Origin of the sequence: Lysinibacillus louembei, from assembly GCF_033880585.1 — a bacterium.
GTDB lineage: Bacteria > Bacillota > Bacilli > Bacillales_A > Planococcaceae > Metasolibacillus > Metasolibacillus louembei.
Window position 1 is genome coordinate 1782744 of record NZ_CP137624.1, and the last position, 230686, is coordinate 2013429.

At 38.5% G+C, this 230686-nt stretch carries 221 protein-coding genes, 18 tRNA genes, 3 rRNA genes, 1 other RNA gene, 1 pseudogene and 2 other annotated features (2 of these 246 only partly in view); of the genes and pseudogenes, 164 read left to right on the forward strand and 80 right to left on the reverse strand.

What is annotated here, in order from left to right:
• From R6U77_RS08795 to R6U77_RS08805, 3 genes and pseudogenes are all read left to right on the forward strand, one after another.
• Positions 1-959 carry the 3' portion of a PfkB family carbohydrate kinase gene (locus tag R6U77_RS08795; RefSeq protein ID WP_319838187.1) on the forward strand. The gene continues 127 nt to the left of window position 1, outside the view, so 959 of the gene's 1086 nt are visible here — the last part of the coding sequence; its start codon lies beyond the left edge, outside the window; its stop codon occupies positions 957-959.
• On the forward strand, positions 959-1882 hold the full coding sequence (locus tag R6U77_RS08800; RefSeq protein ID WP_319838188.1) for a pseudouridine-5'-phosphate glycosidase: 924 nt from the start codon (positions 959-961) through the stop codon (positions 1880-1882). Before R6U77_RS08795 ends, R6U77_RS08800 begins: the two co-directional genes overlap by 1 nt.
• A gap of 184 nt (positions 1883-2066) precedes the next feature.
• A pseudogene (locus tag R6U77_RS08805) lies at positions 2067-2909 on the forward strand (transposase); the annotation flags it as partial.
• A 32-nt stretch (positions 2910-2941) separates the two neighbouring features.
• On the opposite strand, the gene R6U77_RS08810 reads toward R6U77_RS08805, so the two are convergent.
• The 3 genes from R6U77_RS08810 to R6U77_RS08820 are packed head-to-tail and all read right to left on the reverse strand — an operon-like array spanning position 2942 to position 6549.
• Positions 2942-3649, reverse strand: coding sequence for a response regulator transcription factor (locus R6U77_RS08810; RefSeq protein WP_319838189.1), 708 nt, complete (start codon positions 3647-3649; stop codon positions 2942-2944).
• Positions 3650-3655: 6 nt separating this feature from the next.
• A complete protein-coding gene (locus R6U77_RS08815) occupies positions 3656-4357 on the reverse strand; it encodes a sensor histidine kinase (RefSeq protein WP_319838190.1) in 702 nt (233 codons plus the stop codon).
• Positions 4306-6549: an ATP-binding protein gene (locus tag R6U77_RS08820; RefSeq protein ID WP_319838360.1), complete on the reverse strand. Its 2244-nt coding sequence runs from the start codon at positions 6547-6549 to the stop codon at positions 4306-4308. The genes R6U77_RS08815 and R6U77_RS08820 overlap by 52 nt, the downstream gene beginning before the upstream one ends.
• Before the next feature lie 270 nt (positions 6550-6819).
• Between R6U77_RS08820 and R6U77_RS08825 the strand changes: the two genes are divergently transcribed.
• The 4 genes from R6U77_RS08825 to R6U77_RS08840 all read left to right on the forward strand — a co-directional run bounded on the left by R6U77_RS08825 (position 6820) and on the right by R6U77_RS08840 (position 15910).
• On the forward strand, positions 6820-10227 hold the full coding sequence (locus R6U77_RS08825) for an S-layer homology domain-containing protein (RefSeq protein WP_319838191.1): 3408 nt from the start codon (positions 6820-6822) through the stop codon (positions 10225-10227).
• Positions 10228-10374: 147 nt separating this feature from the next.
• Positions 10375-14019, forward strand: coding sequence for a leucine-rich repeat protein (locus tag R6U77_RS08830; protein WP_319838192.1), 3645 nt, complete (start codon positions 10375-10377; stop codon positions 14017-14019).
• A 354-nt stretch (positions 14020-14373) separates the two neighbouring features.
• Positions 14374-15513, forward strand: a complete 1140-nt coding sequence (locus tag R6U77_RS08835) for a hypothetical protein (RefSeq protein WP_319838193.1) — start codon at positions 14374-14376, stop codon at positions 15511-15513.
• 4 nt (positions 15514-15517) lie between these two features.
• Complete coding sequence (locus R6U77_RS08840; protein WP_319838194.1) at positions 15518-15910, forward strand: hypothetical protein; 393 nt, start codon at positions 15518-15520, stop codon at positions 15908-15910.
• A gap of 111 nt (positions 15911-16021) precedes the next feature.
• Here R6U77_RS08840 and R6U77_RS08845 read toward each other — a convergent pair whose 3' ends face one another.
• Positions 16022-16243 carry a DUF1128 domain-containing protein gene (locus R6U77_RS08845; RefSeq protein ID WP_319838195.1) on the reverse strand — a complete coding sequence of 74 codons (222 nt, stop codon included), beginning with the start codon at positions 16241-16243 and terminating at the stop codon, positions 16022-16024.
• Positions 16244-16419: 176 nt separating this feature from the next.
• Between R6U77_RS08845 and R6U77_RS08850 the strand changes: the two genes are divergently transcribed.
• Together R6U77_RS08850 and R6U77_RS08855 are read left to right on the forward strand one after the other, a co-directional pair.
• Complete coding sequence (locus R6U77_RS08850) at positions 16420-16740, forward strand: YtxH domain-containing protein (RefSeq protein WP_319838196.1); 321 nt, start codon at positions 16420-16422, stop codon at positions 16738-16740.
• Between the two features lie 26 nt (positions 16741-16766).
• Positions 16767-17705, forward strand: coding sequence for a YihY/virulence factor BrkB family protein (locus R6U77_RS08855; RefSeq protein ID WP_319838197.1), 939 nt, complete (start codon positions 16767-16769; stop codon positions 17703-17705).
• 40 nt (positions 17706-17745) lie between these two features.
• On the opposite strand, the gene R6U77_RS08860 is transcribed toward R6U77_RS08855, so the two are convergent.
• The 9 genes from R6U77_RS08860 to R6U77_RS08900 all read right to left on the reverse strand — a co-directional run bounded on the left by R6U77_RS08860 (position 17746) and on the right by R6U77_RS08900 (position 28678).
• Positions 17746-19644 (reverse strand): heavy metal translocating P-type ATPase, encoded by a 1899-nt coding sequence (locus tag R6U77_RS08860; RefSeq protein WP_319838198.1) that lies wholly within the window; start codon positions 19642-19644, stop codon positions 17746-17748.
• A gap of 246 nt (positions 19645-19890) precedes the next feature.
• Complete coding sequence (locus R6U77_RS08865) at positions 19891-20529, reverse strand: RNA ligase family protein (RefSeq protein WP_319838199.1); 639 nt, start codon at positions 20527-20529, stop codon at positions 19891-19893.
• 15 nt (positions 20530-20544) lie between these two features.
• On the reverse strand, positions 20545-21501 hold the full coding sequence (locus tag R6U77_RS08870) for an AAA family ATPase (protein WP_319838200.1): 957 nt from the start codon (positions 21499-21501) through the stop codon (positions 20545-20547).
• 120 nt (positions 21502-21621) lie between these two features.
• Positions 21622-23169 (reverse strand): fumarate hydratase, encoded by a 1548-nt coding sequence (locus R6U77_RS08875; protein WP_319838201.1) that lies wholly within the window; start codon positions 23167-23169, stop codon positions 21622-21624.
• A 107-nt stretch (positions 23170-23276) separates the two neighbouring features.
• Positions 23277-23459: an SE1561 family protein gene (locus tag R6U77_RS08880; RefSeq protein WP_293927466.1), complete on the reverse strand. Its 183-nt coding sequence runs from the start codon at positions 23457-23459 to the stop codon at positions 23277-23279.
• 183 nt (positions 23460-23642) lie between these two features.
• Positions 23643-25043: a decarboxylating NADP(+)-dependent phosphogluconate dehydrogenase gene (gene gnd / locus R6U77_RS08885; RefSeq protein WP_319838202.1), complete on the reverse strand. Its 1401-nt coding sequence runs from the start codon at positions 25041-25043 to the stop codon at positions 23643-23645.
• A 13-nt stretch (positions 25044-25056) separates the two neighbouring features.
• Positions 25057-26403: a GntP family permease gene (locus tag R6U77_RS08890; RefSeq protein ID WP_319838203.1), complete on the reverse strand. Its 1347-nt coding sequence runs from the start codon at positions 26401-26403 to the stop codon at positions 25057-25059.
• Positions 26404-26415: 12 nt separating this feature from the next.
• A complete protein-coding gene (gntK, locus tag R6U77_RS08895) occupies positions 26416-27954 on the reverse strand; it encodes a gluconokinase (protein ID WP_319838204.1) in 1539 nt (512 codons plus the stop codon).
• On the reverse strand, positions 27947-28678 hold the full coding sequence (locus R6U77_RS08900) for a GntR family transcriptional regulator (RefSeq protein ID WP_319838205.1): 732 nt from the start codon (positions 28676-28678) through the stop codon (positions 27947-27949). Before R6U77_RS08900 ends, gntK begins: the two co-directional genes overlap by 8 nt.
• Before the next feature lie 633 nt (positions 28679-29311).
• Here R6U77_RS08900 and R6U77_RS08905 point away from each other — a divergent pair.
• The 3 genes from R6U77_RS08905 to R6U77_RS08915 all read left to right on the forward strand — a co-directional run bounded on the left by R6U77_RS08905 (position 29312) and on the right by R6U77_RS08915 (position 32775).
• Positions 29312-30499, forward strand: coding sequence for an MFS transporter (locus R6U77_RS08905; protein WP_319838206.1), 1188 nt, complete (start codon positions 29312-29314; stop codon positions 30497-30499).
• Positions 30493-32208 carry an ABC transporter ATP-binding protein gene (locus R6U77_RS08910; RefSeq protein WP_319838207.1) on the forward strand — a complete coding sequence of 572 codons (1716 nt, stop codon included), beginning with the start codon at positions 30493-30495 and terminating at the stop codon, positions 32206-32208. Before R6U77_RS08905 ends, R6U77_RS08910 begins: the two co-directional genes overlap by 7 nt.
• 198 nt (positions 32209-32406) lie before the next feature.
• Positions 32407-32775: a hypothetical protein gene (locus R6U77_RS08915; protein WP_319838208.1), complete on the forward strand. Its 369-nt coding sequence runs from the start codon at positions 32407-32409 to the stop codon at positions 32773-32775.
• Between the two features lie 56 nt (positions 32776-32831).
• On the opposite strand, the gene R6U77_RS08920 is transcribed toward R6U77_RS08915, so the two are convergent.
• Genes R6U77_RS08920 through R6U77_RS08930 form a run of 3 tightly spaced genes read right to left on the reverse strand, consistent with a single transcriptional unit; the run spans position 32832 to position 34652 of the window.
• Positions 32832-33284, reverse strand: a complete 453-nt coding sequence (locus R6U77_RS08920; RefSeq protein WP_319838209.1) for an NUDIX hydrolase — start codon at positions 33282-33284, stop codon at positions 32832-32834.
• Positions 33277-33888 carry a histidine phosphatase family protein gene (locus tag R6U77_RS08925; RefSeq protein WP_319838210.1) on the reverse strand — a complete coding sequence of 204 codons (612 nt, stop codon included), beginning with the start codon at positions 33886-33888 and terminating at the stop codon, positions 33277-33279. The genes R6U77_RS08920 and R6U77_RS08925 overlap by 8 nt, the downstream gene beginning before the upstream one ends.
• 5 nt (positions 33889-33893) lie before the next feature.
• Positions 33894-34652, reverse strand: coding sequence for a class I SAM-dependent methyltransferase (locus R6U77_RS08930; RefSeq protein ID WP_319838211.1), 759 nt, complete (start codon positions 34650-34652; stop codon positions 33894-33896).
• A gap of 123 nt (positions 34653-34775) precedes the next feature.
• Between R6U77_RS08930 and nagZ the strand changes: the two genes are divergently transcribed.
• Positions 34776-36437, forward strand: a complete 1662-nt coding sequence (gene nagZ / locus R6U77_RS08935; protein WP_319838212.1) for a beta-N-acetylhexosaminidase — start codon at positions 34776-34778, stop codon at positions 36435-36437.
• Between the two features lie 72 nt (positions 36438-36509).
• On the opposite strand, the gene R6U77_RS08940 is transcribed toward nagZ, so the two are convergent.
• From R6U77_RS08940 to R6U77_RS08955, 4 genes are read right to left on the reverse strand one after another with little or no spacing between them, the layout of a single operon-like run.
• Positions 36510-37385, reverse strand: coding sequence for an ABC transporter permease (locus R6U77_RS08940; RefSeq protein ID WP_319838213.1), 876 nt, complete (start codon positions 37383-37385; stop codon positions 36510-36512).
• A gap of 4 nt (positions 37386-37389) precedes the next feature.
• A complete protein-coding gene (locus R6U77_RS08945; protein WP_319838214.1) occupies positions 37390-38304 on the reverse strand; it encodes an ABC transporter ATP-binding protein in 915 nt (304 codons plus the stop codon).
• Positions 38301-38717, reverse strand: a complete 417-nt coding sequence (locus R6U77_RS08950) for a DUF3021 domain-containing protein (RefSeq protein WP_319838215.1) — start codon at positions 38715-38717, stop codon at positions 38301-38303. Before R6U77_RS08950 ends, R6U77_RS08945 begins: the two co-directional genes overlap by 4 nt.
• Positions 38718-38721: 4 nt before the next feature.
• On the reverse strand, positions 38722-39177 hold the full coding sequence (locus tag R6U77_RS08955) for a LytTR family DNA-binding domain-containing protein (RefSeq protein ID WP_319838216.1): 456 nt from the start codon (positions 39175-39177) through the stop codon (positions 38722-38724).
• A 138-nt stretch (positions 39178-39315) separates the two neighbouring features.
• Between R6U77_RS08955 and R6U77_RS08960 the strand changes: the two genes are divergently transcribed.
• A complete protein-coding gene (locus tag R6U77_RS08960; protein WP_319838217.1) occupies positions 39316-40734 on the forward strand; it encodes a hypothetical protein in 1419 nt (472 codons plus the stop codon).
• A gap of 147 nt (positions 40735-40881) precedes the next feature.
• On the opposite strand, the gene R6U77_RS08965 is transcribed toward R6U77_RS08960, so the two are convergent.
• The 3 genes from R6U77_RS08965 to R6U77_RS08975 are packed head-to-tail and all read right to left on the reverse strand — an operon-like array spanning position 40882 to position 44564.
• The gene (locus tag R6U77_RS08965) at positions 40882-41871 is read right to left on the reverse strand and encodes a carbohydrate kinase family protein (protein ID WP_319838218.1); all 990 of its coding nucleotides are present in this window, start codon (positions 41869-41871) and stop codon (positions 40882-40884) included.
• Between the two features lies 1 nt (position 41872).
• Positions 41873-43324, reverse strand: coding sequence for a glycoside hydrolase family 32 protein (locus tag R6U77_RS08970; RefSeq protein ID WP_319838219.1), 1452 nt, complete (start codon positions 43322-43324; stop codon positions 41873-41875).
• Position 43325: 1 nt separating this feature from the next.
• The gene (locus tag R6U77_RS08975; protein ID WP_319838220.1) at positions 43326-44564 is read right to left on the reverse strand and encodes an MFS transporter; all 1239 of its coding nucleotides are present in this window, start codon (positions 44562-44564) and stop codon (positions 43326-43328) included.
• A 213-nt stretch (positions 44565-44777) separates the two neighbouring features.
• Here R6U77_RS08975 and R6U77_RS08980 point away from each other — a divergent pair, with 213 nt between their 5' ends.
• A complete protein-coding gene (locus R6U77_RS08980) occupies positions 44778-45761 on the forward strand; it encodes a LacI family DNA-binding transcriptional regulator (protein WP_319838221.1) in 984 nt (327 codons plus the stop codon).
• Positions 45762-45896: 135 nt separating this feature from the next.
• Positions 45897-47096 carry a M48 family metallopeptidase gene (locus tag R6U77_RS08985; RefSeq protein WP_319838222.1) on the forward strand — a complete coding sequence of 400 codons (1200 nt, stop codon included), beginning with the start codon at positions 45897-45899 and terminating at the stop codon, positions 47094-47096.
• A gap of 113 nt (positions 47097-47209) precedes the next feature.
• Here the strand turns inward: R6U77_RS08985 and R6U77_RS08990 are convergent, their stop codons facing one another.
• Together R6U77_RS08990 and R6U77_RS08995 are read right to left on the reverse strand one after the other, a co-directional pair.
• Entirely contained in the window at positions 47210-47455 is a 246-nt protein-coding gene (locus tag R6U77_RS08990; protein WP_293927427.1) for a hypothetical protein, read from the reverse strand.
• 49 nt (positions 47456-47504) lie between these two features.
• The gene (locus R6U77_RS08995) at positions 47505-48107 is read right to left on the reverse strand and encodes a class I SAM-dependent methyltransferase (RefSeq protein WP_319838223.1); all 603 of its coding nucleotides are present in this window, start codon (positions 48105-48107) and stop codon (positions 47505-47507) included.
• A 94-nt stretch (positions 48108-48201) separates the two neighbouring features.
• Between R6U77_RS08995 and R6U77_RS09000 the strand changes: the two genes are divergently transcribed.
• Positions 48202-49404 (forward strand): multidrug effflux MFS transporter, encoded by a 1203-nt coding sequence (locus tag R6U77_RS09000; protein WP_319838224.1) that lies wholly within the window; start codon positions 48202-48204, stop codon positions 49402-49404.
• Positions 49405-49414: 10 nt separating this feature from the next.
• Here the strand turns inward: R6U77_RS09000 and R6U77_RS09005 are convergent, their stop codons facing one another.
• The 7 genes from R6U77_RS09005 to R6U77_RS09035 all read right to left on the reverse strand — a co-directional run bounded on the left by R6U77_RS09005 (position 49415) and on the right by R6U77_RS09035 (position 58816).
• A complete protein-coding gene (locus R6U77_RS09005) occupies positions 49415-49636 on the reverse strand; it encodes a hypothetical protein (protein WP_319838225.1) in 222 nt (73 codons plus the stop codon).
• A 158-nt stretch (positions 49637-49794) separates the two neighbouring features.
• Positions 49795-52866, reverse strand: coding sequence for a hybrid sensor histidine kinase/response regulator (locus R6U77_RS09010; protein WP_319838226.1), 3072 nt, complete (start codon positions 52864-52866; stop codon positions 49795-49797).
• 70 nt (positions 52867-52936) lie between these two features.
• Positions 52937-53842, reverse strand: coding sequence for an aminoglycoside phosphotransferase family protein (locus tag R6U77_RS09015; RefSeq protein ID WP_319838227.1), 906 nt, complete (start codon positions 53840-53842; stop codon positions 52937-52939).
• 491 nt (positions 53843-54333) lie between these two features.
• Positions 54334-55176: a malate synthase gene (locus tag R6U77_RS09020; protein ID WP_319838228.1), complete on the reverse strand. Its 843-nt coding sequence runs from the start codon at positions 55174-55176 to the stop codon at positions 54334-54336.
• Between the two features lie 439 nt (positions 55177-55615).
• Positions 55616-57022, reverse strand: a complete 1407-nt coding sequence (rlmD, locus tag R6U77_RS09025; protein WP_319838229.1) for a 23S rRNA (uracil(1939)-C(5))-methyltransferase RlmD — start codon at positions 57020-57022, stop codon at positions 55616-55618.
• Between the two features lie 63 nt (positions 57023-57085).
• Entirely contained in the window at positions 57086-57826 is a 741-nt protein-coding gene (locus R6U77_RS09030) for a polysaccharide deacetylase family protein (protein WP_406601103.1), read from the reverse strand.
• 99 nt (positions 57827-57925) lie between these two features.
• On the reverse strand, positions 57926-58816 hold the full coding sequence (locus R6U77_RS09035) for a TIGR01777 family oxidoreductase (protein ID WP_319838231.1): 891 nt from the start codon (positions 58814-58816) through the stop codon (positions 57926-57928).
• 97 nt (positions 58817-58913) lie between these two features.
• Here R6U77_RS09035 and recX point away from each other — a divergent pair, with 97 nt between their 5' ends.
• The 3 genes from recX to R6U77_RS09050 are packed head-to-tail and all read left to right on the forward strand — an operon-like array spanning position 58914 to position 60314.
• Positions 58914-59717 (forward strand): recombination regulator RecX, encoded by an 804-nt coding sequence (recX, locus tag R6U77_RS09040; RefSeq protein ID WP_319838232.1) that lies wholly within the window; start codon positions 58914-58916, stop codon positions 59715-59717.
• On the forward strand, positions 59717-60043 hold the full coding sequence (locus tag R6U77_RS09045; RefSeq protein ID WP_107840128.1) for a YfhH family protein: 327 nt from the start codon (positions 59717-59719) through the stop codon (positions 60041-60043). The genes recX and R6U77_RS09045 overlap by 1 nt, the downstream gene beginning before the upstream one ends.
• Position 60044: 1 nt before the next feature.
• Positions 60045-60314 carry a YfhJ family protein gene (locus R6U77_RS09050; RefSeq protein ID WP_293927400.1) on the forward strand — a complete coding sequence of 90 codons (270 nt, stop codon included), beginning with the start codon at positions 60045-60047 and terminating at the stop codon, positions 60312-60314.
• Positions 60315-60467: 153 nt separating this feature from the next.
• Here the strand turns inward: R6U77_RS09050 and R6U77_RS09055 are convergent, their stop codons facing one another.
• The gene (locus R6U77_RS09055; protein WP_319838233.1) at positions 60468-60725 is read right to left on the reverse strand and encodes a helix-turn-helix domain-containing protein; all 258 of its coding nucleotides are present in this window, start codon (positions 60723-60725) and stop codon (positions 60468-60470) included.
• Positions 60726-61021: 296 nt separating this feature from the next.
• Here R6U77_RS09055 and R6U77_RS09060 point away from each other — a divergent pair, with 296 nt between their 5' ends.
• Both R6U77_RS09060 and R6U77_RS09065 read left to right on the forward strand, forming a co-directional pair.
• Positions 61022-62407: a sensor domain-containing diguanylate cyclase gene (locus R6U77_RS09060; RefSeq protein ID WP_319838234.1), complete on the forward strand. Its 1386-nt coding sequence runs from the start codon at positions 61022-61024 to the stop codon at positions 62405-62407.
• 206 nt (positions 62408-62613) lie between these two features.
• On the forward strand, positions 62614-64407 hold the full coding sequence (locus tag R6U77_RS09065; protein ID WP_319838235.1) for a sensor domain-containing diguanylate cyclase: 1794 nt from the start codon (positions 62614-62616) through the stop codon (positions 64405-64407).
• 67 nt (positions 64408-64474) lie between these two features.
• Here the strand turns inward: R6U77_RS09065 and R6U77_RS09070 are convergent, their stop codons facing one another.
• The 3 genes from R6U77_RS09070 to R6U77_RS09080 all read right to left on the reverse strand — a co-directional run bounded on the left by R6U77_RS09070 (position 64475) and on the right by R6U77_RS09080 (position 66489).
• A complete protein-coding gene (locus R6U77_RS09070) occupies positions 64475-65080 on the reverse strand; it encodes a kinase (protein WP_319838236.1) in 606 nt (201 codons plus the stop codon).
• 132 nt (positions 65081-65212) lie between these two features.
• Positions 65213-65485, reverse strand: coding sequence for a hypothetical protein (locus tag R6U77_RS09075; RefSeq protein WP_319838237.1), 273 nt, complete (start codon positions 65483-65485; stop codon positions 65213-65215).
• A 17-nt stretch (positions 65486-65502) separates the two neighbouring features.
• Complete coding sequence (locus R6U77_RS09080) at positions 65503-66489, reverse strand: metal-dependent hydrolase (RefSeq protein ID WP_293927385.1); 987 nt, start codon at positions 66487-66489, stop codon at positions 65503-65505.
• A 187-nt stretch (positions 66490-66676) separates the two neighbouring features.
• Between R6U77_RS09080 and mutY the strand changes: the two genes are divergently transcribed.
• The 13 genes from mutY to R6U77_RS09145 all read left to right on the forward strand — a co-directional run bounded on the left by mutY (position 66677) and on the right by R6U77_RS09145 (position 78991).
• Positions 66677-67714, forward strand: a complete 1038-nt coding sequence (mutY, locus tag R6U77_RS09085; RefSeq protein ID WP_319838238.1) for an A/G-specific adenine glycosylase — start codon at positions 66677-66679, stop codon at positions 67712-67714.
• A gap of 46 nt (positions 67715-67760) precedes the next feature.
• Entirely contained in the window at positions 67761-67931 is a 171-nt protein-coding gene (locus R6U77_RS09090; RefSeq protein WP_319838239.1) for a hypothetical protein, read from the forward strand.
• 171 nt (positions 67932-68102) lie between these two features.
• On the forward strand, positions 68103-68648 hold the full coding sequence (gene ntdP, locus R6U77_RS09095) for a nucleoside tri-diphosphate phosphatase (RefSeq protein WP_293927376.1): 546 nt from the start codon (positions 68103-68105) through the stop codon (positions 68646-68648).
• A gap of 102 nt (positions 68649-68750) precedes the next feature.
• Complete coding sequence (locus tag R6U77_RS09100; RefSeq protein WP_319838240.1) at positions 68751-70493, forward strand: ABC transporter ATP-binding protein; 1743 nt, start codon at positions 68751-68753, stop codon at positions 70491-70493.
• Between the two features lie 209 nt (positions 70494-70702).
• Positions 70703-70915 (forward strand): hypothetical protein, encoded by a 213-nt coding sequence (locus R6U77_RS09105; RefSeq protein WP_319838241.1) that lies wholly within the window; start codon positions 70703-70705, stop codon positions 70913-70915.
• A 6-nt stretch (positions 70916-70921) separates the two neighbouring features.
• Positions 70922-71047: a hypothetical protein gene (locus R6U77_RS09110; protein ID WP_319838242.1), complete on the forward strand. Its 126-nt coding sequence runs from the start codon at positions 70922-70924 to the stop codon at positions 71045-71047.
• A gap of 148 nt (positions 71048-71195) precedes the next feature.
• On the forward strand, positions 71196-72458 hold the full coding sequence (locus R6U77_RS09115; protein ID WP_319838243.1) for an MFS transporter: 1263 nt from the start codon (positions 71196-71198) through the stop codon (positions 72456-72458).
• 35 nt (positions 72459-72493) lie between these two features.
• The gene (locus R6U77_RS09120) at positions 72494-72829 is read left to right on the forward strand and encodes a hypothetical protein (RefSeq protein WP_319838244.1); all 336 of its coding nucleotides are present in this window, start codon (positions 72494-72496) and stop codon (positions 72827-72829) included.
• A 390-nt stretch (positions 72830-73219) separates the two neighbouring features.
• Positions 73220-74263: an ABC transporter ATP-binding protein gene (locus R6U77_RS09125; protein ID WP_319838245.1), complete on the forward strand. Its 1044-nt coding sequence runs from the start codon at positions 73220-73222 to the stop codon at positions 74261-74263.
• Positions 74238-75206 carry an ABC transporter ATP-binding protein gene (locus R6U77_RS09130; protein WP_319838246.1) on the forward strand — a complete coding sequence of 323 codons (969 nt, stop codon included), beginning with the start codon at positions 74238-74240 and terminating at the stop codon, positions 75204-75206. Before R6U77_RS09125 ends, R6U77_RS09130 begins: the two co-directional genes overlap by 26 nt.
• 76 nt (positions 75207-75282) lie before the next feature.
• Complete coding sequence (locus R6U77_RS09135) at positions 75283-76881, forward strand: ABC transporter substrate-binding protein (RefSeq protein WP_319838361.1); 1599 nt, start codon at positions 75283-75285, stop codon at positions 76879-76881.
• A 198-nt stretch (positions 76882-77079) separates the two neighbouring features.
• Entirely contained in the window at positions 77080-78084 is a 1005-nt protein-coding gene (locus R6U77_RS09140; RefSeq protein WP_293927358.1) for an ABC transporter permease, read from the forward strand.
• A 13-nt stretch (positions 78085-78097) separates the two neighbouring features.
• A complete protein-coding gene (locus tag R6U77_RS09145; RefSeq protein ID WP_293927356.1) occupies positions 78098-78991 on the forward strand; it encodes an ABC transporter permease in 894 nt (297 codons plus the stop codon).
• 46 nt (positions 78992-79037) lie between these two features.
• Here the strand turns inward: R6U77_RS09145 and R6U77_RS09150 are convergent, their stop codons facing one another.
• On the reverse strand, positions 79038-80129 hold the full coding sequence (locus R6U77_RS09150) for an FUSC family protein (protein WP_293927354.1): 1092 nt from the start codon (positions 80127-80129) through the stop codon (positions 79038-79040).
• 126 nt (positions 80130-80255) lie between these two features.
• A complete protein-coding gene (locus R6U77_RS09155) occupies positions 80256-81542 on the reverse strand; it encodes a glutamate-1-semialdehyde 2,1-aminomutase (protein ID WP_293927351.1) in 1287 nt (428 codons plus the stop codon).
• A gap of 118 nt (positions 81543-81660) precedes the next feature.
• Here R6U77_RS09155 and bcp point away from each other — a divergent pair, with 118 nt between their 5' ends.
• The 4 genes from bcp (at position 81661) to R6U77_RS09175 (ending at position 85766) form a co-directional block, all read left to right on the forward strand.
• Positions 81661-82131 (forward strand): thioredoxin-dependent thiol peroxidase, encoded by a 471-nt coding sequence (bcp, locus tag R6U77_RS09160; RefSeq protein ID WP_293927349.1) that lies wholly within the window; start codon positions 81661-81663, stop codon positions 82129-82131.
• Positions 82131-83075: a D-2-hydroxyacid dehydrogenase gene (locus R6U77_RS09165; protein WP_319838247.1), complete on the forward strand. Its 945-nt coding sequence runs from the start codon at positions 82131-82133 to the stop codon at positions 83073-83075. The genes bcp and R6U77_RS09165 overlap by 1 nt, the downstream gene beginning before the upstream one ends.
• A 250-nt stretch (positions 83076-83325) precedes the next feature.
• A complete protein-coding gene (perR, locus tag R6U77_RS09170) occupies positions 83326-83772 on the forward strand; it encodes a peroxide-responsive transcriptional repressor PerR (protein ID WP_293927345.1) in 447 nt (148 codons plus the stop codon).
• Positions 83773-83876: 104 nt separating this feature from the next.
• Positions 83877-84114 (forward strand) — a binding site (T-box leader).
• Positions 84115-84194: 80 nt separating this feature from the next.
• Positions 84195-85766: a 2-isopropylmalate synthase gene (locus R6U77_RS09175; protein ID WP_319838248.1), complete on the forward strand. Its 1572-nt coding sequence runs from the start codon at positions 84195-84197 to the stop codon at positions 85764-85766.
• A 46-nt stretch (positions 85767-85812) separates the two neighbouring features.
• Here the strand turns inward: R6U77_RS09175 and R6U77_RS09180 are convergent, their stop codons facing one another.
• Positions 85813-86157, reverse strand: a complete 345-nt coding sequence (locus R6U77_RS09180) for a YgzB family protein (RefSeq protein WP_293927339.1) — start codon at positions 86155-86157, stop codon at positions 85813-85815.
• Positions 86158-86296: 139 nt separating this feature from the next.
• Here R6U77_RS09180 and R6U77_RS09185 point away from each other — a divergent pair, with 139 nt between their 5' ends.
• From R6U77_RS09185 to R6U77_RS09285, 21 genes are all read left to right on the forward strand, one after another.
• Positions 86297-87199 carry a nucleotidyltransferase-like protein gene (locus tag R6U77_RS09185; protein ID WP_293927493.1) on the forward strand — a complete coding sequence of 301 codons (903 nt, stop codon included), beginning with the start codon at positions 86297-86299 and terminating at the stop codon, positions 87197-87199.
• Between the two features lie 481 nt (positions 87200-87680).
• Positions 87681-89235, forward strand: a 16S ribosomal RNA gene (locus R6U77_RS09190).
• Positions 89236-89576: 341 nt separating this feature from the next.
• Positions 89577-92504: ribosomal RNA gene (locus R6U77_RS09195) — 23S ribosomal RNA — on the forward strand.
• A 108-nt stretch (positions 92505-92612) separates the two neighbouring features.
• Positions 92613-92728: ribosomal RNA gene (gene rrf, locus R6U77_RS09200) — 5S ribosomal RNA — on the forward strand.
• The 16S, 23S and 5S rRNA genes sit together here with 17 tRNA genes alongside, the layout of an rRNA operon.
• Before the next feature lie 14 nt (positions 92729-92742).
• Positions 92743-92817: transfer RNA gene (locus R6U77_RS09205), tRNA-Asn, on the forward strand.
• Between the two features lie 7 nt (positions 92818-92824).
• Positions 92825-92916, forward strand: a tRNA-Ser gene (locus R6U77_RS09210).
• A gap of 20 nt (positions 92917-92936) precedes the next feature.
• Positions 92937-93011 (forward strand) — tRNA-Glu (locus R6U77_RS09215).
• A gap of 9 nt (positions 93012-93020) precedes the next feature.
• A tRNA-Val gene (locus R6U77_RS09220) sits at positions 93021-93096 on the forward strand.
• Between the two features lie 15 nt (positions 93097-93111).
• Positions 93112-93188: transfer RNA gene (locus R6U77_RS09225), tRNA-Met, on the forward strand.
• Between the two features lie 3 nt (positions 93189-93191).
• Positions 93192-93267, forward strand: a tRNA-Asp gene (locus R6U77_RS09230).
• A 16-nt stretch (positions 93268-93283) separates the two neighbouring features.
• A tRNA-Phe gene (locus tag R6U77_RS09235) sits at positions 93284-93359 on the forward strand.
• An 11-nt stretch (positions 93360-93370) separates the two neighbouring features.
• Positions 93371-93446: transfer RNA gene (locus R6U77_RS09240), tRNA-Thr, on the forward strand.
• A gap of 3 nt (positions 93447-93449) precedes the next feature.
• Positions 93450-93533 (forward strand) — tRNA-Tyr (locus tag R6U77_RS09245).
• Positions 93534-93549: 16 nt separating this feature from the next.
• Positions 93550-93623: transfer RNA gene (locus R6U77_RS09250), tRNA-Trp, on the forward strand.
• Between the two features lie 28 nt (positions 93624-93651).
• Positions 93652-93727: transfer RNA gene (locus tag R6U77_RS09255), tRNA-His, on the forward strand.
• 28 nt (positions 93728-93755) lie between these two features.
• A tRNA-His gene (locus R6U77_RS09260) sits at positions 93756-93831 on the forward strand.
• Positions 93832-93851: 20 nt separating this feature from the next.
• A tRNA-Gln gene (locus R6U77_RS09265) sits at positions 93852-93926 on the forward strand.
• A gap of 3 nt (positions 93927-93929) precedes the next feature.
• Positions 93930-94004, forward strand: a tRNA-Gly gene (locus R6U77_RS09270).
• Positions 94005-94010: 6 nt separating this feature from the next.
• Positions 94011-94084: transfer RNA gene (locus tag R6U77_RS09275), tRNA-Cys, on the forward strand.
• A gap of 46 nt (positions 94085-94130) precedes the next feature.
• Positions 94131-94205 (forward strand) — tRNA-Gly (locus R6U77_RS09280).
• Between the two features lie 11 nt (positions 94206-94216).
• Positions 94217-94298, forward strand: a tRNA-Leu gene (locus tag R6U77_RS09285).
• 159 nt (positions 94299-94457) lie between these two features.
• Here the strand turns inward: R6U77_RS09285 and R6U77_RS09290 are convergent.
• A complete protein-coding gene (locus R6U77_RS09290) occupies positions 94458-96506 on the reverse strand; it encodes a catalase (protein ID WP_319838249.1) in 2049 nt (682 codons plus the stop codon).
• Between the two features lie 230 nt (positions 96507-96736).
• Between R6U77_RS09290 and R6U77_RS09295 the strand changes: the two genes are divergently transcribed.
• The 6 genes from R6U77_RS09295 (at position 96737) to R6U77_RS09320 (ending at position 100731) form a co-directional block, all read left to right on the forward strand.
• Positions 96737-97789 carry a suppressor of fused domain protein gene (locus R6U77_RS09295; RefSeq protein WP_319838250.1) on the forward strand — a complete coding sequence of 351 codons (1053 nt, stop codon included), beginning with the start codon at positions 96737-96739 and terminating at the stop codon, positions 97787-97789.
• A gap of 17 nt (positions 97790-97806) precedes the next feature.
• The gene (locus R6U77_RS09300; protein WP_319838251.1) at positions 97807-98352 is read left to right on the forward strand and encodes a hypothetical protein; all 546 of its coding nucleotides are present in this window, start codon (positions 97807-97809) and stop codon (positions 98350-98352) included.
• Complete coding sequence (locus R6U77_RS09305; RefSeq protein WP_319838252.1) at positions 98349-98585, forward strand: hypothetical protein; 237 nt, start codon at positions 98349-98351, stop codon at positions 98583-98585. The genes R6U77_RS09300 and R6U77_RS09305 overlap by 4 nt, the downstream gene beginning before the upstream one ends.
• Before the next feature lie 134 nt (positions 98586-98719).
• Positions 98720-99034, forward strand: a complete 315-nt coding sequence (locus R6U77_RS09310; RefSeq protein ID WP_293928869.1) for a DUF5713 family protein — start codon at positions 98720-98722, stop codon at positions 99032-99034.
• On the forward strand, positions 99034-99768 hold the full coding sequence (locus R6U77_RS09315; RefSeq protein ID WP_319838253.1) for a DUF4253 domain-containing protein: 735 nt from the start codon (positions 99034-99036) through the stop codon (positions 99766-99768). The genes R6U77_RS09310 and R6U77_RS09315 overlap by 1 nt, the downstream gene beginning before the upstream one ends.
• A gap of 63 nt (positions 99769-99831) precedes the next feature.
• Positions 99832-100731 carry a S66 peptidase family protein gene (locus tag R6U77_RS09320; RefSeq protein ID WP_293928872.1) on the forward strand — a complete coding sequence of 300 codons (900 nt, stop codon included), beginning with the start codon at positions 99832-99834 and terminating at the stop codon, positions 100729-100731.
• Positions 100732-100951: 220 nt separating this feature from the next.
• Here R6U77_RS09320 and R6U77_RS09325 read toward each other — a convergent pair whose 3' ends face one another.
• Positions 100952-101458 (reverse strand): hypothetical protein, encoded by a 507-nt coding sequence (locus R6U77_RS09325; RefSeq protein ID WP_319838254.1) that lies wholly within the window; start codon positions 101456-101458, stop codon positions 100952-100954.
• Positions 101433-102140 (reverse strand): B3/B4 domain-containing protein, encoded by a 708-nt coding sequence (locus tag R6U77_RS09330; RefSeq protein ID WP_319838255.1) that lies wholly within the window; start codon positions 102138-102140, stop codon positions 101433-101435. The genes R6U77_RS09325 and R6U77_RS09330 overlap by 26 nt, the downstream gene beginning before the upstream one ends.
• Positions 102141-102199: 59 nt before the next feature.
• Here R6U77_RS09330 and queG point away from each other — a divergent pair, with 59 nt between their 5' ends.
• The 7 genes from queG (at position 102200) to R6U77_RS09365 (ending at position 109355) form a co-directional block, all read left to right on the forward strand.
• Positions 102200-103339 (forward strand): tRNA epoxyqueuosine(34) reductase QueG, encoded by a 1140-nt coding sequence (gene queG, locus R6U77_RS09335; RefSeq protein ID WP_319838256.1) that lies wholly within the window; start codon positions 102200-102202, stop codon positions 103337-103339.
• Positions 103340-103354: 15 nt separating this feature from the next.
• The gene (gene trmL, locus R6U77_RS09340; RefSeq protein WP_293928877.1) at positions 103355-103828 is read left to right on the forward strand and encodes a tRNA (uridine(34)/cytosine(34)/5-carboxymethylaminomethyluridine(34)-2'-O)-methyltransferase TrmL; all 474 of its coding nucleotides are present in this window, start codon (positions 103355-103357) and stop codon (positions 103826-103828) included.
• A 131-nt stretch (positions 103829-103959) separates the two neighbouring features.
• Positions 103960-104646 (forward strand): response regulator transcription factor, encoded by a 687-nt coding sequence (locus R6U77_RS09345; RefSeq protein ID WP_319838257.1) that lies wholly within the window; start codon positions 103960-103962, stop codon positions 104644-104646.
• The gene (locus R6U77_RS09350) at positions 104630-106018 is read left to right on the forward strand and encodes a HAMP domain-containing sensor histidine kinase (protein WP_319838258.1); all 1389 of its coding nucleotides are present in this window, start codon (positions 104630-104632) and stop codon (positions 106016-106018) included. The genes R6U77_RS09345 and R6U77_RS09350 overlap by 17 nt, the downstream gene beginning before the upstream one ends.
• A gap of 92 nt (positions 106019-106110) precedes the next feature.
• Entirely contained in the window at positions 106111-106791 is a 681-nt protein-coding gene (locus R6U77_RS09355; RefSeq protein ID WP_319838259.1) for a polyphosphate polymerase domain-containing protein, read from the forward strand.
• A gap of 17 nt (positions 106792-106808) precedes the next feature.
• The gene (locus R6U77_RS09360; RefSeq protein ID WP_319838260.1) at positions 106809-107492 is read left to right on the forward strand and encodes a DUF4956 domain-containing protein; all 684 of its coding nucleotides are present in this window, start codon (positions 106809-106811) and stop codon (positions 107490-107492) included.
• A 129-nt stretch (positions 107493-107621) separates the two neighbouring features.
• A complete protein-coding gene (locus R6U77_RS09365; protein ID WP_319838261.1) occupies positions 107622-109355 on the forward strand; it encodes a CotH kinase family protein in 1734 nt (577 codons plus the stop codon).
• A gap of 14 nt (positions 109356-109369) precedes the next feature.
• Here the strand turns inward: R6U77_RS09365 and R6U77_RS09370 are convergent, their stop codons facing one another.
• The 4 genes from R6U77_RS09370 to R6U77_RS09385 all read right to left on the reverse strand — a co-directional run bounded on the left by R6U77_RS09370 (position 109370) and on the right by R6U77_RS09385 (position 112782).
• The gene (locus R6U77_RS09370; protein ID WP_319838262.1) at positions 109370-110134 is read right to left on the reverse strand and encodes a sporulation protein; all 765 of its coding nucleotides are present in this window, start codon (positions 110132-110134) and stop codon (positions 109370-109372) included.
• Between the two features lie 100 nt (positions 110135-110234).
• Positions 110235-111251, reverse strand: a complete 1017-nt coding sequence (locus tag R6U77_RS09375; protein ID WP_319838263.1) for a DUF4179 domain-containing protein — start codon at positions 111249-111251, stop codon at positions 110235-110237.
• A complete protein-coding gene (locus R6U77_RS09380) occupies positions 111248-111802 on the reverse strand; it encodes a sigma-70 family RNA polymerase sigma factor (RefSeq protein ID WP_319838264.1) in 555 nt (184 codons plus the stop codon). The genes R6U77_RS09375 and R6U77_RS09380 overlap by 4 nt, the downstream gene beginning before the upstream one ends.
• Before the next feature lie 104 nt (positions 111803-111906).
• Positions 111907-112782 (reverse strand): VOC family protein, encoded by an 876-nt coding sequence (locus R6U77_RS09385; protein WP_319838265.1) that lies wholly within the window; start codon positions 112780-112782, stop codon positions 111907-111909.
• 391 nt (positions 112783-113173) lie between these two features.
• Between R6U77_RS09385 and R6U77_RS09390 the strand changes: the two genes are divergently transcribed.
• The 4 genes from R6U77_RS09390 (at position 113174) to R6U77_RS09405 (ending at position 115495) form a co-directional block, all read left to right on the forward strand.
• Positions 113174-113338 carry a hypothetical protein gene (locus R6U77_RS09390; RefSeq protein WP_319838266.1) on the forward strand — a complete coding sequence of 55 codons (165 nt, stop codon included), beginning with the start codon at positions 113174-113176 and terminating at the stop codon, positions 113336-113338.
• 189 nt (positions 113339-113527) lie between these two features.
• Complete coding sequence (locus R6U77_RS09395) at positions 113528-114358, forward strand: aldo/keto reductase (RefSeq protein WP_319838267.1); 831 nt, start codon at positions 113528-113530, stop codon at positions 114356-114358.
• A 14-nt stretch (positions 114359-114372) separates the two neighbouring features.
• A complete protein-coding gene (locus R6U77_RS09400) occupies positions 114373-115194 on the forward strand; it encodes an aldo/keto reductase (protein ID WP_319838268.1) in 822 nt (273 codons plus the stop codon).
• Positions 115195-115270: 76 nt separating this feature from the next.
• Positions 115271-115495, forward strand: a complete 225-nt coding sequence (locus tag R6U77_RS09405; protein WP_293928894.1) for a phosphate-starvation-inducible protein PsiE — start codon at positions 115271-115273, stop codon at positions 115493-115495.
• Positions 115496-115529: 34 nt separating this feature from the next.
• Here R6U77_RS09405 and R6U77_RS09410 read toward each other — a convergent pair whose 3' ends face one another.
• From R6U77_RS09410 to R6U77_RS09425, 4 genes are all read right to left on the reverse strand, one after another.
• On the reverse strand, positions 115530-116153 hold the full coding sequence (locus tag R6U77_RS09410; RefSeq protein ID WP_319838269.1) for a LysE family translocator: 624 nt from the start codon (positions 116151-116153) through the stop codon (positions 115530-115532).
• A gap of 214 nt (positions 116154-116367) precedes the next feature.
• Complete coding sequence (locus R6U77_RS09415; RefSeq protein WP_319838270.1) at positions 116368-117216, reverse strand: RluA family pseudouridine synthase; 849 nt, start codon at positions 117214-117216, stop codon at positions 116368-116370.
• Between the two features lie 55 nt (positions 117217-117271).
• Entirely contained in the window at positions 117272-117742 is a 471-nt protein-coding gene (locus tag R6U77_RS09420) for a thioredoxin family protein (RefSeq protein WP_319838271.1), read from the reverse strand.
• A 1-nt stretch (position 117743) separates the two neighbouring features.
• Positions 117744-118169 carry a disulfide oxidoreductase gene (locus R6U77_RS09425; RefSeq protein WP_319838272.1) on the reverse strand — a complete coding sequence of 142 codons (426 nt, stop codon included), beginning with the start codon at positions 118167-118169 and terminating at the stop codon, positions 117744-117746.
• A 197-nt stretch (positions 118170-118366) separates the two neighbouring features.
• On the opposite strand from R6U77_RS09425, the gene R6U77_RS09430 reads away from it, so the two are divergent.
• Together R6U77_RS09430 and R6U77_RS09435 are read left to right on the forward strand one after the other, a co-directional pair.
• Complete coding sequence (locus tag R6U77_RS09430; RefSeq protein WP_319838273.1) at positions 118367-119479, forward strand: GAF domain-containing sensor histidine kinase; 1113 nt, start codon at positions 118367-118369, stop codon at positions 119477-119479.
• An 11-nt stretch (positions 119480-119490) separates the two neighbouring features.
• Positions 119491-120141, forward strand: a complete 651-nt coding sequence (locus R6U77_RS09435; protein ID WP_319838274.1) for a response regulator transcription factor — start codon at positions 119491-119493, stop codon at positions 120139-120141.
• A 39-nt stretch (positions 120142-120180) separates the two neighbouring features.
• On the opposite strand, the gene R6U77_RS09440 is transcribed toward R6U77_RS09435, so the two are convergent.
• The 3 genes from R6U77_RS09440 to R6U77_RS09450 form a co-directional block, all read right to left on the reverse strand.
• On the reverse strand, positions 120181-120468 hold the full coding sequence (locus R6U77_RS09440; RefSeq protein WP_319838275.1) for a hypothetical protein: 288 nt from the start codon (positions 120466-120468) through the stop codon (positions 120181-120183).
• Positions 120469-120495: 27 nt separating this feature from the next.
• Entirely contained in the window at positions 120496-121395 is a 900-nt protein-coding gene (locus tag R6U77_RS09445) for a cation diffusion facilitator family transporter (RefSeq protein WP_319838276.1), read from the reverse strand.
• A gap of 89 nt (positions 121396-121484) precedes the next feature.
• A complete protein-coding gene (locus R6U77_RS09450) occupies positions 121485-122837 on the reverse strand; it encodes a hemolysin family protein (RefSeq protein WP_319838277.1) in 1353 nt (450 codons plus the stop codon).
• Positions 122838-123661: 824 nt separating this feature from the next.
• On the opposite strand from R6U77_RS09450, the gene R6U77_RS09455 reads away from it, so the two are divergent.
• From R6U77_RS09455 to R6U77_RS09475, 5 genes are all read left to right on the forward strand, one after another.
• Positions 123662-125404: an ABC transporter ATP-binding protein gene (locus R6U77_RS09455; RefSeq protein ID WP_293928907.1), complete on the forward strand. Its 1743-nt coding sequence runs from the start codon at positions 123662-123664 to the stop codon at positions 125402-125404.
• Entirely contained in the window at positions 125401-127137 is a 1737-nt protein-coding gene (locus tag R6U77_RS09460; RefSeq protein WP_319838278.1) for an ABC transporter ATP-binding protein, read from the forward strand. The genes R6U77_RS09455 and R6U77_RS09460 overlap by 4 nt, the downstream gene beginning before the upstream one ends.
• A gap of 73 nt (positions 127138-127210) precedes the next feature.
• On the forward strand, positions 127211-128041 hold the full coding sequence (locus tag R6U77_RS09465) for a GNAT family N-acetyltransferase (protein ID WP_319838279.1): 831 nt from the start codon (positions 127211-127213) through the stop codon (positions 128039-128041).
• A gap of 154 nt (positions 128042-128195) precedes the next feature.
• Positions 128196-129275, forward strand: a complete 1080-nt coding sequence (locus tag R6U77_RS09470) for a LuxR C-terminal-related transcriptional regulator (RefSeq protein WP_319838280.1) — start codon at positions 128196-128198, stop codon at positions 129273-129275.
• Between the two features lie 78 nt (positions 129276-129353).
• On the forward strand, positions 129354-130619 hold the full coding sequence (locus R6U77_RS09475; RefSeq protein WP_319838281.1) for an MFS transporter: 1266 nt from the start codon (positions 129354-129356) through the stop codon (positions 130617-130619).
• Between the two features lie 40 nt (positions 130620-130659).
• Here R6U77_RS09475 and R6U77_RS09480 read toward each other — a convergent pair whose 3' ends face one another.
• From R6U77_RS09480 to R6U77_RS09490, 3 genes are all read right to left on the reverse strand, one after another.
• Positions 130660-131220, reverse strand: coding sequence for a manganese efflux pump (locus tag R6U77_RS09480; protein ID WP_319838282.1), 561 nt, complete (start codon positions 131218-131220; stop codon positions 130660-130662).
• Between the two features lie 69 nt (positions 131221-131289).
• Entirely contained in the window at positions 131290-132033 is a 744-nt protein-coding gene (locus tag R6U77_RS09485) for a TerC family protein (RefSeq protein WP_319838283.1), read from the reverse strand.
• Between the two features lie 162 nt (positions 132034-132195).
• Positions 132196-132405: a YheE family protein gene (locus R6U77_RS09490; protein WP_319838284.1), complete on the reverse strand. Its 210-nt coding sequence runs from the start codon at positions 132403-132405 to the stop codon at positions 132196-132198.
• Between the two features lie 123 nt (positions 132406-132528).
• Between R6U77_RS09490 and R6U77_RS09495 the strand changes: the two genes are divergently transcribed.
• Together R6U77_RS09495 and R6U77_RS09500 are read left to right on the forward strand one after the other, a co-directional pair.
• Positions 132529-133674: a DUF445 domain-containing protein gene (locus R6U77_RS09495; protein ID WP_319838285.1), complete on the forward strand. Its 1146-nt coding sequence runs from the start codon at positions 132529-132531 to the stop codon at positions 133672-133674.
• Between the two features lie 18 nt (positions 133675-133692).
• Positions 133693-134037: a YlbF family regulator gene (locus R6U77_RS09500; RefSeq protein WP_293926551.1), complete on the forward strand. Its 345-nt coding sequence runs from the start codon at positions 133693-133695 to the stop codon at positions 134035-134037.
• 92 nt (positions 134038-134129) lie between these two features.
• On the opposite strand, the gene R6U77_RS09505 is transcribed toward R6U77_RS09500, so the two are convergent.
• Entirely contained in the window at positions 134130-135428 is a 1299-nt protein-coding gene (locus R6U77_RS09505) for a DUF2252 domain-containing protein (protein WP_319838286.1), read from the reverse strand.
• Positions 135429-135582: 154 nt separating this feature from the next.
• Between R6U77_RS09505 and R6U77_RS09510 the strand changes: the two genes are divergently transcribed.
• The 4 genes from R6U77_RS09510 to R6U77_RS09525 all read left to right on the forward strand — a co-directional run bounded on the left by R6U77_RS09510 (position 135583) and on the right by R6U77_RS09525 (position 140203).
• Positions 135583-137085 carry a coproporphyrinogen III oxidase gene (locus tag R6U77_RS09510; protein ID WP_319838287.1) on the forward strand — a complete coding sequence of 501 codons (1503 nt, stop codon included), beginning with the start codon at positions 135583-135585 and terminating at the stop codon, positions 137083-137085.
• Between the two features lie 241 nt (positions 137086-137326).
• Positions 137327-138754 (forward strand): GGDEF domain-containing protein, encoded by a 1428-nt coding sequence (locus tag R6U77_RS09515; protein ID WP_319838288.1) that lies wholly within the window; start codon positions 137327-137329, stop codon positions 138752-138754.
• 17 nt (positions 138755-138771) lie between these two features.
• Positions 138772-139968 carry an MBL fold metallo-hydrolase gene (locus R6U77_RS09520; RefSeq protein ID WP_319838289.1) on the forward strand — a complete coding sequence of 399 codons (1197 nt, stop codon included), beginning with the start codon at positions 138772-138774 and terminating at the stop codon, positions 139966-139968.
• Positions 139955-140203, forward strand: a complete 249-nt coding sequence (locus R6U77_RS09525; RefSeq protein WP_319838290.1) for a DUF3006 domain-containing protein — start codon at positions 139955-139957, stop codon at positions 140201-140203. The genes R6U77_RS09520 and R6U77_RS09525 overlap by 14 nt, the downstream gene beginning before the upstream one ends.
• Before the next feature lie 119 nt (positions 140204-140322).
• Here R6U77_RS09525 and R6U77_RS09530 read toward each other — a convergent pair whose 3' ends face one another.
• Positions 140323-140706 carry a hypothetical protein gene (locus R6U77_RS09530; protein ID WP_319838291.1) on the reverse strand — a complete coding sequence of 128 codons (384 nt, stop codon included), beginning with the start codon at positions 140704-140706 and terminating at the stop codon, positions 140323-140325.
• On the reverse strand, positions 140703-141428 hold the full coding sequence (locus tag R6U77_RS09535; protein WP_319838292.1) for a YpjP family protein: 726 nt from the start codon (positions 141426-141428) through the stop codon (positions 140703-140705). Before R6U77_RS09535 ends, R6U77_RS09530 begins: the two co-directional genes overlap by 4 nt.
• Before the next feature lie 272 nt (positions 141429-141700).
• Here R6U77_RS09535 and R6U77_RS09540 point away from each other — a divergent pair, with 272 nt between their 5' ends.
• Both R6U77_RS09540 and R6U77_RS09545 read left to right on the forward strand, forming a co-directional pair.
• Positions 141701-142489 (forward strand): HAD family hydrolase, encoded by a 789-nt coding sequence (locus R6U77_RS09540; protein WP_319838293.1) that lies wholly within the window; start codon positions 141701-141703, stop codon positions 142487-142489.
• Positions 142490-142598: 109 nt separating this feature from the next.
• Positions 142599-142934, forward strand: a complete 336-nt coding sequence (locus tag R6U77_RS09545; protein WP_319838294.1) for a hypothetical protein — start codon at positions 142599-142601, stop codon at positions 142932-142934.
• A 48-nt stretch (positions 142935-142982) separates the two neighbouring features.
• On the opposite strand, the gene R6U77_RS09550 is transcribed toward R6U77_RS09545, so the two are convergent.
• Entirely contained in the window at positions 142983-144236 is a 1254-nt protein-coding gene (locus R6U77_RS09550) for a polysaccharide deacetylase family protein (protein WP_319838295.1), read from the reverse strand.
• A gap of 163 nt (positions 144237-144399) precedes the next feature.
• The gene (serA, locus tag R6U77_RS09555) at positions 144400-146025 is read right to left on the reverse strand and encodes a phosphoglycerate dehydrogenase (protein WP_319838296.1); all 1626 of its coding nucleotides are present in this window, start codon (positions 146023-146025) and stop codon (positions 144400-144402) included.
• A 60-nt stretch (positions 146026-146085) separates the two neighbouring features.
• Positions 146086-146330: a binding site (T-box leader), on the reverse strand.
• A 327-nt stretch (positions 146331-146657) separates the two neighbouring features.
• On the opposite strand from serA, the gene R6U77_RS09560 reads away from it, so the two are divergent.
• Positions 146658-147440, forward strand: coding sequence for an enoyl-CoA hydratase (locus R6U77_RS09560; RefSeq protein WP_319838297.1), 783 nt, complete (start codon positions 146658-146660; stop codon positions 147438-147440).
• 700 nt (positions 147441-148140) lie between these two features.
• The gene (locus tag R6U77_RS09565) at positions 148141-149319 is read left to right on the forward strand and encodes a hypothetical protein (RefSeq protein ID WP_319838298.1); all 1179 of its coding nucleotides are present in this window, start codon (positions 148141-148143) and stop codon (positions 149317-149319) included.
• Between the two features lie 47 nt (positions 149320-149366).
• On the opposite strand, the gene R6U77_RS09570 is transcribed toward R6U77_RS09565, so the two are convergent.
• Positions 149367-149552 carry a YhzD family protein gene (locus R6U77_RS09570; protein WP_293926518.1) on the reverse strand — a complete coding sequence of 62 codons (186 nt, stop codon included), beginning with the start codon at positions 149550-149552 and terminating at the stop codon, positions 149367-149369.
• Positions 149553-149732: 180 nt separating this feature from the next.
• Between R6U77_RS09570 and yhaM the strand changes: the two genes are divergently transcribed.
• Entirely contained in the window at positions 149733-150668 is a 936-nt protein-coding gene (yhaM, locus tag R6U77_RS09575) for a 3'-5' exoribonuclease YhaM (protein ID WP_293926515.1), read from the forward strand.
• A gap of 160 nt (positions 150669-150828) precedes the next feature.
• On the opposite strand, the gene serC is transcribed toward yhaM, so the two are convergent.
• A complete protein-coding gene (serC, locus tag R6U77_RS09580; RefSeq protein ID WP_319838299.1) occupies positions 150829-151920 on the reverse strand; it encodes a 3-phosphoserine/phosphohydroxythreonine transaminase in 1092 nt (363 codons plus the stop codon).
• A gap of 223 nt (positions 151921-152143) precedes the next feature.
• Between serC and R6U77_RS09585 the strand changes: the two genes are divergently transcribed.
• Entirely contained in the window at positions 152144-152482 is a 339-nt protein-coding gene (locus R6U77_RS09585) for a zinc ribbon domain-containing protein YjdM (RefSeq protein WP_293926510.1), read from the forward strand.
• Positions 152483-152732: 250 nt separating this feature from the next.
• On the opposite strand, the gene R6U77_RS09590 is transcribed toward R6U77_RS09585, so the two are convergent.
• Positions 152733-153947: an ISL3 family transposase gene (locus tag R6U77_RS09590; protein WP_319838300.1), complete on the reverse strand. Its 1215-nt coding sequence runs from the start codon at positions 153945-153947 to the stop codon at positions 152733-152735.
• A gap of 180 nt (positions 153948-154127) precedes the next feature.
• Entirely contained in the window at positions 154128-154970 is an 843-nt protein-coding gene (locus tag R6U77_RS09595) for a peptidylprolyl isomerase (protein WP_319838301.1), read from the reverse strand.
• Positions 154971-155121: 151 nt separating this feature from the next.
• Here R6U77_RS09595 and R6U77_RS09600 point away from each other — a divergent pair, with 151 nt between their 5' ends.
• Positions 155122-155226: a YjcZ family sporulation protein gene (locus tag R6U77_RS09600; protein WP_293926504.1), complete on the forward strand. Its 105-nt coding sequence runs from the start codon at positions 155122-155124 to the stop codon at positions 155224-155226.
• Between the two features lie 51 nt (positions 155227-155277).
• On the opposite strand, the gene R6U77_RS09605 is transcribed toward R6U77_RS09600, so the two are convergent.
• The 6 genes from R6U77_RS09605 to R6U77_RS09630 all read right to left on the reverse strand — a co-directional run bounded on the left by R6U77_RS09605 (position 155278) and on the right by R6U77_RS09630 (position 158481).
• On the reverse strand, positions 155278-155490 hold the full coding sequence (locus R6U77_RS09605) for a hypothetical protein (protein WP_406601089.1): 213 nt from the start codon (positions 155488-155490) through the stop codon (positions 155278-155280).
• Between the two features lie 42 nt (positions 155491-155532).
• Complete coding sequence (locus tag R6U77_RS09610; protein ID WP_293926495.1) at positions 155533-156075, reverse strand: DUF3267 domain-containing protein; 543 nt, start codon at positions 156073-156075, stop codon at positions 155533-155535.
• A gap of 144 nt (positions 156076-156219) precedes the next feature.
• Positions 156220-156768, reverse strand: coding sequence for an HTH-type transcriptional regulator Hpr (locus R6U77_RS09615; RefSeq protein ID WP_293926492.1), 549 nt, complete (start codon positions 156766-156768; stop codon positions 156220-156222).
• A 158-nt stretch (positions 156769-156926) separates the two neighbouring features.
• The gene (locus R6U77_RS09620; RefSeq protein WP_293926489.1) at positions 156927-157307 is read right to left on the reverse strand and encodes a YtxH domain-containing protein; all 381 of its coding nucleotides are present in this window, start codon (positions 157305-157307) and stop codon (positions 156927-156929) included.
• 113 nt (positions 157308-157420) lie between these two features.
• The gene (locus tag R6U77_RS09625) at positions 157421-157948 is read right to left on the reverse strand and encodes a tryptophan transporter (protein ID WP_293926486.1); all 528 of its coding nucleotides are present in this window, start codon (positions 157946-157948) and stop codon (positions 157421-157423) included.
• Between the two features lie 119 nt (positions 157949-158067).
• The gene (locus R6U77_RS09630; protein ID WP_293926484.1) at positions 158068-158481 is read right to left on the reverse strand and encodes an HIT family protein; all 414 of its coding nucleotides are present in this window, start codon (positions 158479-158481) and stop codon (positions 158068-158070) included.
• A gap of 104 nt (positions 158482-158585) precedes the next feature.
• Here R6U77_RS09630 and R6U77_RS09635 point away from each other — a divergent pair, with 104 nt between their 5' ends.
• Together R6U77_RS09635 and R6U77_RS09640 are read left to right on the forward strand one after the other, a co-directional pair.
• Positions 158586-159338 carry an ABC transporter ATP-binding protein gene (locus R6U77_RS09635; protein ID WP_319838302.1) on the forward strand — a complete coding sequence of 251 codons (753 nt, stop codon included), beginning with the start codon at positions 158586-158588 and terminating at the stop codon, positions 159336-159338.
• Positions 159322-160506, forward strand: coding sequence for an ABC transporter permease (locus tag R6U77_RS09640; protein WP_319838303.1), 1185 nt, complete (start codon positions 159322-159324; stop codon positions 160504-160506). Before R6U77_RS09635 ends, R6U77_RS09640 begins: the two co-directional genes overlap by 17 nt.
• Positions 160507-160606: 100 nt before the next feature.
• On the opposite strand, the gene R6U77_RS09645 is transcribed toward R6U77_RS09640, so the two are convergent.
• Positions 160607-161113 (reverse strand): antibiotic biosynthesis monooxygenase family protein, encoded by a 507-nt coding sequence (locus R6U77_RS09645; protein WP_319838304.1) that lies wholly within the window; start codon positions 161111-161113, stop codon positions 160607-160609.
• 228 nt (positions 161114-161341) lie between these two features.
• Here R6U77_RS09645 and hemE point away from each other — a divergent pair, with 228 nt between their 5' ends.
• The 11 genes from hemE (at position 161342) to R6U77_RS09700 (ending at position 173761) form a co-directional block, all read left to right on the forward strand.
• Positions 161342-162391, forward strand: coding sequence for a uroporphyrinogen decarboxylase (gene hemE / locus R6U77_RS09650; RefSeq protein WP_293926473.1), 1050 nt, complete (start codon positions 161342-161344; stop codon positions 162389-162391).
• A 25-nt stretch (positions 162392-162416) separates the two neighbouring features.
• On the forward strand, positions 162417-163346 hold the full coding sequence (gene hemH, locus R6U77_RS09655) for a ferrochelatase (protein ID WP_319838305.1): 930 nt from the start codon (positions 162417-162419) through the stop codon (positions 163344-163346).
• Between the two features lie 280 nt (positions 163347-163626).
• Positions 163627-165051 carry a protoporphyrinogen oxidase gene (gene hemY / locus R6U77_RS09660; RefSeq protein WP_319838362.1) on the forward strand — a complete coding sequence of 475 codons (1425 nt, stop codon included), beginning with the start codon at positions 163627-163629 and terminating at the stop codon, positions 165049-165051.
• A 140-nt stretch (positions 165052-165191) separates the two neighbouring features.
• Positions 165192-166196 carry a permease gene (locus tag R6U77_RS09665; RefSeq protein ID WP_319838306.1) on the forward strand — a complete coding sequence of 335 codons (1005 nt, stop codon included), beginning with the start codon at positions 165192-165194 and terminating at the stop codon, positions 166194-166196.
• An 11-nt stretch (positions 166197-166207) separates the two neighbouring features.
• Positions 166208-167113: a TIGR03943 family putative permease subunit gene (locus tag R6U77_RS09670; RefSeq protein WP_319838307.1), complete on the forward strand. Its 906-nt coding sequence runs from the start codon at positions 166208-166210 to the stop codon at positions 167111-167113.
• A gap of 148 nt (positions 167114-167261) precedes the next feature.
• The gene (locus R6U77_RS09675) at positions 167262-168209 is read left to right on the forward strand and encodes a YncE family protein (protein ID WP_319838308.1); all 948 of its coding nucleotides are present in this window, start codon (positions 167262-167264) and stop codon (positions 168207-168209) included.
• Positions 168210-168902 carry a response regulator transcription factor gene (locus R6U77_RS09680; RefSeq protein WP_319838309.1) on the forward strand — a complete coding sequence of 231 codons (693 nt, stop codon included), beginning with the start codon at positions 168210-168212 and terminating at the stop codon, positions 168900-168902.
• Entirely contained in the window at positions 168899-170287 is a 1389-nt protein-coding gene (locus R6U77_RS09685; RefSeq protein WP_319838310.1) for a sensor histidine kinase, read from the forward strand. The genes R6U77_RS09680 and R6U77_RS09685 overlap by 4 nt, the downstream gene beginning before the upstream one ends.
• A 3-nt stretch (positions 170288-170290) precedes the next feature.
• The gene (locus R6U77_RS09690) at positions 170291-170782 is read left to right on the forward strand and encodes a FixH family protein (protein ID WP_319838311.1); all 492 of its coding nucleotides are present in this window, start codon (positions 170291-170293) and stop codon (positions 170780-170782) included.
• A gap of 126 nt (positions 170783-170908) precedes the next feature.
• Positions 170909-171481: a TetR/AcrR family transcriptional regulator gene (locus tag R6U77_RS09695; protein WP_293926450.1), complete on the forward strand. Its 573-nt coding sequence runs from the start codon at positions 170909-170911 to the stop codon at positions 171479-171481.
• A 90-nt stretch (positions 171482-171571) separates the two neighbouring features.
• On the forward strand, positions 171572-173761 hold the full coding sequence (locus R6U77_RS09700) for a YhgE/Pip domain-containing protein (protein WP_319838312.1): 2190 nt from the start codon (positions 171572-171574) through the stop codon (positions 173759-173761).
• A 173-nt stretch (positions 173762-173934) separates the two neighbouring features.
• Here the strand turns inward: R6U77_RS09700 and yhfH are convergent, their stop codons facing one another.
• The gene (gene yhfH / locus R6U77_RS09705) at positions 173935-174060 is read right to left on the reverse strand and encodes a protein YhfH (protein WP_319838313.1); all 126 of its coding nucleotides are present in this window, start codon (positions 174058-174060) and stop codon (positions 173935-173937) included.
• 143 nt (positions 174061-174203) lie between these two features.
• Between yhfH and R6U77_RS09710 the strand changes: the two genes are divergently transcribed.
• From R6U77_RS09710 to R6U77_RS09760, 11 genes are all read left to right on the forward strand, one after another.
• Positions 174204-175196: a lipoate--protein ligase gene (locus tag R6U77_RS09710; protein ID WP_319838314.1), complete on the forward strand. Its 993-nt coding sequence runs from the start codon at positions 174204-174206 to the stop codon at positions 175194-175196.
• Between the two features lie 220 nt (positions 175197-175416).
• On the forward strand, positions 175417-176121 hold the full coding sequence (locus tag R6U77_RS09715; RefSeq protein WP_293926441.1) for a response regulator transcription factor: 705 nt from the start codon (positions 175417-175419) through the stop codon (positions 176119-176121).
• A complete protein-coding gene (locus tag R6U77_RS09720) occupies positions 176121-177119 on the forward strand; it encodes a sensor histidine kinase (RefSeq protein ID WP_319838315.1) in 999 nt (332 codons plus the stop codon). Before R6U77_RS09715 ends, R6U77_RS09720 begins: the two co-directional genes overlap by 1 nt.
• A 2-nt stretch (positions 177120-177121) precedes the next feature.
• The gene (locus R6U77_RS09725) at positions 177122-177895 is read left to right on the forward strand and encodes an ABC transporter ATP-binding protein (protein WP_319838316.1); all 774 of its coding nucleotides are present in this window, start codon (positions 177122-177124) and stop codon (positions 177893-177895) included.
• Positions 177867-179798 (forward strand): ABC transporter permease, encoded by a 1932-nt coding sequence (locus R6U77_RS09730; RefSeq protein ID WP_319838317.1) that lies wholly within the window; start codon positions 177867-177869, stop codon positions 179796-179798. Before R6U77_RS09725 ends, R6U77_RS09730 begins: the two co-directional genes overlap by 29 nt.
• Positions 179799-179957: 159 nt before the next feature.
• Positions 179958-181508 carry a fatty acid--CoA ligase family protein gene (locus tag R6U77_RS09735; RefSeq protein WP_319838318.1) on the forward strand — a complete coding sequence of 517 codons (1551 nt, stop codon included), beginning with the start codon at positions 179958-179960 and terminating at the stop codon, positions 181506-181508.
• 128 nt (positions 181509-181636) lie between these two features.
• A complete protein-coding gene (locus tag R6U77_RS09740; protein ID WP_319838319.1) occupies positions 181637-182383 on the forward strand; it encodes a tetratricopeptide repeat protein in 747 nt (248 codons plus the stop codon).
• A 92-nt stretch (positions 182384-182475) separates the two neighbouring features.
• Entirely contained in the window at positions 182476-184455 is a 1980-nt protein-coding gene (locus tag R6U77_RS09745; protein WP_319838320.1) for a S9 family peptidase, read from the forward strand.
• Between the two features lie 140 nt (positions 184456-184595).
• Positions 184596-185228 (forward strand): hypothetical protein, encoded by a 633-nt coding sequence (locus R6U77_RS09750; RefSeq protein ID WP_319838321.1) that lies wholly within the window; start codon positions 184596-184598, stop codon positions 185226-185228.
• Between the two features lie 215 nt (positions 185229-185443).
• Positions 185444-186088: a DedA family protein gene (locus R6U77_RS09755; protein ID WP_293926422.1), complete on the forward strand. Its 645-nt coding sequence runs from the start codon at positions 185444-185446 to the stop codon at positions 186086-186088.
• A 15-nt stretch (positions 186089-186103) separates the two neighbouring features.
• Positions 186104-186568, forward strand: a complete 465-nt coding sequence (locus R6U77_RS09760; protein WP_319838322.1) for an S-ribosylhomocysteine lyase — start codon at positions 186104-186106, stop codon at positions 186566-186568.
• A 34-nt stretch (positions 186569-186602) separates the two neighbouring features.
• On the opposite strand, the gene R6U77_RS09765 is transcribed toward R6U77_RS09760, so the two are convergent.
• Positions 186603-187379, reverse strand: a complete 777-nt coding sequence (locus R6U77_RS09765) for an enoyl-CoA hydratase-related protein (protein WP_319838323.1) — start codon at positions 187377-187379, stop codon at positions 186603-186605.
• A gap of 299 nt (positions 187380-187678) precedes the next feature.
• On the opposite strand from R6U77_RS09765, the gene R6U77_RS09770 reads away from it, so the two are divergent.
• The 21 genes from R6U77_RS09770 to R6U77_RS09870 all read left to right on the forward strand — a co-directional run bounded on the left by R6U77_RS09770 (position 187679) and on the right by R6U77_RS09870 (position 206160).
• A complete protein-coding gene (locus R6U77_RS09770) occupies positions 187679-188917 on the forward strand; it encodes an EAL and HDOD domain-containing protein (protein WP_319838324.1) in 1239 nt (412 codons plus the stop codon).
• 70 nt (positions 188918-188987) lie between these two features.
• Positions 188988-189818, forward strand: a complete 831-nt coding sequence (locus R6U77_RS09775) for a YitT family protein (RefSeq protein ID WP_319838363.1) — start codon at positions 188988-188990, stop codon at positions 189816-189818.
• 34 nt (positions 189819-189852) lie between these two features.
• Positions 189853-190170, forward strand: coding sequence for a c-type cytochrome (locus tag R6U77_RS09780; protein ID WP_293926410.1), 318 nt, complete (start codon positions 189853-189855; stop codon positions 190168-190170).
• A 125-nt stretch (positions 190171-190295) separates the two neighbouring features.
• The gene (hprK, locus tag R6U77_RS09785; RefSeq protein ID WP_319838325.1) at positions 190296-191237 is read left to right on the forward strand and encodes an HPr(Ser) kinase/phosphatase; all 942 of its coding nucleotides are present in this window, start codon (positions 190296-190298) and stop codon (positions 191235-191237) included.
• A gap of 15 nt (positions 191238-191252) precedes the next feature.
• The gene (gene lgt / locus R6U77_RS09790; protein ID WP_293926562.1) at positions 191253-192071 is read left to right on the forward strand and encodes a prolipoprotein diacylglyceryl transferase; all 819 of its coding nucleotides are present in this window, start codon (positions 191253-191255) and stop codon (positions 192069-192071) included.
• A 10-nt stretch (positions 192072-192081) separates the two neighbouring features.
• A complete protein-coding gene (ppaX, locus tag R6U77_RS09795) occupies positions 192082-192720 on the forward strand; it encodes a pyrophosphatase PpaX (protein WP_319838364.1) in 639 nt (212 codons plus the stop codon).
• Between the two features lie 4 nt (positions 192721-192724).
• Positions 192725-193231 carry an acyltransferase gene (locus R6U77_RS09800; protein ID WP_293926404.1) on the forward strand — a complete coding sequence of 169 codons (507 nt, stop codon included), beginning with the start codon at positions 192725-192727 and terminating at the stop codon, positions 193229-193231.
• A 569-nt stretch (positions 193232-193800) separates the two neighbouring features.
• The gene (locus tag R6U77_RS09805) at positions 193801-194964 is read left to right on the forward strand and encodes an ATP phosphoribosyltransferase regulatory subunit (protein WP_293926401.1); all 1164 of its coding nucleotides are present in this window, start codon (positions 193801-193803) and stop codon (positions 194962-194964) included.
• A complete protein-coding gene (hisG, locus tag R6U77_RS09810) occupies positions 194961-195584 on the forward strand; it encodes an ATP phosphoribosyltransferase (protein ID WP_319838326.1) in 624 nt (207 codons plus the stop codon). Before R6U77_RS09805 ends, hisG begins: the two co-directional genes overlap by 4 nt.
• Before the next feature lie 16 nt (positions 195585-195600).
• Positions 195601-196881 carry a histidinol dehydrogenase gene (hisD, locus tag R6U77_RS09815; protein ID WP_319838327.1) on the forward strand — a complete coding sequence of 427 codons (1281 nt, stop codon included), beginning with the start codon at positions 195601-195603 and terminating at the stop codon, positions 196879-196881.
• Positions 196882-197472 (forward strand): imidazoleglycerol-phosphate dehydratase HisB, encoded by a 591-nt coding sequence (gene hisB / locus R6U77_RS09820; RefSeq protein WP_319838328.1) that lies wholly within the window; start codon positions 196882-196884, stop codon positions 197470-197472.
• The gene (gene hisH / locus R6U77_RS09825; protein WP_319835515.1) at positions 197469-198071 is read left to right on the forward strand and encodes an imidazole glycerol phosphate synthase subunit HisH; all 603 of its coding nucleotides are present in this window, start codon (positions 197469-197471) and stop codon (positions 198069-198071) included. The genes hisB and hisH overlap by 4 nt, the downstream gene beginning before the upstream one ends.
• A complete protein-coding gene (gene hisF / locus R6U77_RS09830) occupies positions 198071-198823 on the forward strand; it encodes an imidazole glycerol phosphate synthase subunit HisF (protein WP_293926390.1) in 753 nt (250 codons plus the stop codon). The genes hisH and hisF overlap by 1 nt, the downstream gene beginning before the upstream one ends.
• Entirely contained in the window at positions 198820-199434 is a 615-nt protein-coding gene (gene hisIE, locus R6U77_RS09835) for a bifunctional phosphoribosyl-AMP cyclohydrolase/phosphoribosyl-ATP diphosphatase HisIE (protein WP_319835516.1), read from the forward strand. The genes hisF and hisIE overlap by 4 nt, the downstream gene beginning before the upstream one ends.
• A gap of 306 nt (positions 199435-199740) precedes the next feature.
• The gene (locus tag R6U77_RS09840) at positions 199741-201261 is read left to right on the forward strand and encodes a tetratricopeptide repeat protein (protein ID WP_319835517.1); all 1521 of its coding nucleotides are present in this window, start codon (positions 199741-199743) and stop codon (positions 201259-201261) included.
• 74 nt (positions 201262-201335) lie between these two features.
• Entirely contained in the window at positions 201336-202280 is a 945-nt protein-coding gene (gene trxB, locus R6U77_RS09845) for a thioredoxin-disulfide reductase (RefSeq protein WP_319835518.1), read from the forward strand.
• 187 nt (positions 202281-202467) lie between these two features.
• Entirely contained in the window at positions 202468-202932 is a 465-nt protein-coding gene (locus R6U77_RS09850; protein WP_319835519.1) for an NUDIX hydrolase, read from the forward strand.
• A 24-nt stretch (positions 202933-202956) separates the two neighbouring features.
• The gene (rapZ, locus tag R6U77_RS09855; protein WP_319835520.1) at positions 202957-203838 is read left to right on the forward strand and encodes an RNase adapter RapZ; all 882 of its coding nucleotides are present in this window, start codon (positions 202957-202959) and stop codon (positions 203836-203838) included.
• Between the two features lie 4 nt (positions 203839-203842).
• A complete protein-coding gene (locus tag R6U77_RS09860; RefSeq protein ID WP_293926373.1) occupies positions 203843-204820 on the forward strand; it encodes a gluconeogenesis factor YvcK family protein in 978 nt (325 codons plus the stop codon).
• A gap of 47 nt (positions 204821-204867) precedes the next feature.
• Complete coding sequence (whiA, locus tag R6U77_RS09865; protein ID WP_293926370.1) at positions 204868-205809, forward strand: DNA-binding protein WhiA; 942 nt, start codon at positions 204868-204870, stop codon at positions 205807-205809.
• A 93-nt stretch (positions 205810-205902) separates the two neighbouring features.
• On the forward strand, positions 205903-206160 hold the full coding sequence (locus R6U77_RS09870) for an HPr family phosphocarrier protein (protein WP_293926367.1): 258 nt from the start codon (positions 205903-205905) through the stop codon (positions 206158-206160).
• A 373-nt stretch (positions 206161-206533) separates the two neighbouring features.
• On the opposite strand, the gene R6U77_RS09875 is transcribed toward R6U77_RS09870, so the two are convergent.
• Positions 206534-206608: transfer RNA gene (locus tag R6U77_RS09875), tRNA-Arg, on the reverse strand.
• Between the two features lie 228 nt (positions 206609-206836).
• Here R6U77_RS09875 and clpP point away from each other — a divergent pair.
• On the forward strand, positions 206837-207427 hold the full coding sequence (clpP, locus tag R6U77_RS09880; protein WP_293928298.1) for an ATP-dependent Clp endopeptidase proteolytic subunit ClpP: 591 nt from the start codon (positions 206837-206839) through the stop codon (positions 207425-207427).
• Between the two features lie 188 nt (positions 207428-207615).
• On the opposite strand, the gene R6U77_RS09885 is transcribed toward clpP, so the two are convergent.
• On the reverse strand, positions 207616-208233 hold the full coding sequence (locus R6U77_RS09885; protein ID WP_293928296.1) for a spore coat protein: 618 nt from the start codon (positions 208231-208233) through the stop codon (positions 207616-207618).
• Between the two features lie 78 nt (positions 208234-208311).
• Between R6U77_RS09885 and R6U77_RS09890 the strand changes: the two genes are divergently transcribed.
• The 8 genes from R6U77_RS09890 (at position 208312) to R6U77_RS09925 (ending at position 216772) form a co-directional block, all read left to right on the forward strand.
• Positions 208312-208545 (forward strand): glutaredoxin family protein, encoded by a 234-nt coding sequence (locus R6U77_RS09890; RefSeq protein WP_319835521.1) that lies wholly within the window; start codon positions 208312-208314, stop codon positions 208543-208545.
• A gap of 154 nt (positions 208546-208699) precedes the next feature.
• Positions 208700-209731 carry a sugar-binding transcriptional regulator gene (locus R6U77_RS09895; protein ID WP_293928292.1) on the forward strand — a complete coding sequence of 344 codons (1032 nt, stop codon included), beginning with the start codon at positions 208700-208702 and terminating at the stop codon, positions 209729-209731.
• Between the two features lie 44 nt (positions 209732-209775).
• A complete protein-coding gene (gene gap, locus R6U77_RS09900; RefSeq protein ID WP_293928290.1) occupies positions 209776-210789 on the forward strand; it encodes a type I glyceraldehyde-3-phosphate dehydrogenase in 1014 nt (337 codons plus the stop codon).
• Between the two features lie 147 nt (positions 210790-210936).
• The gene (locus tag R6U77_RS09905) at positions 210937-212121 is read left to right on the forward strand and encodes a phosphoglycerate kinase (RefSeq protein WP_319835522.1); all 1185 of its coding nucleotides are present in this window, start codon (positions 210937-210939) and stop codon (positions 212119-212121) included.
• A gap of 70 nt (positions 212122-212191) precedes the next feature.
• A complete protein-coding gene (tpiA, locus tag R6U77_RS09910) occupies positions 212192-212953 on the forward strand; it encodes a triose-phosphate isomerase (protein ID WP_319835523.1) in 762 nt (253 codons plus the stop codon).
• The gene (gpmI, locus tag R6U77_RS09915; RefSeq protein WP_319835524.1) at positions 212946-214484 is read left to right on the forward strand and encodes a 2,3-bisphosphoglycerate-independent phosphoglycerate mutase; all 1539 of its coding nucleotides are present in this window, start codon (positions 212946-212948) and stop codon (positions 214482-214484) included. The genes tpiA and gpmI overlap by 8 nt, the downstream gene beginning before the upstream one ends.
• 25 nt (positions 214485-214509) lie before the next feature.
• On the forward strand, positions 214510-215802 hold the full coding sequence (eno, locus tag R6U77_RS09920) for a phosphopyruvate hydratase (protein WP_293928280.1): 1293 nt from the start codon (positions 214510-214512) through the stop codon (positions 215800-215802).
• 487 nt (positions 215803-216289) lie between these two features.
• On the forward strand, positions 216290-216772 hold the full coding sequence (locus tag R6U77_RS09925; protein WP_319835525.1) for an HIT family protein: 483 nt from the start codon (positions 216290-216292) through the stop codon (positions 216770-216772).
• A gap of 58 nt (positions 216773-216830) precedes the next feature.
• Here the strand turns inward: R6U77_RS09925 and R6U77_RS09930 are convergent, their stop codons facing one another.
• The 4 genes from R6U77_RS09930 to R6U77_RS09945 all read right to left on the reverse strand — a co-directional run bounded on the left by R6U77_RS09930 (position 216831) and on the right by R6U77_RS09945 (position 220537).
• Positions 216831-217796, reverse strand: a complete 966-nt coding sequence (locus R6U77_RS09930) for a PepSY domain-containing protein (RefSeq protein WP_319835526.1) — start codon at positions 217794-217796, stop codon at positions 216831-216833.
• 90 nt (positions 217797-217886) lie between these two features.
• The gene (locus R6U77_RS09935; protein WP_319835527.1) at positions 217887-218534 is read right to left on the reverse strand and encodes a PepSY domain-containing protein; all 648 of its coding nucleotides are present in this window, start codon (positions 218532-218534) and stop codon (positions 217887-217889) included.
• Positions 218527-219867, reverse strand: a complete 1341-nt coding sequence (locus R6U77_RS09940; protein WP_319835528.1) for a sensor histidine kinase — start codon at positions 219865-219867, stop codon at positions 218527-218529. The genes R6U77_RS09935 and R6U77_RS09940 overlap by 8 nt, the downstream gene beginning before the upstream one ends.
• The gene (locus tag R6U77_RS09945; RefSeq protein ID WP_319835529.1) at positions 219857-220537 is read right to left on the reverse strand and encodes a response regulator transcription factor; all 681 of its coding nucleotides are present in this window, start codon (positions 220535-220537) and stop codon (positions 219857-219859) included. The genes R6U77_RS09940 and R6U77_RS09945 overlap by 11 nt, the downstream gene beginning before the upstream one ends.
• 142 nt (positions 220538-220679) lie before the next feature.
• Here R6U77_RS09945 and secG point away from each other — a divergent pair, with 142 nt between their 5' ends.
• The 13 genes from secG to R6U77_RS10010 all read left to right on the forward strand — a co-directional run.
• Complete coding sequence (gene secG, locus R6U77_RS09950; protein ID WP_293928243.1) at positions 220680-220907, forward strand: preprotein translocase subunit SecG; 228 nt, start codon at positions 220680-220682, stop codon at positions 220905-220907.
• A gap of 78 nt (positions 220908-220985) precedes the next feature.
• On the forward strand, positions 220986-221222 hold the full coding sequence (locus R6U77_RS09955) for a hypothetical protein (RefSeq protein ID WP_319835530.1): 237 nt from the start codon (positions 220986-220988) through the stop codon (positions 221220-221222).
• 91 nt (positions 221223-221313) lie between these two features.
• Positions 221314-222063: an alpha/beta hydrolase gene (locus R6U77_RS09960; protein ID WP_319835531.1), complete on the forward strand. Its 750-nt coding sequence runs from the start codon at positions 221314-221316 to the stop codon at positions 222061-222063.
• A 38-nt stretch (positions 222064-222101) separates the two neighbouring features.
• Entirely contained in the window at positions 222102-224492 is a 2391-nt protein-coding gene (gene rnr / locus R6U77_RS09965) for a ribonuclease R (protein WP_319835532.1), read from the forward strand.
• A 65-nt stretch (positions 224493-224557) separates the two neighbouring features.
• Positions 224558-225022: an SsrA-binding protein SmpB gene (gene smpB / locus R6U77_RS09970; RefSeq protein ID WP_319835533.1), complete on the forward strand. Its 465-nt coding sequence runs from the start codon at positions 224558-224560 to the stop codon at positions 225020-225022.
• Positions 225023-225219: 197 nt separating this feature from the next.
• Positions 225220-225576, forward strand: a transfer-messenger RNA (tmRNA) gene (gene ssrA / locus R6U77_RS09975).
• Between the two features lie 163 nt (positions 225577-225739).
• Complete coding sequence (locus R6U77_RS09980; protein ID WP_319835534.1) at positions 225740-226714, forward strand: tyrosine-type recombinase/integrase; 975 nt, start codon at positions 225740-225742, stop codon at positions 226712-226714.
• Between the two features lie 11 nt (positions 226715-226725).
• The gene (locus tag R6U77_RS09985; protein WP_319835535.1) at positions 226726-226938 is read left to right on the forward strand and encodes a hypothetical protein; all 213 of its coding nucleotides are present in this window, start codon (positions 226726-226728) and stop codon (positions 226936-226938) included.
• Positions 226919-227095 (forward strand): hypothetical protein, encoded by a 177-nt coding sequence (locus R6U77_RS09990; RefSeq protein WP_319835536.1) that lies wholly within the window; start codon positions 226919-226921, stop codon positions 227093-227095. The genes R6U77_RS09985 and R6U77_RS09990 overlap by 20 nt, the downstream gene beginning before the upstream one ends.
• Positions 227079-227285 (forward strand): hypothetical protein, encoded by a 207-nt coding sequence (locus R6U77_RS09995; protein ID WP_319835537.1) that lies wholly within the window; start codon positions 227079-227081, stop codon positions 227283-227285. The genes R6U77_RS09990 and R6U77_RS09995 overlap by 17 nt, the downstream gene beginning before the upstream one ends.
• A 140-nt stretch (positions 227286-227425) precedes the next feature.
• The gene (locus R6U77_RS10000) at positions 227426-227875 is read left to right on the forward strand and encodes a hypothetical protein (RefSeq protein WP_319835538.1); all 450 of its coding nucleotides are present in this window, start codon (positions 227426-227428) and stop codon (positions 227873-227875) included.
• Between the two features lie 512 nt (positions 227876-228387).
• The gene (locus R6U77_RS10005; protein ID WP_319835539.1) at positions 228388-229008 is read left to right on the forward strand and encodes a hypothetical protein; all 621 of its coding nucleotides are present in this window, start codon (positions 228388-228390) and stop codon (positions 229006-229008) included.
• A 70-nt stretch (positions 229009-229078) separates the two neighbouring features.
• Positions 229079-230686, forward strand: the start of a protein-coding gene (locus R6U77_RS10010; protein ID WP_319835540.1) for an exonuclease domain-containing protein. The gene runs 2478 nt beyond the window's last position; 1608 of the gene's 4086 nt are visible here — the first part of the coding sequence; the start codon lies at positions 229079-229081; its stop codon lies off the right edge, out of view.

Consider the following 230686-nt stretch of genomic DNA (forward strand, 5'->3'; position numbering starts at 1 on the left):
AAAAAGGCGAAATTATTGGGCGGGCATATGTTCTACCAGAGAAGCAGGCTATTCTTACGATTGGTGGGGCTAATGTTGATAGAAAGCTTCATATTACAAATAAAGTTCAGCTAGCAACATCCAATCCTGTAACGGCAAGTGAAAGTGTCGGTGGCGTTGCACGCAATATTGCAGAAAATCTCGGACGTTTAGGGAATCAAGTGAAGCTGTTGACAACACTTGGGCAAGATGCTGATGCACAAATGATTGAGCAAGCTAGCCGTGCTTTTATTGAGCTAGATGTAATAGAAAAATTAGAAGCAGAGCAAACGGGCTCTTATACAGCAGTATTAGACAAGGATGGTGAGCTCGTTATTGCATTAGCTAATATGGCTATTTACGATGCTTTAACACCAAAATTATTGGAGAAGCATACGGCAACTTTAGTAAATGCTGCAGCTATTGTCATTGATTTAAACTGTCCAAAGGAGACTGTTGTGTATGTACAGCAGGTTGCAAAGGAGCGCAATATTCCGTTAGTAATCGTCCCAGTTTCTTCACCTAAAATGAACCGAATGCCCGATGATTTGCAGGGGGTTAGCTATTTTATCTGCAATCGAGATGAGGCAGAAACATACTTGAATATGACTTTAGATGGTGAGGCAAGCTATAAAGAAGCTGTAAGGGCGTTGCTACAAAAAGGAGTGGCACATGTAGTGTTAACTTTAGGTGAGCAAGGCGTAATAGTTGGAGATAACGAAGGATTACAAAATTACGCTGCCTACGCCATAGAAGATGTGAAGGATGTAACGGGGGCAGGAGACGCCTTTGTTAGTGCGACTTTACATGGTGTGATGCAAGGCGATACTTTACATGAGGCAGTGCAATTTGCACTATATCATGCGGCAAAAACATTGCAGGCAAACACGACAGTACGACCAGTAACACAAAACGAATATAATAATTGGAGGAATTCATAATGAAACAATATTTATCTTACTCACAAGAGGTTTTAGAAGCAAAGGAAAAAGGATTACCAATCGTTGCATTAGAATCAACAATCATTTCACATGGTATGCCGTATCCACAAAATGTGCAAACAGCGCGTGAGGTAGAGCAAATTATTCGTGATAACGGTGCAGTGCCAGCAACAATCGCATTAATTGATGGCCAAATTAAAATTGGTTTATCAGACGATGAGCTAGAAATGTTCGGGAATGCGCAAGGTGTAGCAAAAGCTTCACGTCGTGATTTAGGCTATTTACTAGCAACGAAAAAAGTAGGTGCGACAACGGTTGCAGCAACAATGATTTGTGCAGAGCTTGCAGGCATCGAGCTATTTGTAACAGGCGGTATCGGTGGCGTACACCGTGGTGCAGAGACAACAATGGATATTTCAGCAGACTTAGAAGAGCTATCAATGACAAACGTAGCAGTTGTCTGTGCAGGTGCAAAATCCATTTTAGATATCGGTTTAACATTGGAATATTTAGAAACAAAGGGTGTACCTGTTATCGGTTATGAAACAGATGTATTACCAGCATTCTTTACGAGAGAAAGCGAATTTGCTGTAAACTTCCGTGCGGACTCAGCTGAAGAAGTAGCCGCAATGATGCGTGCGAAGTGGGATTTAGGTTTACGTGGCGGTGCAATCATTGCAAACCCAATTCCTGTCGAGCATTCAATGGAGGCAAGCTTTATTAATGGAATTATTGCATCGGCTTTAGAGGAAGCTGTACAGCAAGGTATTGCAGGGAAAGATGTAACGCCATTTTTATTAGGTAAAGTGAAGGAATTAACAGAAGGTAAATCACTTGATGCCAACATTGCATTAGTTAAACATAATGCGAAAATTGGTGCGGGTATTGCCGTATCTTTAAAAGCAAATGAACACAGTGCTTAAAGTTCAACTGTAAATAGTGGTTTTTTGATAGAGGCTGGGACAAAACCCACCTCTAAATTAAAAAGCCGGTGAAATTTTACCATCAGTAAAATTTCACCGGCTTTCAATTTTTTCATAAAAAATAAGGATCACTTCTGATAAAATTAAGTCACCATAACCAAATTATACAGAAAGAAGGATCCTTATGTTTAAAGATTATAACATGAATCAACTTGTTTTACCGTTGGATATCGAAATAAAATTACAAGAAAATGATATCGCCTTCTCTATTCATCAATTAGTGGAAAGTATCCCCTCAGAAGCTTTCGCTCCTTTTCTGCAACAAACCGGCTGTCCAGCCTATCACCCACGTATGATGCTCAAGCTCATTTTATGTGGCTATACCCAATCAGCCTTCTCGGGTCGCCGAATTGAAGACCTGACGAAAGATAGCCTACGTATGATGTGGCTGGCACAAGGCTATCAACCAAGTTACCGTACCATCAATCGTTTCCGTGTTCACCCATTGACAAAGGAATTGCTTCGTCAATGTTTCGTGCAATTCCGTTGTCAACTAGTGAAGGAAGACCTGATTGCGCAAGAAGCCATTTTTATTGACGGCACGAAAATCGAAGCAAATGCGAACAAATTCACCTTTGTGTGGAAACGTTCGATTGAAAAATATGAAGCGAGTTTGGTGGAAAAATCAAACCAGCTGTATGAAGAATTACTGCACCAACAAATTATACCAGCTATCGAACGAGAAGTGGAAACGCAGCTGTCCATCACTGAATTAAAGCAGGTGGCAGAAAAATTAGAAGAAGTCGTAGCCGACTATACAGAAAGAATCGAGCAATCCGAAAAGGCACAAGAGCGAAAGCAGCTACGAAGTGAACGAAAAACACCGAAACAACAATGGAAGCAAGTAAACGAGTGGATCACCCGCAAACAGAAATATGAACGAGATTTTGCGATTTTCGGCAAACGGAATAGCTATGCCAAAACAGACCCTGATGCAACTTTTATGCGCATGAAGGATGACTACATGGGGCTATCCGATTCCGGATAGCCCTTAATTGATTAGACGACTGTATTTTCAAAAATTAAGCGGTAACCTTGTCCTCGCACCATGACAATTTTAGTACTATGATTAGGAATGGCTTCAAGCTTCTTTCTTAAATTGCTAATGTGTACCCTTAAAGATTGTGTTTGTCCGATGCTATCCTCCTCCCAAATAAGCTGATAAAGCTCAGATGCTGGAAAGATTTGTCCAGCATGCTGCGCTAAAAAGAATAAAATTTGAAACTCCTTTGTTGAGAGTGATAACGTGATATTGTTAATCGACACTTTGCCTGAATGTATATGAAATTGAAGAGATTGAATGATTGTAGGCTCCATAGAATGCTCTACTATGGCATTATTTCCTTTTCTGCGTTGCTGAATTCTATCAATCGTTTTTAATAGCCTAGCTTTATCAATTGGCTTTAAAATATAATCTGTTGCCTGCACATTAAATGCCTCAAGCGCATAATGCTCATAGGCTGTTACGAAAACAATATCAACTGGGTGTACCGTTTGCTCAAGTGTACGAGCAAGCTCAATTCCAGTCATTTCTGCCATATCAATATCTAAAAAAAGAATATCAGGCTGTAAAATCGGGATATTTTCTAATGCTTCTAAAGGGTTTAAAAATTTCCCAGTAATATGAACTAGGTGGCTTTCATGTAATAATGCCTCCAATAAATTTATCGCTAATATTTCGTCATCTACTATAAAAGCATTTAACAAGGGATATCACTCCTTTCGATTAAAGTGAAAAGGAAATTGAATTTCGACAGTGGTGCCTTGATTTACTATGCTATTAATTGTCATAGAGGCACGCTCATACTTCTTTAAACGCTTAGCAATATTGCGGAGACCCACACTTTGGCTATGCTTCATATCGTCTGCAAGAATTTGCTGTAATTGCTTTTGCTCAATACCAATGCCATTATCACTAATTTTAAAAATAATTAGTTGCTGTTGTTTTTCAATTGAGATAGAGAGTTTAGCGTCTTCCTTCTTTGTTTTAAGCCCATGGATTAATGCATTTTCAACTAAAGGCTGTAGCAAAAGTGGAGGAATCACACAATTTGCTGCTGTTTCATTCATTTGTATATCAAATTGCAGCTGTGATGGGAACCTTGTTTGATGAATATTTACATATGCTTGAACAAGGTCTAATTCTTTAGTGAGTGGCACAAGACTATTTGTATTCTCAAAAGAAAAGCTACTGCGTAAAAATATTGCAAAATTTGTAATCATCGCTCGTGCCTGCTCCAAATCTAAATAGCTCAGCGATAAAATCGAATTGAGCACATTATAAACAAAATGCGGTTTAATTTGTGCTTGTAAAAATGCTGTTTCCATTGTAACTGCTGCTTCCGCAGAATCCTTTAATAAAATTAAATTGCGTACACGTGTTTTGAGCTCGATGATATCAAGTGGCTTATGCAAGAAATCGTTTGCTCCTGACTGAAGGCTGCCACCATATCCTCTGGACGAATAGCAGCTGTTAACATTAAAATAGGTAATTCTGCAGCAGTGTAACTTTGACGTACTTGCTGGCAAATCTCATAGCCTGAAATATTTGGCATCATAATATCTAAAATTAATAAATCAATATTAGGATGCTGCTCTAATTGCTCAAAAACTTGTAGACCGCTATTAATTGCGATGATAGAATAGTTTTCTGGTTCTAAAATATCAATTAACACCTTCAAATTCACTGCATCATCATCTACAATCATAATTTTTTTAGCATTAGCCTTTTCTACGATATATGGGAAAGATAAAAAAGGCTTTTGGTGAGCTGATTTCAACATAATTGATGGTGCTTCACTAATTGCCTGTGCCTTTAAAAGTTTTACAGAGAAAGTCGTTCCTTGCTTAAGAACAGAAGTAACAGCAATTTGCCCTCCTTGTCGCTCCACAAGCTCCTTTGTAATATATAAACCTAAGCCTGTCCCACCAATTGAATGCTCGGACTGCTGAAAGGCATTGAAAACATTTTTTAACTCCTCCTGTGGCATACCACAGCCTGTATCTTGAATGCCTATTACTAAAAAGGCATCATCCTCATAGCAAGTAATCTCGATTTGCCCTTCATCCGTATACTTTATTGCATTATGAATTAAGTTATATAAAATTTGGCGAAGTCTATCCTCGTCTGCTTGAACAAAGGTGCCCCTTGTAATATGATTGTTGATTTTAATATTTTTCGTGACCGTATAAGAGAGTACTTCAACTGTCATATGCGTCACCGCAAATAAATCAACAGAGGTGATGCGTAAAGCTAATTCATTGTCCTTAAGCTTTGAAAAATCAAGGATATCGTTGACTAAATAGGAAAGGCGATTCGCAATATTAAAAATAAGCGTTATTTTTTCTTCTTGCTCAGGTGCATTTGGCGCAGTTAACATCGATTGTGAAATCCCCATAATACCATGCAAAGGTGTTCGAAACTCATGCGATGTTTTTGCTAAAAATTCATCCTTCAATTGATCAACCTGAAGCAGTGCCTCAGTCAGCTTGCCTTTTTCTAAATAAGAATCCGCAAAGCGATGTGAAATATATAAGGAAAGCATTGTTAAACAAATAAATGGTAGCAATGGTGGTAAGGCACTCAGCTCAAGATTAATGTTTGTGTTTAAAGTAGCCACGATAAAGTAAAGTAAAATGGCTAGCGAGCTTAGTAATAAGTACATAATGCCTGTAGCCCGACGATATATTGCGATAATTTGTACATAGAAAATATAAACGATATTGGCAAATACATAAATGGAATTGATATTTTGCAATTGTGAATTAATAGCTGTAGGTAACATCCCTATAAAAATGAAAAGAATACCTATGATGCATAAGCCCTTCACAATTTGGCGATTCATATATGGCAGTAACGCACGATAGAAATATAACAATATAAAGAGACCTACAGAGACGCTTGAAATCATCTGTATTTTCTGAAATGGCGCATAGGGCATATCAATAAATGCCAGTAAAAGCTTCTCACCATGTGTAAGCGTATAAAGTGCACTAGAAAAACAAAATAGTGCAAAGTAAAGCTGCTCAATCCCTAATTTCGAATAAAGATAAGAGCCAAAAAAGTAGATAAACATCGTTAAAAATGCTGCCAGTGTAATTAAATCATAAAAAATTGCTCCTTCACGCAGCTTAGTAATACTAGACTGATCTCCAAGGAAAATCGAACTAATAATACCGCCACCTGGAGCATAATCAAAATTCGCCACATGAACAATTAAATCAAGCTCCTGTGTATCAGGCGAAAAATAAGCAACGTAGGGCGTATTATGCGGTACATAGCTACGCCCATCCACGGGCTCACCGCTATTGCCAATACGTTTACCATTGATATACAAGGCGTTTGACATGCGAATTGTATTCGTTTTAATGCCTAAAATTTCTTCATAGTCATCTATTAAAATTTTCAATCGATATGTACCACTTGCAAAGGCAGGTAACGGCTTTTCATCTACAGTATATTTCACCCAAGGAGCAGGAACGTCCACTATATAGCTTTGATATGTATCAAATGACGAACTATCAACTAATTGATTTGGGATGAATGCCCATTCTCCGTCTAATTGCACAGGAGCATTATTCGAAAATGTATAGTGCCGTAAATCCATCACCCCATTAACTGCTTGAAGCGCAGATGAGCGAGGCTGTGTTAAGAAATAAGTAGCACCTGCTATTAGTAATGTACTAATTAAAATAGTGAGTAATAGTAATAATTTTTTGATTTTGAGTCACCTTCACTTCACCCTATTTTAGTTGGATTATACAAGATATTTTACTAGATGAATAGATGGAGTTTAAACGTTAAGAAATCTTAACACCATGATATAGCATGATTCTTTTATACTATAGAAAATATGTCGAAAAGAGGCGAATGTTAGATGATAAAGAAATGGGGTAGCATGTTCATCATTGCAATGTTAATTTGGTCGCAATTGGAATTGATATCTACTAAAGCTGCTAGTGATGGATTCACAACAATACTGAATGCAGATGATACATTAACGATAACGGGCTGGGAGGGCGTCTTTCCAACTGAGGGGTTAGAAATCCCTAGTACATTAACCTATGGCGGTGTTGAAAAAACAGTAACGATAATTGGAGAGCAAGCATTTTTGCTAAAAGAAGTGAAAAGTGTAACAATTCCATCCACTGTTAAAAAGATAGGGAAGCATGCTTTTTCTAGTAGCAAATTAACGGAATTAAATTTTGAGCAAAATTCGGAGTTAGAAGAAATAGCGAATACAGCCTTTATGAACAATGAGCTAGTCACTTTAACAATTCCATCTTCTGTTCAAAAGATAGGTAATCATGCTTTTGCAAATAATAAAGTAACATCGGTTAATTTTGAAGCATCGTCTAATTTATTGGAAATAGGAAATGAAGCTTTCGTAAATTATTTAATGGAAAATGGAAATCAAATAACGAATATTACGATTCCTAAAAGTGTAAAAAATATAGGTAACTTCGCTTTTTCCGGAAATAAACTAATGACATTGATGTTTGAACAAGGTAGCCAGCTTGAAAATATAGGAAGTGGTGCATTTGGACATAATCAGTTAGAAAGTATTTCGCTTCCATCTAGTCTAGAAGCAATAAGTAATAACGCATTTCAATTTAATATATTAAAGAAGATTGAATTTGCAGAGCCAGCAACTCCACCTATAACAGTTGGTCCTGCCGCCTTTAAATTCCAAAGCGGTATTGTAGAAACACTTTGGTATTTAAATGGTAATGAATCAACTCCATGGGACCAAGAAATAGTAACAACGGCCTTTACAGCTTACGCTGAGCCGCAAGCACTTCCACCTGCCCCAACAAGTATAATGGCAGTTGCTGGGGATAGTATGGCAACAGTAAGCTTCACGTCAACTACCGATAGTGCAAGTGTGGTTACAGGAGATAGTGCAAGCGTGATTACAGGCTATAAAGTAAAGGTTTATGTAAATGGACAGGAACAATCTACCTTGCGAGCGACAGGTACACAAAGTCCAATTATAGTGACAGGTTTGACGAATGGTACAACTTATACTTTTAAAGTAGTAGCGACGAGTGGTCTAATAGATAGCTTGGACTCAGAGATATCAAATGCAGTTACACCAACAGCGCCAGCAACGGTACCATCCGCACCAACTATCCACAGTGTATCACCATTATTTGGGTCTGCGATAGTAAACTTCTATCCTGCGACAAGTAATGGAGGAAGTGTCATTACAGGTTACAAGGTTAAGGTTTATGAAGCTGGTGTAGAGAAGCCAGCATTAGAAACACCAACAACGGAAACTATACCAAATATAGTAAACCTATTAACGGTGGTCGTGCCAAATTTAACAATTGGACAATCCTATACTTTTAAGGTGGTAGCAACAAATGACGTAGGTGATAGCGAGGAGTCAGCAGAATCGAATCCTCCTATTATTCCAACGGCGCCAATCATTATACCGACAATACCATCTGCCCCAACAAATATAACAGCGTTGGCAGGGAATGGACAAGCAAGCGTAAGCTTTGTGGCACCTATAAGCATAGGAAGTCCGATTTTAGGTTATAAAGTGAAAGTTCTTGAGGCAGGTGTAGAGAATCCTGCTTTACAAACAATCGGGACAATGAGCCCAATTATAGTAACAGGTTTAACAAATGGCATAACTTATACATTTAAAGTCGTAGCATCGAACAGTGTAGGTGATAGTGTAGATTCATTAGAATCTAATGCGGTGACACCTGGTGTAGATACTTATATGGTTACATTCCAAACAAATGGTGGTAGTTATATAGCGCCAGAATTCATAGCACACGGCGAAGGCATTACAGCTCCACCAGCTCCAACAAGATCAGGCTACACATTTGCAGGCTGGTATAAGGATAGCACATTACAAACAGCTTGGAATTTTGCAACAGATAAAGTAACGGAAAATACAACACTTTATGCGAAATGGACTGCGATGCCAACGACAAACCCACCAGTGGTCACATCGCCATCCGGGTCAAATTCAACACCATCTACAACAACTGAAATTAGAGTGGATGTCGTAGATGCAAGCAATCCCGATGCAGTGCTTGTCCAAACAGTCATTACACGTGAAACGAGCAATGGTATCGTCAAAGATACAGTTAACTTTACTTCTGCAAATGCAAGAGAAGCAATTGAAAAACTAGCAAATCAACAAAACAAGCAATCACGTATGGTTATTCCAGACGAGCAACAACAGGTAAGTGAAACAAATATTAGTATTGGCAGAGGAGCGGCTGAATTACTAACAACAGCTGGAACAGGCTTAGGCATTGATATGGAGACAGTGAAGTTTGATATTCCGGCAACTTCTTTCGCAAATATCAACAGCGATATTTATTTCCGAGTAGTACCAGTCAAAGCACAAGCGACAAAACAACAGCTAGAACAACGTGCAAAAACAGAAGAGATAGTCAAACAACTCACAAGTACAACAGTAACGGTGCTTGGACAACCGATGACAATCGAAACAAATATGCAAAACCGCCCTGTAACATTAACATTGCCATTACCGAATGATGTGACGCAGGAGCAGTTAGATAATTTAGCGGTATATATCGAGCATAGCGATGGCACAAAAGAGGTAATACATGGTCAAATTGTAGACTTTAAAGAAGCAACAAAGGGTATTCAATTTAGTGTAACAAAATTCTCAACATTTACAATTTTATATGCACCAGTAGAAAAAGAGGAGACAGTTGTAAAGAATCCTGTTTCGATTCCATACATCCAAGGCTATGCAGACGGCACATTCCGTCCGAATGCGCCAGTAACAAGAGCACAAATGGCAAGCATGTTGGCACGTTATTTAACAAACAATGAGATTCCAACAACACAAGCTAGCTTTAAAGACACAGAGAAGCATGGTGCTAAAGATGCCATTGAATATGTCAAAGCACAAGGCTTATTCCAAGGAACAACAGAAACAACCTTCAATCCAAATGGTTCAATTACACGTGCACAAATGGCAGCTGTAGTAGTTCGTTGGATGGAACAGCAAGGCGAAGAATTAACACCTGATGCAAAATTAACATTTACAGATGTCAAAGCCAACCATTGGGCAGCAGAAGCTATCGTTAAGGCAAATGCACTCGGTATTATGACAGGTACAAGCGATACAACTTTCAACCCAGAAGGTGCATTAACACGAGCACAAGCAGTAAAAGTATTAAACCAATTATTTGAGCTTGAAGTACAAGCAAGTGAACAAGCACCATTATTCACAGATGTCACATCAGCACATTGGGCGTTTGATAATATTCAAGCGGCAGCGCAATAGTAATAGATAAATAAAAGTTCACCAACTGATAATAAAGGTTGGTGAACTTTCATTTTATCGTGTATAAACGTTAAGAAATCTTAACTTCAAAGGTATTCATATTCTCTTATACTGAAAATAACAACATATAAAATGGAGGTTAGCTAAATGAAAAAGATAGGCTTACTTGTATTAATGCTGCTGCTTATATTATTTCAATTACCAGCATCACCAGCCAAAGCCGATAACAGTTTATTTGAATTCGATAATGGAACGATTACAGGCTATAATGGGGTTCCGCCAACTAAGCTATTGATTCCTGATAGCATTAATGGCATAGCGGTTACAGGAATCGCTGAAAGAGCTTTTGCAGATAAATATCTAACATTTGTACACATTCCTTTTACAGTTGAGTATATTGGAGATGAGGCATTTGCAGGTAATAATTTACGAATGGTTAGATTTGATTGGGTGGAAGCAATAATTGGAGAAGGAGCCTTTGATAATCAAGAAATAGAAGGTGGCTTTGGAGGATGGTTTACAAACCCTGAATTAACAAATCAATGGAATGGACAGGCTGGAGATTTTACGATTTATTCAGCGATGCCTGCAACATATACTGTCAGCTTTGATGCGAATGGCGGTAGTTCGTTTTCGCCAAGAGCTCTTATTGAAAATTCCTTTTTGGAAATATGGGAAAGACCAGAGAAGCCAGGCTTAGCATTTGAGGGCTGGTATAAAGATCAAGGGTTAACGGATAAACTGAATTTCCTAGACATGATTACAGGAGATATGACGTTATATGCAAAATGGATTAACCCTTTTATGACAGTTAAAAATAGTGATAATGCGCTGACAATAACAGGTTATCAGGGCAACCCACCAGAGAATTTAGTAATCCCTGAAGAGATTGATGGATTTAATGTTACAAGAATAGGCAACGAAGCATTTAAGAATGCAAATTTACAAAGCGTTACATTGCCAAGCACACTTACATGGGTTAGTGAACAGGCTTTCCGAGGAAATCAACTATCAAATATAGTGATTCCTGATACTGTAAGCTATATAGGGCAATTTGCTTTTTCAGACAATCATCTGCAAAGTGTCACATTGCCAAGCGAACTCGACTCAATTGCAGAATATGTTTTCAATAATAATCAACTAACGAATATGGTGATTCCTGATAATATCACATATATTGGCTCAGCAGCATTTGCAGGTAATGAATTGACAAGCTTAACGATTTCCAACAGCGTGCAATTTATAGGAAGCTATGCCTTCCAAAATAATCAATTAACATCACTTATTATCCCAGATAATGTGAGGGAGATAGGCATGTTTGCTTTTGAGAATAATAATTTAACAAGTTTACAGCTATCTTCAGGCTTGAGTAAACTTGATTTTTCTTCATTTTCAAGAAATAACTTAACGGATGTAACGGTTCCAAATAGCGTGACATATATTGACGAGTTTGCTTTTTATGATAATAAGTTAAGCAATGTAATATTACCAGATAGTGTGACATATATCGGTGCTTTAGCTTTTGGGGAGAATCAATTGACAGGCATCATCATACCAAATAGCGTGGAAACTATTGGGGTTGGTGCATTTAAAGATAATAAACTAACCAATATTGTCATCCCTGAAAAAGTGACAGTCATTGAGGATTCCGCATTTGAAAAAAATAAATTGGCAAGTGTTACAATGCCAGAGGGAATAACAGAAATTAAGGACTTAGCATTTTCAAGAAATGAGTTGGCAAGCCTTGAGATACCTTCCACTGTGACGCACATAGGGAACGAGGCATTCAAAAGAAACAAATTAACGAATTTAACATTACCAAATAGTATCATTTCTATTGGAGAGTGGGCGTTTAGTGACAATCAATTGACAGCTGTCCACATACCTGATGGTATAACAAAAATCGAAGACTATACATTTTTTAATAACAAGTTAACAGAAGTTATGCTACCAGAAAGCGTAACACATATTGGGGAATTCGCATTCGATAGCAGTAATTTGACAAGTTTAATTATACCAAGAAATGTAACGTATATTGGTCAAGGCGCATTTATGTCTAATAAACTGGCAAAGGTAGTCTTTGATGGGGCGGTTAATACAGTAGAATTTGTGGCATTTGAGGATCAGAGATTAAGCAATCCCAAATTTAAAGGATGGTTTACAGACTATGCTTTAACGCAGCAATGGGATGAAACAGTTCCTCAGTCGATGACAATATACTCTGTTGCACCTATTACGTATACAGTGCAATTTGAGACAAATGGTGGAAGCCCGCTTGCAGCTAAAATAATTATAGAAGGTGAGAAATTATTAGAAATAGAAACACCAACTAAGGAAAACTTTATATTTGCGGGCTGGTATAGAGATAGCACTTTCCAAACAGCTTGGAACTTTGCGACAGATAAAATAACGGAAAATACAACACTTTATGCGAAATGGACTGCGGTACCAACGACAAATCCACCAGTGGTCACATCACCATCCGGGTCAAATTCAACACCATCTACAGCAACTGAAATTAGAGTGGATGTCGTAGATGCAAGCAATCCCGATGCAGTGCTTGTCCAAACAGTCATTACACGTGAAACGAGCAATGGTATTGTAAAAGATACAGTTAATTTCACAGCAGCCAATGCAAGAGAAGCAATTGAAAAATTAATGAATCAACAAAATAAAAAATCACGTATCATAATTCCAGATGAGCAGCAACAGGTTAGTGAAACAACGATTGGTATTGCTAAAGAAGCAGCGCAAATATTGGTACAAAATCAAACAAGCATGGGTATTGATATGGAGACAGTGAAGTTTGATATTCCGGCAACTTCTTTCGCAAATATCAACAGCGATATTTATTTCCGAGTAGTACCAGTTAAAGCACAAGCGACAAAACAACAGCTAGAACAACGTGCAAAAACAGAAGAGATAGTCAAACAACTCACAAGTACAACAGTAACATTACTTGGACAACCAATGACAATCGAAACAAATATGCAAAATCGCCCTGTAACATTAACATTGCCATTACCGAATGATGTGACACAGGAGCAGTTGGATAGTTTAGCTGTGTATATCGAGCATAGCGATGGTACGAAAGAGGTTGTGCGTGGACAAATTGTGGATTTCAAAACAGGAATAAAAGGCATTCAATTTGATGTAACGAAATTCTCAACATTTACAATTTTATATGCACCAGTAGAAAAAGAGGAGACAGTTGTGGAGAATCCTGTTTCGATTCCATATATTCAAGGCTATGCAGACGGTACATTCCGTCCCAATGCCTCCGTGACAAGAGCCCAGATGGCAAGCATGTTAGCAAGACACTTAACAAACAACGAAATTCCAACAGCGTCACCTAGCTTCAAAGACACAGCAAAGCATGGAGCAAAGGACGCAATTGAATATGTCAAAGCACAGGGCTTGTTCCAAGGCACAACAGCAACAACATTCCAACCAAATGGCACAATTACACGTGCACAAATGGCAGCGGTGGTCGTACGGTGGATGGAACAGCAGGGTGCAGAATTAACATTTGATACAAAATCAACATTTACAGATGTTAAAGCAAATCACTGGGCAGCCGAAGCTATCGCTAAGGTGCATGCACTTGGCATTATGACAGGTACAAGTCAAACAACCTTCAACCCAGAAGGTGCATTAACAAGGGCACAGGCAGTAAAAGTATTAAATCAATTGTTTGAGCTTGAAGTACAAGCAAGTGAGCGAGCGCCATTATTTAAAGATGTCACATCAGCACATTGGGCGTTTGATGATATTCAAGCGGCAGCACAATAGAAAATTGAAAGGAGAGGCTATTTATTTTGCAAATAGCCTCTCTTTTCATATTCTATGAAGCCTATTTTAAAAATTTCTTGCTGAGTAACGAACTATAGTTTTATTTTATTTATGCAAGAAAATATATTCAATTCAAAGCTGTAAGTATACATATAATATAAAAAGAATTATCTGTAATTAGAGTTTTAATTTCATAGATAATTGAATGTTAAGAAATCTTAACACTTCTAGATTCGGAATTTTATGGTATTTATATTAGCAGGTTTTTATAATTAAGATAGATACAACAAATATTATTTGATAGAAATGATAGATTTTTACCCATTTAATAATCTAAAAGGAGGCATAGTAATTATGGCATGGACTTTTTATGTAAATATTACAAATGACACAGAGCGGGATTTAGAGGTAGTAGAGTCTCAGTTGCACTGGGGATATTGGAATACGAATGGGGAAGAAGATAAAGGGCCGCAGACTATTAAAGCTGGGGAAACGATACAGGCAGTTGGTGTGAAGTCAGCTTTTGGTCCAAATGGCTATGAGTTTTCATGCTCATGGAAGGATGATAATCGAAATGGTGAAGCACCATACGGGGTCGTAAGTCTTTATGTGAACGTACCATATAATAATGCCAATGAAGCAACGTGTAAAGCTAATGGCTATTTTGAAGTAGCAGAATGGAAGGATATTACACATGATGGGCATAATTTTATTCGGAATATTCGTATTTCTAATAAAATAGATGGATTAAGAAAAAAGGAAGCTATTAATAGCTTATATACAAATTGGGATCGCATTGACAAGGTAAAGATTGTCGAGGATGTGAAAAATGTAGATTTGAATCAATACATTCCGAGTGGCATTCACTTTGAAAAAATGCCATTATTCCGAACAGATACTTTTGCTATTTCAAAAAGGCTATGGGATGGTGTGAATGATTTAGACTTTAATAGTCTTTATTTAAAGCAAAGAGAAGTAAGTGATTATTTTTCGGTTGAGGTGACTTGTTTGCGAGCAGATGCAGCGAAAGTCGCGACTGTTACAAAGGGAGGCAAAATAACAGTTAAAGATGAATATGGTTTGTCTACTGCAACCAAAGCAGTAGATGAAAAGGTGATTACACTTGAGAGTGCGTTGAAATATACAAACAAAGCTTCTGCCTCCGTAACTCAAGAAAAAGTAGCGAGTGTAGGTGTGGAGAAAGAATTACAAATTGAACTGAAGGCGAAATTTAATATATTGAACACTGTAACAAATGAACAGCAACGAAATGAGAAAAAATCAACAGAGCGAGTTTTCGAAGCACCAAAAAATAAGGATATGGATGTTGTACCTTGGATATTTAGTAAAATGATTCTTCTCTATCGAACAGATAAAAATAATGTGACTACGTTAATAGGAGCGTCTGAGTGGGATTATGCTATTTTAAATCGTACCCATGTATACGATGTGATGGATAATGTGAAACAAAATGTAGAGACAGGAGGACAATAGGAGTATGGCGACTTGGACCTTTTCATTAATGATTACGAACACAACAGATCGTGAGTTAGAGGTTTTTCATTCACAACTAGATTGGGGTATCTGGAACACAGAAGGAATTGAGGATAGGGGACCACTCAATATTCCTCCTAATACAACAATTCAAGCATTGGGAATTAAAGCTTCTACTGGACCAAATGGCTATGAATGTTCCTGCTCATGGCGAGATAAGGTTCCAGCAGGAGAAAAATCTTATGGCACAATCTCGCTATCATTAAATGTTCCACAAAAAAGTAAAAATCAAGCTGAATGTTTAGCAGATCATCAACTGCATATAGATGCTTGGGAAGAGCTACCTGAAAAAGGTCATAATTTTGTACGGTCTATTATTGTAAGCAAGGTGAGATAAAAAAGTATTCAGCACACTGGGCATTTGATGATATTCAAGCCGCAGCTAAAAAATAAAAATACAAAGAGCTATTTGAAGCATGTGCCAATGCTTCAAATAGCTCTTATTTTCTTACTTACGCAAAGAACCTAACTCTGCAACAATCGCATTCATTTCGCTAGGGCTGAAGGAATCACGCTTCATGACCATTTCATATAGATAGCATAGATCCTCATAATGTTTTTCGTCAAAATGCTCTGATTTCATTGCATCGACATTGACCATGCGTAACTTCTCTTTAATTTGCTCTACCATGTAAATCACATTTTCTTGAGTTGGTAATGTTAAATCCATTGTTAGCCTACCTTTCACAATAAACGAATTAATTTGACTTATTATAGCATATAGAATGAGTAACGGCGATGCAAGGAAGCTTTTAAAAATAAAGAAATTTCGTTACAATAATAGGTAAGCAACGTTTTACTTTAAACAGACTTGGGAATAATACAGAAAGAGTGGAGGAAAAAAGAATGAAAAGCAAATTAGTACCAGCAATTATTTTAGGCGCATTAACAGGAGCTGCATTAAGCATGTTAGATAAGCAAACGCGCCAGCATACAGTGGAAACATCAAAGAAAGTAAAAGATACTATTTCTTATTATTCGCAAAACCGTGACGAACTACAGGAGTTAATCGAAACGAAAATGGAGCAGGCACAATCGTTATATGCCGATGTCACAACGAATATTGCTTCCATTATGGAGCATGTAGATGATGCAAAAACATTGCCTAGCACAGTAAAAAGCCTAGTAACTGAAACGAAAGATGCCTTTTCAAAAAGTAACACATAAAAAGGCAAAGAAGGGAGGGTTGCTTGGTGAAAGAATTAAAAAAGAATGCATCAAGCACGGTAGCCTTCTGGAAATCCTTTGTTGCACCAAGCGAGACTGACATTGATGTTACGACAACAAAGGGCCTTTTCCAAGATATATTGAGGCGTGTGCAACGCGCAGACATATCTGGAATGGGTGCACAGCTTGCTTATTTTTTTCTATTATCGTTTTTCCCATTGCTTATATTTTTAGTGACATTGCTGCCATATTTAAATTTACAGCGTCAGCAAGTATTTGAATTTATGGCGGATATTATGCCAGAGGAAGTATATGTATTGACGGAAAATATCGTCGGAGAGATTTTAACAACTTCAAATAGCGGGCTTTTATCGCTTGGGATTATCGGGACGATTTGGTCTGCCTCGCGTGGTATTGATGCATTAATTAAAGGCTTAAATCGAGCCTATGACGTAGAAGGAAAATCAGGTGTAGTAAATCGTTTATGGGCTCTTCTTTTTACATTGGCGTTTATTGCCATAATATTAATTGCATTGATATTCCCTATTTTCGGTAAACAAATTGGTAGCTTTATATTTTCATATATTGGTATAGAAAGCTCATTTGAATCAACGTGGACATTGCTTCGATGGCTGATGCCAAACGTAATTATTTTTGCTGTATTAACATTGATGTATTGGATTATACCAAATACTGAGCCACGTTTAACGCTAATTAGTATCATCCCAGGCGCATTATTTGCAACGGTAGGCTGGCTTGCATTAACGTATGGCTTTTCATTTTATGTGGGGAATTTTAGTAACTTCGGAGCGACATATGGAAGTATTGCAGGGGTGATTGTCCTTATGCTATGGCTTTATTTAACTGGCATGATTTTAATTTTAGGTGGACTATTAAATGCAGCTTTGCAAAATCGTTATCTTGCTAAAAAAGTGAAGCAGGACAAAAAAGTATTTCTTGTGTAACTCAAAAGGCTGTTGGAAAAATCCCAACAGCCTTTTTAAATTATTCATTTTTCAACATGCGTAGCCCATTTAAAATAACTAAAATAGTGCTTCCTTCATGTCCAAGAACCCCTAATGGTAGGTCGATTACTTGGAAAAAGTTTGAGGCAATTAACAAAACGATGACACTTAATGAAAAAATGATATTTTGCTTGACGATACGCTGCATTTTACGTGATAGCTTAACAGCGTATGCAATTTTCGATAAATCATTTTTCATTAATACAATATCAGCTGTTTCAAGTGCAACATCTGTACCGCCTCCCATGGCAATACCTACTGTTGCTGTAGCAAGTGCTGGTGCATCATTAATACCATCACCAACCATGCCAACTGTTTTATACTTTGTGAGATAGTCTTTAATATAATTTACCTTCGTTTCTGGCAAGCATTCGGCTACATAAGCGGTGACACCAGATTGTGCAGCGATAGCTTGCGCTGTTTTTTCATTATCTCCTGTTAGCATCATAACATCGATGCCTAGCTGTTGAAGCGATGCGATAGCTTGCTTGGCTTCCTCACGTACGACATCCTGCATAGCAGCGAGTGCCACAATGCCTTCATGATCCTTTAAGAAAATAACCGTTTTCCCTTGTGAAGCAAGCTGCTCTGCCGCACAGTTAGCAAAGCTTTGGGAGTCCTCATAGCCTACAAAATCTGGTTTTCCAACAAGAAATTGTTGACCTTGAATCAATGCTTTAATACCAAAGCCTGGAACATCCTCAATTTCCGCTTCCAATTTTTCTACTTGCTGCTCGTTGGCAAATGCAGTAATAGCATGTGCAAGCGGGTGATTGGAATGTGCCTCAATTGCAGCTAAAATTGCTAATGTATACATACGCTTTTCCTCATCACGCACGATGAAGTCTGTTACAACAGGTGTACCCTGTGTTAATGTCCCGGTTTTATCAACTGCTAAAGCGTGTAGTGCGCTTAAATGCTCTAAATGTAAGCCGCCTTTAAATAAAATACCGTTTCTTGCACCATTTGAAATAGCTGCTAATGTGGCAGGCATAATGGCAGCTACTAATGCACATGGTGAGGCAACAACTAAGAGCACCATTGCACGGTAAAATGTTGTCGTCCAATCCCAGCCTAGTAAAAAGTGGGGAAGAAACATCATGAGTGCCACAGCTGCTAATACACCTTTTACATAGACACCTTCAAAGCGCTCGATAAATTGCTGAGAAGGGGATTTTTCACTTTGTGCAGACTGGACAAGTGTAATAATTTTTTGGAATAAAGTTTCTGAGCTTGTTTTAGATACTTTAATCGTTAAAACACCATTTAAATTCACAGTGCCAGCGAAAACAGCGCTATCCTCGCTTTTTGTAACAGGCATAGACTCGCCAGTAATAGCTGCTTCATCGACAGCGGAGACCCCTTTAAAAACAGCCCCGTCTGCTGGAATGCGCTCACCAGGCTTTACTAAAATATGATCACCCACTTTTAATGATGTGACAGGAACATTAATTGGTTCAAAGCCACCACGTACGAGCCAGGCTTCCTCTGGCTGTAATGCCATAAGAGCGGAAATTTCTTTATGGCTTTTATTCATTGCATATGTTTCTAAAGCCCCGCTTACTGCAAAGATGAAAATTAAAATAGCCCCTTCTACCCAGTAGCCAATAATAGCCGAGCCGATTGCTGCTAAAATCATTAAAATTTCCACATTCAACGTTTTGTTTTCAATTGTATCTTCAATACCTTCCTTTGCCTTCGCATAACCACCAATTGCAAAAGCAGTTAAATAAGCAATAGTGGCAGCTGTTAATTGGCCGCTTTTATCCATACGCCATGCAAGAAAGATAATTAAGCCAGCGATTAATGCTGCAATCAATTCCTTATGCTCTTGGATTTTCTCATTTATTGATATGTTTTCTCGATTAGCTGTATTCATATATGCCCTCCTTGATAATGAGTTTCACTTTCATTTAATAAATGATTGTTTATTTGATAATGTTTTTCATTTAGATTAGTCTAATTTCTAAATTAGAATTATTATAAATAAAGTATAAAGTGAAGGAGGAAAGAATGCAATAAAAAAAACTTGCGAAGATTATTTTTCGTAAGTTTGAGCAATTATGTATTTTGTTGTGATTGCTAATGGTATTACATTGTTCTCAGTCCTTTCGATCAAAATACATTACATGTTTAATTTATTCGGAATAATTTCTTCCTGCAACCAATGCTCGCTTGTTTGCACATGCTGTGGTCGTACAAATTTACCTAGATTATATTGAAAGTCTTTGTAATGAAATGAATCGGCATTTCGAATAACATAGCCCTCCTGTTCACCATCAAAGCATGACTTACCTGTAAATAGTTGTTTGATTTTCTTTTCATCAAAAAGTCCTCGGTACAGAACAGGAACGGTTTCAATGCCTAATTTAGCAGCAAAAGCCTCCGTTTCATCCCAGCTCAAGCATATATTTTCTTCATTCCAAATGCTAAATAAATAAAAGTAGCTTGTTAATGCTTGATAGTAAATGGAATGCTTTGCATACATATTTTCACCACACAGCCGCCAGCCATCAGGAATTTGATAGGCAAAGCTTGCATGAAATGTTTTCACCCAATGTCTAGAAGGGTGGTTAGCCGAGTTGATGCTTCTAGCATGCATATAATCTTTGTAAAGCGTTGTTCCTTCACCGTCTAATTTTTCGGTTACAACGACTTCCTTGCCGATAAAATGCTCGACATTCTTGGCGACTTTATCATCATGTGTATAACCTCTGCTCCACGGTAGATGAAAGCTTCGTGGGTATTTTATATAGTTTGACATCATATCACTTCCTTTCTATTTTGCAAATTGATCTGCTTCACGGAAAAAGTAAAGCTTTGTTAGTAAATCAGCATCTGCTAAATGGTAAATTTGGCTGCTACCTTTGTCACCACCATATTGAATAAGCATATGAAATTGTACTAAATGAATAACCTTTAACACAAAATCTCTGTCAAAGCCTAGCTCCAATAAAAAATGGCAAACGATTTGCGCTGAAACGTTTTCATGACCAAAATAGCCATAACGTTCTTGAAGCGGCTTATACTTTTTACAAAATGGCTTGCCGCTATCATGGAATAGTGCAGCTATTTGTAAGGCGAGTTTATCATTTTCCATATAGTATTCGTTAACATAAGTTAAAACAAAATACGTATGCTGGCATAGCAAAAATTGATGGTACGGATTTTCTTGATTGAAACGATACATTTGTTGAAAGGCTGGAATAGCTTGCAATGCTTGAAAAAGCTCCTCATAACTCGGCTGTCGCTCAAGCAATGTAACGAATTGCTGTCTAGAGATGGCGTAAGGAGTAGACTCATGCACAATATGCACTTCATCAAAGCCTTCACCAGCTGTTGGAAATTCTAAATGCTTCGCCATTTTTTCCATGATTGCTAATGGCACAATTCTTTTACGCTGCTGATTTCTGGCTACACAAATGGAGTAGGGGGTATCAAAGTAATAGCATTCTTTTTGAATTGTTGCAGGCAATTTTTTGAGTGCAAACATTCTGCGTTCTCGTTCAATATTCGTCGCATCGACAATAACTGAGTAGCCCTTGGCGACAAGCTCATTTAATCGCTCATATAAAACGCGAAAAATAAGTCGGGATTTTTGTTTTGTCGCATCACCAAAAAGCTCCTGACGTATCGTATCACTTGAAAGAATGACGGCATTTTCTGTTTTTGCGAGCTTTTGAACGAAGGTGCTTTTACCGCTAGCAGGTAAACCGACTGTAAATATAACCTTCATTTTTTTCACCTCCTTTCAACTATTTATATCGTCTGTAGTGAGGAGTTGTTGAATTCGCCCGCAAAGCATTAAGATTCGCACACAAAAAAAAGCGTGTCCGAAATTTTCGGACACAGCCTTTTAAAATACGCGTTCAGCGTGTTGTGCTAATTTATCAAGTGAAGATTTTTCAACGTCAGCGTGTAATGAATTGCCATGTGAATCCATTGTGACAACGGCTGTGAAGCCTTCTACACTTAAGTGCCACATCGCTTCTGGAATACCGAATTCCATTAGGTCCACACCATCTACAGATTTAATACAGTCAGCATAGTACTGTGCTGCACCGCCGATTGCGTTTAAGTAAACGCCGCCATGCTCTTGTAGTGCTTTTAATGTTTTTGGACCCATGCCGCCCTTACCCATTACTGCGCGGATACCGAATTTTTTCATAATATCGCCTTGGTATGGCTCCTCACGAATAGAGGTTGTAGGACCTGCTGCTTTTACTACCCAGTTGCCAGCTTCGTCTTTTGCCATAACTGGACCACAGTGATAAATGATTTGACCATTTAAGTCAACTGGTGCTTCTACACCTTCGCCAATTAAATGATGGTGGATGGCGTCACGGCCTGTGTACATGCGTCCAGTGATTTTCACAACGTCACCAACTTTAAGTGAACGAATTTTTTCTTCTGTAATTGGTGCGACTAATTCAACTACTTGGCTATCAGTATCAGTTGTTGCAGCAGTTTGTGCTTCATCTTTAAACGTGATTTTTTCACCTTCTTGATAGTGCCAGTTTATGATTTCGCCTGTCTCAGGGTTGATGTCAATTGCCATACGACGGTATGCCCAACAGTTATATGCTACGGATACGAAGAATGAAGCAGGTAAGCGGTCCATTACACCGATTTTACAGCCTAGTAATGTTGCCTCGCCACCGAAGCCCATTGTACCGACACCAAATGTGTTTGCTGTTTTCACAACATATTCCTCTAATTTTGCTAAATCTTCAATTGGATTGACATCATCTACATGGCGGAATAACTGCTCTTTTGCAAGGTCATAGCCTGCTGAACGGTCACCACCGATACCAACGCCGATGAAGCCTGCTGAACAGCCTTGTCCTTGTGCTTGCCAAACAGAGTGTAAAATACATTTGCGGATGCCATCCAAATCACGACCAGCGCGACCTAAGCCTTCTAATTCTGTAGGTAAAGAGTATTGGATGTTTTTATTTTCACAGCCGCCACCTTTAAGGATTAGCTTTACTGTAATGTAGTCATTTTCCCATTGCTCAAATTTGACAACTGGAAGACCTGCACCGATATTTGTGCCAGAGTTTTTACCAGTTAATGAGTCAACTGAGTTTGGGCGCAATTTTGCGTCAGCCGTTGCAGAAGCAATTGCTGTTTGGATTGCTTGTTTTATTTCAAGCTGGTTGACACCTACAGGAGTGTATACTTTAAAAGTTGGTAAACCTGTATCCTGACAAATTGGTGATACATTATCCTCAGCCATTACGATATTTGTTGTAATTGTATCTAAGCTCATTGCCGCGCGCGTGCCAGCATTCTCTGCTTCTTTTGCTTTTTTAATTGCACGGCGAACGTCTTTTGGTAAGTTAGTTGATGTTTCTGTTACTAAATTGTACAGACTTTTCTCCAAAGTTTCTAAATATGCCATGTTATTTTCCCCCCGAAAAATATTTAAATTCCGTAATCTATTATACTCCTTTCGTACAACGAAAAAAAGGGAAGCCTCATAAGTCACGAGATTCCCTTTAAAAATGATTATTCTGTGCGCTGTTGGAATTGATCCATTTTGTCTTCTAGATCATCCATCATTTGAATAAGACGGTCGATATCTTCCAACTCTGTCGTTTCTGGGTCGATTGCATCTAGCACTTCTAAAAAGATTTCTAGGCGTTCTTTTAAATAAGTAACTTGCTGTTCTTTGTTTGTAATAGGTTTCATGAGATTCTCCTGTATTGTAGGTTATTACATTTTATTATACAGCGTTTTGATGGAAAAATCCTTGGGAATTATAGTTCAAAAGTAGTGATTCACTCATCGAATAGTGAAATTCGCTCAACGATGAAGCAAATTCGCTTATCCAAATGAAAAAGCTATCCAACATATGGATAGCCCTCTCCATTATTACCACTCTGTATGGAATGTGCCTTCCATATCATTGCGCTTGTATGTGTGTGCGCCAAAATAATCGCGCTGTGCTTGTAAAATATTGGCGTTCGATGCACCTGTGCGATAGCTATCATAGTAAGCTAATGATGAGCTGAAGCATGGTAAGGCAACACCAGATTGAATGCCTTCGCAAACGATATTGCGCAAGCTTTGCTGATAGCGCGCTGTTTTATCAGCAAAGTATGGGGCAATCAATAAGTTCGCTAAATCCGCTTTTTCATCATAAGCTTCACTGATGACATTTAAAAATTCTGCACGGATAATGCAGCCATTACGGAAAATTAACGCGATATCCTTTAATGGCAAGTTCCAGTTATTAATTTCGGACGTCATTTTATATTGTGTAAAGCCTTGTGCATAGGCACAAATTTTGCCCATATATAATGCTTGGCGCACATATTCAATCCACTCAGCTTTATCCAAGCTTTGCGTATTTTTAGCAGGTCCAGCTAAAATCGGCTGTGCTTGTATGCGCTCCTCTTTTAAAGCGGATAAATAGCGTGCAAATAGTGCCTCTGTAATAATGGATGTTGGAATACCATTGTCAATAGCTTGTAAGCTCGTCCATTTGCCAGTCCCTTTTTGTCCAGCTTGATCTAAAATCACATCGACAAGAGGTAAGCCCGTTACATTATCTTTTTTACGTAAAATTTCCGCTGTAATTTCGATTAAATAGCTTTTTAATTCACCTTCATTCCACGTTTCAAAAATGTCTGCGATTTCCTCAACGGATAAACTTAAATTGCCACGTAAAAATGTATACGCCTCTGCGATTAATTGCATATCCGCATATTCGATACCGTTGTGCACCATTTTGACGAAATGTCCTGCACCTTTTGGCCCGATATATGTGCAGCAAGCCTCACCATCAGCTTTTGCTGCAATTTTTGTTAAAATTGGTGCGACTTCATTATAAAAGTGCAAGTCACCACCCGGCATAATGGAAGGACCTGTTAATGCACCAACCTCGCCTCCTGAAACACCAACACCTAAATAACCAATGCCGTGTGGCTTCAATTCATCATAACGGCGCTCCGTATCTTGATAATGCGAATTACCACCATCCATAATAATGTCGCCCTGTTGTAGCAGTGGGATAAGTGATTGGATAACAGAATCCGTTGCTGTACCAGCTGTTACCATTATGAAAACTTTACGAGGAACAGCTAAAGACTGTACGAATGTTTCCAATTCATAGTAAGGAATGAGTGTTTGCCCATCTAATTTTTCCATTAGCTGATCTGTTAAATCACGTGTGTAGTTGTAAACAGCAACCTGCTCACCGTTGTTTGCCATATTTAATGCAATATTGCGTCCCATTACACCTAAACCGATAACACCAATTGTATTGACCATCGTTTTTCACTCCTTAAATAAATAAGCTTAATAATAGAATAAATCCTAAACCTGCGACAGAAATAATTGTTTCAAGCAATGTCCATGTTGCAAATGTTTCTTTCATACTTAAACCGAAATACTCTTTGAACATCCAGAAGCCTGCGTCGTTGACATGTGAAGCAATTAAGCTACCTGCACCTGTTGCAAGTACAACTAATGCAAGGTTGACATCAGATTGGCCAAGCATTGGAATAACTAACCCTGCTGTTGTTAATGCAGCAACTGTTGCAGAGCCTAATGAAATACGTAAAATTGCGGCAATAATCCATGCAAGTAAAATAGGGGAGAGGTTTGTGCCATCAAATAGCTCTGCCACATAATCACCAACACCACCGTTGATTAACACTTGCTTAAATGCACCGCCACCACCAATAATTAAAAGCATCATCCCGATATGAGAGATTGCCGTTGTACATGATGCCATTACTGTTTTAATAGGAATTTTGCGAGCAATACCCATTGTATACACAGCCACTAATAAAGAAATTAACATCGCTGTCCCTGCATCACCAATAAAGCGGATAGCAGCTAAAAAGCCGTTGTCTGCAAAGCCCATCGTTTTTTGTAACAATGTAATGATTGTTGCAATCGACATTAAAATGACAGGTAATAGTGCGGTGAAAACACTAATGCCGAAGCCTGGTGTTTCTTCTAATTTAAATGTTTTTTGTTCACCTAATGAAGCGATATCGCCCGCTTTTGTAAAGGATTCTGGCACTAATTTTTGCGCGATTTTTGTAAAGATAGGACCTGCGATAATAACGGTCGGAATTGAAATAATAAAGCCATATAACAGCACTTCACCAATGTTTGCCTCGAATTCACCTGCAATAACAGTTGGGCCTGGATGCGGTGGTAGGAAGCCATGTGTGACAGATAATGCGGCTGTCATTGGAATTCCTAAATATAAAATCGATACTTTTAATTGTCTTGAAATCGCAAAGACAATCGGAATTAATAACACTAAACCAACTTCAAAGAATAGAGCTATCCCAATAATAAATGATGCAGCAACAACTGCCCATTGAATGCGTTTTTCACCAAACTTTTCAACTAATGTCATAGCGATGCGCTGTGCACCGCCAGAGTCCGCAATTAATTTACCAAGCATTGCACCAAGCCCGAAGATTAATGCTAAATGTCCAAGTGTACCACCTAAGCCTGCTTCAATCGTTTTGACAATTTCATCTAGTGGAATCCCTAATGCTAATGCAACCCCAAATGATACGATAATAAGTGAAATAAATGTATTGAGCTTAAACGCCATAATTAAAACTAATAACGCAATAATCCCAATCCCAACAATAACTAATGGCATATACAATTCCCCCTAAAGTTTAATTAAATTACGCTGATAATCAGCAATCGCTGTATAATCCTGCTCTAAAGTACGTGATAAATGAATAAAGATAGGTAATAGTTGGCGATACTCTTGCATCGCTTCCTCCTTTGGTGTGTGCTTATACGTTTCCCCAACCATATTTGCTACTACATGTAAAGAGTCAACTCGCTTTGTTGCATAAAGCCCTAAAATACAAGCGCCGAGACAAGAGCTTTCATGACTTTCTGGAACAGTGACCTCTGATTCAAAAATATCCGCCATCATTTGACGCCACGTTTCAGAGCGTGCAAAGCCACCTGTTGCTTGAATACGTGTGACAGGTCCATCCATACATTCTCGTAAAGCTAAATAAACGGTATATAAATTGTAAATAACGCCTTCCAGTGCAGCGCGAATCATATGCTCCTTTTTATGTGCCATCGTTAAGCCAAAAAATGACCCGCGCACATCTGGATTCCATAAAGGTGCACGTTCTCCTGCTAAATAAGGATGGAACAGCAAGCCTTCTGCACCAGGGCGGATGCGCTCCGCAATTTTCGTTAATACTTCATATGGATCAATACCTAAGCGCTTCGCCGTTTCCATTTCAGAGGAAGCAAATTCATCGCGAATCCAGCGCAGTACCATGCCACCGTTATTGACAGGTCCGCCAATTACCCAGTGCTTTTCTGTTAGGGCATAGCAGAAAATGCGTCCTTTGCTATCTGTTTGCGGCTTGTCAATAACTGTGCGAATTGCACCACTTGTACCGATTGTCACTGCCACTTCACCTTTAGCGATGGCATTGACACCTAAATTAGATAGCATGCCGTCACCCGCACCGATAATAAATGGTGTTTGTGGATTGATGCCCATTTGCTTTGCGAGCTGTGTATCACAGCCTTGGAAGCATTGGGTTGTTGGCACAAGCTTAGATAGCTGTTGTTCTGAGATACCCGCAATTTGTAAAGCTTCCTCGTCCCATGCTAAATTTTTTAAATTCATGAAGCCCGTTGCTGAAGCCAATGAATGGTCGACAACATATTCATTAAAAAGCTTTTTAAAAATATATTCTTTAATGCCGATATATTTTTTTGCTTTACCAGCAATTTGTGGATGCTCATGTGTTAGCCAAGCGATTTTGCATAATGGTGACATCGGGTGAATTGGTGTACCTGTGCGCAAATAAACCGCATGCCCATTGAGCTCATTTTTAATTTTGCGTGCCCAGCCCTCGCTGCGATTATCTGCCCATGTAATAACGGGTGTTAGTGGCTGGTCGTTGTCATCTATTGCAATGACGCTATGCAATGCGCTACTAAAGGAAATAAAGGCTAGTTTTTTGTTAGCGTGCTTCGTCATAATATTGGAAACAGCCTGTAGAACAGCTTGAAATATCTCCTGTGGATTTTGCTCAGCTGTTGAAATATCAGGTGTGTGCAATGGGTAGCCAATATTTTCTTGCTGAATTACTGTCCCTTGTATCGTAAATAAGACAGCCTTTGTGCTCGTTGTGCCAATATCGACGCCTAACATATATTCAGTCATTTTGCTGCTCCACTCCTTTTACTAGTAGTTGCTGAGATCTCCATAAATCCTCTACTTTTCCTTGTACATCGTCAAAGTTGGCATGCAAAGATTGAATCATTAAGTTGCGCTCTTTTGCTTCGATGGCTGCGATGTATAGCTCATGATTTTTTATGATGCGAGGGAAGTCATCGTATTTTTCCTTGAAGCGCATGCGCATGGATAAAAGAATAAGACCTTCCATCACAGGCTTTAAATTCGTCCAAATCATCAAAATATACGAGTGGTCGATAGAGCGAATAATCGCTTCATGGAATAAAACATCTTGATATGAAAATTCATCAGCATCGTGATATTTAATAGCCACCTTCATCATTTCGACAATTTTACTTAGCTCCATCGTTAATTCTGTTGTTTCCATTTTTAATAGGCGCTCAAAGACAAATGTTTCAATTAATAAACGAACATCATAAATTTCTTCAATTTCCTTATCTGTTAAACCGAGTACAATAGCACCCATACGCTCTAATCGAATTAAATTTTCAGCCGCTAATGTTTTTAATGCTTCACGAATAGGGGAGCGACTGACAGAAAATTCAGCAGCTAATTTATTTTCTGAAAGAATGGTACCGCTTTCAATCAAGCCCGAAATAATACGTAACCTTAGCTCAGATGTTACCCGTTCACCAGTAGATGCTTTAATAAGCCACTTTTGTGGATAGAGAAAATCTTTGAATTCAGTCATCCAATCATCCTTTCTATTTCTGAATTGTGCGGAAATTGTGTGAGTGCCTGGCACCTAATAGTATACTTGTATACAAGTATTATAAACGCAAATAATAATAATGCAAGCGCTTTAATAACGATGAAATGATGAAAGTGTATTAGTGGTAAGCAATTAGGCACAATAAAAATTTTTTTGTAATTTTTTTATTCTGAATATTTACATTATTCTAACTCTGTGTTAAAGTAATCTTAACAAATAAAAGAGAGGGTTGATCGGAAAAAACATGTAGCCAAAATACAAAATGAATGGGAGGGAGTCTAAACATTTTCTGGCAAAGTGCTAGGAAATCGTTTATACAAAAATTAGTGGATATAAGTGATATTTAAAACCCTAGTGAACTTTTAGAGATAAAGTTTGCTAGGGTTTTGTTTTGCTTAAAATTGGCTTGAAACATTCCAGCACTTGTACAAGTGCTGGAATGTTTCAAGCCAAGTCCCCGGCGGATGTCAAGGATTTTGAAAGGAGGAAATTGTGCAAGCACAATTCAAAATCCCGACACAATCACGCTAAGGCGAGATTGATTCGACTTCCGTAAAAAAAATGATACAATAATTAACAGGCTTACTAGAAATCGTTTTGGAGGCAACATAAATGGCAGTAACATATGCACAGCAAAGATTTTGGATTTTAGTCATCATCGTCTCCATTTCGGGATTTTCACAAGGAATGCTACTACCATTAATTGCAGTTATTTTTGAGCAGGATGGTGTCGCAACAACATTAAATGGTTTGAATGCTACAGGCTTATACATAGGAACTTTGTTAATTTCTCCTTTTATTGAACAGCCGCTGCGAAAATTTGGCTATAAGCCTGTCATTATGGCTGGGGGAGCCTTAGTCTTTCTGTCACTAGCAACATTCCTATTATGGAAAAACATATTGTTTTGGTTTTTCTTAAGATTATTAATCGGTATTGGTGACCATGCCTTGCATTTCGGCACGCAAACGTGGCTGACAGCCTCTACACCGCAGCATAAATTAGGACGCAGTATGGCGATTTATGGCTTGTCGTTTAGTATTGGTTTTGCAGTAGGACCGCTTTTCGTTCCGCTAATTAAAATTTCGCAGGCTTTACCATTCATCGTTTCTTCAGTACTTTGTTTACTTGCATGGTCGCTTGTGTTTTTTGTGCGCAATGAGCATCCTGAGGCTTTAAAAGGAGACACAAAGCAAGCAGGGAGTATGATGCGTTATAAGCTAGCATTTCGTTATGCATGGATTGCCTTTTTACCACCGTTTGTTTATGGCTTTTTAGAATCCTCTTTAAATGCAATCTTCCCTGTCTACGCGTTGCGAAAAGATTTTGATGTTGCGATGGTATCAATTGTGCTTGCTGCCTTTTCCATCGGCACGATTGTTTTGCAGCTTCCCTTAGGGATGTTAGGGGATAAAATTGGGCGACGCAAAGTCATTTTAGGAGGGCTACTAGGTGGTGCAACCATATTTGCAGCATGCAGCTTTGTTGAGCACATTCCTTGGGGTGTTGTTGTGTGCTTTGCATTGGCAGGAATGTGTGTAGGAACGATGTTTTCACTCGGAATTACCTATATGACAGATTTAACACCTAAAGAGTTATTGCCAACAGGAAATCTGCTATGTGGTATTTTCTTTAGCTTAGGTAGCTTAAGTGGTCCTTTCCTTGGTGGAGGCTATTTACAATTAGTAGATAGTTTGAGCTTTTTATTATTGATTGCGGTAATGCTTGCAGCAATATTTATTATTATTTTATACTTTGGACGAAATTTACAAACGAAATCAGAAAGGAAAGAACAATGCTAAGAAAATTTTTCTCTTATTATAAGCCACATAAACGCTTGTTTATGATTGATTTTTCAAGTGCGATTATCGTGGCAATTTTGGAGCTTGCATTCCCGCTTGCCGTGCAATGGTTAATCGACACATTGCTGCCAACAGGCGAATGGGGCATGATTGCTAAAGTTAGCGTATTGCTACTACTTGTTTATATTTTAAGTACATTTTTAAACTTTATCGTCAATTATTTAGGGCATAAGCTTGGTATTAATATTGAAACAGATATGCGACAAGAGCTATTTAATCATGTACAAAGACAATCATTCCGCTTTTTTGATAATACGAAAACAGGGCATATTATGAGCCGTATTACGAATGATTTATTTGATATTGGTGAGTTTGCGCACCATGGACCTGAAGATTTCTTTATTGCAATTATGACCTTTATTGGTGCATTCACAATTATGTTTAATATTAATCCAACATTAGCGTCGATTGCGCTCGTGATGGTACCATTTTTAATATGGCTTGTCACATTTAGCAATGTGAAAATGAACAAAGCCTGGAAAAAGATGTACGGTGAAATTGCAGATGTCAATGCACGCGTTGAGGATAGCGTATCTGGGGTAAGGGTAGTTAAGTCGTTTACGAATGAAAAGTTTGAAATGACACGCTTCCGTCAGCAAAATGGTTTATTCCGTACCGCTAAATTATATGCGTATAAAATAATGGCTGGTACACATTCTGGAATTTATATGATGACACGCCTGTTGACATTAGTCGTATTAGTTGTTGGCGCATGGCTGAACTTAAATGACCAGCTGTCACACGGTGAGCTAGTCAGCTTTGTTTTATTTACCAATGTACTGATTAAACCAATCGATAAAATTAGCGCATTGCTTGAGCTTTATCCAAAAGGGATGGCAGGCTTTAAGCGTTTCCGCGATTTAATTGATCAGGAGCCTGAAATACAAGACAGGGAAAATGCTGTGGATGTACCTGCATTACATGGGGATATCGCCTTTGATCATGTCAGCTTTAATTATGATCAGTCAAAGCCTGTACTAAAGGATATTTCGTTTTCTTTAAATGCTGGCGAAACGATTGCCTTTGTTGGTCCAAGTGGTGCAGGGAAAACAACGATTTGCTCATTAATTCCACGCTTTTATGATGTGAGTGATGGGGCGATTACGATTGACGGTATGGACATTCGTGATATGACGCAAAAATCGCTACGCGAGCAAATCGGTATCGTACAACAAGATGTCTTCTTGTTTACAGGTACAATCCGAGAAAATATCGAATATGGTAAGCTAGGTGCTTCCTTCGAGGAAATTCAAGCTGCCGCAGAGCGTGCACATTTAAAAGAGTTTATCGCTAGTTTACCAGATGGCTATGAAACGCAAATTGGTGAGCGAGGCTTAAAGCTATCAGGTGGTCAAAAGCAGCGTTTAGCAATTGCACGTATGTTCTTGAAAAATCCGCCAATTTTAATTTTAGATGAAGCAACATCTGCGCTTGATACAGAAACAGAAATGATTATTCAAGAATCTTTAGCAGAGCTAGCTGAAAATCGCACGACACTTGTTATTGCGCACAGACTTGCAACGATTCGCAATGCTGACCAAGTGTTAGTTGTAACACCAAACGGTATTGAGGAGCAGGGGACCTATGATGAGCTTGTCGCAGCAGGTGGTGTTTTTGCGAACTTGCATCATATTCAATTTAAAAAGTAATATAATAGCTGAAACTAGCAGTCTTCTATTAGAGGACTGTTAGTTTTTTATATTGATTCAACCTAATATGCACGGTTGTATATGTTAGGCATATTGATTTGTTTTCGAAATGATATTAGATAGCATCATATCTGCAATCTATAATAAAATGACATGGTACAATATTTTCATTAATTACTAAGAATGGAGGCTAAACTAGTGAGCTATGATTTAATGGTATTTGATAAAGAGCAGGCACCTAAGGATAAAGAGGCATTTTTGAAATGGTATGATGAACAAACACAATGGGCTGAACCACATGATTATCAAACGATTACAACTACTATACCTGCATTACAGAAATGGTATGAGGACATGGTGAAGCATTTCCCTGATATGAATGCTATGGATGATGATGAAGACGAGGAATTAGAAAGCCGTTATACAGATTATAGTATTGGTTATACAGTGATTTATGCTGCCTTTGCATGGTCAGTTGCAGATGAGGCCTATAGTAAGATGAAGGAGCTTGCACAGAAGCATAGTGTAGGATTTTTCGATGTTAGTGGTAATGGTGAAACCTTTTAACTAAAAAATAGGGGCTGATGAAACCTGCCCCTGTTTTTTTAGGTAAGCAACCTTTTCTATAAATCTTTATTTTCAAGCATTTTTTTCAAATAGTTTTTTGTATCTTGATGTGTTAATTTTACAAGTGTTTGCTCAAAACTGAAAAATTCAATCGCAGCAATTTCTTTGTCTTGTGGTAATAAATCAGTTCGGTTTCCTGTATATTCAACGAGGAACATGGTTGTTTCCTGTTTTGTATAGCCTGTTTGATTTATGAATTCTTGATTAAAAGGAAATGTAATTTTTTCATCTAATTGTTTAATAATTTTGTATTGAGTGGAGCCCGTTTCTTCAAAAAGTTCCCTTAATAAGGCAGCTTCAAAACTCGTATCGCTTTTCTCCACACCACCTTTAGGAAAATCCCATTCACCTTGCGTAAGCATTTCTTTTGTTGCACTAATCTTTACTTTATTGATTAATAACAATTCACTTTGTTGAAAGATAACGGCACCTACAGCATATCTAATCATTTCGATGATGTATATCTCCTTCCATAATGATGCTCCTCTTTCCATTATGAATTTCAATAATAGATAGGCTTGTATCATGTATAAAAGGAGGGGCCCAAAGTTGTTCAATCGATAGTTTTTTACAGTACATCATTAACGCTTTAATAAAAACTGTATGTGTGACAATTAAAACATTGCCATCCTGATGCAGTGCTTCTAATTTATTTAAAAAATTTGTAACCCTTATCAGTAGCTGTTGAAAGCTTTCCCCAGATATGGGTGTATACAACTCAGGAGCATGCCAAAAAGAGTGGTATTCTTCAGGATATTGGCTCTCTATCTCTGTATGTGTTTGACCTTCCCAGTCACCTAAAAAAATTTCTCTTAAATTTGATTCTGCAATGATTTCTTGTGAGCGATTTCCTTTAACTAAGGCTGCTGTCTCTAATGTGCGTTTGCTAGAGCTAGCGTAAATAGCATCAAATGCCACATCTTTTAATCTATTTCCTAAACCAAGTGCATTTTTCTTCCCGCTTTCTGTTAAATCAGAATCCTGCCAACCTTGTAGTCTGCCCTCTGTATTCCAGATAGTTTCCGCATGACGAGTAATATAGAGTGTTAGCAAATCACTCAACTCCTTGTAAGTATATAAACAACAGCTTCACTATCTTGCCCATTAAAAGGCGTTTTACTATAATCACTAAACGCACTTTCGATTTGCAATCCTGCTTTCACTATAAATGATTCAAATTCATTAGGGCGATAGTATTTGACGAAGAAATCCTCATTCTCACTTTTTGTTTTCGTATCATTTTCAAATAAATCATAGGTCATTTTAGAATGAGCAATGCCAGTCTCAGGGTTATAGGTAGTTGTCCCAGTTAATTGTATAGCTATATTTTGCTGTTGAACGGTTCTAGGGGCGTCAGCTGTCTCAGTTGGTTGCTCATTTCTATAGTCCACATTTGTGAAAACAGTTAGCGCTATTTTACCATCAGGCTGTAGCCAATTTTTTAATTGCGTTAAATAAGAAAGTATTTGCGTATCCTCCGTAATTAGAGAAAAAGAACCTGCTGCAATAAAAATAAAATCATACAATTTCTCCGAATGGAATGAGGCAAACTCACAGCATTGCAAAGTCCCATTGTATTGGCTGTCTTCTAGCTTTTCTTGAAATCTAGTAATCATTTCTTGTGAAATATCGAATCCATCAATTGCATATCCATTGTGGATGAACTCTAGCATAAATCGCCCAGAGCCACACATTGGCTCTAAAATGGCCATATCTTTATTCGTATAGGACATATAAAAATTTAATTCATCCGTTGGAGCTGTAGGCTTGCTAATGTCATAAAATAATGAGCAAAGACTTCCATAATAAGTGTTCATGTACAATTCCTCCCTTTTCTCTTCTCAATATAATATAGAAAGGTTTGTATGTACAGCGTTTTAGGGTATTCTATATAAAAGAATTCAATAATTCAGAAATCAAAATGAAAGCAGGTTTTACATATGGCCAAAATAGGGTGGGGCTTAATTTTAATTGTGATACTCGGCATATTGTTATTTGCTGCGATGATGGTAATGCAAAAGCCCGAAAAATCCGAACCACAGCCAGTTCCACAGGAGGAGCAAGCAGAAAATCCAAAGTTAACTGTTCAAGATATTATGCATTTAGCTGAAATTGGAAAGGTGCCAGATGTGCCATTTGTTGCTGGAGAAGCTAAAAAACAAGATATCCAACAGCAATGGGGAGAGGCTCAAAACGTAGCAGAGCTAGACAATGAAAAGTATGAAGATTATACAAAACAAGATGTGACAATTGGTTATCAAGGTGAGCTAGCATTTGATATTCGTTCATTTAAAGCAGATATACAAAATATTCATTTAGAGGATATTAAAAATAACATGGGGGAGCCTACGGAAACTCGCTATTATCAGGATGAGGCAACGGACCAAGTAATTTTAGTGTATCAAGTGAATCCGACTTACCAATTAAAATGGATATTGCCAAAACCAACAGAGGCTGAGGCAAATCCAAGTGTACATCATATTTCAGTGTATACAAAAATAAAAGATGAGGTAGCAGAGGCGATCAATCAAATGACGTTAGAAGAAAAAATTGGTCAAATGATGTTTGCGGGCGTTGCAGGCACGACATTGCAGCAGGAAACAGCTAGCTTAATCCATGATTTCAAGGTTGGTGGTATGATTCTTTATGGCAATAATCTTGAAACGACAACACAATCGGTAAACTTAGTTAATGATTTAATGAAAGCAAATGCAGACAAGCGTTTGCCACTTTTCATTGGCACAGATCAGGAGGGTGGTAATGTCGTACGATTGCCGGGAGCGTTGAAAAATTTCCCGACAAACCAAAAAATCGGAGCAATTAATGAGGCACAATTTTCATATGAAATCGGTAGCTTATTAGGAGAGCAGCTCAAAGCATTTGGCTTTAATCTAGATTTTGCTCCTGTATTGGATGTTAACAGTAATCCTAAAAATCCTGTTATCGGGGATCGCTCATTTTCTAATAATCCACAAGTTGTCAGTGAACTAGGAATTCAAACGATGAAAGGCTTAGCATCACAGCAAGTTATTCCTGTAATTAAGCATTTCCCAGGGCATGGTGATACATCGGTAGATTCTCATTTAGCTTTACCAAAGGTAGAAAAAAGCTTAAAGGATTTAAATGAGACAGAGCTTATTCCATTTAAAGCAGCTATTGAAAGTGGCGCAGATGTAGTAATGGTAGCGCATATTTTATTGCCAAAGATTGACCAAAATTATCCTTCCTCAATGTCAAAGGAAGTAATTACAGGCATATTACGAGAGCAAATAGGCTTTGATGGTGTTGTTATGACAGATGATATGACGATGGGAGCTATCGCAAACCATTACGATATGGGGCAAGCTGCCGTTGCTGCTGTAAAGGCAGGCAATGATATTGTATTAATGGCACACGGCTTTAGCAATGTGACATCTGCTATTGAGGCAATAAAAGTAGCGGTAAATAACGGTGAGATTTCGGAGGCACAAATTAATGAAAGCGTACGTCGTATTATTCATCTTAAACAAAAATATCAGCTTGTAAATACACCAGTGCCGGCAGTGGATATAAATAAGCTAAATGCAGATGTTGAGAGAGTATTGAATGCTTATATGGATTAACTAAGAAGAGCAAATCTTGATTCAGCGAGTATCTTAAATGCTCACTGAATCAGGATAGATAGCTGTAATCACCTAGCGATGCTTGCGCTTAAAAATTGTGATAGATACAATGGCTAGTATAACAATCGTACATACAATAACGATATAGCTTGTCGCATGGCTTAATATAGTTCCATGAAGCTTATAGGATATACCATAAATCAATTTATATTGCTCAATAGCTTCAATTGGTGCATCTGCAAATACTGTAGCAAGTGAATTTTCCATAAAGGCATTGCGTAATAGTAAGGTTGTATGGCTAACAGGGAAATACATAATAATATTTTGAGCAAAGCTAGGTAGTACACCAATTGGAATATAGACACCGCATAAAAAGCCAAGAAGTGTACCGACAATTGTGCTTAATGTGGAAAAGGAATTTTGCGTGTTGACTAAAAGCACAAAGAAAACATTCATAATACTCGCTAATAAGACAGATAAAATTAATAGTCCTGCTACTTTCAAAAAAGAGGAGACGCTTAACCACACACCACCTGTTGAAACGATAAATATTTCACAGATGATGAAAGCAATAAAGGTGAAGAGACAACCGATAATAAAGGCATTGAACACATAGCTCATTTGAATGGTAGCGCGTGAAACAGGCGCTGTTAAAAAATCGGCAGTAGCCTTTGATTCGATATCTTTTATAGCGATGCCAAATGCTGCTAATGTTGTTGATACAGCAATCATGGATAACAAGCCTGCTACAAACCATTCATTCACCATTGTAACTAGCTCAGGCGTAGCCTCTGCTGCTTGTTTTAGTGAGTCGATTTGCGTTTTTTGTAAAAACAATGCATAAAGCCCAATAACGATTATAACGGATAGCAAGGAAAAGAACACAGCTGTTTTATCACGCCTAAACACTTTATGATTGCGTCCGATTAAGCTGAGTAATGCGCCCATATATTTATACCTCCTGCTTTGTAATATGAATAAACACATCATCCATTGTGCCTTTGATTACTTCAAAAGAAGCGACAAGTGCTTCAGCCTGTTTTAATAAGGCTAATGCATGTAATGTAGATTGTACTCGAATTGTAAAGATTCCCTGTTTTTCTGCATAGCTAATATTGTGTTCTTGAAGCCAATGCGCACCTTCAGTAAAATTATGAAAAACAAGAGCTAGTTGGTCATAGGCATATTTCGTTTTTAATTCATCGGGTGTACCTTCAGCCACAATTTCTCCTTGTTTGAGCACAACTACTTTATGAGCCATTGCAGCTTCCTCCATATAATGAGTTGTTAAAAATACCGTCATATTTGTTTCTTGCTGTAATTGTCTGATTGTTTGCCATACAAATTGTCGAGTTTGTGGGTCAAGACCAGTTGTTGGCTCATCTAAAAATAGCAGTGTAGGGCGATGAATAAGTGCCCTTGCAATATCCGCCCGTCTTTTTTGCCCACCAGACAATGTGCCATATTTTTGTTTTTCAATGTCACCTAAATTTAAATAAGTCGAGACAAATTGATAGTTTTCTGCTAGCTCCTGCTTCGATAAATTGTACATTTTGCCACGATGAATAATGTTTTCGTACACGGTTAAACGTTCATCTAATAAGCTTTGCTGAAAGACAACACCGATCGACTTACGAATTTCAGCATTGTGATCACTACTATCAAGCATATAGCCATTTATTTTAACTATGCCACTCGATTTTTTTAATAAAGTGCATAAAATTTCGATGGTTGTAGATTTACCTGCTCCGTTCGTACCAAGGAATGCGAAAAGAGTGCCTCGCTCCACTGAAAAGGAGATTCCCTTAATTGCTTCATATTTGCCATAGCTTTTATGCAAATTTTCTATTTGAATAATTTCTTTCATTTCGGTCGTCCCTTCTTTTTCTGAATTGCAGCATTAATCTGCTCAATATCCCTTTTTTCTAGCATATATAAAGTACTCCAAACAATAGTGTAAATAATAACTTCAGAGACAAAAACGTTTTTCATACCAAAATGCACAAACCAATCACCAAAGTGACCAGCCATAAAGACGAATAATGTGACGCTTATGAAATGAATGATGAGCTGTGCAATAAATGGCAGACGCTCGGTATTAAAGAGCAGTGAAAGTGGTCCAATTGCAGCACCAAGGAGAGTAGCTATAATAATTTGATAACGTAGCTCAGCTCCTGAAATCGTAATATTTGCATCAGATAAAATGCTAATTGTCACTAAAATATAAGAGCTACTTAGCGCAATAAGTATACCTATAATGATCATGCGAAAAATTCTCATGAAATCAATCCTTTCCAATACCAAGATGGTGTTTTAAATCTTTTAAATATTTGCGACTAACAGGAATACCTGTATCGTTTTCGAGTATTAATTGTGTTGCGCCGATTTTGCCCATTTGAATGGAGGAAATTTTATGGACATTGACAAGCGTGGATTTATTGACGCGAACAAAATCCTTTGCTAATTGCTCTTCAAGCTCATACAATTTACGCTTTGTTTCAAATTCCTGTTCATCTGTTTGCAAATAAACTTTTGCGTCCTCTGCATAAATCGAAAATATCTCTGTAATTTTGAGTAGGTGAATTTCTTGTTGTAAATAGCCATCAACTACGGTCTTTTGCAATGTTGATGAAGCTTGCAGTTGCTTCATCAATTGTTCAATTTGCTCATTATACGCTTTGGCATGTATATGAACCTCAGTTTCTTCTAAGTCACTGTTAATCGTTAATTGAATTTTCAAGCGGAGACCTCCTTATTACTTCATATCGAATTCGGTAATCTTACTGTAGCATAGAAAATTTGCAGAAAGTGTAAGTTTTAAATAAGTGGTTGAATTTATCGTGTAACATGTAGTTTTCAAAGGATGACAGGCTGCAGTTTGACAGCTATTTTAGTACATGAGAAAATAATGGAAATTGAAACGGGGGAACTAAATATGCGTGAAGATTTTCAGTTTGTACCGATTCATCAGCTTGCAGAAAAATTTCCAGAAGATTCTTGGTGGTCAACATCTTATAAGGATTTCGATGATGAGAGTCTCGTAGCATATTATGAGGGGGATTTGACGCTCCCTTTACTCGATTTAGATTGGGATATGTCTTTCCCGCAACATAGAGGGGTAACGCTAATTTTTATTAATGGAAATTTGACAGTTGATGCCCTTTATAATGAGGAAACGGACGGTGCCGTTGGGCTTATCGTTGCAGGGAATATCAATGCGAAAAATATTGCTGTAGGTGGACAAGAACTGTACGTAATAGGTGATGTAATAGTGGAAGAAATAGTGTGTGGCTCATACAATCATGGAGAAATGATTGTTAAGGGAAATCTATATGCTACAGCTTTAGTGGAAGATGATTATCACTTCAAAATAGATGGTCAGCAAAGCCTCGTATGTAAGGTGGATGTGTGGGATAAAGAGGGCATTTGTCAAGGACTGCCCGTTGATATGCAAGCCATATTGATTGATGATGTTTTTCTTGAGCCAGAGGAGGGAGAAGTCGATTTTGCCTTCGATTTGTTAGTAAGTACAATTAAAGAAGGCCATTCTGCGCTGCGAGACTTGAGAGGAGTGCTGACTAGACAGAAGGAAGCTACTCTCTATTTTATGCATAATACGATTAACGAAGAAAATATAGAGAAATTAGTGCAATGTATTTTGATGAAGAATGACCAGCTTTATTTCGATTTCGAGGAAAATGGTATCTATTTCAAAGTTCAGCGAGAGCATGTCGATACAGATGGGGACTGGCAAAAAGCTAGTGTTTATATTGAAACGGCAGCGAATTGTTATTTTATTTATGCGGAACAGCCCATTAGCCTGCTGCATAAAACGACTGAAGAAGGAGCTGAGTGGACGTATATAGAGCAACTGCCAGAACTGAGTGAATATTGGGCTATGCTGCTTACTTGTATCAATATTGCTGAGCTTTATTTACCTACTATTGAAGTGAGCTATATGCAAGAGCTTTTACAGCATCCTATCATTGAAGCGTTAGACCCATATGGTGAGGATAACGATGGCTTTTGGGATGGTTCAAAGTATTATCGATTCCGTCGAGATGGCTATACAGATGAAGAGGGCTATTATTTTGCACCGCGCATTGATATCCAGACACAGGACGGCGCCTTTTATTTTTATACATGGGATAATGAGCGGTATATTTCACGCTACTATCAACCAGTAGACGGTGATGAAGCCGAGGACATATCCTTTTTGGATGTTAAGCATTGGGAGGCATCAGAGCGTTATTTCAATAAATTTAAGGAATTTATTGCTGGGGAGCTAGAACATTAAGATAAAAGCGCAAGAAATCGAATTGATTTTTTGCGCTTTGATTCAAATTCCTGTTCATTAATACTGCTGTAGGTGGACAAGAAGTGTAACAAGGCAAATAAAACAACAGGTACTCCTTTGCTTATTCAGCGAGAAGTACCTGTTATTTTAAGAGCGTTGTGTATCAATAAATGTTAAAACATGCTTTCTACCTGGAGCGGCATGAATAGCCCCTTTCACAGAAGCAGTTAGTGCACCACTAGCATTGGCAAATGTTAATAATTGTTGATGATGAGAGCGTATGATTGTATCTAGCTGCTTCAATGAGACATTCAGTGACAATAGCTCAGCTAAAAAGCCACCGATAAATGCATCTCCTGCACCTGTTGTGTCTGAGACTGTTATTTGGAAGCCAGCCCCCTCGAATGCTTCACCAGTTTTTAAATAAAGTGTCGCACCTGCTGCCCCTTTTGTATAAACAACTACTTGTACATGGCCAACAAATAGTGAGCGAATGGCTTCTGCTTCATCTTCAATATTGGTAATGAAGTGGAGCTCCTCGTCTGATACTTTGACAATATCAGCCTTTGGTAAAAAGTCTAAAATGGTTTGACGACATAGCTCTTTGTTTGGCCAAAGAGGGAGGCGTACATTTGGGTCAAAGCTGACAATACCGCCCACTGCACGTATAGCCTCAATCACTTCGCCATGTGTCTGCTTCATAGGACTTTCTACTAAATCAACAGAGCAAAAATGCAGTAAATCACCTTGCTCAAATGATATGGCTTGCATATCCTCTGGTGCAAGCAATAAATCTGCTGCATTTTTACGATAGAAGCTAAAATCACGCTCTCCTGATGCATCTACAGAAACAAAGGCTAGACCTGTTTCACCGTCATCGCAACGAATAATATGCCCTGTATCCACACCGTTTTCTTGCAGTATATCAAATAAATAATCGCCGAAGCTATCATTTGCTAGCTTTGTCAGCATAACTGCATGGCCACCGTATTTAGCCACAGCAATTGCTACATTCATCGGTGCGCCGCCCGCAACACGTTCAAAGCTTGCTACATCCTTTAAAGCATGATCTTTTTCAATCGGAATGAAATCAATCAATGCCTCACCAATACAAAAAATTTTTTTCAATAGTGTCACCTTATTTCCAAATATCGTTTAATGTCCAGTATGTGAGCTCTTTGACATTGGCACCCGCTGCTACTTCAAAGCCTAAACGTTCTTCAGTAGGATAGATACGGCTTGTCATGGTTGCTAGCCCATGATTAGCGAACACTTCAATGGAAGAACTGTCAATAAAGAGCTGTAGAGTTAATTCATGTTCTACATGAAGTGTTGCAGTACGAATACCATCTTCTGTTTTACCAGATTTAGAACAGTCTAATATTAATTTTTTAGTTGTATAATCGTATGTTAATACGGTTTCTTCTTCACGGATACCGCGAATTTTTAGGCATACGGCTTGTTCATTACGGAGGTCAAATACAGCCTTTATTTCGAGCAAAGCCTCATTTGTTGGCACTAAATAATTTGTTGTAATAGTTTGATTTCGTAAGGCTGGATATTCAGCATTGCGTAATGTTTTTAATTCCTCTACAGGATTCATCAGTAATTTATGGTCTTCACTTAATGTTAGCACTCGTGGTAATGTCAATGCACCACACCAGCCATCTGCTTTTGTTGGCATATTGGATTCCCACATATCCATCCAGCCAATCGCAATGCGGCGACTTTGCTCATCTAAAAATGTTTGCACAGCATAAAAATCATGCCCGTTATCTAGCTCTGTAAAGGATGATGTTTGTGTGAAATGATTTGTATCATATTGATAATCGCCTACTAAATAACCTGTTTGGAAAAGATTATTGTATAAATCTCCTTGTTTCTCCATGCCCTGAGGAGAGAATAAGAGAATATGCTTACCATTCAATTCGAAGAAATCAGGACATTCCCACATAAAGCCGAGGCTTCCATCGCTTTGTGCAAGGACACCAATATAATCCCATTGACGCAAATCTGTCGAACGATACAAAATAACACGCCCAACCATATCCTTCGTAGAATTACCTAAAATCATATACCAATTATTTTCATGCTTCCATACCTTTGGATCACGGAAATGGTGTGAGCTATCAGCAGGAGGCTCTGGAATCACAGCGTTTTCTACCACTTTTGTGAAATTCACACCATCCTGACTAACAGCAATATTTTGCGTTTGATAAAAAGTATCTGCTTTTTTATCAATATAAATATGACCTGTATAAATTAAAGTTAATTGTCCATTATCGTCGACCGCACTACCAGAAAAACAACCATCCTTGTCATAGTCATTGCCTGGAGTTAGGGCGATAGGAAGGTGCTCCCAATGTACAAGGTCTTTACTTTTAACATGACCCCAATGCATAGGTCCCCAGCTTTCATCATATGGATGGTGCTGATAAAAGGCATGATATTCGCCTTTATACTGAATCAATCCATTAGGATCATTAATCCATTGAGCAGGGGCCATAATATGATAGCCTAAGCGATAGCGTTGGTTCATTTTTTGTGCTGCTAATTGTACTGCGTCTTGTGCTTGCTGTAATGTGTTCATGTTAAAGTCCTCCTAAAGTTGGCTGTGGTTCAGTTTTTGTACGAGTTGGTTTTGTATTTAATAAAGTAAAAATAGAAATGCATGTAAAAATAAAGACGGCTGCACCCATTATTAAATAAGTGTTACGGAAGCCAACATCATCATAAAGTAGACCTGCAATTGGCGATAAAATAGATGCCCCGATTTGTGAGGCAAATTGGAAGCCTACTAAATAAAGGATAGATGATAAACGTGTATCAAAATTAGCTGCTAAATATTTAAAAATAGCAATGAGCATAATAGGTAACTCAAAGGCATGGATAAGCTTCATTCCAGAAATACCAATTGGTCCGTCCACCATACCAGAACCAATAATACGGAAAGCCATTAAATAGCCTGCTAATATTAAGCTTTTCTTTGCCCCAAGCTTGTTGACAATAAATGGGGCAGCAAACATCATGCCTGCCTCTAAAAATACTTGGAACGAGTTTAAGTAGCCGAATACTTGATTACCTAAAGCTTCATTAGAGAATAATGATGAGTAATAAATCGGGAATTGCTGATCATAAACACTATAAATACAAGTTACGCCAATGATATAGAGCATGAAGAACCAAAAGTCCTTTAGCTTAAATAAGTTGCCTACATCTTTAAAAGTGATGGATTCTGCTTTTTCTATTTCATCGTGGGACATCTCAATTTTAATAGAGAAAATAATACCCACTAGAATAAGGGCTGACACACTAGCAATCCAGAAGTTAATGTTTGGATTAATATTGAATAATTGCCCTGCAAAGAATGTAGCTGCTGCCCATCCTAATGAGCCCCACATTCTTGATTTGCCATATTCAAAGTCATATTTACGTCCCACTTTTTCAATATAGGATTCGATAGCACCAATTCCTGCTAGAAAAGCCATTCCTAAATAAAGCCCACCGACGATAGCACCAAGTAACACATTGTATTGTAATAAAGGACCATAAACGAAAATGTAAAAAGGGCCAACAAAGACAAGTAACAGGCTAATGAAGAATAGGATATTTTTCTTTAAGCCAATCTTATCGGAAATATAGCCATAGAGTGGTTGCATACATAAAGCAAAGATCGCATTGATTGAAAAAATAATGCCTGTTGCAGAGCCACTTAAATTGATTTCTTGCCCTAACCAAATGGAAAACAATGAATAACTAGATGACCAAGTAAAGAAGAAAAAGAAAAAATAAGCACTGAGCTTCCAATAGAGGTTTTTTGATGTTTGCATAAAGTACACTCCTTTGAATTGTTTTATATTTTAAAAATTTAGTTTTTTATAAAAATTGTAATCGCTTGCAAGATTATTGTATGTCAACCGGTTTCATATGTCAATCGGTTGACATAAAAATAGAATGGAGAATATCATCTCAAGAGTTATCGTCAAGCATTACAAATTCATCTATAATAGAGTGAAATAACTGTACTGAAAAGGAGGCACGCTATGAAGCCGAAAATTAGTGATGTGGCAAAAGTGGCAGGTGTATCACCGACAACCGTCTCACGTGTTTTAAATAACCGTGGCTATATTAGCCAAGAAACAAGAGACAATGTGGAGCGTGCCATGAAAAAGCTGAATTATTTTCCAAATGATGTGGCTCGTTCATTATTTAATAAACGTACCAATTTAATTGGCATTATTGTGCCACAAACGAGCAATCCGTTTTTTGGTGAGCTAACTTTCCATATTGAAAGTATTTGTGCCTCATTGCACTATAAAGTATTGCTTTGTAATAGCTTAAATAGGGTAGATAAAGAGAAAAGTTATTGGGAAATGCTAATGCGTAATCAGGTGGATGGTGTCATCGCTGTAACTTATAATCGTGGTTTAGTTAATGCTCATGAAAAGCCATTACCGATTGTGACAATTGACCATTATTTGTCTCCAACGATCCCAGTCGTTTCTTCTGATAATTATGCTGGTGGTGTACAAGCTACAGAGTTATTGATAGCGAAAGGGTGTCAGCATATTCTTCATATTAACGGTCCATTAAAGCTCGAAACACCTGCCAATTTAAGACGTAAAGGCTATGAGACTGTAATGCAGGAGCATGGACGAACAGCGATTACATATGAAATAGCAAATGCACTGAATCGAGGCGAGCAACAAAAGGTCATTGCCCAGCTTTTTCGAGAGCATCCACAAGTTGATGGTATTTTTGCTAGTGATGATTTAATTGCAGCTACTTTAATAGCAGAGGCACAAAAGTATGGCAAGCATATCCCAAAAGATTTAAAAGTGATTGGCTATGATGGCACCGAAACCTGCCAAACATTATTGCCAAGCCTAACGACGATACGTCAGCCGATTGAATTAATTGCACAAAAGGCTGTGGAGGTTTTATTGAAGGAAATTGAAGGGGATTATGAACAAGAGGAAATGGATATTTGTTTACCTGTGCAATTAATTGAGGGAACAACAACATAAAGAAATGTGCAAAACTGTGTTCTAACTTTCATCATTTTACTTACACTGATTATAGGTAGAGATGAAGGGGGAATAGAGACAGTGAAAAAAATAAGCATAATAGCACTGTTGCTCTTTGGAGTATATGTGTTTTGTATGTATAGCTATATAGTGAGCAATAGCAGTATAATTCCACAAGCATTACAAGGAACAGCGGCAGATCCTGTGATGTTTATGTCTGGTAGGGAGCTTTACTTAAGTGAGGAATATTCAAAAATACGCAATTTTTTATTTTTTATTGCTACACCATTGGAATGGCTTCTTTACTTTTTAATACTTGTTATGGGGGTATCACGTTATTTTGAAAAGGTAGCAACAGCTCAATCGAAATGGCGATTAGTACAAAATGCAGGCTATTTATTTTTCCTGTCAGGCTTCCTGTATATTATATTGTTACCGTTCAATTATTATCGCTACTCACTTAGTAAAAGCTATGGGATTAGTACACAAACATTGTCATCATGGCTACGGGATGGTTTGGTTGATTTTGCTGTCAGCTTTGTGACGATGTTTATTATTATAACGGTGTTATATTGGCTAATCCGTAAAAGTGCAAAGCGTTGGTGGCTGTATGCTTGGTTATTGACGATTCCAATGACGCTTTTTGCGACGTTTATTCAGCCTGTAGTTATTGCGCCATTATACAATGATTTTTACCCGTTGCAAAATAAGGAGCTAGAGACGAAAATTTTAGAGTTTGCTGGACAGGCACATATACCAGCTACACATGTCTATGAAGTCAATATGGCAGAGAAAACGAATGCTTTAAATGCCTATGTGACGGGCATTGGCAGTAACGCTAGAATTGTGCTATGGGACACAACCTTGAATCGTTTATTGGAGGATGAAGTGCTATTTATTATGGCACACGAGATGGGACATTATGTGGAAAAACATATTTATTGGGGTATAGCAAGTTATTTAGCCTTAGCGCTTGTAGGATTTTGGCTAACAGCGAAAGCGATGTCATGGCTGATTGCGCGCTATGGGCGCTTGTTACACATTGATAAAGTAAGTGATGTTCGTTCATTCCCACTTTTTTTACTAATACTATCAATGTTGCTATTTCTGTCGAGCCCATTGTCAAATTATGTGTCAAGGTATCAGGAGATAAGAGCAGATGATTATGCTATTGCTCTCACAAAGGATAAGCAAGCAGCCGTGTCTGCCTTTCAAAAGTTGACAATTGCTGGTTTGAGTGAGGTCAATCCACCGACACTTGTGAAATGGTTCCGCTATACACATCCAACAATGCTAGAAAGAATTCAAAAAGTAGATGAAGAAGAGTCTAAATGATTTCAACTTGATTCAGTGGGTGTCCAAACATCCGCTGAATCAAGTTCGAACAATACAGGGTGTTAAATTCACTAAATTATCGAAGGAATCGAATTGATTTTTTATACTTTTAATTAAAGTGCCATTTTTCGAGAAAACAGCTTGGTAGTGCCATATGCAACAGCTGCTGCAATCACTGCAACGATTGTAGCAGCTACATAATTTGGCTCTGCTGTTACAATCACAGCCTCTGTTCCAACTGCAACCGTTGTTGGATCAAATGTTGGTGTGTAGAACAATGTAAGTAGGATGCCTGAGCTGATTTGTATAATAAAGTAGGCAGCTATGAACACACCGATATATAACATAAATTTCTTCAAATGAATCCCTCCTTCTTATTCCATACGAATGAAAAAGAGTAAAGTTTCGTCATTTTTTACAATCCATTATAAACATTGAAGCGTCCTGTGCCATAAATATTTTTTCACCATGGTAAAAGGTTTCAGAGTGGCAATGGTGATAGCCGACTTTTGTTAAGAGGGAAGCTAATTCCTTTTGCTCAAAGCCGTTGTGAACCATGTCTGATACGACTTTTTCATTTTTATCAAAATCGACAATGAGGAGGTGCCCACCTTCATTTAACATGTCATAAAGCTTTGACAATACAAATTCCGTATTCTCAATATGCAGCAATACTTGTGCCATAAAAATATAGTCAACACGTAGCTTGTTTGTGCTTACATTTTCAATATCAATACAGTGGGTAGAGGCATTTTGAAGATTGAATTTTTCAATTTTCTTCTGTATTTCATCTACCATATTTTGCGCGGCATCCACAAAAAGCACAGATTGAAAATCATTGAGTAACTGCATACCAACAAGTCCTGTACCACAGCCAAAATCGATAGCTGTTTTATTTGTAGCATCCACTAACTGCTCACGAATTGCATTGGCCGCTATTCGTGCAATAGCCATTCTTTCATCTGTATCATAGCTGCCAGCTATTCTTTCAAAAATATCGAGGTTTCCCATTGGATAAGCTCCTTTACTGAAAAAATTATGTTATTGTAGTCAAGAGAGTTTGGTGTTACTAGTATAATTCAAATGCTCTCTGGAATGGAAAGGATTGAATCGATTGAATACACAGTCTAAAAAAATACATAGTAAGAAGTTATGGTTTGTATTGATTTTAGGGTCACTGACCGCATTTGGTCCACTGTCACTCGATATGTATTTACCAGCATTGCCATTAGTTGCAACAGATTTAGCAACGTCAGCATCGCTTGTGCAAATGAGTCTTACCGCTTGTTTATTAGGGCTAGCACTTGGACAATTGCTTTTCGGACCATTAAGCGATATTCATGGTCGACGACGCCCGTTACTTTTTACATTGCTTATCTATGCATTCGCCTCTTTGTTATGCGCATTTAGCACATCAATATGGATATTTATTGTATTGCGCTTTATTCAAGGATTTGCAGGAGCAGCAGGGCTAGTGATTGCACGAGCCTCGGCAAGGGATATGTATTCAGGTAAAGAGCTAACGAAATTTGTGGCACTGCTATCATTAGTGAATGGAGCAGCACCAATATTAGCACCTATTTTTGGTGGTGCTGTGTTACGCTTTGTCGCATGGCCTGCTGTCTTCATTATTTTAAGTGTCATAGGTGTTGTCATGTTTTTAGCAGTTGCCTTTACATTGACAGAAACATTACCGAAAGAGAGGCGGGCAGAGGGGGGAATGCTTGCAACTGTTAAAACATTTCATCTGCTGTTAAAGGACCGTGTTTTCATGGGAATTGCACTATCACAGGCACTAATTTCCATGAGTATGTTTGCCTATATCGCAGGCTCTCCTTTCGTATTGCAAAATATTTATGGTGCAACACCGCAGCAGTTTTCCTTTATTTTTGCCGCAAATGGTATTGGAATTATCATCGCAGCACAAGTAACAGGAAGACTAGCTAATCGTATGGAGGAAAAGAAGTTGCTGCTTTATGGCATTATGATGTCATTTAGCGGAGCATTGTTATTGCTGTTAACGATTTTGCTGCAAGGTCCAATTTGGCTTGTATTAATCGCTTTATTTTTTGTCGTTTCGAGCGTTGGTATTGTGGGGACAACCGCATTTTCATTAGCGATGGAAAGACAAGGAAGGGCAGCAGGAAGTGCCTCTGCATTTTTAGGTATTTTGCCATTTGGTGGTGGGGCGCTCGTTTCACCATTAGTCGGTATTGCTGGTGATTTCACAGCCGTTCCGATGGGAATTACGATATTTGCCTGCAGCTCGTTAGCTGTAATTATTTATAGTTTGATTGCAAAAAGCTGAAGGATGTCCTTCAGCTTTCTTCATTTTCGATGAATTGCTGGATTGCTTTTATCACGATATCAGGGTTTTCCAAATGAATTGAATGCTGGCAGCTTGTTTGAATTTGCGTTGTTTTTGCAGTGAGCTGACTTAATAAGCTTTGATGCTCTACCCATGTTGAATCTGTATTATTAGAAGATAAAACAATAATAGGTAAATCAGCCTTTAAAGCTGGAGCAGTTACAACTTGCATCGCGGATAGCTCACTATATAAAAATTCATTGTATAAATAAAAATATACAGTGTAGGACGATTAGGCTTAGGAAAAGGTTACTAGAAAGGGGGGGATTTGTTAGCAAGCTACAATAAGAAAAAATAGCTGTAAAGGATTGCTCCACAGCTATCTTTTCGTTAATTTGGCAATGTAAAGCTCACTGTTGTTCCTTCATTCAGCTTACTTGTGATAGAGAGACCTTTACCGTAGAGACGTTGAAGTCGCTGTTCGGTATTGAGTAAGCCAATACCTCTTTGTTCACTTGGACTAATGTTAAATAGGCTTTGTACTTGCCCCTCACTCATACCTACACCATCATCTATAATGGAAATTTCAGTTCCAAGCTCCTTGCTATGAATACGGATTGTGACAGTTCCTCCTGAAACTTTTTCAAGTATCCCATGATTGATCGCATTTTCTACAAGGGTTTGTAGCACTAACGGGGGAATCATGACGCTATCCTCTAAATCATCAGCATCCCATACTATGTGTAAGCGGTCCTCAAAACGTGTTTGTTCAATGTATAAATACGATTTAAGTAGCTCAAGCTCAGATGAGATTGGAATTGTTTGATGTACGTTTTTGAGTTGGAAGCTACTTTGCAAGTAATAGCTAAATTGATCAAGCAATGTCAGCATTTTTTGGAAATCTATTTCACTAAGTGAAATGATGGCATTAATCGTATTTAATATAAAATGAGGGCGAAGCTGAGCTTGAAGCCAAGCAGCCTCCACACCAAGTCGATCACGAATCGATGCTTGCAATGCGGTTAAAGCATGTACACGTGCACGGAGTTCTAATGCTTCAACAGGCTTTGTTACATAATCGTTAGCCCCGGCCACAAATCCAGCATAAATATCCTCTACATTGCTACGTGCTGTAAGTAAAATAATTGGCAGCTCAGATAGAGCATAATGTTCACGAATTGCATGTGTTAGTTCATAACCAGACATATTTGGCATCATGACATCAGAAATGACTAGATCCCACTTTTCTTTTTTTAATTGATATAATGCTTCATGTCCACTTGTAACAGTTGTCATTTCATAGTTTTCTTTTGATAATACATTGACAAGTATTTTTAAATTGACTGCATCATCATCGACAATTAGTATTTTGGGTTTATTTACAAGAAAACCTTCAGTTGTTGAGCTACTTTGCATTGGTGTATGTGATAAAAAACTATTGTCCGCTGTAGTGAGATATTTCGCATCCATTGTTGGCGTCAGAGTTAAATTTGTTTCTTCCTGTAATGTGTCGTCTGCTAAAGGCAATGTAAATGTAAAGATAGAGCCTTGTCCAACAATAGAAGAAACGCTAATTGTGCCATTCTGCATGTGTACAAGCTGCTGGCAAATATTCAAGCCTAAACCAAGCCCACCACCGATTGATGTCATGCTTGAATCGCCCTGCTCATATGGAGAAAATATAACAGGCAGTAACTCTGGTTGAATACCGATACCTGTATCTTTTACATGAATATGCGCGATGTCATCTTTCGTTTCTGCTTCGATGGTAATACTACCTTCATGTGTATATTTAATAGCATTATGCAATAAATTAAACAAAATTTGAATGAGGCGGTTGCTATCAGCTGCTACATTTGGGAAATCATTTGCAATGTGCACATCAATTCGAACATTTTTCTGCTCGATTAGCACATTTAACATATCGACAACACCAACAACAGTTGCTTGCAAATTAACAGCTTTTTTATTCAATTGAATACGATGCTCTTTTAAACGTGTAATATCCAACAAGTCATCTAATGTTCGCGCCATATGACGAGCAATTGTTAGCTGTAGCTTTAAATCTTCCATAAACTCATTATTTAATGGTGCTTTCGCATTTTGCAGTATGGATTGTGTAATATTGATAATACCGTGCAAAGGATTGCGTAATTCATGTGACGTATTCGCTAAAAAATTATCTTTTTGTTTCATTTCTTTTTGGAGCTGTGTTGCTAGCTGTTCATTTGACTTATTTAAAACAGAAAGATGCTCGTTTTGCTGATGAATTTTTCGAATGGAATGTGCAAAATCCCTACTTAACACAACAACGTGAATCATAATATAGAGGCCAATAGCTGGGAGCATAATTTCCACTCCATCGTACCAATTATTTCCGATTGCATAATCGTTAAAGAAGGCAAAAAATATTAAAAAAGTGCCTATCGCATTAACTTTTGCAATATAGTTATTTCGACGAATACTGCGATATACGACATAAAGTAAATAGAAAAAAGTAGGAATCGTTAATGTGAACACTTTGAAAAATAAATCTTGGAAAAAGACTGGCTGTGTAAAAGAAATTATAATAATTAGGCTTAAATGGATTACTACTAAAAAATACATCACTTTTTTTGAAAATTCTTGCTCATGCCATTTCCATAGTAGCATTACATAAAACATAGATGTAGCGGTTGTTAAAATATACTCCAGCTGTGTCCCTGTTTCCCAAGAAATGAAGGGGAATAAAATTGTATAGTAAAAGGGAACTGCAAATAATGAGCGGATGGCGATAAGAGCTGTAAATAGTGCAAAGATAAATATAGTTGTTCCACGACTATAAAAAGCAAGTAGCAACATAAACAGGCTGATAATAAAAATAGCACCAATTAAGAAAAGGTTTATCATTAAATCTATAGAAACTGTTCGTGACAATGCAGCCACTTCGCCAATATAAATAGGGTTTTCAAAGCCTCCGCGAATATGCGCAAAGCTTGATAGCTGAAGTGTTAATTGTACTTCAGTAGAATCTGGCATAAAATAACCAGCTTTCGGCGCCATTTCTGCTTGATGTGTAATCGAATTTGTTCCAACAGTCCCATTTGATAATAATTCAATGTTATTCACAAAAAGTGTATAGGCACTGTACTCGTAAGGAATATAAATAGCAAGTGATTGACCGATATATCGTTCTGGAATCTTAATCGTTGTTGTGTAAGTGCCGAATGTATTCACATCACCTGTTTGATTAAGAAAAGAACTAGGGATGGAGACAGTTGTTCCTTTTCTTCCATTCACTTCATTTGGCATAAGTAAAGCTTGCTCAAAAAACGTCCAATTGCCATTCAAGTTTGTATAAAACGTATCACTTTCAACTTTGCTAATATCTATAATTGTAGTTTCACTAGCAAACGCCTTCTCTCCTAAAACAAATAAACTTAAAAAAGAGAGTATAAAAAAATAAAAAGATTTCAAATTCAATCCAAGCACCTCTAGTCATCACACATATTTACTAGCGTTAAGTTTACTATGAAGGGGATTGAAAAAGATATTAAATATTTGCTAAATGTGATATGTACCATGTAGGTACGGGATTATTCATATGATCAAACCACGACAGCACATTTTTTGCTTGGTTTTTCATGGTTATTACTTCCTTTTCACCAAATGGAATCGCCCAGTAGATAGAGGAAAGCATATTGCTTGAAATATAAAATGCTAGCAGTTTGAAAAATTCAATCGGTGGTTTGCCATCAAAGTAGCCATTGAGCTGACCTGTCGCAAAATGAGGACTAGCTTCCGCACTCCACACAATGCGATTAAATTCCTCCCATGGATCACCAAAATCATAGCGATTGAAATCGATGATTGATAAAGTGTTATGAGGCGAAATTATCATATTCCCAACATGATAATCTCCATGATGAAGACACTGGGGTCTGTCAGATAGCAAGTAGCGATTATTTTCGATATAATGCATGATTTGTTCATCACCATCTAATTTAATAGGGCACGCCTTATATTTTTCAATTTTATAATTTGTTTTGCGATTGAAGCGGATTTCCCAATCTTCTTGATTTAGCGGGGCAGAAATGGAATGAATAAGCTTGAGCATCTGTCCAGAGCTTACACCAAGCTCGTACTGCTCGATTTCGGTTAACTGTGACAAAACATCTCCAGCATCCTGTCCCTCACACCAAGTAAAAAGTGAATAAACACTTTCACCATTATGACAAATGCCAAAATCAAGTGGCTGTGACATTGTGACACCTAATGCTGCAACTTGTTTCATTATCTCAAATTCAGCTTTTTTCTTGTCGTATTCGGAAATACTCGCAATACGCAGCAATCTTTTTTCATTTTCAGTTGTTTCAATATAATATTTTTGGTCAGTTGACCAGCCTTTGTTGATGAGCTCAATTTTTTTGAATGTGTTGTAGTCTTTGATGGATTGCATGTGACACCTGCTCTTTCATAGAGGTTATTTTGATAAGAAGAATATTTTATGGTGAAATGTAGAGATTTTGTCAGTAAATCAATTTTACTCGTTGCTTAATTTTTGTCAAATAAGCAAATGTTATTAACAGCAGTATAGTACGTAGTCACATATGAAAAAACAGCCATCTATTCTGGAATATTTCAAAATAGGTCGCTGTTTGTTGTACTTGCTAGTTAAGCTGCGTTTATTTTATATTAGATTTATTTAAATCTGTAATGCATTTTTGAGGTATAATTTTAAGGCTCCTATTTGCCCTTCTGTAACATTTATGATAAAAGTGGCAATTATACTAAGATGCTGCTTTGGAGAAAATTCTCCTGTGTCTACTTCTTTTTTAGTTATGTTAAAATTTTGTACGATGAATAGAAACAAAAAGATGCAATCTGTAATAACAGAATGCACCTTTTCATATTCTATAGGGTTTAGCATTATGTTAGCAATAAAGCCCTTTACAAACGATTAAGTATTGGCAGCTCTTCTTTTGAAATCTGATTCATTTTACAAAAATGTTGAAGAAACTGTTGTGCTAGCTCTTGTTCCTTTGGATCACTTTTTAATGAAACGATTTCAAATAAAATTTGAGCCATCCATAAATTATCAAAATAACGGTATTTGCCTGTGTTCCATGACATTTTTTTTGGAGACTTTTCAGCTACATAATATCCCCATGAGAGCAACTGGTCAGATTCTTGTTCTGTCAGTTGGAGTCTGTATTTTGAATGCGCTGGAACAGTGCCATCTTCACAAAGCTTACCAAAGAAATCTTCTTTTACCATATAGACACCTAAAATACGTCTATCTTTTTCGGGCATTTTGGCATCTAGCGCTGTTAGCAAAACAGCACTATTTTGATGTAAACGGCTTGGCTTGTTTGGTTTCCCTTTATTGTTTCCACTTTTAATGACACCGGAAAAAACTTTCCACTCTAAAAAGGCGTTGTGCTGCTCTTCAGTGTCGCACCAAAAAACCATTTGTGATTCCAAATGAAGCTTATGGGATTTCATGAGCTTTTCATGTTCTAAGCGAAGCTCTTGATTTTTTCGTTGTAATTTGAGTTCTTCTTCTTTTTTCCACTCATCCTCCCTTTGTTTCATTTCTCTCGTTTCTATAATTTTATGGAGTAAATTAGCATCAGCTTGATCATGTAACTTTAAATGCTTGTCAAATGCATCTGGGAAAATAAATTTTTTATTTTCTGATGCGAAATGTATTTCAACGCTTGAATCATTGTGTTTAATGACACTCCCAGTGCCAAAAAGTTTGTGTGTAACTTTCTTATTAATTAGATTCATTATTCTAGCCCTCCTTGTGTATTTGAGTTCTTCCTTTCGTTCAAAAAGATATTAAAAAAACGTATTCAAATTCTATCTGTAAAAAGGGTCAGCAGAATTCAAATACGTTTCAAAAAATCATTCTAAAACTATTATAACATTTATTAATGGATTTACAAATTTATTATTGACAAAATATTTGAAGGAGAGGTAAAATGAAATTTTGTTCTTTGTATAGTGTTGGGTTAGCTATGAAGTAAGGGTTTAATATCAGCATTTTAAAAGCTTAATTAAATGAAAAAATACATAATTTTCACATTCACTGAGTAGATGATTTGTAGAGAAGGAGGCTGGGACAAAAAGAAAAAATGTTAGACCGATTGTATTTTGGTCTAACATTTTTTTGATTTAGGAAGGAACGCTCTACTCATTGAAGCGAAAAAGTTAGTATCTGTTTTCGCTATTTTTCAAAATAATCGAGTTCTGTCCCAGCCTCTCTTTTTAAAATAAGCTGTACAACAACCTCCACATGCGCAGTCTGCGGAAACATATCAACAGGCTGCAAATACGCCACATCATAAATCTTTGATAACTGCTGTAAGTCCTTTGCCAATGTAGATGGATTACAAGATGTGTAGACAAGGCGCTTCGGCTTAATTTTTAAAACGGATTCGATAAATTTTCTGTCTAAGCCTGTGCGTGGTGGGTCTACTGTAATGACGTCAGGTATAAATTTTTCACGATGCCAGCGGGCAAGTAAGTCCTCAGCTTTACCTGTATAGTAGCGGGCATTTTGGAAGCCATGATTGCGAGCATTGTTTTTTGCGTCCCCAACACTTTCAGGCACAACGTCCATCCCACGTACTTCCTTTGCATCACGCGCTAGCCATAAGCCGATTGTGCCAACACCACAGTAGGCATCAACAACGGCTTCCTTGCCTGTTAGTGCCGCCGCTTTTTTGATTTCATTATATAAATGCACCGTTTGCTCAGGATTGAGCTGGAAAAACGCACGTGAAGATAAATCGAAGGCAAGCTCACCAAGCTCTTCATGAATCGTTTCTTTGCCATCTAATACAATCGTTTCATCACCGAAAATAAGCGATGTTTTCTCACGATTAATATTTTGCGTAATCGACACGATGGCAGGGTCAATTTTTTTTATGCGCTCAATTAATTCTGCTTTATGCGGCAATTCCTTGCGTGTTGTTACTAAGCATATTTGTGTTTCACCTGTACGGATGCCTGTACGTACGACGATTGTACGCACTAAGCCATTTAATGTTTTACCATCGTAAATTGTAATGTTCAGCTTTTGTAAAATTTTACGTGTAGCAACTGTAATTTTTGATGTGATAGGGTGCTGTACTAAGCAATCGTTAATATTTAAAAGTCTGTTTGAGCCTTCTGCAAATAGTCCTGCATAGACGCGCTTGCCTTCCTTGCGTACTTGAAATTGGCTTTTGTTGCGGTAATGCCACGGGTTGTCCATACCGAGTGTTGGACGAACTTCAGCGTTTGCTGCGATTTCTGGCACATATTTTTCTAAGGCTTGGATAACGATATCGCGCTTATTTTTTAGCTGTGCCTCATATGTCATATGTTGAAGCTGGCAGCCGCCGCATTCATCATAAACAGGGCATGGGGCTTCTTGTCGATCCGCACTTGCTTTACGGATAGCTAAAATTTCAGCCTCTGCGAAATTGCGCTGTAGCTTTGTTATTTTTACGGTTACTTCTTCTCCAGGTAGAGCACCTTTTACGAAAACGACATTGCGCTTAAAAAAGCCCACACCTTCACCATTAATGCCAAGTCGCTTAATTGTTAAAGGGAATTTTTGCCCAAGTGCCATTGTTGGTTGATTCATTTTTTCACGTCCTTATACAAGTTCATCCCACCATTATAGCGTATGGTGGGATGAAAAAAAAGATTAAGGTAGTGTGATACCTTCATATTCGAGAACGAGGTCATCTAATGATTTAAATGTATAGCCTTGTTTCTTCGCATCTTGAATAAATTTTGGCAGTGCCTCTGCATTATCCTGTGCAACCGTATGCATTAAAATAACTGCACCTGGGTGAAGCTGCTGCATCAAGGCATCGTAGGCATATTTGTAGCCGCGACGTTCATCTTTCAGCCAATCTTTAAAGGCAACAGACCAGAAAATATGGCGATAACCGTTATCATTTCCGACTTTTAACAGTCGTTCATTAAATACTCCCTCAGGTGGTCGAGCATAATAAGTACGTTCAATTCCTGTGAGCTCCTTCAGTTTGTTATCGAATCGTTGCCATTCATTTACCATTTCACTGTCGGACAGTCGTGCCATATTTGGATGGTCGTAAGAGTGATTACCAATTGTATGACCATCTGCTACCATACGCTTTACTAAATCCGTTGCGCTTGTTAAGTAATGTCCTGTTAAAAAAAATGTTGCAGGGACATTTTCTGTCGCTAATGTGTCTAAAATACTTTCAGTGAAACCATTTTCGTAGCCGTTATCGAAGCTTAAATAAGCAATTTTTTCATCAGGCTTTCCTTTATAAATGGCTCCATATTTGCTAAGCAGTGTATCAAGCTCAGCGCCAGCCTGTGCGGGCTCGTTGTTAGTGGAACGTTTAAAGCCCCAATGATACTCAGCAGCTTGGGCAGTTGAATGGGATGTGAGCATAAATGTACCAAGTACTGTACAAATCAATAGTACGCCTAAAAAATGATGCTTCCACATAGTTGTGCAAATCCTCCTTTTTTGAGTAGGTTGCACAAAAACTTAAGACTTATACAAATCACGTAATGCTTCTTCAAGTGTAGGGAATTGGAAAGTAAATCCTGCTGCAAGAAGCTTTTCTGGTACGACATGCTGACCTTCTAAAACGAGCACGCTTTTTTCACCAAGTGCTAGCTGAAGTGCAAAGTTTGGGACTGGGAGCCAATGTGGTCGGTTTAATATACGACTAACCGTTTTACCAAAGCTTTTCATACGTTCAGCATGCGGTGCAGCAAAATTAATTGCGCCTTCTAGTGAAGGTGTTTCAATGGCATATAAAATTGCACGTGCTACATCATGTATGTGAATCCAGGATAACCATTGCTTGCCAGAGCCAACCGTTCCGCCCACAAACATTTTGTAAGGTAGAGTGATAAGCGGTAGTGCACCAGCATCTGTGTCTAATATAACACCGAAGCGAGCTAAGCATGTACGAATGCCTAATTCTTTCGCACGTAATGCTTTTTGCTCCCAATCAGCTACCGTTTTTCCTAAAAAGTCATTTGCACGTTGTGTTGATGTTTCATTATATGTAGCGGTTGTAGAAATCGGATAAATGCCAACAGCACTCGCATTAACGATAACCTGTGGTGGAGTGCTAAGCTGTGTCACAATGCGCAGCATTTCCTCAGTAGCCGTCATGCGACTATTGTAAATTGCCTCTTTTTGCTCAGATGTCCAACGCCTATCATTTAATGAAACGCCAGCTAAATTAACGAATGCGTCAATACCATCAAGTTGTTCGAGTGGCAATGTGCCATGTAACCATTGTACATAACGTGCATTTTGTGGCTGTCCACGTGTTAAAATAATCGGTTCATGCCCTTGCTCTCGCAATAAATTTGTGAGTGCACGTCCAACTAAGCCTGTGCCACCTGCAATTGCAATTTTCATTGTTATCGCCTCCTCTTCATCGTTAATATAGTATTCGTGAAAGCATGCCAAAAAACCTGTATACTAAAAGTAATTTGTATAAGAAAGGGAGGAAGGCATGTTTGTTATTACGAAAATTGGGCGTCAAAAAAACAATCCAGAGCGTTATAATATTTATTTAAATGAAGAATATGCCTTTGCTGTAGACGAAGGAACGCTCATTCAATTTGGATTGACGAAAGGCAAAGCGCTTGAGCAATTTGATATAGATGAAATTACGTATGAGGATGAAATTGCCAAAGCATTTAACAAAGCATTGCATTTTTTAAGCTTCCAAATGCGCAGTGAATATGAGGTAAGAAAAAAGCTGTTGGATGCAGGGCATGGCGAGGCTGTCGTTTTAGAGGCAGTTCGTAAGCTAGAGCGCTTAGGCTTTTTAAATGATGCAACATATTCAAAGGCTTTACTTGAAACGAAAAAGAGGACAGCAAGCAAAGGGCCGCGTGCGATTAAGCAGGATTTAATGAAAAAGGGCATAGATAAAAATTTGCAGGAGCAAGTTTTGCAAACATTTACGCATGAGGAGCAGGTGCAAATTGCCTTGCAGCTAGCAGAAAAGGAAGTACGTGGCGGCAAAGGGCGAACACCCTCACAAATTAAACAAAAAATTCAAGATGTACTTGTGCGCAAAGGATATTCGTTTACAATTGTACAAGAAGTGCTTGATCAAATGACAATTGAGCGACAAGATGATGAATGGCAAAATTTAATTGAAGTGCAAGGCGATAAAATTTGGCATAAATATGCGGCAAAGCATACTGGTCGCGAGCTACATATGAAAGTGAAGCAGGCACTTTATCAAAAGGGCTTTCCAGTTGAAGTCATTAATAGCTATATCAATCATAAGGAGTCTGAGGAATAATGGAAAAAAACTATGCAGCAATGACAGAGCAGGAGCTGCGAACAGAAATTGCGACGCTAAGAGAAAAGGCTCGTAAGGCGGAGCAGCTCGGTATTATGAATGAGTTTGCAGTATATGATCGAAAAGCGATTATGGCTGCCTCTTATTTAGTTGATTTAGATAAAATTGTACTCGGTGAAATGTATCGCATTGATGGTGCACCAGGGGAGTTTTTTAAAGTAGATCGCTTGAAGGGACGCTTTGCCTGGGGGCATCGTTTAGGAAGCGAGCGTTATGAGGAAGCGATACCTGTCGCAATGTTATTACCAATGAAGGTGGGGAAATAATATGGAGCAGCATATCGAAAAATTAACGGAGCAATTGCTAGAAAAAAATCCAGCTTTGTCAAAGGGACGTGCACGTACTTGGGTTGAATTGCTATGGAGTGATTTTGAAGCAACTTCTGCCAAAGCTGGCTATGCGTTTCGTGGAGCGGATTATACAGCAAACCTTGTGAAGCAATTAATTGATAGCTACGGTGATAAGCTACATGAGTTTGCAGCTAAAAATCCAAAGTACGCACATTTATTAAATAATAGTGACGATATCGTACAATAAAGAGATAAATAACCAGTTGAGAATAAACATAGCTTCTCAACTGGTTATTTTTTAGCAATTGAGGTAAATGCTCTTTTTGATTGTGCTACCGCCTTTTCGCGGGCATTTTTGGAATAGTGGTATAAGCGTAGAATTTAAAGTATTGAGAAATTGTTAGAGCGTTGTTCGTTTAATTGTATGACCATCAAACTCTTCTTCTAATTGCTGAACGAACTCTGAGGGCTTCATATTTAATGCACTTGCCAATAAAAAGATGGTAGTAATCGTTGGTTGCTTTATATTTCTTTCTAGCATGCTAATATATGTTCGGTCAAGGCTGCTTCTTGCGGCTAATTCCTCCTGTGAGAGCTTCATAGCTAGACGTAACCTCTTTAAGACGGTACCAATTGTAATATTATCAATTTTAATCAAGAGAAAAAATCCCCTTTTTTAAGTTAATTACAATAGTATGGAACAGTGTAGTCTACATACTATAGTCTACAAAGAAGATGCGAATGGAAATTTAAATACCTATCGTTGCAAAAATATAGTAGAATTTATTTTGTAGACTATAGTCTAAATATGATACATGAAATGAATAATTTGGATATATTACTGAATGGATTACCTAAAAAAATGGTGAAATTAACCTAAAATATATCGAGGTATTGAGCTGTGCTGAGTGAGCTATATATATTTATTCATTTTAAGCAAATGGGGGAGCATTGTTGGTATATAAAGCAATAATACAAAAACAGTTGTTTTATTTTTTTATATTATTCATATTTGTGCTACTACCTGTACCATCTACCTATGCAGAGGAGCAGCCAAATCAGGCAGTACATATTATTGAGACAACTGTAATAGAGCATACATATAATAGCTTACTGAAAAAAGATAGTTGGCTGTCTTTTTCTTCACAAATGGCAGCGTCACCTATTAAAGAAAGATCTTACACAGCAACATATTTGAATTATGCAGCAGGCATTTTTTATGGTTTTTTGCTTGCTATAGCTATTTATCATTTATTGCTGTATTTTTCACTGAAGGAAAAAGTGTATTTATATTATGTGTTATTTATAGCATGCTTTATGCTTTATCAAGCAAGACAGTTAGAAATATTTATCTACCTTTTCTTTATATTTCAAGTGCTATTTGCTATTCAGCTTCTTGCATTACAAAAGCATGCAGCGCATTTCTATCGCTTAGCTAAAGGGCTAATAGTCGTTATAGTATTGACATTTTTATTGTCAAATATGATAAGAATACATGATGCTATAGCTATTGTACCCATTCTGTTTTTATTGTTAAGCGGTGTAGTTATTTTGCTAAAAAATCAGCTAGTAGCTCGTTTTTATGTAGCAGGGTATAGCGTTGTAGTTATTATTCAGCTATTTTGGGGATATGAGGCATTCATGATAGGTTTTCCTTTGCTTGCATTATTTTTGGCTTTCGCTTTAGGGGAAAGGATAAATTTCAGAAAAAGAGATTATCAAAAAATACAATATATGTTGAGTGAAGAGATAGAAGGGATTGTTCAACAGCGAACTGAGCAATTAGAAAAAAAGAAGCGGGAACTAGAAAAGCTAGCGAATACAGACCGTTTGACACAAATATCAAATCGCGTACAAATAGAGAAATTATTGGAGGGGAATTTTCAGCTTGCACAGCAACAACATATTCCGTTTTCGATTATTTTGCTAGATATTGATGATTTCAAGGCTGTCAATGATGAATTTGGTCATCAGGTTGGCGATATAACGCTTAAGGAAGTAGCAAAAATTTTGAGAAATGCGATGACAGGGCAAAATACAGTTGGCAGATGGGGTGGAGAGGAATTTTTAATATTATGTCCTCAAACAACATTGAGTGAAGCCGTTATCATAGCTGAGAGGTTGAGGGAGCAATTGGCTAGCTATTCATTTCCTGTTGTTAAACAAAAGACAGGGAGCTTTGGGGTAGCAAGCTATATGGAGAACGATAGTCTCGATTCATTATTATTAAGGTCTGATAAAGCATTATACCAAGCTAAAAAATGTGGGCGAAACTGTGTAGAATTTATCATGGTTCAAAGGGAGCCTGCCACCTCCACAGGTAGTGGGAGAAATGTTTAAATTACATTTTCCAAACATCTGTTGAGAGATAGGAGCCGTCATGTGATGGACCTACATCATGTTGTTCAATTGGAAATTGCGAGGGGGAGACCTATGCAGCCAGTTAACTTTGAGTGAAACATATAAAAATTTAATTTGTTGATTAATTCAATATAGAATATACTTATGAGAAATTTAAAGGTGCTTAGATAGGAGGGAGAATACTGTTGACATATATAATGGCAAGAAAAAATAAATTGCTGCTTTTTGGGATTATTTTTATTATTGCATATATGCAGCTCCCTGCTTTATCTGCCTCTGCTACAGAGAGGTCAGAAAAAATAATTTTAGGAAAGTACTATGATATTTTAAGAGATAAATCTAATAGTATTACAATAGAAGAAATTATAAGTGGCAGGCATGATAAGGAATTTGAGCAGAGTGAACACGATTATCTATTATTTTGGCATACGACAGATACAATCTGGTTAAGACTCTCAGTGCAAGATTTATTATTAGATAAACAAGAATATTGGATAGAAGCAATTGATAAATTGGATAGTATTGAAATGTTTGTAGTACAGCAGGATGGCTCGTATACAAAACAGCAAAGAGGTTTATCCCATATTGATCAACAAAATATACCGCATCGCTCTAATTTATTTCAAGTTTATGCGCCTAATATTACTGAAATATATTTTAAGCTAGAGGGTACGCAATTATTACCACTTAGCATGGTTTCATTTCTTTATACGGCAGATGATTTTACAAAAAGCGCAATGGATTATAAGTTTTTCATAGGCATTTTTTATGGCTTTTTACTAGCATTGCTTATTTATAATTTGTTTTTATATTTTTCCTTTAAGGAAAAGGCTTATTTATATTATGTGCTATATATCACTAGCTTTATCTTTTATCAAGCAACGATGAATTCGCTAGATGTAGAGGTTTTTGGGCACATTTTACCGAAGTGGCTGTTGGCAAAAACATTAACGATAGCTGCTTATGCTCTTCTTGTTTTCATGCTGTTATTTTCAATCGAGTTTTTGGAATTGAAAAAGTATGTGCCAAGCAGCTACAAAATGGCAAAAGTATTTTTAGTTATTGCCCTACTGTCATTTGTTGCTATATTTGTTGTACCGAGTGCAAGCATTATAAATAATTTTACGCTTATTTATATGCTCATTATTTTAATATTTTTGTGGGGAGTCAGCTTGCGCGTTTTACGCAAAGGGCAAAAAATGGCGCGCTTTTATATTGTTGGTTGGACGGTGCTGTTAGGTACGATAATTGTACAAGCATTAAGCTTTTTAACAATACTGCCATTCCATCCTTATTTTTTTGAACATGTGCCTGCATTAGGCGCCATGTTTGAGGCTACATTTTTATCGTTAGCATTAGGTGATAAAATTAATTTAATTAAAAAAGAGCATCAAGAAATACAAAATGTTTTGAATGAGACGTTGGAGCACAAAGTTAGGCAGCGTACACAACAATTAGAAAAGGCGAAGCAAGAGCTTGAACAGCTGGCAAACACAGATAGGTTGACGCAAATCTCAAATCGCGTTAAATTGGATAGCGTTTTAGAGAAATATTTTGCAACAGCAAAACAATCTGATGAGCCATTTTCAATTATTTTATTAGATATCGATAATTTTAAAGAAGTAAACGATACCTATGGCCATCAAGTAGGGGATCAAGTGCTAATAGAATTTGCTCAAGTATTGAAAAATGCGATACGTGAGCAAGATATCGTCGGTAGATGGGGGGGAGAGGAGTTTTTAATTATTTGTCCTCACACAAGTCTGCATGATACATTGCAATTAGCGGAAGTGTTGAGAGTACAAGTGGCCAATTCTACTTTCTCTATCACAGAGCAAAGAACGAGCAGCTTTGGTGTCACAAGCTATGTGCAAGGCGATACACTAAATACTTTATTAACGAGAGCCGATAATGCATTGTACAAAGCAAAAGAGCACGGAAAAAATCGAGTTGAATATATAGCGGCTAGTCGGAGTTAACAGCTCTCCAGTTGATTGAATTCATTATCCCTCATGAGTAGGTTTGCGTCATGAGGGATATATTCATTTAATTTCCTGAGTATATGCTATGTGCAAGCTTTAAAGGGTTATGCTCTTTTAAATAGTGTTCTTCTGCTGGCCAGTATCTATTTTTATATGTGTTCAATCGCTGTTCTAAATTCCCCAAATATTTATCACGCTGTAATGCACGCTCATGCCTTATTTCTTTTGTACAGTTTAAAAAAATGATGTAATCATAAAACCTTCTCCATTCCTCACGCAATAAAAATATGCCTTCAATAATCACGATGCAATGAGGGGGGATAGGAATGGCTTTATTTATTGAGCTATCTGTTTCTCTGTTGTAAAAAGGTAACCATAATTGTCTGTCATTAGCATGTAGCTTTTTGAATAAATTTTCCTTTAAATAGTTGATATCCCATTGGAGCTGATAGTATTCATACCATTCAGCATGCTGTGTGTGATAGCGCAGCTTTCTTTCCACAATATGATCATCAATATGAATAATGACCACATCTTTTTCCTTTTCAAATTGCTGTACAATTGTCGTTTTACCAGAGCCACTTAATCCATCAATTGCCACAATAAAAGGTCTATCAAGAGAATGTTTTTTATAAGCCTCTTTCATATTTTGCATTATTGAGTGATTCATACCTTATGTTGTGACCTCCTTTTCCTTCAATATAAAGATAACATAAAAATGAGGACAGAGAAAAAGGACTGTAGGTATAATTTCTATACATACAATCCTTTCATTTGATTTAACAGCAACAAGGGTATCAGTTCAAGCCTCTGATGAAATTGCTTTTTCATTCCGTCCATATAAGAAATAATAGAAAATACATGCTGCAATAATAACGAATACCATAGAGAGGAAAATGTTGCTATAGCCGATTACTGGTACAAAGAACCCTAAAATAAATGGTCCAACGCCTAGCCCGGTATCATATAAAATAAAGTAAGTCGATGTGGCAAGACCTAAGCGCTCATGGGGATATGCTTCCTTGTATAAAATGTCAATAGGAAAAGGCTGTGTAGAAAGTGATACTCTACTCACTTTCTACACAGCCTTATTTAATCACTTGTCCCAATTTGCAATTTTCTTTGAAGCTTATCCTCTGTAAAAATCCAGCCTGTATAGGAGGTAACAATTTCTAAATCGTCATTTAAATGTGCTACTGCGACAAATGGATAGCGATTGTTGCTACGATAGCGTAAGTCAATTAAACGTACCTCTGTTAAGCCGTTCTCTAGCTCAGAGATTTCCCATCGATAGAGCGGTGAGAAGGAAACGAAGGCTTGTAAATTTGAATCGCTTAAAGCTTTTTCTACGAGTGGTGTTTTTGGCAATGGATGAATTTCAAATTTATCATAAATGTTTACTGTACGACCATACGCTTTCCCTACGTAATAGTGCGTTTTTGAAGCGGCAGCTACACGCCAATTGAAAAAGCGCATCGTTGGAGCAACGATAACATATTCCTCATCCTGAATCGTTGCATGTACCGCTTTTTTGACTGCTTTCTGTACAAAGAAACGCAGTATATAATATAAAACAATGATGAAATACATGATGCTAAATGTGATGACAGGGTTGGCACCGAATGCCCAAAGCAACAGTCCAATGCAATGAATTGTAAAAATAAATGGGTCAAACGTGTTGATAACGCCTAATGCTACCCATTGTTTAGAAAATGGACGAAGCGCTTGTGTGCCATATGCATTAAAAATATCAACGAAAACATGGAGAAAGACAGCTAGCTGTACCCAAAGCCATAAGTGCAAAGTGTTGGCATCTTGGAAAATTAGCGATAAAATAGCCGTTATGAGAAGTGGCCATAATAAAGTTGCGGGAATAGAGTGAGTAATTCCACGGTGGTGACGTATATAAATAGCGTTATTACGCATTTTTAACACTGTATCAATATCAGGTGCTTGCGAGCCGATAATCGTTCCCGCCATGACAGCAGTAAATGTGATGGAATGATTTGCAACAATAGGGTCAGCTAAAGCTAGGCCGCCGAGTGCAATACCCATAACTAAATGTGTACCAGAATCCAAATTACATCATCTCCTATCAATTACGTCTCGGCATAATAACGTCAAGATTGTGAGTATAATTGACAATCCTTGACATCCGCCGGGGGCTTAGTTTGAATCAATACAGATTCAAATTAAAGGGCATCTTGTTACTTCTATCATATACCCTTTTTCACTGAAAGAAAATCTAAAACAAGCGGAGGAAACTGTGAATTACAAATATACGCAACAATTTCGACAAGCTTTAGTCGAATGGTTTAATCGAGAAAAAAGAGACTTACCTTGGCGACAGACGACAGAGCCATATCATATATGGGTTTCTGAGGTAATGCTACAGCAAACGCGAGTAGATACTGTTATTCCTTACTACAATCGTTTTATTGAGCGCTTCCCAACAGCTGAAACATTAGCCTATGCACCAGAGCAGGAGCTATTAAAAATGTGGGAAGGCCTAGGCTATTATTCAAGAGCACGCAATTTACAGGCTGGTGTACGTGAAGTTGTTGAAACGTATAATAGTGTTGTACCTGATAATCGTGCAGATATTTCGAAATTAAAAGGTGTAGGACCTTATACAGCAGGAGCAATTTTAAGCATCGCATATGGCAAACCAGAGCATGCGGTTGACGGTAATGTAATGCGTGTTTTGAGTAGAGTGCTACATATTAAAGAGGATATCGCTTTACCAAAAACGCGCAAAGTGTTTGAGGAGGCAGTTGATTTTTTAATTGATCCAGAAAATGCCTCATCCTTTAATCAAGGATTAATGGAGCTAGGTGCACTAATTTGCACGCCAACATCTCCTAAATGCTTATTATGTCCAGTACGTGACTATTGTATAGCCTTTGAAGCAGGAGATGCGGCACAATTGCCAATTAAAACGAAAAAAATAAAAATGAAGCAGCTCGAATTGGATGTAGCTGTTATACAAAATACCGAGGGGCATTATTTATTAGAGCAGCGACCAGCGGAAGGATTGCTCGCAAATATGTGGCAATTTCCGATGGTGGAGCGTAATAAAGAAAGCATTGATGAAAAATATAATGTAGCAATAGAAGCAAAAAAGCCTTTAATGCAGTTCAAGCATGTGTTTTCACATTTAACATGGCATATTGATAGCTATTCTGCAACAGTAAAGGAAACAGGCGTTTTAGGTGAACATGTACAATGGTTTACAAAGGAGCAAATTGCTCAGTTACCAATGCCTGTTCCAATGCTAAAAATTTGGTCGCAGGTTGACGTATAAATCATTTTTTCGTGCGCACAATAATGAGCACGGAGGTGATTTAAAGATGAAACGCAATCGTCAAAACAATGAGCAGGGGAAAAACCAAAACCCAATGCAACGTGAGGAATTTGCTGTAGAGCCAGATTTCCGCGAAATGGAAAAAAGCAATCAATATGCTGGTAAACAGCAACCAAAGAAAAACTTCGATAACGAAAACAACGAAGAAACAAAATAGTTATAAAGGGATGGCGAAAAAGCAGAAATTTAACTGCTTTTTCACATCCCTTTTTCAATAAATTTGAGTTTTCACACTACACCTTTATGTGAACGATTGCTATAATAAAATATGAATGATACATTATTATAAATTATTGATTGATGGTGGACAAAAAAGGTGGGCTTTGATATGGCATTACCAGTAGAAGGAGAAACGATACAAATACATAGCTATAAACACAATGGTCGTATCCACCGTATCTGGCAAGAAACGATGGTGTTGAAAGGGACAAAGAACGTTATTATTGGCGCAAATGAAAAGACGCTCGTAACGGAATCGGATGGACGCACATGGCTGACAAGAGAGCCATCAATTTGTTACTTCCATGCCGAGCATTGGTTTAATATTATTTGTATGCTGCGCGAAGATGGTGTGTACTATTATTGCAATATGAGTTCACCATTTGTTTATGACAACAAATCCCTTAAATACATCGATTACGATTTAGATGTTAAGGTTTTCCCAGATATGTCATACACATTACTTGATGAGGACGAGTATGAGGAACATAAAAAGTTAATGGCCTATCCCGAAGTAATTGATAAAATTTTAAAGCGCAATGTAGCAAAACTAATCAGCTGGATTCAACAGCGCAGAGGTCCGTTTGCGCCAGATTTTATCGAAGTATGGACAAATCGCTATCATCTAAATCGCGAAATTCAAGGAGAAAAATAAGTCATAATGGAAGAGAAAGCTTGCCAAAGCATTTTGGCAGGCTTTTCTTTATGTGTTTGCTATAATAAATAATTAGGCAATCGAAAAGGAAGTGGAAAACATTTGGATAGTATGAAAAGATATATGCGCTTTGTGAAGCCATATACTTGGGAATTAATTTTAACGATTATTATCGGTATTTTAAAATTTGCAATACCGTTATTTATTCCGTTGCTAATACAAATTGTCATTGATGATATTATTGGCTCAAATACGCTGACACAGGTGGAAAAAACAACACAGCTTGTTTATTGGCTAGGTGGAACATTAATCGTGTTCTTTATTATTCGACCACCAATTGAATATTATCGCCAATATTTTGCGCAAAATGTCAGCAATAAAGTGTTATTTGATATACGGAAGGAATTGTATACACATTTACAAAAGCTAAGCTTAAAGTATTATTCTAATACAAGAGCAGGAGAAGTTATTTCGCGCATTATTAATGATGTAGAGCAAACGAAAAACTTCATCATGATAGGGCTGATGAACTTATGGTTGGACCTAGTAACTATTTTAATTGCAGTAGCAATCATGTTAACGCTGGATGTTAAGCTAACGTTAGTCGCGTTAATTTCGTTTCCACTCTATGCTTTCAGCGTCAAATACTTCTTCGGCAAATTGCGTGATTTAACGCGCAAACGCTCGCAGGCTTTAGCAGGAGTGCAAAGCTATTTACATGAACGTGTAGCAGGGATTAGCATTATTAAAAGCTTTACATTAGAGCGCCATGAGCAAAAAATATTTGATGAGACGAATGGAGAATTTTTAGATAAGGCGTTAGATCATTCAAGATGGAATGCAAAATCATTTGCAGTTGTCAATACGATTACGGATATGGCTCCGTTGCTAGTCATTGGATACGCAGGTTATCAGGTAATACATGACAATTTGTCGCTTGGGGTAATGGTCGCATTTATTGCCTATATTGAACGTTTATATGGACCGCTGCGTCGACTTGTCAGCTCATCGACAACGTTGACACAGTCGATTGCATCGATGGATCGCGTTTTCGAGTTATTTGATGAAAAATACGATATTGTTGATCAAAAAGAGGCTCAACCTTTAAAAAATGTAGCAGGACAAGTGTCATTTCAAGATGTTGTGTTTCGCTATGAGGATGAAGGAGAAAATGTTTTACAAAATATTAATTTTAATATTCAAGCAGGCGAAACGGCAGCCTTTGTCGGTATGAGTGGTGGCGGTAAATCAACAATTGTCAGCTTAATCCCAAGATTTTATGATGTCAAATCAGGTGCTGTTGTAATTGATGGCAAGGATGTTCAAGAGGTGACATTAGAATCGTTACGCTCCCAAATTGGTATCGTGTTACAGGACAATATTTTATTTAGCGATTCAGTCAGACATAATATTTTAATGGGCAAGCCAGATGCGACGGAGGAAGAAATTATTGCAGCGGCTAAGGCGGCAAACGCGCATGATTTTATTATGAATTTGCCAAATGGCTATAACACACAAGTAGGTGAGCGTGGTGTCAAGCTATCTGGAGGACAAAAACAGCGTATTGCTATCGCGCGTGTATTTTTGAAAAATCCACCTATACTCGTACTAGATGAGGCAACATCAGCGCTGGATTTAGAAAGTGAAGCGTTAATTCAAGAATCACTAGAACGCTTAGCACATAACCGTACAACCATTATTATCGCACACCGTTTATCAACGATTACACATGCGGATAAAATTTTCGTTATCGAGCATGGACAACTTGTTGAGGAAGGCAATCATGAGCAGCTGATGGAGCAGCAAGGAGCTTATTATAATTTGTTCCAAGTGCAGAAATTATAGAGGGGAGCCACTGTAAAGCTGAGGAGGATAGTATCATATGAAAAAGACAATATGTTGATTTTTTATGTATACGAAGATGCTATTGAAAATATAGAAGTTGATGCTTCGATTAAGGAAGCGTTGAATGGCTTGTGACATTACGAATAAATTAGCTAACAAAAAGTTGCGGGGAATTTCCCTGCAACTTTTTGTTATGAGAGGTGGAGCGAATGGAATTAATAGAGCTAAATGATTTGATTGATAGCGCTGTTTATGAGTTTTGTTGCGCAGTATATTACAATGATTTGGAAAATAGAAGTCATTGGAATGCCAATTCGCTCTTTGTGAAATGGGAGGAATTTGGTGTACTTGCTCCTTATTTAGATATGATTTTTCCACATTATCATTATTTTGGTCCACAAAAAATTAGATTGTTGGAGTGAGAGAAGGTGAAAGAACTTTATTTTGCTTCAAATAATCAACATACACTGATGTCAAACTTTTTTGTAGGCATTGATCAATGGCTTGCGAAAGAAAACAATAGCGCAGAGTATTTTTGGATTTTAGGTGTGTAATTTAAAAAGACGCTTGGAGTGATTTTACTCTAAGCGTCTTTTTACCAATGAAGGGTAGGAAATAAAATTATTTAAAGCTAGACATTTCCAATTTTTTAAAATAAAATAAAGATTGATTAATCAATCAATTTATTGGTGAGGTGTTTTTATGAAAAATATAGCAAGATTAAAAAAAGAAAAGTATCATTTATGGGCGTTTCCAATAAGTAAGCTTATCTCGTCATTTGGTGCACTTGTTTATGCCTTTGCAGTGAGCTTGTATATTTTACAGCAAACAGGCTCTGCTACAAGCTTTGCATTAAGCTTGATTTGCAGTATAGTTCCACGCGCACTTGTAGCACCATTTGCAGGGTATATGGCGGATAATTGCTCAAGAAAAGCGATTGTACTTACAGGACAAATAACAATTATAATAGCGATTAGTGGATTGTTGAGCGTTAGTTTAGTAGTAGGATTATCTCCCTTAGCAATATACATAACGACGATTATTACATCTATTGCTTCTCAATTTTTAAGCATCGCATTGAGCGCCTCTATTACAAAGCTTTTCAATGCAGAAAACGTCCAAAGAGCGATGTCCTTTAATCAAATTGCCATTTCCTTATCTTCAATCGCTAGCCCGGTCATTGCAGGTATACTGTACGGCTATATATCAATGGCTGTATTTTTAACTGTTTATATTGGAACAACAACGCTGGCAGTAGCGCTAAATGCAACGATGGATTTTCATTTATTTGCAGCAAAAACAGAAGAGCATTTGAAAGAATCAATATGGCAAAGCATGAGAATGGGGGTTATTTATTTAAAATCACAGCCACTGATTTTACCAATGCTTTGGGTTGTCTTTGTGAATAATTTTTTATTTGGTGCCTTTAACATAGGTTACTCTTATACACTTATTGAAATTTTGCAAATGCAAACACAGCATTTTGGTTTGACAGAGGCAGCATATGCTATTGGGATGCTGTTGATGTCCATTTGGCTATCAGCACCGAAAAGAGCAGTGAAGTTCCCTGTTTTAGTAGCAAAACGTTGTATGATAGGCATGGGAATAACGATGATGGGGGTTACACTTCCGTTGTTTTTTGAAATTTCTTATATAAGCGTTGTTATCTACTATATGGTGCTAATGTTTGCGATTGGACTATTAGAGCTTTTAGTCAATATACCGTTACAGGTGATGCTACAAAAAGCTGTGGATGATGAGTTTAAGGGGCGTATTTTTTCGTTAACTGAAACAATGTCAATGGCATTGATGCCACTTGGAAGTGTTGTGTATGGCTATCTTTATGATGTATTCCCCGCTCAATGGATATTTATTATTTCTAGTTTATTGTTAATAAGTGTTATTATTATTTTAATAAAACCATCCTATATTCACAAAGCTCATCCAGAGTTAAGCAATGTATGAAAGCATACGTATTAATTAATAAGGGAGGAGTTGCTTTGAGCAAACTAAAAATCTTAATTAATATTTGTGCTGCCTGTGTATGGGTAGCAAGCTGCTCTACCTCTTCTCCTGATTGGGCTTATAATTTTGTTGTTTGGAATGACTTTATGTATGTGGTAAGCGATGAATATACAGAGAATATAGGTGGTGTAATAGGTGAAGTCACTAAATTTTCTGACTCAGAAGGTATTTATTCTGGGAACTTTTCGAATAAGCTTGAAGAAGGTACTAAATATTATGAAGTGGAGGGTGATAGTACAGATGTATCCATAGCCATTGAGGAGGGCTCTCGATACAGGATTGCATATCGAAATGGAGAATATAAGAAGTAGATTGTTATAAAAGTACAGCAATTAAAATTCCCTCCCTATAATTTTGACAAATGATTTTACACTGCTATTTTTCTTAATTCAAGGTGAATATTTATTAATCCGAAATTTATTTTTAATAATCGTTATTATTATTTTAATAAAGTAGCCTTCTATTCAAAACATTTATATAAAATAAAATACTCATAGAATAGCAAGGCTATTATAGTTAGGATGTGAAATTCGAAATCTTAAAAGTGATTTCGGATTTTTTTGTAGAATAATAATTACAGAATTTTCTGTACAAGGAATGTAAAATCGAATATATTATAAATTAACAAACTATTCAAAATAATGAATGCGGTTTCGAAACGATTGGTAACAGTTTTATTTTGACAACGAGGGGGCAGCTAGATGAGCCGAAAACAAATTCTTGAAGTGAGAGATTTAGAAACAAGCTTCTTTACTGACGATGGGAGAATTGCTGCTGTTGACCATATTAGCTTTTCTGTAGAGGAAGGTGAAATTCTAGCTATCGTAGGAGAGTCTGGCTGTGGCAAAAGCGTTACATCACTATCAATTATGGGGCTAGTGCCAAGTCCACCAGGGAAAATTACGAATGGTGAAATTTTATTGGATGGCAAAAACTTAGCTACTCTTTCTGAAAGAGAAATGCGGCGGATTAGAGGGAAGGATGTCGCAATGATATTTCAGGAGCCAATGACCTCTTTAAATCCATTATTTACAATTGGCAATCAAATGACAGAAGCAATACGTATTCATCATAAAAAATGGACAAAAAAGCAAGTACAGGAACGTGCAGTTGAAATGATGAAGCTAGTAGGCTTACCACGCGCAGAGGAATTGCTCAAGGAGTATCCCCATCAATTATCTGGCGGGATGAGACAAAGGGTAATGATCGCGATGGCACTTGTTTGCGATCCGAAGGTATTGATAGCAGACGAGCCAACAACGGCATTAGACGTAACAATCCAAGCGCAAATTTTAAAGTTGATGAAAGAATTAAATACAAGATTACAAACAGCTGTTTTGTTAATTACACACGATTTAGGCGTTGTCGCTGAAACATGCGAGCGCGTTATTGTGATGTACGCTGGACAAATTGTAGAGCAAGCACCTGTCCAAGAAATTTTTGAAAATCCGCAGCATCCATATACAAAAGGGCTAATTCAATCAGTACCCGATATGCGTTATAAAAAGGATGCACTTTATTCCATTCCAGGCAATGTACCAAAGCCTGGCTCCATTCAACAAGGCTGCCGTTTTGCACCACGCTGTGAGTATGCATTCGAACGTTGTCACATGGAAAACCCAACGCTTTATAGCAAATCAGAGGTGCATACAGCACGCTGCTTTTTACTAGATGCAACTGCTGAAGGAGCGTTTCATGTGGAGATAGGAGGACAGGTTGATGGCGAACGTACTGTTGAAAGTTGAGAATTTAACGAAGTATTTTCCGATTCGAGCAGGAATGCTAGCTCGCAAAGTAGGGGATGTAAAAGCAGTCAACGACATATCATTTGAAGTATACGAGGGAGAAACATTAGGAATTGTAGGAGAGTCCGGTTGTGGAAAGTCAACAACAGGGCGTGTCATTATGCGCCTACATGAGCCGACAAGTGGAAAAATTACATTTGATGGTGTTGAATTGACTTCATTATCAAACGAGGAAATGCGCAAGGCGAGACGCGATATTCAAATGGTGTTTCAAGACCCATATGCGTCGTTAAACCCACGTCACACAATAGAAAAAATTTTGGAGGAGCCGTTAATTGTGCATGGTATTGGCACAGCTGAGGAGCGGCGACGCAAAGTGATTGAATACTTAGAAGTAGTTGGTTTAAGCGCCTATCATGCAAAGCGTTATCCACATCAATTTAGCGGTGGTCAACGTCAGCGTATCGGTATTGCAAGAGCCTTAATGACAAATCCGAAGCTGATTATTGCGGATGAGCCCGTATCAGCGCTGGATGTATCGATTCAGGCACAAGTTTTAAATTTAATGCAAAAGCTGCAAGAAGATTTAAAACTGACATATATTTTTATTGCACATGATTTAGGCGTTGTTCGTCATATTAGCGATCGCGTCGGTGTGATGTACCTTGGGAGAATGGTAGAGCTCGCAAATAGTGAGGATTTATATGCAGAGCCATTGCACCCCTATTCGCAAGCACTATTATCTGCTGTGCCAATTCCAGACCCTAATTATGAGCGTGAGCAAGTTATTTTAACAGGGGATATTCCAAGCCCTTCAAATCCGCCAACTGGCTGTGCTTTTCATACGCGTTGCCCAATGGCGATGGATATTTGTAAGCAGCAGGTTCCACAGTTTAAGGAAGCTAAAACAGGTCATTCTGTTGCCTGTCATTTGTATGAATGATAGGTAGCGATGATATATAGATATATAACATTTAGGAGGGGTTCATTTGAAAAAGAAATTTTGGCTACTCGGTTTTATGTTATTGGCACTTTCCATCTTTTTAGTAGCATGTGGTACTGATAAAGAGAATGAAGGTAATAGTTCTACACCAAGTACAGATAGTACAGATGATGGCGGTAAAGAGGAAGCTTCGTCAAAGCCTCAAATTTTAGTATTTGGTCGTGGCGGCGATTCCGTATCTTTAGATCCCGGAATCGTAACAGATGGTGAATCATTTAAAGTAACACAAAATCTTTTTGAGACATTATTAAACTTTGGTGAGGATGATACAACAATTCACCCTGGTTTAGCAAAAGAATGGAGCATTAGTGAAGATGGTTTAACCTACACATTCCAATTACAGGAAGGCGTTAAATTCCACGATGGCACGGACTTCAATGCAGAGGCAGTAGTGAAAAACGTCAACCGCTGGAAAGGTGGTAAGGAGGACGATTTCTATTACTTCAACTCAATGTTCAAAGCTGAAGGGCAAGATATTATTGCAGATGTAAAGGCTGAAGGTGATTATACAGTTGTTTTCACATTATCCCGTCAGCAAGCACCATTCTTAAAAAATCTTGCGATGAGTCCGTTCGGTATTGCATCTCCAACTGCATTTGAAGCAGCAGGTGATAAGTTTGGAGACGAACCAGTAGGAACAGGTCCATTTAAATTTGTCGATTGGAAGCGCAATGATTCAATTACAATTGAAAAGTTTGCTGATTACTGGCAAGAGGGGCTACCAAAACTTGATAAAGTTATTTTCCGTTCAATTCCAGATAACTCAGCACGCTTAAATGATTTAGTAGCAGGTAATATTGATTTAGCTGATGGTATTAATCCATCTGATGGCGCAACGATTGAATCAAACGCAGCTTTACAGTTAATTGAGCGACCATCTATGAATATTGGTTACTTAGGTTTAACGAGCACACGTAAACCATTCGATAATAAATTAGTACGTCAAGCGGTAAACTATGCAATAGATAAACAAGCAATTGTGGATGCATTCTTTGAAGGGCGTGCTGAAGTAGCGAAAAATCCAATGCCACCTTCAATTAGCGGTTACAATGATGATATCGAAGCATACCCATATGATCCAGAAAAAGCAAAAGCTTTATTAGCTGAAGCGGGCTATGATGGTGCACCAATCGAGCTTTGGGCAATGCCTGTACCACGTCCATATATGCCGGACGGTGCAAAAGTAGCAGAAGTTATCCAAAAAAATCTTGAGGATGTAGGCATGCCAGCGAAAATTGTCACATATGAATGGGCAACGTATTTAGATAAAGCGAAAAACGGTGAAGCAGATGCATTTATGCTAGGTTGGACAGGTGATAATGGTGACGCTGACAACTTTATCTATACTTTATTAGATGAAGACAATATTGGCAGCAACAACTACACGTACTTCAAAAATGATGAAATGCATAAATTGTTAATTCAAGCACAGTCTGAAACTGATGAAAATGTACGTAACGAGCTTTACAAGCAAGCACAAGTAATCATTCATGAAGAAGCACCATGGGTTCCTTTAGCGCACTCAACACCATTGCTTGGTGCAAAGGCAGAAGTGAAAGGCTTTAAAGCGCATCCAACAGGCTCTGACAAATTATTAAATGTATCAATTGAATAGAAATTAGTAGAATAGGGCTATCGAAAAGGTCTTACCTTTCCTGATAGCCCAATCTTCTATATGAAGTAGATAGATTTAGTATTTTTGAGAATATAACCATTTTGACGCAATGACAACTTAGTGTTTGAAAAGTGGTGTATTCGTCTACTTTTTCAACACTGCTACTAACAACAAGATTTTATGGAGAGGTGAAGAATCATGCTTCACTATATTGGCAAACGTTTGTTACATTTAATACCAGTGTTACTTGGGATGACATTTATTGTATTTTTAATTATTCGAGCAATTCCAGGAGATCCAGCACAAGTAATTTTAGGACAGCAAGCAACAGCTGAAGCAATTGCTGCATTACGTGATAAGCTCGGCTTAAATAATCCTTGGTACATACAATACTTCGATTATTTAAAAGGCATCTTTACAGGGGATTTAGGTGAATCTTTACGAACGAGACAGGCAATTGTAACAGAAGTATGGCCTTATTTAGCTGCAACATTTGAACTAGCTATTTTTGCGATGATTATTGCTGTTATTGTTGGAATGAATGCAGGTATTATTTCAGCATGGTTTCAAAATTCATGGTTCGATTATATTGCGATGGTTATCGCACTAATTGGCGTATCTATGCCGATTTTTTGGCTAGGTTTAATGGAACAATGGATTTTTAGTGTGAATTTAGGTTGGTTACCAACATCCGGTCGTGAAGAGGTGCGGGATCCTGTAACGGCAATTACGCATTTATATTTAATTGATACGTTAATGCAAGGGCGTTTTGATCAATTTATTGTGACGATAAAGCATTTAATTTTACCTGGACTTGCACTAGCTACAATTCCAACAGCGATTATTGCACGTATGACAAGAGCTTCAATGTTGGAAGTAATGCGCTCAGATTATGTGCGTACAGCACGCTCAAAAGGGCAAAAAATGTTTGTTGTTATTTATAAGCATGCGCTGAAAAATGCATTAATTCCTGTATTAACAATCGTTGGTTTACAGATGGGGATGCTATTAGGTGGAGCTATTTTAACGGAAACCATTTTTAGCTGGCCAGGCATTGGTCGCTATATATATGAGGCAATAGGTTATCGTGACTATCCAGTCATTCAGTCCGGTATTTTAATCGTAGCCTTTTTATTCATCATGATTAATTTGATTGTTGATATTTTATACACTGTCATTGATTCAAGGATCAAATACAACTAGAGGAGGGGAAAATATGTCTGAAATTGCAACAAAACCAAATGTGAATATGGCTCAGCAAGACAAAGTTGCTGGACCTTGGAAAGAGGCATGGCGCAGCTTTCGTAAAAATAAATCAGCGCTAATTGGAACAGCTATTGTCATATTTTTCATCCTTCTAGCCATTATAGGTCCAATATTTGCGCCACAGGGCATTAACGATCAAAATTTATCGCAACGTTTATTGCCACCATCATCTGAATTTTGGTTTGGCACGGACGATTTAGGTAGAGATATTTTTTCACGTATTTTGCATGGTGCACGTATTTCTTTAACAGTTGGATTCTTTGCGGTTATTTTATCTGCAACAGCAGGGAGCTTTTTAGGAATTATTGCAGGTTACTATGGCAGATGGATTGATACAATTATTTCACGTATTTTTGATATTATGCTAGCATTCCCTAGCATTTTATTAGCCATTGCAGTTGTATCGATTTTAGGTCCATCTTTACGCAATGCATTAATTGCCATTGCTATTATTAATATACCTAACTTTGGGCGTTTAATTCGTTCGCGAGTATTATCAATTAAAGAAGAGGAATATATTCATGCAGCGAAAGCTGTCGGTATGAAAAATGCACGTATTTTATGGCGGCATATTTTGCCCAATTCTATGACGCCTGTTATCGTACAAGGAACTTTAGCAATTGCAACAGCGATTATTGAAGCAGCAGCATTAGGCTTTTTAGGGTTAGGCGCTGAAGCACCACAGCCTGAATGGGGAAAAATGCTTGCAGATGCACGGATTTTCTTATTGAATGCACCATGGGCAATGATATTTCCTGGTCTTGCGATTATGCTGACGGTTGTCGGCTTTAATTTAATGGGTGATGGCTTGCGAGATGCGCTTGATCCGAAGATGAAAAATTAAAAGAAGGCGGGTGGAAAAGGAACTCCTTTTCCACCCGCCTTCTTCATTAATAAAAATCGGTCTCTAAATCAATATTTGCCTCTTCGCTATGGTAGTTTCGATAAGCCATAATTAATCTATCTAAATGCTCTAAGTTTTCCTCATAATCTAAAATACGCGATAAAATATAAAGCAAATGATAGCTTGAAAACTCTTCTTCACCCTCTGTTTCCTTGGCGATTGTAATTTGTTTAATAAATAAATCCATTACTTCCGTGCGCTGTAGATGCTCCTCATGTCGCACCCATGAAGAATGGTCTGCCCGTAGTTTACCCGTAAATTTCAAGAGAAGCTGTTCATGGTATGTTAACAATAAATCGATGCGCTCTTGAATTAACATAAGAATAGAGGATGGTAAATGTGATAATTCATTTTCATGCTTGTGCAGACGCTGCAACAGCTCTAAACTTTTTTGAGATACGGTAATCATTTGACGATAAATTACAAGCTTTCTTGCTTTCACATATTTTTGATTTTTAATATAGCGACGTTCTTCTTTATATAGCTCATACAGCACTTCAATTTGAGAAAGTCGTGATTTTAACTTAGTTAAAGCCGTTTTTGTTGATGTATGCTCACTTGCTTGACGAACGGCAAGACGTGCCCAGCGAATAATATCATCCTGCGTAGAATCAATGCTTGTAAATAGCTTAATTTCGTAGCGAGGTGGTAAGAAAACCAGATTGACAATAAACGCCGCGAACACGCCGACCATGACCGTTGTAAAACGAATAAGCGCAAAGGTTAAAAAGTCATCTCCTTGAAACTCCATAATCGCAACAACTGTTACGAGTGCTAGCGTTAAGGATTTTTCCAACTTAAACTTCATCATAATCCCGATCACAAGTATTGCAGCGATGCCGATTGCTACTAGCTGATGACCAAATAATAGACCGAATACAACCGCTACAACCGCACCAATTAAGTTTCCTTGCACTTGCTCTAAAATGGTTAAATATGAGCGATAAATAGATGGCTGAATGGCAAAAATAGCAGCAATTCCAGCGAATACAGGTGATGGTAGATTACATAATTCAGCTAAAAATAGAGCAAAAACAATTGCCACACCTGTTTTTAAAATGCGAGCACCGAATTTCATACTAGGGCTCCCCCTTTTCATTTAGTTAAAGCCCAATTAGCCTCTAAAAGATGAAAGAATCGCATTCTTTCACTTGTTAAGCTTGACGAGTAAGGAAACAGAATTGTTATTGATTAGAGCTCCACTTTATAGCTGTGAAAAGGCATAATCAACTGCTGCGAGTGTTTCTATAATATCATCCTCTGTATGCTCAGTCGTTAAGAACCAAGCCTCATACTTAGAAGGAGCTAAATTGATACCTTGTGAAAGCATAAGCTTGAAGAAGCGACCGAAAATTTCACCATCAGCTTTTTCTGCTTGCTCATAATTTACTACCTTTTCATCTGTAAAGTAAATAGTTAATGCACCTTTTAGGCGATTTACCGTAATCGTTATGTCATGCTTCTTGGCAGCTTCTAAAATACCCTTTTCTAAAATAGCACCAAGTCGATCCATTTCCTCATAAATCCCCGGTTGCTTCAGTACTTCTAAACATGCGATACCTGCCTGCATAGAGGCAGGATTTCCAGCCATTGTACCTGCTTGATAAGCTGGTCCTAATGGTGCGACTGTTTCCATAATTTCCTTTTTTCCGCCATATGCACCGATTGGAAGACCACCCCCAATTACTTTGCCAAGTGCTACTAAATCAGGTGTCAAACCAAGCATCGTATGTGCAGCCCCATAATGGAAGCGGAATGCTGTAATAATTTCATCATGAATTGTTAACGCCCCATATTCTTTAGCCATTTCATGTACAAGCTCTAAAAAGCCTGGCTTTGGCTCAACGATACCGAAATTGCCAACAATCGGCTCGATTAAAATACCTGCTATTTGCTCACCCCAACGCTCCATTGCATGTTTAAATGCCTCTGGATCATTGAATGGTACTGTAATGACCTCTGTTGCGACGCTCTCAGGTACACCAGCAGAGTCAGGTGAGCCTAATGTGGCTGGGCCAGAACCAGCAGCTACTAATACTTGGTCAAAATGACCATGGTAACAGCCAGCAAATTTAATCATTTTTGTGCGACCAGTGTAAGCACGAGCAATACGAACTGTTGTCATCACCGCCTCTGTTCCAGAGTTGTTAAAGCGAACTTTATCTAATGTTGGAATCGCTTCTTTAAGCATTTTGGCAAATGTTACTTCATGCTCTGTTGCTGTACCAAAAAGCACACCTGTCTCAGCTGCATGTGCAATTGCTTTTGCGATATGCGGATGGCCATGTCCAGTAACGATGGGACCATATGCTGCTAAATAATCGATATAGCGGTTGCCATCAATATCATAAAAATAAGCACCTTTCCCGTATGCCATTGCGACAGGCGCACCACCACCAACCGCTTTATAAGAGCGCGATGGGCTGTTAACACCACCGACGATATGTTGTAATGCTTCTTCATGTAAAGCTTCTGATTTTGCGTATCTCATGTTTGTTCCTCCAAATAATTTAATTCCTCTCTATTGTAGACCGAATTTTCATTTCATGCCAAAGAATTTGAAAGGTTTCGCATAGTTCGGTACGATAGAGGAGAGAGGAGTGGTAACAGTGACATTATTACATACACAAGCACCAAATTTTACATTGAATAATGAGCAAGGACAGCCAGTGCAATTAAGTGATTTTTTAGGAAAGAATGTGGTGCTATATTTCTACCCTAAAGATATGACGCCAGGCTGCACAACAGAAGCTTGTGATTTCCGTGATGCCTATGCTGATTTTTCAAAGTTAAATGCAGTTATTTTAGGTATTAGCGCAGATGATGCGAAAAAGCATACGAAGTTTATTGAAAAGTATAATTTACCTTTTTCATTATTAGTAGATAGTGACCACTCGGTAGCAGAGGCTTATGGTGTGTGGGTGCTGAAAAAAATGTATGGCCGAGAATTTATGGGTATAGAGCGTTCAACCTTTTTAATTAATGAAAAAGGGGTTATCGCAAAAGAATGGCGCAAAGTACGTGTGAAAAATCATATTGAGGATGTTTTAACCTATTTACAAGATGGAGGCGAAGAGTAATGCAAGTATATTTTACATTCGAACCAAGAGAAGATTTGCGAAAGCCTTTAGTGGCAGAGTTTCCGGAAGTAAATTTTGTATTTGATGCGAAGTTGCGTGAAGAGCAATTAGCAGAAGCTGAAATTGTCTTTACATATGGGGAAGATTTAACAACGGAAAATATTGCACTTGCTAATAAATTGCAATGGATTTTCGTTGCATCAGCTGGCGTAGAAAAAATGCCTGCTCAAGCGATTGCTGAGCGTGATATTGCCGTTTCAAATGTACGTGGCATTCATAAAAGACCGATGACAGAATCGGTGTTAGCCCATATTTTAGCATTGAAGCGCGGTTTGCCTTTTATTTATGAGCAGCAGAAGAAGGGTGAGTGGAATAAAAAGACGAGCCTTTCAGAGTTAAATGGCTCTACTGCTTTAATTATTGGCCCAGGTGCAATTGGTGCGGAGATTGGTCGTATTTTACAGGCATTTGGTGTGCATACAATTGGCTGTAATCGTAGTGGACAGCCGGTTGAATCAATGGGCGAAACGCATATGATTAAAGATTTGCATGAGCATTTGCCAAAAGCAGATATCGTTATTTCCATGTTGCCAAGCACTGAAGAAACAAAACATTTACTGACATATGAGCATTTTGAGTTGATGAAAGACACAGCTATTTTCATGAATTTTGGTCGAGGCAATGTAGTGAAGGAAGACGAGCTAGTACGTGCGCTAAAAAATAAGTTAATCGGACATGCGGTTTTAGACGTTTTTGAGGTAGAGCCATTACCAGCTAATAGTGAGCTATGGAAGCTAGATAATGTAACGGTTTCTCCGCATTTTTCTAGCCATTCATCTCGCTATGTTGAACGCGCATTGGAAATTTTTAAACCAAGTTTGAAAAAATGGTTAAACGGTGAACGAGATTTAGAAAATAAAATGGATTTATTGAGAGGCTATTAACTCTAATTGAGAATTTATGAATATTAAATGAGAAATGTAGATATATTGCATAGAAATAGTTGAAAGTATCACTATATTAACTCTTAGCTAACAATGCATGCTTCTGCGGTAGTCATACTATTCTCAGCGCAAAGACGTGTGTGGAAAATTCTTTTCACACACGTCTTTATTGACAGAATACAGTTGAATTCGTTACACTAATTATAACAATTATAAATTAATAATTATGTATGAAAAGAGGTGCATGGCGATGTCTAAAATGCATTTAAACATTGCGCTAGACACGTTAAAGGCTACTGGTGTAAGGATTACTCCACAACGTCATGCGATTTTAGAGTATTTAATTCAGTCAATGAATCACCCGACCGCAGATGATATATATAAAGCGCTTGAAGATAGGTTTCCAAACATGAGTGTCGCAACAGTTTATAACAATTTACGTGTATTCCGAGAAGTAGGACTTGTGAAAGAGCTTACTTATGGAGATGCAGCAAGTAGATTCGATTTTGCGACAGGTGATCACTACCATATGATTTGTGAAACTTGTGGTAAAATCGTGGACTTCCATTACCCAGGCTTAAATGAAGTAGAGCATTTTGCTTCACATGTGACAGGATTTACAGTAAATTCACATCGTTTAGAAGTATACGGTACATGTCCAAGCTGTATGGAAAATGAAGCAAAAGAAGCGTTATAAAGAAAGTGTCCCGAAATTTCGGGACATTTTTTTATAAAAAATAAAATATTCTAAATATATTGACAAAAAGAAATGAATCATATACTATGCTATTTAATAATAAATTTTAAGCATCGATTGGAAATAGTAAAAATGTTAGTGTACTTATAGAGAGCTGATGGTTGGTGAAAATCAGCAGACACACATTTTGAACTCGTCCATGAGCTATTCCCTGAACTTATAGTAAGGGCAATCGGATTCCTCCGTTAACAGGACAGGCAGTGTTAGCTGCTGATAAGATGGGCTTTTTCGTAATGGAGAAGTCAACTAGAGTGGTACCGCGAGCATAAACTCGTCTCTATTAATTTAGAGGCGGGTTTTTTTGTTTTTATCCAGCCGAGAGGCATCATTAATTTTTACAATAAAAAAAGGAGTGTTGGAAAATGAGCAGAAAAATTTGGGTGTTTGATACGACGTTACGTGATGGGGAACAAGTACCAGGTGCAAAATTAAATTTATTTGAAAAAGTAGAAATTGCCCAACAGCTAAAAAAATTAGGTGTTGATATTATTGAAGCTGGTTTTCCAGCCTCTTCTCAAGGCGATTTTGATGCGGTAAAAGCAGTTGCAGAAAGAGTTGGAAATACGAGCGATATTATGATTACGGCATTAGCGCGCGCTGTGAAAGCAGACATTGATTCTGTTTATAACGCAGTAAAATATGCACAAAATCCAATGATTCATATGGTGCTAGGTACTTCGGATATTCATGTTGAGAAAAAATTTAGCAAATCTAAAGATCAAATTTTACAAATCGGTATCGATGCCGTTAAATATGCAAAAACATTATTGCCACAAGTGCAATATTCGACAGAGGATGCATCACGCTCGGACTTTGAATATTTATGGAAAACGATTGAAGCGGTTATGAAGGCTGGTGCGACAATGATTAACGTACCTGATACGGTAGGCTATGCAGAGCCTGAGCAATGGGGTGAAATGATTGGCAAACTTGCCTATCGCATGAAAAATACAGATGATTCTGTACTGCTATCTGTACACTGCCACAATGATTTAGGGATGGCAACAGCCAATACGTTAGCTGCTATTAAAAATGGGGCTGATAAAGTGGAATGTACGATTAATGGAATCGGTGAACGTGCAGGAAATGCAGCACTAGAGGAAGTCGTTATGGCAATTAAAACGCGTGGAGACATATACAATGTACACACGAATATTAATACGAAGGAAATTATGAATACATCTCGCCTTGTATCGAGCTTTATGGGGCTTGATGTACAAGTGAATAAGGCGATTACAGGAGATAATGCTTTCGCCCATTCATCGGGTATTCATCAAGATGGCTTATTAAAATCGCGTGATGCCTATGAAATTGTTCACCCAGAGGATGTAGGGCTAGAAGATATGGAATTAGTATTAACAGCGCGTTCTGGTCGACATGCGGTGAAAAATGCACTGGAGAAATTAGGATTTACAAATCTTTCGGCAGATGAATTTGAAGGCATTTTCGAAGGCTTCTTAAAGCTAGCTGATGCCAAAAAAGAAGTGTATGATCACGATTTATATGTCATTGTTGAAGATTATTATGAAAAGCATAATGCAAATCATGCTAATGCGACACATTACAGCGAGCAATTTTTCAGCTTTGACGATTTACAAGTCGTCAGCAATGCAAGCTTCCCATCAGCTAGTGTGAAAATACGTAAGGGTGAAGAGGTATTTAAGTCAAGTGCTGTTGGCTCAGGTCCTATTGATGCCCTGTATTCGGCTATTGCTAGTATTACAAACGTCAATGTTAAACTAATCGAGTACAATATCAACAGCGTATCGCGCGGGCAAGAAGCTTTAGGGAAAGTAAAAATTACAGTAGAGCATGAAGGGGAAAAATTTATTGCAAAGGCTGCTGACACAGATATTTTAAAAGCAAGTGCACTCGCATATATTAATGCGATCAACAGCATTATCGTTTCTAAATTTATACCGATTGCAAATTAATCTAAAGTAAAAAGCCAGCAGGAAAAAATCTTGCTGGCTTTTCATTTTACTTCTTTTTATTATACGCTTGATCAAACTCTTTACCTTCTAATGTAGGATCTAAAGTTAGTGGCTCATTGCAATACATGCACATATCTACACGACCTAATACTTTCGTATGTTTGCCACAGCCTGGGCATACAACTTGTACAGCGCGGGTTGATAATAAGCCAATCCAGCCATAAACAATAACGCTACCGAAAATACATATTAATCCTAACGTCATAAAAATGATTACTAAAATTGGATTTTCTCTAAAGAAAATAGCTCCATACATGACAACGAATCCGATAAAGATAAGTGCCAATGCAAATGAGCGAATTTTATTTATTTTATTTTGATATTTTTTCATTGTAATTTGCCTCCCTACTTACTATAACATACAATGAAATTATTTTAGAATGAGAATTATGTGAATTTGAAAGGGATTCTTATAATTGTTGTCGAAAGAACATTAACAGATAATAAATTATCGTTTGGAGGGAAGTATGATGGAGCAAATTTTACGTCCAATTTATCAGGAACGTGCGAGCCATCCTGATACACTAGGAATTATTTTAATAAACAAAAAAGAAAATGCATTAAATATTACAAATACATTTGATTCTGTACTTCTTATTATTGTGAAAGATCAAGATAGCTCTATTTTCACGAAGCATTATATGTATGGCGATAAAAAAATGGTAATGCATATACTAACGGAGAAACGCTTGAAAAAATGGTTATTTGTAGGCTCACATAAGCGATTAGTAGATTGGCTATTTTTCGGGAAGGTCATTTTTGATCGTAATGAGTTTTTATATAAGCTCCGTTCAGAGTTACAGGAGTTTCCTTTCTTTGGACGTAAAATTAAAACGGGAATTCAATTTAGTAAACTTATTCGTCGTTATTTAGAGGGGAAAGAGTTTTTTGAAAGCGGAAATTATTTAGATTCTTATAGTCATGTTGTGGAATCATTACATCATTTAGGTCGATTGTCGATTATTGATAATGGTTTATATCCAGAAGTAACTGTTTGGGCGCAAGTAAAGAAGATTGAACCAGCAATTTATAAATTATATGAAGAATTAGTAATGAGTGATGAAAGCTTAGAAAAACGCTTAGAGCTACTCTTTTTAGCAATTGAGTTTTTAATTAATTCAAGAACGCAGGATGCGGCGCAGCATATTTTAGAAATTATGGTGACACAACCATCATGGACAATTCAGCAATTACATGAGCAAGAAGAGCTTTCCTTATATTCAACAGAGCTAGAAGTGTTTGTCGAGTATTTGGTAGACAAGGAATATATTTTAGTTGAGCCAACCTTGGCGAAAAGTGAGTCAGTGTTCCATCGCAATTATGTAGTTGATCGACAATTTGTAGAAAGCAAATATAATTTAGGGAAAGTATGATTGCTTTGAAGCGCTAAAACAATAGCTTAATTTAGGCAAGCATGCTATTATAGATGCTTGCTTAAATGTTTGAAAAAGAAATATAAATATATTTTGTAGAAACCTATATATAGGAAGTTATTCTGTATTTGAAAAATATTTATATGAAAGTGAAATTTTTTTAGAAAAATAGTTGACTTGTTTTCAATAAATATTGTATTATATTAAATGTCGCTAAGACATCGCATTTAAGACTCAAACGAAATAAAAAACTTTTAAAAAAGTGTTGACAGTATGAAACTTAAATGTTAAATTAGAGAAGTCGCTTCAAACGGAAGTGATGAAATGAACCTTGAAAACTGAACAAGCAAGACGTGAATGAATAAAACGTTTCATTTAATAGATGAAACACAATTTTGGACATCATTAAGATGCCAGCAAATGTTTTACTGTATCGAAAGCGAAAGCGGCAGATACAAATTTGAGCTTAACTCAAATTCTTTTTATGGAGAGTTTGATCCTGGCTCAGGACGAACGCTGGCGGCGTGCCTAATACATGCAAGTCGAGCGGGCGTTACTTTGGTGCTTGCACCGAAGTAACGCTAGCGGCGGACGGGTGAGTAACACGTGGGCAACCTACCTTGTAGATGGGGATAACTCCGGGAAACCGGTGCTAATACCGAATGATACTTTTGAACACATGTTTGAAAGTTGAAAGATGGTTCTGCTATCGCTACAGGATGGGCCCGCGGCGCATTAGCTAGTTGGTGAGGTAATGGCTCACCAAGGCGACGATGCGTAGCCGACCTGAGAGGGTGATCGGCCACACTGGGACTGAGACACGGCCCAGACTCCTACGGGAGGCAGCAGTAGGGAATCTTCCACAATGGGCGAAAGCCTGATGGAGCAACGCCGCGTGAGTGAAGAAGGTTTTCGGATCGTAAAACTCTGTTGTAAGGGAAGAACAAGTACAGTAGTAACTGGCTGTACCTTGACGGTACCTTATTAGAAAGCCACGGCTAACTACGTGCCAGCAGCCGCGGTAATACGTAGGTGGCAAGCGTTGTCCGGAATTATTGGGCGTAAAGCGCGCGCAGGCGGTTCTTTAAGTCTGATGTGAAAGCCCCCGGCTCAACCGGGGAGGGTCATTGGAAACTGGGGAACTTGAGTGCAGAAGAGGAAAGTGGAATTCCAAGTGTAGCGGTGAAATGCGTAGAGATTTGGAGGAACACCAGTGGCGAAGGCGACTTTCTGGTCTGTAACTGACGCTGAGGCGCGAAAGCGTGGGGAGCAAACAGGATTAGATACCCTGGTAGTCCACGCCGTAAACGATGAGTGCTAAGTGTTAGGGGGTTTCCGCCCCTTAGTGCTGCAGCTAACGCATTAAGCACTCCGCCTGGGGAGTACGGTCGCAAGACTGAAACTCAAAGGAATTGACGGGGGCCCGCACAAGCGGTGGAGCATGTGGTTTAATTCGAAGCAACGCGAAGAACCTTACCAGGTCTTGACATCCCGTTGACCACCATGGAGACATGGTTTTCCCTTCGGGGACAATGGTGACAGGTGGTGCATGGTTGTCGTCAGCTCGTGTCGTGAGATGTTGGGTTAAGTCCCGCAACGAGCGCAACCCTTGATCTTAGTTGCCATCATTTAGTTGGGCACTCTAAGGTGACTGCCGGTGATAAACCGGAGGAAGGTGGGGATGACGTCAAATCATCATGCCCCTTATGACCTGGGCTACACACGTGCTACAATGGACGGTACAAACGGTTGCCAACCCGCGAGGGGGAGCTAATCCGATAAAACCGTTCTCAGTTCGGATTGTAGGCTGCAACTCGCCTACATGAAGCCGGAATCGCTAGTAATCGCGGATCAGCATGCCGCGGTGAATACGTTCCCGGGCCTTGTACACACCGCCCGTCACACCACGAGAGTTTGTAACACCCGAAGTCGGTGAGGTAACCTTTTGGAGCCAGCCGCCGAAGGTGGGATAGATGATTGGGGTGAAGTCGTAACAAGGTAGCCGTATCGGAAGGTGCGGCTGGATCACCTCCTTTCTAAGGATATTTTCGGAATATCTCCTACGGGAGATACCATTCACGACTTGCTGTTCAGTTTTGAAGGTTCATCCTTTGATGAATACTTCAAACCATTGTTCTTTGAAAACTGGATAAAATGACATTGAAAGCAACAAGTTTAAAATAGATCAAGTAATTGATCGTGTAAGTTCTGAAATCTTATTTCTTTACTGAAATAAGTTGTAACTAGCAAACAAGAAGGTTTCGAGATACGAGCAAGACAAGGAAACTGCTTGAGAGAATGAAGGAGCGTACCTTTGTACGTGACTGAATGAGCGAAAGTAGTTGACGCCGTATTGCGATGTAGATCGAAAGCTGTAGGTTAAGTTATTAAGGGCGCACGGTGGATGCCTTGGCACTAGGAGTCGATGAAGGACGGCACTAACACCGATATGCCTCGGGGAGCTGTAAGTAAGCTTTGATCCGGGGATTTCCGAATGGGGAAACCCACTATGTTTAATCGCATAGTATCCTTACGTGAATTCATAGCGTATGGAAGACAGACGCAGGGAACTGAAACATCTAAGTACCTGCAGGAAGAGAAAGAAAATTCGATTCCCTGAGTAGCGGCGAGCGAAACGGGAAAAGCCCAAACCAAAGAGCTTGCTCTTTGGGGTTGTAGGACACTCTATACGGAGTTACAAAGGAATGAAGTAGATGAAGCGACTTGGAAAGGTCCGCCAGAGCAGGTAAAAGCCCTGTAATCGAAAGTTCATTCCCTCCAGAGTGGATCCTGAGTACGGCGGAACACGTGAAATTCCGTCGGAATCCGGGAGGACCATCTCCCAAGGCTAAATACTCCCTAGTGACCGATAGTGAACCAGTACCGTGAGGGAAAGGTGAAAAGCACCCCGGAAGGGGAGTGAAAGAGATCCTGAAACCGTGTGCCTACAAGTAGTTAGAGCCCGTTAATGGGTGATAGCGTGCCTTTTGTAGAATGAACCGGCGAGTTACGATAACGTGCAAGGTTAAGCTGAGAAAGCGGAGCCGCAGCGAAAGCGAGTCTGAATAGGGCGAGTGAGTACGTTGTCGTAGACCCGAAACCAGGTGATCTACCCATGGCCAGGGTGAAGGTAAGGTAACACTTACTGGAGGCCCGAACCCACGCACGTTGAAAAGTGCGGGGATGAGCTGTGGGTAGCGGAGAAATTCCAATCGAACCTGGAGATAGCTGGTTCTCTCCGAAATAGCTTTAGGGCTAGCCTCGTGATAGAGAATACCGGAGGTAGAGCACTGTTTGGACTAGGGGGGCATCTCGCTTTACCGAATTCAGACAAACTCCGAATGCCGGATATTTATGCACGGGAGTCAGACTGCGAGTGATAAGATCCGTAGTCAAGAGGGAAACAGCCCAGACCACCAGCTAAGGTCCCAAAGTAATCGTTAAGTGGAAAAGGATGTGGCGTTGCTTAGACAACCAGGATGTTGGCTTAGAAGCAGCCATCATTTAAAGAGTGCGTAATAGCTCACTGGTCGAGTGACACTGCGCCGAAAATGTATCGGGGCTAAACGATTCACCGAAGCTGTGGATTGACATCTACGATGTCAGTGGTAGGAGAGCGTTCTAAGTGCGTTGAAGTCAGATCGGAAGGACTGGTGGAGCGCTTAGAAGTGAGAATGCCGGTATGAGTAGCGAAAGACGGGTGAGAATCCCGTCCACCGTATGACTAAGGTTTCCTGAGGAAGGCTCGTCCGCTCAGGGTTAGTCGGGACCTAAGCCGAGGCCGACAGGCGTAGGCGATGGACAACAGGTTGATATTCCTGTACTACCTCCCCACCGTTTGAGTAATGGGGGGACGCAGGAGGGTAGGGTAAGCAGAGCGTTGGTTGTCTCTGTTCAAGCAGTAAGGCGTGTGTGTAGGCAAATCCGCACACTGATACGTTGAGCTGTGATGACGAGTCCGTATGGACGAAGTTCCTGATCTCACACTGCCAAGAAAAGCCTCTAACGAGGTGGGAGGTACCCGTACCGCAAACCGACACAGGTAGTCGAGGAGAGAATCCTAAGGTGTGCGAGAGAACTCTCGTTAAGGAACTCGGCAAAATGACCCCGTAACTTCGGGAGAAGGGGTGCTCTTGAGCGTGCAAGCGCATGAGAGCCGCAGTGAATAGGCCCAGGCGACTGTTTAGCAAAAACACAGGTCTCTGCAAAACCGTAAGGTGACGTATAGGGGCTGACGCCTGCCCGGTGCTGGAAGGTTAAGAGGAGTGGTTAGCGCAAGCGAAGCTATGAATTGAAGCCCCAGTAAACGGCGGCCGTAACTATAACGGTCCTAAGGTAGCGAAATTCCTTGTCGGGTAAGTTCCGACCCGCACGAAAGGCGTAACGATCTGGGCACTGTCTCAACGAGAGACTCGGTGAAATTATAGTACCTGTGAAGATGCAGGTTACCCGCGACAGGACGGAAAGACCCCGTGGAGCTTTACTGTAGCTTGATATTGAATTTTGGTACAACTTGTACAGGATAGGTAGGAGCCAGAGATCTCGGAGCGCCAGCTTCGAAGGAGGCGTCGGTGGGATACTACCCTGGTTGTATTGAAATTCTAACCCATGCCCCTTAGCGGGGCAGGAGACAGTGTCAGGCGGACAGTTTGACTGGGGCGGTCGCCTCCTAAAAGGTAACGGAGGCGCCCAAAGGTTCCCTCAGAATGGTTGGAAATCATTCGTAGAGTGTAAAGGCACAAGGGAGCTTGACTGCGAGACCTACAAGTCGAGCAGGGTCGAAAGACGGGCTTAGTGATCCGGTGGTTCCGCATGGAAGGGCCATCGCTCAACGGATAAAAGCTACCCCGGGGATAACAGGCTTATCTCCCCCAAGAGTCCACATCGACGGGGAGGTTTGGCACCTCGATGTCGGCTCATCGCATCCTGGGGCTGTAGTCGGTCCCAAGGGTTGGGCTGTTCGCCCATTAAAGCGGTACGCGAGCTGGGTTCAGAACGTCGTGAGACAGTTCGGTCCCTATCCGTCGTGGGCGTAGGAAATTTGAGAGGAGCTGTCCTTAGTACGAGAGGACCGGGATGGACATACCGCTGGTGTACCAGTTGTCGTGCCAACGGCATCGCTGGGTAGCTATGTATGGACGGGATAAGTGCTGAAAGCATCTAAGCATGAAGCCCCCCTCAAGATGAGATTTCCCATTACGCAAGTAAGTAAGATCCCTCAAAGACGATGAGGTAGATAGGTTCGAGGTGGAAGTGTGGCGACACATGGAGCTGACGAATACTAATCGATCGAGGACTTAACCACATTCTAAACTTGTTTCAATGACCGTTTATCCAGTTTTGAAAGAACAAGAAAATACATACTTGACTTTAATAGAAAATATGGTATAATAATTCTTGTCTTTGAAAATAGTCTAGTGATGATGGCAAAGAGGTCACACCCGTTCCCATACCGAACACGGAAGTTAAGCTCTTTAGCGCCGATGGTAGTTGGGGGTTTCCCCCTGTGAGAGTAGGACGTCGCTAGGCTAACCTTAAATTATTCCGAAGTAGCTCAGTGGTAGAGCAACCGGCTGTTAACCGGTTGGTCGCAGGTTCGAGCCCTGCCTTCGGAGCCATCTTCTTGGAGAGTTGTCCGAGAGGTCGAAGGAGCACGATTGGAAATCGTGTAGGCGGTTAACACTGTCTCAAGGGTTCAAATCCCTTACTCTCCGCCATCCTTAAAACAACTATTATTGGCCCGTTGGTCAAGTGGTTAAGACACCGCCCTTTCACGGCGGTAACACGGGTTCGAATCCCGTACGGGTCACCACTTAAATATGGAGGATTAGCTCAGCTGGGAGAGCACCTGCCTTACAAGCAGGGGGTCGGCGGTTCGAACCCGTCATCCTCCACCATTATTATATTATTATCGCGGGGTGGAGCAGTTCGGTAGCTCGTCGGGCTCATAACCCGAAGGTCACAGGTTCAAATCCTGTCCCCGCAACCAAAAGGTCCCGTGGTGTAGCGGTTAACATGCCTGCCTGTCACGCAGGAGATCGCCGGTTCGATCCCGGTCGGGACCGCCATTTAAATAAATATAGTGGGTCAGTAGCTCAGTTGGTAGAGCATTAGATTGAAGCTCTAAGTGTCGGCGGTTCGATTCCGTCCTGACCCACCATTATCCTTAATGCCGGTGTAGCTCAGTTGGTAGAGCAACTGACTTGTAATCAGTAGGTCGTGGGTTCGACTCCTATCGCCGGCACCATTTGGAGGGGTAGCGAAGTGGCTAAACGCGGCGGACTGTAAATCCGCTCCTTAGGGTTCGGCGGTTCGAATCCGTCCCCCTCCACCATTTGATTTATCTGAATAGGGGCATAGTTCAACGGTAGAATAGAGGTCTCCAAAACCTTTGGTGTGGGTTCGATTCCTACTGCCCCTGCCAGATTTTTTTGTTACGAAATTTAATTATGGCGATTGTGGCGAAGTGGTTAACGCACCTGATTGTGGTTCAGGCATTCGTGGGTTCGATTCCCATCAGTCGCCCCATTTTATTTTAAAAGAATTTTATATTGTGGCGGTTGTGGCGAAGTGGTTAACGCACCTGATTGTGGTTCAGGCATTCGTGGGTTCGATTCCCATCAGTCGCCCCATTTTTATAATTATAAGTTGTTGGGGTATAGCCAAGCGGTAAGGCAACGGATTTTGATTCCGTCATGCCTAGGTTCGAATCCTAGTACCCCAGCCATTTGCGGAAGTAGTTCAGTGGTAGAACACCACCTTGCCAAGGTGGGGGTCGCGAGTTCGAACCTCGTCTTCCGCTCCATTTTAAGGCGGCATAGCCAAGTGGTAAGGCACAGGTCTGCAACACCTTTATCACCGGTTCAAATCCGGTTGCCGCCTCCAATTTATATAAAATTGGAGATTTTTTTCTCTTTTAACATAATAGTTTGCGGAAGTAGTTCAGTGGTAGAACACCACCTTGCCAAGGTGGGGGTCGCGAGTTCGAACCTCGTCTTCCGCTCCAAATTTGCCTTTGCCAGTATGGCGGAATTGGCAGACGCGCGCGACTCAAAATCGCGTTCCTTCGGGAGTGTCGGTTCGACCCCGACTACTGGTATAATTTAAAGCATTGATATAAAGCACTTCACAAATACATGTGAGGTGTTTTTTTTGCATTCAAGATGTTAGATATAAATAATAAGGGTATGAAGCTTAGCATTTTCTTAAACAAAATGGCCGTTATCGGTAAAATACCGATAAGCAGCCAGTCAGTAAATTATAACGTAGGATAAAGGAAACTTGGACGGCCCCAGAATCTTTGCTTCGCCATTGTATTTATAAATCTGTTAGCAAAATTCTCTTCTGCATCAGTTACAATTCCCTCATCACTTGAGAAGCTTAGTGATTTAAGTATAGCCTCACCATTTTGAATAATGCCGATAGGTTTGAAATGGTTGTAGATATCGGTTGTAAATTTTTGAGCTGTATAAGCAAAATGTGTAGTGATATTGCCACTTCCAACAATAAGAATACCATCATATACAAGTGGAGAACCTGTTAAAAAGCTATCATGTACTTCATATGATACACCTTCAGTTCCGCTTACTTGCCCTAATGTTTCATGCACAATTACCACTCTTAATTTCGCTGCTGATAATTCATCCAATAGCTTACTTACACTAGGACCATCGAAGCCTTCAGCTAAGAATACCGCAACACGCAATGTATCAGGTACAAAAATCGTATTTTGGAGACTAAGCGCTGGGGAGGATTTTATAACCGGAGACTCCTCCACATCAGGCACTGTAGTACCTAATTGCTTGGAAACGCTGTGTGCCAATTCGCTGCTAATATGAGCAAGTATATTCACCCATTCCTGTCGTACAAATGGTCCGCATTTTCCAAGCTCGAAGCAATAGGCACCAATGATTTGACGCTTTTCCATGTCACTCATACTATTCCAAAACATTTTCGCTTGAGAGTAATGATCATTAAATGATGGAGCTGTTTTTCTCACTTTATGCCCTTCTACTGTTGCAGGATAAGTGACGAATCCACCCTGTGTGCCTGGTACTGTATATGGTGTATTATTGGCAAGCCCATTTCGATGATAAGCAACCTTTCCACGATCGATAATCATCCTTGATGCGCCATCACGCTGGTTATTAGCAAATGGACATACTGGACGATTGATAGGCAGTTGTTGGTGATTCGCACCAAGTCGAGCCTGTTGAGTGTCTGTATAGGAGAATAATCTTCCTTGAAGAAGTGGATCATTTGAAAAATCAATGCCCCGCACAATATTCCCAGGATGAAATGCACTTTGTTCAGTTTCTGCAAAGGTATTATCAACATTACGATTAATAATGATTTTACCGATTTTACGTAAAGGGAAATCTTCTTCAGGCCATAATTTTGTTGGGTCTAATATATCAAAATCAAAGGCAAATTCATCCTCTTCTTTCATCACTTGAATGGCTAGTTCATATTCAGGATAGTTGCCAACTTCAATATTTTCCCACAAATCTCTACGATGGAAATCAGCATCAGAACCAAGGCGTTGTGCTTCATCCCATATTAATGAATGTACACCAAGCAACGGCTTTATATGAAATTTAACAAAGTGAGATACACCATCCTTATTCACCAAACGGAAAGTGTGTACACCAAACCCTTCCATTGTTCTAAAGCTTTTAGGAAATGCACGATTAGATGCGATCCATAAAGACATATGGGCAGTTTCTTTGTTGTTCGCCATAAAGTCCCAAAATGTATTGTGTGCTGTTTGCCCTTGTGGATATTCATTATCGGGCTCTGGCTTAACCGAATGAATTAAATCAGGGAATTTGATTGCATCTTGAATAAAAAATACGGGCATATTAATAGCAATTAAATCATAGTTACCGTCATCCGTATAAAATTTAACGGAAAATCCACGAACATCACGATTTGTCTCATTACAGCCTTTGGATCCAACAACTTGTGAAAAACGTACAAATAATGGTGTTTTTTTATTAGGGTCTTGCAAAAAATCAGCCATTGTTAAGTCTGATAATGATTCATATAGCTGAAATTCGCCATGAGCCCCATATCCTCTTGCATGTACGACACGTTCAGGAATACGCTCACGATCAAAATGTGCTAACTTTTCACGTGCAAGAAAATCTTCAATCAGTGTCGGTCCACGTTCGCCAGCTGTTAATGAATTTTCATCATCAGAAATCGTAATACCTTCATTGGAGGTCATTTTCTTTCCTTCAGATTCATGAATAAACTGTTCTAATTGCTCACGTTTTTTATTAGACGAATTTGTGTTATCCTTCAAGCTTTTCTCACCTCAAATAAATTATTATTTCGGTAAGAAGTATGCCCTATATTCTGAGTTTATATGCAGCATGCTATGAGTCAAAGGAAGAAATATCGAGCTCTAATATCTCTATTTCTAGGCCATAACGCTCATGACGAAGGGTAGTATGGTTCATTGACTTTTAAAATGCATTAACATAAAATTTCCTTATTCATTAAGTAATGTCAGTAATCTATGGAGGGATATGTATGACGGAGGAAGAAAATTATGAGGCACCTGGCTGGGATGCTATTGATCAAGCTGTAGAAAAAATATATGGTGAGCAACAGCCAGCTCACTATGGCACAATGATTCCATACGCGCTTGGTGGAAATGATCCATTAGACGGTATAAGCGTTTATAAGAGTGAGCAGCCTATAGCACATTGGCATTTTGTTACATATGGCTTTTCAGAGCTATATGAAAAGGAATCGGATAATGTTGAAGTTAGTGGCTATGGCTTTGAATTAACATTTCGTTTAGCAAGGGACATTGCGGAGGAAGAGCCGCCAGCTTGGGCGCTTAATTTATTGCAAAATATGGGGAGATACGTATTTAGCAGTGGCAATGTATTTCGCGCAGGGGATTACTTAGATGCGAATGGACCGATTTGTCTTGATGCTGATACACAATTAACAGCGCTTGCTTTTATTGAAGATTTAGAGCTTGCTACAATGGATACAGCGAATGGGCAAGTTCAATTTTTACAGATGATAGGGATTACAGCAGATGAGCTTGAAGCTGTTCAAACTTGGAATACAAGAGGTTTACTAGAAGCTTGTCAGTCATATATGCCTTACTATATTACGGATTTAGAGCGAGCATCAATGGTAACGATACAAGAGGTGCAGGATGCTATAGAGCAAGGAATTAAACAAGATGGTTCTAGCACAGGTTATTTATACAATGAACAGCTAGCGTGGAGCTCAAGCGAGACAAAGTCAGCTATATTAACGATTGGTGCTAAGCAAGCAAATATCATAAAGAAAACATTAAATGGACGCCTTTTAAAAAATAAGTCACTTATCCTTGTAGGACAGCAAGCACAAATTACTTTGAATATTGGCGATATACCTGTAATAGAAGAAAGTGAAGAAGGTGTAGAAATTACACTTCATCATGCTGCATTAGAGGAATTGAATACGATACTAGAACCTAAGGAAAAAACAGTGAGTCTTTCTACGTTTAAAAGCTTAGAGATTCATATTATACCTACCTCTATAAAAGACCAGGATGGCAATATTCTAGAAACAATAGGCTAAAGAAAAGAGGTGGTCTGATGCAAATTGTCTATAAAGAAGTTGCATCTATACCGTGGCATCGCTTAACAACTGCTTATGGGAGAGGTACAGAAATTCCTGAATTAATAAAACATGAGCAGTATGGACAGCTAGCTCAATTAATTGAGCATCAAAGTACGTTATGGCAGGTCACACCTTGGACAATACAGCAGTTATTGTATACGCTACCAAATCGACCAATAGAAAGTATAACACAAGAAGAAATACAGCTATATGAGATTGTTGCCTCCGCCTTTACTTGGGAGGAGCTAACATCTAACCCTGTCCAGCATATGGATGAATTGCTACAGGAAAAATGGCTTTGGTCAGAAATTGAAGATGATGAGCTAGGCTGGGAGGAAGAGGAGCCCTGTGGCTATGAGCAATGTGCTTTTGTCAGCTACTATGTTTATAGCGAATATCAAATGTATGAAGCAATTCCAATATTTCAAAGGATTGCAAGCAGGCGAGAGGATTTAGCTCCAAGTTTACTAGAGTTGATTGCTCTTTTAGAAAGTCGCAAAAAATTTTGGAGGTCATTATGAGCGTTTCAATTTATTATACGTGTGAGCGCAATGAAGCATTAACCATTGAGGAACAAAATAAGATTCATGCTATTATTAATGACTATAATGAAAATTTTCAATGGTCAGATATCGCTGAAACATTTTATGTTTATGAGCAAGGCAGTGATGATACAACGATCATTTTCCAAGGCTCAACAAAGCTACCTTTAGTAGATGATTATGAAGTAGTTGTGCAAACTTTATTTTATTGACTGCAATGCTTAACAGAGATTCGCAGAGCGATTGCTGAGGGAGACTGGCATGTACATTTAGATGATACAGATGCTATTTGGGATGAAGAAGAAGGTTGGCATATGTCAAACTAAAAACAAAGGAGCTAGCTAAGATGAAAGAAATAAACTACTTAGAAATTATGTATAAAGATGATTATTATCCAAACTTTTTAGTAGATAAAATTAAAGTATTGTTAGAGGGCGGCGTTCACTATTTAGAGCAAGGACCTCATTCTTTAGAGGAAATTCAAGCAAAGTTTGATGAGATTACTTTAGCGATTAACGATTTAGAGGATGAGTTTTATGCGAATAGCAGTGAGCTTGAAACAGTTGCAAGGGATAGCATTGCTGAAACAGTTATTGATATATTGCAAGCGTACAATATTGAGTTGGATGTGGAGGACGCATTACGGGAGCGTGAATGGTAATGCTGGAGGAAATGTTAGGCTATTTGCAGGGACAACCTACGAAGGTAATGTCTGCAACGCAATGGTCTGAAAAAGAAGGGGTACTCATTGTGCCGAGCTATAATTTGTCAGAAATGCTTGAGGAAGTATATGAGGAGCATGAATCTTTAAGTAATTTTGTACAACAGCAGCGACAGCAAATGCAGCATATAAGCATGGAGGACGTTTGGCGTAAAATTGCAGAATCAAATCTTTTTCATTTGGAGCTTGAGCTAAGTAAGAAAAGCTTTGAGGAAATTTACCAATTGAGCTCCCCTCAAACAATTAATGAATCATTTTTAGATGAGGTACAGAAGGAAAGCGATGTTAGCTCATTTATAATAGATGAACAATGGATTGATGAACGCAATGAATATGAGGAAGGGCAAGTAATCGTTATGGCTGTGCCTACAGACAAGGCGTTCGAGGCTACTTTATGGATGCCAATGGGTGGCTTTAATGAATGTCCTTTACCTCTTTATCAGGCAATGGTGATGAAGCATTGGCGAGAGCAATATGATGCGAAGCCGATTGCTGTAACGCAGGACTGCTGGATTGTAAAAACAGGAAAGAAGCCTGCTACATTTGAGGAAGCATTAATTTTAGCAAAAGAGCATGTTTTATTTTGCCAATATGTTTTAGAAGCCTTTTCAACGATTGGAGAGTATGCTGACTATTTAATGAAGGAATCAGTTTGGTATTTTTGGTGGGATTAAGCTCAGTTAGGCTACATACCTTTCATGATGTTATAATACAATTGATTGAAAGAGGTGGGGAAATTGAAAATTAGACCAGCAAAATTAACGCAGGGCGATACGGTTGGGGTGATTGCATTAAGCAGTCCATTAAAAATGGAACAGCTTCCAATTAAGCTAGAATTGCTTGAACGATTAGGTTTACGTTATAAGTTAGGAAGGACAATTGCGGAGTTTGATGGGTTTTTAGCGGGTAGTGATGAGGAACGCCTAGCAGATTTGCATGCGATGATAGCGGATGAAGAGATTCAAGCAATCTTTTGTGTGCGTGGGGGCTACGGAATTGGCAGACTGCTAGATAAAATCGATTATCAGCTTTTGCAGGAGAATCCCAAAATTATTTGGGGCTTTTCTGACGTGACGAGTCTGCATGTAGCAGTAAACCAATTTGCAGATTTAGTGACGTTTCACGGACCGATGTTAAGTGAAAGTAGCGAATCTTTAGATGAGCTATCTGCAAAAATGTTTCAGCAATTATTTACACCGATGGAGATTCATTATGATGAAGGGATTTCCAAGCTTGAAACAATTGTTGGTGGAGTAGCTCGTGGGGAATTAATTGGAGGCAATTTAAATCGTCTTGTGAGTACGCTAGCAACCAAATTCGAAGCGGATTTGCAGGATAAAATCGTTGTGTTAGAGGATATTCATGAGTCGCCAGATCGTGTTGATGGAATGCTGAATCAATTGCGCTTGGCTCGTAAGCTGGAGCAGGTGGCAGGCTTTGTCATTGGAGATTTTAATGGTGTCGAAGAAGCGGAGCTATTGAAAATTGTTTCGCATTATTTGAAGCCATTGAACAAACCTGTAGTAGCAGGCTTTAAAATCGGGCATTGCAGACCGAATATTGGTCTTCCATTGGGGGTTGAGGCGATATTAGATGCAGATGCGAAAGTGTTAAGAATACTACCTGGTGTGGAATAATAAAAAAGCTGCACTGTAGGCAATTGCTTACAGGCAGCTTCTTTTCGTAGTGAGCGTTTGATGTTAAATTATCAAGTTTGTTTGTCCTATTACTCATTTAGTTGGTAATTGGTAATCGGTAACATAATAACGGGTAACTTGTTATTGGTTTGCGTTTAGTTATCGCTAAAAGATTGAAAACGCTCATTACAACTTGGCTTGGAGTCTCACCGCACCAAGATTAGAAATACACAGAGTCATCAAAGTCGATTTGCACTTGATAGTTTTTAGCATTGATAGCATTTGAGAGGCGGTGTGCTTGCTTTTCCAGCTCAATTGCACGCACTCGATATTCCTCAGGGTTAAAAAGAGCAACATTATATAAAATCGTTTCCCCTATACTGTGCATGTACGTTTCTTTTTCAGACATGCCAAATGTCTTTGCTTGCCCAGCTTCAGCGCGGAGCTGTGTTGCAAGTTCAATCGCTTCAACGATAGCAAGCTTTTCTCCATTAAACTCAATAAAGTGATCAATATTTGCGCGGTAAATTAAGCGATCAAGCGTACGTGAATCTTTTCTGACTACAGCTAAATCTGCTTCGACTTGCTGCATTGTGCGTCCCTGTGCTTTTGGTTCTTCCCCTTTTTCTATAACCGTGAAGGAAACAGTGGAGAGCTCGATAGAAAGGTCACTAATTTTTTGTCTTAAAATGCTTTTTAATTTAATTGCTTCCGCTAATGAAATCATTTAATGGCACCTCTTTTGTTGTATTTGACAGCAAGGCGATAGAGAAATCGCCACCATTGACTTGTGTGAACATTTTGCCAATGGCTGCTAGCAATTCCTTACAATTATCTTCAGATTGAGATGGACGTAAATACAGGATTTGCAAGGCAGATGTTGTTTGCTCTGTTACAGCTGTGCGTTGTGAATCAACGAAGGGACTGCCAAATGCTCCAAGCTCATCATGTGTATATAAAATATTTTTAAGTGAGTTATAACGTCCGTTTAAGCCTTCATAGCCTGTTTCCTCATCGCCAAGAGCTATCTCAATATCACCTTGTAGCTTGTCCATGTCGTAAATCCCAATAGGTACTTCATATTGCAATGAGAAGAAATTATTTAAATCGACTGCTGAATGGAACGGTGTTAAATAATTTTGCTTGGCAATGCGGCGCATTAAGCTTTCGGCTGAATGACGATAGCGATTAGGGTCTGCTCCAAGCGTCTTCCAAAGCTTACGCCATTCGGCAATCCCTGCTCGTTCTGTAACAGGAGTTTCCTGCATTTCCAAAAATAAATTTTCCTGATAAAGCTGTATGCGACCTTTAATCATTTGAGGAGAATCTGACACGACAATTTTGTTATAATAAATAATGCCGATTTTTAAATTATATGTAGAAAGTGAATCGCGCAATGAAATTTTCATAAAATCACCTGCTTATTAAGAGTAGGTATTATTATAGCAATAAGGAGAGAAAAAGGAAAATGAATGTCACTGATTTACAGACAGAGCTTATTTTGTATGCAAAATCAATCGGTGTCGATAAAATTGGATTTACAACAGCCTCTCCGTTTATCGAATTAAAAAATCGTTTGCGTCGCCAGCAAGAGTTAGGCTATCAATCTGGCTTTGAAGAGTCCGATATTGAGAAAAGAACAGAGCCGTTACAATTGTTAGATCAAGCAGAGAGCATTATTGCAATTGCTCTTGCCTATCCTTCTAAAATGCAAGATGCCCCTTTAGGGAAAAAGGGGGAGCGGCGCGGCATATTTTGTCGTGCTTCTTGGGGAGTGGATTATCATGTTGCCGTACGTGAGCGTTTGCAGTTAATTGAGGCATGGCTATGTGAGCGTGTACCAGATGTTAAAATAAAATCAATGGTTGATACAGGAGAGCTGTCAGACCGTGCAGTAGCAGAGCGTGCAGGCATCGGCTGGAGCGCTAAAAATTGTTCTATTATTACGCCAGAGTTTGGCTCTTATGTTTATTTAGGTGAGCTAATTACAAACATTCCATTTGCACCAGACCAGCCAATGGAGGACGAATGTGGTGAGTGCAGACTTTGCATTGATGTATGCCCAACAGGTGCTATTGTGGAGGGAGGGCAATTAAATGCACAGCGCTGCATCGCCTTTTTAACACAGACAAAAGGCTTTTTACCTGATGAGTTTCGTGGGAAAATTGGCAATCGTCTATATGGCTGTGATACATGCCAGACAGTTTGCCCGAAAAATAAAGGCAAGGTGAATTGGATTCATGAGGAATTTATGCCTGATCCAGAGTTAGCAAAGCCTTTGTTAGAGCCACTATTAATGATTTCAAACAAGGAATTTAAAACGAAGTTTGGACATGTTTCTGGCTCATGGCGTGGTAAAAAGCCAATTCAGCGCAACGCCATTTTAGCGCTAGCTCATTTTAAGGAGCAGCAGGCTGTGCCAGAGCTATTAGCAGTTATGAAAAAGGATGAGCGCCCCGTCATTCGCGGAACTGCCGCATGGGCGCTTGGAAAAATTGGTGGACAAGGTGTCAAAGAAGCGTTGCTAGCAGCAAAAGAGCGTGAGCAAGATGCAGAAGTGCTAGCTGAAATCGACAAAGGGCTAGCATTATTAGTAGAAATTGAGTGAGAGAAGGGTTTATTTATGCCATTGCATATTGTTTTATATCAGCCAGAAATTCCAGCAAATACAGGAAATATTGCACGTACATGTGCTGGGACGAATACGAGCTTACATTTAATTCGTCCGTTAGGCTTTTCAACAGATGATAAAATGCTGAAGCGAGCTGGTCTTGATTATTGGGAGCACGTTCATGTCGTGTATCACGATTCATTAGAGGATTTTATCGCTTATAGCGAGGGCGGCGATGTCTATTTAATTGAAACATACAGTGATGAGCCGTTTACAACGCATGATTTTAGTGACAGTGAGCGCAATATTTATTTCATGTTTGGTAAGGAAACGACAGGTTTGCCGAAGGATTTTGCTTATGAGCGTCGAGATATGTGCTTACGCATTCCACAGAGCGACCATATTCGTTCCTTGAATTTATCGAATACAGCGGCGATTGTTATTTATGAGGCGTTAAGGCAGCAAGGATATCCAGGGCTGAAATAGGAAAAGCGCCAATAGAAACACGAATTTCGCCAATAGAATAGGAAAAAGCGCCAATAGATGAGCTGTTATTGGCGCTTTTTTGACACATAGCTGACATCATGAGGTGCTATTGTACAGGGAGAGGTGAGAACATGACAAAAATACTTGTAGTGGAAGACGAATTTGCGATTAGTCAGGTGCTGAAGGTCTATTTAGAGAAGGTTGGTTATCAAGTTGTGCAATGCTATAATGGCGGACAGGCTCTAGCATTATTTAACGAGCATCAGCCAAATTTAGTATTGCTTGATATTATGCTGCCTGATAAAAATGGCTGGTCAATTTTGCAGGAAATTCGTCAGCAAAGTAGCTGTCCTGTTATGATGCTGACAGCCTTAGGCGAGGTACAGGATCGTTTAGCCGGCTTTGATAAAGGGGCGGATGATTATATTGTGAAGCCCTTTGTGGCAGATGAGATGATTGCAAGAGTGAAGGCGGTATTACGACGTTCGCAAGGCAATGAGCAATCAACCTTTATGAAGCGCTTTGGACAGCTTGAAATTGATATGAGGGCACACACAGTTACATTGCATGGACAGGAGGTTGTATTAACGCCGAGAGATTTATCTGTTCTGCTTTTTTTGGCAGAGTATCCGAATCAAACGTTTACAAGAGATCAGTTAATCGAGCATGTATGGGGCTGGGAATATGATGGCAGTGACCGTGCTGTCGATTTAGCTATTAAACGATTACGCAAGGCATTGACTGATTGGGATGTAGCGGAAGGTGAAATTAGGACATTGCGAGGATTGGGGTATCAGCTAAGTGTTGCAAAAAAATAAAAAAACGACGTTGCTACGTTATTGGACAAGCCGCTATTTGGCAACATTGCTTATAGGACTAGCGATTATTTTCCTTCTTTCAGCAAGCTGGATTCGCCATACAGCCTTTACGAATCGCATTGAAATGATGACATTTTTAGCAGAGGAAACGGTTTATCGGCTGACAGACACAACAGATAAAATGCCAAACTTTATCGATGAGCGAGGGCGGCTGCAAATGCGTGAAATTGACCCAATTTTATATATAGCGGATGCAGATGGGAATATTTTAACAAGCAATCGGCCGATGCCACCAGACAGTATAAAAAATGTGGCGACATGGTTAGAGGGCGATAAAGAATATACAAAAGTATCCTTGATGCCACAGGGTGAGCATTATCTTGTCAAAAAGCCAATTTATGTGGATGAAGCGCTATATGGATGGGTGCTTGTATTAGAGGACGAGCGTCATTTAACACAGGTGAATCAAGCATATGGGCAGCTCGCTTTATTGATAGGTGCCTTAGCAGTGCTTGGTTGGGGAGCGATTTATTTTTTATCAAGGCGTTTAGCAGCACCGATTAAGCAAGTAGCAGATGCAGCGAAGCAAATTCAAGATGGCAATTATGATGTGTATTTACCTGAAAATAATAAGGAACAAGAGGTTGATGAGCTTGTGACATCATTTAAGGAGATGGCAACGAAGCTAGAGCAGCTAGAAAAAACGCGTACCGAATTATTGGCAGGGGTGACGCATGAATTGAAAACACCTGTAACATCGATTAGCGGCTTATTACAAGCAGTGAATGATGGTGTTGTAACAGGAGATGAGGCACAAGCCTTTATCCAAATGGCCTTACAGGAAACAACGAAAATGAAAACGATGGTTGGCGATTTGCTCGCATTTAACCGTTTTGCGGTTGATGCGCTGCCTGTTCATATTGAAACAATTTATATGAATGAGATTGTACGAAATATAGTACAGCAATGGGAGCTATTGCATGAGAAGCAACAGCTTGTGGTACATTATCTTGAGCCTGATGCTGAGATACAGGCGGATGTAGTGCGTTTACAGCAAATATTAACGAATTTATTGACGAATGCTGAGCAAGCAATTGAGCAGCAAGGAACGATTACAATAACAATTAAGCAAGAGGAAAAGCATGTCATTATGACAATTCAAGATACGGGAAAAGGCATTTTACCAGAGGATCAGCCATTTATTTTTGAGCGCTTTTACCGAGGGGAAAATAAAAAGTACGCGGTGCGTGGCTTAGGATTAGGTCTGTCACTAAGCAAAATGATGGCACAATCCATCGGTGGTGATTTGCAATTGATTAACAGCAGCGAGGCTGGAACAAGCTTCGAAATAACTTTAGTGAAAGCAGTATGAGAGTGCGGAAAATTTTTCGCACTCTTTTTTGTGCTGACATCTGCCTGACACATTGGATGCTTATAGTAAGAGTTGTAAAGGGAGTGAGCACAATGAAAAATGGTAGAAAAGAGATTAAACATGCTATTTCTTATCCGCAGTACATGATGATGAAAAGCAAGCTTGCACATGTTATGCAGCTTGATGCACATGCGAATGCAAACGGAAAATATTTAATCCGTAGCACGTACTTTGATAATTTTTCAAATAAAGCGTTAAACGAAAAAAAGGAAGGCTATTTGCATCGTGATAAGTATCGGGTACGCATTTATGACAAGGCAGCGACGACAGTTTACTTAGAACGCAAAAGCAAGCGCCACAATATGACGTTTAAAACAAAATGTCTAATGACGAAAGCGGAATATGAAAAAATGCGGCGCAGTGAGCTAGAGTGGATGGAAAAAGATGAACGGGCATTAATCCGCGATTTATATGAACAGATGATGTATCAGCAATTAAAGCCTGTGACGGTTGTTGATTATGAGCGAGAGGCGTATGTCTATCCATTCGGCAATGTACGTGTAACCTTTGATAGCAAAATTCAGACGAGTGTGCGCAATAATGATATGTTTCAGCCGCATTTGCCAATGGTCGATGTGCTTGAGCCAAATATGCTGGTGCTGGAAGTGAAGTATGATGAATATTTACCAGATATTATTAAATATTTACTGCAATCGGTAGATACACATGCCGAAGCCTATTCCAAATATCAATTAAGCCGTATGTTCGGCTAAAAAAGGAGAGATTTATGATGGATACAACGAATTTTACAGATATTTTTAAATCAAGCTTTCTTGAGAAAACAACATCCTTTTCTTTGACAGATTCATTGATTGGATTAGTTGTTGCATTTTTTGTTGGGTTGTTTATTTATGCGGTGTATAAAAAAACATTCAACGGCATTATTTATTCACATTCCTTTAATATTTCGCTATTGATTATGACGATGGCAACGGCACTAGTCATTATGGGGATTAGCTCAAATGTCTTGTTATCTCTAGGGATGGTTGGGGCATTATCAATTGTTCGTTTCCGTACACCAATTAAAGACCCGATGGATTTAGTATATATTTTCTGGGCAATTGTTTCAGGTATTTTGTGTGGTGCAGGCTTTATTCCACTTGTTATTGTAGGTGCGATTTTAATCGGCTTAGTGTTAGTCGTATTTGTCAATAAAATGACGATTGAAAATCCTTATTTGCTTGTCGTGAAATTTGAACAAGCAGCAGTGAATGAAGAGCTGGAGCAGTTAATGGCAAAGTATTCGAAAAAGTATGCGTTAAAATCAAAATCAATCATGCAAGGTAGCGATATTGAGGCAACATATGAGGTACGTGTGAAATCAGGTGATGCACAATTAATGGAAGCTGTTGCGCAATTAAATGGTGTGAAATCAGCAATTATGTTGAGCTATGATGGCAATTTTACGGCTTAGCTTGTTTAAAAGTGGTGATTCGCTCAACGACATGCAATTTTCGCTCAACAAACAGGGAAATTCGCTCATCCAAAATATAAATCAGGGGTTGTCTGGAAAAGGGACAATCCCAATCAAGGGGGATACAGCATGATAAAATCACGTGTGGTCTATTTATGTATGGCAACTTTATTGCTGCTCTTTGTTGTGATGGTTGCCATTATACCAAACATCGGTATTCAAACGACAAATGCGGCATTTTCCTATGAGGAGCTTGTCTTTAACCAAAGCAAAGTAACAACGGTTGATATTGAAATCTCTGAAGAGGATTGGCAGAGTATGCTTGAAAATGCTGTAGCAGAGGAGTATAAAGAAGCAACTGTCACAGTGAACGGTAAGCGAATGGAGCATGTCGCCATTCGCACAAAGGGCAATTTAACCTTGAACTCAGTAGTCAATAGTGATTCAGACCGCTATAGCTTTAAAATCGACTTCGATTATTATGATAATGAACAGAGCTTATATGGTTTAACAAAGCTTAATTTGAACAATAATTATAGCGATACAACATTAATGAGGGAATACATTTCTTATGAAATCATGGAGGAAATGGGGCTGCCAACACCAGCACATTCCTATATGTACATTACAGTCAATGGTCAAGACCAAGGCTTATATTTAGGTGTGGAGCAGGTGGATGAAACGTTTCTTGCTAACAACTTTGGCTCTAACGATGGTTTTTTATATAAACCAGATGGCGTAGGTAGTGATTTAAAATATATTAGTGATGATCTAAGTGATTATACAGGTATTGATTTAAAAACAAATGAAGCGAATGCAGAAAGCTCTAAATGGGTTGAGATGGTAAAGGCACTTAGCGAAGGTGGAGACCTTGAGCAATATTTAGATGTTGATGAAATATTAAGATATTTCGCAGTCAATACCGCTTTAGTTAACCTTGATAGCTATCAAAGTAATTTAAAGCACAATTACTACTTGTATGAGGAAAATGGTGTTTTTTCTATTATTCCATGGGATTATAATATGTCCTTTGGTGGTTTTAGCATGGGAATGGGTGGTGGTAATATGCCACAGCCAACCGAAGATGCTGATATGTCAAAAGATGGTGCGAACATGCAACGAGGAAATAGAATGGGCATGGATATGATGGGACAATCAACAGATTTATTAGCAGAAGAAGCCGTTAATTTTAGTATTTATACACCTGTATCAGGCATCTCATTAGAAGAGCGTCCATTATTAAATACGTTACTTTCGAATGATGAATATCTAGCTATATATGAAGGCTACCTAGAGGAAGTTGCGACAACATATTTAACAGAACAGTATGTGCAAAATATAACGAATAATTTAGCTGCATTGCTGACAACATATGTGGAAGCTGATCCAACAAAATTTTCTACAACAGAGCAGTTTTTAGAAGCTGTAAAAGGCGAAAAAAGCTTACCTGAATTTGCTAAACAACGCTCAGCATCTATTTTAAAGCAGTTATCAGGTGAGCTTGTAATAGAAGCAAGCACAACATCAAGCAATGAAGGTTTTCCAGAGCGCTTTCAAAATGGGGAAATGAATGGGCAACCTCCTGCTAATTGGAATGGAGATGAAATGGAGCTACCAGCCAATAGAGAGGAGGGGCAGCAAGGAGCATTTGGACAGCCACCAGCTAATTGGAATGGAGATCAAATGCAACCACCAAATCGAGAGGGTGGACAAAGGATGCCAAATGGAGCTAACGAATTCACAAATAATACGGCAATGCTCGTTATAAGCGCTGTCACCTTGATTCTTTTAATTGCTGCTACAATCTTTGTTTTTAAATTTAATCGTAGAGGTAGTAAGAAAAAACGGCTGCTCGAATTTTGAGCAGCCATTTTCGCTTACATATGCTTATTAATTGCCTGTTGTAGTTTTGCTGAAATCGAATCACCTTCGGAAATAGTTAGGCGGACAAAGCTTTCATCCATATCTAAGGCTTCTGATAAAAGGCTAGCTAATCCTCGAACTTTACGGTCTACTTGCAATAAAATTTCTGCTGAACGCTCTGTTTGAGAGAGGAATACTAATTCTAATTCATCTAAGCGTCCACGATACGTATTAGCTGTTGGCACAAACTCAAACTCTTGCAAAAACGGATAGCTTTGTCGATAACGTGCAGGAGCAGCTTCGCAATCTACTTTACGCAAATGAAAGCCGAGCTGTTGCACCTCATGTATAATTTCAGTAGCAAGTGGTGTTGGCTTAATTTCAATATAATCTTTATCAGTTGGGTCAACAGCTGCCTTGATATCTAGCCCAGTCTGAATCCAGACACGCGTTTGTCCCAATGTAACTGGCACATCTGTTGGTAGGACGAAGGAAAATGGAATGCTATGAAACTCATTTGCTCGAATTGTAAAAGCCTCGTTTAGCTTCATACTTTTTAAAACTGCAGTTTCATTGCGTTTTGAGTCATTTACTTCTTTTAAATAATTTGCACATAAATTTAAATAAATTGTATCAATTTGTTGTTCTGCATTGCCGCCTTTAATTTCAACAATACCACTTACTACATCACCCACATTGTATGTTGTATACTGTAGCTTTGTATCAACAGTGGCAGAACCAATCCCAACACTCGCTAAAACTTTGTTAAAAAAAGACATATAAAAATCCTCCTATGTTGTATTGATTTTCATACGTTTTACAAAAGAAAAAGGTTTCACAATTTTTCACCGCAATATTTTCATGCAGCCTGTCTATATATTATTTTAAATCAATTGCCATCTCAGGCATTACTGGGCCAACTTTATTATCTCCCGCACCCTTACTATAGAAAATTTCCGGTGTGATAAATAGTGTAGTCGCTTCTGGAGGTAGTTGGTCAATTGAAAAGCTCCAATGCATTGTAGCTGTTTCGATATTGCCTTGTCCTCCATTACCTTGTGCTTCGTAAACATTCCCTAAATTATCGCGTACTTTTTTAATTGTAATGGAAGCCCATGGCCATTCTTCCATCGTATTTTTATCAAGCTGTTGTGTATAATGCACGATGGTAGATAAAGCATTTTGCTCAATTGAATTGATGATGACTTGAACACCATCAACCTCTTGCTCCACATGTACCTTTTTTACATCATTTTCTAGTTTCGGTAGCTTAAATTCGAAGGACCAATCTCCTTTATAGACAACACCCGACTCTGCTTGAATATCAGTAGGATGCCAGCTGACTAAAACTTCTTCTGGTGCAACACCCTCAAAAAATGGTGTGATTTTCATGACACCAACATAGGTGTTTGCGTCAATTCTCTCAAGCGACATTCCTCCACCAGCTCCTGTAGCTGATTGAATATCAATGTTGGCAGAACCGTTAATAAAGTGTAGCTCACCTAAATTTTTTTCCGATTCAATCGCATAGGTCAGCGTGACAGATGTACCATCAAATATCGCATTTTCAATCATTATCGAAATACCATCACTTGTTTGCACTTGCTCAACAATCGTTGCTAAGTCGCTATAGTTATTATGAATAAAATATTTATCTGTATATTCCACAATATTTTTCATAAAAGGTATTTGTGCTGCAAAGGATGGGAAGGTCAATGGTGTGACAATCGTTCCACTGAGTAATATAGCAGCAATTATTGCATATTTACGCCAGATGGCACGCTTCTTTTTTTGACCAAGCACATGCTTTGTTAGTCGCTTTTTTTCTAGTTCATCAACAGCCATAGGCTCAAGTTCATCAATATTTAAGTTTGCGAATTTTTTGTAGTCGCTCATATAAACATCTCCTTTAATTGTGGGGATTCGGCTAATTTTTTTTTGCCGCGGTATAGACGGTTATCCACAGCCGCTTTCGTTAAGGATAAAGCATCCGAAATTTCACTATTGGACATTTCTAAAAAATATTTCATTGTAAAAATATCGCCATCAGGTGGCTCTAGTTGGCTAATGTGAAGGAGCATTGTGTTTTTTTGCTCCTGCTTTAAAATTGTTTGCTCGCTGTTACTATTATGTTGCTCGTAGCAGTCAACGAGCTCAGTCTCCCGCATATTTTGCTTGTCTAATGCACGGTAATAATCAATCGCTTTATATTTTGTAATGGTACCAAGCCAGCGCTTGAAGTCAGCAGGCTCTCCTTGAAACTTCTCGGCATTTTGCCATACATCTAAAAATACATCATTAATACATTCATCAATCGCGCTTTGCTTGCCGATTGGTGCTAAAATTTTGAAGGCAATTGCTTTTACAAACGGTAAGTATTCATCGATGATGTATTCAAGCGCGTCCTCTTTTTGTTTTTTCAAACGTTTTATAAATTTATGCTGCATAAACAAAACTCCTTATCTTTTTAGAAAAAGCTTTTTCATTAATTACAACGAAATGAGCGAGGGATTATTCTCAACAAAAAAACTGCTCCAAAATTGGAACAGTTTTAAATCGTAAACAGGATGCGGATTCCATTCGGGTCTTCCACTGAAAAAATTTGTGTGCCACCATGAAGTGGAGCGTGTTCATATTGCTCTATATTGAAGCCTGCTGCTATTAAGTTATTTTGAATTTGCTGTGCCACTTCCTCATTTTCCAAAACAACGGTAAATGATTGTAGTCCGACCTGCTGTGATGAAGGCTTGCTGCCATTTGCGCTATGCCAAGTATTTAAGCCGATATGATGATGGTAATTGCCTGTTGAAATAAAGAGAGCCTGCTTTCCATAGCGAGCGACAACATTGTAAGTGAGCACGTTTGTGTAAAATTGCTCTGATTGTGCGATATCTGCAACAGATAGATGAATATGTCCAATCATCGTACCTTGTGGAAGGCCATTCCAGCCACCATCAGCTTCTGCTAAAATCGAATTGAAGTTTAGCTGCTCTGTGTACATTGTGACATTGTCATCCTGCCATTGCCAGCTGCTTGCAGGGCGGTCTACATAAATCTCAATCCCATTGCCATCAGGGTCATTTAAATACAGTGCTTCACTGACACCATGGTCTGCTGCGCCGAGGCGGATATTGTGTTGAACAAAATGCTGTACGATATTGCCTAAATCTTTCCGGCTTGGTAGCAATAGTGCAATATGATACAAGCCTGTTAAGCCATCATGTAATGGCAGGGCATTGTCTACTTTTATTAAGGATAAAAAGCTTGTTGTGCCATCAGCTGTTAAATAAGCTATTTGCTCATCCTGCTGTAAAATTTGAAAGCCAATAATCGTTGTGTAATATTCAAGTGAACGTTGTAAATCAACCACTTTTAGCTGTACATGTGATGTATACATATTCGGTTTTTGATGAAAGTTTATAGTCATATAGATGCTCCTTATAGATTGGACTGTATATCAAATTTAACATATTCCTTGTGAATATGTACGTGAATTGACTCACCAGCATTTTTACCTTTATATACAAAAAAACACTCGTACAGTCCGAGTGTTTTGTAGTAGTTGCCTAATTAGGCGTAAAGATTAGTCTTTTTTAGCAAATGGTTTGCCTTCGTAACCACCAGTGAAGATTGCAGTTAAGAATGCTACACAAATGCCAAGAATTAATAATAATTTCATGGAAGTATCCTCCTCATGTATATAAACTCTTTTATTAGTATAGCTTATAAGTAGTAACTTTACTATGGTTATTTTGTGTCTAAATAGGTTAAACTTATGCATTTTCGGGAATAGAAAAGAAAAAAGGAGGGGGCTTAAAATGGAGAAAAATAAGAAGCAGCCAACAAGTGGACATATGGTGAACGATATGGAGGATTTAAAGCAGTTAGGTAAGCAAATGGAAAATATGCGAGATGGTCAACAGCTGGAGGAGGATGACCGCATCGTAGATCCACAGCAATTTGATAAATTAGACGAGAAGTGAAAATTCGCAAATATATATGAGAATTTCGCAGATAGGTCATGAGAAAACGCAGATATAATGTGAAAATTCGCAGATATATTCTATTTAGTCATTTGGATTTCATTCCATTGAAATTCAAATGGCTTTTCGGTGTGTAAGGTTCGTCTCTCGAAAGAATTCGGTATATAATAAAATAAAGGGGGTATAAAAATGCAATTGCAAAGTAGAAAAAAATTAGCTAACGGTGTAGAAATGCCAATTTTAGGTTTAGGTGTCTACAAAATGACAGACCGTGATGAAACGCTTGCTGCTATTACGAAGGCACTACAAGTAGGCTATCGCGCAGTGGATACCGCTGCACTTTACTACAACGAAGCTGAAGTAGGTGAAGCGATTCGTCATTCTGGTGTGCCGCGTGAGGAAATCTTCGTTACGACAAAGGTCTGGAATTCGGATCAAGGCTATGACAACACATTACGAGCCTTTGAAACATCGTTGAAGAAATTAAATATGGACTATGTCGATTTATATTTAACACATTGGCCTGTGGCAGATAAATTCGTTGATACATATCGGGCAATTGAGCGCCTTTACGACGAAAAGCTAATTCGTGTGCCAGGCGTATCGAATCATCATCAACACCATTTAGAGCAGCTTCTTGCAAGCGCAAATATTGCGCCAGTAGTCAATCAAGTAGAAGTGCATCCATATTTATCACAGCAAGCTTTGCGTGCATTTTGTGCCGAGCAGCATATTGCAGTAACAGCATGGTCGCCGTTAGGGCGTGGTGGCGTGCTAACAGATGAAGCGATTCAGCAAATTGCTGAGAAATATGGCAAATCATCAGCACAAGTTGTGCTACGTTGGCATTTACAGCACGACATACTTATCATTCCGAAATCAGTAAAGGCACAGCGCATTGAAGAAAATGCACAAATTTTTGATTTTGAATTAACGGCACAAGATATGCAAACACTTGACGCATTAAATCAAAATAAACGCTTTGGGCAAGACCCAGACAATTTTAAATTTGATTTCTAAGGGGGAACTTATTTATGACAATTTCAAAAACAATCACATTAGCAAACGGTGTAGAAATGCCACGTATCGGTTACGGCGTATTCCGTATGAAGGAGCATGATGTTGCAGTTGATGGCGTAGCACAAGCATTAAAAGCAGGCTACCGTGCAATTGATACAGCAGCAATTTATCAAAACGAGGAAGCGGTAGGAGAAGCAATTAAAGCTTCAGGCATCGAACGCTCAGAGCTATTTATTACGACAAAGGTTTGGAATGCAGACCAAGGCTTCGATAATACATTGCGTGCCTTTGAAACATCATTAAAAAAATTAAATTTAGATTATATTGATTTATATTTAACACATTGGCCAAAGCCAACATTAGCGGACACATATAAAGCAATTGAGCGCCTTTATGATGAAAAGCTAATTCGTGTGCCAGGCGTATCGAATCACCATCAACACCATTTAGAAGAAGTATTTGCAGTAGCAAATGTGAAGCCAATGGTCAACCAAATCGAGTGTCATCCATCTTTGTCACAGGATGCATTGCGTGCGTTTTGCGCAGAGCATAACATTGCGATAACAGCGTGGGCGCCACTTGGTACAGGTATTGTGTTTACACATCCTGTTGTCAAAAACTTAGCTGAAAAATATGGCAAAACACCAGCGCAAATTGTGCTACGTTGGCATTTAGAAATTGGTAATATTGCCATCCCGAAATCTGTAACGCCAGAGCGTATTACAGAAAACTTACATGTATTTGACTTTGCGCTTGCAGCAGATGAAGTTGCTGCTATTACAGCATTAAATACATTCCATCGCACAAGTGCAGACCCTGATAATTTCGACTTTTAATTGTGAAATGTGCCAAAAGGGAAACAAACTATGATAAAATATGAATGTATATCGATATAATAGGGAGGACTTTCCAATGGCATCAGTATCACATGCGAATGCAAAAATTGCACCAGAGCGCTTAGAGGAAGCTTTAGCAAAGCGTGACCGCTTAATTATTGAATTATTAGTACAAGTATTAGATGAGCAGCTAGTAATTGAACGTCCAGTATTACGTGAGCGTTTAAGCAACCTAGTACAACTATCTGACAATGATGACGAGCTAAAAGAAACAATCTTTGCATTAATTAACAAGCTATAAAAAAATGGCAGTTGGGAATTTCCCAGCTGCCATTTTAATTTGTCTTTTCTAAGGCTAATTTTACGCCAAATAGTATTAAGACAGCTCCTGTTACACCTTCCATCACTTTTTGCGTAGCTGGTTTATTCATAAATGAACGGATTTGGTGGAGCAAGTAGACATAGCCAATAAACCATAGAGCAGTCAAAGCTGTGTACGTAATACCCATAATGAAAAATGGCAACAATGGATTAGCATTTGTTGCTAAAAATTGCGGTAAAAATGTTAAGAAAAAGACCGCTACTTTCGGGTTAAGTAAATTGGTTAAAAAGCCTTGCATAAAGCTTGATTTGCTATCATTTTTATGTGGCACGGCATCGACAAGCTGCGGCTTTCTTTTTGTCATGGCAATCAACGTTTTAATACCGAGGTAAAGTAAATACATTGCTCCGATATATTTAATAATGGAAAAAACAACAGCTGATTTGACAATAATAGCAGAGAGCCCAAGCACAGCAGCAGATGTGTGAATCATTAAGGCACATAATGTGCCAGCCATCGTCTGCAAGCCAGCCTTTTTATTAATGAGTAGCGTATTTTTTGTAACAATGGCTGTATCAGGTCCAGGTAAAATGATGAGCATAACACACATAAAAAGATAAAGCGTAAAATTTTCCATGGGCAACCTCATTTCTTATAATAGAATAGTTGCTCCATATTGTAGCAAAAATAAGTGAAAATTCGCAATACTATTTAAGGAAATAAAAATAAGCTTGTTTGACAAGGCGATAACCTTAGTCAAACAAGCTTATTTTTCGTTGAGCGAATTTTAGCTTTGGATGAGCGAAATTGCTGATTCGTTGAGCGAAATTGTCACTTCGTTGAGCGAATCATTACTTTTGAACTGCATTATCCTTTACAACAACTCGTTCATTTATAAAAGGATGCTGGAATTCAAGCTGAATGGCATGTAATTCATAATCATTCGTTGCTGTTTGGCGTGCATTGTATAAGGTATCACCGATAATGGGGTGACCTAAATGTGCCATATGGACACGAATTTGGTGTGTGCGTCCTGTTTCTAATATAACGTGGACAACACAGCTATTTTTAAAGCGTTGCACCACCTCATAATGAGTAACTGCATGCTGACCTGATGCTGAAACGACGCGTCTTGTATTATGGTGACGATCCTTGCCAATCGGTGCATTGATGACACCGCTATCTGTACGGATATTGCCTTGTACTTCAGCAGCATATGTGCGAATAATCGTTTTTTCCTCAATCATTCGATCAAATACTGATTTTGCAATTGGGTGCTTCGCGACAAGAAGTAGCCCTTTCGTTCCTTGGTCAAGGCGATGCACATGCTCAGCATAGCTGCCACCGTTTGCTTGAATATGTGCCATCACATGATTCATACATGTATTTGTATCATTTGCCTCGTTTGGATGTGTTGACATACCCTTTGGCTTTGAAACGATTAAGCAATGCTCGTCCTCATAACGAATGACTACCTCGCATTGTGCAGTTGGCTGATAGCTTGAGGAAGGAGTAGGGAAATCAAATTTTAATAACGTCCCAGTCGTGAGCGGCTCCTTCCAAAGTGCAGCAGTGCCATCCTGCAATGTAACGGCCTTTGCCATGCGCAATTCATGGACGATTTTTTTGCCTAAGCACCACTCTTCACGTAGCAGCCGTTCAATTGTTTGACCATCTTGTTGTATTGTATAGGTAAACATAGGTATCCTCCTAAAAAATAATCGTGCACCGAAAATATTCGGAGCACGATAGTCATTATTGTGCGTTTATACTATTGAAAAATTCCTTGATTGTATCAACATCATAGTCGCCAACCATGCGTGTAACTTCTTTACCATTTTCGAAATAAATCAATGTTGGTGTAGCCTCTAACTTATATTTATTCCATTGCTCAGGAAATTCTAAAACGTTTAATTGATCAATATGAATGTCTAGCTCATCGGCAGTAGGCATTAATTTTGGTGTCATTTGCTTACAGTATCCACATTCTGGACTGAATAGATAAGCATAAACTGGTTCGCCTGTTGCAATTTTCTTTTCTAATGCATCTGGTAAAATAATATTTTGATAGTTTTCATCATTCAGCTGATCGATTGTGGATTGTCTTAAATCTTCCTTACCATAAGGATTATTTTTTAATTTACTATTGTTTGACATATTCGTTAGTACAATAATCGCTATAAATAAAACAGCGATAACGCCACCAAAAATAGCAAGCTTCTTCATTTTATTTTTCCTCCTTTAAAACGCGTAACATATGAAAGCTAATTGCTGCAATCATGACAAATGCAGTTAAGGCTAAAAATGGGATTGTAATAAATCCAAGCCAATTAATATACTGTCCTGTACAAGGAACAAGACCGCAAGCAGGAGCTGTTGATTGTAAAAAATCAAGCTTCTGGATGCTGTAGTGGTAAAGTGAAATGCTCCCACCAATACAAGCAAATACGGCTGTTGTTACGGCGATGCGTGCATTTTTTTGGATGTAGGCAACCGTTGTCATAATCACAATTGGATACATTAAAATTCGCTGATACCAGCACATTTCACAAGGGGTATATTGCCTAATTTCAGAGAAATAAAGCGAGCCAAGTGTTGCAACTAATGACACGACCCAAATAGCAAGCAGACCATTTTCTAATTTTTTATTCATCATTGTTTCTCCTACATGTCAAAATGAATGATACGTATTGATTATAGATAAAAGGCCCAGAGAAGTAAATTGTTTAGATTATGAATACTTTGTGAGTAGGATTTCACAATTGATTTCAGCCAAAAGTATGAGCATCGTATGCATGCAATGAGTAGTGATTCAATGATATGATAATGGAAAGAAATTCGAGGTGAATCATGAGCTTAAATCATTCAAACATTACGATACTAAAAGAAATTGCAGAATTGTTAAATGAAGAGACGGAAATGATTCCAATGCTAAAAGGTGCTTTATCCAAATTTTTAAATGGTACAAAATTTGATACAGGCTGGATTTTTTTTATTGATAGTAAAGGGAAATCCAAGCTCGTGGCGCATGAAAATTTACCGCAAGCATTAGCTAAAAATGACTGTCAGCATTTAAGTAAAGGGGGCTGCTGGTGCGTATCGCGCTATCGCAATGATGAGCTGATGAAGGCCTCTAATATTATTGAGTGTCAGCGCATTGAAGGCGCAATGGGAGATAGCGATAATGATACAGGTGGTATTACACATCATGCGACAGTGCCGCTGCAATCAGGACAGGAGCGCTTCGGTATTTTAAATGTCGCATCAAAAAATACGGTGCGCTTTACAGAGGAAGAGCTAGAGCTTTTAGAATCGGTTGCCTTTCAAATGGGCTCTGCTATCAAAAGAATTTATTTAACGAATGAGCAGCAGGAAATTGCATTAGTACAGGAGCGCAATCGCTTAGCAAGGGATTTACATGATTCGGTGAATCAGCTGTTATTTTCAGTAACACTGACATCACGTGCAGGTATTGAAATGAGTGACCAGCCTGAAATAAAGGAAACCTTTAAAGAAATTCAAGAGCTGACACAGGAAGCATTAACAGAAATGCGAGCACTTATTTGGCAACTGCGTCCAAAAGGCTTAGAAAGCGGTCTTATTGAAGCGATAAAGGTCTATGCTGAAATGCTTGGCTTAAAGCTGATTGTCAATGTTTCAGGTGTTATTCAGCTACCTTCACGCATTGAGGAAACATTGTTCCGCATTGCACAAGAAGGATTAAACAATATACGGCGCCATGCAGGGGTGAAAATAGCAGAGCTTTATGTGACAGTGACACAAACAGATATTTTGCTTGTCATTAAAGATGAGGGGCGAGGCTTTGTTATTGACCCAAAGGCTCGAATACCATCACTTGGTATTCAATCGATTAAAGATCGAGCACAGGCTATCGGCGGGACAGCTGATTGGGTGAGTGAAATTGGCAAGGGAACGGAGCTATTAATCCGTCTGCCATATTAGGGGGTAATGAAATGATACGTGTCTTAATTGCAGATGACCATCATGTCGTAAGAAGGGGACTACTCTTTTTTTTAAAAACACAAAAGGATATTGAAGTAGTAGGGGAAGCGAAAAATGGCGTAGAAGCAGTACAATTAGTTAAAGAGGTGCAGCCTGATATTGTGCTGATGGATTTAGTGATGCCTGAACTGGATGGCATTCAGGCAACAAAGCGCATTAAAGCATTGTATCCAACGATAAAAATATTAATGCTAACTAGCTTTGCGGATAAAGACCATGTACTTCCAGCAATTGATGCAGGCGCATCAGGCTATCAATTAAAGGACATCGAGCCAGATGATTTAGTGCATACGATCCGTCAAATTATGCGCGGAGAAAACATGCTGCATCCAGAAGCAACAACACAGCTGGAGGAGGGCTTGCGTGAGGAGGAGCAAAAGCTTCATGTGCTCAATCCATTAACACCGCGAGAGCAGGATGTACTAGCAGAGCTAACAAAGGGCAAAAGCAACCGAGAAATTGCTGCTTCTTTATTTGTGACCGAAAAAACAGTGAAAACACATATTTCTAATATATTTGCCAAGCTACAGGTACAAGACCGCACACAGGCAGCTTTATATGCAGTGAAGCATGGGCTAACAGAGGGCAGTGGGCAGATGTAAAAAAACGCAAGGGGTGTAAATAACGATAGCCCCTTGCGTCTATTTTTGAAATTCCTCACTCCATTCATCAATCTTCATTTTCAAATAAGCCCCACCGATTAGAAGAACTAAAATGGCAATTGCTATGACAGAGGCGTTCGTTATATTTTCTTGAAGTGTTCCTAGCTCATTATTTGCATAAAGCTGTATAAACGGTACAATGATGCTAGCAATAATGGAAAACAAAATATATTTCCTCCAGCTTCTTTTTACCTTGTCTGCGTAGCTAAATTGATGAAGCTTTTGAAAAATGATTGCCCAAGCGACCATCAGTAAAAGTATTTTCATGGAAACACCTCCTAAATAGCGTATTTCTTAAAAATGATAATCTCCCTCTGTTGGAGTAGGGATTTCATGTGGTTCAATATGCACGAGCACAACGCAATATGGATTGAATTGTTTCACTGTATTTTCGATTTGCTCAGTAATCTCATGGCTTTCCCAGACGTTTAAATAAGGATTTACAGTGACTGTCACATCAACAAATGACATATTGCCATGCATGCGTCCTTTAAAGTCTACTAGGTCAATGACACCATCTACTTTATGAATAAGCTCGCAAAGCGCCTCGGTATCCTCTGTATTAAAGCCATCTGTTAAGGTATGCACAGCCTCCCAAAAAATTTCTACACCTGTTTTGACAATAATAACACCAACGAGCAATGCTGTAATAACATCAATAATAGGGAAGCCTACAATCGCAGCTCCAATTCCGATTGCTGTACCGATACTAACGAGGGCATCTGAACGATTATCATAGGCGGCCGCCTTGACAGCACTGCTATTAATTTTATTGGCTAAAGCAATATTGTAACGGTAAACGCCATACATAATAACAGCGCTAATAAGTGCAACAACAGCTGTTAGCGTTGAAGGTGTGGCATGTGTTGGGTGCCAGATATTTTGAACGGAAGAAACAAGCACTTGCAGACCGACAGCAATCATAATAAATGCTGCAATGAGTGAAGCAACCGTTTCCGCACGGAGATGCCCATATTGATGGTCATCATCTGCTGGCTTTTGTGAAATGCGCAAGCCAATTAACACAGCAACAGAGGCGATAATATCCGTTGTATTGTTGAGCCCGTCCGCCTTTAAAGCAGCAGAGCTCCCAATATATCCAACAATTAATTTCATTGCACTAAGTACGATATAAGTTCCAATAGATAACCAAGCGCCTTTTTCACCGGCACGTAAATTTGTATATAGCTCCACAATGTTTCCTCCTAGAAAGACTTTTAGACATGACAAAGGAGCCGTCCGAAAAGATATAATCCTTTTTCGGACAGCCCCTAACACTGACATTACATTTCTTCAATTAAATTATTTTCAGGAATTTCTTCTTCTGCAAGCTTTTTTACTTCAACATATAAAATATGATGACCATCGGATTCTTTTATTGTAAATTGGTAGCCATATGCCTCAAAAGAGTCTCCTTCTACGACATCAAAGTGCTGTGTCATAATCCAGCCACCGATTGTATCAATATCTTCATCTTCAATTTCAATACCTAAAATATCATTGACGTTTTCTAACAGCATTTTTGCGTCAATAATATAATGGTTTTCACTGATTTCTTGTACTTCAGGTATTTCATCTTCATCGAATTCATCTTGAATATCGCCAACGATTTCCTCGATAATATCTTCAATTGTGACTAAACCAGAAGTTCCACCGTATTCATCCATTAAAATGGCTAAATGGATGCGTTCCTGCTGGAATTTTAATAGCAAGTCACTAATTGGGATTGTATCAATAACACGAATAACAGGCTGCATATATTCCTCTACTTTTGTAGCCCCATTTGCAGGATCTTTAACGAAAGCAGTAAGTAAATGCTTCATGTTGACTAGGCCAACAACATGGTCCTTGTCACCATCTGTAATTGGGTAACGTGTATATTGTTCAACGCCCATTAGTTCGAAAACTTCACGTAATGTTTGGTCTTTCTCAATGCTAATAATTTCAGTACGGGGTACCATAATTTCCTTTGCGATTCGATCAGAAAACTCGAAAATACTATTTACATATTCGTATTCCGAGTGGTTAATTTCTCCACCTTTTAAGCTGTCTGATAAAATCATACGAAGCTCTTCCTCGGAATGCGCTGCCTCTGATTCAGAAACCATCTTTAAACCGAACATACCTGTAATTGCGCGGGCTGAGCCATTTAATGCGCGAATAAAAGGATACATAATGTTATGGAATAAAATAAGTGGTCCTGCTAAGTTTAACGTGACAGCCTCCGCCTTTTGAATAGCTAAAGTTTTTGGCGATAATTCCCCTACGACAACGTGTAAAAACGTTACAAGTGAAAATGCAATAATAAACGAAATAATCTTTGTGGCGCTACCGTCCAAACCAACTAGCTCGAATAATGGTTCTAAAATCAGTGCAAATGTTGGTTCACCTAACCATCCAAGTCCAAGCGCAGTAATCGTAATACCTAGCTGACATGCTGATAAATATTCATCTAAGTTGGCAATTACTTTTTTCGCTTTAATCGCTTTTTTATTCCCTTCAGCGACAAGCTGGTCGATTCGTGTAGTCCTCACTTTTACTATGGCAAACTCAGTTGCAACGAAAAATGCCGTAGCAGCAATTAATAGAGCAAATGCTACAAGCCTTATGGTTAGCTCTCCTATATCTCCGTCCAAATAAATCCTTTACTTGCGGCCCGAATGAGGGTGGCAAATAAAGAGTACACCTCCTGTTATTAAAAAATTTTTGAATACTTTTATCATAAAATATTTCAAAGAAAAAAACAATTTTTGCTGATGATTTTTTTATCAAGCGTGTTAATTAGCCTTTATTTTAAAGAGGATACTAATGAATAGCCAATATTTACATAATCACCATATTTGTTTTTTATTTATAGGTATTATTAATTTCAAGTTTTCCTCATCGACAGAATTCACAAAAACATTTTATTTTTCAAAAAATATTGACGAAGTAAATTTCTGTATGCTAATCTTAAGGGGCACTAAATAATTTAAGGAAATGGAGGGAAGGATTATGATGATTTTATTAAACAACAAAACAACTAAACATTTTAATCCGGACCTGTAACGTATTCTTTTATTATTTGCTTGAACGCGCATAATGAATGGATGATACAGGCACGTCCCTGTATCTCTTTTTTTAGGCATGTATCCTAATTAAATGGGGATATATGCCTTTTTTTGTGTGTACGCTGTGCAAAATTAGATGGAGGAGGACATCGGATATGTTCAAACAATTTCAAGCAAAAATTTTAAAAAGGGAATCGCTGGATAGTGGATAGTGTAGCTTTAACTTGATTCAGCGGGAAATCCCTCTAGTGGGATGAATGCAAAAACATTGCAATCAGGAGGAGTAGCAAGCTCTCTGCTGATTCAAGTTAAGCCTCTGGTGGGGGTCATGACTTTCTCTTACAAACAGGAGAAAATCCAAATGCCATTACACCGAGGTGTAATTGATAGGAAAGTAGGTAAAAAAGAGTATGTTTGATGTATTAGGAAAATTAACATGGTTTTTTAAACAGCATTGGAAGCGTTACACCATTGCGATTGTATTGCTTATTTTAGCAAGTGTTGTGGAGGTTATTCCACCTTGGATGATTGGGCAGGCAATTGATGAAATGACAAAAGGTTTGATGACAGGCAAGCTGCTTAGCTATTATTTAGTTAGTATGCTGCTCATCATTATTGTTAGTTATTTAATGAATTTTGTATGGCAATATCAATTATTTGGTGGCGCAATTACGTTAGAGCGTATGTTACGCAAGCGCTTAATGCACCAATTTTTAAAAATGACGCCAACATTTTATGAAAAAAATCGTACGGGTGATTTAATGGCTCGTGCAACAAATGACTTAAATGCTGTGTCGTTGACAGCAGGCTTTGGCATTATGACATTAGTTGATTCAACGGTCTATATGGCAGCGATTATTTTAGCGATGGGCTTCGCCATTTCGTGGAAGCTAACATTTTTCGCTATGCTACCTGTGCCGATTATGGCGATTATTATTCAGTATTTAGGAAAAATTGTCCACGAGCGTTATATGACAGCGCAAGAAGCATTTGGTGAGCTGAATGATGATGTGCTTGAGTCTGTTGCAGGGGTACGAGTTATTCGTGCCTATGTACAGGAAACGAGAGATAAAGGACGCTTTGTCAATAAAAGCGAGGAAGTGTTCCAAAAAAACATTCATGTAGCCAAAATTAACGCATTGTTTGGTCCAATCACAAAGGCCGGTACAGCGATTTGTTATGTTGTGGCATTAGGCTATGGGGCGGTTTTAGTATCAAATGGTGAGCTATCGGTAGGTCAGCTTGTTACATTTAACGTCTATTTAGGTTTAGCGGTATGGCCGATGTTTGCGATTGGTGAGCTGATTAATGTTATGCAGCAAGGGAATGCCTCACTTGACCGTGTACAGGAAACACTTCATTACGAGGCGGATGTACAAAATCCAGCACAGGCAGTTGCATTACAAGCACCAACGGCAATTGGCTTTAACGAATTTACATTCCAGTATCCTTTGTCACAGGTGAAAAATTTACAGCAAATTTCAGTTGCCTTAAGGCAAGGGCAAACATTGGGGATTGTTGGAAAAACAGGTGCTGGTAAAACAACATTTGTTAAGCAACTATTACGAGAATATCCGCTAGGTGATGGGCAATTGACAATTGGAGAAGTCGATTTAGCACAGCAAACTAAGGAGCAAGTGTTAGATTGGATTGGCTATGTGCCACAAGATCATGTATTGTTCTCAAGAACGATTCGAGAAAATATTTTATTTGGGAAAGAAGATGCAACAGAGGCGCAAATTGCTGATGCAATTCGACTTGCGCATTTTGAGCAAGATTTGAAAAACTTGCCGATGGGAATGGAAACACTTGTAGGAGAGAAGGGTGTTTCGCTATCGGGTGGACAAAAGCAGCGTGTATCCATTGCACGTGCACTCATTAAAAATCCTGAAATTTTAATTTTGGATGATTCTTTGTCAGCTGTTGATGCAAAAACAGAGGCGAAAATTATCGACAATATTCAAAATGAACGTAGTGGTAAAACGACGATTATTACAACACACCGTTTATCAGGCATTCAGCACGCAGATCAGATTATCGTGCTAGATGAAGGGATGATTACAGAGCAAGGTACACATGAAGAGCTTCTTGCACAAAATGGTTGGTATAAAGAGCAGTTTGACCGCCAGCAGCTAGAGGGGGAATCTGAATGAGTACAAGTAAACGATTGTATCATTACGCATTATTATTTAAAAAGCCAATATTAGTAGGGCTCGTTTTATTAACATTAGCAGTTTTTACAGATTTAGCAGGACCATTTATCGCTAAGCACATTATTGATAACTATATGACACCAGGAGATATTGCTGTTAAACCATTAACATGGCTATTAATTGTCTTCTTCGGGTTATCAATAGCGACAGCAATTTTACGTTATTTTATGTATATTTATTTGCAAATTGGGGCAAATCGTGTTGTACAGCAAATGCGCCAAGATGTCTTTGGACATATTCAAACATTGCCAATTCACTACTTTGACAACTTACCAGCCGGCAAAGTAGTGGCACGTGTAACGAATGATACAGAGGCAGTGCGTAATTTATATGTAACAGTGCTATCACAATTTGCAACAAGCATTATTTCCATTGCAGGGGTTTATATTGCATTATTTATTTTAGATGTGAAGTTAGGGTTAATTGCCTTAGTTGTGATTCCATTTATTTACGTGTGGATGATTGGTTATCGTAAATTTGCCTCTAAATACAATCACGTTATTCGTACAAAAATCGCTGATATTAATGCGATGATTAATGAATCGATTAATGGAATGACGATTATTCAAGCATTCCGCCGTGAAGACCAAATGAAAAAGGAATTTGCGGAGATGAATAATGAGCATTACGAGTATGAGCGGAAGCTATTATTTTTAGATTCAGCAACATCCTTTAATTTAGTAAACGTATTGCGTTTATTAATGTTTATGGTGTTTATTTATTACTTTGGTACGCAGTCGATGACGATGCCTGAAGCAATTACAGCAGGGACATTGTATGCGCTTGTTGACTATTTAACGCGCTTATTCAATCCGATTGTCCAATTTGTTAATCAGTTCTCACAGCTAGAGCGCTCATTAGTGGCTGGCTCTCGCGTATTTGAGCTATTGGATCAAAAAGGGGAAGCGGTAAGCGAGGAGCGCATCCCACGTTACGAGGGCAATGTGGTATTTGACAATGTTTCCTTCGCTTATAAAGATGATGAGTACGTCTTGAAAAATTTAAACTTTGAAGCGAAGAAAGGCGAAACAGTGGCGCTTGTTGGGCATACAGGCTCAGGTAAAAGCTCTATTATGAACTTGTTATTCCGCTTCTATGACCCACAAAAAGGGCATATCACAATTGATGGGCAAAATATTACAAGCTTGCCGCGCCAATCCATTCGTGACCATATGGGTATTGTGCTACAGGACCCATATTTATTTACAGGTACAATCGCTTCCAATGTGAGCTTAAATGATGAGCGTATTTCACGCGAAACAGTTGAAAAAGCATTAGCTGCAGTAGGTGGCGAGCGCGTTTTGGCAAATTTAGAAAAAGGACTAGATGAGCCAGTAATTGAAAAAGGAAGCACGCTGTCATCAGGACAGCGCCAATTAATTTCCTTTGCACGTGCACTAGCATTCAATCCAGCGATTTTAATATTAGATGAAGCGACATCGAATATTGATACGGAGACAGAGGAAATTATTCAGCATGCGATGGACGTATTAAAGCAAGGGCGTACGACATTTATTATTGCGCATCGTCTATCAACAATTAAAAATGCTGATAAAATTCTTGTACTAGATCGTGGTGAAATCGTTGAGCAAGGCACACATGATGAGCTGTTAGCATTAGGTGGTCGCTATGAAACGATGTACCAGCTACAGGCAAATTCATTGAATGGCTAAATCAGAGGAGCTGCCGATTTTTCGGCAGCTTTTTTATATGGATGAATGAATTAGATTTTTTAGGGGGATTACCATGACAACAAATAAGCAGCTCGCACAATTTCTGGCATTGCTAAACAACGAGCCAGCACATCATATAGGCTACTGTGGTGAAAATGTAGAAGAAATTGAGCAAGCTTTGAGAGAAGATTTTACAGAGGATGCTTTTGTTATTGCATATGCTAATGAGCATATTACAGCAGCAATTGGCTTAGATATAGATGGCACAAGTGCGGAAGTATGGGGACCATTTATGCAACAAGCGGAGCAAGCACCATTGCTAATTACTATGTGGCAGCAGCTTTTAGAAAAGCAGCCAAGCATTACGAAGTTCCAATTTTTTATTAATGAGCAAAATAAGCTAGCAATCGAATTTGCAGAGGCAATCGATGCTAAGCAAACAGGACAGCATGCAGTTTTATTATGGCAACAGCAGGAGCAACAAGCAGAGACATCCTTCAATTTTTATGAGCCACAATTTTATGAGGCTTTTGCAGCAATACACAATGCTGCATTCCCCAATACGTATTATAATGCAGAAACAATTATTAAGCGTTTAAGCAATGAAAATGAATTGCTATTACTTGTCAATGAAGAGGGACAGCTACAAGGCTACGCATATATCGAGGTAGATGCTCTATATAAAAATGCAGCTATTGAATATATTGCAATTGCGCCCGCTTTTTGGCGACAAGGGTTAGGTACAAAGCTATTAATGATGGTACTTGCCCATATAGGTAGGGTACATCAAATTTCAGAAGTTCGATTAACGGTAGATAGAGCGAATGAGGCAGCACTGCGGTTATATAAAGCAGCAGGATTTACTGTAAAGCATGAACTAATCAGCTATTATTTAATAAAATAGTAGAATTGGCTTCTTTTAATCAGGTATAACTAGAGCAAGAAATATATTGTTAATAAAGATTTAATAGGGTTGTCCAAAAAAACTTTTTGGGCAGCCCGCTTTCTTTTCTATGATAAAATAAACGTAAAATATGCATACATTTGTAGGTGATAAAATGATAAAGCCTGTACAGTTTGTTTTATTTTGCAAAATACATCGTAGCAATTTAATGCAAAATATTAGTTCTTATGTGCAGATGGAGGAAGGGCTATCCTTTGAAGAAAAACAAGAGATCATTGAGTTTGCAGATCACTTTTTAAGCTTTGTTATTAAGCAAAGTGATGCTGATGAGCTAAATAATTTAACAAATCAGCTACAGTTGTTTATTCAAGTGCATTTACGCCAAATATCAGGACAGTTTTTAAATATATTCCGTGCCGTTTTTGAACAAGCAACATTGCGTTTATTATTTGATCAAAAGCATCCACAAATCGAGCCGCTCTTTCTTTTTTTATCAAATTGCATGATGGGCTTAATGCAGCAATATTATGTATCAGTTGATGCGTCACATGAGCGGTTGACATTTGATATGAGTGGACTTAGTAAAATAGATGAAGTGTTAATTCGTGCTTCTAGCGCAGTGGAATTGCCAGCCATTTTGGAAGAAGTGAAGAGTATCTTCCAATTTAAGCGCTGTATTTTTTATGTATATATCCCATGGAAAAATGAGTTTCAAGGAATGTTCGGAGATCAACTAGAAATTATCCAAAATATTAAAGGAAGCTTAACCGCAGATTTACCTATTTTTAGCTTGAGGCAGCCACTCTATTTGCGGGAGCCGTATCCGTATATTGATAATGAATTGATTCAAAAATTCAATTTGTCATCAATGATTTTTATTCCTGTTATCAATGGAAGTCAATTATACGGGTGGCTAGAGCTTGATCAAAAAGGGGATTTCTTTCCATATTCACAAGTGCAATTAGACACATTAGAGCTTGTCGGAAAGCGGCTTGGGCTGTTGTTTTCACGAAAGCCTGTAACCTCTCAGCTTGAACAGCATTCAGGGCTGACGGAGAAGGAGCATAGTGTACTTTATTTAATCGCAGAAGGCTATAGCAATAAAGAAATTGCTACTACTTTGTTTATTAGTGAATTTACAGTGCGTGACTACGTGCAAAGGCTCCTTGCTAAATTGCAGGTTAAAAATCGCACGCATTTAGTTGGAGAAGTGTTTAAACGAGGCATTTTATAGAAATCAGGTTGCTTATTTACTACGAAGAACGTATATTTAGATTATCGAAATAAATGTCTGTAGAACGAGGTGCGATAAGTGAGAAAATGGCTTCAGGATTGGGGCAAAAGCTTAAAATCTTTTAATCGAAATATACGCTTATTTATTTTATCAAATGTGCTTATCCAAATTGGTATGGGTGTTTTCAGCGTGATGTACAATTTATATATTCGAGAGCTTGGCTTACCTGAGTCTGTTAATGGCAGCGTTATTTCAGTGACATCGCTTGCGACGGCAATTATGCTTATACCAGCAGGGCTACTAAGCGATAAGCTAGGGCGCAAATGGCTATTAATTATTGGCTCAACATTGACAGCTGTCTTGCTTGTTGGACGCAGTGTTGTCACAACAGAGCAACCGATGTTAATGCTCGCTTTCGGTATGGGAATTGTTTGGGCATTAGCACAAGTTTCAGGTGTGCCTTTTTTAGCTGAAAACTCAACTTCACGTGAAAGAATGCAGTTGTTTAGTATTCATTTTGCACTTGTAACTGTAGCAAATGTTGTTGGGAATTTATTAGGCGGGATTATTGCAGATGGCTTGCAATGGCTCATGCATATGGAGGAAGTACAAAGCATTCAAATAGCGTTACTAACAGGCTGTGTCATTTTCTTCTGTGGTCTATTCCCACTGTTCAAATTAAAGCCAGCAGTTGTTGTAAAGAAGGAAAAAGTGCAGGAGTTAAATGTAAATAAGGAAGCCGGCTGGTCATTTAATTTAAAAATGATACTATTTTTCGGGACAGCCAATTTACTCGTTGGCTTTGGAGCAGGCTTAGTTATTCCATATTTAAATTTATACTTTGCCAATCGCTTTGATGCTTCTAACTCATACATTGGATTGATTTTAGCGCTAGGCTCTGCGATGACAACAGTGGCAATGTTAATTGGACCTATGCTTGTCAAGCGCGTTGGCAAAGTAAGAGCACTTGTCCTATTTCAGCTTATGTCGATTCCGTTTTTGTTTTTAACAGCCTTTACAAATTCATTGTTTTTAGCATCGCTCGGCTTTTTAATGCGTCAAGCGTTAATGAATGCAGGTAACCCTATTCAAAGCGCTATTGCGATGGAGGTTGTTCATGACAAATATAAAGGATTAGCTAACTCTGTCAATCAAATGGTCTTTAATTTAGGCTGGGCGGTTATGGGCTTACCAGCAGCATATCTTGTCACAACATATGGCTCTTATTGGGGCTATGCCTATGCGTTCTGTATTACAGGTAGTCTATATTTAATCGCCTCGACGTTTTTCTATATTACCTTTGGGCGCAAATATACGTTGAAGGAAGAATCCGTTTCGTCCTAATAGAAAAGAGGCTGTCGGAAATTTCCTGACAGCCATCTTTCTAGATGAAAATTTCAAAAATACCAATACCTATAAGAAGCCAGCCTGCAATAGCTGTAGAGTATCGGCCAATAAAGCTTTTTGCTAATAAAATGCCGAAATGGCTGCCGATGGCTATCGTAATAAAGGAAAAGACACCAATGGAAATAACCATCGCTATTGTTGAAATATCATTTGCTCCAATAGCAATGCCTGTTGCTAAGCAATTAGCTGATAAGATGAACCCAAGTATAATGGCATCTTTTAGGGCAAGGATGGCGCTGTGATTTTTATCGAATGATTTTACATGATTTGCTTTAGCTAATCGCTGTGACAATAAAGTCCATGCACCAATAATACATAGCAAGAGACTACCTAATAGATTGGCTAAATAAACTGAAATATAATCACTTAATGTCTCACCAATTGTGATAGCTACATACGTCACAGCCATAGATAATAACGCAATAACAGCATTTGAGATAATAGGGATTGTTATTCGCTTGATTCCATATGCTAAACTGATGCCTAAATTATCTAAATTTACGGCTATCCCTACGAGAATAATAGTAATCCACTGCATCAAACCCACCTCGAACCCATTATATGAGTAAAATACTATTTGGTTCGATATTGATTTATAAATATTGCCTTAAGCAATTTTAAGCTTTTTTAAAAAATGGATAGCAAAAGTAATTGTAAAGACAATAATTAACACGACAAAAAACATGTAGTGTGGCACATGGATACCAACTATACTAACAAGCATTTTGAGTGCAACGATACCGATGATAATAAAGGCAGCTTCCTCTAATTCAGGTATTTTTTCAATAACGCTTAAAAATAAACCTGCAATTGTTCTCATCATGACGATGCCTAGCATTCCGCCAATCATTAATATCCATACTTGATTAGAGATGGCAAATGCAGCAAAAATGGCATCAAGTGAAAATGCGACGTCCATTAACTCGATCATAATAACGGTTGCCCAAAAGCTTCCAAACAGTCGAACTAACAGACCTGATTTTTTAACTTCCTTAACGCTATCTGCCTCTCCTATATGTGCGAAATGAGCGATACATAGCCACCCTAAATACAGAGCGCCAAGCAATTTTATAAACCAAAAATCTACTAAATAAACACCGATTCCTATAAACAAAAAGCGAAAAAAGTAAGCACCGAACATACCATACATTAGCGCTCGTTTTCGTTGTTTATTTGGTAAATGCTTCACAAGTACTGCTAGTACAAGTGCATTATCTGCTGATAGCAAGCCTTCGATGATAATAAGTGTTGATATTAATCCCCAAGAGACCGGATCAGTTAAAATTTCCTTCCACATCGCCCAATCGAAAAATTGCATATATACTGATAAAATTCCTTGGATGATTTCCACTGGTATTCCCTCCTACTAGCTCTATGCTAGTCTAGTATATGCTTAGCTGGTTTTGTTATGAGGAGGGAGTTTTTAATGAGGAGTTTGCGTAGTTACTGTTACTAACTGATGGTAAATTTTTTAAGGGACGTGTCTTTTCAGACAAGCCCCTTAACCCGATGCTCAATCATATACATGGAATAACATAAGCTCATGCACCATTTTCTCGACAACGGCTAAATCGTCCTCTGCTGGTGCTACACCAAGAAATCGAATGCTACCATCTTTATGATATTCCGCTTGATAGCGCTGTTGTTTATAGAAAAAACTAATAAGCCAGCCAGGTAACTGTTTATGTTCATACAATGGCTTAAAATGAAAATGCTGAATCATGAAACCACTCCTTCCTGTTAATCGTACTAAATAGGTGAAGCAATATGCAATAGCGATTGCTTTGTGAAATAGCTTTTCTGTTATACAATATGAGCGTAATTGATATAGAAACGAGAGGATATCATGGATAGTTTATTTGGGCTATTAATTTTACTAGCAGGTGTAGGTGCAATTGTAGGTGCCGCAACCAACTATATGGCGATCAAAATGCTGTTCCGTCCGTATAAGCCGATTTATTTTATGCGTTGGCGCTTGCCATTAACGCCAGGGCTTATTCCAAAAAGACGGGATGTGCTAGCAGTACAATTAGGGAAAACGGTATCGGATTATTTATTAACACCTGATACGATTAAAAAGAAATTTTTGTCGCAGGATATACGTGATAACGTACAGGCCTTTGCTAAGCAAAAAATTACTGAAACTGTATTTACGACAGAGAAGACAATTAATGATTGGTTAATGCTTGCGAATTTACAGCATATGCCGGCATTGCTGGAACAAAAAGTGAATACGGTCATTGCCAATCAATTCACATCTGTCAAAAACACGCTCGCAACAAAAACGATTCAGGAGCTATTACCTGAAGATTTAGAGCCAGTATTGGATAAAAAAATTGGCGAGGCAGTCGATCAAATTTTAGATAAAGGGGTCGTTTATTTCCAATCACCAGAAGGTGCAAAAACAATTAAAAATATGCTGGATGATTTTTTAAGCTCAAAAGGCTCCTTTGGCGGCATGATTCAAATGTTTATGGGCGATTCCTTATCACTTGTAGAAAAAGTACAGCGTGAGCTTATTCGCTTCTTACAAGCACCTGGAACGAGCGCTCTTTTATATCGCATTTTTTCAGCAGAATGGGATAAAATTAAACAGCGCCCAGCAATGGACTTTATGAAAGATGTAAACTTTGATACGATTGAACAGAGCATTCAGGTATATGCTAAGGAGCAGCTAGCAATCGAGGCACGTTTAGATAAAACGATTCACGATTATTGGCCGAATGGGCAAGCTTGGGTGTGTGATGAGCTACTACCAAAAGTAATGGACAAAGCATTTTTATCAGCGGAAGAGAAAATTGAAGATGTGTTAAAGCGTCTAAATTTAGCGGAAGTTGTGCGAGAGCAAGTTGATTCATTCCCAATTGCCAAGCTGGAAGAGCTTGTTTTAGGCATAATTAGCCGTGAGTTACGTATGATTACATGGCTAGGTGGTATTATTGGTGGTCTTGTCGGTATTGTGCAAGCACTCATTGTCTTTATGACAAAATAATAGGAGAGTAGGAATACGATGATTAACATTTATGACGATATTAACAGATTGGAAGCAACATTCCGCAATACAAATGAATTTAAAGTATTACAGGAAACGGTAGAGGCTGTGCGCGGAGATGAGGAAGCAAAAAACTTATTTACAAACTTCCGCGACATTCAAATGAAGCTACAGCAAAAGCAAATGGCTGGCGAGGAGCTTTTAGAGGATGAGTTAGCTTACGCACAAAAGGCAGCACAGCTTGCTCAGCAGAACGTCAAAATTCTCGCAATGCTTGAAGCTGAAATGGGCTTAAGCCGCGTAATCGAAGAAGTAAACCGTATTTTAACAAAGCCTGTTCAAGCGCTTTATGACGGACTATAAAATATGATTTGTAGCACAAACCTTAATGTTGGTTTGTGCTACTTTTTTACTTATAGCTTTTGGAGAGAGAATCGCTCATAAAATCTGCCGCCTCAATTTTCTACTGGAAACCATTCATTTACAAGGTCTTGAAATTGCGCATAGTCTGCATAAACGATTTCTTTATAGGACAATGCCTGTAAAATGATTTCCTTGCTAAAAGTATCTGGCGTTGCTTGAATGACTTGTAAAATTTCATCCTCGCTATGATATGTAAAAACAGCAGAGTAATCGATATCTGCACGGGCATGGGCCTTCGCAGCGATGCGCCCCATAATAGCAGTAGTAGCAAAATAATCTTCCAGCTCTTTATAGTTTTTTGGCTTAACCTTTTTCTTGAAGGGTGAGCGTTCACGGATGTAAAATTGCTGGTCATTTATTGTTAAATAAGCTAAGTAAGGGTCTTCTAAATGATGCATGGCCTTTTGTGTGCCAACAACGCGTGCACCTTGATGCTCATAATGCGTCCAAAATGCTTCGTGATATGGTAAAAAATAAGAAGGAATCGCTGTGCGTACTTCCTTCATTTCCAACACGACATCATCTGCATGCTGTGTGTCATCGCCACTCTCAATTAAAATATAGTAGCGCTTCAAGCCGATAGACGCTGTACCAGAGCCATATTTAATGGCGATATCCTTCACCTTATAATGTGGTAATGCTTCAATGATTGCCGAATATTCCTCGGCGGATGCAGGCTGTAATTCCTCTGACCATTGGAAAATATGTTGTCCATCCTCAGTCAGGTGGGCAATTTTTTGCAAAAATTGCTCTCGTTGCTGTTTTTCTAGCTTTTTCAATACTTTTTTGATAGGGCCTGTCGTATTATCCTTTGTAAAAATTAATGTGAAGGGGTCATCCTTTTTTTGTTGAAAGCGTTGAAGCTGCTGAATATAGCTTGTTAAAAACGATTGGATTGCCATTTCCTGTGTAGCAGTATGAAAGCCTTGCTCCTCCAAATAAAGTGCGATGCTAACACTCATACGAAGCAAATCATATAAATAGGAGCCAACATAGCCTTCATCAAAATCATTAATGTCGAACACAATTGTACCTGACTCATTTTGAAAAGCACCGAAGTTATCCATATGCATATCGCCTTGAACCCAAGTTGGTTTCATTGGAGGTGTATGGAAAATTGACGGGATTTTTGTTGTATCATAATAAAATAAATAGGCACTGCCCCTAAAAAAACGAAATGGACTTTCCAACATTTTTTGATATTTAGCTTGTCGCTGCTCCTCTGTTAATGCCATACATTGTTGGTCAAATTCAGTGAAAATAGTTGCAAGTAGCTCCTTACGTAAAAATGCTCGTGTATGTTTGACCTGCTCTAATAAAACATGCTCCATTTGAATATCCCTCCTACTAAGGTGTTAAAGGAATTATACAAAAGAAACAATTAAAAAACATCAAGCATTTTTACAAAAAATATCGACGTTTTTTGGTACAATGATAATTAGTATGTTTATAAACGCTAATTTACAATGAGGTAGAGAAAAAATAATGAAAATAATACAAATAAATGAACAGTTTAAAGAAGATTGGAATCGTGTGTTAAACCATATTGCCAATCTTTTTTATGAAGATTCAGTTATTCAACTTACACAAGATGGCACTGATATGGCTATTGCTTTTCAGCATCGTATAGACGCAGATTTTACAATTCATACAGAGGCGCAATTAACGGTTGATGGTGAAAAATATACGAGCAATTATGCGATTCGTTATGCAACAGAGGGAACTGAAAAGGAGCAGAGCATTCGCATGAAGCGTGCGCTCTCACACGTAATGCTTGATGTGCTTGAGCAGTATACAGGTATGACGCAGCAATGGGGCATTTTAACAGGTGTGCGCCCAACAAAGCTTTATCATAAATACCGCAAAGCTGGCATGAGTGAGGAAGAAATTTTTGCTATTTTAAAAAAGGATTATCGTCTATCAGATGCGAAAATTTCTTTAATGAAGGAAATTGTGGCACGACAGCTTGAAGTGATTCCTGATTTGGATGAGCTAGGGCAGGAAATTTCAATTTATATTGGTGTACCGTTTTGTCCAACGATGTGCGCTTATTGTACATTCCCAGCGTATGCGATTCAAAGTAATCGCAAGCAAGGACGCGTAGAGAAGTTTATTGATGGGTTGCATATTGAATTGCGCGAAATGGGTAAATGGTTAACAGAAAATAATATGCGCATTACCTCGATTTATTGGGGTGGGGGAACGCCTACCTCAATTGAAGCCGATGAAATGGACGCGCTTTATCAAACGATGTTTGCAGCATTTCCAAACCCGCATACGATTCGAGAGATTACAGTAGAGGCAGGACGTCCTGACACGATTACACCAGAAAAGTTAGAAGTATTGAAAAAATGGGGAATTGATCGTATTTCTGTAAACCCGCAGTCGTATACGCAGGAAACATTAAAGGCAATCGGGCGCCATCATACAGTACAGGAAACGATTGATAAGTTTTGGCTATCGCGCGAGCATGGCATGAATAATATTAATATGGACTTAATTATTGGTCTGCCAAATGAGGGCATCGTAGAATTTGAGCATTCGTTAAATGAGTCCGCAAAAATGATGCCCGAATCGTTAACTGTGCATACATTAAGCTTTAAGCGCGCATCTGAAATGACGCGCAATAAAGATAAATATCGTGTAGCAGATCGAAATACGGTAAGTGAAATGATGCAGATGGCGACAGATTGGACAAAAAATAACGGCTATGTTCCTTATTATTTGTACCGTCAAAAAAATATTTTAGGGAACTTAGAAAATGTCGGCTATTGTAAGCCTGGCGAGGAGTCTATTTACAATATCGTAATTATGGAGGAAGTACAAACAATTTTAGGCATTGGCTGTGGTGCCTCATCGAAATTTGTTCATCCTGAAACAGGGAAAATAACTCAGTTCCATAATCCTAAAGACCCGGCAGCTTATATTGCGACTTTTGAAGAAGCAATTAAGAAAAAAATTGAAATTTTAAATGATTTATATGCATAAATTAGGTAAAATAGCAGGGAATAGCATATTTATTTTATGTTATTTCCTGCTTTGTTTAGATAGGGGATATTTGTTATTAAAGGAATTGTAGGTAACTCATTTTAAAATAGAGGGTCATATGATATGAGCGTTGTAAGAAACTAAAATGAGAAGTTGTTAGAGAAATTAGCCCGTTAATCAAGATAAATATTTGTATTGAATAATTCCTCCGCTTTCCGTGGAGAGTCAAGGAGATGCGTTGATGAATAAAGGTACACTAAAAGAGCTAGCTGCAACAATTAGACATCTACGTGCTGAAGAGTGCTACGAGGATATTATTATTTTAAGTGATGAAGTTGAGAATAGATTATTCAAGTTAAATGAAGTGGATGACATCTTAGACATATTAAAAAATCGAATTGTTGCTTATATATATACGGGCAGCTATGAAGAAGCCTTTGCTGCGCTCTTTCAAGTGGAACAAATATGCAGCAGTCATCCATCGAATGAACATTACAGCCTATACTATGGGTTAGCAGGTATTTTATATATGGTGTTAAACCATACAGAAATGGCAAAAGAGGTTATGCTTAAATCGGAATCACTTGCTCGAAAGCAAAAGGAATATAAGCGGTTATGTTACACATATTCCAATTTATCAAATCTGTACCATGATTTAAAAGACTATGAGCAAGCGAAGGAATATGCGATGAAATCGCTTGAGGTAGTACCTTATTTTGAGTGCGAAGAAATTGATTTACTACCGATAGAAGGAAATGCAGTAATTGCTCTTGCGTATGTTGGAGATATAAAAGAGGCAGATGTACTATATGTAAAAATGCAAGAAACTATACGACGATATGGCAGGGATCGTGATGATCGTAATCGGGCGTTGCTATATAATGCAAGAATGGCATTGGCATTTACGAAAGGCTATATTGAGCAAGCAATTGAAGCTGCTGAAAAAGCAAAGCAAATTTTTTTCGGGCAGGGTGATATTTATATGGTAAAAGTCATGCAACGTGCTCTTATTGATTATTACAAGAAAAGTAATAAAATTGAGAAGCTTGTTGGAGCCCAAGAGGAGTATATTGAGCTATTGGAAAAGCATGAGCAAGAATCATATAATCGCGCCTTATTAAAATTCCAGCTAGATGAAAAGAAGCGGAAGTATAAAATGGCATCCTTTATTGATCCATTGACTAAAATATATAATCGTGGCTATATCGAATATCAAGCACCAAAGTATCTATTAGACGCTGCGTCTTACAATCATTTTGTTGGCTGCATTATTTTTGATATTGACTATTTTAAGCAAGTAAACGATGAACATGGACATTTAGTAGGCGACGATATTATAAAGTTTGTAGCAACAAGTGCAGCAAAGCTATTTGCACAATATGACGCTATTTTTGCTCGTTATGGTGGAGATGAATTTATTGCGTGTGTACATACAAAAGATACACAGCAATTTGAAGAAATAATAAATAAGCTTTATTCATTATTCAAAACGCAATCTATTTTAACTAAAAAAGGACATGTAAAAATTAGCTTGAGTATAGGTGCTTTTGTAGTAGATGCTACAAATGTTGAAAATTTCACAGAGCTTTTAAAGGCAGCTGATGAAGAGCTATATGTAGTAAAGCGCAACGGTCGCAATGATTTTAAAATTGCTTATGCCAAGCAGTAGAAAAGATGAGGTTTTAAATGAAAAAAATATTTTTTAGTTTACTTGTAATTGCTTTATTGCTAGCAGGCTGTACAGTGGAATTTCAACAAACAGAGCAGCAGCCTGTTTCTGGTAAAGAAATGCGAGTGCATTTTATTGATGTAGGGCAAGGTGATTCTATTTTGATTCAATCACCAAGTGGAAAAACGATGTTGATTGATGGAGGCGTAAAAGGAGCAGGTAAAATGGTTGTTGACTATTTACGCGAGCAAGGTGTTAATAAATTAGACTATGTTGTTGCGACACATCCTGACGCAGACCATATCGGTGGTTTGATTGCCGTGTTAAATTCCATTTCAATCAAGCATTTTATTGATTCTGGAAAAGTGCATACATCACAAACATTTGAGGAAATGCTAACATTAGTTTCGGATAAAAATATCGTTTATAGCGTACCAGAGAAAGGCGATATAATTGATTTTGATAAGGAATTAAAAACAGAAGTAATATATGCGAACGAAAATGCCTCAGACAATAATGATGCGTCAATCGTTTTGAAAATTACATATGGAGAAGTATCATTTTTATTAACAGGTGATGCAGGTGTGAGTATTGAAAAGCAGCTGTTAAATGAAAATATTCAAGCAACCGTGCTAAAAGCAGGGCATCATGGCTCAAATACAAGTAGCTCTTTAGCCTTCGTTCAAGCAGTAAAGCCTGAGGCGATTGTTTTAAGCTATGGACAGGATAATAAATATGGTCACCCACACGCAGAGGTCATCGAAAATGCGCTAGCAGTTAAAAGTGAAATTTATGGTACCGCAGAAGCGGGCACGATTGTTTTTACAACAGACGGGGTAAGCTATTATACAGCAGCGGCTGAGTGGACGGGTATTGGCGCGACGAGCTCCGTTACACCAAAGCCAACAACGAAGAAAACAACGGTTGAGTTAATGAGTAAGGATTTAGTTAATGAAGTGGTAGTCATTCAAAATACGGGAAGTGAGCCAGTATCATTACAAGGCTGGCAGCTTGTATCTGTAGAAGGTAATCAAGTATTTAATTTCCCAAATATTACACTTCAGCCAAACAGCAAATTATCGATTACAAGTGGAGCAGATGCAAAGGATGGCAAAGGAAAATTAAAATGGACTTCAAAGCAAATATGGTCAAATAGTGGTGATGCAGCAAAGCTTATCAATGCAAAGGGAGAGATTGTTAGTGAGCTTGAATAACTATACATTAGATCGCTTTGAAGGAGATTATGCGATTTTTTTGAAGCGACCAGAGGAAACCGAGCAAATTTTGATCCATCGTAGTGAATATAGCGAGCTACTGTCTGAAGGGGATATTGTAGCAATTAGCTATGAAGATGGCATCTATCACATCGAGCGATTAGATGAAGAAATAACTGCACAGCAAAATAAGATGAAGCAAATGATGCAGGCATTGCGTAATAGGCAAAAATAAAGGAACTGTCGGGAAAAATCCCCCGACAGTTCCTTTGCTATATAGCAAGCTGCTGCTGAATTTTCAAAATCCATTCTTTTACTTCCATTTGCTGCTCCTCATAGCTTTTGCTATTGCGGTTATGAATAAGTAATAAGTGTTCGTGTAGCAAATTCTAAGCCATTAATCGTTACCCAAATATGCCCTCTTGCATCAAAGCATCGAGTGAGTGTGCCACTATTTAATTTGAGAAGTGCTTGTTCAAAAGCTACTAAACGCTCTTCGTTGATTAGAAAGTAACGAAAAGGATAATCGCCACTTTTTTGATCGAATTCAAACTTCGCATCGTATACATCATATGTTAATAAGAGTGTTTTCGTTTTGGATGGTGCATAGATAGGCATCTCATCAAATTGTACTTCAAAAGGGAAGAGATGTGCTTTTACTAAATGATAAATATGGGAATGGTCTAAATTACAGCCATATGTTGATAATAAAATTTTGTTTACAACTAGTTCGTTCATGGTGTTCCCCATTTTGGCAAGCTTCCATGAGTTATTTGGATTTGGCCGTGATGCCAATCCCAATCCCAATCATTTCTTAAATGCCAATGCCAAGTGGATGTAGTTTTATTTGGATTCAAATTAACATGGAAACGTATAAAGTCCCCTGCATCATCTTGTAATGAAAGAATATGTTCTCCTTGATTAATACCATTTGGAGCACTGCTATTTTCAGGGCCTTTATGTCCTTTTTTATTGTATTTTTTTACTGCTTGTTCAGCTGCATCTTGCATTTGAGGTATGACCTTTTTTTCTACTTCATCACCAATCCGCTTTCTAATTTCTTTCCCCATTTTCTTTTTTACAGCTTCTGCTACCAATGTACGAATTATTATAGGGAGTACAGCAGGTTGAGCTATTATTTCGTTATTATTAGTGGTAAAAGTCGTATTGACTTCACTTTCTGTACTGAAACCTTCATTTAAATAATAGTAAAGTAATGCAGTATTTTCATCTGAAATATTATATGATTTTAGAGTTTTCTCATCTGCAAACTCTAAAAATACTTCCTGATTATAAGAAATAAATTCTACACCATTCTCAAAATCACTTCTTGTTATATTCCAATTTTCAAGTTGTGTATCTAGTGTATTTTGACTGGCTAAACTAGAAATTGGAAGTAAATTTTGGATAATTAAAGTAAATATTACTAGTATTGATAATCTTTTAATTAATTTATTCATTATTTCCTCACCTTTATTTTTTATATTCTGGGAGTTTCTATGTATTATTGTATATTTTACCTGTAAAAAATTGCAATAATTAAATTGTGTTTTTTTTATGAACTTTACTTCGATGAAAGTATTAAAATAATAGTATTTAAAATCTGATTTGTTTTTTAGAATTGAATGCTTCTAATTAGATATTTTGTTATAAAATTTATGTTAAAAGAATGTTCTGAAAAGTTAGCTATTATGGTAGGATAATAGAAGAATACATAGATAGGGGCTGCCATATGACAATTGAAACCATCATTTTTGATTTAGATGATACATTATTATGGGATAAAAAATCAGTGCAAACAGCATTTGACAATACTTGTGCATATGCAAGTGAGCGTTATGCTGTGGATGCAAAGCAATTGGAGCAGGCTGTACGTGAGAGTGCTAGGGCGCTTTATGAAGCATATGAAACATATGATTATGCGATGCTAATTGGCATTAATCCATTTGAAGGGCTTTGGGGAACATTTGATGATCCAACTGAGATGTTTCAAAAAATGAAGTCACTTGTACCAGCATATCGTACAGATGCATGGACACAGGCGTTAGCAAAGCTTGGGGTTGAGGATGCTGCGTTTGGCTTTAAGCTTGGAGAGCGATTTGTAGCAGAGCGTAAAAAAAATCCATTTTTATATGAGGATACATTTGCGGTATTGGATGAACTAAAGGGAAAATATCAGCTCGTTTTGCTAACGAATGGTGCACCGAGCTTGCAAAATACCAAGCTTGAAATCACGCCGCAGCTCATATCTTATTTTGACCATATTATTATTTCAGGTGATTTCGGCAAAGGAAAGCCAGATGTAGCTATTTTTGAATATGTGCTAGAGCAGGCTAACACAACAGCTGAAAATGCCATAATGGTCGGCGACAATTTAATGACAGATATTTTAGGGGCATCGCGTATAGGGATGCGCAACGTCTGGGTGAACCGCGAGCACAAAGAGCCTAATGCAGAGGTAATACCTACATATGAAGTAGACTCATTAACAGCATTTTTGACGCTTGTAAAGAGTCTATAAAAATGGAGTGTGAAAGTAGCTAATTACTTTCACGCTTTTTTTATTCAACATATTGAATTTTCTGATTTTTTAGATATAATAGAGTATAGTGAATGGAGGGGAAATGTTTATGAACTGTTGTGAAAACTGCCGACGTACAGCAGATATTGTGGAAATTCATCAATTACATGTAGAAGGACATGTTGCAGAGCTTTGTCTCGCATGTCATGCTGTATTAGCGCAGGAAAGTCAGCGAGCACGCTTTTTCACGCTAGTACGTAGCAAAGATCATAAATCCTCTAATACAGAAATGCAAAAAATTCATCGCAAGCTATCGCTTTTGATGACAGCAGGCATCATTGCAATTGCCTGTGTATCAGGAATAATGGTTGCAGATCATATGGACATATTACAAACAGCATCGACGCCATATTTGACGTTTGCGGAGCTGAATCAATATAAGTAAAAGAAGGCTGATGATTTTCATCTAGCCTTCTTTTTATACGTAAAACGGTTACTGTGTAATGATTTCTGACACTGTCACAAATTCATAGCCTTGCTTTGATAAATAGCTTAAAACACTATCTAAAGCATCTGCTGTTGTTTGGTGAATATCATGCATTAATATAATGCTGCCATTGTGTGAGCCATTTTGTATGGCCTTTAACGTTTTAGCAGGCATATGATGTTGCCAATCGAGCGTATCAACAGACCATGTAACAAGCGGAACAGATAAGGAGCTTAAAATTTCTTTATTGTATGCGCCATACGGAGGTCTAAATAATGTTGGCTCCTCACCAATAATTGATTTAACAATAGTATTTGTTTCATTAATTTGTGCATTAACTTGATCTAGTGATATTTGCGTGAGCTTAGGGTGATTCCATGTATGGTTGCCTATTTCATGCCCTGCATCATAAATTTCCTTTAACACTTTAGGACTCTTATTAACGCGATGTCCAGTCACGAAAAATGTTGCTTTTGCATCGTATTTTTCTAATGTTGCTAATATTTGCTTTGTCACAGTAGGATGTGGGCCATCATCAAAGGTTAAAGCAATGCGCTTCGTTTTTGTTGCAACACCTTGACTGTATTTGCCAAGCTTTGGCATCGGAATTTCCTTTAAGCCATGTGCTAATACATAGCCTTCAACCTGTTGAGCTGACACAACATACGCCCAGCCTTGAAAATCTGTATATACATCCACTTTCGTGTTTGCAGGAATGACAGATAGATTTTCCCCTGATTTACTTGCAACATCACGCACTACGAGCCCATCTGGTCGTTGGACAAGCATTTTTTTAGTAGTCGGTATTTTTAATGCTGTTGCGATGACATATCCTGTTAAATTTCCATACTGAACAAAATACCAGTTTTCCTCATTCGTTGCGTATACATGTACGATGCTATTTACATAAAGATTGCCTAAATGCTTTGCTTGAGCAACTGTTGACTCGCGTACAATCGGTGGGTTTTTTGAAGATACAAGCATTAATTTTGCTTGAGCAGATTTCAGCGTAGTAGAAGGTACATAGCCTTGCTGACCTTTATATTCAATATGTGCCCACCCAGCTTTGACATTATGTAAAAGGACAATTGCTTTTGGTGGTAATGCTGTAATCGGTGTAACATAGTCCTCTGATAGTAAGTATGTTTCCTCTACAACAGTTCTTACCGCTGTTTTATTTTGCGCTGCTTTGGTTTCAATGTTCAGAAAGGCAATGCTTAGCAATAATACAGCAAGTAAACTAAAGAGCCATTTTTTCATATACGATCTCTCCTTTGCTTACCATTATATGCGACAGCGAATAAATAAGTAAAAAGAGAAGTCTGAAAAAAGGAAGGAATTTTTTACAATAAAGCGTTTATAGCAAATAATACATTGTCTGAAAAGTAGCGCATTCAGGCTTCTTTTCAGACAATTATTATTGCTACAGTGTAATTGCTTTCACTTCGTCAATGTTTTCGAGCTGTGCGACATATTGTAAATCTTCAGCTGTGACAATATTGTCGATTGCCAGCATCATTACTGCCGAACCACCGACCATATCGCGACCTACTTGCATTGTGGCGATATTAATATCCTTTTCAGCTAATTTTGTTGCGACGCGACCGATTGCGCCAGGCTTATCCGTATTTTTAACATATAAAAGGTTACCTGCTGGAATAACATCGACTACAAAGCCCTCTACTTTGACAATGCGTGCACCTAAACCATTTAATAAAGTACCTGCAACTGTATGCGTTTCATTAGCTGTTTTAATTTCAACTGTAATTAAATTTGTAAAGCCTTTTGCTGTCGTTGTTTTATGCTCATTAATGTTCATGCCGATACGCTCAGCAAGGTAACGAGCGTTGACATTGTTGACATGTGTGCCGTGGTTTGTTGATAGCAAGCCTTTAATTGCATTTGCTGTTAACGGGCGTACATCAAAGTTTGCAACATCCCCAGCATAGGAAATATTTAATTCCTTTACTGCTTCAGTTGTTACTTGAATTAGAAATTGTCCAAGCTTTTCAGCAAGCCCGAAAAACGGCTCGATTTGTGCTAGCTTTTCTTTTGAAATGGACGGCATATTGACAGGGTTTGTAACAGTGCCTGTTTTGAAAAATTTAATAATATCATTTGATACATCAACAGCAACAGATTCCTGTGCCTCGATAGTAGATGCGCCTAAATGTGGTGTTGCAATGACTTCAGGTAATGTTAATAATGGATGGTCTGTTGCAGGCTCTGTAATGAAAACATCTAATGCTGCACCTGCTACTTTTTTCGCTACAATCGCATCGTATAAATCATCTTCATTAATAATACCGCCGCGTGCACAGTTAATAATGCGAACACCGTCTTTCATAATAGCAAAGCGCTCTTTATTAATCAGGTTGCGCGTTTCTGGTAATAACGGTGTATGCACTGTAATAAAGTCAGCCGCAGCACATACTTCATCAACTGTTCCTTTTGTGACACCAAGCTCTTGTGCACGCTCCTCAGATAAAAATGGATCGTAGGCAATCACTTTCATGCGCTGACCTTTTGCTCGATATGCGACTTCCACACCGATACGTCCCATGCCAATAATACCTAAAACTTTATGTTTTAATTCAACACCAACATAAGATTTGCGATCCCAAATACCATTTTTTAACGTATTAAATGCTTGTGGGATGTAGCGGGCAAGCGCAGTCATCATCGCAATCGTATGCTCAGCTGCAGAGTTTGTATTGCCATCTGGCGCATTGACAACGATAATTCCATGCTCTGTTGCAGCGGCTAAGTCGATATTATCAACACCAACACCTGCACGCCCAATCAATTTTAAATTTTTGGCTGCTTCAATTACTTCGCGTGTTACAGTTGTTTGTGAACGCACTAACAGCACATCAACATTGGCAATTTTTTCGATTAATTGCGACTGTGTTAAGCCTGTATCTGTTATGATATTTAAATTCAATTCAGATTCTTGGATTAATGGATAAATGCCATCCTCACTTAATGGATCAGCGATAAAAACCGTAATTGCTTTTGTTGCTCTTTCTACTGCTTGCGTTGTCATCATTTCATTCTCTCCTTTAATTTTTAAATAAAATAAAAAGCCCTTCGCTCCCTACATCAACATGTAAGGGGCGAAAGGCTATAAAGAACATACTTACGCGGTACCACCCTTATTCATTGCAAAAATATTCAGAAAAATATAATTGCAATCTTTCCAATGCGTAACGAGCATGACGCGGATAAGTATACTGTAATTTTCCACTTATCTATTCAGGAGTGGAACTACATTCGTCTTCTTCACTGATTCGCACCAACCATCAGCTCTCTTTAGAACAAGTACGATGAGCATGTCTCCGTCACAATATTTTGCATATTTAAATTTGATAACATCATAAGCCGGAAATAAATGTTTGTCAACGACTTTTTCCGAAAAAAACGAAAAAATAATCTGAAAAATTTGTTTGTATGCACTGAAAAGCGAACTAATTTATTAAAATATTTTATTAATGTTCGTATTTTGTAACCGTTATCATTTTAAGAAAAGCTTATTATAACAAAGAATACAGAATATTGAGTTAATTGTAATTTAAAATGGAAAATGTTCGATATTTACTAAATTTTTTTTAGAAAAAGGAATTCGACAATAAAAGTAGAATATTAAAAGTGAATGGATATTCATTATTGGAGGAGATAGCTGTGAATTACACAACAATTAATTTAGAAATATTAGAGCGAAAAGCGATTTTAACATTAAATCGTCCACAAGCAATGAATGCAATGGATGCGACAATGATGCAGGAATTAGCTAACTGCTTAGAGCAGTTACACGAACAACCGGATGTGCAAGTGTTAATTGTCAAAGGTGAAGGCCGTGCCTTTTCAGCTGGTGGCGATATTAAAATGATGCTTGGTGCAGATGGAGCGGTTGATTTTGAAGCGCTGATGTCCTCAATTACCCGCTTTACAAAAGCCTACTACACATTGCCGATGCTAACGATTGCACAAATCCATGGTGCAGCAGCTGGGTTAGCCTTTAGCCTAGCGTTAGCAAGTGATGTAGTTGTTGCAGAAGAATCCGCAAAGCTTGCGATGAACTTTATTGGCATTGGACTTGTTCCAGATGGTGGCGGTCATTTCTTTATGAAGGAGCGCTTAGGTGTAGCAAAAGCGAAGCAGCTCATTTGGGAAGGCAAAGTGATGGAGGCACAGGAGGCATTAGCACAAGGATTAGTAGATTACGTTGTGCCAGATAGTGCGGCAACTGCAACCGTAGACCAAATTGTAGGTAAAATGCTAGCATCACCAATTGCTGCAATGCTTGAAACAAAGCAAATTTTGCATACAGAAAAATTACCAGAGCTAGAGCGTATTTTGCAGGCAGAAGCTAAAGCTCAAGCAAAAATGCATGCAACAAAGGATCATCAAGAGGGCATTACGGCATTTGTTGAAAAGCGCCCACCTAATTTTATAGGGCAGTAAGCAAAAAAAACGCGAAAATCCATTTTCGCGTTTTTTATATTTTTCCAAGAAAAAATTAAAATTGATTGTAGTTATTAATAAAATTACGATAGTGTAAAGTTTGTTATTCCTCATTTCATATAGAAAATACACAATAGCTATAATCAATAAATAAACGCAGCTATACATCCCTAACAAATTGTTAACTTTAGTTGGGAAATAAATAGAAAAAATATATGGAGAATAAACACCAAATGTTGTCTATTAATTGGCGTGTTTTTAGGGAGAAATGCTTTTTATTAGGCACACACTCGTTGATTGAAGTGGAGGGTGGCGACTCCAGCGGAAAGTGTGCGAGCTGAAAAACCATTTATTTCGGCATTCGCCAAAATAAATTAGTTGAAGCCGTATCCACGGAAAGCGTCCACTCGCAACGGAAATCAACGAATTCTTAGGTATTCTCTGTAAAATAAAGGCTCATCAACACGCCTGTTATTATCTTTCATAAAAAGCCATACAATACAGCTACATAGTATAGTTAGAATGCTACTGCCTAATACTAATGCCAAATTTTAACCTCCTTCAAATATTGAATAAATTTCTCTTAAGCATAGCATCGCTTTCTGCAAAAAGGAGTAAATCTGCTAGTCAAATAAAATTCACTGTACATCTATGCGAAAGATGATTATTATATAAAAGATAAAATTGAGGGGAAGCATATATGGAAGGCAAATATTATACAAATCAAAGTGTCAATGTTTATTGTCCTACAGTAGAAAAGGCAGTGGATACTTGTTCACACTATATAACGAATAATGAGCGATTATTGCTTGAAGTGCCATTTGAGCAATATGAGGAAATTATTAGTGTTATGAAGCAGCAAGTAAGCGATACAATTGATTACACCCAAATCATTAAAAAAGGCGCTTTTACTTATGCCCAAATTGAACATATAACACTTGCAAGAAATATTCATGGTTTAACGATGGATGAGCAGGGACGTATCCATTTTGTTAATGATGCAATTAGCATCAGTGCAGTAACTGCCTTTGCCCAAAGTAAGTGGAACGGTGCACCACGTAAAGTGGCGATTGAAAATGGCATCCATACAGGTCTAGCTGTTTTAGGAGAAACATTCGCTGAGGAAGTCATCTCATTACAAATATATAATCATGAAGAGATTATAGCGGATTTTGATTTAAACCCTGATATACGAGGTGCCTTTAAAACAGGTGGTGCGAAAATGGCCTCTAAAAAAATGGCTACAGCGATAACGAAAAAGGCGATGATTAGCTCTGCCGCACTAAAAAAAGGCATTATGCTATTGAATACGAATGTAGTGACAGGTGCACTTGTTACAGGCATGATGTCGACAGTGGATATTGCGCATACGGTGAGAGGGAAAATGTCCTCACAGCAATTATTTAAAAATATCGCAAAAACGGCTGCTAGTGTAACCGGTGGTATGATAGGAATGCTTGTTGGAAGCGGTATTGGCCTGACAATTCCAAATGTTAGTACAGCGATTGTCAGCATGATTGGCGCAATTGTTGGATTGCTTATCGGAAGCGGCTTAGCTAGCAAAATTACAAAGCGAGCTCTTGATATGTTTATACGCGATGATGCACTACAAATGCTCGATATTTTTAATGAGCGCTTAACTGTTTTAGCTGGGGAGTATTTATTGAATGAGAAGGAGCTAGAGCAAGCATTACATGATTTCGAAGCATTGCACAATATGCCAAAAATGCTAAAAGAAATGTATGCAGCTGAAGACCGAGAACAATTTGCAGACCAATTAATTCAAGGTGAGTTAATGCGTATTGTTAAATTGCGCATGTATTTGCATGTACCAACAAATGAAGAAATATATGAGGTGCTTCAGCCAATGGCGATGTAAAGCCTGCTAAAAAACAACAGCCGTCTAAAAGTAAACGGCTGTTGTTTTTATACGTGAAATAAAATAAGCTTTCCTGCACTATTTACAAGGCGATGCGTTTTTTCTGCTACACCTTTTTCTTCAATTTGTTTTTGGCCCTCAGTTTTTGCTGCCTCATCATTGGCAAATGTCCATACTTCATCAAACAATGTTTCCCCTGTTTTTTCAAATGCTGTGAAGCGATAGTTTTCCATAGATTCCCCACCTTTTATGTAAATCTAACTATATTATGAATGAACATTCATTTTATGTCTATTATTTTCTTTGAATTCGCCATATTATTGACAATTTGTGAGATGATTATAGTAAATCATGGTACAATAATAGTAAAGAAATCGTGCTGTAGACGATGAATGTAAAGGAGTGATTTCGTAGTGGAAGGAATTACGAAGCTTCAAGTTGGGGAGCCAGTAGACCAATTTTTATTAATTAAACAAGCTACAAAAGGTGTGACAACAGTAGGGAAACCTTTTATGTCGCTTATTTTACAAGATAAAAGCGGTGATATTGAGGCAAAGCTATGGGATACAAATGAAGAGCATGAAAATATGTATAAAGCGGAAACGATTGTGCGCGTTGGGGGAGAAATCCATGATTATCGTGGGAAAAATCAGCTGCGCATAAAGCAAATTCGCGTAGCACGACCAGAGGAAGGCATCCAAGTGAGCGATTTAGTGCCATCGTCAGCTATCCCAAAAGAGAAGCTAATGGAGGAAATGACGCAGTTTTTCTTTGAAATTAAAAATCCTAATATTTCGCGCATTACACGCTTCTTAATTAAAAAGCATCAGCCTAGCATCCTTGTGCAACCAGCGGCGACGAAAAATCACCATGATTATGTATCAGGCTTACTTGACCATGTCGTATCAATGCTACGCTTAGGCAAGGCAATCGCTGAATTATATCCATCTTTAAATACAGATTTATTGTATGCAGGGATCATTTTGCACGATATCGGAAAAGTAGTGGAATTAACAGGTCCAATTGCTACAGCCTACACAATTGAAGGCAATTTGCTTGGTCATATTACGATTATGGTTAATGAAATTGGGCAGGCAGCCACGGAGCTAGGAATTGAAGGCGAAGAGGTTATGCTGCTGCAACATCTTGTGTTATCGCACCATGGTAAAGAGGAGTGGGGCAGTCCGAAAAAGCCAATGATTCAAGAAGCGGAAATTTTACATTATATTGATAATATCGATGCGAAAATGAATATGTTAAAACGTGCATTAGATAAAACGAAGCCAGGTGAATTTACAGAGCGTCTATTCCCATTAGACAATCGCTCGTTTTATAAGCCGACAATTTAAGAAATGGCTGTTGGAAATTTCCAACAGCCATTTTGTATTTTAAAAGTAACGATTCGCACGTAAGATAAGCGGATTCGCCCATCGAGCATGGGAAATCGCTCAATGAACATCCAAATTCACCCAACCAAACTAAAAACAAGAGTATGCCTCTGTTTTTAATTTATTGCTTCGCCTGAAACGCAACCATAAAGTCTGCTAATGCTTTGCATGTTTCATACGGTACGGCGTTGTATGTTGAGGCGCGACAGCCACCAACTGAGCGGTGTCCGTTTAAGCCAACAAAGCCTGCTGCCTTTGCTTCAGCTAAAAATTGCTTTTCCAGCTCTTCATCTGCTAGGCGGAATGTGATATTCATAAGGGAGCGGCTATCTTTTTCCGCATGCCCTACATAGAAGCCATTTGAGTTATCAATTGCATCATAAATAAGCTTTGCTTTTGCTTGATTATGCTCTGCAACCTTTTCTAAGCCACCTTGCTGTTCTACCCATTTTAATACTTCACCTAACATATAAATGCCGAATGTTGGTGGTGTATTGTATAGAGAATTATTTTTTGTAAATGTTGTGTATTTCAGCATTGTCGGGATGTTCGTATTCGCCTTTTCTAGCAAATCTTTGCGAATAATGACAACCGTTACGCCTGAAGGTCCTAAATTTTTTTGGGCACCGGCATAAATAAGTCCAAATTTACTAATGTCGATAGGTGTTGATAAAATATCGCTCGACATATCAGCAATGAGTGGTGCCACTGTTGTCGGGAATTCCTTCCACTGTGTGCCGTAAATTGTGTTATTTGTTGTAATGTGTACGTATGCTGATGCATCATTTAAATTTAATTCATCCAAGGTAGGGATGTGTTTATAATGATTATCCTTTGTTGAGGCCGCAACAACAGGTGTGCCAAATAATTTTGCTTCCTCTAAAGCCTTTTCAGACCATACGCCTGTTAAAATATAGTCCGCTTGGCCATCTTGCTGTAGAAAATTCATCGGTATCATTGAAAATTGCAAGCTTGCACCACCTTGTAAAAAGATGATGTCATAATTGTCAGGTACAGCGTAAATTGTACGTAAGCGTTCGATTGCCTCATTATGTACTTGCTCAAAGTCTTTACTGCGATGGCTAAGCTCCATAATCGACATGCCTGTGCCGTTGAAATTAACTAATTGTTCTTGAGCTGCTTGAAGCACCTCTAAAGGTAAAGCAGAAGGCCCAGCATTGAAATTAAATGCACGTTGATTTGTTGAATTCAAATGGAAACACTCCTTTTCTAGTGTGAATATAACTATATAATACACTGTTCTTTTATTATTATGGAAAAATTCTTAAAATTCCTTCTATAAAAAGTAGAAAAGAGTAATTTTTTTATGTAAAACACGAATATTTTGACACGAATAAGACTGAATATTTGTCTTAAGCTTGAATTTAATGTGGGAATATGCCAGTATAGAGGGGATTAGTAAAGGAGGAGTTTTAATGGAAAATTTACCAAATTGCCCACAATGTAACTCGGCGTATACATATGAAGATGGGGCGATGTATGTTTGTCCAGAATGTGCATATGAATGGTCTACGACAGAGGAAGCATCTGTAGAGGAAGGGCTAGTTGTACGTGACGCAAACGGCAATTTATTAGCAGATGGTGATACTGTAACAGTTATTAAAGACTTAAAAGTAAAAGGAAGCTCCTCTACATTAAAGATTGGAACACGTGTGAAAAACATCCGTTTAGTAGAAGGTGACCATAATATCGATTGTAAAATTGATGGCTTCGGCGCAATGAAATTAAAATCTGAATTTGTTAAGAAAAACTAAAATAAAAAAGGGGGCGCCCGAAAAGTCATTTGGGGACGCTCCTTTTGCGACGAGGATGGTAACAATTTGCTCCTGCGGTTACTCGTCGCAGTTAAAACCATTTGCTCCTGCGGTTACTCGTCGCAGTTAAAACCATTTGCTCCTGCGGTTACTCGTCGCAGAAAAACTCAATTGTGACCACCGCAGGAGCACCATTTTAATCAAAAATTGACGGTTCAACGTCAAATGTTGGGGTGAGGTAAAATTCACGTCACCCCAAATGAACCCCGATATTTTTATACTGAATGTTTAATAAGATTTTTGCTTTGAAGTGATCGAAACGCCGAAAGCCATATGCGTTGCGCTTCATCACTTTTGTTCTGTTGTTAATGCCTTCTAAAAATCCATTGGAATAAGGGAAGATAAAACTGTTCAAGATCTCTACCTGCCAGTTTCTAAAAGTTTTAATGGCCTTTAAAAACGCATGCATCTGCTTCGTTTCCACTTCCTGATAAAACACTTCTAACCGCCTTTTTACTTCTACTACATTTTCTGCTGTTGTAGCCCAGTCAAACCATTCGCAATAAGCTTCTTTCAGTTCGTATGCCTGCCGTAATTCTTCAGACATCCCCAAATAACGGTCCACATACCAGCGTTCTTTTCGGGTCAGTTTAGATGCCCGTTTATAGAGCACATGACGCATCCGCTTACACTTCTTCCGGTCATATGCGTGCCATTCCTTCTGCACTTTTCGCCGCACCTCATCCAACGCCCAGTAGATGTACCGGCAATAGTGGAACCGGTCTGCAATGATGACGGGCCGGCTCAATGCTTTTTTGACAGCTGCTTTGAAGCTTGGATTCATGTCCATCACCACCAGCTCCACGTCCTGACCATACTGGCGCAGATAGTCCTGAATCGTGTCTTTCCGCCGGTTGGGTAGGATATCAAGCGGCTCCCGGGTTTTTGCATCCGCAATGATCAGTTGGAATTTTCCTTCGTCTGTATCCCCTTTATATTCATCAATCGCAATGGCTTTCGGCAGGCGCACGCCTTCTGCCATCTGCGTTTTTACGGCTGACTGAAAGCGGCGGATGATGGTGGAACTAGAGGAGCCGAGAACCTCACCGGCTTCTTTAAACGTCTTGGCTTTCACGGAGCGCACCTGTGCCACCTGATTCCATTCCTTTGTGAAGCGCTGATACCTTTCCACAAATGGAGCGCGTTCAGAGAACCTTTTTCCGCAAGAACACGCATAGCGACGCCGTCTGTAAAACAGGCAAGTCAACCGTTCAAACCACTTCAAATGCTTGATTTTCTGCATGCGGTAATCATGGATTTTCTGTGTAGTTTCCCCGCAGTTCGGGCAGCGATGAGGCTTTTTAGGGAGAGACACATAAAGGCAAGTCCGCTCTCCAAGCTCCTCCACCTTCTCAATAATGACTCCTTTTAATCCAGGGATATTCATGATAAAATTCATATGCACGTCTCACCTTTCTCTTACTTGTTTCTCGACAATTCAAGTATAAAAGAAATCGGTGAGTACGTGCCTTTTTTTATCCAAATTGTGTGAACACCCCAACAAATATTATAGAACCAAATTGACTATGTAAAAAAGCGGAGCCGTCCAAAAAGTTCACTTTCTAGACGGCTCCTTTTTTATTTTTTATTTTACTGAATATTTATCGAAAGCACCTTTTAAGTCAGCATCTTTTACTTCAACTTTTGCCTCTTTTAAAAGTTTTGTAATAACATCATCCATGCTGAATTGTGCAAGAAGCTGTTCGCGAATTTCATCTTTTTTCTCTTCTAATGTACCATAGTCCTCTACAGGGCGCTTTTCAGTTACTTCAATTACGTGGTAACCGAATTGTGATTGAACAGGCTCACTTAATGTATTTAATTCAAGTGCGTATGCAGCATCATTAAATTCTTTTACCATCATACCTACTGTGAACCAGCCTAAATCGCCGCCTTTTTCAGCAGAGCCATCAGATGAAAGCTCTTTTGCTACATCAGCGAAATCCTCGCCATCGTTAATACGTTTAATTGCTTCTTTCGCTGTTTCTTCATCCGCAACTAAAATATGACGCGCATGTAGCTCCTGGCTAGCTTGGTCATAATATTTTTGGATATCCTCATCTGCTACTTCCATTTCTTCTAATGCTTTTTGGCTTAATAAGTTGATGCGAATGTTTTCCTTTAAGCCTTCTTCAGATAAACCGTTTTGCGAAAGTAATGTTTCAAATTGCTCGCCAGCAGATTCCTTTACTGAAGCCAATTCTTTATCGATTTCTTCGTTTGTCACTTTGTATTTGTCATTTAAGATTTTTTCAACCATGATTTGCTGTAATAATTGTTCACCAGCTAAAGATTTCATTTCTTTGTAAAAATCGTCCTGTGTTAAATCCCCTACACTTGATGTAACAACTACTTCTTTCCCTGCGTTACCGCATGCTGCTAAACCTAAAGATGCAGCTAATGTTACTGCTAAAAATGTTTTTTTCATGTGAAATATACGCTCCTAACTTTCTTTTGAATGCAATAGTTACTATAACATAAACGTCAAAAAAACAAAATGGTTGCATGTTGAAAGTGCCTAAGATTTAAAGTGGTATGTGCATACGATAGATGATAGAAAGGCGAAAGGAGGGAGCACAATGGGCGGTGGAGGCTATAATGGCGGCGGTTACGGCTCAGGTTTCGCGCTACTTGTTGTATTATTTATTTTATTGATCATTGTCGGTGCTGCATATCTTTATTAATTAAAAGGAGGACAGTAGGAGAAGGTAATCTTTTCCTACTGTCCTTTTGTTTTAAACAGTGAATAATACTTCCATATAAAAAGAAACTAATAAAATCGTTATAAGGACATTAATCGTACGAAAGATTTTCGGTTGCTTTTCTTCTGGAATTTCTTTGCGTATACAAAGAGCATAGGTCATGCGGTTTATTTGAAATAAATAAAATACAGAGAATAATATAATTACTACTAATAGCAAGCCTATTCCTCCTCTCTTTCGATTCATCGTCAAGCATACCAAATATGTAACTAGTAAGACAAGTTATAGCTACAGTACAGATGGTATTAATATTTCGTAGCCTCTAGGCGTTTCTTCAATTAATGCATTGGCAGGTGCACGCAATAAATGCTTCGCATTGATTAAATCAATTAAACATATGCTACTATGAAAACCTAGTAGTAGGCAAGCATAGTGTGAGTATAAAGGGAAAAATATTGCAATTGCTAAAAACAGGCTATTTAACAATAAAAAAGGTGCCAGCAATGCAAATATATAACGCTTTTTAGAAATTGGCTCTAGCAAGCGCATACGTAAAATAGGAACAAAGCGGAAAATTTTTTTCCAGCGAAATTTCATTTTCCCTCGATAATCGAATAATGGTATATAATGAAACGCTTTATGAAGCGGATATAACAGCAAAAAAGCAATAAAAAATAACAGCATGTATCGATCTGTATGTGGTGCGCGCAATTGTAAGCTTGTTAATACATAGGATGAGCAAAAAACAGCAACAAATGTTAGCACGGCTAATAAGGTAAGCCGTAAAATGCCATATTCAGATGCAACGTTAATTGTTTTCCAGCAGTGCATAAAGCACCTTCTTTCTAATCAATAATTTCGTATCACTATTGTAAAGAAAAAGCGATAAAATAGCTATTGTTTTCAATTTACTGAAAATGGGCGTGTCCAAAAAAGTATTATCTTTTTGGACACGCCCTTTAGCATCTGTTCATATTATTGCTGGGAAGATGAGTGCACTTGATCAAAATTATCTTTAAAATTTTTAAATGAGCGTTCAAAAATTTGAATAAAGTCATCACCATAAATATTACGAATAACCGCCATGACATCTAAAAATTCTGGGAATCTGCCATAAAGCTCTCGCAAAGGTAGAGAACCATCTAAAATGCAGTGTGGTGTATCATGATAATGCTCATTCATCTTCGTGATGAGCTGCGAGCCAGCTTCTGTTAATTCCACATATGTATTACGCTTATCATCATCACGTTTCGAAAATTTCAATAAGCCACGCTCTTCTAATTTTTTCGAAAAATTAAAGGCTGTAGAAACATGCATTACGCCAAATTTCGCAACATCTGAAATCGATGCACCTTGCAAATGAAATGAAATCCATAAAATATGATGTTCATTAATATTTAAGTCGTAGGGCTTAATCCATAGCTGCCAGTCTTTTTCAACTGCCTTCCATAACGCTTTGGACAGTTGTGCCGTTCTTTGGCTATAAAGCATTGCTTCTTTAGTCGTATATACTTGTTCAGACAAAACCTTCACCTTCTTCTTTCATAGCGATTTTAAAATATTATAGCAGTAAAAGAAAAAAGTTTAAAGTTTGAAAAATAAAATAATTTTGTTTATACATAAAAATAACGAAAAAGCATTAAAAATGGCATGATTTCATAGTGTGTGGTGAATCAAAATACCTATTTATTTTGCTCGTCCTTTTCTGTGAATTGGGATAAGTTTTGCTCGATTTCGCTAATAGATTTCTGTAATCCCTCGATTTCTTGTTTTAATAAAGCAGTTTCTGGCTCGATTTGCTGCTTAAAGCTTGTAATTGATTGCGATAATTCTTTTATTATTTGTGGAATATTGTTTTTTGCTTCATTTGACAAATTTACGAAAGATTGTTTAACGTTTTTCGCTTGGGTATTGACATTGCCGATTTGCCCTTTAGCATCTGTAGAGAATTTTGCGATATTTGTTCTTAATTCCTTGCCCGATTGTGGTGTAGATAAAATAGTGGCAACTGCAGCACCAATAATACCTGTAGTTAATCCAATTAAAAATGGCTTCGCTTTCATAAAAGCATCTCTCCTTTAATCAATTCATATATATATTAAACCACTACATCTAGAGATTATACAAACATTCTAATCAAAAAGGAGCTGTCTCATTGTGAGACAGCCCCTTGAAGTTATGCATGTGATACTGCTGTTTTAAAGCTGGAACGTTTTAATAGTTTGCTAACAATCGGGAAAATAATAACGAAGGCAATTGTGTTTAAAACAACTGCTGGCAATACGACTGTTAAAAATAAAACGGAAAATTTAATTGGTACATCTGTTAATAGCAATGCCATTGCTAAAAAAGTTGATCCAGAAACAATTGTGCCAATTGCCACTAAGCTAATTGTAACAGCTAGTTTTTGTACTAATTGACGTAAAGCAAGCACAATAATTAAAAATAAAAAGCCTGTAACTGCTTTATCAATAATATTTGGTACGAAGCCACCTGGAAATGTTGAAAATAATCCAGAAAGCACGCCTGTTGAAAGTGCTAATAAAAATGTTTCCTTAAAGGTTGGGAATAATAAAATGCCAATAAACATCATTGTTAGCATAAAGTCTGGCTTCATACCTCCATTAATGCCTGGAATAATCACATAAAGTGTAGCACCGACCCCAACTAAAAGTGCCATTAAAACTAAATTTTTCGTATTCATTTGTCTCGTCTCCTCTAAGCTCAGCTAATTTTGTCGTTCTCCTAATATGCGCTCATCGCTATTAGCGAAAACTTATATTTGATTGTACGGATAAATGCATGAAAAAGCAACTCAAATTTTCAGAGGAATGATTTAATCGCTTCTGCCGCCTCTGTTAACTCTTCACGTGAAGGCTGTGTTGTTGTCCAAACTAAGCGCAGACCATCCGTTTCATCGTAGCGAGGGATGAAATGTAAATGGTAATGGAATACCGTTTGTCCAGCAGCGGCTCCATTGTTGTTTACTGTATTTAAGCCAGCTGGATTGAACGCTGCTTGAATTGCCTTTGCTACTTTTGGTGCCGCCGCATATAAATGGCTTGCTACTTCCTCAGGCATTTCCATTAAATCACGGCAATGCGTTTTCGGAATTAGTAAAGTATGTCCCTTTGTTAATGGCATAATATCCATAAAGGCATAAACATGCTCGTCTTCATATACTTTCGTACTTGGGATAGAGCCGTCGATAATTTTACAAAATAAGCACTCACTCATTGTTCAACACTCCTTCATAAAAATGTACATATATTTTAGCATATATTGACTGCTTGTTCTGCTTATTTTTGTTAAACTAAACAAAGAGATAGGAGTGGTGTTTTATGACAATTTTACAAGTGACAAATGTGACAGGTGGCTATACACGTAAGCCTGTAATTAAAAATTTATCGTTCACAATTGAAAAAGGGGAGCTAGTTGGTTTAATCGGGCTAAATGGTGCAGGGAAAAGTACAACGATTAAGCATATTATCGGTACGCTGTTACCACAGGAGGGCGAAATTCGCTTAAACGGTGTGACATTAAAGGAAAATATGGATGCCTATCGCACGTCTTTTTCCTATATTCCAGAAACGCCAATTTTATATGATGAACTTACATTGAAGGAGCATTTAGAGCTAACAGCGATGGCTTATGGCTTAGATGAGAAGGCTTTAAAGGAACGCTCCTCCTTTTTATTAAAGGAATTTAGAATGGAGAAGCGCCTAAACTGGTTCCCATCACACTTTTCCAAAGGGATGCGACAAAAGGTCATGATTATGAGTGCTTTTTTAATTAACCCAAGCCTTTATATTATTGACGAGCCTTTTGTTGGCTTAGATCCGCTCGGCATTCAATCGTTACTAGAGCAAATGGATATGAAAAAACGAGAGGGTGCTTCCATTTTAATGTCAACACATATTTTATCGACGGCTGAAAAATATTGTGACCGCATTATTTTATTGCACGAAGGACATGTTCGTGCACAAGGTACGATGGACGATTTGCGAGCAGCCTTCAATATGCCAAATGCGAGCTTGGATGATTTATATATCGCAATGACGAAGGAGCAAGACAACAATGAACAACATGAATAATATATGGAAGGCGCGCTTCGTGCATTATATTAATGAAGTGCAAAAATATATGCGCTTTATTGTGACAGGACATATCGCCATTGTTTTTGTCTTCGTTATAGGTGCTGCAGGCTATCAATATAGCGAATGGCTGAAAGTAGCACCAGCAAGCTTTCCTGCTGAGTGGCTTGTAGCAGCTGCTGTTGGGCTTGTGCTCGCATTTAGTCGCCCAACAACGCTCATTCGAGAGCCCGACCAAGTATATTTATTACCGTTAGAAACGCAAATGCCTGCTTATTTTAAAAAGGCAGTTAATTGGACATTTTGGTCACAGTTGATTGTTCCTGTTATTGTCTATATTGTGGCGATTCCGTTGTTAAATACAGTGACAGAGCTATCGTCATTGCAGGTTTGGTTAGGTCTTGCTTTTGTTATTGCTTTAAAGTATTTGAATGTGAAAATTGAATTTAATTATCGCTTTGCCAACCGTGGACATGCAATTGTCATTGACCGTTTAGCGCGCGGGGCATTGTCAATTTTAGCAATTGAAACAGCGTTAACAGCAAGCATTTATATGGCTGCCATTTATTTAGTGCTATTCATTGCTTACAATATGTCTCTGAAAAAGCGCGTGGCAGACCAGCCTGTACCATACGAACATTTTGTACGCTTAGAGCAAAATCGCATGCTACGCTTTTATCGCTTTGCGAATTATTTCACAGATGTACCTCATTTACGTGGTACGATTCGCCATCGTGCATGGCTAGATGGCGTGTATAAATGGATACCATTTGCACAAAAAAACACGCAGCTTTATTTAGTATGGCGCACGTTTATTCGTACAGATGACCATTTTTATTTATGGGTGCGTTTAACGGCGATTGCCGCAGTGATTACAGCTTTTGTCGATATTTCGATTGTGGCATGGATTGTAGCTGCTGCACTTGCCTTTGCAACAACACTACAGCTAAAGGTTGCCCTGCTATCGAACGGTGAATTTCGCATGGATATGCTATTCCCTATTGCTCCAACACAGCGAAAGCAGGCAGTTGAAAAGCTGTTACGCATTGCAAGTGTTGTGCAAGCGGTGATTGTAACGCTTTGCGCGATGATGCAGCCGCATTTTTATGTGATTTTTGTTGTGATGATTGCTGTAAGTGAATTGACGCTACGCTTGTCGAAGAAATAGAGGGAACGTAGAATAAATCTTCAGAAACGTAGAATAAAGTCCGAAAAACGTAGAATAAAATATAAACGAGGCATGGGTCAAAAACCCGTGCCTCGTTTTATTATTCCTCGTCTACTGGCGCGCTATATTTTGTTACATAGCTTTTGCCGCTAAAAATATTTTGCGCAGGAGAGGTCGCTGGACGCTCACTATGCGCTTTTTTAAAGGCTTGTGAGGATTGCCATGCCTCGAACGATGCAGGTCCTGCCCATTGTGTTAGCACAATATACGTATCGGAATCTAATGGGCGTAACAGCCTAAATGCGATAAAGCCTGGTTCATCTTCGATAGCGCCTGCTCGGTTTAAAAAGCGATGCTCGAAAACAGGTCGTCCTTCATCTGAAACGGGAATATTGTTCATAACAAAATAGCCTTTTTGCTGCAAATCACCTACTGTATCTAATACTTCATATTTGCGTGGTACAGCGAAAACGGATTTTTTCTTCTCGCTTTCTTCAAGTAAAAGTGTATTGCCCTCACCGTACATAATAAAAATGGAATCACTGTTATGCTGTGTGCGAATTTTCTCCATATAATCCGCTGTGCCTGATGTGAAATAAATATACATATTTGTTCGCCTCCTAATTTACAGTACTACCTCCATTTAAAGCTATTGAAACGATATTTGTCAAAAGCATGGTTATAGAAACAACATTTTTATGACATTTTAATAAGAAAACTATACAATAGATGGTGGACAGCTTACTATTGATAACAGATATCAATAAAATTTAAGCGATAATAATCAATTTTGTTTTAAAGCAATGACATTGAGGGGAGAGTAAATTAAGTAAACATGAAAACAATAAATGATACACTGCTAAAAGCAGCGCGCGGTGAACGTACAGAATACACACCTGTATGGTATATGCGACAGGCGGGGCGTTCACAACCTGAATATAGAGAGATTAAAGAGAAATATTCACTTGAAGAAATTACAATGCAGCCAGAGCTATGTGCTTATGTCACACGTTTACCAGTCGAGCAATATGACGTGGATGCAGCGATTCTTTATAAGGATATTGTGACACCATTGCCAGGAATAGGTGTGGATGTGAAAATTAAAGCAGGTGTAGGTCCTGTTATTTCTAATCCAATTCGTTCAAAGCAAGATGTAGAAAAGCTTGGGGAATTTAATGCCAAGGAGCATACACCGTATGTGCTAGAAACAATTAAGCTGTTAACGCAAGAGCAATTAAGCGTGCCGTTAATTGGCTTTGGTGGTGCACCATTTACATTAGCAAGCTATATGATTGAAGGCGGTCCTTCACGCAATTACGCAAAAACAAAATCGTTTATGGTGTCAGAGCCACAAGCATGGTTTGCTTTAATGGACAAGCTTGCCGATATGATTATTGCGGACATTACGGCACAGGTTCAAGCTGGAGCAAAGGCCATTCAAATTTTTGATTCATGGGTAGGCGCTTTAAATGTAGCCGATTATCGTATTTATATTAAGCCTGTGATGACGCGCATTTTTAGTGAGCTACGCCATTTAAACGTACCATTGATTCAATTCGGTGTTGGAGCAAGCCATTTAGTGAATGAATGGCATGAATTGCCGATTGATGTTGTAGGTTTAGATTGGCGCCTATCAATCAGTGAGGCGCGCGCAAAAGGCATTACAAAGCCTGTGCAAGGAAATTTAGATCCAACAATGCTTTTAGCTAGCTGGGATGTGCTTGAAGCACGTGCAAAAGAAATTATTGACCAAGGACTTGAAACGCCAGGACATATTTTCAACTTAGGACATGGGGTATTCCCAGAGGTGGACCCTGCGGTATTAAAGCGTTTAACAACATTTATTCATGACTATAGCCGCGAGCAAATCGCAAAGCGCAGGTAAGCAAAATTTAGACGAGGTGACAATGATGAAGCAAGTACGTGGATTGTTAGTGATGGCATATGGTACGCCATACAAGGAAGAGGATATCGAGCGTTATTATACGCATATTCGTCATGGGCGTAAGCCTGCACAAGAGGATATCGATGATTTAGCTGAACGCTATCGTGCAATCGGTGGCATTTCACCGTTAGCGAAAATGACAGAGGCACAGGCAAATGCTTTATGTGCACGTTTAAATGAAGTACAGGACGAAGTGGAATATAAAGTGTTTATTGGCTTAAAGCATATCGAGCCATTCGTGGAGGATGCCGTTGCAGCAATGGTCAACGAAGGCATTACAGAGGCTGTATCTATTGTATTAGCACCACATTTCTCTACATTCTCGATTAAATCATACAATGGCCGTGCACAGGAAGAGGCGGACAAGCTAGGTGGTACGCTAAAAATTACGTCTGTGGAGGCATGGTATGATGAGCCGAAATTTATTGAGTATTGGCGCCAAGCTGTTGATGGCGAGCTAGAAAAAATGTCAGCAGAAGAGCGTGCAAACTGCTGCTTAATCATTTCTAATCACTCTTTACCTGAAAAAATTAAGCTTGCTGGTGATCCGTATGAAGATCAATTAATTGAAACAGCAAACTTAATTAAAGCAGCGGCTACTATTGAAAATATTGCAGTAGGCTGGCAATCAGAAGGTAAAACACCAGAGCCTTGGTTAGGGCCTGATGTGCAAGATTTAACGCGTGAGCTATTTAATGCACATGGCTATAAAGCATTTATGTATGCTCCTGTAGGGTTTGTAACAGAGCATTTAGAAGTGCTTTATGACAATGATATTGAATGTAAAGTAGTTTGCGACGAATTAGGTGTGGGCTATTATCGCCCAGCAATGCCAAATACACATCCATTATTTATTGACGCAATGGTTGATGCCATTCATAAAAAACTAGCATAATTGAATAAAGGGCATGTCTGAAAAGTCATTTAGAGGCATGCCCTTTGCAATGAATAAGCATAAGGGTTGTCTGAAAGATTATTCCCTTTCAGACAACCTTCGTATGTTTAATTCTATTGATTAGCTCAATTAGTAAAAAATCCTTACTGATTGAAAGCTTTATCTTGATTCAGCAGGAGTTTACATAACTATTTGATTGAATACAGCTGGTGGAGATACACAATCTTCTCCTGAATCAAGATAAAGAATACTAATATGTGATACTTATAACAAGAGAGTGATGAGAGTGACAAGTAAAAAAAGACGGAGGGTTGTTGTTGTCGGTGGAGGTATCACTGGATTATCCGCAGCCTTTTATTTGCAGCAAGAAGCGAAAAAAAATAATTTACCTATAGAAATTATATTGATTGAAGCATCTTTGCGTCTTGGAGGGAAAATCCAAACATTGCGTAAAGACGGCTTCATTATTGAGCGAGGTCCAGAATCGTTTTTCGATCAGTCAGGGAGCGTGCGTAACTTAGCTGCTAATTTAGGAATTGAAGAGGACATGGTTCACCATAATACAGGTCAAACATATGTAGCGGTTGGGGGGGAGCTTTATCCAATTCCAAGCGGTATTATGTTAGGTGGCGCACCTCAAGTATCTTCCTTTATCACATCTGGTCTAATTTCGTTGACAGGAAAAATCCGCGCAATTGGCGATTTATTATTGCCGAAATCGCCAGAAAAAGAAGATGAACCAATTGGTGATTTTTTTAGACGGCGATTTGGTAAGGAAGTTGTTGAAAATTTAGTGGAGCCTTTATTAGCAGGAACATTTGCTGGTGATATTGATCATTTAAGCATACAAGCGATGTTTCCACAATTTTTTCAATTGGAAAAGGAACATCGTAGCTTACTGCTCGGTTTGAAGAAAAATGGTAAGCATTTATATCCTCATATTATAGGCGAGCAAGCTTATTATGAAACCTTTCAAAACGGCTTAGAAACGTTAGTAGAAGCGCTAGAGAAGCAAATTGGCGCATGCACGATTTTAAAAGGGGTACGTGTAGAAGCGATTGATAAAGGGCTAGATGACTCCATGACGATTCACGTAAACAATGGTACGCCAATACAGGCAGATGCTGTCATTATGACATCGCCCTTTAATGCGACAAAGGAAGCATTTAAAGCGCATCATTTAATGCAGGATTTACCGAATATGAATTATGCAACAATTGCTACTGTAACGATGGCATTCAAGCGTGAGCAAATTGAAAAATATAAAGAAGCGATGAGCTTTTTCGTTTCAAGGAATAGCGATTTTGTTATTACATCCTGTACGTGGAGCAACCGAAAATGGGATAATGTAGCGCCAGATGATTGCGATTTATTACGTGTTTATATTGGGCGTGTTGGCGATGAGGCTGTTGTGGAGCTATCAGATACAGAAATTGAAAAAACCGTGCTACAGGATTTATCGCGTTTATTAGGTATACAGGATAAGCCGCTTTTCACGGTTGTTACACGTTGGAAGCAAGGGATGCCACAATATACGGTAGGGCATGAAAAGCGACTGCATACGATGCAAAAGGAATTAATGCAGCAATTCCCCTATGTTCAAATAGCGGGGAGCTCCTATGAGGGGATAAGTGTACCGGAATGTGTTGCACAAGGTAAGGATGCTGCGCAAAACATACTTGCAAAACTGCTTGAAAATGAGTAGGGAAAGATAGCCCTACTCATTTTTTTATTGACCATCTCTATTTTAGCAATCTCCAGTAAAAAATCATTAGAATATCTCAGTGCTATTTCTCATAAGTTACTTTTAAACATAATCTACTTCAAAATGCTATGGAGGGAACTATGGGAAAAGGTGCTTTCATTACTAGAAGTCTATTTATTGCTTGGGGAATGTTTATTTTATTATTGCTGTTTCTTATAGCACCGATATTAAATAACATTACCTCCTTCAGCACAGCAACAGCTTCATTTTTAAGCTTAAATACGATATTTTTAAGTATTTTAATAGAGGCATTGCCCTTTGTATTAATAGGGGTATTGATTGCAGGGTTTATTCAAATATTTTTAACGGAAGAGCATATTCGAAAATGGATTCCTAAAAATAAATTTCTAGCTGTTATTATGGGGTGCTTTGTAGGTGCATTATTTCCAGCCTGTGAATGCGGCATTGTACCAATAGTAAGAAGGTTGATTACAAAAGGGGTGCCTTTGCCTGCTGCAATTGGATTTATGCTAACAGGACCCTTGATTAATCCTATTGTTATTGTTTCAACATATATGGCTTTCGGAAATAATTTAGAAATAGCGGGATATCGAATGATTTTAGGCTTTATTCTCGCAATCATCATAGCGCTACTCGTTAGTTTATTTTTTCAAGGAAATCAATTTAAGAGGGAGCTTTTACACGCTAAAGATGTTGTCAAAACAAACAAGGAGCCTTTTTTAAAAAAATTACATAGCATGCTAAAGCATGCCATAGACGAGTTTTTTGATATGGGCAAGTATTTAATTATTGGTGCATTTTTAGCGGCTTTTGTACAAACTTATATGTCAACAAAGGCATTAGTTGCAATAGGAGGTGACTTATCCTCCTCATTGCTGGTAATGATGGGATTAGCGTTTATCCTCTCACTTTGTTCAGAGGCAGATGCCTTTATAGGTGCTTCGTTTAGCTCAATCTTTCCTACACCAGCCATCCTCTCCTTTTTAATTTTTGGTCCAATGATTGATTTGAAAAATACAATGATGCTTTTAGGTGTATTTAGAGTAAAGTTCGTTGTCTGGTTATTTATTTTTATTACAGCTGTTGTCTATTTTAGTTTATTTCTATTGGCAGAGATACTATAGGGAGGGACAAGATGAAATTTCGTTATCAACAAGCGTTTAGAGCCTGTATTTTGCTCGCATTTTCCGCTATGATTTTTAGCTTACATTGGACTGGAGACATAAAAAAATTAATTAATCCAAAGTATAATCATCTAAGCATAGTTGCTGCAATGTTATTTTTCATTTTGTTTTTAGTACAGGTCACTCGAATACTTTCATTAAAAAAAGAATCGCATTGTCAGCATTGCTGTTCCTCGCATGACCATGGAGACTCAGCTTTCACAACAAAAAAGTATTTTTCCTATACAATTATTATCATTCCTATACTTACAGGTTTTTTAATGCCCGCTCAAATATTAGGCTCTACAATAGCCGATAAAAAGGGCGGAGTAATGATGCTGACAAATCAACAGCAAATGAAAATAGAAGATTACGTTACTTCAAATCAACCGATTGTTGACAATATATACGATCATGAACCTGATCCAGCATTATTGGATGGCAGAAAAGAAATGAAGGAAAATGAATATGAGCTTTTAAGGACAGAGCTTTCTAAAAAAGAAAAAATCACTATGACGGAGGAAGACTATATTATTTATTATGATGAAATAAATAATAATATAGCACAGCATATCGGTAAAAGAATTCAATTAAATGGCTTTGTTTTAAAAGAAAAGGAATTTGCTGAAGACCAACTCGTCATATCGAGATTTTTTGTCACTCATTGTATTGCAGATGCCAATATAGTCGGCTTCCTTTCAGAATTTCCAGAGGCTGCTTCTCTTGACGAGGATACATGGATTGAAGCAATGGGCACAATCGATGTAACAGAATTTGATGGCGCATTACTACCTGTTATTAAAATAGAACAATGGGTAAAGATTCAAGAGCCTGAAACGCCTTATTTGTACCCGATTGATGTTTGGATTACGTCATAGCTGAATCATATAAAGAGAAATGCAAACGGAATTTTTAGTTTGCATTTCTCTTTTTCATGATGAACACTATATATTGTTCATAAATTTACCGCAAGTTTTTCATTATTATTTCACAATTATCGAGTACGATAGGATGGGAGGGTGAGTGATGAAATATAAAATCATATGTGTCATTGTATTTGTATCGTTATTAGTAGGATGCACAAATGAACGCTTCCACAGTATTAACACACATCAATCATTCGTAGCATCAATGAATATTTTAGAGCCTTCGCTGACGTTTTATAATCGCAAAGGTGAACTCGTTGCAGATTGGACGTTTGAAAAAGCGTACACAGGTGCAATATTAATTCAGCGAGACCGTATTTTATTATATGGGCATCAATTAGCAGAGGCAGATATTTATGAGCTATCCTCTGGCAAAAAGCTTGCGACATTAGAAACAGGTATTGGCACGACAAATGCCTATTATGCTGAAACAGAGCAAATGATTTTTTTAACAAATAGTCGCACGAATAAATTAATGCGCTACAATTTATATGGTGAGCCCGATGGCGAGCTTGCGTTACGCAATTACCCGATGTCGATGATTGCACATGAAGGCTTATTGTATGTTGTTAATTATAAAGATACTTCTTTATCCGTCATTGCTATGGAAGATTTAGTATTGCAGGCAGAGTGGCCCATTGAAAAGTCATCACATGGACTGGCGATTGTTGACAATAAGCTGTTAGTTGGAGGACACGGGGAAGGAATGCGTCCGAATGAAACGGTGAAGGTACACGATTTAGCATCAGGTGAAGTGCTCTCTACATTATCTATGCCGTTGATGCCAATTGGCTTTGCACAGCATGAAAATGAGTTAGCTGTTGTCAGTCATGGCAGCAATATGCTTTATGTAACAGAGCAAAAAGGGAAGCTAAAATGGCAATTAGAAATAGGTGCAAATCCATTTGCTGTGGCATATTTTAATGAGCATATTATCGTTGCAGGCTATGACGATCATACACTATATTTTATTAAGGAAGGCCAAATCGATCAAACCATTTCAGTAGATAAAGGTCCGTTTCAATTGCTTGTAAGGGGGGATTCCTAAGTGACAACTGTATTAATTGTAGATGATGAGCGAGATATGCGAAATTTATTGGAAGTCGTTTTACGCAAGGAAAATATACAAACGATAACAGCTTCAAATGGTTATGAGGCTTATGAGCAATTAAATAAACGCACAGTTGACCTTATTTTATTAGATGTTATGATGCCTGAAATAGATGGCTTTACCGTTTGCAAAACCATTCGTCAAACATCCAATATACCCATTATTTTTTTAACAGCAAAGGATGCCAATGAAGATAAAGTAAATGGCTTAACAATTGGCGGTGATGATTATATCGTCAAGCCCTTTACTGCGAACGAGGTGATTGCACGAATCTTCGCAGTGTTAAGGCGTACAGAAGCTGTTGATATGCAGTCAACACAAAGGTTATTAGTGCACGGTATTATTAAAATAGATGAAATATCGAGAAAAGTATTTGTACAGGACAAGCCTGTACCATTGACATTAAAGGAATATGAAATTCTCCATTTATTTATGCAAAATCCGAATATCGTCTATTCACGTGAGAAGCTGCTTGATTGCATTTGGGATATGGACTATGCAGGGGGAACGCGCACAGTCGATACGCATATTAAAACGCTACGTTTAAAGCTTGGTACACAATTGAAGGATGCCAGTGAATATATTCAAACGGTATGGGGGATTGGCTATCGATTCGGAGAGCCACTATGAAAAAGCTGACAACAAAAATTTGGCTATTAATGTGTAGCTTACTGTTGGCGACAATTGCCTTTATGTATATTTTATCCGAGTTTATTTATGAGGAGCTATACGTTTCCGATATGGAGCAATCGATGATTGAAGTTGGCGAAAAGCTGCAAACGATGTATCGTGGTGGCAAAGTAGATGATGCATTAATTGCGCGCATTGAGGAATTTAATGCATACTCGCATTTTCAAATATTCGCAGTGCGCAACCCACGCGAACTAAGCGCCTGTGTACCGTTCGATATCGACTATGATACGCTCATTGGCGCAGAAGAACGAGAGCAGCTATTGCAAGGGCAAGCAGTGACAAAGGTAGGCTATGAAAAGCGCTTTGATCGACCGATTATTTCAGTTATTCTACCATTTACGGAGCAAAACCGCTTAGAGGGAATTATTTATTTATATTATCCACTAACAAAAATTAGCGAGCTAGCGACAACAGAAGTAGGCTTATTAATTGGCGGAGCTGCCCTATTTTCTATATTTGTTGCATTATTTATAGGACAAGGGCTACGTCGCATTATGCGTCCGCTTCATGAGGTACAGCAGGCGGCAGAAAAAATGTCAGAAGGGCATTATGAAGCAAGGGTAAATGTGACATCAAAGGATGAAGTCGGTCAATTGGCTAAAGCCTTCAATCAAATGGCACATGCTATTCAGCAAGAGGATGAGCAGCAAAAGGCTTTTTTAGCGACGGTTTCACATGAGCTGAGAACACCGATTAGCTATGTCAAAGGCTATAGTGAAGCAATTGGTCAAAATTATATGACAGAGACTGAGCAGCGTGAGGCAATTCAGCTCATTACACGTGAGGCTGGTCGTATGGAGCGTTTGACGAATGAATTATTGCAGCTTGCCCGTACAACGCAGGAGCAGGAGGAGCTAGAGCTTTATCCGATAGTGCTCGCTGAGGTGGTGCGTGAGGTGACAGCTATTTTACACGGCACTGCGCAAACAAAGCAAATTGAAATAAGTGAAATACTTGATGAGGAATTAATTGTTTTAGGCAATGAGGAAAAGCTAAAGCAAATTTTTATTAATATTTTAGAAAATGCTCTTCGTTATTCTTTGATTGGCTCTAAAGTGCAAATTACAGCAACTACAGATGAGCAGTTTGCATTGATTTCCATAAAGGATACGGGTATTGGTATCCCAGCTGAGGATTTACCGCATATAACAGAGCGCTTTTACCGTGTAAACAAGGCAAGAAGTCGTTCAGATGGTGGTAGTGGCTTAGGTTTGTCTATTGTAGAGCAGTTAGTGAAGCTACATAAAGGGCAATTGACAATTGAAAGTGAAATAGATAAAGGCACATGTGTTTATGTGAAAATACCATTAATGGAGGAATAAAAAATGAAAAAATGGCTTTTAAGTTTATTAGCAGTACCAATGATGTTAGCAGGCTGTAATGATGAACCAGAGGTAGATACGATGGATAGTGGGGTTATGCCACAGGAAGTAATTGTTGAGATTCAAACACCAGAAGCGGTTGCGGTAAATGAGGAAGTGGAGCTAGTAGCATATGTGACACAAGGTGATGAAAATGTAGATGATGCAACAGTGCAGTTTGAAGTATGGGAATCAGGATTTAAAGATGAGGGCCATATGATTGATGGTCAATTAGATAAAGATGGTGTCTATAAAGCAACATTTACATTCGACCATGACGGCGTTTATTATATGTTTGCACATACGACAGCACGCAGCTTACACGTGATGCCGAAGCAGCAAATTACTGTAGGCAATCCAGATATGAGCAAGGTACTGGAGGATAAAAGCGACAATTCAATGCAGCATGGTGAGCATGAGGAAAACGATGAGGATGAAGAGGAGCACCATCATTAAAAATTTTTTTGAATAAATGCTTGCAAATTTTTTTGAGACATGTATAATAATGACCAGATGACCGAAATGGTTTTCTGGTCATTTCGCTTTTAAAGTGATTCTTTATGGAAAAAGGGGGGAAATAAATTGGATCGTAGGCAGGAAATTTTAGAGGCAGCAACAAAGTCGTTTTCTTTATTCGGCTATAAAGGAACTACAATGGAGCAAGTTGCTAAAATTGCGAATGTCGGTAAAGGGACGATTTATACTTTTTTCTCTAATAAAGAAGAAATTTTAAAGGAAGTTGTGATGTCGCTTATTAAGGAAATGAAAGTGGCGATGGATGCAACGATTGATACGAATCAGTCCTTTACAGAAAACGGGCATAGCGTATTAATGAAAATGCTGGAATTTAGAGAGCGCCACGTACTTTTCGCCAAATTAATTGAGGAGGAAAAGGAGCTGCGCACGCCAGCGGTTAAACAGATGCTTCAGGATATTGAAAGTGAGGGAATCTCCTATATTGCAAGCCGCATTGAAACGGGGATTAGCAAAGGTGAGGTGCATGAATGTGATGCGCCACTTGTCGCGTATTTATTGTTTAAATCTTATTTAGCATTTGTTGTAGATTGGCAGCAAATACATGATGAGCCGATGGGTGAGGATCAAATTTTGGATATCTTTAAGCAAACGATTTTTAGAGGCTTACAAAAGCAATAATAAAATCAGTTTTCGATTAGGGAAACTTGATTTTTTATTGGTCTAAAATGACCAATTGACGTTTTTGGTCATTACGTAAAAGGAAAGGTGATGTCAGTGTTTAAATCAGAATGGTTGCAGATTTTTAAGACACGCAAAATGTTAGTATCGATTGTCGCGGTGTTATTTATACCAGTACTATATAGCGGCATGTTTTTATGGGCATTTTGGAATCCATATGCGCAATTAACGAATTTACCAGTTGCGATTGTCAATGAAGATAGCGGTGCAAATTTTGAAGGCGAAACGATGCATCTTGGTGAAGAGCTAACAGATAAGCTTGTCTCCAGTGAGCAATTTAAATTTGAGGAAATCTCAGCAGAGGATGCAGAAAAGCAATTGCAGGACCGCAATTATTATATGTTAATTCGCATTCCAGAAAACTTTTCACAGCATGCAACAACATTGCTTGATAAAGAACCTTCAAAATTAGTCATTGATTATATACCAAATGAAGGCTTTAACTTTTTAAGTGCCCAAATTGGTGAAACAGCAATGGAAAAAATTAAAATTGAAGTGAATTCACAAGTATCAAAAACATATGCTGAAAAATTATTTACTTCCATTACAAAGCTTGGAGATGGTTTTGCTGAGGCAGCAGATGGCGCATCAAAATTAGATGAAGGTGCACAAAAGCTAATGGATGGTGCTGGAGATTTACAAGGCTATTTAGAGCAATTAGCATCAAGCACAATCGAGCTAGCTGATGGTACGAGCGAATTAAAGCAAGGTGCACAAAAGGCAGCAACAGGTGCAACAAGCTTAGCTGATGGTGTTGCAAAGCTAGAGCAAGGCAGCTCACAATTATCGGCAGGCGCTGGTGAATTATCAGCGGGTGCAAAGCAATTAGCACAAGGTATTAACAATTATACAGATGGCGCAGCAAAAGTTGCTGAAGGTCAAAATACATTAGTAGAAAAGCAACAAGCATTTAATCAAGGCTTAAATTCTTTAACGCAAAATACAGAGAATTTACAGACGGGTGCAAGCCAATTAAGTGAAAGTGCAACAAAATTAAATGCAGGTATTGGCTCATTATCAGAGCAAATGCAGCAAATTTTAGCGACGCTTCCTGAAGAGCAGGCAGCCAGCTTACAGGCAACGTTAAAGCAATTAAATGAAGGTAGCACACAATTAGCTGGTGGCTTAAATAATTTAACGACAAGCACAGGCTCATTGCAGCAAGGTGCAGCACAGTTAAACGAAAGCAGCAGCCAATTGCTTGCAGCACAGCAACAAATTAGTGCGGGTGCTAATGATTTAGTCGCAAATAGCGATGCATTACGTGGCGGTATTCAAAATATTGCTGGCGGCAATGCGACAATGGCTGAAAAGTTAAATGAATTAACACAAGGTGCAGGTGCAGCTAAAAAAGGTGCTAATGAATTAGCAACGGGCTTAAATACGTTAGTAACAGGTTCAGGTAAATTAAATGATGGTACATCATTGCTTGCTGAAAAATCTGGTGAGCTTGCAGAGGGCTCTACAACGTTAGCAGACGGTACAAAAGAGCTTGCAGAAGGTACAGAAACATTAACATCAAAACTACAGGATGCAAGTGAAGAGGCTAAAATTGACTCAGGTGATGCCAACTATGAAATGGTGGCACAGCCAGTTGATGTAGATAAAACAGTTGTTAACCATGTACCAAACTATGGCACAGGTTTTGCACCATACTTTATTTCTTTAGGCTTATTCGTAGGGGCATTATTAATTTCGATTGTTTTCCCATTTGTTGAGCCAGCAGTACGCCCAACAAATCCTGTCGCTTGGTTCTTTAGTAAAGTATCAGTTTTAGCAGTCGTTGGTATTATCCAATCTGCGATTACAATTGCGATTGTTGTTGGCATTTTAGGACTTGAAGTAGATAGCCTACCGTGGTTTATTGTCACAACGGTATTAACAAGCTTTACGTTCTTAGCGATTGTTCAAATGCTTGTATCGATTATGGGTGACCCAGGACGCTTCGTAGCGATTCTTATTTTAATCATCCAATTAACAACGAGTGCGGGTACGTTCCCATTAGAATTAGTGCCAATGCCATTACGTGCATTCAACCCATTCTTCCCAATGACGTACTCAGTGCAAGCATTTAAAGTAGCAATCTCTACAGGTGATGGAGCATTCTTAGGCTTTAACTTTGCAGTATTAGCAGGCTTCACACTTGTATGCTTAGCAATTACGCTTGGCTACTTCGCATTAGTTTTCACACGTCGTTATTCAAAGCAACAACAAGCATAATAAAAATGAAATTGCCTGAAAGAGTAGCATGCTACTTTTCAGGCAATTTTTTAGTGGGCTAAACATATCCATGCAAAAAGACAGCAGGAGGGCAAGTGTTCATTTGCCTTCCTACTGCCTTTAAGTGTAAGCAGTTCATTTATAGAATCATCATAGGGATGCGATTCACGGGATTAATTTGTATTGCAGTTTTCGCAACAATGGCTGTAGCATTCACTTTGCTCTTCCATCGTTTTTCCACATTGTACACAAGTTTTCTCTGGCAAGTTTCTGAAAAATTCCACTACGTTTTCTAACATAAGCATTTTTCCCTCCTTTGAGCTAACTGTTATAATACTGATTTATTTATATGTATTGTATTATAACAGTATGCATTCGTCAACACAAAATGCCTAATTTCATGTAAAATAAATTTGAACATATGATGAAGGGAAGATACAGCATGTATTTTATTGATAATAAAGGCATTACAGACCCACGCATTAACTTAGCAATTGAGGAGTATATTCTACGCAATATGGATATTGAGCAGGATGATTTTTTGCTGTTCTATATCAACCAACCATCTATTATCATTGGCAAAAATCAAAATACAATCGAAGAAATTAATACAGATTATGTAGAGGATAATAACATTATCGTTGTGCGCCGTTTATCAGGTGGTGGCGCTGTTTATCATGATTTAGGCAATTTGAACTTTAGCTTCTTAACGAAGGATGACGGCAATAGCTTCCACAACTATAAAAAGTTCACGCAGCCTGTAGTTGATGCTTTGGCGAAATTAGGTGTCAATGCAGAGCTATCAGGACGTAATGATATTTTAGCGGAAGGGCGTAAAGTTTCAGGCAACGCTCAATATGCAACACGTGGTCGCATGTTTAGCCACGGTACGTTAATGTTTGATACAGATATTGACCAAGTTGTCTCAGCATTGAAGGTGAAAAAGGATAAAATCGAATCAAAAGGCATTAAATCAGTGCGTTCACGCGTTGCCAACATTTCAGAGTTTTTAACAGACAAAATTTCAGTAGAGCAATTCCGTATGGAAATTTTAAAATCAATTTTCAATGGCGAAGAAAACATTCGCTACTATGAGCTAACAGATGAGGATTGGACGAAAATTCATGAGCTATCAGCAGAGCGCTATCAAAAATGGGAATGGAATTACGGCAAATCGCCACGCTTCAATATTCAAAAAACGCATCGCTTCCCATCTGGCGGTATCGATATTCGCTTAGAGGTGAATCGCGGTATTATTGAGGAAATAAAAATTTATGGAGACTTCTTCGGTGTTGGTGATGTAGCGGAAGTGGAGCAGCTTTTAACAGGCTGTAAATATGAGCGTGCCGCAATCGCTGAGGCATTAAAGAAAATCGATATTGCGACATATTTTGGCGGTATTACAATCGAAGACTTTTTGCAGTTGATTTATTAATAAGCTGTAGTAAGGGGCTGTCTGGAAAGAAACTTCTTTCTGGACAGCCCTAACTTTTATTTTAAGAATTTAAGGCTGTTTTGTGATTTCATTTTTGACATAAAATCATGTAAGCTTAAGAAGGAGGCATTTAGCAACTACTTGGCTAGTTGGAGCGTCTACATAAATTGTGTGAGAATTGTGTGAGTGCCTGGCACCTGGAAAAAGGAGGGTTTTGACAATGGAGAAGCATCGAATTTTTATTGTGGAAGATGATAAGAAGATCGCTTCCTTGCTTGCGGATACGCTGCGTAAATATCAATATGAAGTAGCGGTGGTGCAGGATTTTGATGCGTTGATTGAAGAGTTTTTAGCATTTGCACCACATATGGTGCTGCTTGATATAAATTTACCCGCGTATGATGGCTATTATTGGTGCCGTCAGCTACGACAGCATACGACATGTCCGATTTTGTTTATTTCAGCACGTTCTGGAGAGATGGATCAGATTTTTGCGTTAGAAAATGGTGGGGATGATTTTATTACGAAGCCGTTCAATTATGAAATTGTGCTGGCGAAAATTCGTAGTCACCTACGCCGTACATACGGGGAGTATGCAGCAAGACAGGAGGAGCGCACAGTAAAGCAAGGGATACTGACGCTGTATTTAGAAAGCATGGAGCTGCATGTGAAGGATATTGTGATTCCTTTACAAAAAAAGGAATGCATTATTTTAGATTTACTGCTTGGACAAGCGCCAAAGGTTGTGTCGCGTGATGCGTTGCTAGAGCAATTATGGGATGACCAAGCATTTGTGGATGAAAATACGCTCAATGTCAATATGACGCGCGTTCGTAAAAAGCTAGCGGATTACAATGTGAAGTCGGCAATTGAGACGGTGCGTGGTGCAGGCTATCGCTTTGTTCTAAGTGCGGAGGAAATGTAATGGGATTGAAGCTTTTTTTACAAGAACATATTTCCTATATTATTTTTCAAGTGCTACTTGTGCTATTTGTGTTACTTCTATATTGGTTAGATGGCTTTCGTAATTTTGAAACAGCTGTTTATAGCATTGTTATTAGCACAATTTTAATTATATCCTTTTTAGCTGTACGCTATATGCTGCGCCGTCGTTACTTAAGTAAAATTATGCAGCTGCCTGTGACGATGGAGGATGCGCTACAAAAAAATGCAAAAACAATGGAATATATGCAAACGGAAAAATATATGCACCAGCTATATTATGTGTACCAAAATGAAGTGCAAGCATTATATGCGAAGCAAAAACGTCAATACAAATTTATGAATCAATGGATTCACCAAATGAAAACACCAATTGCTGTTTTAGAGCTACTTTTGCAGGAGGAAGCACCACTTGATAAAAAAAGTGTACAGGAGGAAGTGGAGCGGCTAAAACGAGGGCTGGATATGGTATTAATGAGTGCGCGCCTGGATAGCTTTGAGGACGATATGCAGGTGGAGCAAGTACCATTGAAGGCGATTGTCACAACGGTTATTAATGAGCATAAACGTCTATTTATTACGAATCGAGTTTTTCCAGAAGTGCATATTGATGAGGAGTTTACGATTGCGAGCGATTCAAAATCGCTACAATTTGCATTAAGTCAGTTTATTACGAATGCGGTGAAATACACATTTGAGCCGAATAAAAAAATTGTGATTTGTGCACGACAAAAGGAAGGAAGCATCACTTTATCAATTAAAGATGAAGGGATTGGCATACCAAGATCAGATTTATCACGTGTTACAAAGGCTTTCTTTACAGGAGAAAATGGACGCAAAACAGGGGAATCAACGGGCATGGGGCTATATTTAGCAAATGAAATATGCGATAAGCTAGGGCATCAGCTTGTCATTACATCAGAGGTCGGCGTTGGGACAACGGTATATATTACATTTTCAAGCGAGCGAAATGGGGGATAATTGTGGCGATTTTACAAATCAATGAAGTAACAAAGGTATATGAAGGAAAAGTAACACATCGCGCGCTCAATCAGCTAAGCTTTGAAGTGGAAAAAGGTGAGTTTTTAGCGATTATGGGACCATCTGGAAGCGGTAAAACAACATTACTGAATATGATTTCAACAATCGATCATCCAACGTCAGGTGAAATTATTTTAGAGAAAATTAAGCCACAAAGCTTAAATAAAACGGAGCTCGCATATTTTCGTCGTCGCCAGCTCGGCTTCGTGTTTCAAGACTTCAATTTATTGCCAATGCTAACGGTCGAGGAAAATATCGTTCTGCCGTTAACGCTTGATAACCAGCCATTGCAAGTGATGGAAAAGCGTCTTGCTGATTTAGCAGAGAAATTAGGCATTGAAGCTATTTTAGAAAAGCGTCCAAATGAAATTTCTGGGGGACAAGCACAGCGTACAGCGATTGCACGAGCATTAATTCACCAACCTTCTATTATATTGGCGGATGAGCCAACGGGAAATCTTGATTCACATGCATCAAGAGAGGTGTTGGAGCTGTTAAGCAAAATTAATAGGGAGCGACAGGCGACGATTGTTATGGTAACACATGATCCAATTGCAGCGAGCTACTGTGACCGTGTGTTATTTATTAAAGACGGTGAGTTCTTTAATGAAATTTATAGTGATGACCGCCGCCAAACGTTTTTTCAGCGTATTTTAAATGTTTTAAGTTTATTAGGAGGGCAAGTGGGTGACCTTTCAACAATTCGCTTACCGTAATGTGTTTCGCAATTTCCGCATATATGCAGCCTTTTTTATGGCAAGCTTTTTCTCAGTTTTTGTTTTCTTTATTTATTCGATGCTGATGTTTCATCCAGCAAGTGAACAAGGCTTTTTAGGAAATGTATCCTTGCTCGGCATGCTTGTTGCTGAAATTATTTTAATGCTGTTTTCATGGTTTTTTATTTTTTATTCAATGAAGGCCTTTTTAGAGGCACGCTCTAAAGAGTTTGCGATTTTGCTACATCTCGGTATGGAAAAAAGGCAATTAAGCAAGCTGGTCTTTTTAGAAACGATGTTAATCGGGGTTATTTCTAGTTTTTTTGGCATTGTATTTGGCTACGCCTTTTCAAAATTTTTCTTTATGATTGTACGCGAAATTTTATATTTAGATGAGCTACCTCTTTATTTTTCATGGGAGCCATTTGTTTTAACATTAACCGTCTTTATGAGCGCCTTTGTCGTGATTTCTTTTATTAGTGTATTAATGACAAGGGAAACAAAGCTAATCGACTTACTAAAGGGGCACCAATCGGTTGATGTGTCCAATGCGTATTCGAAAATTCGCGCATGGCTAGGTATTTTTTTAGTGGGGTTTGGCTATCTTTTAGCAATTATCACGACATTTGTGACACTTCCAATTATGCTGCTAGTCATTCCACTTATCGTGACAATCGGTACGTATTTTATATTTACGGATACAATATTAGCCTTTATTGAACGAATCAAAAAGCGCAAAAAGGTGTATTGGCGCAAGACACGTATGTTATCGCTTGCTGAGCAAGGGCATATTATGTACAGCAATCGCAAAATGTTTGTTGTTGTAACGCTTGTTTCGACGTTAGCTTTTTTATGCGTAGGTGTATTATCCGCATTGTCGTCCTACACAGCCCAATACGATAAGCTCAATCCGCTCGGCATCATTTATAAAGGCACTGTCAATAATCCTTATGAGGTAGCACATATTTCCTCGTTACGATATGAATTAGAGGAGGCAGGATTATCCTACAATTTGGCGCGTTTTGTTGTAAAAAAGCAAACGTCTACACATACGTCCAATTCAGTCGAAGTGTTTCGCGCATCAGATATTAATCAACTGCTATTTTCCTATGGTTATCCAATGGTGCGAATTGGGCAAGGGGAAGCGATGTTCATTGCTTACTCAGAGGACTCAATTAAAGAGCTCGAAAATAAAATTGTGCGTACAACGTTAAAAGAAAATAATATTGAGCTTGTTATTAATAGCGTATATCCAAAGCTTATTTTCCCTGACGCTATTATTAGCCGCAATGCGATTATTGTTAGTGATACGGATTTTGAAAAAATTACGAACCCATTTGAGCATGCAAATATTGTGGAGCCAAGCTATCATTTATACGCATTTGATATTGCGAACTGGGCTGATGCAGCAAATATTGGCGCAGAGCTATATTATACAGTTGCTGAGGAATATTTAAAGGATCGTTATACGCTGCCATTTTACTTTGAAAATGCAGGCTTAAATTATTCTTATATATTAGCTGCTTACTCTTTATTTACTTTAGTAGGCTTGTTAGTTGTCGCTGTATTTTTACTAGCTGCAGGGAGCTTTATTTACTTTAAGCTATATACAAGCTTAGAGCGTGAGAAGAAGCAATTTGATGTATTAAAGCGTATGGGACTAACCGATAACGAGCAAAAGCGCTTAATTACACGCTATTTATTCCCACAGTTTTTCCTACCGTGGGGGCTTGCTTTGGTGCATAGTATGTTTGCCTTTTTAGTGCTGCAATCTATTTTAAAAAATGTCATGCACGTGTCTCTTGGAAAGGAAATTATTTTTGCTTTCTCCTTTATTATTATGATTCAAGTTATTTATTTTTATTTGATTAGATGGCGTTATATTGCGCATGTGCGCTCATAAAATTCAGCATAAAATGACATAAGCGACAAGATTTTTGCATAATGATATGAAAGCTATTGTAATCTTGTAATGTTTATTTTAAAATAACATTAAATGAATGATAATTCATTTTTTGTTCGGCGTCTAAAAGGCGCCATTGATAAAAGGGGGATGGGTGTATTGAATCTAGTAGAAAAGGTAAGACAGCAAGCTCTCGAACAACCAGAAAAAACGGCCTATCATTTTATGGGGAAAAATACAAGCTACAGTGAATTTGAGCAAACGGTTGATCGTTTTGCAAAAGCTTTGCAGGATATGGGCGTAGAAAAAGGCGACCATGTAGCATTATTATTGGGGAACACACCTCATTTTTTAATTTCACTGTATAGTGCGATGCGTATTGGTGCAACAGTCATTCCAGTGAATCCGATTTACACACCTGATGAAATTTCATATATTGTTCAAAATGGTGATGTAAAAGTGGTGATTGCACTTGATATGCTACTTCCGCTTGTAGAAAAAGGGGTACAAGCATTTACGAAAGTAGAGAAATACATTATTTGTGAAACGGCGGCAGACACAGGGGAGAAAGTTGCTGCATTAAGCGATAATGCAAGGGCGAAAACCGTTCTTTTCACAGCTTTATTAAAAACGACAGAAGGCACAGCAAAGTCTGCTACATTAGTAGAAGATGATAATGCCGTTATTTTATATACATCTGGCACAACAGGCTATCCAAAAGGCGCTATTTTAACACATGGCAATTTATATTCAAATGCACGTGATGTTGGCGCATATTTGAAAATAACGGAGACGGATCGTGTTATTGCGACATTGCCAGTATTCCATGTTTTCGCATTAACGGTGGTTGTCAATGCACCATTAGTCCAAGGTGCGACTATTTTATTAGCACCGCGCTTTAGCCCAGGCGAAATTTTTGAGCTGGCAAAAGCGCAGGAGGCAACAGTTTTCGCAGGTGTACCGACAATGTATAATTTCCTTTATCAATATGCAGAAGGGGATGCCGCAGCATTTAAAACGTTGCGCTTAGCTATTTCAGGTGGGGCATCTCTACCTGTTGCTTTGCTGCATAACTTTGAGGACAAGTTTAATGTCCGCATTTCAGAAGGCTATGGGCTATCAGAGGCGTCACCAGTAACATGCTTTAATCCATTAGATAAGGAGCGCAAGCCAGGCTCTATCGGTCAATCAATTATCAATGTAGAAAATAAAATTGTTGATCCAGATGGTAATGAAGTACCTGTTGGCGAAGTGGGAGAATTGATTGTACGTGGACCGAATGTGATGAAGGGCTACTACAATATGCCGGAGGAAACAGCTGTGACAATTCAAGCTGGCTGGCTATATACAGGAGATTTAGCGCGCAAGGATGAGGAGGATTATTTCTATATCGTTGACCGCAAAAAAGATATGATTATCGTTGGAGGCTACAATGTGTACCCACGTGAAGTAGAGGAAGTGCTTTACTCACATCCAAATATTGTAGAGGCAGCAGTAATCGGCTTACCAGATCCTGATTTTGGTGAAGCGGTATGCGCTTACGTTGTAGTAAAGGATGACAGCGTAACTGTTGAGGAGCTAAAGCAATATTGCACGGAGCATATTGCTAAATATAAGGTGCCAAAAGTCATTGAAATTATCGATGAGCTACCAAAAAATACAACAGGTAAAATTTTGCGCCGCTCGTTAAAGGAGCAAGCAGCAAAATAGTAGATGGGAGAGTGTCTTAAAGGGCACTCTCCTTTTTGTATCATAGAAATCGTTTGATCAGATAAGAAGGCGATTGCTTCTCAATTATTTGGATAATTGTGTACAATATAATGAAGGAGGTATGTGATATGAATGAGGATAACGATAAAAAGAAAAAGTTTTCATTGTTTAATCAAATTTCGAAGTCGTTAGGGTTTGAACAAGAAGAGCAAAAGCAAGAAGAAGCTGAGGAACAAATGCAAGTCGAAAATATGGAACAACAAGTGACTGCAACGACAGAGACGATCCCATCAGAGCAAAAATCAAATGTCATTAATTTTATAGAGGAAAAGGAAAGAAATAAAGTTCAGGAAGGGCTAAAATGGCTGAAGGCTGCTGCGGATGCAGGGGATACAGGCGCAATGAATGAGTTAGCCTATTGCTATTTAACAGGAAAAGGTGTGACACAAAATACAGGGGAGGGTGAGCATTGGCTACGTACATCAGCAAGTTATGGTGATTTATGGGCAATGGTTGATATTGCGATTCGCTTGCTTGATGGAGAAGTGCTCGCTAAAGATTCTGTAGAAGGTGAAAAGTGGCTAAGATTAGCAGTTGACCGAGGAGATCGTGTTGCGACAAGAATTTTAGGCTATCGTTTAATTACAGGTGATAGCTTGGAGCGCAATATAGACGAAGGGATAAAGTGGATACGAAAAGCAGCAGAGGAATTACATGAGCTTGTAGCAATGCGCTTGTTAGGTATTTATCTCATTAGAGGCGAGCATGTCGAACAAAATATTAATGAAGGTGAATATTGGCTAAAGCGGGCAGCAGAGGCGGGCGAGAAGGTTGCGATGCGTGAATGGGGCAAATATTTAGTTAGAGGACTATAACTAGAATTATTCGAATATTGACACATATTTGTATCGTGGTAAACTTAATATTACGAAGTTCGAAATAACAATAAGAAAGCAGGGAATAGGGAATGACAGCATTTTTAACAAAAGAGCATTTATACACATTGCAATCTGTAACAGCACCAGTACTAGCACCAAATGGGCAGGAAGCTGTATTTGTACGCACGCTAATTAATCAAGAGGACAATAAATATTATGCACATCTTTTCCACGTTGAGCTAGCGAGTGAGGAAGTAACGCAATGGACATTTGGCAAGGAGCGTGTAAGTGGTGCTAAATGGTCACCTGATGGTAAACAAGTTGCTTTTTTATCAAATCGCGACGAGAAAAATCAGCTTTATATTTTAAAGCGCAATGGTGGAGAAGCGAAAAAAGTAGCAGATTTCCCATACGGCGTTAGCTCATTTGTATGGAGCCCATGCGGTCAAAAGCTTTGGGTGACAGCTAGTCTGAAAGATGGAACAGCATTCACAGATGCGGTGGAAAAGGAAGACAAAAAATTACCTGAAGCGTATGTTGTGGACAGAATGAAGCATAAAATGGATGGCGTTGGTGGCAATGGTTTACGCAAACAAGGCATGAGCACACATGTGGCAGAAGTAACACTTGATGGCACAATTACGCAATTTACAGAGGGCAATCATGATTACGCATTAAACGCTGTTTCACATGATGGCAAAAAGCTAATAATTGCTGTCAATCGCTCAGAAAATCAAGACTTTGAATTCCGTCAACCGCTTTATATTGTTGATGTGGCTACGAAGGCAGAAACGGTTTTAGTTGAGCAGGATGGCTATTATGGCGGTGCGGCATATTCATTTGATGACCGTTATATTGCTTATGTAGGTAGTGATGCAACATTTAAAAATGCGACACATACAAATGTTTATGTCTATGATACTGAAACAGGGCAAACGAGCAATTTAACAGAAAGCCTTGATGCACCTGTTGGTGATTATGCAGTAGCCGATTTCCAACAAGGTGCAGCAGCCCCAGCTGTCGTTTGGACTGAAACAAATGCACTTTATTTCCAAGTATCAACGATGGGCGATATTCGTTTATATTATGCAACATTGGAAGGTGAGCTGTACCCTGCAACACCAGAAAGCGAGCATGTCTATGGCTATGCTGTAGCGAAAAGCGGCAATGAAGTGATTGTGGCCGTTTCAAATCCAACATTCCCTGGCGAGCTATTTACACACAATATTGCAACAGGTGAGCGCAAACAGCTAACGCATTTCAATGATGCTTATTTAGCAGAAACGACATTATCGGCAGCAGAGCCAATCGTCTTCAAAGGAGCGAAGGATTGGGATGTACATGGCTGGATTATGAAGCCTGCCAACTACGTGGAAGGTGAAAAATATCCGTTGATTGTGGAGGTTCATGGTGGACCGCATACATTGTATGCTAATACCTTCTTCCATGAAATGCAGCTTCTAGCAGCGCAAGGCTATGGTGTATTGTATATTAATCCGCGTGGCAGTCATGGTTATAGCCAAGCATTTGTAGATGCGGTGCGCAACGACTATGGTGGTGGCGATTTCGAAGATATTATGTTAGCAACAGATTATGCGCTAGCAAATTATGACTGGATTGATACGCAGCGTCTTGGCTTAACAGGTGGTAGCTACGGCGGCTTTATGACAAACTGGGCTGTGGGACATACAAATCGCTTTAAGGCAGCGGTAACACAGCGCTCGATTTCGAACTGGATTAGCTTCTTTGGCGTATCGGATATCGGCTACTACTTCACAGATTGGCAAATTGGTGGCGATATGTCAGATATCGAAAAGCTATGGCACCATTCGCCATTAAAATATGCAAAAAATGTAGAAACACCATTGCTTATTTTGCACAGCGAAAAAGACTTCCGCTGTCCAATTGAGCAAGCAGAGCAGTTTTATATTACGTTAAAAACAATGGGCAAAGAAGTTGGCTTTGTTCGCTTCCCAGATTGCGACCACAATTTATCACGCACGGGGACGCCAAACTTACGTATCCAGCGTTTAGAGCAAATTGTTGGTTGGTTTGAGAAATATATTTAATCAGAATTATCTATTATAAAAATATGAAAAACAGATTCAGAAAAGCTCTATTTTTTGAATCTGTTTTTTTATGTTATCGTTGAAGGGTTATTATCTATATTAAAATTGTAAATATTCAATTTAGAAGGCGGTGTACTTTGATGAAAAAAAGCTTAGTAATGATTATTGGAATTGTATGTATTTCTATAGTTGGATGGTTCATCTTTGGAAATAAAAAAGAAATAACTAATGGGATGGAAGAGCGCTTATTTGGTCGAAATTTAATTGTAGATGCCAAAACAGATGTAATGCCAGATTTAGCATCTATAGAAAACAAAGCTGAAATGATTGTTATTGGGAAGAAGGTTGTTCAAGAAAATCCTACTGTTATTTATAATCAAGAGGACCGTATTGATGTTGCATATACTTTGTCTAATTTTTTAGTCCAAAAAGTTATAAGTGGTGATGAGGTGCAAAGTGGTATGGAAATAACAATTTTAGAAAACGAGGCATACAATAAACGCGAAGATATTACATATCATATCGCAGGCTATGAGTTAATGAAGGAAGATAATGAATACTTATTATTCTTAAGAAAATCAACAACAGATCCATACTATATAATTATAGGAAATAATTATGGAAAAGTGCCTTTGCAAAATGAAACGAGTGCCTTGCGAGAGGCTGTACAAAAGGCAAATACAAGCTATGCTACAGAAAAATTATCCGAATGGGCACGCGAGGATAAAGTTAAACAGCAGGCACTTGAAAAATACGCTTCCTATTTGGATTGAAGCTAAATAGCTTTTTTGTAATTAGCTCTTTACTTAAACATTAAGGGATTTATAAAAAATAAAATGATGAATGCACAATTATTTTAAAAAGAAGCGTCCATTTATTCGCAACATTTTGTATTAATTTTCGTTCTAAATTAATATTATAAAAAGCATAGTAAATCATATTATGCTAAAATGAGAGAGTAAAAATTGATTAGAAAGTGAGTATATGGATGGCGATTATTCAAGGCTTGATTGATTTTATTTTACACATTGACCAGCATTTACAGGAAATTATTCAGCAATTTGGAGGCTGGTCATACGCAATTTTGTTTGCGATTGTATTTGTAGAAACAGGCGTCGTCATTATGCCGTTTTTACCAGGAGATTCCTTACTATTTGCAGCAGGTACATTTGCAGCGTTAGGCTCCTTTAATTTACCATTGTTAATGGCGGTCTTTATTACAGCTGCAATTATTGGAGATACGGTAAATTACCATATCGGACGAGCTGTTGGCTTATCAATCCCACCTGATAGCTTTTTAGGTAGGGTTATTAATAAAGAGCGCATGGATGCGGCACAGCGATTTTTCAATAAGCATGGCGGAAAGACAATCGTCATTGCGCGCTTTATGCCATTTATTCGGACGTTTATTCCGTTTGTGGCAGGAGCTAGCCGTATGAACTATAAATACTTTATTATGTATAATGTTATTGGAGCATTTGCTTGGGTATTGATTTGTACGATGCTTGGCTACTTCTTTGGCAATATCCCTATTATTAAAGAAAACTTCTCCACAGTATTGTTATTAATTATTTTTATTTCTGTTATACCAGCGGTTATTAGTGCGTTAAATGGGAGACGAAAAAATAAATAAGCGAGGTTATGGAAAATGACAAAAATGAATGTAGAAAGCTTTAATTTAGACCATACGAAAGTAGCTGCACCATATGTACGTTTAGCTGGATTAAAGGAAGGGCAGCACGGAGATGTTGTACATAAGTATGATATTCGCTTTAAGCAACCAAATAAAGAGTATATGAAAATGGATGCCCTTCATTCGATTGAGCATTTAATGGCTGAAAATATCCGTAACCATTCAGACCATGTTGTTGACCTTAGTCCAATGGGCTGTCAAACAGGCTTCTATTTATCTGTTATTAACCATGATAATTATGATGAAATTTTAACTATTTTAGAAAAAACGTTGCAGGATGTTGTCAATGCAACAGAGGTGCCAGCATGTAACGAAGTGCAATGTGGCTGGGCTGCGAATCACAGCTTAGAGGGAGCACAGCAATTAGCGCGTGAAATGCTTGCAAAGCGTGCGGAGTGGGCAACGATTTTTGCCGAATAAAAAGCGAGGAAGTGCAAAATGCACTTCCTCATTTTTATTTCCCTTTAAATTGCGGTGTCCGTTTTTCAACGAAGGCATTTAATGCTTCTATGCGGTCTTCAGTCGGTAAAGTGATTTCATATGCTTTACGCTCAATCTGTAAGCCTGTTTGCAAATCAACCTTCATTCCTTGTTTGATAGCAAATTTTGCTTGCTGTAAAGCGATTGGCGCATTTTGCAAAATTGTATTGGCAAAGCTCTCTGTAGCTTGCATTAAATGCTCTTGTTCAACTAGCTGTGTAAATAACCCACAAGCTAACGCTTCCTCCCCTGCAACTTTTTTCGCTGTTAAAATAAATTCCAATGCTTTTGCTTCACCAATTAAGCGAGGCAAGCGCTGTGTGCCGCCAGCACCAGGAATAATGCCGAGCTTCGTTTCTGTTAAGCCAACAACTGCATTTTTGGCAGCAATGCGAAAATCACAGGCAAGAGCAAGCTCAAGGCCACCGCCAAAAGCGTAGCCATTCAGCGCACAAATGGTTGGCTGTGGCAATGCTTCGATAGCATTGAATACTTCAGCAAATTTATTTAAATTTCGTTTCACTAAAGGCTCTGGTAATGTTTGGCGCTCCTTTAAATCAGCGCCGACAGAAAAGGCTTTATCGCCTGCACCTGTAATGATAACAAGTCGAATATCAGGGTGTATACGAATGGATTCTACAATTGCTTGCAGCTCACATAGCATTTCAAAATTAAAGGCATTTAAAACATCAGGTCGATTTAGTTTTACATAGGCGATAGATTGCTGTTGCTCATATTCAATGATGTTCATAAATAACTTACTCCCCCTTAAACGTATATAGTATTATATTACATGTCTCGAAATATATAGGCAATTATAATTGAACAATGCATTAAAGATAAGTATGCTATAATTAAGTGATTTTAAAGCATAAAGCATGAAAACAACTAAAGATTTTGCTGAAATATAGCAGTGAATTTGCTATTATTTGTACGTTGGCAAAATTAATAAATAATATGTTAAAAGAATGCTATTTTAGCTTTCTTTATAAAATAAACGTAATAACAAGAATGAAAAAATTATGAAGATACATAAAGTGAGGAGTTAGTGTGGAAGTTTTTATTGGTAGACAGCCGATTTTTGATGAAAAAGAACAAATTGTCTCTTATGAATTGTTATATCGAAGTAAAAATATGAATGCTTTTCCTTTAGAGGGCGTAGGAGCAGATGCTGCAACAATTGATGTTATTATCAACTCATTTTTAGCAATTGGTATAGATAAAGCAACAGGTGGTGCACCAGCCTTTATTAATTTTACTGAAAAGCTATTGTTTAGCCCATTAGTCGATTATGTGAACCCACAAGAAGTAGTTATCGAAATTTTAGAAGATGTCAGCATAACACATGGTCTTATAGAACGTGTAAAGGAGTTAAAGAAAAAAGGCTTTAAACTAGCGCTTGATGACTTTGTATTGAATGATGAAGTAACGGTGTATGATGAATTGTTTCATTATATAGACTATATTAAAGTCGATTTTTTAATTACTCCTTTATTAAAACGTATGGAAATTGAAAATAAAGTAAAATCGAAATTTCCACATATTCAACTCTTGGCAGAAAAAGTAGAGACACGAGAGCAATATGAAGTTGCGATACATTCGGGCTATGTATTGTTTCAAGGGTATTTTTTTGAGAAGCCACAAATTATGAGAGCGATTGATATACCTGCGAATATTATTAATTACTTCCAAATTATTTCGATTTTAAAGGATGAGGAGCCCGATATAAATATATTAGCAAAAAATATTGAACGGGAAATATCGATTTCTTATAAGCTTTTACAGCTCATTAATAGCTCAAAAAATCGCAAAAAATCTAAAATACGTTCAATTAAGCAAGCGATTGTTTTGCTAGGGCTAACGGAGCTACGTAAGCTTGTGTATTTACTTGCAATGCGCGAATTAAATACTCATGAGCAAACAGATACGTTTAATGAGCTAGTTGTAGCGTCATTGTTTAGAGCGAAAGCATGTGAAAAAGTAGCGAAGCTAAATTATAAAAAGAATTTTTCTGAGTATTTTTTAATTGGTCTATTATCGTTAATTGATGCCTTATTAAAGCGACCGATGCATTTAATTTTAAGAAAGATGCCGCTATCAGAGGAAATCGTGCAAACGATTAACGGTGTAGAAACAGAAATGACACCCTATTTACAATTTAGTGAAGCATTGTACAAATTAGATTGGGACAAGCTGACAGAATTATCACAGCAACTAGGCTTGAACCAAGAAAAGGTATTCCAAATTTATGATGAAACAGAGCAATGGGCAAGAGAGGTTATTAGCTAGTAGCTCATGCTATAAATAAAAATTGAATAAAGAAAGAGGAAGTCGTGTGAACAGTAGTGAGCAGTTAACAATGAAAGATACAGTTAGCGAGTATTTATTTGTTATTGTAGGAGCTGCGATAATTGCAGTTGGGTTTAATGTTTTTTTATTACCGAACCAAGTAGCCTCTGGTGGCGTAAGTGGAATTAGTACCATTTTAAATGGCTTATTTGGTTGGAATGCAGGAATTATTCAATATGCATTTAATATTCCTTTATTTATTGCAGGTGTTTTAGTTTTAGGTAAGAAATTCGGTGTAAAATCCTTTATTGGTACAATTACATTGCCTGCATTCGTTATATTGACGAGCGGCTGGGAGCCATGGACTTTAAATCCACTACTTGGTGCCATTTTTGGTGGGATTGTTGTTGGTTCAGGACTAGGCATTGTTTTCAAAGGTAAAGCTTCAACAGGCGGTACCGATTTATTAGCGCAAATTATTACAAAATTCACAGGGCTTACTCTAGGTACAAGCGTTTTGATGATTGATGGTATTATTGCTGTGAGTGCTGCATTAGTATTTGATTTAGAAAAAGGCTTGTATGCGATTATCGGCTTATATGTGACGACAAAAACGATTGATATTATTCAGCTTGGCTTTAGCCAATCGAAAATGGCGTATATTATTACAAACATGGAAGAGGAAATGCGTGAAGCTATTTACAGAGAAGTGAATCGCGGTGTAACGAAGCTTCCTGCCTTCGGTGGTTACACTGGAGAAGAAAAAACATTTCTTATGGTTGTTGTTTATCAAACTGAATTCACGAAATTGAAACAAGTTGTGAAGATGGTGGACCCAACAGCATTCGTTGTTGTTTCAGATGCCTATGAGGTGCTAGGAGAAGGTTTCAAACGTGTCTAACTTTGCTATACTGAAATGGATTGGAGGGGTTGAAATGAAAAAATTATTATTAACAGCTACATTTAGCTCAGCTTTATTTTTAGCTGCATGTGGTGGCGCTGAGGAAGAAAGCGGTAATGCAACACCGCAGCCAGAAGGTGAGAAAATTGTGATGCAAACCTGTGCCAGCTGTCACGGCGGTCAATTGCAAGGTATGCGTAAAACACCTGCATTAAATGATGTTGGTGCACGTTTATCGGAGGAAGAAATTTTAAATGTCATTTTAAATGGTACATCAAATGGTATGCCTGGTGGTTTAATTAAAGGTGAAGATGCTGAAAAAGCAGCGGCATGGTTAGCAGAACAAAAATAATGGGGAGGGGACGTCTGAATTTCTAGGCGCCCCTTTTGTTGGTTTATAAAGGATACATTTTCCGTAAAAATGACTGGAACATGTTACAATAAGGAAAGACTATAAAGGATCGAGAGGTTGTGCCAATGGTTCAAGTTACAACAAGAGATGTAATGGAGAAATTTAATTTACAAATCGTGAGTGGTCATGAAGGGATTGGGCGCGCTATTACAACAAGTGATATCTCAAGACCCGGGCTTGAGATGGCTGGTTACTTTACACATTACCCAGCAAATCGTGTCCAGCTACTTGGAAAGACAGAGCTCTCCTTTTTTGAAATGCTTCCAGAAAATGTGAGAGTTGAACGTATGTGCTTGCTATGTGCACGCAATACACCAGCAATTATTCTTTCAAGAAGTATGGAAGTACCAAAGGAATTAATTGATGCATCGAATAAAAATCATGTTCCTGTTTTAGTTTCAAAGCAAACGACAACTCATTTTTCGAGCCGCTTAACAAATTATTTAGAAAGTGAGCTGGCACCAACTACAGCTATTCATGGGGTACTTGTAGATATTTATGGAATCGGGGTACTCATTCTTGGGAAAAGCGGTGTAGGGAAAAGTGAAACAGCATTAGAGCTTGTCAAAAAAGGACATCGCCTTGTAGCAGATGACTCTGTAGAAATTCGTCAAGAATCAGAAAATATGATTATCGGTAGCCCACCCCCATTGTTGGAACATTTATTGGAAATTCGTGGAATCGGTATTATTAATATTATGACATTATTTGGTGCAAGTGCTATTCGACCATATAAAAGAATTACACTTGTTGTAGAGCTAGAAAACTGGGATCCAAATAAATCATATGATCGTCTAGGGCTTGATGAGGAAAAAATGAAAATTATTGATACGGAGCTAACAAAGCTAACAATTCCTGTTCAGCCTGGACGTAACGTATCTGTTATTATTGAAGTAGCTGCGATGAATTATCGTCTAAAAAGAATGGGCGTTAATGCAGCAGAGGAATTTTCCCGTAGGCTAGATGCAGTTATCGCATCAAATGGGGAAATGAATGACTTTAATTAAAGAAGGAGCAAAATGATGGACTTTATTATGATGAAAATCAATCCTGTAGCATTCTCCATTGGACCTATTGATGTGCGATGGTATGGTATTTTAATTGCTTCAGGTATCGTACTAGCTTACTTTTTAGCACAGCGTGAGGCGGTGCGCTTAGGTATTCACCAAGATTTTATCGCGGACATGCTCATTTGGGCTGTGCCAATTGCAATACTAAGTGCACGTGTTTATTATGTAGCAATGGAATGGGGGGCTTATAAAGACAATCCACTTCGAGCAATTGAAATATGGAATGGTGGAATTGCAATTCATGGCGCATTAATTGGTGCATTTATTACAGCTTATATCTTTACAAAAAGGCGAAATGTCAGCTTCCTGCGTATTGCAGATATCGCAGCACCGAGCATTTTAGTAGGACAAATAATTGGACGCTGGGGCAACTTCATTAATCAAGAGGCACATGGTGGGGAAGTATCGCGTAGCTTTTTGGAAAGTCTCCATTTACCTAATTGGTTGATTGAGCAAATGTATATCGAAAATTTAGGGTCATATGTACACCCAACATTTTTATATGAATCATTATGGAATGTCGTAGGCTTTATTATTTTAATCATTGCACGTAAATTCAATTGGCGTCGTGGGGAAATGTTTTTCTTCTATCTTATTTGGTATTCAATTGGACGCTTCTATATCGAATCACTACGAACAGATAGCCTGTATTTAATTGGTGATTTACGTTCAGCACAAGTCGTGTCGATACTTGGTATTGTCATTGGTTTAGCTTGTATTATTTATCGTCGAATTACTGTAAAGCCTGCTGTACGCTATTTAGACAAATAAAGGGTGAATTATAATGGTAAAAGCGTTATTATTTGATTTTGATGGAACATTGTTAGATACAAATGAGTTAATTATCCAAACATTTATGCATGTATTAGAAGAAAAATTTCCTGGGCAATATTCGCCAAAAGATTGCATAAAATTTATTGGTCCTTCATTAAGACAATCTTTTACTGAAATAGCTCCAGATATGGTAGATGAACTAGTAGCAAGCTACCGCAAATGGAATATTGAACATCATGATGAGCTTGTGACACAATATGATGGGGTTGTTTCGACATTACAACAATTGCATGCACAAGGTATAAGGTTAGCGATTGTTTCGACAAAACGTGTGGATATGATTGAACGCGGTTTAAAGGTGCTAGGTGTTGGTCATTTATTTGAGCATATTATTGGCTTTGATAGTGTACAACATGTCAAGCCACATCCTGAGCCAATTTTATTAGCATTAGAAAAGCTCCAAGTAGCAAAAGAAGATGTCATTATGATTGGGGATAATTCGCATGATATTGAGGCAGGGCATAATGCAGGAGTGAAAACGGCAGGTGTTGCATGGACTTTTAAAGGTGAAGATTACTTAAAGCAATTTTCGCCGACATATATGCTTGACAATATGACCGATTTATTAACAATTGTGAAAGGATAAGCCTATGAGAAGAACAGAGCGTTACAAAGTGGAAGGGGCAAATTCACTTTGGCATGTTTATCAAACGGTATCTTTTTGGAAAATCGTCAAATGCTTTATTTTTATTCAAATTGGACGCATTACACCATTTATGGCAATGAAAAATTGGATTTATCGCACATTTCTTCGAATGAAGATTGGCGAAAAAACATCACTCGCACTAATGGTCATGCCTGATACGATGTTTCCAGAGCGCATTTCGATTGGAGATAATTCAATTATAGGCTTTAACACAACGATTTTAGCACATGAATATTTAATAAATGAGTATCGTTTAGGTGATGTGAAAATTGGCAGCAATGTTATGGTTGGTGCCAATACAACGATTTTGCCAGGTATAGAGATTGGTGATGGCGCCATTGTTTCCGCAGCAACACTCGTACATAAAGATGTACCAGCAGGATGTATGGTAGGGGGAAATCCGATGCGCATTATTTTCACGGCAGAGGAAATGGCAGCACGACAAAAATAGCAATAACAAGCTGATGAGAAAGAAGCTCTCATCAGCTTGTTTGCGTTTTATGGTGATGAAACAAGAAACCCGCAAATAAATCATAGAAAGCGCAAATAAAATGAGAAACTCGCAAATAAATCATGGAAAGCGCAAATAAACTGAGAAATTCGCAAATAAATCATGGAAAGCGCAAATAAACTGAGCAACCCGCAAATAAATCATAAAAAGCGCAAATAAACTGAGCAACCCGCAAATAAATCATGAAAAGCGCAAATAAACTGAGCAACCCGCAAATAAATCATAAAAAGCGCAAATAAACTGAGCAACTCGCAAATAAATCATGGAAAACGCAAATAAAATGAGAAACTCGCAAATAAATCATGGAAAGCGCAAATAAACTGAGAAATTCGCAAATAAATCATAAAACCCGCAAATAAAACAAGCCACGCCAATATAGCAAATTTCACAGACTTTAATGAAACAACATGTTATGCCAACGAAGATACAATATAGTCAGAAGCTTGACAACATATTTACTTTATTATACTATCACACTAGTGAATTAAAGTGTATTGAGGTGCATAGCAATGTCTACGATTAAATTATTTGAAAAACCACTTGGGATGCGTGATACATTCCCGCAAACATATGAAAAACTAGAAGCCATTCGAGCACAAGGGCGCCATTTTTTATATGCTCGAGGCTATGATTTTATAAAAACACCATCAGTGGAATATTACGACACAGTAGGGAAGGCGTCTGCTATTGATGACGCTGCTCTATTCAAGCTGGTGGATAATCAAGGAAATCTTCTTGTTCTTCGTCCTGATATGACGACCCCGATTGCACGTATTGCAACGGCGAAGTTGTTAAAGGAGAAAATTCCACAGCGCCTTGCATACTTTGCAAGTGTTTTTCGTGCACAGCAAACAGAGGGTGGACGTCCAGCAGAATTTGAACAAATGGGCATTGAACTAATTGGTGATTCCTCTGTTTTCGCAGATGCGGAAGTTATTATAACAGCGATTCAATTGCTTCAGCAGTTAGGCATTCAAACTTTTACGATTACGATTGGACATGCGCGTGTATTACAGGCAATTTTGCAGCAATATACAGCAACTGAGGAGCAAATGAATCAACTGCGCAAATTATTGGTGGAGCGCAACTATGTTGGCTTTGAAGAGGCGGTTAAATCCTTTGCTTTACCAACGGAAAAAAGCGAGATTTTATTGCAATTTATTGAAGAAGCAATGAACATAAAAACCGTTCTAAATATAGAGAAATATGTAGTCAATCAAAATGAATTAACGTATATGTTTGAGTTGGAACAATTGTTAAAGCAAGCAAATTTAATGGACTATATTACGTTTGATTTTACGATTACAAGCCATATGAATTATTACACGGGTATGCTGTTTGAAGTATTTGCAGTAGGCAGTGGCTTCCCGCTTGGCAATGGTGGACGCTACGATGGACTTTTAGCGCATTTTGGATCAGAGGTTGGTGCGACAGGCTTTGGTTTACGTGTTGACCGCTTATTAGAGGTTGTGCCTGCAAGCGATGCGACATTCACAACAACTTTGCTGTTATTTGAGTCAGCTTTGTATCATGAGGCGTTGCAATACGCAGCAGATTTACGTGCAGATGGTCGTCGTGTGACAATGCAAGCGATTGAAAGTTTAATAGACATTGCTGCATATCAGAAGGAATTTAATGAGGTTGTTTATGTGCAAGAGGAGGGGCAGCGATGACAGAGCTAACAATTGCGATGCCGAAAGGACGTATTTTTACGGAGGCATGCAAAATATTAGAAAATGCAGGCTTCAGGTTGCCCGATGAAATGGAAGAAACACGCAAGCTGATGATTGAAATTCCAGAGGAAAATATTCGCTTTATTTTAGCGAAGCCGATGGATGTGCCTGTTTATGTAGAGCATGGTGTTGCAGATATAGGCATTGCAGGAAAAGATGTTTTATTAGAGCAACAACGCACGGTGCATGAGCTGCTTGATTTAAAAATCAGCGCCTGCTATATTGCCTCGGCCGGGTTGCCTGATACAACGATGAATGAAGTAGCACCTCGCATAGCAACAAAGTATCCGCATATTGCGACGAAGTATTATAAGGAAATTGGTGAGCAGGTTGAAATTATCGAATTAAATGGTTCGATTGAGCTGGCACCGATGATTGGATTAGCAGATCGCATCGTTGATATTGTATCAACAGGACGCACATTAAAAGAAAACGGGCTTGTGGAATATGAGTATATCGCGGATGTGTCATCACGTTTAATCGCAAATCCTGTAAGTTATCGTTTGAAAAGCGCACGCATTCAAGAATTAGTAAGTCGTTTAAGAAAATGCGTTGACTAGGAAGAAGGGCTAATATATGCAAATTACAACATTAACAAACAATATTTCATTAAAGCGCCCATTAGAGGGGGGCAATGAACAGCAACTAGCTGTCGTGCGTGAGGTGCTTGCAAACGTCAAGGCACAAGGCGATATGGCGATTCGTACATATAGCGAAAAATGGGATGGTGTCAGCTTGACTGATTTCCGTGTTTTACAGGAAGAAATAGAGGAAGCCGTTGCTAACTTTGACCAAGTGTTGTTGCAGGATTTAACGGAAGCAGCAGCAAATATTCGCCTTTATCATGAACAGCAACATCGCACAGGTTATAAGTTACCTTTAGCAGATGGCTCCTATTTAGCACAGCGCATTATCCCGTTAGATGCAGTAGGACTATATGTACCAGGAGGGTCAGCAGCCTACCCATCATCGGTCTTAATGAATGTTATTCCAGCACAAGTTGCGGGAGTAAAGCGCATTGTTATTACATCCCCTGCTAGTAAAAATGGTAAATTGCCAGACGCAGTGCTTGTTGCAGCACATATTTTAGGGGTAACGGAAATATATAAAATTGGTGGTGCGCAGGCGATTGCTGCATTAGCTTATGGTACTGAAACAATTGCCCCTGTTGATAAAATTACAGGGCCAGGCAATATTTATGTGGCATTAGCAAAGCGTGAAGTGTTTGGCGAAGTGGCAATCGATATGATTGCAGGGCCAAGTGAGATTGCCATTTTAGCAGATGAAACAGCCTATGCAGATGAAGTGGCGGCTGACCTATTATCACAAGCAGAGCATGATGCATTGGCATGTGCAATTTTAATTACGACATGCCAATCGCTGGCAGAGGAAGTAGCAGAAGAAGTAGAACGTCAGCTTGCAACATTACCAAGAGAAGCGATTGCACGACAAGCGATTGAGCGCTTCGGTCAAATTTATGTAGCTGAAACGATGGAAATGGCGATTGCCGCAGTGAATTCTTTAGCACCTGAGCATTTAGAAATTATAACGGTCGATGCAGAGGCAGATGCACAAAAAATTACGCATGCGGGTGCTATTTTTATCGGGCGTCACAGCTCAGAGCCTGTCGGTGATTATTTTGCAGGGACAAATCATGTCTTGCCAACAAATAGCACAGCCCGCTTTGCGAGCGGCTTGAATGTAGATGATTTTATTAAGCGCACAAGCGTTGTTTATTATAGTGAGAAAACATGGCAACAAAATGCGCCGAAAATCGCGCGTTTAGCGAGATTAGAAGGCTTAGAAGGGCATGCTAGAGCGGTTGAGGCACGTGGCTGGAAAAAAGGAGAGGTATAGATGCGATACGCGAAAATAGAACGCAACACAAATGAAACGAAAATTGCAGTAGAGCTAAATTTGGACGGAGAAGGGCAGGCACAAATTAAGACAGGCGTACCTTTTATGGACCATATGCTCGACTTATTTATTAAGCATGGTTTATTTGATGGCAAAATTACCGCAGATGGCGATACGCATATTGATGCACACCATACAACAGAGGATATTGGTATCGTTTTAGGGCAAGTAGTGCGTGAAGCATTAGGCGATAAAAAAGGCATTAGGCGCTATGGCAATGCTTTTGTACCAATGGATGATGCCTTAGCACAAGTTGTTGTAGATTGCTCAAACCGCCCGCATTTAGAATATCGTGTTACACCGACATTAACAGAAAAAGTAGGCACATTCGATACGGAGCTAGTGCATGAATTTTTATGGAAGTTTGCATTAGAGGCGCGTATGAATATCCATGTCATCGTGCCGTATGGACATAATACACATCATATTATCGAGGCGATTTTCAAGGCATTAGCGAGAGCGCTTGATGATGCAGTGCAAATTGATCCACGCGTAAAAGGTGTGCCGTCAACGAAGGGGCTGTTAACGTGAAAATAGGTATCATTGATTATGGCATGGGCAACTTATTTAGCGTGGAGCAAGCGTTAAAGCGTTTAGATACGGAGGTTGTTGTCACAGCAGAGCGAGAGCAGCTAAATGCAATGGATGCCCTTATTTTACCAGGGGTTGGTGCATTTCCAGATGCGATGAAGCGGCTGTATGACGCAGAGCTTGCTTCATATATTCAGTCAACAACAAAGCCGCTACTTGGCATTTGCCTTGGTATGCAGCTTTTATTTGAAGAAAGCGATGAAGTGACCTATACAAAGGGGCTTGGCATTTTTTCGGGACGCATTACAAAGTTTACGAATATACCACGCATTCCACATATGGGCTGGAATAATTTGCAGTTTGCACAAATACCAACTTGGTTACTAGCATTACAGGATGAGCGCTTCGTTTATTTTGTGCATTCCTTTTTTGCAAGCGACTTAAAGCGGGAGGAGCTTGTCGCATTTGCAGATTATGAAGGTGTGCAAGTACCAGGAATTGTAGCGAAAAATAATTTTACAGGTATGCAATTCCACCCTGAGAAATCAGGTCAATTTGGCTTATCGTTATTAAAGCAGTGGCTGGAAGGTGTGAAGTAATGTTAACGAAACGTATTATTCCGTGCTTAGACGTTAAGGATGGACGCGTTGTCAAAGGGATTCAGTTTGAGTCATTACGCGATGCGGGTGATCCTGTAGAGCTTGCAACATTTTATGACGAGCAAGGTGCCGATGAGCTTGTTTTTTTAGATATTTCAGCCTCTGTGGAAGGGCGTGCAACGATGGAGGATGTTGTCCGGCAAACAGCAGCGACGTTAGCGATTCCGTTTACAGTTGGCGGTGGCATTCGCACATTGGACGATATGAAGCGCATATTGCGAGCAGGTGCGGATAAAGTATCGATTAATACTTCCGCATTGGAGCGACCAAAGCTAATTCAAGAAGGTGCTGATTATTTCGGCTCACAATGTATCGTTGTGGCGATTGATGCCCATTTTTGTGAGGAGGATGGCACATGGATGGTCTATACGCATGGGGGTCGCAATAAAACAGCTTGGCAAGCAATTGACTGGGCACAGGAGGCAGTACGTTTAGGTGCTGGTGAAATTTTATTAACGAGCATGGATCGAGATGGGGAAAAATCAGGCTTTGATGTTGCCTTAACAAAGGCGATTCGCGATGCGGTAACAGTGCCTGTTATTGCAAGTGGAGGAGCAGGGAATGCTGAGCATTTTGCCGAGGTGTTACAAGACGCAGATGCTGCACTAGCTGCTTCCATTTTCCACTATAAAGAAACGAGCGTAACAGCGATTAAAGCGTATTTACGTGATAAAGGAGTTTGTGTGCGATGATAGATGTGAAATTTAATGAACAAGGTTTAATAACGGCTGTTGTGCAAGATGCAAAAACGAAGGAAGTATTGACAGTTGCTTATATGAATGAGGAATCTTTAGCGAAAACAATGGAAACAAATGAAACATGGTTCTTTTCACGCTCTCGTAATGAATTATGGCATAAAGGGGCAACGAGCGGTAACACACAGCAAGTCGTTGCCATTACGACAGACTGCGACCGCGATGCTTTAGTTGTCGAAGTATTGCCAGCAGGTCCAGCATGCCATAACGGTACAACCTCTTGCTTTACAGAGCAGCTTGTACACAATGAGGATGTTGGCTCTGTCAGCATTCTATCGAAATTAAGCGAGTTAATTAAAGAGCGAGAGCAACAAATGCCAGAAGGCGCCTATACAACGTATTTATTCGATAAAGGCATCGATAAAATCGGTAAAAAAATCGGTGAGGAAGCGATGGAAGTCGTCATCGGTGCAAAAAATCGTGATGCGGAGGAAGTAAAATGGGAAGCAGCCGATTTAATGTATCATTTGCTCGTTTTATTGCAGGAGCAAAAGGTCGACATTTACGAAGTATTAAAGGTGTTAGAGGAAAGGCATCAGAAAAAATAAGCTATAGGAAAGGTGTGTTGTTACATGCTTTTCCTATAGTTTTTTATATATTAATTTAAAATTAAAGTGTGTTGAGGAATTTTTTAAGTATGTTCGCATGACTAATGCATTGTTTGTGCTATAATAATATGAAGTTATATAGGACTGTCAAATGTATTTAGGCTGTTGGCAAAGGGCGCGTCTGAAAAGTCATTTTGAGACGTGCCCTTTGCGACGAATGCAAATATTTAGTATATAGGTTAAGGCTGTCTAAAAAGATGCTATCTTTTCAGGCAGCCCTCTATTCTTGTTTCGGAGGAAATATTGTTGGAAAATAAAGAACACCAAAAAGAAAAGATTGTCTCCTTTTTACCGACAGGTGATTATTATTACGAGAAAGCAATAAAGGCACTTGAAAAGGAGCAAATTGATAAAGCTTATAAATATTTAAAGCGCGCAGAAGAATTAAGTCCAGATGATGTAAGAGTGCTAACACAGTATGGACTATTAGAAATAGAGGCTCAAAACTATGAGCATGCATATGAATTGATTCATACGGCATATAGCTTAGAGCCAAGCAATTCAGAAATTGTTTTTTTGCTAGCGGATGTTTCAGGCTGTTTAGGCTTAATGCGCGATGCTAAAAAATATGCGGAGCAATATTTAGCGCAGGAGCCAGATGGTATATATGCGCTTGATGCATATGAAATTTTAGATTTCGTAGAATATGAGGAAAACATTGCAGAGGATGTCGATGAGCAGGATGCGGAAAAATTAATCGGGCAGGAGAAGGCACGCCGCTTTATGGAGCAGGGGGATTTTCAAAAAGCGATTGAGGTGCTAGAGCAGTTAATCGAAAAATTTCCTGATGCATGGCCAGCTTATAATAATTTATCGCTTGCTTACTTTTATATTGGTGAAGCGGAGCAGGCACACGCCTTATTAAAGCATGTTTTGCGAGAAAATCATGGCAACCTCCATGCGCTCTGTAATTTAGCTGTTTTTGCTTATTACGAGCGACAAGAGGAGGAGCTTAAAGGGCTGATGGCATTATTGAAAAAAATTCAGCCTTATGAGTGGGAAAATCGCTATAAGCTTGGGGCTACATTAGCGTTAATTGGCGAGTATGAAACGGCTTATAAATGGCTACGTTCCATGCATAAACGAGGATATGAAGGTGATCCAGGCTTTTATTATTGGCTAGCACAGTCTGCATATTTTTCGAAGCAGGAGGATATAGCAAAAGCTGCATGGCAAGCATTGCTTGCTTTAGACCCTTCAAAGGAAGGGCTAGAGCCGTGGCATACGCAATCGCTTGCTACAGAGGAGCATTCATTAGAAAAAAATCGTGAATTAATTATTGAGAAAATTAATAGCAGTTACACATCAGACCGTTTATTTGGCTTTTTTATGCTAAAGCATTCACCACATAAGCAGGAAATTGTTGCACATCCTAAATGGATTGATATTGAGCAATATAATGAAGTAGAAAAGCTTTGCTTAGCTTACGCACTTGGGCATGAATTTCAAATGGAAACAGCATCTGAAAAGAGCTTTGTTCGTTTTCTACAAGTAGCTGAAAAATTGTTTGCTGTATATGGTGACTTAAGCTTTACAGCGGCTTCAGCATTACAGCTATGGTTTTCCATTGGAGAAATTGCCTTACGTGCAAATTATGCCTTTAAAAATCCTGTAGCGATTGCAGCGGCGATTGATTATATGCTGCAATCGGCACTTGGCGAAAATATAACAAAAAAGCAATGTGCTGAAAATTATTGTGTAGGTGTAGCAACATTAACAAAGTATATGAATGAGTTATTAACATTCGTACCAACAGAGGCTGAATAGGCATTTTATTTGAAACTAGCTTTTGAATTGTATACGATGAGGGCAGTGTAGTTGAGCTTTAAGGAGGATTTTTTATGACAGAGGAAAAAATTTACGATGTAGTAATTATTGGTGCCGGTCCAGCAGGTATGACGGCTGCGGTTTATGCATCTCGTGCCAATTTAGCTACGCTGATGATTGAGCGCGGTATTCCAGGCGGTCAAATGGCAAATACAGAAGAGGTTGAAAACTATCCAGGCTTTGATCATATTTTAGGCCCGGAATTATCGACAAAAATGTTTGAGCATGCAAAAAAATTCGGTGCTGAATACGCTTATGGTGATGTATCAGAAATCATTGACGGAGAACAATATAAAACGATTATTTCTGGTAAAAAAGAATATAAAACACGCGCCATTATTATTTCAACAGGTGCAGAATATAAAAAGATGGGCGTGCCAGGCGAACAAGAGCTTGGCGGTCGCGGTGTAAGCTATTGTGCGGTATGTGATGGAGCATTCTTTAAACAAAAGAATTTAATCGTTGTCGGTGGAGGAGACTCTGCTGTTGAAGAAGGCGTCTATTTAACACGCTTTGCAGATAAAGTAACGATTGTTCACCGTCGCGATAAACTGCGTGCACAAAAAATTCTTCAAGATCGCGCATTTGCCAATGAAAAAGTAGATTTCATTTGGAATGCAACAGTAAAAGAAGTGAATGAAGAGAACGGTAAAGTAGGTAGTGTAACATTAATATCTACAGTTGATGGCACAGAAACAGAAGTAAAAACAGACGGTGTATTCGTTTATGTAGGAATGGTTCCACTAACTGCACCTTTTGCACATTTAAATATTTTAAACGAAGCAGGCTATGTTGTAACGAATGAAAAGATGGAGACAGCTGTACCAGGTATTTTTGCAGCTGGAGATGTGCGTGATAAAATGCTACGTCAAATCGTAACAGCGACTGGTGATGGCAGTATTGCTGCACAATCCGCACAGCATTTTGTTGAAGAATTAAAGGAAAAGCATAATCTTTAATTGAACTTTAATAATGCTGTAACTTTCTTGCAACAATAAAAGGGTATACTAAATGTATTAGTGAATCTCCCTTTTTGAAATTTTTTAGGTTGTTTCTGCTTATTTGCAGAAGCAACCTCTTTTTTGTGCTTAAAATGTCGCAAGCAATGTATAATGAAAAATAGCAATTCAATTAGAGGTGAGAAATATGCAAAGAATCGCCAATTTATTAGCAATACAGGATGGAAAAATATTATTATTACAAAAGCCGAGGCGCGGTTGGTATGTAGCACCAGGTGGAAAAATGGAGAGCGGTGAATCCATTTATGATGCAGCAATTCGCGAATTTCAAGAAGAGACAAATACAACGCCGCAAAATGTTCATTTAAAAGGTGTTTATACGATGGTTATTAAGCGAGACCAAGAAATCGTCAATGAGTGGATGCTTTATACATTTGTCGCACATGGTATTGCAGGTGTTCCTTATCAGGAAACAAAGGAAGGTGTGCTTGGTTGGTTTGATATTGAGCAATTACACCATTTACCAATGGCTGAAGGGGATCGAACAAATTTATTGTTTGTTGCATCACAACAAGGGATGCAATATGGTACTTTTGAATATACAGAGCAATTTGAGCTTTTAAAAGAAACAATACAAAATTCACAGGAATAATAAGTGAAGGGAGAACTATCGATTATGGAAAATCAAGTATATGCACAAGAGCTAGTAATTATTTCAGGAATGTCAGGTGCTGGAAAGACGGTGGCAGTGCAAAGCTTTGAGGATTTAGGTTTTTATTGTGTCGATAATATCCCGCCAGAGCTACTTACGACATTTTTAGCCTTAATGCGTGATTCAGAGCGGAAAATTTCACGCATTGCTGTTGTGATGGACTTGCGCGGACATCAATTTTTTGAGTCGGTACCAGAGGTGTTAAAGGAGCTGGCAAATCAAGAGGAGACTCAAGGAAATATTTTATTTTTAGATGCTGATGATGAAACCTTAGTGAGACGCTATAAAGAAACACGTCGCTCACACCCTTTAGCGCCAGCAGGCTTATTGCTAGATGGCATTAAATTAGAGCGCCAATTGCTTGCGGAAATTAAAAGCCAGGCAAAAACTGTTATTAATACATCCAAGCTGAAGCCTAGAGAGCTACGCGAAATGATTACGAGCAAATTTGCACATTCAAATAAGCCAATTTTTTCAGTGAACGTTATGTCCTTTGGCTTTAAGCATGGTATGCCAATCGATGCAGATTTAGTTTTTGATGTACGCTTTTTGAAAAATCCATATTATGTGGAGGAGCTACGTCAAAAGACAGGCTTGCAAACAGAAGTTTCCTCTTATGTTTTAGCAACAGAGGAAACACAGCAGTTAATTAGCAAACTAACAGATTTACTTCAATTTATGGTGCCTCTTTATAAAAAAGAGGGGAAATCACAGCTCGTCATAGCCTTTGGTTGTACAGGTGGGCAGCATCGCTCTGTGACATTAGCTGAATATTTCGGAAAGCTGCTTAACCAAATAGAGCATACTGTCGTGACACATCGAGATATTAAACATAGAAAGGCTTGATGAGATGGAAAAACACAATAAAAAAATCGTAGTCATCGGTGGGGGCACAGGGCTTTCTACCGTTATACGAGGGCTAAAAAAGAAGCCCTTCGATATTACAGCTATCGTAACGGTAGCCGATGATGGCGGGTCTTCAGGGCGCCTTCGCGATGATTACGATATTCCGCCACCAGGCGATATACGTAATGTCATTGCTGCACTTTCTGATGTGGAGCCGCTCGTTGAACAAATGTTTCAATATCGTTTCGCTCATTCGGAGGATTTAAGTGGACATTCATTAGGGAATTTAATGCTAACAGCATTGACGGATATTACAGGTGACTTTAGCCATGCTATCGCAGAAATGAGCAAAGTATTAAATGTACATGGCAAAGTATTACCTGCTTCTAATAAAAAAATAACATTGCATGCCGAGCTAGTAGATGGAACATATATTGAAGGCGAATCGCGCATTCCACATGCAGAGGCAGCAGTAAAGCGCGTATTTTTATCGCCTCAAGATGTAACACCATTGCCAGCAGCAATTCGTGCGATACATAGTGCAGACTATATTTTAATTGGCCCAGGAAGCTTATATACGAGCATTATCCCGAATTTGTTAGTAGAAGAATTAGGCACCGCCGTTATTCGCTCAAAGGCGGAGAAAATATATATTTGCAATTTGATGACGCAAAAGGGTGAAACGCTAAATTATAGTGCAGCAGACCATATTGAAGCGATCCATGCACACATGAAAGCACCATTTATTCAAAAAGCACTTGTTAATAATTTTGCGATGCCACAAGAAGTGATTGATAGTTATCAGGCCGAATGTGCAGAGCCTGTGGAAGTAGATGTGGAACGCATTGAGCAAATGGGTATTGAAGTGATTCAAAAGGAAATCGCCCGCATTAAAAATAATACGGTGCGCCATCATGCAACGAATGTAGCGCAATGGCTAGAAGAATACAGCGAACAAAAACAAAGAAAAAAGAAAATGTAGTTTGGCTATAAAAGTACGAACCGCAACGAAGAAAGGGGGAACTACCGATGTCGTTTGCATCAGAAACAAAAAAAGAGCTAACACAGGTCGAGGCTGATGATGAGAGCTTAAAGGCGGAGGTTTCTGCATTAATTCGCATGAATGGCTCTTTATCATTTACAAATCGTCAGCTTAGCTTAGATATTCAAACGGAAAATGCAGCAATTGCCAGACGACTTTATACAATCGTCAAAAAGCTTTACCCATATAATGTTGAACTACTTGTGCGTAAAAAGATGCGCTTAAAGAAAAATAATGTATATATTTGTCGCGTACGTGAAGGTGCACGTGAATTGTTAACAGATTTGCAAATTATTTCAGATGAATTTCAATTTAATCATGACATCTCTGAATCCCTTGTACAAAAAAATAGCCATAAAAGAGCCTATTTACGTGGAGCCTTTTTAGCAGGGGGCTCTGTCAATAATCCAGAAACATCGTCCTATCATTTAGAAATTTATTCGTTATATAAAGAGCATGGTGAAGCACTCGCCAGCTTGATGAATACATTCCAGCTAAATGCTAAAACGATTGAACGGAAAAAAGGCTTTGTGACGTATTTAAAAGAAGCGGAGAAAATTTCAGATTTTTTAAGCTTAGTAGGAGCACATCAGGCAATGCTAAAATTTGAAGATGTGCGCATTGTGAGAGATATGAGGAACAGTGTAAACCGCATTGTAAACTGTGAAACGGCGAATTTGAATAAAACGATTGGAGCAGCGTTGCGCCAAGTTGAAAATATACGCTATATTGATAATGCTATCGGATTGGACCAGCTACCCGAAAAGCTGCGCGAAATTGCACGCCTACGTGTAGAATATCAAGATGTAACATTGAAGGAGCTTGGTGAAATGGTATCAACAGGCGTTGTCAGCAAATCGGGTGTTAACCACCGCCTGCGCAAAATTGATGAAATTGCTGAAGCGCTTCGCCGTGGTGAAAAAATATAAAATAATTGTGAAAACGAATACATTGTCCTTTTTCTATTAATTCGGTAAGATAAAGCTAGATAGATGAACGGTATAGGAAAGGGAGAAACGTAGATGATTGAAAACCAAGTAGAAGTTAAATTGAAATCAGGATTGCAGGCGAGACAGGCGGCGCTTTTTGTACAGCAAGCAAATCGCTATAAATCCGATATTTTTTTACAAAAGGATAATAAAAAAGTAAATGCAAAATCCATTATGGGCGTCATGAGCTTAGCAATTGCTAGAGGCACACAGCTGACTTTAATTGCTGCTGGCGACGATGCTGAAAAAGCTGTTGCTACATTGACGCAATTTATTGAACAGGAAGACTAAGAGGGAAAAGCGATGTATCAATGCAGAGAAGCCTCACGCGAAGAAATTCAATTTGTTGAGGATGAATTAGCAAAATATAAAATTTTTTGAAGAAATAAAATAGCTGCCAGAAAAGTCATAGCTTTTCTGGCAGCTTTCTTTAATTAAAACCGATAAACCTTTATTGCTTGCTCATTTCTATTCAAATGCTAGTTGTCATGAATTAAAAAAGTCAATCATATGTAAGTTTAAAGAGAGGTGGATAAGGCTCCATCGGTACAGTGTGATTTCGCCTTTATCCATGGACTCCCTCTTATGAGTCAATTAGGCTGCTAAAACTAATTGCTCATAAATCAGGTCTTGCTATACAAAATATTATATTGAAACAGTAAAATGGCGCCCTCGGAGGGAATCGAACCCCCAGCGGAAGAACCGGAATCTTCAGTGTTATCCATTACACCACGAGGACAAGTGCAAAAATTGTGCAAAGCTCTGAATGGTGATAAAATTGTCGTATGTGCAAAAATTAACGACTTTCCCATTATACAAATGTCAGACGAATATTTCAACATAAATTTGTAGAGTTTATATTTGACCTTTCTTGACTATAATGTGTATGATAAGGATACAGTTGAAGAAGCTTAACTTTTCAACAATTTAGTATATGAATTTACCTTTTATAAAGGAGGATTTTTCAATGAATTTAATTCCTACAGTTATTGAACAAACAAACCGAGGTGAGCGTGCTTATGATATTTATTCACGCTTGCTAAAAGATCGCATCATTTTATTAGGGAGCGCAATTGATGACAATGTAGCGAACTCTATCGTAGCACAGCTATTATTTTTAGAGGCAGAGGACCCAGATAAGGATATTTCCTTATACATCAACTCTCCTGGTGGTTCCATTACGGCTGGCATGGCAATTTACGATACAATGAACTTCATTAAGCCAAAAGTGCAAACAATTTGTATCGGCATGGCTGCATCAATGGGTGCCTTTTTATTAACAGCTGGTGAGCCAGGCAAACGCTTTGCTTTACCGAATGCTGAAGTGATGATTCACCAACCACTTGGTGGCGCACAAGGGCAAGCAACTGAAATCGAAATTGCTGCAAAACGCATTTTACACTTACGTGAAAAATTAAATACAATCATGGCTGAAAAAACTGGTCAAGATTATGCAACAATTTCTCGCGACACAGACCGCGATAACTTCATGACAGCTGAGCAAGCAAAAGCATACGGCTTAATCGATGAAATTATTGATCGCAATCAAGTAAAATAATATGTATATAAAAAGCTGCCTGAAAACGCGTTTTCAGGCAGCTTTTTTGGGGAATCGCAGATAAACTATAAAAATTCGCAGATATTTCAGTGAATTCCGCAGATAACTTAAGAAAAATCGCAGATAAGTTAGGGAAAGTCGCTGATATAGTAAAAAAGAGCATCCCCCATATGAGGGATGCTTGTTTTTTAGTTCGGCATGTTTTTCGCCATTTGCCCCTGCCCATACATATTGAGCATTGCCTGCATATCGGCTGGCGCTAATTGTGGCACCTGATAGTTGCCTTTTTTGTTTTGGTAAATGGAGATTTCGTAAGCCATCTCAATACAGTTTTTGATGGAATCTTGTAGCACGCGACGCAATACAGGGTTACACGTTTCAAGTGCTGCTGTTGTTTTGCCTGTAGCGCTAACTTTATGTGCACCTAAAATGCATCCTGCAATAATTGCATCATCTAGCTCGCTCGCCATTTGCATTGGCTTTTTCGGCTCACTAGGTGTGAGACCGTATTTGAAATCGTTACCTGTTTGCATATTGTATGTGCGAGTAGGATGCTGTGGATCATGACCTGTTTTATATGCTTCGACTGTAATATTGTATTCATCAAGCATAAATGCATATTGTTTGTCCATAATGGACAGTAACTCTGGGTCCTGTACATGGTCACGTAACAACACAAATTGATTTAAGCCGCCAATTGCTGCACTTAGCACCTCATGTACATCAAAAAGCTCATGTCCGCCATGATTTGTAGAAAGTGGTCCCATTGATTGCTGTTGTTGCTCTTGTTGGAAATCGCCTGTCATTTATTTTTCCTCCTATCAAAATGTCGTACATTTTATAGGTTGGCTAATTTATGTTATTTTATACATGGAGGGATGTTCATGAAAATCATTAATTTTTATTCAAGACCTTATTGCCATTTATGCGAAGAAGGCTTGCTAACGTTGAAGCTTGTACAAGAGGATTGTTCATTTGATATAAATATAATCAATATAGAGGAAGATGATGCATTGCATGAAAAGTATATGCTGATGATTCCAGTTGTTACTTATAATGAGGAAGTTATACAATACGGTATACTGGATTATGCAACATTGCTTGAAGCACTGCAATAGTAAGTAGTGCTTTAAAGTTTTTAGACAAAAGAATTGCCAAAATTTATATACGTGTATATAATAGATATAGGAAGTGAATTTTTTTTACCTCTAGTGGGACAATTTTTAAAGTGCGGGACAAAAAACGTCCATACTTTTGTAGAAGGTGATGTTGTTGAACAGTAACTCTATATATGAAGTACAGCGCAAGCTTCTACCAGAAATGGATGAGTTGCTTAAAAAGCGCTATCGCTTATTGCAAACAATCGCATTGCAAAGCCCCATCGGAAGAAGAGCTTTAGCTGATATTTTACAGCTAACAGAGCGTGATGTTCGCAAGGAGACACAAGTTTTAAGCGATCAGCAATTGATCCATATTCAAGCAAAAGGCATGGTTTGCACAGAATTTGGGTATACCGTTTTAGAGCAATTAAAAACATTGTTTCATGAACTTACAGGTATTTCTAAAAAAGAGCAGCAGTTAAAGGCTGCGCTCAATATTAACAAAGTCATTATCGTACATGGCGACATTGAGCAAGATGTGAGCACATACTCCTTAATCGGAAAAGAAGCAGCGTCAGTTATTATGCAAAACGCAAAGCCAAACTGCAAAATAGCGGTTACTGGCGGTACGTCAGTTGGTTCAATTGGAGCGTATTTACAGCCTCATAAAGCTTTGCAACATGCACAATTTATTGCAGCTCGTGGCGGTATAGGTGATGAAATAACAATGCAGGCAAATACGCTCGTAGCGCAATTTGCTGAGCAATGCCATGCAACATATCGCACGTTATTTTTACCAGAGCATTTAAGCGAGCAAGCATATAGCGCCATGAAGGATGAGCCAATTGTGAAAGAAATGATTGAGCTTTATGACAATATTAATATTGTTATCCACGGTATTGGTGAAGCGATGGAAATGGCAGATCGCAGGCAAAGCAGTGAGGATGATAAGCGATTATTGCGTGAAAAAGGCGCAATAGCTGAAGCATTTGGTTACTATTTTGATGAGCAAGGTCAAATTGTTCATCATATTCGTACAATTGGCATTCAGTTAGAGCAAGTTCAGCAAAGCGATTGTATTATCGCCATTGCGGCTGGTGCGAGCAAGGCAAAATCAGTACAAGCTTATTTTAAAAATCCAGTAAAAAATACAATTTTTATTACGGATGAAAGTGCAGCAAATGCAATTTTAAAAAATCTATAACGAGCAACAACGCTCTTATAAATAAAATTTTGGAGGAATTTCAAATGACAGTAAAATTAGCAATTAACGGATTCGGACGTATTGGACGCAAAGTATTTCGTGAAGCAATGAATAATAGTGAAGTAGAAGTAGTTGCAATTAACGACTTAACAGATGCAGGTCAACTTGCACACTTATTAAAGTATGACTCAGTACACGGTATCTATGATGCTGATGTGCAAGCAGGCGAAAATTCTTTCACTGTGAACGGTAAAGAAATTAAAGTATATGCAGAAAAAGACCCAACGCAATTACCATGGGGCGAGTTAGGTGTAGATATCGTTCTTGAGTGTACAGGTATTTTCAACAATAAAGAAAAATTAAGCTATCACTTACAAGCAGGTGCGAAAAAAGCGATTCTTTCAGCGCCAGCAAAAGGTGATGTGCCAACATACGTAATGGGTGTAAACCATGAAGACTACAATCCAGAAACAGATGATGTATTATCAAATGCTTCTTGTACAACAAACTGTCTTGCACCATTAGCAAAAGTGTTAGATGAAAAATTTGGTATCGAGCGCGGCTTAATGACAACAATCCACTCTTATACAAATGACCAACGCATTCTTGACTTACCACATGCAGACTTACGTCGTGCACGTGCTGGTGCGTTATCAATGATCCCAACAACTACAGGTGCAGCAGTAGCCGTATCAAAAGTATTACCTCAATTAAAAGGTAAATTAGATGGCTTCTCTATGCGTGTACCAACACCAAACGTATCATGTGTAGACTTAGTTGCAACATTGAAAAAAGATGTAACAGTTGAAGAAGTAAATGCGGCATTAAAAGAAGCAGCAGAAGGCGATCTAAAAGGTATTTTAGATTACAACGAGCTACCATTAGTATCATCTGATTACAATGGTAACGTAAGCTCTTCAACAATCGATGGACTTTCTACTATGGTACTAGAAAACAAATTAGTAAAAGTTATTTCATGGTACGATAACGAAAGCGGCTACTCTGCACGTTTATTAGACCTTGCATTATATGTAGCAAGCAAAGGCTTCAACAAATAATATAGCCTGACTAAAAGGGAATGGAGGAAGGGATTTTTCCCTTGCTCCATTTTTATTAGAAATGGCAAGACATTAGATGTGACTTTTGCTACTATAAAACTAAGCGCGCCAAACAGCGTGACCAATAATGTTGAAGGGAGCTTTTTTATGTTAAATAAAAAGACGATGAAGGATATCGATGTCAAAGGGAAGCGCGTATTTGTACGTGTAGACTTCAATGTGCCAATGGAAGAGGGGCATATTACAGATGACACACGCATTCGTGCAGCATTGCCAACGATTCAATATTTAGTTGACGCAGGGGCAAAGGTAATTTTAGCGTCCCATTTAGGTCGTCCTAAAGGTGAAGTAAATGAAGAAATGCGTCTAACAGCAGTAGGAACACGCTTAGCTGAATTAATCGAGCGCCCTGTAACGAAATTGGATGAATCAATTGGTGAAGCGGTAGAAGCAGCGATTGCAGCAATGCAGGATGGCGATATCGTATTATTAGAAAATGTTCGCTTCCATAAAGGCGAGGAGAAAAATGACCCAGCACTAGCAGAAAGCTTTGCAAAATTAGCGGATGTTTATGTAAATGACGCATTTGGCGCAGCGCATCGTGCACATGCAACAACGGAGGGCGTTGCAAAGTTCATCCCGGCTGTATCAGGCTTCTTAATGCAAAAGGAATTAGATGTTCTAGGAAAAGCTTTATCAAATCCTGAGCGTCCATTCACAGCCATTATTGGTGGCGCAAAAGTAAAAGATAAAATTGGCGTAATCGAAAACTTATTAGAAAAAGTAGACCACTTAATTATCGGTGGCGGCTTATCATATACATTTGTTAAAGCTTTAGGGCACGATGTTGGTAACTCTTTATTAGAGGAAGATAAAATCGAGCTAGCAAAAAGCTTTATCGACAAAGCGAAGGAAAAAGGCGTGCAATTACATATGCCTGTTGACGCTGTCATCGCAGATGAATTTTCAAAGGATGCTGCGACACAAGTAGTAGACATTGACGCAATTCCAGCAGACTGGATGGGTCTTGATATTGGACCGAAAACAGCAGCTAACTATGCTGATGTTATTGCAAAGTCCAAGCTTATTATTTGGAACGGGCCGATGGGCGTATTCGAAATGGAGAAATTCGCAAACGGTACGAAAACAGTTGCGGATGCAATGGCAGCAACAGAAGGCTACACGATTATCGGTGGCGGCGATTCAGCAGCAGCGGTTGAAAAGTTCGAAGTAGCAAGCAAAATGAGTCATATCTCAACAGGTGGCGGCGCAAGCTTAGAGCTAATGGAAGGCAAGGAGCTACCAGGCATTATAGCATTAAACGATAAGTGAGTGGCTGATTGTTAAGCTAAAAACTTCATAGTCAGTGCTTATGAGACAAATAATCATTGGAGGCAAAAACATGCGTAAACCAATTATTGCAGGAAACTGGAAAATGTATAAAACATTTGATGAGGCTGTAGAGTTTGTAGAAGCAGTGCAAGATAAAATTCCAGCAAATGATAAAGTAGATGCAGTCATTTGTGCACCAGCACTTTATTTACCAATCCTTGTACAAATTCAAGCTGATTCAGAGCTAGCAATCGGTGCACAAAATATGCACTTTGAAAATGAGGGGGCATTTACAGGTGAAGTAAGCCCATCACAGCTAGCAAGCGTAGGTGTGGATTATGTGGTGTTAGGCCACTCAGAGCGCCGTGAAATGTTTAATGAAACGGATGAGGCGGTAAATAAAAAGGTACGTGCAGCTTTAAATCATGATATTGTGCCAATTATTTGCTGTGGCGAAACATTAGAAGAGCGTGAAGCTGGTCAAACGACAGCGAAAGTATCAGGTCAAATACGTGCTGCGCTAGAAGGCTTCACAGGTGAAGAAGTAACACATATGGTTATCGCCTATGAGCCAATTTGGGCAATCGGCACAGGCAAAACAGCGACTGCTGATGACGCTAACGAAACATGTGGCGCGATTCGCGCAGTAGTGAATGAGCTATATGGTAGCGAGGTAGCAGAAGCGGTGCGCATTCAATATGGCGGCTCTGTAAAACCAGAAAATATCGTTGAACTATTATCAAAAGAGCATATTGATGGCGCATTAGTTGGCGGTGCAAGCTTACAGCCAGAATCATATTTAAAATTATTGGAGGCGGGGGCAAATGCCTAAAAAGCCAGTAGCATTAATTATTTTAGATGGCTTTGCATTGCGTGATGAAGTCAAAGGAAACGCAGTGGCGCAAGCGAACAAGCCAAACTTTGACCGTTATTGGAATGTCTACCCTCACACAACGTTAACAGCTAGCGGTGAGGCAGTAGGACTACCAGACGGGCAAATGGGTAATTCAGAAGTTGGGCATTTGAATATTGGTGCAGGACGCATCGTCTACCAAAGCTTAACACGCATTAATAAGTCGATTCGTGAAGGAGATTTTTTCCGTAACGAAGCGTTTTTACAAGCGGTAGAGCATGTGAAAAAACATGGTTCAAAGCTGCATTTAATGGGGCTGTTATCTGATGGTGGCGTACATAGCCATTATGAGCATCTATTTGCCTTATTAAAGCTAGCAAAAGCAAATGGTGTGGAAGATGTATATGTACACGGCTTTTTAGATGGACGCGACGTTGGACCAACGACAGCAATAGAATATGTTGAAGAAACAGAAAAGCAAATGGAAGCAATCGGTGTCGGTAAGTTTGCTACAATTCATGGTCGTTACTATGCAATGGACCGCGACAAGCGCTGGGATCGTGTCGAGCTATCCTACAAAGCGTTAGTTGATGGTATCGGTCAAACAGCAGCAACGGCAAAAGAGGGTATTTCATCTTCTTATACGCGTGAAGTAGTGGATGAGTTTGTTGTACCCTTCGTGATCACGAAGGAAGGGCAACCAACTGCGACGGTTGATACGAATGATGCGGTTATTTTCTTTAACTTCCGACCAGACCGTGCAATTCAGTTATCAAAAATATTTACAAACCCAACATTTGACGGCTTTACACTTTCAGAGAAGCATCCTGAAAATGCGCTATTTGTATCATTTACACATTATAGTGACGAAGTGAATGCAGTTGTTGCTTATGAAAATGATAATTTAGTCAATACTGTAGGGGAAGTCATCGCTGCAAACGGTTTAAGGCAGCTTCGTATTGCCGAAACAGAAAAATATCCACATGTGACATTTTTCATGAGCGGTGGGCGCGAAGAAAAGTTTGCTGGGGAAGAGCGCATTTTAATTGCCTCTCCAAAAGTTGCAACATATGATTTACAGCCAGAAATGAGCGCATATGAAGTAACGGATGCACTGCTCGAGGCAATTGAAGCAGAGCGCTTTGATGCGATCCTATTAAACTTTGCAAACCCTGATATGGTTGGACATAGCGGTATGCTAGAGCCAACGATTAAGGCGATTGAAGCAGTGGATGAATGCTTAGGAAAAATAGTTGATGCAATCCTTGCAAAAGGTGGCGCAGCAATTATTACGGCTGACCATGGTAATTCAGATGAGGTCATTACACTCGACGATTTACCGATGACAGCCCATACAACAAATCCTGTCCCAGTAATTGTGACACAACGCGATGCAGTATTAGAGCAAGATGGCATTTTAGCAGATCTTGCACCAACGATGCTTGCACTGCTTGAAGTGGAGCAACCAGCTGAAATGACAGGTAAGTCATTAATTATGACAACAAAATAAGCTTAACGAAAAAGGAGAATGTAACATGCCATTTATTACACAAGTTTATGCTCGCGAAGTATTAGATTCACGCGGTAACCCAACAGTAGAGGTAGAAGTATTTACAGAATCAGGTGCATTTGGTCGCGCTATCGTGCCATCAGGCGCATCAACTGGTGAATATGAAGCAGTTGAATTACGCGATGGTGACAAATCACGCTACTTAGGTAAAGGTGTATTAAAAGCAGTTGAAAACGTTAATACAATTATTGCAGAAGCATTAGAGGATAATTTCTCTGTATTAGACCAAGTAGTTGTAGACCAAGCATTAATCGAGCTTGACGGCACAGAAAACAAAGGCAAATTAGGTGCTAACGCAATTTTAGGTGTATCAATGGCAGTTGCACACGCAGCAGCGAACTATTTAGATATGCCATTATACCAATACTTAGGCGGCTTCAATGCGAAGCAATTACCAGTACCGATGATGAACATCTTAAATGGTGGGGCACACGCAGATAACAACGTGGATATCCAAGAATTCATGGTTATGCCTGTAGGCGCAGAATCTTTCACACATGCCTTACGCATCGGTGCTGAAATCTTCCATAGCTTAAAAGCGGTATTAAAAGACAAAGGCTTAAACACTGCTGTAGGTGACGAAGGTGGTTTCGCACCAAACTTAGGCTCAAACGAAGAAGCAATTACAGTAATTTTAGAAGCAATCGAAAAAGCTGGCTACAAGCCAGGTGAAGAAGTACGTTTAGCAATGGACGTAGCATCTTCAGAGCTATTCAATAAAGAAGATGGCAAATATCATTTAGATGGTGAAGGCGTTGTGAAAACGTCTGAAGAAATGGTTGACTGGTACGAAGAATTAACATCGAAATACCCAATCATCTCAATCGAGGATGGCTTAGACGAAAACGACTGGGCTGGTCACAAATTATTAACAGAGCGTATCGGTAACCGCGTACAATTAGTAGGCGATGATTTATTCGTAACGAACACAACGAAGCTTTCTCGCGGTATTGAAGAAGGCGTAGGCAACTCAATTTTAATCAAAGTAAACCAAATCGGTACGTTAACAGAAACGTTCGACGCAATCGAAATGGCGAAGCGCGCAGGCTACACTGCCGTAATCTCACACCGTTCTGGTGAATCAGAGGACGCAACAATTGCAGACATCGCTGTTGCAACAAACGCTGGCCAAATTAAAACAGGTGCTCCATCTCGTACAGACCGCGTAGCTAAGTACAACCAATTACTACGCATCGAAGACCAATTAGATGCAACTGCACAATATTTAGGCTTAAAAACATTCTATAACTTAAAATAAGATGAAAAGGCTGCTGGGAATTTCCTCGGCAGCCTCTTTTTTGTGAAGCCGCAAATAAATCAGAGGATTCGCAAATATATCTGAGAAGGCGCAAATAAAATGGGAAAGGCGCAAATATATCTGAGAAGCCGCAAATAAAATGGGAAAGCCGCAAATATATCAGAGAAATCGCAAATATATTCGAGAACCCGCAAATATATCTGAGAAGCCGCAAATAAAATGGGAAAGCCGCAAATATATCAGAGAAATCGCAAATATATCCGAGAAGCTGCAAATAAAATGGGAAAGTCGCAAATATATCCGAGAAGTCGCAAATAAATCGGGAAAGTCGCAAATATATCAGAGAAATCGCAAATAAATCGAGAAAGTCGCAAATAAATCGAGAAAGCCGCAAATAAATCAGGAAAGTCGCAAATATATCAGAGAAATCGCAAATAAATCAGAGAACCCGCCAATCCTATCATTTATTTTTAAAAGGAGCGTACGAATGCGAAGAATCACATTATCAAATGGTAAAACAGTTGAAGTAGAATGTTTGAGCTGTGCATTAACAAGTGGAGTCATGGAGCCAGATGGAGGCACTGTCATTGAAACGGAGCATTTTCATGCACATCAAGATGTGGCATACCCAATCAAGGGATTAATGATATTAGCCTCTAAACGCCATATTAAATGCTTTGATGAATTAACAGAGGAAGAAAAGCTAGATTATATTGCAATTTTATCAAAAATTAGAGCTGCCCAAAGAAAGATTTTAGGGATAGAGCATGTCTATTATTTTTACAATGAGGATACAACACATCATTTTCATACTTGGCTAGTCCCACGCTATGACTGGATGTATCAATTTGGGCGCTCGGTAGAATCTGTAAGACCTGTTTTGTTGCATGCTAGAAACCATATGAATAGTGAGGGAAATATCAATACAGTGATGGAGGCGATTCAGCAGCTAACAAAAGAGTTAAATTAACAAGAGCTGCTCGAAAAGCAGGCTAATGCGCCGCTTTTCGAACAGCTCAAAATGACAACTAGTCATCAATGCTATACTCTAAAACTTCTCCAGTTTGTGCATCAATTTCAAATTCGTGTTCAATTTTGCCATCTTTAATTTCAACTTCATAAATATAGCGACCATCATCTTCGTCAAGCTTAGCTTTTTTCACTTTACCAGCGACTTGCTTTTGGGCAATCGCAATCGCCTGCTGTGACGAAATCAAGTTGCTTGGCTTGTTAGATACATTTGAAGTGGCATTTTCATTATGAGAATTTTTATTGTCCCAATTATTATGACTTAAAACAGCCCCCGTTTTTGCATCAATATCAAATGTGTTGACGATGCTGCGGTCACGCACGATGATTTCATAAATCTCTTTGTTATTTTTAGAAGTTAGCTTAGCCTTTGTTACTTGACCAGAAGCCTGTTTTAACGCAATATCCATCGCCTGTTGCTTTGTAATAAGATTTTGTGTATTAACAGGTTGCTTAGCTGTATTTAAAGTCTTACGCTCAACGATCGTTACTGCACCTGTTTGTGCATCCACTTCAAGCTCTATTTTTTCTGTCGCTGTTTTTATTTCGATTTCATAATGTGGAATATTGTCATCGCCATCGTAATCAAAATCAATGATTTGCCCTGCAAATTGCTTTAAGGCAATATCTGTTGCTTGTTGCTCTGTAATTGAGTTTGCCGTTTGTTTTGTTGCATTTAATGCTTCACGTTCAACAACTGTTACTGCGCCAGTTTTCGCATTCACTTCAAGCTCTAGCTTTTCCGTTGCAGTTTTTACGTCAATTTCATAATGTGGAATTCTGTCATCGCCATCATAATCAAAATCAATGATTTGTCCTTCAAATTGCTTTAATGCCAGTTCTTTTGCTTGCTGAGCTGTAATTGTTGCCGCTTTTTCCGCTGAGCCAGATAAGTCATTTTGTGCGAAAATATAACCACCAATCATGCCGACAAGTACCGTAGGAATAATCCAATATTTTTTCATTTCTCATACACTCCTTCTGTTGCTTATAGTCTCATTATAAAAAATGAAAATGAGATGACTGTGAGAGCAACATTAGAATTTAATGAGAATTTAATCATCGAATTCTACAGTTATAATTTTCCCTGTAATAGCATGGATAACAAACTTTGTTTCATAGTCGCCATGCTCTATTTCAATTTCATATGTGCCGCCATCATCCGTTTTCTTAAATTTTGCCTTATCAACAATGCCAGGCTGCTCCTTTAGCGCAATTTGAATTGCCTGCTCTTGAGAGATTTTATAGCTTTTATTTTCTGGAGTAGGCTGCTTTGTTTGTGGCTTAGTGACTTGCTCATTCGTCTTAGGCTGTTCCACTGGCTTTTGTACTGTATCAGTTTTTTGTTCTACTTGTTTTGTATTTTCTTGCACTATATCACTTTTGGAATTGTCTTTTGTAACAACTTCTTTCTTTTCATCTATCTGTGCTACAAATTGATGGACAAGTGTTAAATTGGAAGGATGCCTATTTTCTAAATCAACATTGACCTGGTAAATACCCTCTGCTGTGGCAAAGGATACTATAGCGATATCATCCTCCATCGCAATTGACTTGACTTCACCTGCATATAAATTTTCAATATGCTGTTGCACATCGGCCTCACTTAGCGGCTGCTTTTGCATAATGTTATTCAATCCAGAAAAGAGGAAATAGCTAACGATACATGTTGCAATCAACAATAAAATGACCTTTCTATTCATGTATCATCACATCCTTACTCGAAATTGTCACAGTTGTACCAACACCGACAGCACTGCTAATTTGTATCGTTAAATGCAGTAAATCAGCTAGCTCCTTAGCAATTGCCAAACCAAGCCCAGTGCCACCTGTTTTACGATTACGCGCTTTATCAACACGATAAAAGCGCTCAAATAAATGTGGTAAATCCTTTTCAGGTATACCGATACCTGTATCCTCAATAATAATTTGCTTATCTGTCATTGTTACTGTAATGGGCTGATCGCTATATTTACGCGCATTATCAATAAAAATAAAGAGCAGCTGCTTTAATTTCGCAGCATCTGTCATCAACATAAAGCTATTGCCTTCTATGCGAACTTCACGCGCATAGGCCTGCTGCATTGTCATGGCAATTTCCTGCAATAACGGCTCAATATTTGTCTGAGATGAAGCAATTTCAACATTTTCGTTGACAGAGGCAAGCTGTAGCATTTGTGTAATCATATCCTGCATATTTGCTGTTTCCTTCGTAATGGCTGTTAGCGCCTCGTAAGCGACCTGCTCATTTTGAAAGCCACGACGCTGCAAAAGCTTGGCATAGCTTTCGATAACAGTGAGCGGCGTTTTCAGCTCATGTGAGGCATTGCCAACAAATTGCTGCTGCTTCAAATAATTGTCCTCTAAACGATGCATTAGCGCATTATAGGTCGTTGTCATCTCCGCAATTTCATCTTTTTTATTTTGCTGTAAAGGTAACTGCTCATAGCGATTTGTTGTAATGTTTTGCTGCATTGTCGTTGTCAGCTGTTGAATTGGCTTTGCGATAATACCTGCTAAAATCGAGCTCGCTAAATAAATTGGAATAATTGCAACTAATGCCATAGCAATTAAAATCCATTTTAAAAGGGCAATGTTTTGCGCAATATTAGGCAATGGCTCAATCAATTGTAATGTAACAACTTCACCTGTTGACCAAATAAGCGGATAGTTGGTTGCGATGATAGGCATATCTTTCCAATAAGAAATCGTATAATCGGCATTTTCCTCTAATACGAAAGGGATGCGCTCAACAGTTGCCGTCGCCTGCATATTCATTAGCTGTTCATCATTCTCGTCTACGATGCGCAAAGCACCATTTGACGGGATATACGCACGCAAAAAGGAGCTAATATTCACGTTGGCATCTACCTTGCTCATCCCACTCATTAATTCACCTGCGCGATTTTGCAGCTGTGTATATTCATTTTGAAAGGCGAGCTTTTGATAAATCAGAAATATACCTGTAAAGCTTGTCGTAATAATAAATAATGTAAGCAATGTCGAAAATAAATTAATCTTCGTTTTAAGCTTCATCGTTCGCTACCTTCAAGACATAACCAACACCGCGTACTGTATGAAGCAGGGGAGTACCTACTGCATCAATTTTTTGACGCAAATAACGAACATAGACATCAACAACGTTCGTATCGCCAAAATAATCATAGCCCCAAACGGTCGTTAAAATTTGCTCTCGACTTTGCACATGCTGTGGATGCTTTAAAAAATGAACGAGTAAATCATATTCGCGTGGCGTTAAATGAATTGCTTGTCCCGCACGCGTCACCTCGCGTGTCTGCTCATTTAAAAATAAATCCGCAAACCTCAGTTGTTCCTCGTGCTGTACAGTTCTTGTGCGCAAAGCAGCACGAATACGGGCGAGCAATTCCTCAAAATCAAAGGGCTTTGTGACATAATCATTTGCCCCTAAATCCAGTCCCGTTACCTTATCTTCAACGAGCCCCTTTGCTGTGAGCAAAATTACAGGTGTATCATCCTTTTTCCGAATGCGCTGCAATACTTCAAAGCCGTTCATCTCAGGCAGCATCACATCGAGCAATACGAGGTCCCACTGCTCCTCGCGATAGGCAATTAATCCTTCTGCTCCTGTATGTGCTACCTTTGTTGCGTAGTTTTCAAATTCAAGCTCCAATTGCAAAACACGTGCAATTTGTGGCTCATCCTCTATAATTAAAATTTTTTGCATAGCTAGGACCTCCAATCTTATATTTATCCTAGATGATAAGAATAGGAGATGCAAGTGACTTGAAATATTTCGCATTGTCATATAGAAAGGCATTTGGTATAATGAATCTTGTTGCAATGTTTGGGATGCAGGAGGTGGACGTATGCATACGTTATTAATGACTTTACTTATTATCGTTTCGATTGCTTTAATTGTTACTGTATTATTACAATCAGGTAAAAGTGCAGGTTTATCAGGGGCCATCTCTGGTGGAGCGGAGCAACTATTCGGTAAACAAAAAGCGCGCGGTATGGATTTAATTTTACACCGCACAACAATCGTATTAGCGGTAATTTTCTTTATTTTAACACTTGCTATTACAAAAATTTAATTAAAGTGAGACAAGCTGTCCATAAGTGAAAACTTATGTGGCGGCTTTTTGTTTAAGCATTTTTTCGAGGGGGAATAGATGGTGACGAGATGGAATAGGGAGGATATTATATTTGACAGCTTACATGAAGCTGATGTGTGGGCTGATTCAATAGCTAATGAAATTTACGCTCGACTTTATGATGGCTATGATACACGAGATTATAAAATAGCCTATTCTTTAGCTTTTAGGCTTTCAGGGATAAAAGAATTGAAAGTAATGACAGAATCAACAGCTGACCGATATAAAGTTTGGGTAGTAGATGACAAATCCTAAAAGAAAAGCTCGATTTTTCGCCATCATTGGTTGTTTTACTTTATAATGTAAATTAGACGGGCAATTGTTGAAAAGTATGGAGGACAAAACAATGAAATTAACACAGCCAAAACCATTTTTCTTTCAAGCGGGGAAGCGAGCTGTACTGCTATTGCATGGCTTTACAGGTACCTCTGCCGATGTGCGCATGCTTGGACGTTTTTTAGAGAAGAAGGGCTACACTTCTCATGCGCCACATTATAAGGGGCATGGTGTACCGCCAGAGGAGCTACTCGTGACGAATCCAAGTCAGTGGTGGCAGGATGTGCAGAATGGCTACCAATTTTTAAAGGAACAAGGCTATGAGGAAATTGCGGTTGCGGGCTTATCCCTTGGTGGTGTTTTTTCATTAAAGCTGGCAATGAACTTTCCAGTGAAGGGCATCGTGACAATGTGTTCACCGATGACGATGCGCACATTAGATATTATGTTTGACGGTGTGCTAGACTATGCAAAGCAATATAAAAAATATGAAGGAAAAACTGACGAGCAAATCGAACTAGAATTGCAAGCGATTCGTCAGCAGGGCATGCCGTCCTTAAAGGATTTGCAAAAGCTTGTTGACGATGTATACCGCGAAATTGATATGATTTATGCACCGATTTTCGTCGTGCAGGCAACAAAAGATGACGTAATTAATCCAGATTCCGCGAATATGATTTACGAAGGTGTGGAATCCTTAAAGAAATCGATGAAATGGTATGACAATTCAGGACATGTCATTACACTAGATAAAGAAAAGGAACAGCTACATGAGGATGTGTATGCCTTTTTACAGTCACTTGATTGGCATGTTGACTAATGGGAAAGAGAGATGTTTGTTAGTGAGGAGGGACAATAATGACGCAAAAAAATGATTTACAGCAGCGCTTGCTAGAGCTGATGAAAAGTCAAGAGTACAAGCCAATGACCGTTTCAGAAATTGAAGATACCTTTGGCATGATTGAAGCAGAGGAATTTAAAGAGCTTGTCAAAACATTAGTAAAGATGGAAGCACAGGGCTATGTCGTACGCTCACGTGCCAATCGCTATGGCTTGCCAGAGCGCATGAATTTATTGCGCGGACGCTTTATCGGCCATGCAAAAGGCTTCGGCTTCGTTGCACCTGAGGAAGAGGGTATGGATGATATTTTTATCCCGCCACATGAAATTAATGGTGCATTAAATGGTGATACGGTATTAATCCGCGTATTAAATGAATCATCAGGCGACCGTCGTGAAGGAACGATTACGAAAATTGTTGAGCGTAGCAAAACGACTTTCGTCGGTACATACCAAGCAAATCGTGGCTTTGGTTTTGTAATACCTGATGATAAAAAATTAAATATGGACATTTATGTAGCCAAAGAGGATACACTCGGCGCAGTAGATGGACATAAGGTCGTTGTCGAAGTAACCGCATGGCCAGATGAAATTAAATCGGCTTCGGGTATGGTGACAAAAATATTAGGGCATAAAAATGACCCTGGTGTTGATATTTTATCGATTCTTTATAAATATGATATCCCACCTGAATTTCCGCAAGAGGTTGTTGATGCGGCAGGGCAAGTATCTGATGAAGTATCAGAGCAGGATTTAATCGGGCGTCGTGATCTACGCAATGAAGTCATTGTGACAATTGATGGCGCAGATGCCAAGGATTTAGATGATGCCGTAACCGTAACGAAAAATGCGGATGGCACATACAAGCTTGGTGTGCATATTGCGGATGTGAGCCATTATGTAGCAGAGGGCTCTGTATTAGACCAAGAAGCATATGAGCGTGCCACATCTGTTTATTTAACAGACCGCGTAATTCCAATGATTCCGCACCGCTTATCAAACGGTATTTGTTCATTGAATCCACAAGTAGACCGCTTGACACTATCTTGTGAAATGACAATTGATGGTAGCGGGCAAGTTGTGCAGCACGAAATTTTCCAAAGTGTTATTAACACAACAGAGCGTATGACCTATACAGATGTTTATAAAATTTTAGAGGAGCCTGATGAGCATCCAGAGCTACTACAACGCTATGAGCAGCTTGTACCGATGTTTCAGCAAATGGCAGAGCTAGCCGCTATTTTACGTCAAAAGCGTATGGCGCGCGGAGCAATTGACTTTGATTTCAAGGAATCAAAAGTATTAGTGAATGAAGAAGGCTGGCCAACCGATATTGTGCTGCGTGAACGCACAGTAGCGGAGCGCTTAATCGAGGAATTTATGCTTGCTGCGAACGAAACGATTGCCGAGCATTTCCACTGGATGGAGCTACCATTCCTTTATCGTATACACGAAGACCCAAAACCAGAAAAGCTACAGCGCTTCTTTGAGTTTGTAACGAATTTTGGCTTAGTCATAAAAGGAACAGGTAACTCTGTTCATCCAAAAGCATTGCAGGAAATTATTCGCTCGATTGAAGGGATGCCTGAGGAGCCAGTTATTTCAACGATGCTACTGCGCTCTTTACAGCAGGCAAAATACTATCCAGAATCGTTAGGGCATTTCGGCTTATCGACAGACTATTACACGCATTTCACATCGCCAATTCGCCGTTACCCAGACTTAATCGTGCATCGCTTGATTCGCACGTATTTAATTAATGGTGACACATCAAAGGAAACGGTATTCAAATGGCAGCAAGCGATGGATGAAATAGCTGACCATACATCAGAGCGCGAACGCCGTGCTGTAGAAGCAGAGCGCGACACAGACGCACTGAAAAAAGCACAATTTATGTTTGATAAAATTGGTGAAGAATTTGTCGGCATGGTATCATCCTTGACAAACTTCGGCATGTTTGTCGAGCTACCAAATACGGTAGAAGGCCTTGTCCATATTAGCAATATGACAGACGACTACTACCGCTTCGATGACCGCCAAATGGTATTAATCGGCGAGCGCACAGGACGCCAATTCCATATCGGTGATGAAGTGACAGTACGTGTCGCAAACGTAGTTATCGAGGAATCATCCATCGACTTTGAAGTTGTTGGTATGGTCACATCACACGGTGGACGTCCACGCAAAGCTACACCAAAGGTTATTCATGCAGGACGCAGTGAAAAGAAAAGTGGCGAACGCTCAGAGCGCCGTGACAGAAGAAAGCGTGACGATGAACGCCCAGGACGCAAAAAAAGCAAAACAGCTGAACGTGACCCACGCGGACGCCGCAAAGACGACAAAGCAAAGGACAAACCAAAATTCTACGAAGGCGTCGCTAAAAAAGGCAAAAAGAAAAAGAGAAAATAAAACAAGATATAATGAGAATAAGCTGCTCACACAAATCGTGAGCAGCTCGCTGTGAGGTGTAACAAATGGCAAAAGGAACGGGCAAAGTACTAGCCCAAAACAAAAAAGCAGGACACGACTACTTCATCGAAGAAATATACGAAGCAGGCCTCGTCCTAACAGGCACAGAAATCAAATCAATCCGCGCAGGCAAAGTCCAACTAAAGGACTCGCACATTCGCATACGCAATGGTGAAGCATGGGTCTACAACATGCACGTCAGCCCATTCGACCAAGGTAACCGCTTCAACCACGACCCACTACGCAACCGCAAGCTCCTACTACACAAACGACAAATCGGTCAGCTAGTAGGCGCAGTCAAACGCGATGGCTACACAATCGTGCCATTAAAAATGTACATTAAGGACGGTTATGCAAAACTATTAATCGGTCTCGGTAAAGGGAAGAAGGACCACGATAAACGCGATGATCTACGCAAAAAAGAAGCAAAGCGTGAAATGGAACGTGCTTTCAAGGATCGCCAACGCTAATGTTGAACAGCACGCTATTAAGGGCGTGCTACTCAACAAAATGAAAAATTTAACAAGCAATATCACTTGATGTTTGACTATCTTTGTCTTATAATAGTGACTACAATGCCAGCGAGCAACTACTCATACGTTGCTCATTTTACAGCCTGCATTAAGCAGAGCTGACCGTATACGGTTTACAAACCGGATTATTATCCGGGGACGTTACGGATTCGACAGGGGTGGTTCAAGCTCTGGTCGCGCGTCGGAGGTCTCGGCTCCGTCATCAACGGAAGTTATATAATAACTGGCAAACAACAAAACTTAGCTTTCGCAGCGTAAGCTCGTAGGCGCTCTGCCTCTGCATCACCCATGTGCAGTACGCAGGGCTCAACTTTAAGTGGGATACGGTCGGTGGTGCCGCTTGAGTCACCGGCAAGAGATTTCCAAGCTAGCGTGCAGGACGCCTGTCTGTCGGCATAATGCCACGTGAACTGCAAATAGACAAACTACACGCGTAGAAGCCGGCGTATTGGAGCTTCTGGACGCGGGTTCGACTCCCGCCGTCTCCATTTTTTACCAGCCTATAAACGGCGGTATATCAACGATTTTCGAGGTTAGGGATATTGAACGGGAGTTGAACTCTTGTTGAATATCCCTATTTTCATCCCTAGAGAAAAATAACATATTTGAACGATTCTTAGACCTTCTAATTAAAATAATTGGGAGGTTTTTTGTATGTCCAGAAGTAGAAAACATGGCGTATTTGCAGTAAGCGGTGATGTAGTAGCTATATCGAACAAGCAAAAAGAGCTAAGGAAAGATGATAAAGAAATTCAGAAAGCACTTGAAACGATTTTTCATCAAATGCGTATTGCTGGCAATAGGCAACGCACAATTGAAAGCTATGCGTATATTTTTCAGCAATTTGTAGAAATGTGCCATATCGAATATGTAGAGGATATTAATATTGATAAGATGTATCACTATTTGGATGTTTTAGAGGTTACACCAGCAACTAAATTAATTCGATTAAAATCCATTAAAGCCGTACTGAGTAAGTTTTATAATAATGGTTGGATTAAAGACCGCTTCTGGAGCAATATTCAAATTAAAATTGATAAAGAAGTGAAAAAAGGAGCAAAGGAATCAGATATAGATAGGCTTCTTCGATTGATTGACCAAACAACATTCATTGGCTTTAGAGATGCTTGTGCAATTAAGTTGATGTACAAATCAGGTATTCGGATTCGCACATTGGGGGAGCTTAGAGAGCGCCATATTGACTTTGAAAATATGTGCTTAAATCTCGATGGCTCAATATTAAAAAATCACAAATTCTTAAAGTTGCCTATTGATATGGAAGTCGTTGAAATGCTTAAAATATTGATTGAGCTTAATAAAGGCATTCGTACTCATTTCGGCACAGATAATCGCAATGTCTTTATTACACAAAATGGCACACCAATGAATACAAGTAAATCATCAAATTGTGCCATATCTAAGCAGCTTAATAAATATGCGAAGCGATATAATTTAGAAAATATCAATGCTCACGCTATTAGAAGAGCCTATGCAAAGAATTTACATGATAAGGGTGCAAGCATAGCTTTAATCAGCAAAGCACTTGGACATAGTGATTTAGCCGTTACAACGCAATATTTAGACTTAGATGTTGAAGAAGTAGCAAAAGATTTAAGAGATTATTTATAGGAGCTACACATATGAAAACCATTATTAACACAACAAATTACGGCTTACATGAGCTTCACGCACGTTATGACGCTAAATACAAAGTAGCTACGTTTGATAAATATACAGTCTATACTACTCGTCCACCCTTTAAAATGGGGCAAATTGAATTGACAAAAGAAGATGTACTAACCATGCTTCACTATTTTGAGGAGGTTGAGCAAGGTGAAACAACGCACATTTGAACAGATTATGCAAAGTAAATCCATTTATCGTAAACATGCCGAACGCTATAAAGCGAATGATTACCCATATCACCGAGTTAAACGCATGATGCTATATACAGCATTGCTAACAAAAGCAATCGCAAAGGGGGCTGGTATATATGGCAACCATCATTAGCACAGAGATAAGCGGATTTCATGAGATAAGAGGTACTTATAATGAAGAAGCGAAAACAGTTACATTTGAAACATTTATCAATTTATCTATTGGTAAGTCGATTAAGATAGGTGAGGTTACATTAACAAAACAAGAGATATTCATGATGTTAAAATATTTTTATGATGCGGAGGATAGATGTGCTTTATAGAATGATTGTATAGTTGGATTTTAAATAAATATTAAGGTGTTGGTTATGGAATCAGCACCTTTTTTGTTTTATGGTTGGAATTTTTGGTTGTTTAATTTACAATATAATTAACTAATGATATGTAATAAGGAGATGGTTTTGTGAACTGGAAAGATAATAAAAATGATAAAAGCAGATATTACGGTGCTGGGAATAAATATATGTTCTTAAAAATCGGAAAACAAGTATATAATGATACAGGTAGAGAGTTTACAAGGTTAACTACGTCAAAAATTTTAAAGGAATATTTAGACGAACATCAATTAGGTTTCTTCAAATTTGGTGTTGATAAAAAAGGCAATAAAACAAAGTTATTTATCTTATTCAGCAATGAGGAAGATACTTTTTATGGTCTTAGAAATGCAGAGGGTGGTCATAAAACAACCGTTAGTATTAATCAAATTGTAGATGATTTAGAAGTGGATGGCATTGAATTACCACTTGAACGCTTGAAAATAGAGGCTGTTCCTGAAGCCGATAAAGAAAAATTAGGCGTAGATAAAGAAGCGCATTTATTTGAGGTGATTCTTCCTACAAAGGAAAAGGCATAATAGCAATAACCACACATAAGTAATAAGCCAAAATATCATAGGTCATAGATGTAGCCATGCGAGTATAAACGCATGGTTTTTTTGCGCTCATGGATTTCATTTGTTGCGGTTACATCGGTTACACCAGTTACAGCTTTTTTGACTAAAAGGTTTATTAGGATTTTTTTCTTCTCTACATAAAAAAAATAAATTTATATCTTAACTCTAAAAATAGTGTAACCAGTGTAACCGTAATAGATAAATTAATTATATTAAAATTAAGGTAGTAGTTATAAACATTGATATATCAATGTTTATGAAGGGTTTATGTGCTATTTTTAATGAAAAATTAGCGGTTTTTATGTGTAACCAGCATAGCTATTTTTGTAACCGAGAGGGGTAAAAATGTAACCCATGATAGTAAAAACGTAACTGATGCATAATAAAAATTTGAAACTGCGTAAAATTTGGTTGATGGAATTAATAGTTATGTAATAATATGTATTTGTAAGATTGAAAGAAAGGATGATGATATGATTAATTTGAATGATTTGATAAATATAAAAAATAAGAAAGGTGGTTTATTAAAAGATGATGTATATGATTTTTTTATAGAAAATATTGAATGTGAATCAGATAAAATAGATAAAAACCAAAATCGGTATGAAATGTGGAAATTCAAATTGCGCTTAATAGATAGAGATTATAGATTAACAAAAAATGTATTAGTCTATGATGAGGCAAGTGTAAATGATATAGGAAAAAATCAGTTAATGTATTTAATAGGATTGCTTGATATTGACTTTGATAATTTGGCAATAAAAGAGTCAGAACTAAAAGATTTTTTAATGGGAAAGTTAAAGGAATTGAAAGTTGTTAGCACCGTCTACACAAAGAATGGGAGGAATGAAGTTGGGTGGCTGTATGGCATGGAAGATAAAGAAAAAGCGTTAGAAAATTTTCATAGAAGGAATCAAGAATTTAAGAAACTTGATGAAGCTGTTGAAAAAATTGAGAAAGTTGATGAGGTTTCACCAAATGAAGCACATCAAGTTTTGAAAAATGAAGTAAAAGTAAATGAGGAGAAAAGCACACAAGCTAATGTAAATGGAACAGATGATATTAATTATACTGATTTTATCAAGTTTGATTAAATATGTTCATGCGAGTGAGGTGTAAGTGCTTCACTCGTTTTATTTTTCTAAAAATGAAGGAGGGCAAATAGTGGGTAAATATTATAAAGAAAAAAGTATCAACGAAATAGTTGAAGAAAATGAATTTGTAAGTGTTAGTGGAAAAATGGTCAGTGATGTAACGGTTAAGGCATGGGGTAGTGGCAAGGGCGAGAACCTTATTTTTGTCTTGAATGATGGAGCAAGCAATCTAAAGTGTATCATCTTTGTGAGGTACGAAGACCATGACAAAGATAGTATAGAAACGATTAAAAATTTTTTTGTGAAAGGGCATTTTTACGAATTAAAAGGCAAAACGAGCTTAGACGAAACGTACACAAATTTTAGTATAACATCTGCTCATATAGGTAATATCAATGTGCCTACCATGCAATTGCAAGTAGATATAGAAGACTGTAAGGATATTACGAATGATATTGGGCGTAGAGTAGACACCGATGAAATAGGTAGAGTTGAATTTAAAGTGATTAGTCAATATTCCACCATGCAAAGCATTGTCAAAGAAGCAGCCGCTATAGAGTTGACCAATAGATTTAATTATCAAGGATTAGGTTTTGTAGAAAAAGGAACGGTAAGAGGCTTTCCTTTGATTGAGCAACAATTTAACCAATACAAAAAGGTGATGGCGGAGGAATATAAGAACAATCCAAGCAAAGAGAATCAAAAACGCTTAGAGAATATTGAAAAATTAAAGATGTTTTATGGTGTTGATTTTTTAGTTAATCAAAAGCGTTATCTGCATTACCTAGTAAATAGTGAGAAATTGCATGAGAAAAACAGTGAGATAACCGATGAGAAATTTTTGAGAAATGTGAAATATCTAGTATTTGATATAGAAACAACAGGTATTTTTCCACTTTTTCATGAAATGATTGAAATAGGAGCAATAATTGTTGAGAACGGTGAGGTCATCAAGGAATTTCATGAGCTGATTAAGCCCACGAATAAAATTAATCAAAAAATCAGCAAACTCACCAATATTACAAATAAAGTGGTAGCTCATGGTGTGGATGAAGAAACTGCATTAAGACGGTTCTATGAATTTATTGGTGATGAGAAATATATATTAGTAGGGCATAATGCTAGAGATTTTGATTTGAATTTTATCAATGTAAGAAGCAGAATGTATAAGCTCGATGAGGAATTAAATGATTTTGCCTTAATTGATACCCTGTATTTAAGTAAATTTGTGGAGGAAGAAGTATTAGCGCAACAGAGAAAGCGTAAAAATTATAGCTTAAAAGGCATGTTAAAAAAATATGGAATTAAGATTGAAAATCATCATAGAGCTGTTTCTGATAGCTTGCATACGTTTAAATTGTTCCAAAAGTTGTTAGAGGATATGGAGGCTCATAATAAAGATTTAGTAGCGTGTAATGAGCCTTTAAAAACTCGATTAGATATGCGTTTTCCACAAATGGTCACGCTATATGCCTTAAATCGAGAGGGTTTAGTATTTCTTAATCAATTAAGTAGCAAGGTTAATACTGATACAGAGAATAGAGTGCTAAGTTGGGATGATATTAATGTTAAAGGTAATAGAGAAAATATTTTAGTCGTAAGCAACGGTTTCTATTGTAAGGATATTTTTGAATGCTTACTAAACGGCAAATTTGATGAGCGTGTTTTAGATAATTAT

Coding starts and splice junctions, on each gene's coding strand:
- R6U77_RS08800 (WP_319838188.1), top strand. CDS start 959: ATGAAACAATATTTATCTTACTCACAAGAGGTTTTAGAAGCAAAGGAA.
- R6U77_RS08820 (WP_319838360.1), bottom strand. CDS start 6,549: ATGGATTTACGGCACTATACATTTTCGAATAATGCTCCTGTGCAATTA.
- R6U77_RS08825 (WP_319838191.1), top strand. CDS start 6,820: ATGATAAAGAAATGGGGTAGCATGTTCATCATTGCAATGTTAATTTGG.
- R6U77_RS08830 (WP_319838192.1), top strand. CDS start 10,375: ATGAAAAAGATAGGCTTACTTGTATTAATGCTGCTGCTTATATTATTT.
- R6U77_RS08835 (WP_319838193.1), top strand. CDS start 14,374: ATGGCATGGACTTTTTATGTAAATATTACAAATGACACAGAGCGGGAT.
- R6U77_RS08840 (WP_319838194.1), top strand. CDS start 15,518: ATGGCGACTTGGACCTTTTCATTAATGATTACGAACACAACAGATCGT.
- R6U77_RS08845 (WP_319838195.1), bottom strand. CDS start 16,243: ATGGATTTAACATTACCAACTCAAGAAAATGTGATTTACATGGTAGAG.
- R6U77_RS08850 (WP_319838196.1), top strand. CDS start 16,420: ATGAAAAGCAAATTAGTACCAGCAATTATTTTAGGCGCATTAACAGGA.
- R6U77_RS08860 (WP_319838198.1), bottom strand. CDS start 19,644: ATGAATACAGCTAATCGAGAAAACATATCAATAAATGAGAAAATCCAA.
- R6U77_RS08865 (WP_319838199.1), bottom strand. CDS start 20,529: ATGTCAAACTATATAAAATACCCACGAAGCTTTCATCTACCGTGGAGC.
- R6U77_RS08870 (WP_319838200.1), bottom strand. CDS start 21,501: ATGAAGGTTATATTTACAGTCGGTTTACCTGCTAGCGGTAAAAGCACC.
- R6U77_RS08875 (WP_319838201.1), bottom strand. CDS start 23,169: ATGGCATATTTAGAAACTTTGGAGAAAAGTCTGTACAATTTAGTAACA.
- R6U77_RS08880 (WP_293927466.1), bottom strand. CDS start 23,459: ATGAAACCTATTACAAACAAAGAACAGCAAGTTACTTATTTAAAAGAA.
- gnd (WP_319838202.1), bottom strand. CDS start 25,043: ATGGTCAATACAATTGGTGTTATCGGTTTAGGTGTAATGGGACGCAAT.
- R6U77_RS08890 (WP_319838203.1), bottom strand. CDS start 26,403: ATGCCATTAGTTATTGTTGGGATTGGGATTATTGCGTTATTAGTTTTA.
- gntK (WP_319838204.1), bottom strand. CDS start 27,954: ATGACTGAATATATGTTAGGCGTCGATATTGGCACAACGAGCACAAAG.
- R6U77_RS08900 (WP_319838205.1), bottom strand. CDS start 28,678: ATGACTGAATTCAAAGATTTTCTCTATCCACAAAAGTGGCTTATTAAA.
- R6U77_RS08905 (WP_319838206.1), top strand. CDS start 29,312: ATGGCAGTAACATATGCACAGCAAAGATTTTGGATTTTAGTCATCATC.
- R6U77_RS08910 (WP_319838207.1), top strand. CDS start 30,493: ATGCTAAGAAAATTTTTCTCTTATTATAAGCCACATAAACGCTTGTTT.
- R6U77_RS08920 (WP_319838209.1), bottom strand. CDS start 33,284: ATGATTAGATATGCTGTAGGTGCCGTTATCTTTCAACAAAGTGAATTG.
- R6U77_RS08930 (WP_319838211.1), bottom strand. CDS start 34,652: ATGAACACTTATTATGGAAGTCTTTGCTCATTATTTTATGACATTAGC.
- nagZ (WP_319838212.1), top strand. CDS start 34,776: ATGGCCAAAATAGGGTGGGGCTTAATTTTAATTGTGATACTCGGCATA.
- R6U77_RS08940 (WP_319838213.1), bottom strand. CDS start 37,385: ATGGGCGCATTACTCAGCTTAATCGGACGCAATCATAAAGTGTTTAGG.
- R6U77_RS08945 (WP_319838214.1), bottom strand. CDS start 38,304: ATGAAAGAAATTATTCAAATAGAAAATTTGCATAAAAGCTATGGCAAA.
- R6U77_RS08950 (WP_319838215.1), bottom strand. CDS start 38,717: ATGAGAATTTTTCGCATGATCATTATAGGTATACTTATTGCGCTAAGT.
- R6U77_RS08970 (WP_319838219.1), bottom strand. CDS start 43,324: ATGAACACATTACAGCAAGCACAAGACGCAGTACAATTAGCAGCACAA.
- R6U77_RS08975 (WP_319838220.1), bottom strand. CDS start 44,564: ATGCAAACATCAAAAAACCTCTATTGGAAGCTCAGTGCTTATTTTTTC.
- R6U77_RS08980 (WP_319838221.1), top strand. CDS start 44,778: ATGAAGCCGAAAATTAGTGATGTGGCAAAAGTGGCAGGTGTATCACCG.
- R6U77_RS08985 (WP_319838222.1), top strand. CDS start 45,897: ATGTATAGCTATATAGTGAGCAATAGCAGTATAATTCCACAAGCATTA.
- R6U77_RS08995 (WP_319838223.1), bottom strand. CDS start 48,107: ATGGGAAACCTCGATATTTTTGAAAGAATAGCTGGCAGCTATGATACA.
- R6U77_RS09005 (WP_319838225.1), bottom strand. CDS start 49,636: ATGCAAGTTGTAACTGCTCCAGCTTTAAAGGCTGATTTACCTATTATT.
- R6U77_RS09015 (WP_319838227.1), bottom strand. CDS start 53,842: ATGCAATCCATCAAAGACTACAACACATTCAAAAAAATTGAGCTCATC.
- R6U77_RS09020 (WP_319838228.1), bottom strand. CDS start 55,176: ATGAATCTAATTAATAAGAAAGTTACACACAAACTTTTTGGCACTGGG.
- rlmD (WP_319838229.1), bottom strand. CDS start 57,022: ATGAATCAACCAACAATGGCACTTGGGCAAAAATTCCCTTTAACAATT.
- R6U77_RS09030 (WP_406601103.1), bottom strand. CDS start 57,826: ATGCTCACATCCCATTCAACTGCCCAAGCTGCTGAGTATCATTGGGGC.
- R6U77_RS09035 (WP_319838231.1), bottom strand. CDS start 58,816: ATGAAAATTGCAATTGCAGGTGGCACAGGCTTAGTTGGACGTGCACTC.
- recX (WP_319838232.1), top strand. CDS start 58,914: ATGTTTGTTATTACGAAAATTGGGCGTCAAAAAAACAATCCAGAGCGT.
- R6U77_RS09045 (WP_107840128.1), top strand. CDS start 59,717: ATGGAAAAAAACTATGCAGCAATGACAGAGCAGGAGCTGCGAACAGAA.
- R6U77_RS09050 (WP_293927400.1), top strand. CDS start 60,045: ATGGAGCAGCATATCGAAAAATTAACGGAGCAATTGCTAGAAAAAAAT.
- R6U77_RS09070 (WP_319838236.1), bottom strand. CDS start 65,080: ATGAATCACTCAATAATGCAAAATATGAAAGAGGCTTATAAAAAACAT.
- R6U77_RS09090 (WP_319838239.1), top strand. CDS start 67,761: ATGAAACGCAATCGTCAAAACAATGAGCAGGGGAAAAACCAAAACCCA.
- ntdP (WP_293927376.1), top strand. CDS start 68,103: ATGGCATTACCAGTAGAAGGAGAAACGATACAAATACATAGCTATAAA.
- R6U77_RS09105 (WP_319838241.1), top strand. CDS start 70,703: ATGGAATTAATAGAGCTAAATGATTTGATTGATAGCGCTGTTTATGAG.
- R6U77_RS09115 (WP_319838243.1), top strand. CDS start 71,196: ATGAAAAATATAGCAAGATTAAAAAAAGAAAAGTATCATTTATGGGCG.
- R6U77_RS09125 (WP_319838245.1), top strand. CDS start 73,220: ATGAGCCGAAAACAAATTCTTGAAGTGAGAGATTTAGAAACAAGCTTC.
- R6U77_RS09130 (WP_319838246.1), top strand. CDS start 74,238: ATGGCGAACGTACTGTTGAAAGTTGAGAATTTAACGAAGTATTTTCCG.
- R6U77_RS09135 (WP_319838361.1), top strand. CDS start 75,283: ATGTTATTGGCACTTTCCATCTTTTTAGTAGCATGTGGTACTGATAAA.
- R6U77_RS09140 (WP_293927358.1), top strand. CDS start 77,080: ATGCTTCACTATATTGGCAAACGTTTGTTACATTTAATACCAGTGTTA.
- R6U77_RS09145 (WP_293927356.1), top strand. CDS start 78,098: ATGTCTGAAATTGCAACAAAACCAAATGTGAATATGGCTCAGCAAGAC.
- R6U77_RS09150 (WP_293927354.1), bottom strand. CDS start 80,129: ATGAAATTCGGTGCTCGCATTTTAAAAACAGGTGTGGCAATTGTTTTT.
- R6U77_RS09155 (WP_293927351.1), bottom strand. CDS start 81,542: ATGAGATACGCAAAATCAGAAGCTTTACATGAAGAAGCATTACAACAT.
- R6U77_RS09165 (WP_319838247.1), top strand. CDS start 82,131: ATGCAAGTATATTTTACATTCGAACCAAGAGAAGATTTGCGAAAGCCT.
- perR (WP_293927345.1), top strand. CDS start 83,326: ATGTCTAAAATGCATTTAAACATTGCGCTAGACACGTTAAAGGCTACT.
- R6U77_RS09175 (WP_319838248.1), top strand. CDS start 84,195: ATGAGCAGAAAAATTTGGGTGTTTGATACGACGTTACGTGATGGGGAA.
- R6U77_RS09180 (WP_293927339.1), bottom strand. CDS start 86,157: ATGAAAAAATATCAAAATAAAATAAATAAAATTCGCTCATTTGCATTG.
- R6U77_RS09185 (WP_293927493.1), top strand. CDS start 86,297: ATGGAGCAAATTTTACGTCCAATTTATCAGGAACGTGCGAGCCATCCT.
- R6U77_RS09295 (WP_319838250.1), top strand. CDS start 96,737: ATGACGGAGGAAGAAAATTATGAGGCACCTGGCTGGGATGCTATTGAT.
- R6U77_RS09300 (WP_319838251.1), top strand. CDS start 97,807: ATGCAAATTGTCTATAAAGAAGTTGCATCTATACCGTGGCATCGCTTA.
- R6U77_RS09305 (WP_319838252.1), top strand. CDS start 98,349: ATGAGCGTTTCAATTTATTATACGTGTGAGCGCAATGAAGCATTAACC.
- R6U77_RS09310 (WP_293928869.1), top strand. CDS start 98,720: ATGAAAGAAATAAACTACTTAGAAATTATGTATAAAGATGATTATTAT.
- R6U77_RS09315 (WP_319838253.1), top strand. CDS start 99,034: ATGCTGGAGGAAATGTTAGGCTATTTGCAGGGACAACCTACGAAGGTA.
- R6U77_RS09325 (WP_319838254.1), bottom strand. CDS start 101,458: ATGATTTCATTAGCGGAAGCAATTAAATTAAAAAGCATTTTAAGACAA.
- R6U77_RS09330 (WP_319838255.1), bottom strand. CDS start 102,140: ATGAAAATTTCATTGCGCGATTCACTTTCTACATATAATTTAAAAATC.
- queG (WP_319838256.1), top strand. CDS start 102,200: ATGAATGTCACTGATTTACAGACAGAGCTTATTTTGTATGCAAAATCA.
- trmL (WP_293928877.1), top strand. CDS start 103,355: ATGCCATTGCATATTGTTTTATATCAGCCAGAAATTCCAGCAAATACA.
- R6U77_RS09345 (WP_319838257.1), top strand. CDS start 103,960: ATGACAAAAATACTTGTAGTGGAAGACGAATTTGCGATTAGTCAGGTG.
- R6U77_RS09355 (WP_319838259.1), top strand. CDS start 106,111: ATGAAAAATGGTAGAAAAGAGATTAAACATGCTATTTCTTATCCGCAG.
- R6U77_RS09360 (WP_319838260.1), top strand. CDS start 106,809: ATGGATACAACGAATTTTACAGATATTTTTAAATCAAGCTTTCTTGAG.
- R6U77_RS09365 (WP_319838261.1), top strand. CDS start 107,622: ATGATAAAATCACGTGTGGTCTATTTATGTATGGCAACTTTATTGCTG.
- R6U77_RS09370 (WP_319838262.1), bottom strand. CDS start 110,134: ATGTCTTTTTTTAACAAAGTTTTAGCGAGTGTTGGGATTGGTTCTGCC.
- R6U77_RS09375 (WP_319838263.1), bottom strand. CDS start 111,251: ATGAGCGACTACAAAAAATTCGCAAACTTAAATATTGATGAACTTGAG.
- R6U77_RS09380 (WP_319838264.1), bottom strand. CDS start 111,802: ATGCAGCATAAATTTATAAAACGTTTGAAAAAACAAAAAGAGGACGCG.
- R6U77_RS09385 (WP_319838265.1), bottom strand. CDS start 112,782: ATGACTATAAACTTTCATCAAAAACCGAATATGTATACATCACATGTA.
- R6U77_RS09390 (WP_319838266.1), top strand. CDS start 113,174: ATGGAGAAAAATAAGAAGCAGCCAACAAGTGGACATATGGTGAACGAT.
- R6U77_RS09395 (WP_319838267.1), top strand. CDS start 113,528: ATGCAATTGCAAAGTAGAAAAAAATTAGCTAACGGTGTAGAAATGCCA.
- R6U77_RS09400 (WP_319838268.1), top strand. CDS start 114,373: ATGACAATTTCAAAAACAATCACATTAGCAAACGGTGTAGAAATGCCA.
- R6U77_RS09405 (WP_293928894.1), top strand. CDS start 115,271: ATGGCATCAGTATCACATGCGAATGCAAAAATTGCACCAGAGCGCTTA.
- R6U77_RS09410 (WP_319838269.1), bottom strand. CDS start 116,153: ATGGAAAATTTTACGCTTTATCTTTTTATGTGTGTTATGCTCATCATT.
- R6U77_RS09415 (WP_319838270.1), bottom strand. CDS start 117,216: ATGTTTACCTATACAATACAACAAGATGGTCAAACAATTGAACGGCTG.
- R6U77_RS09420 (WP_319838271.1), bottom strand. CDS start 117,742: ATGAAGAAGCTTGCTATTTTTGGTGGCGTTATCGCTGTTTTATTTATA.
- R6U77_RS09425 (WP_319838272.1), bottom strand. CDS start 118,169: ATGAATAAAAAATTAGAAAATGGTCTGCTTGCTATTTGGGTCGTGTCA.
- R6U77_RS09430 (WP_319838273.1), top strand. CDS start 118,367: ATGAGCTTAAATCATTCAAACATTACGATACTAAAAGAAATTGCAGAA.
- R6U77_RS09435 (WP_319838274.1), top strand. CDS start 119,491: ATGATACGTGTCTTAATTGCAGATGACCATCATGTCGTAAGAAGGGGA.
- R6U77_RS09440 (WP_319838275.1), bottom strand. CDS start 120,468: ATGAAAATACTTTTACTGATGGTCGCTTGGGCAATCATTTTTCAAAAG.
- R6U77_RS09455 (WP_293928907.1), top strand. CDS start 123,662: ATGTTTGATGTATTAGGAAAATTAACATGGTTTTTTAAACAGCATTGG.
- R6U77_RS09460 (WP_319838278.1), top strand. CDS start 125,401: ATGAGTACAAGTAAACGATTGTATCATTACGCATTATTATTTAAAAAG.
- R6U77_RS09465 (WP_319838279.1), top strand. CDS start 127,211: ATGACAACAAATAAGCAGCTCGCACAATTTCTGGCATTGCTAAACAAC.
- R6U77_RS09470 (WP_319838280.1), top strand. CDS start 128,196: ATGATAAAGCCTGTACAGTTTGTTTTATTTTGCAAAATACATCGTAGC.
- R6U77_RS09480 (WP_319838282.1), bottom strand. CDS start 131,220: ATGCAGTGGATTACTATTATTCTCGTAGGGATAGCCGTAAATTTAGAT.
- R6U77_RS09490 (WP_319838284.1), bottom strand. CDS start 132,405: ATGATTCAGCATTTTCATTTTAAGCCATTGTATGAACATAAACAGTTA.
- R6U77_RS09495 (WP_319838285.1), top strand. CDS start 132,529: ATGGATAGTTTATTTGGGCTATTAATTTTACTAGCAGGTGTAGGTGCA.
- R6U77_RS09500 (WP_293926551.1), top strand. CDS start 133,693: ATGATTAACATTTATGACGATATTAACAGATTGGAAGCAACATTCCGC.
- R6U77_RS09505 (WP_319838286.1), bottom strand. CDS start 135,428: ATGGAGCATGTTTTATTAGAGCAGGTCAAACATACACGAGCATTTTTA.
- R6U77_RS09510 (WP_319838287.1), top strand. CDS start 135,583: ATGAAAATAATACAAATAAATGAACAGTTTAAAGAAGATTGGAATCGT.
- R6U77_RS09515 (WP_319838288.1), top strand. CDS start 137,327: ATGAATAAAGGTACACTAAAAGAGCTAGCTGCAACAATTAGACATCTA.
- R6U77_RS09520 (WP_319838289.1), top strand. CDS start 138,772: ATGAAAAAAATATTTTTTAGTTTACTTGTAATTGCTTTATTGCTAGCA.
- R6U77_RS09530 (WP_319838291.1), bottom strand. CDS start 140,706: ATGAACGAACTAGTTGTAAACAAAATTTTATTATCAACATATGGCTGT.
- R6U77_RS09535 (WP_319838292.1), bottom strand. CDS start 141,428: ATGAATAAATTAATTAAAAGATTATCAATACTAGTAATATTTACTTTA.
- R6U77_RS09540 (WP_319838293.1), top strand. CDS start 141,701: ATGACAATTGAAACCATCATTTTTGATTTAGATGATACATTATTATGG.
- R6U77_RS09545 (WP_319838294.1), top strand. CDS start 142,599: ATGAACTGTTGTGAAAACTGCCGACGTACAGCAGATATTGTGGAAATT.
- R6U77_RS09550 (WP_319838295.1), bottom strand. CDS start 144,236: ATGAAAAAATGGCTCTTTAGTTTACTTGCTGTATTATTGCTAAGCATT.
- serA (WP_319838296.1), bottom strand. CDS start 146,025: ATGATGACAACGCAAGCAGTAGAAAGAGCAACAAAAGCAATTACGGTT.
- R6U77_RS09565 (WP_319838298.1), top strand. CDS start 148,141: ATGGAAGGCAAATATTATACAAATCAAAGTGTCAATGTTTATTGTCCT.
- R6U77_RS09570 (WP_293926518.1), bottom strand. CDS start 149,552: ATGGAAAACTATCGCTTCACAGCATTTGAAAAAACAGGGGAAACATTG.
- R6U77_RS09585 (WP_293926510.1), top strand. CDS start 152,144: ATGGAAAATTTACCAAATTGCCCACAATGTAACTCGGCGTATACATAT.
- R6U77_RS09595 (WP_319838301.1), bottom strand. CDS start 154,970: ATGAAAAAAACATTTTTAGCAGTAACATTAGCTGCATCTTTAGGTTTA.
- R6U77_RS09600 (WP_293926504.1), top strand. CDS start 155,122: ATGGGCGGTGGAGGCTATAATGGCGGCGGTTACGGCTCAGGTTTCGCG.
- R6U77_RS09605 (WP_406601089.1), bottom strand. CDS start 155,490: ATGAATCGAAAGAGAGGAGGAATAGGCTTGCTATTAGTAGTAATTATA.
- R6U77_RS09610 (WP_293926495.1), bottom strand. CDS start 156,075: ATGCACTGCTGGAAAACAATTAACGTTGCATCTGAATATGGCATTTTA.
- R6U77_RS09620 (WP_293926489.1), bottom strand. CDS start 157,307: ATGAAAGCGAAGCCATTTTTAATTGGATTAACTACAGGTATTATTGGT.
- R6U77_RS09625 (WP_293926486.1), bottom strand. CDS start 157,948: ATGAATACGAAAAATTTAGTTTTAATGGCACTTTTAGTTGGGGTCGGT.
- R6U77_RS09630 (WP_293926484.1), bottom strand. CDS start 158,481: ATGAGTGAGTGCTTATTTTGTAAAATTATCGACGGCTCTATCCCAAGT.
- R6U77_RS09635 (WP_319838302.1), top strand. CDS start 158,586: ATGACAATTTTACAAGTGACAAATGTGACAGGTGGCTATACACGTAAG.
- R6U77_RS09640 (WP_319838303.1), top strand. CDS start 159,322: ATGAACAACATGAATAATATATGGAAGGCGCGCTTCGTGCATTATATT.
- R6U77_RS09645 (WP_319838304.1), bottom strand. CDS start 161,113: ATGTATATTTATTTCACATCAGGCACAGCGGATTATATGGAGAAAATT.
- hemE (WP_293926473.1), top strand. CDS start 161,342: ATGAAAACAATAAATGATACACTGCTAAAAGCAGCGCGCGGTGAACGT.
- hemH (WP_319838305.1), top strand. CDS start 162,417: ATGAAGCAAGTACGTGGATTGTTAGTGATGGCATATGGTACGCCATAC.
- hemY (WP_319838362.1), top strand. CDS start 163,627: ATGAGAGTGACAAGTAAAAAAAGACGGAGGGTTGTTGTTGTCGGTGGA.
- R6U77_RS09665 (WP_319838306.1), top strand. CDS start 165,192: ATGGGAAAAGGTGCTTTCATTACTAGAAGTCTATTTATTGCTTGGGGA.
- R6U77_RS09670 (WP_319838307.1), top strand. CDS start 166,208: ATGAAATTTCGTTATCAACAAGCGTTTAGAGCCTGTATTTTGCTCGCA.
- R6U77_RS09675 (WP_319838308.1), top strand. CDS start 167,262: ATGAAATATAAAATCATATGTGTCATTGTATTTGTATCGTTATTAGTA.
- R6U77_RS09685 (WP_319838310.1), top strand. CDS start 168,899: ATGAAAAAGCTGACAACAAAAATTTGGCTATTAATGTGTAGCTTACTG.
- R6U77_RS09690 (WP_319838311.1), top strand. CDS start 170,291: ATGAAAAAATGGCTTTTAAGTTTATTAGCAGTACCAATGATGTTAGCA.
- R6U77_RS09700 (WP_319838312.1), top strand. CDS start 171,572: ATGTCAGTGTTTAAATCAGAATGGTTGCAGATTTTTAAGACACGCAAA.
- yhfH (WP_319838313.1), bottom strand. CDS start 174,060: ATGTTAGAAAACGTAGTGGAATTTTTCAGAAACTTGCCAGAGAAAACT.
- R6U77_RS09710 (WP_319838314.1), top strand. CDS start 174,204: ATGTATTTTATTGATAATAAAGGCATTACAGACCCACGCATTAACTTA.
- R6U77_RS09715 (WP_293926441.1), top strand. CDS start 175,417: ATGGAGAAGCATCGAATTTTTATTGTGGAAGATGATAAGAAGATCGCT.
- R6U77_RS09720 (WP_319838315.1), top strand. CDS start 176,121: ATGGGATTGAAGCTTTTTTTACAAGAACATATTTCCTATATTATTTTT.
- R6U77_RS09740 (WP_319838319.1), top strand. CDS start 181,637: ATGAATGAGGATAACGATAAAAAGAAAAAGTTTTCATTGTTTAATCAA.
- R6U77_RS09745 (WP_319838320.1), top strand. CDS start 182,476: ATGACAGCATTTTTAACAAAAGAGCATTTATACACATTGCAATCTGTA.
- R6U77_RS09750 (WP_319838321.1), top strand. CDS start 184,596: ATGAAAAAAAGCTTAGTAATGATTATTGGAATTGTATGTATTTCTATA.
- R6U77_RS09755 (WP_293926422.1), top strand. CDS start 185,444: ATGGCGATTATTCAAGGCTTGATTGATTTTATTTTACACATTGACCAG.
- R6U77_RS09760 (WP_319838322.1), top strand. CDS start 186,104: ATGACAAAAATGAATGTAGAAAGCTTTAATTTAGACCATACGAAAGTA.
- R6U77_RS09765 (WP_319838323.1), bottom strand. CDS start 187,379: ATGAACATCATTGAATATGAGCAACAGCAATCTATCGCCTATGTAAAA.
- R6U77_RS09775 (WP_319838363.1), top strand. CDS start 188,988: ATGAAAGATACAGTTAGCGAGTATTTATTTGTTATTGTAGGAGCTGCG.
- R6U77_RS09780 (WP_293926410.1), top strand. CDS start 189,853: ATGAAAAAATTATTATTAACAGCTACATTTAGCTCAGCTTTATTTTTA.
- hprK (WP_319838325.1), top strand. CDS start 190,296: ATGGTTCAAGTTACAACAAGAGATGTAATGGAGAAATTTAATTTACAA.
- lgt (WP_293926562.1), top strand. CDS start 191,253: ATGGACTTTATTATGATGAAAATCAATCCTGTAGCATTCTCCATTGGA.
- R6U77_RS09800 (WP_293926404.1), top strand. CDS start 192,725: ATGAGAAGAACAGAGCGTTACAAAGTGGAAGGGGCAAATTCACTTTGG.
- R6U77_RS09805 (WP_293926401.1), top strand. CDS start 193,801: ATGTCTACGATTAAATTATTTGAAAAACCACTTGGGATGCGTGATACA.
- hisG (WP_319838326.1), top strand. CDS start 194,961: ATGACAGAGCTAACAATTGCGATGCCGAAAGGACGTATTTTTACGGAG.
- hisD (WP_319838327.1), top strand. CDS start 195,601: ATGCAAATTACAACATTAACAAACAATATTTCATTAAAGCGCCCATTA.
- hisB (WP_319838328.1), top strand. CDS start 196,882: ATGCGATACGCGAAAATAGAACGCAACACAAATGAAACGAAAATTGCA.
- hisF (WP_293926390.1), top strand. CDS start 198,071: ATGTTAACGAAACGTATTATTCCGTGCTTAGACGTTAAGGATGGACGC.
- hisIE (WP_319835516.1), top strand. CDS start 198,820: ATGATAGATGTGAAATTTAATGAACAAGGTTTAATAACGGCTGTTGTG.
- trxB (WP_319835518.1), top strand. CDS start 201,336: ATGACAGAGGAAAAAATTTACGATGTAGTAATTATTGGTGCCGGTCCA.
- R6U77_RS09850 (WP_319835519.1), top strand. CDS start 202,468: ATGCAAAGAATCGCCAATTTATTAGCAATACAGGATGGAAAAATATTA.
- rapZ (WP_319835520.1), top strand. CDS start 202,957: ATGGAAAATCAAGTATATGCACAAGAGCTAGTAATTATTTCAGGAATG.
- R6U77_RS09860 (WP_293926373.1), top strand. CDS start 203,843: ATGGAAAAACACAATAAAAAAATCGTAGTCATCGGTGGGGGCACAGGG.
- whiA (WP_293926370.1), top strand. CDS start 204,868: ATGTCGTTTGCATCAGAAACAAAAAAAGAGCTAACACAGGTCGAGGCT.
- R6U77_RS09870 (WP_293926367.1), top strand. CDS start 205,903: ATGATTGAAAACCAAGTAGAAGTTAAATTGAAATCAGGATTGCAGGCG.
- clpP (WP_293928298.1), top strand. CDS start 206,837: ATGAATTTAATTCCTACAGTTATTGAACAAACAAACCGAGGTGAGCGT.
- R6U77_RS09885 (WP_293928296.1), bottom strand. CDS start 208,233: ATGACAGGCGATTTCCAACAAGAGCAACAACAGCAATCAATGGGACCA.
- R6U77_RS09890 (WP_319835521.1), top strand. CDS start 208,312: ATGAAAATCATTAATTTTTATTCAAGACCTTATTGCCATTTATGCGAA.
- gap (WP_293928290.1), top strand. CDS start 209,776: ATGACAGTAAAATTAGCAATTAACGGATTCGGACGTATTGGACGCAAA.
- R6U77_RS09905 (WP_319835522.1), top strand. CDS start 210,937: ATGTTAAATAAAAAGACGATGAAGGATATCGATGTCAAAGGGAAGCGC.
- tpiA (WP_319835523.1), top strand. CDS start 212,192: ATGCGTAAACCAATTATTGCAGGAAACTGGAAAATGTATAAAACATTT.
- gpmI (WP_319835524.1), top strand. CDS start 212,946: ATGCCTAAAAAGCCAGTAGCATTAATTATTTTAGATGGCTTTGCATTG.
- eno (WP_293928280.1), top strand. CDS start 214,510: ATGCCATTTATTACACAAGTTTATGCTCGCGAAGTATTAGATTCACGC.
- R6U77_RS09925 (WP_319835525.1), top strand. CDS start 216,290: ATGCGAAGAATCACATTATCAAATGGTAAAACAGTTGAAGTAGAATGT.
- R6U77_RS09930 (WP_319835526.1), bottom strand. CDS start 217,796: ATGAAAAAATATTGGATTATTCCTACGGTACTTGTCGGCATGATTGGT.
- R6U77_RS09935 (WP_319835527.1), bottom strand. CDS start 218,534: ATGAATAGAAAGGTCATTTTATTGTTGATTGCAACATGTATCGTTAGC.
- R6U77_RS09940 (WP_319835528.1), bottom strand. CDS start 219,867: ATGAAGCTTAAAACGAAGATTAATTTATTTTCGACATTGCTTACATTA.
- R6U77_RS09945 (WP_319835529.1), bottom strand. CDS start 220,537: ATGCAAAAAATTTTAATTATAGAGGATGAGCCACAAATTGCACGTGTT.
- secG (WP_293928243.1), top strand. CDS start 220,680: ATGCATACGTTATTAATGACTTTACTTATTATCGTTTCGATTGCTTTA.
- R6U77_RS09955 (WP_319835530.1), top strand. CDS start 220,986: ATGGTGACGAGATGGAATAGGGAGGATATTATATTTGACAGCTTACAT.
- R6U77_RS09960 (WP_319835531.1), top strand. CDS start 221,314: ATGAAATTAACACAGCCAAAACCATTTTTCTTTCAAGCGGGGAAGCGA.
- rnr (WP_319835532.1), top strand. CDS start 222,102: ATGACGCAAAAAAATGATTTACAGCAGCGCTTGCTAGAGCTGATGAAA.
- smpB (WP_319835533.1), top strand. CDS start 224,558: ATGGCAAAAGGAACGGGCAAAGTACTAGCCCAAAACAAAAAAGCAGGA.
- R6U77_RS09980 (WP_319835534.1), top strand. CDS start 225,740: ATGTCCAGAAGTAGAAAACATGGCGTATTTGCAGTAAGCGGTGATGTA.
- R6U77_RS09985 (WP_319835535.1), top strand. CDS start 226,726: ATGAAAACCATTATTAACACAACAAATTACGGCTTACATGAGCTTCAC.
- R6U77_RS09995 (WP_319835537.1), top strand. CDS start 227,079: ATGGCAACCATCATTAGCACAGAGATAAGCGGATTTCATGAGATAAGA.
- R6U77_RS10005 (WP_319835539.1), top strand. CDS start 228,388: ATGATTAATTTGAATGATTTGATAAATATAAAAAATAAGAAAGGTGGT.